Below are 230,686 nucleotides of genomic sequence, written 5' to 3'. Positions count from 1 at the left end.
CACCGCACGGATGAAGGCCAACGGCCAGCGCACGAGGCGATGCCCGGACGTGATCACCCGCAGCCCCATCACGAGGGACCCGACGGTCCGACCGGTGGTCGCCCAGCAGGCGGTCAGATACGCCACCGAGACACCGAGAAATGCCGTCGTGGACAGGAAGATTCCCGGTTCCGAGAAAGTGAAACTCTGTGGCGAGAAGAGCAGTCGGACGAAGGCGAAGCCCACGTACACGGAACCCATCAGGAGCAGGACGACGCCCAGGTCGATCAGTCCGGCGAGTCCACGGGTGACGATGCCGGCTGGGCCGGAACTCTCCTGGGCCACTAGCGTTCGCCTGCGTTCGTCTTCGGATCGGTCTCTGTCGACGGTTTTTCTGGTGACGGTTTATCTGATGACGGTTTATCTGATGACGGTGCGTTGTCGCGGCCGAAGAGTCGCCCGACGAAGCCGGCGACAGCGTCGTCCGCCTGCATGCCCTGCACTCGAGCTCCGTGCACGGCTTCCGTGGAGAGTGAACCGGTCGATTCACGAATCATCTGGGGCAGGTCGACGCCCTCGATGACCTGGTCGGCGATCTTGACGAGGTCGATGCGGTTGACCTGGCGTTCGAGGTCGACCGTGTCGACTATCCCGTCGAGATCGAGGCGATCGATCACCGCTTTGACGTCGAGGCGGCTTGCGATCTCGTCCACGTCGACCCGGTCGATGATCGGTTCGAGCGAGACCCGTTCGGCAATCTTGTCCACGTCGATGTTCTCGGCGATCTTGTCGATGTCCACGTGGTCGACGACGATCTTGGTGATGTCGACTTCGGACAGAGCAGCGTCGACGACAGCTTTGATCACCGTCCGCAAGGTCGAGTCGGCGAACTCCACGGTCGAGTGCATCGCTTCCGTGCCGCGAGTGGTGACCTGAGTGATCGCGCCGTCGAGTGCGTCACCGACGACAGGGATCCGCTGCACGGAATCAAGTGCGAGACCAGCGGTTCTGCGCGCCGCACCAGCCGTGATCGCGGCCAGCCCGAAGGCCAGCCGAATCACGTCGGATTCGGGGTGGTGCGACTGCGATCCCACGCAATTGTCTCCATCTTCTTATACGACTGTTACCCGGACATTCGTCACTCCTCTTCGCATTGTGCCACTGTTGGAAGGCACAAATACGCTGTCCGGCTTGCGCCTGGGGGAAATATGAAGACACGTCGTTTCACGGTTCGGCTGACGATGGCGGTGGCCATGGCCGCCGGCTTTCTCGGCCTCAGCGCGCCGACCGCGAGCGCGGATTCCGTGGTCAGTCGCATCGACGTCTACTCCCCCTCGATGGACCGCTGGATCGCCAACGACGTGATTTCGCCGGCCGGAGGAGGCCCGGCCCCGACCTTCTATCTGTTGACCGGTGTCGGCGGCGGCGAGGACGGGATCTCGTGGTTCAACAACACCGGAGTTCGTGACTTCTTCGACGACAAACACGTCAACGTGGTCATGCCGGTCGGCGGCAAGTTCAGCATGTACACCGACTGGAACGCCGACGATCCGGTGCTGGGCCGTAACAAGTGGCAGACGTACCTCACCAAGGAACTACCGGCGGCGGTCAACGCTCGGTACAACACGACCGGTGTCAACGCACTCGGCGGTGTGTCGATGGCCGGCGGACCGGTTCTGGACCTCGCGATCCAGTCGCCGGGCACCTACCGCGCAGTCGGCTCGTACAGCGGCTGTCCGCGCGCCGGCGACCCGCTCGGCCAGGCAGCGGTGCGCTCGATGGTCGAGATACTCGGCGGCGGCAACGCGGCCAACATGTGGGGGCCGTGGGGTAGCCCGCAGTGGGCGGCGCACGACCCGTTGATCAACGCCGAGAAACTGCGTGGCACAGCGCTGTTCATCTCGACCGGCAACGGCCTCCCCGGCCCGGTGGACGGAATCAACTCGCTGGCTATGGCCGCCGGCGTCGTTCCCGGCGCGGTCCTCGAAGGCATCACCAACATGTGCACCGCTGCCCTGCAGGGGCGATTCGGTCAGCTCGGCATTCCCGCGACGTTCAGCTTCCGACCCGAAGGCACCCACACCTGGGGGCTCTTCGAAGCCGACATGCGCGCGTCGTGGCCGATGATCGCGGGCGCTATCGGGGCGTGAGCCTCACGGCCCTCCTTACAAGCCATGGCGTCAGGTGAGACTGCGCGCCCAGTCCCGCATCCCGGCGGGGCCAGTGCCGGTGGCGTATTCAGCGAACCACACCCGGGTCACACCGAGCGTGATCGCGGCACCCATACACATGAGACATGGTTCGAGATTGACCGCCAATGTCAATTCACCGGACGCTCGAGTGAATCCGAGAGTCTCGTCGGCCTGCAAGAGCGCTTGAAGGTCCGCATGGACTACCCGTCGGCCGAGTGCCCGTTCTTGCGTATACGCCCGCCCGAGCACACGGTCGTCGTCGAACACGACTGCGCCGATCGGCATCTCCCCGAGCTCCATGCCCTCACGCGCTACGTCAAGAGCAACCGCAAGGGCATCTCGAGGTGAAAACATCACTCGACACTAATGGACCAAGGCAAACTCACGCTGCCAGTAGTGCGGGTAGTCCCCATTCCTTGGCAAGCAGCTCGTACGAGCGCAGACGATCCTCGTGCCGATGGGTCACCCCGGTGATCACCAATTCGTCCGCTCCGGTGAGCTTCTGCAAACTGTCGAGCCTGTCGGCGACGGTAGACGGTGAACCGACGAACTGCGTGATCAGCCGATCCTCCACCACTGCTTTGTCGGCGTCGGAAAGTGGGAGCGCTGTGGCCGGATCGGGGTACGGGATGGCGCCGTGTCCGCTGCGAATGCTGTGCGTCCAGTGCGCGAAGGTCGACGCCAACTCCCTCGCCGTCGCATCGTCTTCCGCAGCAACAACATCCGCGGAGACGACGACATACGGCTCCGACAGAACTGCCGACGGTCGGAATGCTGCACGGTATGCCTCGACGGCATCGAGCGTACTCGAGGGCGCCACATGGTAATTCGCACCGAACGGCACTCCGAGTCGTCCGGCGAGCTCGGCACTGGGGCCCGCACTGCTTCCGAACACCCACAGTTCGACGTCGGCATTCTCGCCGGGACTGGCGTGCAATTCGATGCCGTCGCGGGTTCTGTAGGTACCGTTCAGGAGCGAGCGTATGTCGTCGACCTGCTGCTCGAAATCGGGCGCCTGCGCGCCCGGAAACGCCAATGCCTCGAACGACGCCTGCAATCTCGGTGACGTGAGAAGACCGGTTGGATCGAAGGGTGCCGGGATCACGACGCCGTCGCGTACGACGTTCTCTCGCTTCGATTCTGCCGGCGCAGGCGTTCCGGCAGCGACGGCGCGAAGTGCCTCCACCCGACGCTGTCCGCTGCGCCCGATACCGAGATCGATACGACCCGGATACAACGCTTCGACGGTACCGAAGGCCTCGACCACCTGAGCCGCCGTGTTGTTGCCCAGCAGCACGGCGGCCGAGCCGACACGAATGGTGTTGGTGGCGGCCGCGATCAGCCCGACAAGCACTGCTGGCGACGAAGAGGCAACGCCGACGAAGTGGTGTTCGGCGACCCAGTAACGCTTGTATCCCCACGCTTCGGCAGAACGAGCGAGGTCCAGCGAGTTCCGCAAAGCCTGGCGGGCCGTTCCGCCCTCACTGATCGGCGAGAGGTCGAGTACGGACAGCGGCGCGCTCACCTCGGTCCGCTTTCGGAGCGGGTGTCCGGTGTCTTCTCGCCGGCTTCCACCGCGAACGCCAGGCGGTTCTCGGCGGGGGCCACCGGGCACGTCGCGTAATCGGTGAACGCGCAGGGCAGGTTCGACGCCCGATTGAAATCGAGGACTACCGCGCCACCGGGTTCAGGTGCGCTCACGTGCAGCGAGCGTGCGGCCGGGTAGGTGGACACACCACTGGTCGCGTCGGTGAACAGGATGTGAAAGCCGTTGTCCTTGACCGCGAACGCAATCAGCGTATACGTTGCACCGTCGTGTTCGAAGCTGATGGTTCCTCGGGCGTCGTGATGATGCTCGAGGCGCTCGACGACCGCGCCCGTCGTCACCGTGCGAGCCTCCTCGAAAGCTGTGAAGACACCCTCGATGCGCCACTGCGGGTTCGGCTCGAAGGTCGGGATACCACTGAACTGCGCCAATGCCGGGGCCGACGAATCGTGGATCCGCAGAGCCACCTCGCCGGTGCGGCGGATGACCTCGACCAACCGTGCGCCCTGCTTGACGATCAGTCCCGGCGCCCCCTCGATCGGATTCAGAGTGGCCGAACCGTCCACGGCGACGCCGTCGATCGACAAGTCGTCTGCGGGCGTCGCGGTGACGACAACGGCATTCGCGTCGGCGCGCCATGCACCGGGCAGGTCCGCGAAGGTGGAATCGGTGTCCACCAGCCAATGCAACGCAGTCAGGCTCAGCCAGCCGAGGGGTTCGCCGAAGGTGGCGTCGCGCGAGGCGTGCCAGGCATTCCAATCGCCGGTGAAGGTACTGGTGGAAGTGTCGGTAACGGTCATGATGCGCGGACTCCTTCAGCCTGCTCGTGCGGGTGGCGCAGCCCGAGATGGCTGCGCAGGGTGGTTCCTGAGTACTCGGTCCGGAAACTGCCGCGGTCCTGTAGTTCCGGTACGACGGTGTCGATGAACTCGTCGAGGCCCGCGGGGGTGATGTGGGGAACGAGGATGAATCCGTCGCTTGCGTCGCCCTGGACGTAGCTGTCGATCTCGGCAGCGACCTCGGCGGCGCTACCCACGAACTGTTGGCGGGCAGTCACTTCGATGATGAGTTCACGGATGCTGAGGTTTTCGGCCTCGGCCTTGGCACGCCACTGATCTGCGACCGCTCGTGGATCCTTGACGTGGCGGACGCGTCCACGGGTGATGTTGACGTCGTCCGACGGATCTTCCTTCGGCAACGGGCCGTCGGCATCGTACTGCGAAAGGTCTCTGCCCCACACCTGTTCGAGAAAAGCGATGGCAGTCTGGGGTCCGACCTGCTGCCGCCGGATGTGATATGCCTTCTCCTGTGCGTCCGCGGCGTTGTCACCGAGGACGAAGGTGGCGGCGGGGAGAATCTTGAGGTCTGCGTGCGTGCGTCCGTACTTGGCCAAGCGTCCCTTCACGTCGGCGTAGAACGCCTTGCCTGCTTCGAGCGTTCCGTGCCCGGTGAAGATGGCATCGGCCTTGGCCGCGCCGAACTCGCGTCCTTCGTCGGAGTCACCGGCCTGCAACAGAACTGGGTGCCCCTGCGGACTCCGTGGAACTTCGAAGCGTCCGGCGATGTCGAACTGCTTACCGGAGTGCTGGAACTGGCCGACCTGCTGGTCGGTGGCGAAAACACCGCGCTCACGGTCGACGATCGGACGGTCGACGCTCCAGCTGTCCCACAGCGTCCGTACTGCGTCGACCAACTCGTTGGCGCGTGCATACCGCTCGGAATGCTCCAGATAGCCACCGCGGCGGAAGTTCTCGCCGGTGAAGGCGTCCGAGGAGGTGACCAGGTTCCAGGCGGCGCGGCCGTCGGAGAGATGATCGAGCGTCGAGAACTGCTTGGCCAACTCGTACGGTTCGTTGAATGTGGTGTTGATCGTCCCGGCCAGGCCGAGATGCGTTGTCACACCGGCAACCGCATTGAGAATGCTGAAGGTGTCCGGGCGACCGACTACGTCGAGGTCGTGAATTTTGCCCTGATGCTCGCGTAGGCGCAAACCCTCTGCGAGGAAGAAGAAGTCGAACAATCCGCGTTCGGCACTGCGGGCGAGATGCTCGAACGAGCTGAACTCGATCTGACTCTTGGACGCCGGATCGGTCCACACCGTGGTGTTGTTCACGCCGGGAAAGTGAGCGCCCAGATGGACTTGCTTGCGAATCCTGTTCTGTGTCATCGGTGTTCCTGTTCTCTACTCGCGCTACGCGAACTGATTGACGGGCAACTGGAAGCCCAACCGCTCGCGCAGCGTCGGGGCGGTACTCGGTCGCGGATTGAGAGTTGGCACTACGTCCGTCGCGATCTTCTCCACGGCGGCGGCCAGCGCCAGTGGACGCAGAACCACACCGTCGATCCCGGCGAGCCCACCGATCTCACGCAGCAGCGCAGTCAAACCCGCGCTGTCACCGCGATAGAACAGCGAGTGCGGGGCATACGGCGCTCCCGCCCATTCCTCGAGTTCCGCCAAAGCGTCGTCGGCGGCACCGCGATCGGCGCCGAGGAGCACGTCGACGTCGAGGAGAACCCGCACGCTGCGCCCGAGGGCGGCGGCACTCGCGTGGACCAGCTTGGCCGTAGTTTTGGCCTCGGCGAGATCGGTTGCCGAGATCCGAATCAGATCTCCGCGCGCAACCGCGAGTTCGCGAGCCTCCGGCCTGCTCGCGTCGACGGCGATCAGCGGCTGCCCCTGCGGGGAGCGCGGCGTGATGGACGGGCCCTTGACGGAAAAGTTCTTTCCCTCGAAGTCGATGTAGTGCAGCTTGTCCCGATCGATGAATCGTCCGCTCGCAGCGTCACGTATCTCGGCGTCGTCCTCCCAGCTGTCCCACAGCCGACTGACCACCTCGACAGCCTCGGACGCTTCCTCCCACGCAGACTCAGGACCCTGCACTGTCTTTCGGCCGAACAACGCCGCCTGCTCGGCGGTGTCGGACACCGCGACCTGCCAACCGGCCCGCCCAGCAGACGAGTAGTCGATACTCGCGACGGCCTTGGAAATGTGGAACGGCTCGGTGTGCGTGACTGTCGCAGTGGGGATCAGACCGATGCGCGAGGTCACGGCACTCAGCCGCGCCGCAGTTGCCACCGCCTCCAATCTCCCGCGCACTGCGTGCCGGCCTTCGGATTGCAGTCCGAACGAGTCAGGGAGGAACGCCAGATCCACCCCACCCCGATCCGCGGTGGTCACCAGGTCCACCCAGTACGACGGTGTGAACAGATCTTCGGCGCGTGAGTCCTCGCGTCGCCAGGAGTACGGATGAGCTCCGGTGCCCTCGAATTCGAGACCGACCAGGAATGCTCCGGAACTACGCTCGGACATGTTCGGCCTTTCGTGTCGAATGATCCCGCCCGGGGATCGCCTCGAGAAGTGTGCGTGTGTACTCGTTTCGGGGATTGTCGAAAATCTCGGTGGTAGTGCCGATTTCGAGCAATCGCCCGGCCTGCATGACGCCGACGACGTCGCTGATCTGGCGAACAACCGCCAGATCGTGGGAAATGAAGAGATAGGTCAAGCCCAGTTCTCGCTGCAACTCGTCGAGTAGCGCCAGAATCTGCGCTTGCACCGAGACATCGAGAGCGGAGACGGGTTCGTCGAGAACGAGCAGATCCGGCTTCAACGCGAGCGCACGAGCGATCGCCACCCGTTGACGCTGGCCGCCCGAGAGTTCGGCCGGTTTGCGGCTCAGGAACTGCTCGGGAAGTGCAACCTGATCGAGCAACTCTGCCGCACGAGTCTGCTGCTGGCTGCGTCCACCAACCTTGAAGGCCCGCAGCGGCTCCGCAACGATGTCCTGGACCGACAATTTCGGGTCGAGGGATGCATAGGGGTTCTGATACACGAGCTGGATCCTTCGGCGCAGCTCACGCAGGTCGCTGCCCTTGACCTTCGTGATGTCCTGGCCGTCGAAGGTGATGGTGCCTGCGTCCGCCTGCTCCAATCGCACGACAATGCGTGCGGTGGTCGACTTGCCGGAGCCCGACTCCCCCACCAGCGACACCGTCTGACCCCTCGGAACGGTCAGCGATACCTCGTTCACCGCGGTGATCGAACTCCCGTGTCCGACGTTGAAACGCTTGGTGATTCCGGTCAACGTCAGCAGCGGGCTCGTATCCTGACGGACCGGCCGATCGACCGGTCCCGAGGACAGGCTCGGCGCAGAGCTCAGAAGTTTCTTCGTGTACTCGTCTCGCGGGTTGTCCAGAATATCCGCGGTGCGGCCGGATTCGACGATCCTGCCGCCCTGCATCACCAGGATCCGGTCCGCGCGGTCTGCGGCCACACCCAGGTCGTGCGTGATCAGGAGCACGGCGGCACCGGATTCGGCGATTCGCTCGTCCAAGTGGTCGAGGATGCGTCGTTGAACCGTGACGTCGAGAGCACTGGTCGGCTCGTCGGCGATGACGAGGGCCGGGTTCGCCACAAGAGCGATGCCGATCAGAACTCGTTGCCGCATACCGCCGGACAGCTCGTGTGGGTATTGGCGTGCCCGGATTTCCGGGTGGTCGATACCCGCACGCTCGAGCACCGCGACGGCATCCAACCGCGCTGTGCGCCGGTCGGCGAGGCCGTGGATCCGCAGGACTTCTGCAACCTGGTCACCGATCCGCGTCACCGGGTTGAGCGAGGTCGTCGGATCCTGCGGCACCAAACCTATACGTGCGCCGCGAATTCGCTGCCACGCACGGTCGGAATACGAGTCGATCTGTTCACCCTCGAACTCGACGGTCCCGCCGGTGACGTGGCCACTGCCGGCGAGCAGACCCATTATCGCGTGGGCCGTGGTCGACTTACCGGAACCCGATTCCCCGACCACCGCAACTACTTCGCCCCGACCGACGGTGAAGCTCACGCCGGATACCGCGGGCTCGGCGCCGTAGGCGATCTGTAAGTCGGTGACGGAAAGCAACTGTTCCTCGGTCGTGCTCATCGCCGGTTGTTCCTTTCGATCTCGTGGCCGATACGGTGTGCCGAGATGACCACGGCGACAATCGCGAGACCGGGAAGTGTGGTCATCCACCAGGCATTGGCGAGGAAATTACGTCCCTCGGATACCAGCGATCCCCATTCCGGGGTAGGCGGAACGGCGCCGAATCCCAAGAAGCTCAGAGCCGACACCGCCAGTACTGCCTGCCCGAACTCGACAGCGGACAGCGCGACCACCGGCGCGTAGGAGTTGGGAAGCACGTGCCGACGCAGGACACCGAGCCACTGCACACCCGAACTGAACGCGGCCTCGACGTACTGAGCTCCGCGCACCCGCATCACTTCGGCACGCATCACTCGCGCGAAATTGGCGACCATACTGACGCCGACAGCAATGGCGACGTTGATGGTGCCGAAGCCGAGTGCGGTCACCAGTGCCAACGAGAGCAGCAGCGCCGGAATGGACAGCAGCACGTCGACGATGCGCATCAGCACGGCGTCGACGACGCCACCGACAAAGCCCGCGAGCAAACCGATTATCGATCCCGCCACCAATGCGATTCCGACCGCCACCAAGGTTGCGGTCAGGGACAGCGCGGCGCCGTGCACGAACCGTGTGTACAGGTCACGACCGAGATTGTCGGTTCCGAACCAGTGAGCCAGGCTCGGGCCCTGCAGTTTGTCCGCCGGGACACCGGACAACGGATCGCCGCTGGCAAAGAATCCGGGTGCGACGGCAAAGCCGATGGCAAGCAACACGATCAACACCGGAATCACCAAGCCGGGCTTTCGGATCCAGCCGATGGCCGTGGACTTTCGGCGCGAAACAACAGGTGCCTTCGCCTCGACGGTCGGATCGAGGAGTAGGGGTTCGATCAATGTGTCAGACATGAGCCGGCTCCAGATCGGTCGAGCTTTCGGTATTCGACTTTTCGGTGTGACTCTTCTTCGTCTGGATGATCCGTGGATCTATCAAGGGGTAGAAGAGGTCGACCGCGAGGTTGACGAGCACGAACACGAGAGAGGCGAACACAACGACTCCCTGCACCACCGGGATGTCCTGCGCCATCACCGACGTCTGTGTCAGACGGCCGACGCCCGCGCGGGAGAACACCGTTTCCACAACCACCGAGCCCGCCAGAAGCGTGCCGACCAGCACACCGGCAATGGTGAATGCCGGAATGCTCGCCAGTCGCAACGCGTGACGGGTCTGCACGCGCCAACGGCTTGCGCCCTTGGCGTACGCAGTCTCCACGTGCGGCGAACGTAGCGTCGACTGCAGGCTGGTCGTGAGCACCTGCGCGATCACCGCGCCGGTCGGGATCGCCAAGGTGATCGCCGGAAGAATCACCGTTGCGAATCCCTTGTCTCCGAAAGCGGGGAAGATGTGCAGACGGAACGAGAACAGCTGCAGAAGAATCAGGCCAACCCAGAAGGTAGGCACCGCCACACCCAGCGGCGGCAGCGAGAACAACAGATTCGCGAGCCACCGCTTGCGGGTGTAGGTAGCGAAGAACGCGATCGCCACTCCGAACAACACGGCCAGAACCAAAGCGGTGGTTGCCAAGACCAGAGTGCTCGGCAGCGCCGAGAAGATGGCATCCGTCACCGACTGACCGGTGGAGATGGACGTACCGAAATCGCCGCGAAGAGCATTCGTCAGCGACGTCCAGTACTGCACCCACACCGACTGGTCCAAGCCGTACCGTGCCCGAAGCTGATCGAGCGCAGCCTGATCCACTGCAACACCCTGACCGGACGAGTCGGCAGCCATGCTGACGGGATCACTCGGCAGGAGGAACAGAATCACGAACGAGATGGTGAAGGCGGCCCACAGAACCACTGCGGCCTGGCCCAGTCGGGTGAGTACGTATCGAGTCATGATTACTTACCCGACAACCATGCGTCGTAGAACTGCAGGCGCGAGGAGGCTTCGAAGTTCAGGTCCTGCACACTCGATCCGGCGCCGATGGCCTGCGAGAGCTCGATGGTGGGGATGGAGAGTCCACGGTCGAGGATCAATTCCTGTGCGGTGGATACCAGTTCGCCGCGTTGGCCGTTGTCCGTGGCTGCAAGCTGGTCTGTGAGTACCTTGTCGAGCTCCGGATCTGCGCCGCGACGGTTCAGGTTGCGGCCTTCGGTGCTGAACGATGCCCGCAAGATGTCGGCGTCCGCGCGAGTGCTGTTGTAATACAGCGAATCGTAATCACCCGATACTCCCTTCTCGGTCCATTCACCGTTCGAGACCAAGTTGAGCTGCAGGTCGACGCCGACCTTCTTGAGCTGCTGCTGCACGAGCTCGAGGATGGCCTGGTTACCCGAGAACACCGGACTGAAGGTGACGCTGAAAGTGAGCTTCTGCCCGTCCTTCTCGCGGATACCGTCGCTGCCGGTCTTCCAACCAGCCGCGTCGAGGAGTTTCGCCGACTTGTCGGCGTCGTACGTCACGACACTGGATTCGTCGCTGTAGAGCGGAGTGGTGTGAGCCAGCGGGCTCGTGGCCGGGAAGAACGACGGATCCAGAACGGTGTCGACGAGTTCTTGGCGGTTGATCGCGGGAATGATGGCCTGACGAACAGCCTGATCAGCGAGAACGCCGCGACTGACGTTGGGCTGGAAGAAGAAGCTCACACCCGGGTTCGGCCTTGTGAGGATTCGTCCACCCGCGCCCTCGATTTGCGGCGCATCCTGCGGAAGCGCATCGCTGACCGCATCGAGCTGGCCGGAGGCCACGCTGCCCGCCCGCACACCGGATTCGGGAACCACCGTGAAGTCGACGCCATCGAGGTACGCCTCGCCCTGATGCGCGACCGCATCCGAGGCCCAGTTGTATCCCGCACGCTTGGCGATCTTGACGCTCTTGTCCTGCTGCCAGTCGGTGTACACGAACGGTCCGGAGGCGATCACCGCTGCACCGGGGCAGCGCTGCTCGGATGCCAGCGCGGTGGTGGAATCGGCGAGGATTCCGAGCTGTGGCGTCGAAGTTGCTTGCAGGAACTGAACATTGGGTCCGGAGAAATTGATCTTCGCCGTGTGAGCATCTACGACGTCGGTACCGGTGTACGAGGACAGGTAACTCTTTGCCAACGACGCGTTCGGTCCCAGGTTCTTGACCGAGTCGAAGGTCTTCTTCACCGAATCCGCCGTCACCGGTGTGCCGTCACTGAAGGTGGCGTCGTCGCGAAGGACGAACGTGAAGCTCGCGGCGTCGGGGCTGATCTCCCAGCTCTTGGCGAGCCACGGGGTGATCTCTCCGGTGTCGGGATTCTGATCGGTAAGCGAATCCACCACTGTGCGAGTGACATACACGGTCTGGTTACTGCCGGCCTGGGCTGGATCGGCGCACGTCGGCGCCTGTGACAGACCGTAGCGAAGGGTTCCGCCGGACTGGGCGGGGCCTGCGTCGGCAGCACTGTCACTCCCGCTGCTGCAGCCGGCGAGGACGGTGCCGAGAACCGAGACAGCACCGATACCGGCGATTACGGTCGCGCGTTTGCGGGCACCGAATGAGGGCGAAGACACCAAGAACTCCTAAAGAGGCATGCCGAAGAGCGCACCCGTCGCCTGAGACGAAAAAGGCGATCGAGCACGAATCACTTGTGAGAGAAGAGAAAACAGACTTGTCGACGACTCGCCTGAGTGTGAATGACTGACCGAGAGGTCAGTTGGTACAGAAAGATCCCGCGGTGCGGCACAGGTCTACGTGACGACGCGACCAGGCGGTATCGAAACCGCCTTCGACTGCCTTCATTTCGTGTTCCTCCATCGGTCCTGGCGGTAGCACCCGCACCCGATCACTCGGGGGGTTGCTGCGACGTCAATGAGCCAGGTCTCTCGGTCGCTCTGGATGGTCGTTCGCAAGTGTACGAGGTCAAACCCGGGTGTTGTCAACCCGGTCGGTAGGAATTGCTGCTCGAGTCACATTTTCGAGCACCCGAAGTTGTTTCTCGAACGGGTGGACGCCCACCTCTTCGGGCGAGAGTGAAGCGTCGTAAAGCGGTGTGTATCCACTGGACAGATACAGCGCGACGGCCTCCGGCTGCCGAGGACCCGTCGTGAGAAACACACGGTTGTATCCACGAAGTTCGATCTCTCGTTCCAACTCGCGAACGACGGCCTTGCCGAGGCCGCGCTTCCGATAGTCGACCGACGTCCAGATTCTCTTCAGTTCGGCAGTGGTGGAATCGAATTGACGAAACGCACCACCGGCGATCGGCAGACCGTCGTGGGTGAGCACCAGAAGCGCACCCTGCGGGTAGGCAAATTCTTCTGCCGGATACGTCGTGAGATCATCGAGCATCGCTTCGCGAGTCCCGCCGTAACGCGAACTGTATTCGAGTGCCAACTCCGCGATCAGTGGAGCTGCCAAGGGATCGTCCTGCGATACCGAATAGACCTCTACCGCTCCGACACCCTCGAGCTGTCGAGTTCCGAGCTCCAGTGCCACAACACTTTCCTCCATGAATCTGGTCAACGCTCCCCCAGCCTGAAAACTTCCGGAGCGAGGGTGGTTCCGTCGACGAGGTCCGCCACAAGTTCACCCAAGGCCGGACCGAACTTGAACCCGTGCCCCGAGAATCCCGCCGCCACCGTGACGGCGCCGACTCGGTCGATGACGAAGTTACTGTCCGGCGTGCTCGTGTACAGGCACGTGATCGACTCGACACGGGTGGAATCGACGCCGGGCAACCACGACTCGGCGTACTGGGCCAATCGCCGCTCTCCGTCGACGTCAGGGGTGTAGTCACGGGTCTGCGGAGTCACCACCGGCCCGGTCGCGTGTTCGCCGATCTTGATCCCGTCCTCGGAACCGAGCCCGTAGATCCCCGCGGTCTCCAATTCTGCGCCGGTGTGGTGAACGAAACTCGGCCACTCGACTCCGGGATCGAGCGGTGCGAAGTGTGCTGGTTGTTCCTGTGTCGTGCGCAGTGTCGGCAATACGATCTCGGAGCCGAGACCGCTGTCTGCGATCAGGTCCGCAGTCCACGCACCGGCCGCGATCACGACCTGACGAGCTGCGAGCGTTCCACTGTCCGTCACCACGTCCACGCCGTAGGACGCCCGCGCGAGTGCCAACACCCGAACATCGTGACGGACCTCGGCGCCCGCAAACACCGCTCCTGCCTTCAGAGCGGTCACTGCGCGGTCCGCGTGCAACCGGCCTGCGTCGGGATGATGGAGCACCGTGGTGTCGAATCGCAGCCCCGGCCAACGGGCGGACGCCTCGGCAGGAGTGAGGATCTCACCCTTGATGCCCGCCTCGCGAAGTATCTTCGCCTTGGACTGCACTGCCTGCGGCAGGCCGTGATCGACGGCACCGGTGAGTTCCAGGAACCCGATGTCCGTCGTGGTCTCCAACTCCCGCCACAGCGGCAGCGCGCCGGCCGCCAAACCTGTGTACAGGTGATTGTCGTACGCCTGCCGATAGATACGCGAAGTACCGTGCGACGCACCGTGCTTGTGACTCGGCCCGAACTGTTCCAGCTGAACTACGCTACGTCCGCGTGCCGCGAGCCGCCATGCGGCGGAGGACCCGACGAGTCCTCCGCCGATGACGATCACATCGAAAATCTCACTCATGGACGAGAGCTCACTTGGTCTTCGGAAGGCCGGGCGGGTTGATCAGGGACGTGTCGACGGCTTCGCTGGTGATGTTCCAGCGCTCGAGGATCTGCTGGTACGTGCCGTTCTCGATCGTGTGGTTGATCGCGTCGTTGATCGCCTTGATCAGGCCGTTGTCCTTCTTCACCAGCACCGCGATCTGCCCCTGCAGGGTGTCGCCGGCCCCGGAGAACTCACCGACAACCTCGGTCTCCCCCGACTGCTTGGCGTGGAACTGCGACGACGGGTTCGGGCCGAAGTAGGCGTCGATCCGGCCGGACTGCAGCGGGAGGTAGTAGTCGGTGGTGTTCTGGTAGTAGGAGATGTCGGTAGGCGCCAGGCCGGCCGCGACGTTCTGCTCACTCCACTTGACCAGCAGCGCTTCCTGATTGGTGCCCGAGGAGACGGCGATCTTCTTGCCCGCGACGTCCTTGGGTTCCTTGATGGAGATTCCGGCACCCTTCTTGGCTTCGAAGGCGAGGGTGTCGAGACGGTAGGTCGCGAAGTCGTACTTCTCCTTACGCTCCTCTGTGACAGTCACATTGGAGAGGAAGGCGTCGGCCTCACCGGAGTCGATCCGGACGAAGTTCTGTGCCCAATCTGCTGTCTGCAGGTCGACCTTCAAGCCGAGAACGTCACCGATCAGATAGGCGAAGTCGGTCTCGGAACCGATGAGAGTGGTGTCGTCGTCGGCGTAGAAACGGAGCGGCGGAGCGGAACCGGCACTACCGGTGACGCGCAGCGTGCCACGATCGCGGATGTCCTGAGGTAGCTCGGCGGCGATTGAATCCACCTTGTCGGTGCTGATGCGGTTCTGATCGGCCGTGAGGTTGTAACCCGCAGCAGCGGTGACCTGGGCGCCGTCGGACTCGGCGTCCGCGCTGCTGCATGCAGCGCTGAGCAATCCGACGGTGGCAAGCGCCGAGATCAGAAAAGTCGCGCGACGGGATGTGGAGAACATCAATTTTTCCTTCCGGGAAAGAGTCTGGGTCGCGTCAGAGGACGCGGGAGAGAAAGGCTTTGGTCCGTTCGTGGACCGGATTGTCGATCACCTGCGAAGGCGGGCCCTGTTCGACGATGACGCCGCCGTCCATGAAGACCGCAGTGTCCGCCACTTCCCGAGCAAATCCGACCTCGTGTGTGACGATCACCAAGGTGGCGCCGTCACGGGCCAGCTGAGCCAGGACTTCGAGAACCTCGCCCACCAGTTCCGGGTCGAGCGCCGACGTCGGCTCGTCGAAGAGAATGACCGCCGGCCGCAGTGCCAGCGCTCGCGCTATCGCGACGCGCTGTTGCTGGCCACCGGAGAGTTGGCGGGGATACTCGTCCGCCTTGTCCCCCACTCCCACTCGCTCGAGCAGCGCGCGGGCCTCGCGGTACACCTCGTCACGATCACGCTTCTGGGCCGAGAGCGGCGCTTCCACCACGTTTTCCAATGCGGTCAGGTGCGGAAACAGGTTGAAGTTCTGGAACACGAATCCGATGTGCGAACGCTGTTTCAGGATCTCGCGGTCACGCAGTTCGTGGAGTCGATTTCCCTTGCGCCGGTATCCGATCAGCTCTCCGTCGATCCGTACGGTTCCGCGGTCGACTTTTTCGAGGTGATTGAGGGTTCGCAGCAAGGTGGACTTACCGGAACCCGACGGACCGAGAATGACGGTCACTTCGCCCTTGCGAACCAGGAGATCAACGCCGGCAAGTACTTCCAAGGCACCGAAAGACTTGTGAATTCCGCGTGCTTCGACGGCGTACACCGAATCTTCGGCCAGTTCTGCGGTCATCGGGTAGCACCTCTCGGAATATCGAGACGCGCATCGCGAATCTCTTCGAACTTCTTGCGCGCCTTCTGTACCGGAGTCAACGGAAGAGCACGAGCGGATCCTCGTGCATAGTGGCGCTCCACGTAGTACTGACCGATCGAGAGCAATGTCGTGAGGATGATGTACCAGATCGTGGCGACCATCAGCAGGGGCACGACTCGTCCGTTGCGGCCGAAGATGACCTGCACCTGGTAGAACAGTTCGGCGATTGCCATGGTGGAGACGATCGACGTTCCCTTGAAGAGTCCGATGACCTCGTTGGCGGCGTTGGGGAGGATCGCCCGCATTGCCTGCGGGAGAACGATCTTGAAGAACTGGCGACTGCGCGGAATGCCGAGCGAGTGAGCAGCTTCGATCTGACCGTGATCCACCGAGATGATTCCGGAGCGAATGATCTCGGCCGAGTATGCAGCCTGGTGCAGCGCCAAACCGATGACTGCTGCGGTGAATCCGCCGATCACACCGCTGACCTGGAAGGTGAAGAACTCGGGCCCGAAAGGTATTCCGAGAGAAAGTGTCTGGTACAGGTAAGTGATGTTGAACCAGAAGAGCAGCTGCACGATGAGTGGAATCGAGCGGAAGGCCCAGATGTAGGTCCAGGCGATCACCTGCAGGACCGGATTCTTCGACAACCGACCGAGCGCCAGGAAGACACCGAGACCGAAACCGAGGATCGTCCCCCACAAGGTCAGTTTGATCGTCATCCACAACGCAGCGAGCACTGATTTCGCGGTGAAGTACTGCGCGAACGTCGGCCAGTCCCAGCCGGGGTTGACGACGAGTCCGTGGATGAACTGAGCAAGCAGGACCAGCACGACCGCACTGATCACCCAGCGCAGCGGGTGCCAGGTGCGAGCGACGACAAGCTCCGAGTCGGGTAGTTGCGACTCGGACACCGACTTTTCGGGGCGGACATCGGTGGGCGCGCTCACGGCGCGCTACCTGACGGAGTGGACATCACGAATAGACCTTTCGGGGAAATGGGAACGCAGCTGTGTCCTCGAGTTGGTGAGCTCGAGTTGCGAAGACGACGAGAGTTCGGTCAGCGACAGTGACACGAAGCGGTGCGGCACAGATCGATGTGACGTCGCTTGTGCGCAGCGTGCGAAGTGGTACCCATGTGATGCCTTCCATCGGTCCTGGCGGTAGCACCCGCTCCCGATCACTCGGGGGGTTGCTGCGACGTCGACGAGCCAGGTCTCTCGGTCGCTCTGGATGGTGAGCAAAGACTAGACGCGAAATGTCGAGTCGTCAAATGTTGTATTTCCCTGCACTGCAAGGGAAATGAAGGGTCCACGATGTTGAAATCGCATTGATTCCAACGGTGTCCGCAGCCGCGTTCGGCGTGTTGAATGGAGCGTTCGAATGAAGACCGGGACCGCCGTCCGGACTGACTTTTCCTCTGCCGTACCGTCTGCGGAGTGAGTGGACTCGACGCTTTCTTCATCTTGTTGGCCGGTATCGGCGCGGGCGCGATCAACGCCGTGGTCGGCAGTGGAACGCTGATCACGTTTCCCACCCTGGTCGCCTTCGGCATGCCGCCCGTGACCGCAACCATGTCCAACGCGGTCGGGCTCGTCGCCGGCGGAGTTTCGGGTACCTGGGGCTACCGACGTGAGCTGTCCGGACAGTGGGATCGACTGAAGTGGCAGATTCCGGCGTCACTCGCCGGGGCACTACTCGGTTCGTGGTTGCTCATGCATCTACCCGAGAAACTGTTCGAGACCATCGTTCCGGTGCTGCTGGTCCTCGCTCTCGCGCTCGTCCTCCTCCAACCACGCATCCAGGCGTGGGCCAAGAAGCGTTCCACCGAAGAAACGACGCTGTCCACCAAGAGGCTGATGCTCCTGACCGCCGGCACTTTTGCAGTCGGCATCTACGGCGGGTACTTCACTGCCGCGCAGGGCATCCTTCTCATCGGTGTGATGGGTGCCATCCTCCCGGAAACCCTCCAGCGCATGAACGGCGCGAAGAACCTGCTGTCGCTGCTCGTCAACATCGTTGCAGCAGGGATGTACATCACTCTGGCATTCGATCAGATCAATTGGGCAGCAGCCGGTTTGATCGCCGTCGGCTCACTCGGTGGTGGCGTTCTCGGTGCCCGCTACGGACGGCGCCTGTCCCCCACTGCACTGCGCTACACGATTGTCGTCGTCGGCCTGATCGGACTGTGGCGCCTTCTCGCTTGACCGCCCACATCGGGCGCCACCCGCACATACTGGAGTAATGACCAGTACAGAAGATCAGACCGGTTGGACCTACCTCATGGACATGGACGGGGTTCTCGTCCACGAGGAGCACTTGATACCTGGAGCGGACACGTTCCTGGCAGAGCTGGCGTCGAACGACATCCCGTACATGGTGCTCACCAACAACTCCATCCGCACCCCGCGTGACCTGCGAGCACGCCTGCTCAATTCGGGACTCGACATCCCGGAGAAGTCGATCTGGACGTCAGCGCTCGCAACCGCGACGTTCCTGGCCAACCAGCGGCCGGGCGGCAGCGCCTACGTGGTCGGCGAATCGGGCCTGACCACTGCCCTGCACGACATCGGTTACGTCCTGACGGACAGCGACCCCGACTACGTCGTCCTCGGCGAGACGCGAACGTACTCCTTCGAGGCAATCACCACCGCCATTCGCCTGGTCGAGCGTGGATCGCGGTTCATCGCCACCAACCCGGACGCCACTGGACCGTCGCGAGACGGCTCGCTGCCGGCCACCGGCTCGGTCGCCGCTCTCATCACCAAGGCGACCGGACGCGATCCCTACTACGTCGGCAAGCCCAACGCCTTGATGATGCGCTCAGCCCTGCGGTCCATCGGCGCTCATTCCGCCAATACGTTGATGATCGGCGACCGCATGGACACCGACATCGTCTGTGGCCTCGAAGCCGGACTGCAGACGATTCTGGTGATGACCGGGATCTCGACCCGCGCGTCGGTAGAGCTCTATCCCTACCGCCCGACCATCGTCCTCGAGTCGGTCGCCGATCTTGTGGGAACAACAACCGATCCATTTCGTAGCAACACAAACAATTGATTCAAATTGCAAAACAAAACCGAAACTCGGTAATTAACTGGTAAAAAACAGCAGATTTGCCAGGTTCCGACTCGTCCGCTTTGTCCAACTGAACAAACCAACGGTTTTATTCGCACCAAACTTACAAACGAGTAGTTAGACGCAGGTCAAAGATCATTTCGACACCGAGTGACAGTTGGACTCCAGTCGTAAAATTGATTTTTCGAAAAGTGGTAACGAATCGTTTGCCGTGTCTGATACTCATGTCTGAATGGCCCCATTTCGGGTCCCAGACATGAAATGAGATTTTCATGAAGAAGCAGACCAAGGGTGCGATCGCTGCTGCGGCGGCCGGTGCCCTCCTCCTCGGCGGTGCCGGCTCGCTCGCAGTCTGGAGCGATTCGGCCGACGTCAGTGGCGGCGGGCCCGTCACGTCCGGCGCCCTCGACCTGAGCTCTTGCGCACCGGTCGGTGGCGGGTGGAACTCCCTCAACCCGACGAAGACCGCGATCACCAACAGCTCGGCTTACCGAATAGTCACCACCGAGAGCATCGAATACACCTGCGACGTCACTGTGACCGCAGTGGGCGATCGTCTCGCGGCTGTTCTGACCGCTGATACGGCCGGAATCGTTCCGGGTGCGAACAGCGCCGAGCTTGCCGCTGCTGTCGTGCCCGTGACGACAATCAAGGACACTGGCGGCAACCCGATTTCGCAGATCACCAAAGCCCAGAACGGAACGATCGTCCACGTCGGAGTCCGGCTGAACTTCAACGAGGTGGCCAATCAGGTCGCGCAGAACCAGTCGCTGAACTTGTCGGCGATGAAGTTGGTCGTCACTCAGACAGCACTGACACCGGCCCCGTAATTTCATGAGGAAAAAGGTCTGGGGAGCGATCGCAGTCGCGGTGGCTGCTGTAGCGGTGTTTGCATCGTCACAGCAGTCGCTCGCGCTGTGGTCCGATTCGGCGAGCGCGAATGGCGGTACGGCGACAGCCGCCAGCGTCAACCTCACGGTTGGTACATCTGCCGGAACCAGTGCGGCGTACACCCTGGCGAACTTGACGACGGCCGCGACGCCCGTTGTCCCGGGAAACACGGTGCAAGCACCGCTCACCGTCAAGAATTCGGGGACTGATCCTCTGCAATGGCGAATGCAGTCGACGACCGCACTTACGGGATTCACGTTGACCACGTACGGAGTCGCCAACGAAGGCGCCTGCCCTGCCGGCGTCAACACCGCGGCTCCGGCAGTGACCCCACTGACGTCCGGATCGATGAATGCATCGCTGCAGTACCCGGTTTCGCCGGCGTACATGCCGAGTCCGCTGGTCTCAGGCGGTACGTACATTCTGTGCTTGCGACTCACGGTAGGCGTCGGGGCGGTCTCAGGTGCAACAAGCACCACGACCTTGACCTTCCAGGCAGGTCCGGTATGACAAAACACTCCACGAAGCGCACCGATCGCACCGGCCCACTCTGGTGGATCACCTCTATCGTCAGTTGGACACTGCTGCTGGCAATTTCGGCAGTCATCGTCGCAACCATTGTCGTTCCCTTCTTTGCTGGAGCGCAGCGCTTCACGATTCTGACCGGTTCGATGCGCCCGACGTACAACCCTGGATCACTGGTAGTCGTCAAACCTGTCGATCCGTCCGAACTGGGGATCGGTACACCTATTACGTACCAGCTGGAATCGGGTCAGCCGACCGTCGTCACGCACCGGATCATCGCCACAAGTGAAAACCAGAAGGGTGAAAGAACTTTCATCACCCAGGGCGACGCGAACGGTGAGCCTGACGAGAAGGAAGTACGGCCGGTGCAGATCCGGGGAAAGGTCTGGTACAGCCTGCCTTATCTCGGTTACGTGAACACCTGGCTGACGGGAGAGCAGCGCACCGTGATCGTGGTGATCGTAGTGACCGCTCTACTGCTGTACGCGTCGTACATGATGATCAGCGGCATCCGTGACGGCCGGAAGGAGCGAGCTCGAGCCCGATTGGCTCCTGACCCTGCAACTTTCGCGCCCGCAGACTCCGCCCAGATCGAGAAAGGCCAGCACGATGCCCTCGCGCCCTGACCGTCCGGCCCATCGGATTCGTCACCTGTTGACCAGCACGCGCTTTCGCGCGCTGCTCGCTTTGGGGATGGTACTGGGTGTCGGCGGTGTCACTACACTCGCCGCCTGGACGTCTTCGGCGATTGCGACTTCGGGCAACATCACGACCGGGTCGATCAATCTGCAGTTGAACAGCATTGCCCAGCCCACCCTGACCAAGTCCCTGAATTTCAGTGAGCTTGGCAAGTCCGGAATGATTCCCGGTGATTCGAATACCGCTCTGATCAAGGTCAACAACCTCGGCACAGGGGCAACTGTCCCACTGAAGTACACCATCACGTCTACGAGTAGTGGTGCGTTGACGACCTCTCTACGAATGACGGTTTCCTCCAACGGAACTGTTGCCAACAAGTGCACTGACGGCGCCAACGTCGTGTCCTCGCTCGCGCTGACACTCACCGCGAATCAAGCCATCGGTAGCCCCGACCGCCCACTGGCGGTAGGGGCTACCGAGAATTTATGTGTCTCGGTGCAGCTTCCGACAACACCGACACCGCCGACGAACAGCACGTCGAACATCGTCCTGACCTTCACGGCAAAGGTGTGATGGCAATGGCTCGACACACGAAAAAACATGCAAAGGCCTCGATGCAGAACCGGGTACGGGAAGTCCTGCTCAGCCTGGGAGCCCTCGCAGGCTTGGTATCCATCATCATTTTCATCGCCGGTCTGGCTTTCGGTATCACCCCGCTGATCTTTCGGAGTGGATCGATGTCACCCACGATCGATACCGGTGCTCTCGCATTCGCGCGCACCGTGCCTGCTTCGGAAGTGCTGGTCGGTGACATCGTCAGCGTCTCCGACAGCCAAGGCACGCGCATCACCCATCGTGTGGAATCAATAGATCAGCAGGGCAACAACCTTGCCGTCGCACAACTGCGTGGTGATGCAAATCCGATCGCCGATCCCGATCCCTACGTCATCACCGAAGCCGATCGCGTCTTCTTCAGCATCAACCGCCTCGGATACGTGGCAGTCTGGCTGTCCGGACCGAGTGGGCTTGTGCTTGGTGCGATTGCCGTCGGCGGGCTCCTGTACATCGCGTTCCGTCGACGTGAGGCTTCCGACGCGGAGGAACCTCAGCGGGATCGTCAGGACATACGCGGCGACTCCCATGCCCTCAAGGCCATCGTCGCCTTGGCTACGGTCGGTCTCACGGTGGTCGGTGTGTCCCAGATCGGTGGTACCAAGGCGGGGTACACCGACACAGCCGCGGCAACAAGCATTCAGTTCGGCACTGCTGCAACCTTTCCCACGTCGCCAAGCACAGCCAGTTGCGCGGTGAATTTTGCGCTCGTTGTTCCGGTCGCAGTAACGATCACTTGGCCCGCGACTGTCGGAAGCTCATACCGCCTCATCGCTCGCGACGCCAGCGGAAACCTTTTGGGGTCGAACGACTACACCGCAACGTCTACTACAGGCTCCATGAGATACGGCTCGGGCGGTACAACAGTCGCGTTCCCGCTCATAGTCGGCACCTACAACATCGAAATCCATGGACTGAGCGGCACGTCGGTCACGCCGTCGTACTCCGGCTACCAATTCAGCATTCTCGTCGGCCTGCTCTACTCGTGTGGCGGTCCGATCAGCGGGACATCTGCTCTCAGTCGATCGGCAGCGCCGGCACTGGCGGCAGACGCTCCGAGCACTCCTACTACGGCCGTCACTTCCACGACCGCCTCATCCACCACGCCCACCACGACATTGGCGCCGGCTGTGACAACCACCAGCACAACTGCACCGTCGACAACCACCAGCACAACTGCACCGTCGACAACCACCTCGTCACAGACTACAACTACGCCGCCGCCCACAACGACAACGACAACGACAACGACAACGGTGCCACCAGTCACGACCACTCCGAGCGAGGCCCCCGTCGGCACCCCGGTGACCACGACCGGTCACAGTGCACAGAAGCTCTCGACTTCCACTGGAACCGTTGTGTCCGTGTCGAATTCATCAGGTACTGAAGTCTATCGAGGTACCGTCGACAGCGACGCTGTCCTGCATTGGCTCACCGGTACCGATCAGCTATACGTAATCACCCCTTCCGGAGTCACCGTCATCGACACGTCAACGGGAGTCTGGGCCGAATCTCCTGCCCCGAGCGAACTGCCGGACGAGATCAAGGCGCTGGTGCCGTGATGAGAAAGACAACGAAAGCTGCCATGGCAGTTGCCGCGGCCGGAGCCGTATTGCTCGGCGGTTCGGGCACATTGGCGAAGTGGACCGACAGTGCGACCCTGACAAGCGCCGCTGTCCAGTCCGGGACCCTGGATCTGGGAGCGTGCGTGACCACGAGCGGCGGGGGCTGGTATTCGCAGGTCTACGTCAACGCGCCCACCAATCCGAATCCACTCGTATATATCCCGGACATCACTACCTACCGGCTCAAGCCCGGATTCAACTACACGTATTTCTGCGATTCGAAGGTGATGGCCACCGGCCCACGTCTGAAAGCGAACGTGACAGTCGACAAGACCAAGTTGAGCGGCGGGCTCGCGGCCGCCAACATCGACCTTCGCACGTACGTCACGGATCAGAGCAACAATCTGCTGTACGACAGCACAGCACCGACGCCGAACCTCATCGCGGTCACGTCGGCCCTGAACAACACCAATCTGACGGCGCAGGTGTTGTTCACGATCTACCCCACCGACACGACAAGCTCAGGTCTCACACTGAATACGACGGCGTTGACGATCGACGTCAAACAACTGGGTCTCACGCCCGCACCGTAGAACGCCTTGCCGTCGGAAGTTCGAGGCAAGGCGCTCCAGCGATTCAGCCGAGTGCTCGCTTCAGATCAGCCAACAGATCAGCCGTGTCTTCGAGACCGACGGACAGACGGACAACGCCGTCTGTAAGACCCACTGCTGCACGGCCTTCCGGACCCATGGCCCGGTGCGTTGTCGTGGCGGGGTGAGTGATCAACGACTTGGAATCTCCCAAGTTGTTGGAGATGTCGATGACGCGCAGACCGTTGAGAACCTCGAACGCCCGCTTCTTGCCCTCTCCGTCAGGCGCATCGAGCTCGAACGTGACAACCGTTCCGCCACCGCTCATCTGAGACTTCGCGAGCTCGTGCTGCGGATGCGACGTCAGGTACGGATACTTGACCCACTTGACGCCGGAGTGTCCTTCGAGGAATTCGGCGATCTCGAGTGCCGAAGCCACGGAGTGCCGAATACGGACCGGCATCGTCTCCAGGCCCTTGAGCAGAGTCCACGCATTGAATGGACTGAGCGCAGGACCGGTGTGCCGCATCAGTTCTCGGACGGGACCGCTGATGTATTCCTCGGTACCGAGGATCGCGCCACCAAGCACGCGGCCCTGACCGTCGATGTGCTTGGTGCCGGAGTACACCACGACGTCGGCACCCAGATCGAGGCTGCGCTGCAGAAGCGGCGTCGCGAAGACGTTGTCCAGCAATACCTTTGCACCGGCTGCATGAGCAAGCTCCGACACCCGTCGAACGTCGACGAGAGATTGCATCGGGTTGGACGGAGTCTCGAAGAACACTGCCGTGGTAGGCACGGACAGCGCCTCTTCCCACTGCGCGTTGTCCTCACCGTCGACGAAAACAACCTCGACCCCCCAGCGCGGAAGGATCTCGTTGCACACCACGAAGCAGGATCCGAAGAGGCTGCGCGCGGCGACCAATCGGTCGCCGTTGGCCAACAGTGCGCCCAACGCCGTGAAGACTGCCGACATTCCGCTGGCCGTCGCAAAGCACGCTTCTGCACCTTCGATGAGACGCAGGCGCTCTTCGAACATCTTGACCGTCGGGTTGCCGTAGCGGGAGTAGACAAAATGATCCACCTCGCCGGTGAAGGCTTGTTCGGCGGCTTCTGCACTCTCGTAGACGAATCCGGAGTTGAGGAACAGCGCTTCGGAAGTCTCCTCGAACCCGGTACGCATCAGTCCGCCGCGAACTCCGAGAGTGCCGAGACCGACGTCGTCCGGCAGCGCTCGTTGAAATGCGCCACCCTGGGGAATTCCGCTCACTGCTGCCTCCATGGCAAGCCGATGGCCCGCCAACCTACAAGTCCGCGATGTCCGTCGGCACCCAATGCGCCTTCGAACCCGTCGAGCACGTTGTACGACGGGCCGATGCCCGCCGCAGTCGCAGCTTCCGCCGCACCGATGGAACGTTGTCCGGATCGACACAGGAAAATCACCGGACGCTCCGACCCGGAGGAATCAGCAGTGATGCCGGCTTCCTTCAACTGGTCGACGAAGTTGTCATTGCGCGCGCCGGTCGGGTGGCTCACCCATTCGATCAGTGCGGCCTGCTTGCCGAGGGAGGACACATCGGGGACACCGACGTACTTCCACTCCGCATCGGTCCGCACGTCGACCAGCACGGCGTCGGGGTTTTCGCGGAGCAGCTCCCAGGCTTGCTCCGGCGTCAGATCGCCTGCGTAACTCACGTAGTCCATGTTTTCACAAGACTGCCGTGAGCGCCTGAGCGGGCCGTCAGTTGCAGACGACCCAACGGTTGCCGTCACGGGTCAGGGCCCAGGTCGAGACTCGCTCGCCCGCTCCGCCACCGGTGATCGTCACGTCGGCCCGGGCGCGATCGCCGTTGACCACGACCCCGTCCACACCCTTCAGCTCGACCGTCCCGTCGACGCCGGCCATCGGACCGTTGCTCGAATTGAAGCTCGCGCAGGTCAGGGTCTTGATCGTCTCCGCGTCATTCCGATTCTCGGCATCGACGTAGTCGGTGACGGAGCGGCTCACGCGGTCCGACTCGGTGACGTTCTCCTCGGCCGGCGAGATCCACGATGCGACGAAGATTCCACCCAGGATCAAGGCGACGATGGCGACAGCCAAGAGGAACGGCCCCGCAGACGCCTTCTTGCCATCGATGTTGTCGGATTCGCGCAGCTCGTCACTCATAACGCCAATAGTCCCCCACAACTTGAAATTGTGGCCCGTCAAGGATCAGGCCCCTACCCCGGATACCCGAGACAACAGGAGAATGGGAGGAAAGAATAGGTTTACCCACAACCGATCGAGTGAGAGTGTGGATCCGTTCGGCCGCAACCGAGGCACTGTGCTTAGGTTCGGCTAAATTGGATACTTGTCGATATGTTGTCCGAACTTCGAAGAAGGTAGCTGTCCTCACGATGACTGACTCCAACCGCCCACTCCGGGTCGCGATCGTCGGCGCCGGCCCCGCCGGCATCTACGCCGCCGACGCCCTCATGAAATCCGACACCGCAGTTTCCGGCCGCGGCGTCAGCATCGACCTCTTCGAGCGCATGCCCGCGCCCTTCGGCCTGATTCGTTACGGCGTCGCGCCTGATCATCCGCGCATCAAGGGCATCATCACCGCCCTGCACAAGGTGCTCGACAAGCCTCAGGTACGCCTGCTCGGCAACATCGACTACGGCACCGACATCACCCTCGACGACCTGCAGTCGTTCTACGACGCGGTCATCTTCTCCACCGGCGCCAACGCCGACCGTGCGCTCGGCATCCCGGGTATCGAACTCGACGGCAGCTACGGCGCGGCCGACTTCGTCTCCTGGTACGACGGCCACCCCGACGTACCGCGTACGTGGCCGCTCGAAGCCGAGAAGGTCGCCGTCCTCGGCGTCGGCAACGTTGCGCTCGACATCGCCCGCGTTCTCGCCAAGACCGGCGACGAACTGCTGCCGACCGAGATCCCCGCCAACGTCTACGAGGGCCTCAAGAACAACAAGGCCGTCGAGGTTCACGTCTTCGGACGCCGCGGCCCGGCCCAGGCCAAGTTCACCCCTCTCGAACTGCGCGAACTCGACCACTCGCCGACCATCGAGGTCATCGTCGACCCCGAGGACATCGACTACGACGAGGGTTCCGAGCAGGCTCGCCGCAACTCCAAGCAGGTCGACATGGTTGCGAATACGCTGCAGGACTGGGCAATTCGCGACGTCGGAGCCCGTCCTCACAAGCTGTTCCTGCACTTCTTCGAATCTCCCACGGAGATCCTCGGTGAAGACGGCAAGGTCGTCGGCCTGCGCACCGAGCGCACTCAGCTCGACGGCACCGGCAACGTCAAGGGCACCGGCACGTACAAGGACTGGGATGTCCAGGCCGTGTACCGCGCCGTCGGTTACCTCTCGCAGAACATCACGCAGTTGCCGTTCGACGACCAGGCCGGCACCGTCCCCAACGACGCCGGACGCGTCGTCGCCGACGACAACGCCGAGGGCGCAGCCCGGTTCATGCCGGCCACCTACGTCACCGGCTGGATCAAGCGCGGCCCCGTCGGCCTCATCGGCCACACCAAGGGCGACGCCAACGAAACCGTCGCGAATCTTCTCGAGGATTCCGTCGACTTCGCGGGCGCCGCGAACCCCGACGAGAACGCAGTCATCGAGTTCCTCGAAGGCAAGCAGGTTCCGTACACGACCTGGCAGGGCTGGTACCGCCTCGACGCGCACGAGCGCAGCCTGGGCGAGCCCGAGGGCCGTGAGCGCATCAAGGTCGTCGAGCGTCACGACATGCTGAAGGCATCCGAGCCCGACCGCGCGAACTGAGTGCGCGGAAGTAACTGAACAGAAGCCCTCCACCGGCCCGACGCGACCCAGGTCACATCGGGCCGGTGGTGTGTGCAGGGACCCAGGGCAACAGGGCAAAATAGACCCCGTGTTTGACGCCCATGTGCATATCATCGACCCGCGCTTCCCGCTGGTCGAGAATCACGGGTACCTGCCTGAGCCCTTCACCGTGGCCGATTACCGGGCCCGGATTGCCTCGCTGAAGGGCCTCAGCGTTGACGGCGGCGCGGTGGTGACCGCGTCGTACCAGGGCAATGACCAGGAATACCTGAAAGCTGCCTTGTCCGAACTCGGCGAAGGCTGGGTGGGCGTCACTGCTTTGCCGCTCGATGCGACGGATGAAGACATCGTTGCCCTGGACGCACTGGGAGTACGTGCCGTCCGGTTCAACCTGCGCCGCGGCGCCACCGACCTGCGTCTGCTCGCCGATCTCGCCAACCGCGCATTCGATCTGGTCGGCTGGCACGCCGAGTTCTACGTCGATGCCACGCTGTTGCTGTCGTTGGAACCGGTCTTCGCCAAATTGCCCGCGGTGAGCATCGACCACTTGGGAATGTCCACCCGCGGACTGCCGTATCTCCTCAACCTCGTCGACCGCGGAGTGCGCGTCAAAGCCACCGGGTTCGGCCGCACCACCATCTCCGACGTCAGCGATGTGCTGCGCCAGATCCACGCGGTCAATCCCGCTGCGCTGATGTTCGGCACCGATCTACCCGGTACACGGGCACGTCGAGCGTTCGAGGTCCACGACCTGGACGTGATCGCCGACGCTGTCGGCGACGACCTGCCCGCGGTCATGTGCGACAACGCCCGCTCCTGGTACCGCTGCGCTCAGGTGAACGCAACGGCTCCCAGCCACAGCCCCGCCGCGATCAGCGCTCCGAACAGTTCCACCAGCATGGACAATCCGACTGCCTTCACCGCGTGAAGCGTCGACGACCAAGCGATGTCGTAACGGCGCAGCCGCGCTAGTTCCGCGAAATACGTTCCAACGATGAATCCGAGGAACAACCCCACGACCGGAATCACGAAGAACCCGATGATGCCGACGACGCCGCCGACCACCACCGACAGGTTGGGCACTCCCCCGGACTTCATCCGCTTGCCCGGCCACGTGTACTTCACGATCCCGGTGACCACCAGTGCCAGCGTGGACAGCGCGAACACCGTCCACGCCGTGGCACCACCGGTCATGATCGCCCACACCAGAATTGCACCGAAAACGAGAAGCGTCCCCGGGAGAATCGGAACGACGACACCGATCAGACCGACCAGGATGACCAGCCCGACGAGGACCTCGGCCGCTGGACTCATCCGACGGGACGCACCTTCGACGCAGCCTCGCGAGCACGGTCGCGTGCAGTAGGCACATCGGCGGCCGTCGACACTGCAACACCCATGCGACGACGCGTGAAGCTCTCCGGCTTGCCGAAGAGCCGCAGGTCCGTCTCGGGAAACGCGAGCGCCTCGGCGACGCCGTCGAATCCGATCCCCTTTGCCTCCACTCCGCCGTAGATCACTGCCGATGCTCCTGGAGACGTGAGCGTCGTGTCGACCGGCAAGCCCAGGATCGCGCGGGCATGCAGTTCGAACTCCGAAAGTCGCTGCGTCCGCAGAGTCACCAATCCGGTGTCGTGCGGCCGTGGGCTCACTTCGGAGAAGAAGACGTCGTCGCCCTTCACGAATAGCTCGACGCCGAAGATGCCTCGCCCGCCCAGAGCCGTGGTCACCTTCTCGGCGACGTCTCGGGCCGAGGCGAGGGCAACCGCGGACATCTGCTGCGGCTGCCACGATTCGATGTAGTCTCCGGCCTCCTGCAGGTGCCCGATCGGTTCGCAGAACGACGTCTCGACCTGACCGCTCTCACCGACGGCTCGAACTGTCAATTGCGTTATCTCGTAATCGAAATCGACAAAGCCTTCGACGATCACCCGGCCGTGATTCACACGACCTCCGGCCATCGCGTAATCCCATGCGGCGTCGAGATCTTCGGCGGATCGAACCGTCGACTGTCCCTTCCCCGACGAGGACATGACTGGCTTGATGACGCACGGGAAACCGATTCGGTCTGTCGCTGCCTGCACTTCGGCAAGCGAGTCCGCGAAAGCGTACGGCGAAGTGGGCAGGCCCAACTCCTCGGCCGCGAGCCGACGGATTCCCTCACGGTTCATCGTGAGCTGGGTGGCTCGGGCGGTCGGAATGACCACCGCACCCCCGCGTTCTTCGACGAGTGCAAGCGCATCCGTCGCGATGGCCTCGATCTCGGGAACCACGAAGTGAGGCTTTTCCAACTCGATGACGGCAAGCAGTGCTTCCGGATCGGTCATGTCGACGGTATGAGCACGATGAGCCACCTGGTGCCCAGGGGCATCGGGATACCGATCCACCGCAATCACTTCGACGCCCAGACGCTGCAGCGCGATGACAACTTCCTTACCCAACTCGCCTGATCCCAACATCATCACGCGGATGGAGTTCTCGGTCAGTGGGGTTCCGAATCGGAGCGGAAGCGTCGGCAGGGGCGAAGGCGTCGAATCAAGCTGCATGGGTGCGACTATATGCCAATCCCGATGCAGGTCAGCGCGGTTATCGGCCGTCCACCACACCTTCGCGGCCAAATCCTCGCCGGATCGTTCGGGGTAGCGCAGGTTTGCGATAGGTGCGGGTGGCAGTGTCCGGCTCGGAATTCCGTTGCGGCACGGTGTCGTTGCCGACGCGGTGCACTTTCACGAGGTTGCGCCCAGCACGCTTGGCGTCGTACAGAGCCTCGTCTGCGACGCTCATGAGGGTCGACAGCGCCGGCGTCGCATGATCGACCCACGCGACGCCGACGCTGACGGTGCTCGTCACATCTGATTCGGCCGAGTACTCGACTTGCGCGCCGCGGACCGCCTCGGCGACATCGATTGCTCGCGCGTAGCTGCAGTCCGGAAGCAGAACGGCGAACTCCTCGCCGCCGAGCCTTCCGATCAGATCGCCGTCCGACAATCGGTCAGCGGCCCGCTCGGCAAAGTTCGCGAGAACGCTGTCACCGGTCATATGTCCATGCGTGTCGTTGATGCTCTTGAAGTGGTCCAGGTCGAGCATCAGCAGGCCGACCGGAGATTGTGTGCGAGCCGCGTCGGCAAGTTCCGCTTCCGCGTGGCCGAGGAACGCACCGCGCGAGAGGACCCCGGTCAGATGGTCGAATTCGACGGCAAGGAAGAGCTCACGCTCGGCAGCACGGCGTTCCTCGGTCGCACAGGCAACCGCTATCGGCCCCAACGCGATCAGCGTGACCGCTATGGATGTGATGACGTCCTCGTTCCACGTCGAGGCGGCTTGATCTCCGATGTCGAGTCGACCGCTACCCGCCATCATGAGTGACCACACCGACCAGACCACTGAAACGAAGGCAGTGCTCGGAACCGAGATGCGAGTGGCACACCAGAGGAGAGCTGGAATCGGCAAGACCAGCGCAATCGGCCCTTCGATACTGAGGGCGATCGGCACGCAGGCTGCAGTGGCGAGTAGCGGAACGCTCAGAGCGGCGACAGTTCTGGCGGTCAGTTTCCTGCGGAACTCGGCAAGGCTCGACGGGATGGTGAGAGTGAGAATGAGAGGAAGGACCAGCAGGTACGCCATGACCTCGGTGGCACCCCAGTGGAAAAACGTGTCGGCAAAGGACTGACCGCGTAAGAGCCGGTCCAAGGCGCCGGCCGTGGCCGCGGTACCAGTCGCCGCGACGAACGAGACAAAGACCATCCATACCAGCGACTGCGAATCGACCAATCGGAACGGTGTGCGCTTCAAGTAGTACAGAACGAGAACACCGAGCGTCACTCCGGCGAGGTTGGCCCCGTTCAGCTGCAGGGCAAGCGACAGCGAGTTGCCCGTAATCAGGTCAGCGCAGACGTATCCGACGGCCGCGGCGATCCACGTCCGCCATTCGATCAGGACCGGCCATCTGACCATCATTCCCAGCAGAATGGCGTTGGCGCACCAGAATGTCGCGAGCAAACCTGGTGGGCGCGTGAGGATGCCGATCAACGATGCCGCAAGTACAACGGCCAGCACTAGGAGAAGGCGCAGAAAGCGACTCGTCCCTATCACGCGTCACCTCGCGGTCGGCTACCTCTGAATTCGGGAGCACCGGACGTCGCGGTGACCGTATGCCGATGTCGTCGAACCATCGTACGCAGGTGCTGCCACTCGCAGTTCTGTGTTCACATGCCAAAACGGCAGCTGCGACCATCTCCGCAAACGCGAGTGCCCTCCGGCCACGACAGTGGACAGAGGGCACCTGCATGCAATCCGATCGGCAGAGCCGAATGGACCTGCCGGAAGGGATGACTAATCGGCGGATCCGCTGGACAGACCCGAGAGTGAACCGGTGGACGAGCCCTCGCCCTTGCCGGACAGCGATTCGGTGGGAACGGACTTGAGGAAAGCTCCGAGCGCGGTGAGCAGGGGTCCGAGGGTGCTGAGTGATCCGAACATAGGAGGTTCTCCTGTATGTGAGGTGGTGTGATGTTCCAGCGCCATTCCGGCCGCAGGCGGTGGCCGAGATGGTTCGGGAACTTCTGCCGCACGGATGGCTGAACCGCCCCCCGAACAACATCCCGAGCTGTGATGTAGCGCACTTACTTGGCGCTGCCTGCATTTATAGACCGGCTTTCCACACTTGTCTAGCTACCTAATAGCTATCAATAAGGACTTTCGGTCACACCTTTACGGATAATTGCAGTTCAAAGCGCAAATTCACCCTCTAGAATGTCCCATAATGTGATTTAGCTCACAGTGAAAAGCCTAAAAGTGTGACCCGCAGACAACTGCGAGCCACACTTTCGGACAAACTGGACTTACTTATCGGCCGCCGATCCCGTCCCAGGGGTGAGAGAGCCACCACCGAGTGCCGTGAACAGGTCCTTGAGCACCGGAATGAACGTCTTGACGACGCCGCTGAAGTCTTCGAATGAACCCATGTCGGGCCTCCTTTTGTCGGAATGCAGTTGAGATGAAGTGAGGACCGAGAACTACTCGGCGGCCGAACCGGCCGAACCCGAGCCGTCTGCCGATCCCGCGTTCAACTTGGTCACGAATGCAAGAACGCTCTTGAGGAAGGCGTCGAGATTCTGAATCGAGGTCATGCGACTACTCCTGTGTTGTTTCGGAAGATTTCTCGAGGTCGAACGTCAGGAGTTCGAGCTCGCGGTGTCCAGCCCCTGAAGGGTTTTGAGCATGTTGACCAGGGGCAGAAGCTGGAGAATGCCCCAGCCCATACCGTTGGCCTTGAGGAGGTTTCCGAGGGATCCCATATGTGACTCCTTGCATGAATATCTATGACGCGGCGCACGTTTTGTTCGCTGCACGTCTTTGTAGCCAAGCTAAATACGTACGTCCAGTTTGTTTCTGTCCAATCGAAAACGTGACACATTGGATGAATATGTAAACCTGCAGTTCAGGTGCTGTGACCTGAATCCAATCTCGAATTCGAGTGTGTTCGAGATCACAGTCAATTAGGACAAAAGGATGCAATCGTCAGAGTCGGTGCCAACCTCGACCGCGATCTGTCATACCGTGTGCGTGTGATCAATCGCGAACGAGCGGCAACCGAGGCAACTCACCGGGAACCGTCGTGCTAGCAAAACTCCTCAAGACGTACCTGCCGCCGTACCGCTGGTTGCTTGCCGGGGTCCTCGCACTGCAACTCTTCGGGGCCATCGCGTCGTTGGTCCTCCCCACACTCAACGCGCGGATCATCGACGACGGCGTCGCCCGAGGCGACACCGGATTCATCATGTCCACCGGCGGGATCATGCTCCTGGTCTCGCTTGCGTCGATCATCGCGTCGGTCGCATCGACCTATCTGGCTGCAAAATCGTCGATGGGCTTCGGCCACGACGTTCGAGGCGCCTTTTACAAGGCAGTCGGCAGTTTCTCGGATCGCGAATTCAACAGTTTCGGTGCGCCGACGCTGATCACACGCAACACCAACGACGTCCTGCAGATCCAGGCCCTGGTCATGCTGACGTCCTCGATGCTCGTCAGCGCCCCACTTATGTGCATCGGCGGCATCGTCATGGCTCTGCGCGAGAACCTGCAGATGTCCTGGCTCCTGACGATTTCGGTGCCACTGCTCGGCATCACCGTCTCGGTCGTGGTGGCCAAGCTGATCCCGCATTTCCGGACGATGCAGACGCGCATCGACAACATCAATCGATCACTGCGCGAACAGCTCACCGGTATGCGTGTCATTCGCGCCTTCGTTCGCGAACCCGACGAGACGATCCGCTTCGACAAGGCCAACAAGGAACTGACCGACACTTCGCTCCTCATCGGCCGGTACCAGGCGGTTCTGCTGCCCACCGTCATGTTGATCGCCAACCTGTCGAGCGTGGCGGTCCTGTGGTTCGGCGCGCATCTGGTCGACACCGGGGACATGCAGATCGGACAGATCAGCGCCTTCCTCGCCTACGTCATGCAGATCCTGATGTCGGTGGTCATGGCGACCATGTTGGCCGTCGTGATCCCCCGCGCCGCCGTGTGCGCCGACCGCATCACCGAAGTACTCGACACCGAGGCGACCGTGCCCGCGCCGGCCCAGCCCCTTCGCCCGACCAGCCCATACGGCGTGGTCGAGTTCGGTGGAGCCGGATTCACGTATCCAGGAGCAGAAACGCCGGTTCTGTCGAATGTTTCGATGCGATGCATGCCAGGCACGGTCACCGCGATCGTGGGCAGTACGGGCAGTGGCAAATCGACCCTCGTCTCACTCATCCCCCGGCTCTTCGACGTCACAGCCGGCGCCGTCCTGGTCGACGGCTTGGACGTCCGTGGCTGGGATCAGGACGAACTCTTCGCCAACTTCGGATACGTGCCCCAGAAGGCCTATCTGTTCGCCGGCACGATCGCGAGCAATATCCGCTACGGAAACCCGACCGCCACCGACGACGACATCTGGGCAGCCCTCACCATCGCCCAGGCAGACGACTTCGTCCGGGAGCTGTCCGACGGTCTCGAGTCACCGATCGCCCAGGGCGGCGGCAATCTCTCGGGCGGACAAAAACAACGTCTCGCCATCGCCAGAGCGGTGGTCCGCAGACCCCGGATCTTCGTCTTCGACGATTCGTTCTCCGCTCTCGACATGCATACGGACGCCGCGGTCCGACGCGAACTCCGGACGGTTTCGACTCATTCGACGGTCATCATCGTGGCTCAACGCGTCGCATCCATCATCGATGCCGACCAGATCATGGTCCTCGAAGACGGTGCGCCGGTCGGCCTCGGCGACCATCAGTTCCTTCTGGCCAACTGTCCGACGTACCAAGAGATCGTGGCTTCCCAGATTCCCGCGGAGATGAGCGCATGACCAGCCCGCAGGACCCGACATGGGGCGGCCCCAACAGCCAGTACTTCGACGATGCCCCGACGGTGGTGTTCGCCAAGATCCCGAGCGAACCTGAATCCGCGGACGGCGATGCGAAGTCGAGTAACCCCGAGACCCCCGACAAAGAGCCGAAGCCCGCGCTGACCGCGACGGACACCAAACCTCGCCACTTCAAGGCGACGATGAAGCGGCTTCTCTCGCTTCTGCAGCCGCACAAGTTTGCAGTCTTCTGTGTCGTCGTTGCGACGATCGCCAGCATCGCGCTGTCGGTCGCAGTGCCGAAAATCCTCGGTCACGCGACAGACCTCATCTTCGCCGGGTTCATCGGCAAGAGCCTGCCCGCCGGACTGACCCGCGAGCAGGCCGCAGACGCCATCCGGGCATCAGGGAATTCGACGTTCGCCGATCTTGTCGCCAACTCGACCGACGTCGTTCCCGGTGTGGGTCTGAACTTCGACGCCATCGGCAAGGTCGTCATGCTCGCGATCGGCGTGTACTTGCTCTCGTCGCTGCTTGCCTGGTTGGAAGCATTCCTCCTCAACATCATCGTCCAGAAGACCATCTACAACCTGCGTGCCTCGGTGGAGGCGAAGCTTCACCGTCTCCCCCTTCCGTATTTCGACAAGACACCGCGCGGCGAGATCCTCAGCCGCGTCACCAACGACATCGACAACATCTCGTCGACGCTGTCGTCGACGTTGACCTCGCTCCTGACGTCGGTGCTCACCGTCCTCGGCGTCCTGACGATGATGTTCGTCATCTCTCCGATGCTCGCCCTGATCGCACTGATCGCGGTGCCGGTATCGGTGCTCCTCGTTGCCAGGGTCGCCAAGCGAGCACAGGTGTTGTACAAGGCTCAGTGGACCGAGACGGGCAAGATCAACGCGCAGATCGAGGAGAACTACAGCGGTCGCGACCTGGTACGTGTGTACGGGCATCAGGCCGAAGCCGAGCGTGAATTCGCCGAGCAGAACAAGAAGCTCCTCGACGCGTCCTTCGGCGCACAGTTCCTCTCCAGCCTGATCATGCCGGTCATGAACTTCGTCGGAAACATCACCTACGTGCTGCTCGCTGTGGTCGGCGCTCTCAAGGTCGCCAGCGGCAACATGTCACTCGGTGACGTTCAGGCCTTCATCGTCTATTCGCGCCAGTTCAGCCAGCCACTGACGCAGATCGCGTCCATGTCGACGAGCCTGCAGTCCGGAGCCGCGTCGGCGGAGCGGGTCTTCGAGCTTCTCGACGAACCCGAGCAGTCGCCCGACATCGACGTGCCGCTTCTCCCCGAGCCCGCCGGACGTCATCGCAACGTCGGTCACATCGAGTTCGAGAACGTCTCGTTCCGGTACGAGCCGGACAAGCCGTTGATCGAGAACGTGTACCTCACGGCCCGGCCCGGGCAGATGGTCGCCATCGTCGGGCCCACCGGTGCCGGCAAGACCACCTTGGTAAACCTGCTCATGCGCTTCTACGAAGTCGACTCCGGCCGAATCACTCTCGACGACGTCGACATCTCGCAGATGCGCCGCTCCGACTTGCGCAAGCACGTCGGCATGGTTCTGCAGGACACCTGGCTCTTCGGCGGCACGATCCGCGACAACATCGCATACGGCCGACTCGACGCCAGCGAATACGAGATTCACGAAGCCGCACGCGCTGCCTTCGTCGACCGCTTCATCCACACCCTCCCGGACGGGTACGACACCGTGCTGGACGAGGAGGCGTCGAACATCAGCTCCGGCGAGAAGCAGCTCATCACGATCGCTCGTGCATTCCTGTCGGAGCCGTCGCTGCTGATTCTCGACGAGGCGACGAGCTCGGTCGACACACGTACGGAACAGCTTGTGCAGCAAGCAATGTCCGCGTTGCGCGTCGGGCGGACCAGCTTCATCATCGCGCACCGGCTCTCCACCATCCGTAACGCCGATCTGATCGTCGTGATGGAGGCGGGCAAGATCGTCGAGCAGGGCACACACGACGAACTCATCGCAGCGGCGGGCGCGTACTTCCGTCTCTACAACGCTCAGTTCGAGGGTGCCGCCGTCTAGTGATCGGCGCCTCCCTCGGTGGACACAGTGCCCCGGAGCACACCTGATCGATTCGACACGTTACCGTCGGGTCAGAAGTGTTGTCACCGTCTGAATTGGGAGTGCGTGTGTCTGCAGAAGCTGTGGAGAAGAAGGGCCCGCTCGCGGGCATTCGGATCGTGGAATTCGCTGGATTGGGACCGGGCCCGCACGCCGCGACACTGTTGGCGGACATGGGCGCCGACATCGTCATCGTGCAGCGCGCAGGGCAGATTCCGCAGGACTCGAACGCAACCGACCAGATCAAGCGCGGCCGCCGCATCGTCGAGGCCAACCTAAAGGACCCGGCCGACGTCGCGAAAGTGCTCGATCTCCTGGGCCGCGCCGACGTCCTCATCGAGGGTTTCCGCCCCGGCGTCATGGAACGCATGGGACTCGGACCCGACGTGGTCTCGGAGCGCAATCCGCGCCTCGTCTACGCCCGTATGACGGGCTGGGGACAGGAAGGACCGCTCGCCAACGCCGCCGGTCACGACATCAATTACATCTCACTGACCGGTGTCCTCAACGCCATCGGACGCAAGGGCGAACGTCCCGTCCCGCCGCTCAACATGGTCGGCGATTTCGGCGGCGGTTCCATGTTCCTGATCTTCGGCATTCTGTCGGCTCTCGTCGAGCGCTCGACGTCCGGTAAGGGCCAGGTCGTCGACGCGGCAATGGTCGACGGAACCCTCGCGCTCTCCCACATGATGTGGGCATTCCGCGGTCGCGGCGTCTGGTCCGACGAGCGCGGCGTCAATCTCCTCGACACCGGCGCTCCGTTCTACGACACCTACGAGACCTCCGACGGCAAGTACATGGCCGTCGGATCCATCGAACCCCAGTTCTACGCATTGCTGCTCGAGGGCCTCGAACTCGATCCCGCGACGCTCCCTCACCAGATGGACACGTCCAAGTGGGACGACATGAAGAAGCTCTTCACCGAAAAGTTCCTGTCCAAGACTCGCGACGAGTGGGCCAAGATCTTCCTCGGCACCGACGCCTGCGTCTCCCCTGTCCTGACTTTCGCCGAGGCTCCGTCCAACGAACACATCGCGGCTCGCGGTTCGCTCATCGAACTGGACGGCGTCACCCAGCATGCACCCGCACCGCGCTTCTCGCGCACGCCCACTACTACGCCTGCTGCGCCGGCGCGTGAGGCGACGGATATCGATACGGTCTGGACCTAGGGCCTTCGGCCCCTGTGCGCCTTTTTGGTAGTTACTGCAACCAAAAAGGCGCACGGGGCGTCAGCCCAACCTGTAGAACCTGAACATCTCGTGCTCGATCGGCAGCACGTCCACCCGCTCGAAACCTGCCGCCTTGGCATAGCTTTCGAGTGTCGAGTGCCTCATCACCGTCCCGGTGGCAATGCTTCCCGGATGCGAAAGACTGTCCGGTAGGCAGCAGGTCAGCGAAAATCCGTACAGCAATTGCTCGATCGGACCCGCCTCGGGATCGAACTCATCCGCCGTTCGTTCGTCCATCACGATCACCGGAGCGCCCGGCTGGGCAATCGCCCGAGCCGTGGAAAGAAAACCCACCGGATCCGGAACGTCGTGAAGGCACTCGAAAGCGAAGACGGCGTCGTAGGTCCCGGCATCGGCTCGCCCGGCCTCAGGAGCCTGTCCGGCGACGTCGACCAACGAGAAATGCACGCGGTCGTCCACCCCCCGATCATGAGCGTTACGACGGGCAGCGTTCACCGACGCCGCGTCGACGTCGAAGCCGTGCACTTCGATCTTCGGGTATCCGAGGGCGAGCGCGATCGACGACCAGCCCTCCCCCATCCCGAGATCAGCGACCTGCCCGCCGTCCGAAAGTGTGGCGTGCAGGTCGGTGACTACCGGCAGAAACTGCTGACAGAGCTGACGGAGATACATCGGCCGATTCAGTAGCGCCTGACCCTCGCGAGCATCGGGGCCCATCGATTCCCACGTGACTCCCCCACCGTGACGATAAGCGTCGAGTAGACGTGGCATCGACGACGTCGTCGCGACGAACAGCCTCGCCAGCGGCGCCAGGAAAAGTAGGTTCTCGTCGTCGACCAGAACATCGGCGTGGGCCTGCGGCAGGCTGTACCGGCGATCGGCATCCGAATTGACGTCCACATAACCGGCGACGGCCTGCTGCTCGAGCCACTCCCGCGCATATCTTTCGACGGTCCCTGTCCGGTCCGCCAGCTCCGTCGACGTGAGCGGGCCGTGATCGCTCAGCGCGCGGTACCAGCCCAACCGGTCGCCCAGATACACGGCCTGCAGCTCCGATGCCCCGAGCGTGGCCGCGAACAATCGTTCTGCGAGCGCTTCCGCCGCACTGGTTCCCGCTGCGCCTGTACCGTCTACCGCCGTCATGCCCTACCTCCTGGTTTCACACCACTTTCAGGGTGTGTACCCAGTTCTCAGACGACGACCATTCGTTGGTCTGCCGTGTCGCGATCCGTCGCGAGAGTGTCGTACGCAGCGGCGATGGATGCAACGCCGCGAATGAGGTCCTCGGGAGAACGTGCGTACGGCACGCGGATGAATCGTTCGAACGCACCTTCTACGCCGAAACGGGGGCCGGCGGCAAGGAGTACGCCGAAGTTGGGTGCCACCGCCGCCAACGCCGTCGAGACGGGCGCGGACATTCGCATCCAGACCGACATTCCGCCGGAACCGATGGTGGGACGCCAGTCCGGCAGATGCTCGGCCACCGCCCCGAGGAGTACCGCACGCTGTTCTCGCAGAACTTCGCGACGCTGTTCGAGCAACGAGCGGTCGTCGGCGAGCAAGTAGGCGGCTGCCAACTGATCCATGACGGGAGTACCGAGGTCGACCGCGGCACGCGCCCCCACCAACTGGGTGATGAGCGCGGCATCGGCGCGAATCCAACCGACACGTAGCCCGCCCCACAGCGACTTCGCGGTCGAACCGAGCGTCACCACTTCGGTTTTCGCTGCGCCTCGCCCATGTGAGGCGACCGGCGCCGGCGGTGGTGCGTCGAGCCACAGATCCACCATCGTCTCGTCGACGACCAGAGTCATTCGCGTTTCGTGCGCAATCTTCGCAAGCTCGGCGCGGCCGGAAGAGTCCATGCAGAGGCCGGTCGGGTTGTGAAAGTCGGGGATCAGGTATGCCATTCTGGCAGCGGTTTGCCTTGCTGCACTACGAATCCCGTCGAGATCCCAGGCTCCGGCGGCCGCGAACTCCGGTCGGACCGGAACCGGTACGGGCCGAGCGCCGTTTCGCCGAATCGCTTCCAGCGCATTGGGGTACGTCGGATGATCGACCAGCACTCGCTCGCCGGGTGAGGTGAGCACCGACAGCAACAATCGAAGCGCGTGCTGCGCACCCGAGGTCACCATGATCTGTTCGGCGGTGGTGGGAAGACCCCGCGCCGTGTAGCGCCGCGCGATCACGTCACGCAAGTCGGCGATCCCGACCGGTTCCATCCCGTGTGTGGGAAGGAAGTTCGGAAGTTCCTGCAGCGCAGACGCATACGCCAGTTCGACCTGAGCGGCGGGAGCTGCCATCGCCGCGTAACTGAGGTCGACGACGGGTCCACTCGGCCCGGGTTGATGGGAGCGGAACATCAACCCGTTCGGCCGCGCGCCGGCAGGTAATGCCACGGTGCTTCGCGAACCCTGCCTGCTGATCAGGTACCCCTCGTCTCGCAGCACCGAGTACGACGACGTGATCGTGGTTCGACTGAGTTCGAGTACCGCCGCAAGTTCACGCTCACTCGGCAGTGCGACTCCCAGCGGAACGCGACCGTCGTGCACGAGCAGGCGGATACCGTCGGCAAGCGCACGGTACGCGGGCCTGCGTCCGGACTCTTCCTGCCAGGATCCCAGATCGCGAGCAAGCGAACGGGCACCGAGAACTCGAGTCATCATGCAGTCCAGTATCGACAACTTGGCTATGTAACTCAATACCAGTCGAGTTGATCATATGTCCATGACTACCTTCGCAACCCTGATCGGCATCGGACTCTTCGTGGCACTCGTCTACTTCTTCGCGCCCGCCGAAGGTGAAGGTACATACATACGGTTGGAGCAGTTTCGCCTGGCAGCACCCCTCGGCGGCATCTTCCACGACAAGACTTCAGACCGCGAGAACGACGCTGTCAGACCCCCGTGCGATTGTGATCAGGGGGAAGAATTCACTGATCTCAGTCCAGTTGCGTAAAACTGGACTCTTTTCGCACTCAGAAAGTCTCCAGAGAGGGTTCCCATGCCGGCTTCCAAAAAGATTCTCTATATCGATCTCGACAACACCTTGGTCAACTTCCAGTCGGGCATCGATCGCCTGACCGACGGCGTCCGAGTGAAGTACCAGAACGACCTCGACGAAGCGCCGCACATCTTCTCTCGCATGGATCCTCTCGACGGCGCTATCGACGCCTACCACCAACTGGCACAGCAGTTCGACACCTACATCCTCTCGACAGCGCCGTGGAAGAACGCCACAGCCTGGCACGACAAGGTTCTGTGGGTACAAGAGCACCTCGGAATGGAGGAAGGCAGCGTCGCATACAAACGTCTGATCCTCTCGCACCACAAACACCTCAATCGTGGCGACTACCTCGTCGACGACCGCGGAGCAAACGGAGCAGATCGATTCGAGGGCGAGTGGATCAAGTTCGGCAGCACCGAGTTTCCCGACTGGAAGACCGTCACCGCACACTTGTCGAAGCTGGCTTGAAACTCGAAATCCCCGCTCATGCTTGCATGAGCGGGGATTTCGAGGGAACGAACTAGCGGACGATCTCGCGCCGGACGATCGTCTCGTCGCGGCCGGGGCCGACACCGATGCAGGAGATGAACGCACCCGAAAGCTCTTCGAGCCTAAGCACGTAGTTCTGCGCATTCTGCGGCAGTTCCTCGAAGGTGCGAGCCTCCGAGATGTCTTCCCACCAGCCGGGCATCTCTTCGTAGATGGGCTTGGCGTGGTGAATGTCGCTCTGTGACATCGGCATTTCGTCGTGGCGGACACCATCCACCTCGTACGCGACACAGATCGGCACGGTGTCGAGGCTGCTCAGCACGTCCAGCTTGGTGAGGAAGTAGTCGGTGATGCCGTTGACGCGCGTCGCGTAGCGCGCGATGACAGCGTCGAACCATCCCGTACGACGAGCGCGTCCGGTGGTGACACCGACCTCGCCGCCCTGCTTCGCCAGGTATGCGCCGTGATCGTCGAACAGCTCCGTCGGGAACGGACCGGAACCGACACGCGTCGTGTACGCCTTCAGGATGCCGAGCACGGTGGTGATCTTGGTGGGACCGATTCCCGAACCGACCGCCGCACCACCCGAAGTGGGGTTGGACGAGGTCACGTACGGGTACGTGCCGTGGTCGACGTCAAGCAGAGTGCCCTGCGAACCTTCGAGCAGAACGGTCTCGCCGCGCTCGAGGGCGAGGTTGAGTTCCAGGCGCGTGTCCGAGATGCGGTGCTTGAAACCCTCGGCCTGCGTCAGTACCTCTTCGACGACCTGCTGCGGGTCGAGTGCCTTGCGGTTGTAGATCTTGACCAGCACCTGGTTCTTGAATTCGAGTGCTGCTTCGACCTTCTGGGTCAGGATCTTCTCGTCAAGGACGTCCGCGGCACGGACACCGACACGGGCGATCTTGTCCTGGTAGCACGGGCCGATACCGCGGCCGGTCGTGCCGATCTTCTTCGCTCCCAGGAAGCGTTCGGTGACCTTGTCGATGGCCACGTGGTACGGCATGATCAGGTGCGCATCAGCAGAAAGCAGCAGGCGGGACGTGTCCACGCCGCGCTCTTCCAGGCCTGCCAATTCGGTCAACAACACACCCGGGTCGACGACGACACCGTTACCGATGACGTTGTTGACGGCGGGGGTGAGGATTCCGGACGGGATGAGGTGCAGTGCGAACTTGTCACCGTTCGGCAGAACCACGGTGTGTCCGGCGTTGTTACCGCCCTGGTATCGCACGACCCACTGAAGCTGCTCGCCCAGTAGATCTGTAGCTTTGCCCTTACCTTCGTCGCCCCACTGGGCGCCGATCAGGACGATTGCCGGCATGACGTTGTCTCCTACGGTCGACGTGCAGCAGTTGTCCCGCCGCATTGGTACTGCCTGGCTTCCGCGCACATGATGCAGCGCCGAACTGTTGCAGTGACCGAAGGAGCAGTCTAGCCCAGAGCATCAGACCAGACCTGACGGTCCAGAATTTGGCCGGTGACCATCACGATTGCGAGTCGACACAGAGACTCGCACTAAGATCGTCGGCAGTGATTCGGACGGCCATTTCGGGGAAGGGTGGCGAGGTCCCACTACCCGAGAAGAAGTCTTGATCGAGCTAGGAGTGGCTTTGACCCCTGTGGTGCTCAAATGTGGCGATTCGCCGGTTCCACTCCCCCTGGGTGAACTCACGTCGTTCACTGTCCCTGAACTTCCGGAGAAGCAAGACTTCGACGAGGCACTGTCCCAACTGCAGGTCGTGACGGAGCCTCGCTTGATCGTCGTGGGTAACGACGGCGCGTTTGCCGCGGCATTGACGCGGTTGATGCGATTGGAGCGACTCAACGTCGAACTCGCCTACGTCACCGAGAACAGGTCCGACGCAACCGACGCGTACAAACTCGCGACCGGTGCACGAGCTGCGCGCACGGCCTTGAAAGGCACAGTCCACACCGTGCCGCTCATTCGCGACGACGCCGGAATCGCGCTGGTAGGTGCAGCAACTGTCACGGGTCCGGCGGATGCAGACGAACTGATCGGCGAGGCCTACGTCGACGACAACAAGCTGTTCTCCGGCACAGTCCCCGGCATCCGGATAGTGCCGAGCCCCAAGCTCCCCGGGATCAAGGCATCAGTCGACCGCAAGAGCCGCTGGAGCGGGCGACGCTGGCTGGAAGGCCGAGCCATTCAACTGGGCTCGCCGGCAGCGCGACTGGTTCGCGACGGGGTGGCCAACCCACGCGATCTGAAGCGTTCGACCTTCTACCGGCACGACAAGACTTGGTTGTTGGTCAGGTGAGAACCGGAGCAGCACGGTCGGCGGTTCGGCCGAGCCCTGTCTTCCTCGGCGTCGTTGCGATCACTGTCATCGCCGGAATCGTCGCTTGGAACTCGACGTGGGGTTCCATCGCGGGCCGCGCGGGTGTTTTTGTCCTCGTGGTTGCCGGCTGGGTGGTCACGCTCTGCTTGCACGAATTCGCGCATGCCTATCTGGCGTGGCGTCATGGAGACACCGACGTCGAGGCTCGTGGCTACCTGACGCTCAACCCGCTCAAGTACAGCCATCCGATGCTCTCGATCGGTCTGCCGGTGCTGTTCATCGCATTGGGCGGCATCGGGCTTCCCGGCGGCGCCGTGTACCTGCGCACCGGGATGTTCCCGCCCAAGGTGCAGGCCCGAATATCGCTCGCCGGTCCGTTCACGAATGCCGTCGCCGCCGTGATCCTCCTCGTCGTCATACGTACGTACGGCTCATCGGCCGAGCATCTGACGTTCTGGGCAGGCCTCAGTTTCCTGGCCTTCTTGCAGGTCATGGCAACAGTTTTGAACCTGCTCCCAGTCCCGGGTCTGGACGGTTACAACGCACTGGAGCCCTACCTCGCACCCAACACACGGCACCAACTCGACCAGTTCAAGCCGTACGGACTGCTCCTGCTGGTTGCGCTCCTGTTCGTCCCACAGATCAATGTCGTCTTCTTCGACGCGATCTACTGGATCTTCGAATTGAGCGGTGTGTCCGACTACTACGCCATGCTCGGTAACGCCCTCATGCGTTTTTGGACGTGATCGAGTGCGCTGGAGGAGACTCGTGAGAGTCTGACATTTCAGACATTCATTCTTCTTCAGGGGAGCATCGATGATTGCGACGTCATTTCAGTCCGGCGGAGTGGAGTACACCCTCACGCGGGCCGAGATTCGACACGTGGAGGCACTGATCGACTTGCTCGCCGACGACCCGATCGGCAGCACCCGGGAGACGACCAACCCCGAAGCCCGAACGATCTACGAGGACGCGTTCAAGCGAATCGACGAGGATCCGGCTCAACTTCTCGTCACCGTTCTGGTCGGCGACGCGGTAATCGGCACAATGCAATTGACCTTCATTCCGGGTATGAGCCGGATGGGTGCCACGCGACTGCAGATCGAAGCTGTTCGCGTCCACGAGGACTACCGAAGTAAAGGCATCGGCAGTTCGATGATCCGATGGGCCTGCGAAGAAGGTGCCCGGCGCGGCGCGTTTCTGGCGCAGCTCACCTCGGATCAAACTCGCAAGGAAGCTCACGACTTCTACGAGCGACTCGGATTTGTGGCCTCCCATGTCGGGTTCAAGAAGTCACTGAGCTGACGCCCTGCCACAAAACTCCCAAACTCGGGGACTCCCAAACGCGAGCTCGAGCACCGGGGCATGGTTGTGCCCCGGTGCTCACGTCTTCAGTTGTCGCGGTTCACGCCGCTGTCGGTGGGCTGTTCCCGCCGATCGGCTGCTGATACGGATCGATCGACATCGGTGGATAGAACACTGTTTTTCGATCCGGGCCGATCTCCACCCGCCACTCCGTGTGATGCAGCGTCCGGTGATGATGACCGCACAACAAGATCAGGTTGTCGAGATCCGTTGGGCCACCATCGTTCCAGTGAACAATATGATGGGCATCGCACCACCCCGACGGTGTCCCGCACCCCGGAAACGCACACCCACCATCCCGAACCGCAAGAGCCCGGCGCTGCGGCACCGTCGCGGTCCTTGCTTCTTTGCCGCAGTCGAGCGGAACACCATTCTCGTCCAACAAGATCCGGGTGATCGTGCAGTCGCACGCCAGCATCCGTGCGGTGTCGATACTGATCGGGCCCACCCAATCCGTCCACGCGAACCCCAACTCCTCAGTGGACGGCAGGAGGTCCTTCAACGCCTTGAGGTCCGTCATGTCTTTCGCGGACGCGGTAACGGTGATGTGTGGTTTCACCCCGCCCTCGATCGGACCCAACCCCGCCCGCTCGTACCGGCGCAACAATTCGCAGAACCCGTCCGCACGCCGCAGTGCCGGCGTACGGATGTCCTTGACGCCGTCTTTCTCCGGTGTCGGCGCAGACAGGCTCGACAGCAACGTGATCAGACGCGCCCCGTTCACCGCATCCAGATCACCCTTCACCGACACGCGCCCGTACAAGCCTTTCGAGGCGTAGAACTCGTTACGCTCCGAATCCTCGCCGACCGGAACGCCGTCCTCGCGCTTGCCGTACTGCTTCTCGATTCGGCGGATCGCTGCCCGCACCGCATCGCAATCGGCGATGTTCTTCGACGCCAGGCCAAGCAGGATCCCGCGGGCCTTGTCCACATCGGCCGGGGTCATGTTCTTGGGTGGATGCTGACAGAACGACGCGACCTGACGGGCTTTCAACGCATCAACGTCACCGCGGTGAAACGCATCGCCCACCACGGGTTCGAGCATCAGCAACCGCGCCAACCCGACCAGCAGGCCGCACTCACCGATCTCCAGATTCGTCGACCCGTGCAGCCATTGCGCGATCGCCCGAAAACCCTTCCCGCCGAGAACTTCCCGGGAAAACATCTCCACGATCAGCAGCACCATCCGCGACTGCAACTCGTGTCGGGCGCGCACCAGATCGAGAACCTCACCCTTGAGGTCCTCGCTATCCAGTTGCCATGCTTCCCGACTGTCCATGCTCGAAGTTTAATCGAACATACTTTCGATAACCAGAGACAAACCGGACAACTTCAAGAAGACCTACACTCGAGAGCTGTTGAGATGCATCGCTATTCGCGCAACCGCCGACGCGATTCGTTGACAGAGACTCGCAACTCCCCCAAAGGCACTTCACGACCCGACTCACTGCGCACCTCGACGCGAACGCGCTCACCAGTAGCGTCGTCGACCACCTCCAACGGTCCACCTTTTCCGCCGTGCAGATACTTGTCGCCCCACTGCATCAGCGCGAGAACCGCCGGCAGCAGGTCACGGCCCTTCTCGGTGAGCACGTACTCGTGCCGCGTCCGCTTTCCAGGCTCCTTGTACGGCACACGCTCGAACAGTCCCGCCTCAGTGAGTTCTTTCAGCCTCGCCGACGCAACCGCCTCGGTAATGCCGACTCGCGACGCGAAGTCGTCGAAACGCGTTGTGCCGTAATAGGCCTCTCGCAGAATGAGCATCGCGGATCGAGTGCCGACCACTTCCATGGCCCGCCCGATCGAACAGTGCGTGGCCCGCCAGGCGTCGCGATCTTCGAGCACTCCGGTCAGTCGTACAGCGTCCATGCAATTCACCATACCCCCTGGCTTGCCATAACCATAGCCAGAGTCTAGATTGCTGACTATGGAACTTCATAGCCAGCCGGTGCGGATCGGACCCCTGCTCGCGATACTGTCGGGGGCGCCGTTTGTCGCCAGCCTCGATCTTTTTGTGGTCAACGTGGCCTTCGGCGACATCGCCAAGAGCTACCCGGGTCACTCGCTCGGCGAGTTCAGTTGGATCCTCAACAGCTACGCGATCGTCTACGCCGCACTGTTGATACCCCTCGGACGCTGGGCGGACAGGATCGGGCACAAGCGCGCCTTCATCGCCGGCCTCGCACTGTTCACCCTCGCCAGCGCCGCCTGTGCCTTCAGCCCGTCCTTGTGGGCACTGGTGGTCTTCCGTATCGTCCAGGCAGTCGGCGCCGCAGCGCTCACCCCGGCCAGCCTCGGGCTTCTGATCAATGCGCTTCCCGCCGCGAAACGTCAATCCGGCGTTCGCATCTGGGCAGCCGCCGGCGCTGCAGCAGCTGCATTCGGCCCTGTCGTGGGCGGCATCCTCGTAGAGGCCTCGTGGCGCTGGGTCTTCCTGATCAATGTTCCAGTGGGCATCGTGTTGCTCTACTTCGCAGTCCGACTCGTACCGGATACAACACACAAGGATCCCGATGCCGGTATCGACTTCGTCGGCGCTGCCCTCCTCACCGTCGGAATCGGCTCTCTCGCCCTGGCACTCGTCCAGGGTCCGGACTGGGGATGGACCGACAATCGCGTTCTGATCGCCTTCGCCGTGGCTGCCGTGACACTACTCTCGTTCTGGTGGAGCAACTCTCGTCACCGGACTCCGTTGATTGCTCCGGATCTTCTGAAGATCCGCTCGTTTGCCTGGTCCAACGTCACCGCCATCCTGTTCAGCGCAGCATTCGCCGCGGGTCTTCTCTCGAACATCCTGTGGCTCCAGGAAGCCTGGGGATACTCCGCTCTGCGAACCGGTTTCGCCGTCTCACCGGGTCCGCTTCTCGTTCCGCTGTTCGCCATCGCCGGCGGATCGCTGACGCGCAGGTACTCGGCGGGACGCGTCGCCGCACTCGGCAGCCTTCTGTGGGCAGTCGGAACCGTACTCGTTCTCGTCTCGGTTGATACGACGCCCAACTACGCGACCGGACTCCTACCAGGCTGGATCATCGCCGGGATCGGTGTCGGTCTTGCCCTGCCGACCATTCTGTCGCAGGCCACGGCGGATCTGGCACCTGCCAGATCGGCCACCGGTAGCGCAATCGTCAGCATGAGCCGACAGATCGGAACCGTTCTCGGCGTGAGCGTTCTGATCGCGGTTCTCGGCTCTGCTGTCGACTACGACACCTTCCGCCAGGCCTGGTGGGTGATCTTTGCCGTCGCGCTTGTGTCTGCCCTGACATCACTGGGAATGACACCTGCGACCACACCCACCCCGGTTGTCCCTGTTGAATCCGCCATCCCTGAAAGGAATTTGTCATGAGAGACGCAGTTATCGTCGAAGCCGTTCGCACTCCGATCGGCAAGGGAAAGGCGAACGGCGCCCTGCACGGCATCAACGCCGTCGACCTCCTCGCCCACAGCCTCAAGGCGGTAGTCGAACGCACTGGAATCGATGCAGCTCTGATCGACGACGTCATCGGTGGAGCGGTAAGCCAAGTCGGTGAACAGAGCCAGAATGTCACTCGCACTGCCCTTCTCGCCGCAGGCTACCCTGAGTCGGTACCGGGAACCACCGTCGACCGACAGTGTGGAAGTAGCCAACAAGCAGTTCATTTTGCCGCTCAGGGCGTCATTGCCGGTGCGTACGACATCGTTGTCGCTGCCGGAGTCGAGTCGATGAGCCGAGTCCCTATGGGCTCGAGCAGCATCGGGCGCGAATCACTCGGCGTGGGTTTCGAAGAGCGCTATCCGGACGGTCTGGTACCGCAGGGCATCAGCGCCGAATTGATCGCTGCCAAGTGGGGACTGAGCCGCACCCAACTCGACGAGTTCTCGGCGTCGAGCCATCGGAAAGCCGCGCTGGCAACCGAGAGTGGTTACTTCACCAAGGAACTCGCCACGCTCCCGCAGCTGTCGGTCGACGAGGCCATCCGCCCCGGCACCACGGTCGAGACCCTGGCCGGCCTACGGACCGCCTTCGAATCCGACTACTACGCACAGCGATTCCCACAGATCGACTGGTCCATCACCGCGGGCAACAGCAGCCCGCTTTCGGACGGCAGTTCGGCGGTGATGATCACGACCAGTGAGATCGCCGCGAAACTCGGCCTCACCCCGAAGGCACGATTGCACAGCTTCGCAGTTGCCGGCGACGATCCACTCTACATGCTCACCGCGGTCATCCCGGCTACGCAGAAGGTCCTGGCCCGTGCGGGATTGACGGTCTCGGACATAGATCTGTTCGAGGTCAACGAGGCCTTTGCCCCCGTCGTCCTCTCGTGGGCAGCGGACACCGGCGTCGACCTGTCCAAGGTCAACGTCCACGGCGGCGCCATCGCGCTCGGCCACCCACTGGGCGGCAGCGGAACGCGGATCATGACCACCCTGGTCAACGCGATGGAGCAGCGCGGCGCGCGCTACGGACTCCAGACCATGTGTGAGGCAGGTGGGTTGGCCAACGCGACCATCCTGGAGCGCCTGGGCTGAGCAATCCCCGATGGACGGCATTCCGACATCAGTGACCGAGTGCCGTCCATTCGGGATCCGGCTTGCGCGCAACGACCCGAAACACGATTCCGCCCCGGCCGCTGCGCTGCACCTCGTCGATCAGGAAACCGGCGTTTTCGAGGTATTCAACCGGTTCACGGGTGAGATGATCGGCACCGAACCGAACAAAAAGCGGTTCGACGACCTTCATCAACGTTCGAGCAACAACGTTCTTGCTCGGTCCGTGCTCGGCGAGGACGAATCGACCACCGGGTACCAGGACTCGAAATGCTTCGTTCGCAACTCGGTCCGGATCGGGGATCGTGCAAAAGGCGTAGGTCGAGACCAACGTGTCCACGCACTCGTCGGGAACATCGAGTGCTTGCACGTCTCCGAGTCGTAGGTCGACTTCGGTCTTCACTCCCTCGGAGACCTTGAGCCTGGCCTGATCGAGCATCGCAGTCGAGATGTCCACGCCGATGACGTAATCGACGTCGTCTCCGTAGAGAGGCAGGTTCAGTCCGGTACCCACGGCGATCTCGACCACGCGGCCATGCGCCTGGTCCACGGCCCATTTCCGGGCGTCACCGAGCACAAAGCGTTCGAAGCGCCCGATCTGTCGGTCGTAGTGCGCCGCCATTGCGTCGAAAGTCTTGGCGACCTGTGCAGTGTCTGGTTCACGCATAGTGCCCCGTTTCGATCGATCTTCTGTGCAGTCTTACACGCGGGCACCGGGTCGGGAAGACCTTTCGTGACGAAGGGCAACCGACCTCGCGAGGTCGTCCCTGACGGATGCCCCCGGTATCGTTCCAGGTGACCTGACCTCACCTACGACGATCATGGATAGAGACCTCGTGCGATCAAGTAACTGCGTCACCGGTTCGGTCCGGCCACCTTTTTCCACTGATTCCACTGGAGGTCTGTGATGGCCGGCGGACTCTTCGCCCTGCTCGACGACGTCGCAGCCCTGGCTCGTATGGCTGCCGCCTCGATCGACGACGTTGCCGCCGCAACCGGTAAGGCGACCGCCAAAGCGGCCGGCGTCGTCATCGACGACGCAGCCGTCACGCCGCAGTACGTCCGTGGGCTCGCAGCCGAACGCGAGTTGCCCATCATCAAGCGCATCGCCATCGGATCGTTGCGCAACAAGCTGCTGATCATCCTTCCGATCGCTCTGCTGCTGAGTCAGTTCCTCCCCTGGCTGCTGACGCCACTGTTGATGGTCGGCGGCTGTTACCTCAGCTACGAAGCGGTTCACAAGATCTGGGGTGCAATCTTCGGCCACGGTGACCACCACGAGGCCGCTGACGAGCATCCTCGCGACGAAGAAGCAGTGGTTTCGGGCGCCGTCCGCACCGACCTGATCCTGTCCGCCGAGATCATGGTGATCGCACTCAACACCATCGCAGGCGAAGGCTTCTGGAGCCGATTGGTGATCCTTGCCGTCGTGGCGGTCGTCATCACCGTGGTCGTCTACGGCGTCGTCGGACTGATCGTGAAGATGGACGACATCGGATTGAAGATCGCCGAGACGTCGTCTGGCTTCACCCACAAGGTCGGCCGAGGCCTCGTTCGCGGCATGCCTCACGTGATGTCAGTGCTCTCGGTCGTGGGAACCGCCGCGATGTTGTGGGTCGGTGGCCACATCCTGTTGGTCGGCATCGACGAACTGGGCTTCCACCCGCTCTACGACGCCGTTCATCACGGCGAAGAAGCAGTCAGTGACATCGCCGGAGTCGGTGGCGTGCTGGCGTGGATCGTCAACACACTTGCCTCGGCAGCACTGGGCCTGGTGGTTGGCGCCGTTATCGTCGCCGCTCAACTGGGTATCACCCGCATGCTCGCAAAGCGTTCTGCGACGGCTTAGCTGTCGTGCCCGTGGCGGAGCACCATCTGCTCCGCCACGGTGCGTATCCCGTCACGCAAAGACGAGGGTTCGAGCACCTCGACGTCGGCTCCCAGCCCGATCAGCTGCGAGAGCGCGACAGCTTCGCTCTCGAGTTTCAGCTCGGCACTGACCCATCCGTCGTTGTCCTCTGGCCCCACTTCGACTGCAGCGGCAAGCTCGCCCACCACATCGGGGAGCCGGCGCCTGCCCTCTGGTGTCAATCGCACGCGACACTCGAAGCGAAGCAGCGACCGGTCGAACTCGGCCATCGACGCCGCCCACCACGACGGCAGGTCGAAATCCACCGGCCGAGTGAACGAATCATCTTCTACCACGGCATTTTTGATGCGCCCGACTCGAAACGACAGCGTTCGACCGTTCATCCCCGCCACCAGATACCAAACACCGGCTTTGATGACCAGACCCAGCGGATCGACCGTCCGCTCGCGATCGCGATAGGCGAAGCGCAGTCGACGCGAGTCCAGCACAGCGGATGTGACGATCGGAAGCGCAGAGATGTCGTCGACGCCGCCGAACCAACCCGGAACGTCCACGAGAATGCGGTCCTGCCACAACCGTGCGCTCTCGCGCAGCGGACCGGGCAGGGAGCGGAGCAGTTTGGCGCCCGCCGAACCGACGGCGTCTGATCGTCCGAGATCTGCAGCGATGGACGGCACACCCAACAGCATGAGTGCGGACGTCTCGTCGTCCGTCATGCCGGACAACTTGGATTGCCAACCGTCGAGCAGACGGATGCCACCACCGGGGCCGCTCTCGGTCCAGATCGGCACACCGGCAGCCGACAACGAGGCCACGTCGCGGTAGATCGTCCGCACTGACACACCGAACTCGTCGGCCAACTGCTCGGCGACGACGCCGCGACTCCCCTGCAAACGCAGCATGAGTTGGAGTAACCGCGCGGATCTCATGGACCGAACATTACCGAGAATCACTGACAGAAGTTGTCAGGAATAGGGGTGCACAATGACCGTCATGGTCACCTGGAAGCAGTTCTCCGAAGAAGTACCCGCTCTTGCCGACGCGGTCCTAGCGCGGTTCAAAGCCCACAAGCATCACGTCCTCGCAACGCTGCGCAAGGACGGCTCACCACGGGTCAGCGGCACCGAAGTCGAAATCCTCGACGGGCGTCTGGTGCTCGGTTCGATGTTCGGCGCACTCAAGGCGAAGGATCTCATCCGTGACGGGCGCTACGCCCTCCACAGCAATCCCGGCGAGCACACCATGGAGGGCGGTGACGCGAAGATCGCCGGACTCGCACGCGAGGTGACCGGCGACGAGTTCGAAGCCGTGCTCGCAAGCTACACCTACGAAGTTCCGAAGCCTCTGCACCTCTTTGTCCTCGACATCGACGAGGTGGTGCACACGACCGTCGACGACGAACACATGTATGTCGATCTCTGGAAGCCGGGCAAGGAGATCACCCGCTTCACCAAGTGACGTTCTTCTCGCAGTGCTCGCCGTTGGCACACGATTCCACCTGAACGGTGGCGTGGGAAAGACCGTGACTCTCGAGGACGGTGCGCGCGGATTCCAGAACGTTCGACGAATTCGCGTCACTGGTCAGGTGGACTGTCGCGACATCCATGCCGGTGGTGAGCGTCCAGACGTGTAGGTCGTGAACACCCATCACGCTCGGCAGCGCCGCCAGGTCGGCCTCGACCGCTTCGACGTCGACGTCGGCCGGCGAAGCCTGCGTCAGAATGCGCAGCGATGCTGCGGCCAGTTTGATCGCACGCGGCACCACCCACAGCGAGATGAGAACACCGACGACGACGTCTGCCCACGTCCAGTTGAACAGCAGGACAAGGCCACCGGCGATCAGAACGCCGACGCTACCGACGGCGTCGGCAAGCACCTCGAGGTAGGCGCCACGCACGGCCAGGCTGTCCTTGGAATCGCCGCGCAGCATCAGCATCACGACGATGTTCGCGGCCAATCCGGCAGCCGCCGTGATGATCAGGGCGCCGCCCGGGATCTCGGGTTCGTTACCGATGCGGCCGATTGCCTCGTAGAAGACCCAGGCGGCGACGGCCAGCAGCATCACCGCATTGGCCATGGCGGTCAGCACTTCGGCGCGGTGCCAACCGAAGGTCCTGGCCGCGGTGGTGCTGCCCCTCTTCGCGAGCAGCAGCGCCGTCAGTCCCATGGCCATACCCACCACGTCTGTGAGCATGTGACCGGCGTCGGCAAGCAGAGCCAACGAGTTGATCAGGATACCGACCGTGGCCTCGAGTACGAGGAACGCAACGAGGATCGCAAGCGCGATCGCCATTTTTCTGATGCGTTGCGGTGACGGTCCTACGCCGACCGAATCTGCTGCCGAGTGGCCATGTGAATGACCGTGCCCTGCTCCCATTTGTCCTGTTCCCTCCCAAGTCCTTCTCAGAGCATATGCATACATTCGCATACATACAATGAGTTGCTCAGTGAGCGGGAAACGGCAGAGGTCAGTGATCCGGCTCGTAGGCGGGATGAGGCACGGTGGGCGGCAGAGTGGCGATCGACGAGATTCGCTTCATGCCCGCGACCTGCAACAGGTCGACGACCAGCGATCGAATCTGGGCGAACACCACCGTCGAGGACAAGCCCGCGTTCTCCACTATCGCCGGTTTCAGTTCCTTCGCGACCGAGCGCAGGACGCGCGCTGCTTCGGCCTGATCAGGCTGCTCCCCCGGCTCCGCCAGGATCATGTCCTTGAGAACTTCGACGGCTTTCGACAAGCGCTCGACCTGAGCCACCAGACGCGGATCGAGGATCTCGTCGTCCCTGACCAACGTCAACGAACGACGCGCGAGCACTCGAATGTTGCGCATCGCGTTGTCGATGGGATCGGCTGTCGCCATGAGCCTTTCGAGGCGAGGCCGACTGTTCCAGTACAGCGGGGAGATTCGACTGATCTCGCGACCGCCGAGAAGGTTACTGCGCAACCCGTCGATGGCACCCTGAGTTGCGCGCGCCTTCTGCAGTGCCTTGACGATCGGGTCCGGGTCATTCGCGACGAGGCCGTCTGCCACCAATTGCAGTACCTCGGAAGCTGTTCCGAGGATCGATGCAGCATCCTTGCGCGCGCGTCGTACCGGGTGGGTGGGGATGATCGCGACCACCGCGATACCCACCAGACCACCGACAAGGGCATCGATCATGCGATCGGGACCGCCGCTGCCGCCCGGCGGGATCAGCGTCGCCACCAGCACAGCCGAGTTTCCCGCCTGCATGGAGAAGATCGGCCCGCTGTTGAGAAGCACCGCGACGGACATCGCCAGCACGACAACCAAACTGATCTGCCACGGTCCGCTCCCGATACCGGAGATGATCAGATCACCGATTCCGATACCGACCGTGACTCCCGCAACCAACTCGAACGAGCGTCGTAGTCGTGCACCCAACGACAGACCGAGCGAGACCACAGCGGCAATCGGCGCGAAGAACGGCGCGTGGTGCCCGATCACCGTGGTGGCAACCCACCACGCCAATCCGGCCGCCAAGGCACATTGAATGATCGGTAGCGCCGACGTCTGAAGCCGACGCACCGATTTGCGAGCCCGGTCCTTGATGCCGGCCCGGCTCGGACGGAAACTGCTAACCGAGGCCAAGCGCTTCGGCGGCGTTGGGATCGCAGTCTTCGAGCAGATCGAGGCAACGCGCGTACTCGTCGGCTTCACCGATCGTCTTCGCGGCCTTGGCCAGGACTGCGACGCAACGCAGGAAACCACGGTTCGGTTCATGGCTGTAGGGCACGGGACCGAAACCCTTCCAACCGTTGCGACGCAGTTGGTCGAGTCCGCGGTGGTATCCGGTACGCGCGTAGGCGTAGGCCGTGATGGTTTCGCCCTTGTCCAGGGCAGCCTCGGCCAGGTAGGCCCACGCAATGGAGGCAGTGGGGTGGTCGGCCGCTACCTGGGCCGGTTCAGCGTGGTTGAGCAGTGCCGATTCCGCGTCGTCGTCGCCGGGAAGCAGAGTGGGCTTGGGTCCGAGCAGGTCACCGAATTGGGTCATGCGCTCATTGTGCCCGCTACGCCTTTCTGCCACAGGACCGCCTCGCCGACGGTCGGAGTTATGCAGGCTACATACCGGTCGTTACCCTGACATGGTCATTGCTGCATAAGACCGAAGGGTTACCCGTGCCGGACTCGAAAGACGACAACTCGAAAAAGAGCGCAGCACCGAAGGGTGCGCCCGAGAAGTCGGCCCCGACCGAACCTGCGACTGTGGCGATCCAGAAGACAGACAAGGCCTCGAAAGCGGACGGCGACGCCAAAACTGCCAGCGCACCAACCGTCGCGATCCCCAAGGCAACTCAGGCAACCACAGCAGCACCGACACCCCGGCCCAAGCCGGAGCCTGCCACCGTCGCGATTCCGAAAGCCACGCAGCCGACACCACCACCCCGGCAGGCTCCGACCCCACCACCACCGCAGCGCGCCGCGCCTCAACCACCGCAGCGCGCCGCGCCTCAACGTGTGGGTGTCGCAGCGACCCCACCGCCGGCTCAGCCGATGCCGACTCGCATCGAGCCCGCCGCGCCGGAGAAGACCAAGCGCAGCGGCAAGGGCTGGTACATCGCGGCAGCAGCGGCCGGCGTCGCCGTCCTCGCGGCGATCGGCGTCGCCGTATTCGTCTCGTCCAACAGCGGTAGCGGTGAAAGCTCACCCGAAGCTCAGGTCCAGACCGCCATCTCGACGTATGTCGACGCTCTGCAGACCGGCGATCTGGCAACGCTGCGAACGTCGACCTGTGGGGCGTTGGGCGAGTACTACCGCACCATTCCCGACGCAGCGTTCGCTCAGGTCCACGACAATGCCGTCGCTCAGAAGACGATCCCGCAGGTCGGAGCCGTCGACGCGGTGCGCATCACCGACGACACCGCGATCGCTCAGGTCCAGGCGAGTTTGCCGAGCACGGGCGAGCAGTCGTGGCGCACGTTCGACCTCGAGCGCCAGGACGGCACGTGGAAGGTCTGCGATCCCAGCAAGTAGGTACCTGAACAGAAAATGCGCGCCGGCGAGAATTTCGCCGGCGCGCATTTTGTTCTGTGAAGCGCAGTTGTGAAACCGATCAGCCTGCCGACACCGAGCGTCCGGCCGACTTCAGGTCGTTGCACGCCTCGACGACGCGAGCCGTCATGCCGGCTTCGGCCTTCTTGAGGTAGCTGCGCGGGTCGTATGCCTTCTTGTTTCCGACCTCGCCGTCGACCTTGAGGACGCCGTCGTAGTTGGTGAAGAAGTGTCCGGCGATCGGACGGGAGAACGCGTACTGGGTGTCGGTGTCGACGTTCATCTTGACGACGCCGAAGTTCAGCGAGTCCTCGATCTCCGACTTCAACGATCCCGATCCACCGTGGAAGACGAAGTCGAAGGGCTGCGAACCGGAAGCCAGGCCGAGCTTGGCGGCGGCGACCTTCTGGCCCTCTTCGAGAACCTCGGGCTTGAGCTTGACGTTGCCCGGCTTGTAGACGCCGTGGACGTTGCCGAAGGTGGCGGCAAGGAGGTACTTGCCCTGTTCGCCGATGCCCAGAGCATCGACCGTCTTCTCGAAGTCTTCGCTCGAGGTGTAGAGCTTGTCGTTGATCTCGGCTTCGACGCCGTCTTCTTCGCCGCCGACGACACCGATCTCGACCTCGAGGATGATGCGTGCAGCCTTCGAGAGGGCGAGCAGTTCCTTGGCGATGGCCAGGTTCTCGTCGATCGGGATAGCCGAGCCGTCCCACATGTGCGACTGGAACAGCGGGTTGCGACCGGCGTCGACGCGCTCCTGCGAGATCGCGAGCAGCGGACGCACGTAGGTGTCCAGCTTGTCCTTCGGGCAGTGATCGGTGTGCAGCGCGATGGTGACGTCGTACTTTGCCGCGATCACGTGTGCGAACTCGGCGAGCGCAACAGCGCCGGTGACCATGTCCTTGACGCCCAAACCGGAACCGAACTCGGCGCCGCCCGTCGAGAACTGGATGATGCCGTCACTGCCGGCGTCCGCGAAGCCCTTGATGGCTGCGTTGATGGATTCGGAGCCGACACAGTTGATGGCGGGGAAGGCAAAGGAATGCTCCTTGGCCCGACCAAGCATCTCGGCATAGACCTCGGGAGTTGCGATAGGCACGGCGGGAGTCCTCCATATACGTGTCGTTCGGAGCGCTCGGCGATGTGAAAGCGCTTCGTGTGGTCCTAGCAGTATGGCAAGTCCGACTCGTCACGTCTCTTTGCGGTCTCGGCCCGCCGCCACCGACGCGATGACCTGCGGTGGTGGGAAACACTCAGATTCGGCCGGTACTCTGGCCACCGTGAATGTGCAGGCAGCAACTGAATCCGTGACGAACCTGGCCTTGCTGCCCGGCTTCCTCGATCCCGTGAACCTCTTGAATTCCTTCGGAACGTGGGTTCTGGTGGGATTGCTTCTGGTGGTCTTCATCGAATCAGGCCTGCTGTTTCCGCTCTTGCCCGGCGATTCGCTCCTCTTCACCGCAGGGCTGATCGCGGCGTCCAAGTCCACCGAGATCGAACCGTTCGCGCCGCTGTGGGTGCTCCTGGTGACCATTCCGATCGCCGCGATTCTGGGTGACCAAGTCGGGTTCTACATCGGCGCCAAGGGCGGAACTGCCCTGTTCAAGACGGACGACGCGCGGTTCTTCAAGAAGAAGTACATCGACGAGTCACACGCCTTCTTCGAAAAGCACGGCCCGATCACCATTATCCTGGCTCGGTTCGTGCCGATCGTGCGTACTTTTGCTCCGGTTGTCGCCGGCGCTTCGAAGATGAAGTACTCACTGTTCCTGACGTACAACATCGTCGGCGGCATCCTGTGGGGTGCCGGCGTGACTTTGCTCGGCTACCTCCTGGGGCAGATCGAATTCATCCGCGACAATGTCGACTACATCTTCATCTTGATCGTCCTGGTGTCGGTTCTGCCGATCGTCTTCGAAATCGGGAAACGAATTCTGGCGTCGAGACGTGGTGAAACGGCGAATACTTCCACTACGGACAATTCGACGGTGACAGTCCCCGAAGACCCCACCCCCTGATTGCAGAACGAGGCGAAGAACTGACGACGATGACGCTCGCATCCGGCAGTTTCTCCCCGCTCGAGACTGCCGGGCCTCTGTTGGTCTGGATCATCGTCGTCACGTTCGTCTTCATCGAGTGCGCGATCATCCTCGGGTTGTTTCTCCCCGGTGATTCGCTTCTGATCACAGCCGGAATCGTTCTTGCCGGCCACGAATCCGGCGCGGGCCACGTGTGGGCGTTGTCTGTCGGTGCGATGATCGCGGCCATTGCCGGCAACCAGGTCGGGTACGTCATCGGCCACCGGACCGGCAATCACATCAAAGCCCGTAAGGGCGGCAAGTACTTCACCGAGAAGAACCTGCACCGCGTGAACATCCTGTTGGAAAAACACGGGTTCTGGGCGGTCCTGATTGCTCGCTGGGTTCCGTGGGTGCGCACCCTGTGCCCGATGGTCGCGGGCGCAGCCAAGATGAACCACACGCGCTACACCATCGCGAGCACCATCGGCGCGATCATCTGGGCGCCCGTGCTCCTGCTACTCGGTTTCTACGGTGGCTCGTTCCTCGATCGCGTGCCGTGGTTGCTGCCCGCCGTGCTGATCGTGATGATGGTCAGCTTGGTCATCGGTACTGCGCTGGGAATCTGGCAGTACCGCAAGGAGATGGCCCGACCGGCCGAAGACGTCGAGGTCGAAGAAGTCCTCGACTAGAAGCTGACTGCTCAGTGCAGGTGGCTCTGGTCCCACGCCGGCAGCGGGTCTTCGTAGCGAGTCCATGCCCGCGGTCCTTCACGTAGTTCGTCATCGGTCAGCAGAGCCGGATCGAGGATTCGTGACGGCTCCGCCGGGTCCAGTTTCACTCCGATGAACACGATCTCCTGCCCTGGCACCTCCGCCGCCGACGCCCACAGTTGAGCCGGTTCGATGACGAGGTTGGGGCCTGCCTGCGACCAGATCGCGGCGAACTCGGGCCGACTGGCGATCCAGCAGAATCCCTTGCTCCGCAGGAGTCCGGCGAACTGACCGAGCGCGGCCTCGAGTCGCGCCGGATGAAAGGGTCGCGAGGCGCGGTATGTGACGCTGCGTATTCCGTATTCCTCGGTTTCCGGGGTGTGCCCACCGGCCAGTTCCTCGTCCCAACCGGGTACCTGCGCAGCAAGTTCCGGGTTGTAGAGACCGGTTTCGAGGACACGGTCGAGGGTGACGTTGCCGTGATCTGTTCGAATCAGTTGAGCGGTGGGGTTGAGCCTACGAAGCGTCGCCTCGACGGTTCCTGCCGCCCGCGGGCTCACCAGGTCGGTTTTGTTCAGCAAGATGACGTCGGCGAACTCCACCTGATCGACCAGGAGATCGGAGATGCTGCGTCCGTCCCCCTCCCCGGCTTCGAGGTTGCGCTCGTCCAGTCGTTCGCCTTTTGCCAGCTCGCCGAGGAAGGTCGACGCGTCCACCACGGTCACCATGGTGTCGAGCTTCGCGAGCGAGCCGAGGCTGAAACCGTCCTCGAATTCCCAGTCGAAGGTGGCCGCCACCGGCATCGGTTCGGAGATGCCGGTGGACTCGATCACCAACTGATCGAATCGCCCCTCTCGGGCCAGGGCGCCGACGGCGTCGATCAGATCCTCACGCAGCGTGCAGCAGATGCATCCGTTGGTCAGCTCGACCAACTTCTCTTCCGTGCGGTCGAGATGACCCTGGCCCGCGACGAGGGCCGCGTCGATGTTGATCTCGCTCATGTCGTTGACGATGACGGCGACCCTACGGCCATCGCGATTGGCGAGAATGTGGTTGAGGAGTGTGGTCTTGCCTGCGCCCAGAAATCCGGACAGCACGGTTACCGGTAGCTGCTTCATTCCTTAATGGTAACCATTGTCATTATCGACAACAGCAGGCGGGCCTACTGCGCTGCAGAGGCACTACCCGAGAACTGGCTCTCGGGCCTCGGCAAACCGAAATGATCACGAAGGGTCGTACCCGTGTATTCAGTCCGGAAAAGACCGCGATCCTGCAGGATCGGGACCACACGCTCGGTGAAGATCTCGAGCCCACCCGGGTAGTACGGCGGCATGACGTTGAAGCCGTCAGCAGCACCGCTGGTGAACCATTCCTCGATCGTGTCAGCCACCTGCTCGGCGGTTCCGGCAAACACCCGGTGTCCGCGCGCACCCGCCAAACGATGAAGCAGTCCCCGAACCGTCGGACGCTCACGCTCGACGATGCCGGCGATCACCTGCAATCTACTTTGCTTGTTGTCGGTGACATCACCTGCCGCCGCGAACAATTCGACGGGAACCGGTGCATCCAGTTCCAGATTCCGAACATCGGTCCCGGTGAGTGCACCGAGTTGCGCGAGCCCGTACTCCGGCGAGGTCAACTCGTTGAATTCTCGCTCGAGCGCCTTGGCTTGTTCCTCGGTGTCACCGATGAACGGGCTGATTCCCGGCAGAATCTTGACATGATCGGGGTTGCGCCCGAACTGCGCAGCCCTCGACTTGATGTCGGTGTAGAACGCCTGCGCATCGGAAAGTCTCTGGTGCGCTGTGAAAATCGCCTCCGCATACTGACCGGCAAACGCGCGACCGTCGTTGGACGCACCGGCCTGCACCAGCACCGGGTATCCCTGCGGCGTTCGCGGTGCGTTGAACGGTCCCCGCACCCGAAGATGCCGCCCGACGTAGTTGATCTCGTGAATCTTGTTTCTGTCCGCGTAGATTCCGTTCTCCCGGTCCAGACTGATCGCGTCGTCCTCCCAGCTGTCCCACAACCGCACCACCGCGTCGACGAATTCCCTTGCACGCGAATACCGGTCCCCGTGATCCGGGTGCTTGGCCAGCCCGAAGTTGGCTGCCGCCAGATCCGTACCCGTGGTGACGATGTTCCACCCCGCGCGTCCGTTCGAGATGTGGTCGAGCGAGGCGAACAGCCGAGCCAGGTTGTACGGCTCGTAGTACGTGGTCGACGCCGTCGCGATCAATCCGATTCGCTCGGTCACCACTGCAATGGCCGTCAACAAGGTGATCGGCTCCAATGTCCCTGCGGGACCGTGCTCGACGTCGCTGCGCAACGCGGGACCGTCGGCGAAGAAGATTCCGTCGAACTTCGCCGCCTCAGCAGTGCGAGCGATCTCCTGGAAATACGTGACGTCGAACAGACGTTCCGGGGTTGTCCACGGATGACGCCACGCCGCTTCGTGATGACCGGCGGGGTGGATGAACGCGTTGAGGCTCAGTTGGCGCGGAGAATCAGACATGCCTGAATGCTGGCAACTGCCGCCGCAGTCCGACAGGGTTAGGGTTCGCGTGATTCCAACTCAGGGTGGGCAGGTCGGTATCGTCACATGGGTGAGCCGCGTAGTTGTAGCCGAGTTCGTACCGTCCGGAGCGACAGCAACTGTTCTTCATCAGTGGTGTGAGGTGTTCGCCGAAGGCCAGCGTCACCTGTCCGGGACTGCGCCGACAGCGACTGCGCTGATGGAAATGATCGAGGCCGAGGACAATTCGGCCGATGTACGGCGTTGGATTGCACGCGACGCCGGCACCGACGAGGTCCTCGGCATCGCCCAGGCACGACGCAACTCGGCCGAAGCCGATCTCGCAGAGTTTCGGATGTACGTGACACCCCACGCGCAGCGACGAGGGGTAGGACGAGCGCTTGCCGAACTCGTCGAAGTCGACATCGCCGGGTTCGGCGTGCGAAGAATCAGAGTGACGGCGCTCGTCGGAAGCGCAGCCGAGCATTTCCTGCGATCGTTCGACGGTCACCGCGTGTTGCTTCGGTTGGCCAACCAGGTTCAGCACCTCAGCCCTCCCACCGCACACAGCACCCGCCCCGGCTATCGAATCGTCAGTTGGCGCAACCGAACCCCGGACGAGCTGATCCACTCCTTCTCGGAGGCATTGAACCGACTCCTCGACGCGCCGGGCGCTGAACTGCAGGTGCCCGAACGTAATTGGGGAGCCGACGAGGTCAGATCGTGGGAACAGAAGATGACGGGTGGCTCTCAAGTACTCCTGGTGTGCTGCGCGGTCGACGACAGCGTCGGCGAAGTAGCCGCAGCGACAGTGGTGACGGTGGACGAACATGACAGCACCCACGCATCGCAGCACGACACCGTGGTACTTCCCCAGCACCGCGGACACGGTCTCGCTCAGTGGGTCAAGGAGCAACAAGCGTCTGTGTTGGCAGCTGAATTTCCCTCCGTGCGAAAGATTTACACAACGGTGAACGCGGAGAATCACCCGATGCTGACCGTCAATCGGAGCCTGGGATACCAGACCGTCGCGGAGCGGATCCTGGTGGAAATCAGGAGAGCCGAGAGTGCGCAGCACAAGCCTCGGTGACGATCTTCCTCCACAGGAGCGGGTGAGACTGCCAGAAGTTGTGCGCGACACCGTCGACGACCTCGAAACTACCGTTAGGCACGAGCTCGGCCAGTTGCTGCAACGGCCACGACGGGCGAATGTCGTCGGCCGCCGCGAGAAATGTCATGGGCACTGGTGAGTCGGCCAACTGCCGAAACAGCTGTGGTTCATGGATCCATTCGATGAACGATTCTTGAAGCGATTGCCAGACAACAGGTTCCCAAGGTATCTGCGGGTCCGGCTCGATTCCCGCTTCGTACTGCTTCGACCATGTCCGGTCCTTGTGGAGGCCGTGCCCCGCGATGCCGACGACGCCGGACACCGATTCCGGACAGTCGAGTGCGTACCGCACCGCCAAGTCGGATCCCCACGAGTGCCCCAGCACGACCCAGCTGTCGACCTCGAACGTGCGTCGGACGAGTTCGAGGTCCGCAACGGCCTGCGCCATCGTATGAGCGCCGCCACCGGACCGGCCGACTCCGCGTGGCTCAGGGCACCACGCGCGCATTCCTTCCGGAACCAGCTCGTCGTGAGCAAGATAGTGAACGCATCCCGGGCCGCCGGAGAGAACCAGAACGTCCGCCCCTGCCCCACCGACATCGATGTGAAGACGTACGCCGTCCGTGTCGACCACGTGCCGGGATTCCATGAGGAAAAAGCCTAACGCTTACGCGGGTATCCAGCCGCCGAGACGACAAAGGCTGCCTCCATGAGCATCCACCCACCTACCTGCACCGAGAGGTCTCGCTCGGGCACGCTCGACGAGCGCACCGTTCCGGCGGCGAAGGTGGCGATGTCGCCGGACAGACTCGGCAACTGAGCATCCTTGGTCCAGTCGTGCCCGAACAGAGGCAGGCCTTCGATCTGCAGTCTGTTGTTCCAGGCAGCTTCCGCGGAGGAGAGAACGATCTGCGCTGCGAGTTCGCGCGCTCGCAGGTCCTCGTGAGTCTCCCAGGACAGGTTCACCACCACGAACGCGAGGTAGCGAGCCAGGATTGCGTTGAACAGTCCGCCGTCGCCTCCGCCACCGCCCGTGATAACTCCGTACTCGGTCATGCCGTCGTAGACCGCGTCGACGAGTTTGTGGACTCGCTCGCGGTGGCGCGGTTCGCCCAATCGCGTCGACAACTCGGTTTCCAACCCCAGCGTGACGCCCTGACAGTACGAATAGATCGCGCGCTCGAGGGTGCCGTCGCGGCGGATACCGTCGAAGATCAGTCCGGAGTCCGGATCCCGCAGCGTCTCGTCGATCCAGTCGGCCGTTGCCTGCGCACGCCAGAGTTTTCCGGTGCGCGCCAGCATGATTCCGGCGGGTCCGTTTGCCGGCGTGTTGTAGAAATCGGAGCCTTTGCACCACGGAATACCGCCGCCGTCGGCCGGGGACCACGAATCGAAGAGTTGCGATTCGAGCGCCTGAACCGCGGTTCGGTGATCGACCGAGAACATGCGTTGCGCACGTTCGAGCGAGAGGCCCAGCCACGCCATGTCGTCGTAGTAGTTGTTGGTCCACGCCGAGACGTTGCGGACCCGCACACTGCGGGCAACCTTCGCGACCCGGCGACGACGCTTGGGGGTCGGGTCACGTTCGAGTGCGTCGATCGCAGTATCGAGCAGGTGTGCTTGCCACCAGTAGTGCCACGGCTTGAACATCCGCTCGCGTCGAACAGCAGGCCAGGCAACCACGCCGAGTGCTGTCCGGGGCATTCCCCACAGGCGCCGAAGGTGACGACTGACTATCGCGCCCTCAGCCGCATCGGCCCGCTCTGCCCACACTTCCTGCATAACTACCTATCCTGTCTGGTCGAGGCGCTACACGCTAGCCGGAATTCGCGAGCGAGATCAGCGGGAATCGGCGAGATCGGCATGCTCACGTACCCACGCGTGCATCGCGATGCCGGCCGCGACACCGGCGTTGATGCTGCGAGTCGAACCGAATTGTGCGATCGAGACCGTCATGGACGCAACCTCTTTCGCATGATCGGTCACTCCGGGGCCTTCTTGACCGAACAGCAGGATGCACTCCCGCGGCAGGCTTGCCGTTTCCAGCGGCACCGACCCCGGAGTGTTGTCGACGGCCACGATCGTGAGTGAATTCTCACGGGCGTACTCGACGAGTTCGCCGATGTCTGCATGGTGAACGATGTGCTGGTATCGATCGGTCACCATGGCGCCCCGCCGATTCCAGCGCCGACGCCCCACGATGTGGACCGCGGCCGCGGCAAACGCGTTGGCCGTGCGGACCACCGTGCCGATGTTGGCGTCGTGCGCGAAGTTCTCGATGGCGACATGCATCGTGTGACGGCGCGAGTCGATATCCGCGACTATCGCTTCCCGCGTCCAGTACCGATACTCGTCCAAGACGTTTCGACGATCACCCTCGGCCAGAAGTACCGGGTCGTAGCGCTCGTCGGTCGGCGGTTCCGTGTCGTTCTCCTCGGCCCAGGGTCCGACGCCGTTGGGATTCTCGCCCCACTCGGTGGGTCCCGGTTCACCGGCTCCGCCGGACACGTCGTCGGCTGCGACTTCGGACATCAGAACACCTCGTTGGAATCTGCAGCCACGGTGAAGCCGTGCGTGGTCTGATCGTTGACACACGAGACGTCTGTCGCGGTGGTCGTACAGGTGAAACCCAGTTTGCTCAGCGGTTGACCGGCCGCCAACACCGGATCGGCGTCGGGGCCGCCAGAGGTGTACACCTCTCCGCCCGAACACATGAAAGCACCCTCACCCTCGTCGGTGACGCGAATACCGTTGCCCCAGTTGACCATGCAGCTCTCCGGCCGCGGCGGAACGGGAGTGGTCGTTCCCTCGCACCCGGCTTCGATTCTGGTGGGCAACTTGATGATGCCGCACTGGAAGTTTCCGTCTGGAGTGGTGAAGTAGTACGACTCGTTGCGCTCGAACTGCACGTCCGTGAGTGTCGTCGTCGGTGGCAGCGTCGTGGTCGGTGGTTCGGTGGTCGTGGGGACGACGGGCGCGACGGTGGTGGTTGTCGTCGGCACTGCGGTAGTGGTGGACGAACTGGGCTGCGCCGCTACGGTCGGCGCTGAATCCGCCTCCCCGCCGCACCCTGCGAGCACGAGCGCCGACCCGACGCCCAACAAGACGAACCCCACCCGAACACGAACCACCCGACTACCTCCACACACGTCATCTTGGCCCAGCAACAGCCGACAGTGCACTCTATCGTGCGGTCGACTAAGTGCTGGTGACGCGCTTGTTCATCAGCCGTGAGAGCCACGCGGGCGAGAACCGCGACGCGCTGAGGAAGAGCTTCGCCTGAGTTCCGACCGGGTAGTGAACCTTGTGCATCCGTCCGGCGCCGCGTGTGGCCGCCCACAGTTCCTGCGCGACGTCGGTTGCAGTCAGCTTGATACCCAACGATCTGGTGGCTCCGGTGTCCATTCCAGTGACCATCGCGGTCTGGACGAACAACGGCCAGAGCGCGAGAACACGGATGTCGTGCTGTGCCCATTCCAGATCGAGCGCCTCGGTCAGGCCGCGGATCGCGAACTTGGTTGCACCGTACGTCGCCAGTTCGGGCTGGCCGTAGATCGCCGAAGCGGAGCACAGATTGACCACCTGAGCGCCGACGGTATCGCGGAGGTACGGGAAAGCCGTGTGCGTGCCGTTGAGGGTGCCGGTGATGTTGATGTCGACCATCCGGCGATGCGCCGCAAGAGAAATATCCTCGAACCGTCCCGACGAGAGCACGCCCGCATTGTTGATCAGGATGTCCAGACGCCCGGACTCCCCGGCAAAATCGGCCAGACACTGCGCCCATCCCGCCGGATCGGTGACATCCAGGACACCCGTCGCGACACTGCCGCCGAAACCGTCGATCTCGGCCTTCAAGGAGGCAAGGCCGTCGTCGTCGATGTCGAACGCGCCGACGCGGTATCCGTTGCGCGCGAACAACAGCGACGTCTCCCGCCCGATTCCAGCCGCAGCACCGGTGATGAAGACGTTCGGTTCGCTCATCCGGTCAGGCTATCCTGGATGTGGAGGAAATCTGATGAATCACCGTCGCGTCGTACACACCGTGTGTTTCATCGCGGTGGGGTATCTGATCGTGCTCGCCGTGTGGCTCGGATGGCTGGTCGAGCACACTCCGCCTGGCACGCTGCCCTATCAGATCGGCGGGCTGCTCGCCGCTTTCGGCTCGATTCTCGGATTCGGAATGGCATGGGCCAACCGCCCGACCCGCGCCGAGCGCAAACTCGAAAAGCACGGCCTCGAAGGGTGGGCACGAATCGACACCGTCACACCCCTGCGCCGAACCGTCGACGGCGAATTGGCCAAGCTCGCACTCCACCTCACGGTTCCAGGTTCCGATTCGTACTCGGGCCGGATCGAGTACGAGATCCGACCCGAGTACAAAGACAAGATCACTCCCGGATCCACGGTCACCGTCATGGTGGACCCGAAGAACCGAGACCGAATCATGCTGTGCCCGTGAAAGACTAGACGCTCTTCTTGCGCCCCAGCGCCAACATGCCCTCCACCAGCATCAGCTGCGCTCCCGCGTACGACGCCAGGATCACACCCTCGGCAGCAGCGCGGCCGGCGGTCCCGCGGATGAACAGACGACGCACCACGATCAGTCCGTCGGATGCGGTGAAGAGCACTCCGCCCAATCCGAGCCAGGAGCGTCGATCCTTGTTCGGGACGACCACGTCGAGCACGGCCTTGGACTGCGGTGCCAGAGCGGGGTCCGCCGACAACGTCGAGGTGGTTCCCAACATCAATCCGTATCCGGTGAGCGGCGTCGACACGCTCGGGGCCTTGGCACGGAGCAGTCCGGACGCCGTCGACCAACCGCTGATGCGGGGCCGCAGGGCAGCGCGGGTCGGCCGAGCGCCGCGCCGCAGCAGGAGCGCCGAGTAACTGGCCTGCATCACCGCGAACGAGGACGCGCCCTTGATCAGACGAGCATCGTTGTCCGGGTCGATCATGAACACGTCGCCGACAGTTGCAGCGGCGAGACCGGCCAGAAGCAGTGCGGTATCGGCAGTTTCCGTCTCCGAGCGCTTGCGCAGCACTCGGGCGGCCAGAGCGGGTGCGATCAACGGCTTCGCGATCTGCTGAACCCGCTCGTTACCGACTACTGCCCCGAACACTGTCGCTGCCGTCGCCGCCGCAAAAACTGCGAGCTCGATGCCCCACTTGCCCGCCATCACAATCCTCCTGTTGGTTACACGTCCAACAGCGACCGTACTGGGTCACTCAGGCGGCATCGCCGGATTTGACGTCCGCGCCGTAGACATCGACGTATTCCTGCCCCGACTGGTCACAGAGCACTGCCATCAATTCGTCCGTCGCCGCACGCACGACGGCCTGGTAGCCACGAAGTTCGCGGTACCGAGAGAAGTCGATCGGCTCCCCTACCGTGATCCGGACCTTGCTGAAGCGCCACATCCGCGTACCCGGCGGGTTGACTGCGTCGCCGCCGTGTACGACGACGGGAATGACCGGCGCCCCGGTTTCCAATGCAACTCGAATCGCTCCGGTCTTTCCCTTGTACAGGCAACCGTCGGGTGATCGTGTTCCCTCGGGGTAGATCCCCCAGACACCACCCTTGTCGAGAATCCCGATGGCCGTGTCCAACGCCGCACGGGAGGCGTCGGCGCCGCTACGGTCGATCGGCACCTGACCGGCCCCACCGAAGAACCAGCGCTGCATCGCGCCCTTCACACCGGTCCCGGTGAAATATTCACTCTTCGCGACGAAGGTGATGCGTCGGCGCACCATGAGAACCAGGAAGAACGAGTCGACGACTGCCCGATGGTTGCCGGCGAGAATCACCGGCCCTTTCTTGGGGATGTGGTGCTGACCCTCGATCGTCGGCCGCCCGAACAGCCAGAGGACCGGGCCGATCAGGACGTATTTGAACAGCCAATAGAGCACAGGGCATCACCTTTTCCGTCTAGTAGACAGTGTCTACGACGAGAATAGTAGACACTGTCTTCCATGACTGTCAGCAGCCTTCGCGAAACACTCGTCGCCACCGGCGTCGAGATTCTCGATGCCGACGGCGCCACAGAACTGACGCTACGGGAGATAGCGCGTCGGGCGGGCGTGTCGCACGGCGCCCCGCGGAGATACTTTCCGACCCACAACAGCCTGCTAGCCGCAATTGCCTCATACGGCCTGCGCGATCTCGCCGACAGACTCGATCCCGTCCTCGCCGGCAAACAACCCGCTCGTAGCCGATTGATCTCGGCAGCAATCGAATACGTGTCATTCGCCCAGGAGCGACCGGCGATGTTCGAGTTGATGTTTCGCCACGACCTCCTCGAGGGCGCAGGCAGCAACCTCCGAGAGTCTTCACTCCCGCTCTTCGCCGCCCTGCAATCCCTGACCGAAGAGGCCGACGCCTCCGATCCCACCACATCTGCGTTGAACATCTGGACCGGAACCCACGGCATCGCAGTGCTGGCGGCAAATCGAAGCCTCGCACTCGTCGCACCCGACCTCGATGTGCCGTCGCTGGTAGCCACCGCCGTGACGGACCACCTTCCACGGACTCGTTGATTTACATAGTTAACCTATGCAATAATATTCTTCGTGACAGACGAAGAACAGCAACTGCACGAACTACTCGTCGACCTCGTGAGCAATACGCACCGCTTCGCGAAGCTGGCAGGCTCCTTCGCGTCCGATCAGTACCCACGCGCCTGGCTGCGCGCACTCTCGCTACTCGAGGAATACGGCGAAATGCGGATCAGCGACTTCGCTCGACTCGACAGAAGCTCGCAGCCCTCTGCCACTGCACTACTGCGCAAACTCGGCGAGAACGGTTACGTCGAACGCCGCGCCGACCCCGAGGACGCCCGGGCAGTTCGAGTGGCCATGACGGACAAGGGACGAAAGATCTTGAACGACGGCCGAAACGAGATCGCCGACGCTCTAGTCCCCCACTTCGTCGAACTCGGGCCCGAGCAGATCAAGAAACTGGCCGACGGATTGGCCGAATTGCGTTCCATCATCAAGACTTCCGATCCCAGCTGAAACACCCACCACTGAAAAAGGAGGTGGCCGTGAGCAACACGACCGCGACATCAACGCACCAGAACGAGGCTCCGCCGAGCCTCCTGAAACAACCGAAAGCGGTGTGGGCGGTAGCCTTTGCCAGCGTCATCGCCTTCATGGGCATCGGATTGGTCGATCCGATCCTCAAACCGATCGGCGAACAACTCGACGCCACACCGTCGCAGGTTTCGCTGCTGTTCACCAGCTACATGCTCGTCACCGGCGTGGCCATGCTCATCACCGGTGTGGTGTCCAGCCGCATCGGCGCCAAGAAAACACTTCTTGCAGGCCTTGCCATCATCATCGTGTTCGCTTCTCTGGCAGGCGCTTCCAGCACCATCGGCCAGATCGTCGGATTCCGTGCGGGCTGGGGACTCGGCAATGCACTGTTCATCGCAACGGCGCTCGCGGCAATCGTCGGCGCGGCCAGCGGCGGCGTGGCACGGGCGATCATCCTGTACGAGGCTGCACTGGGAATCGGTATCGCAGTCGGACCGCTGGTCGGCGGAGTTCTCGGTGACATCAGCTGGCGCGCACCGTTCTTCGGCGTCGCAGCCCTGATGGCGGTCGCCTTCATTCTCATCGTCGTGATGCTTCCGAGCGCACCCAAGCCCGAACACCACACATCCATCGCTGCGCCCTTCCAGGCGTTGCGGCACCGCGGGCTACTCACCGTTGCCATCACCGCGCTGCTCTACAACTACGGATTCTTCACGCTGCTCGCGTACACGCCGTTCCCCCTCGACATGGGGGCGTACCCGATCGGATTCATCTTCTTCGGTTGGGGCCTGATGCTGGCGATCTCGTCGGTTTTCCTCGCCCCTCGCCTGCAACGACGCTTCGGCACCCTGCCGATGATGATGCTGGCACTGACCCTGTTCGCACTCGACCTGGGCATGATGGCGCTGTTCACCGAGAACAAGATCGTATTGATCGTCGGTGTCGTCCTCGCCGGTTTGTTCCTCGGCGTGAACAACACACTCATCACCGAAACCGTCATGATCTCAGCTCCCGTGGAGCGGTCGACCGCCTCGGCTGCTTACAGCTTCGTTCGATTCGTCGGCGGCGCCGCTGCTCCGTGGGTAGCCGGCAAGCTCGGCGAATCCAACGTCCACATGCCGTTCTGGGTCGGCGCGGTGCTCACCCTCGCCGCCGTATTCGTCCTGTCGAGCGGACGTAAGGTTCTCGCTCACGTCGACGACCACGATCCCGCGCCGCACAGCGTCGACGAAGCACTCGCCGTCACCGTAGGCGACTGACCCCTGTGAGTGGTTGAGGAGTGCAGGGACTCCTTAACCACTCACGGGCGTCAGCTCAGGTTCAGATCTTCCAGGCCCAGCAGCGAGCGGTACTCGACGCCCTCGGCACCGATCACCGCATCCGCACCCGTGGCGCGATCTACGACCGTAGCGACTCCGACCACGGTGGCCCCTGCCTCGCGCAGGGCCTTCACTGCTGTCAACGGCGAATTGCCCGTCGTGGTCGTGTCCTCGACAACCAGGACACGCTTGCCGACGATGTCCGGGCCCTCGATCTGGCGCTGCATCCCGTGGGCCTTCGCAGCCTTGCGGACGACAAACGCATCGATCGGTCGGCCGGGAGCGTGCATCACCGCCATGGCAACCGGATCGGCGCCCATCGTCAAACCGCCGACGGCGTCGAAATCCCAGTCCGCGACCAGTTCACGCAGCAGCGAGCCGATCAGCGGCGCTGCCTTGTGGTGAAGTGTCGCGCGGCGAAGGTCGACGTAGTAATCGGCTTCCTTGCCCGAGGACAACGTCACCTTTCCGTGTACAACAGCCAATTCGCGCACCAGCGCAGCCAAATCCTCACGATCGCTCATGAGTGCTCAGCCTACCGACCACTGCCTTGTGTTCGGCTTCTGCCTCTGGGCCACGTCCGGCTTCCGCCTCTGGGCTACGTCCGCCCGCGGCCTCGTCCGACGATGTTGGTCAGCCGGCGAACCAGCCCCTTGGGAACGAGACGCCCGGCCGTCGTGAGGACCTTGTACTGGAATCCCGGAATACTGATGACCTTGTCGTCACCGAGATCCTTCATCGACGCCGCAACCACCTGGTCGACGCTCAGCCACATCGGCTTGGGGATCGTGGACATCTCGATGCCCGCGCGCTCGTGGAACTCGGTGCGAATGAAGCCCGGGCACAGCGCCTGCACGCGCACTCCCGTCCCGGCCAACCCGCCGGACAGCCCTTCGGTGAACGAGATGACATAGGCCTTGCTTGCCGAATACGTCGAACCCCGCCCGGACAGCAGGCCCGCGACGCTCGCCACGTTGACAATCGTTCCGTGCGCCGACGCGATCATGCTGGGCAGCGCCGCACGGGTCAGCCGCATCACGGCGGTGACGTTGACGTCGAGTTGAGACTGAAGGAGCGCCGGATCGGCGGTCCAGAACTCGCCGGAGGTACCGAATCCGGCGTTGTTCACCAACACCTCGACGCCCTTCTCCAAACGAAGCGCGACCGTGTCGCGTCCGGCCTCCGATGCGAGATCGGCAACCAGAATCTCCGACTCGGTGCCGAACATCGTCTTCAACTCGGACGCGAGGTCGTGCAATCTGACCTCGTCACGTGCGACGAGAACCAGGTCGTATCCGAGGGAGGCGTATTTCTTGGCGAAACCGGCGCCGAGACCAGAGGTGGGTCCGGTCACCAGGGCAACGGGACGCACAGGGCGATCCGAGTGGGAAGTCGACATACCGGCCACGCTAGTGGTTATCGCGCCTGGACGGGAACCTTAAAGGTCAGTCGACCGGGCGAATTGTGCCCGAGCGCTGCGACGCCGGGCGCTGAGCCGGCTTGTCAGCCGCCTCGGGCTTGCGCAGCGATTGATCCGGACGTGGCGCAGATTCCCGCGGTGCGGGCTCACGCGGTGCGGACTCACGCGGGGCAAATTCACGCGGCGGAGCGTCACGGGGCGGCTGCTCTTGACGCGAACGGGGCTGTTCTACCGGATCCGGAGTTGGGCGAGACTTCTCGGCGCCCGGCCGCGGGCGGCTCGGATCGTGATCGACCTCGAGTTCGTTGGGATCGGTGACGGGAGGCAGGACATGCAGAATGCCGGACAGGCGCGCAACCGACTCGATTGCCGCGTCCCAGTCCCGGCCGTTACTGGTCACCGGAAGCGAACCGAGCGTCCACTGCCCTTCGCTCCACAGCATGCTGATCGACGGCGGAACCGATTCGGTGAACGCCACCATGCGCTGATCACAGACACGACGTGCGATCTCGAGATCGGTCGCGAAGACGACTCGTGAACCGATCGCACCCAACAGGTTCAGGTCGCCGTCCTTGGGCGGAGCCGTCGACTTCAACCGAAGATCGATGTCGACGTCCGACCCGATCTCGCGGCGAACAGCCACGATGGTTGCGGTCTCCTCCAGGTCGAACAGCACGAACTGCTCTCCGCGACGGCGGCCGCGGACGACGTCGGTAGCAGTGAGGTAGTCCTGCTTGGCCATGACCGCGCGGTGCCATTCGCCTGCCAGCTGATCGTCAGTGGCCGTGTACGTGTAACCCTGCGCCTTGGCCCAGATCTGACGCACTCGCCCGGATTGATCTCGCCTCGTCCTGTCGACGTACAGAAGCGCACCCGCGCCTGCGAGTGCAATTGCTGCCAGTCCGAACCACATTCCAGTCATCACCCTCCAGGGTAGCGACTCGCGGCCTCAACCTCCCGCGACACCCTGGTGGACTCGCCCGATGTGTCGTGAACGACTCAGTTGCCGAACTTCGGCAGCGACGTACTCAGAATCGTGTTGGCGGTCATCGTGCCGTTCTCCACCGGCGTGCCGTCGACGACGATGTTGTCTCCCGGTTGCAGATCGGCGATGGTGGCGCGGTTGAGCGCGATGAGCGTGGTGTCCGCTGTGGTCAGAATCGTCACCTGCGAACCCCCGATCGAATCGATGACCAACGTGCCGCCGTCGTTCGACTTCACGGTGCCGACGGCTCCCCCGGCGTCACCGATGACTTCGCCGAGCCCGCCTGGAAGCTGGCTGAGCGGAGAATCCGTCGTCGGAGTCGGCGCCGTGGTGCTGGCCTTCGGCGGTGTCGTGGTCGGCGCCTGCGTCGTGGTGGTCGGGGGAACGAAAGCGGTCTGGGTGCCCTTGTCGTTCGAGCCGAACGCCGAGAACGCGATGATCGCGATCACGGCGACCAGGATCCCGACCACACCGGCGGCCACCCACGTCGCGAGCTTGCGCTTCTTACCGCCGCCCGACGATCCATCGTCGATGAACGGCTGTTCCGGCGGAACTCCACCGCCACCACCGGCAACCGGATACTGCTGTGTATTTCCGTACTGCTGCGTGTTCCCGTACTGATCCGGGTTCCCGTACTGCTGAGCGGTGTACGGCGGATAGGCCTGCGTCGCACCAGGCGGCGGCGCCTGCGGATCGAACTGCGGGTTGTAGGCAGGGAACGCCTGAGTGGGATTCGGCTGCTGCCCCTGCTGCCCCAAGTACTCCGTGTTCTGATCCGGTCCGCCGTAGGGATACTGCTGTGCCCCCGGATACTGCTGTGCCCCCGGCTGCTGACCGAAATACTCCGTCGGCTGGTTCGGATTCTGGCCGGACACCGTCCCGTACTGCTCCGTCGGCTGGTCGGGCGTACGCCCCCACACCTCGGTGGCCTCGGGATCCTCACGGCGCGGCCCACCCGAGTTACGCGGATCGTTCTGATCGGTCATGCCTGGCTCACCTTCGGTTGGGACGAAAGAGCGTCGAAGTCGTTCGGAGAGGCGCGGGTGCACTCGTCCCCGGTTCGAGCATCCAGCCATCCAGGGTAGAACAAAATGCGAATGCCCCGCCGATCCAAGTGGATCGACGGGGCATTCCGCTTACCGAATCAGGAGAGAACCAACTGATCCGCGTCCTCGCTGACACCGACGTGCACGGTGTCGCCGTCCTGGACCTTGCCGGCCAGGAGCAGCTTGGCGAGCTGGTCGCCGATCGACTGCTGAACGAGTCGACGCAATGGCCGAGCGCCGTACAGCGGGTCGTAGCCGCGCACTGCGAGCCACATCCGAGCCGCACCGTTCACCTCGAGGGTGAGACGACGCGCAGCCAGACGCTTCTGCAACTGCTCCAGTTGGATGTCCACGATGTGCTCCAACTGCTCCTCGGAGAGCGAGTCGAAGATGACCACGTCGTCGAGACGGTTGATGAACTCCGGCTTGAACGCGTGGCGTACCGCATCCATGACCTGCTCCCGCGTGCCACCGGATCCCAGGTTGGAGGTCAGGATCAGGATGGTGTTGCGGAAGTCCACCGTGCGGCCTTGACCGTCGGTCAGTCGGCCTTCGTCGAGCACTGCGAGCAAGACGTCGAACACGTCGGGGTGTGCCTTCTCGACCTCGTCGAAGAGGACCACCGAGTACGGGCGTCGCCGAACTGCTTCGGTGAGCTGGCCACCGGCTTCGTAGCCGACGTATCCCGGAGGAGCACCGACGAGTCGGGCCACCGAGTGCTTCTCACCGTATTCGCTCATGTCGATGCGGATCATCGCGCGCTCGTCGTCGAAGAGAAAGTCCGCCAAGGCTTTGGCGAGCTCCGTCTTGCCGACGCCGGTCGGGCCGAGGAACAGGAACGAACCGGTGGGCCGATTGGGGTCGGCGACACCTGCTCGGGCGCGGCGAACCGCATCCGAGACGGCGACGACGGCGTCGGTCTGGCCGACGACACGCTTGCCGAGTTCGGACTCCATGCGGAGCAGCTTCTCGGTTTCGCCTTCCATCATCCGGCCGGCGGGGATTCCGGTCCAGGCTGCGACCACGTCTGCGACGTCGTCGGGCCCGACCTCTTCCTTGAGCATCACGTCACCGTCGGAGGCAGCTCCGGAAGCGGCTGCTGCCTCTTCCAGTTCCTTCTCGAGCGCCGGGATACGGCCGTAGCGCAACTCGGCTGCCTTGCCCAGATCGCCGTCACGCTCAGCGCGTTCGGACTCTCCTCGCAGGGTTTCGAGCTGTTCCTTCAGCACGCGCACCGAGTCGATGGCCTGCTTTTCGTTCTGCCAGCGGGTGCTGAGCTGATTGAGCTTTTCGCGGTCGTCCGCGAGTTCCTGACGCAGCTTCTCGAGCCGAGCCTTGGACGCGTCGTCGGTTTCCTTCTCGAGTGCCACTTCTTCGATTTCGAGTCGGCGAACCGTGCGTTCCACCTCGTCGATCTCGACGGGACGCGAGTCGATCTCCATACGAAGTCGCGATGCGGCTTCGTCCACGAGGTCGATGGCCTTGTCCGGCAGGAACCGCGACGTGATGTAGCGGTCCGACAGCGCGGCAGCCGCCACCAACGCGGAGTCGGTGATGCGCACGCCGTGGTGCACCTCGTAGCGCTCCTTGAGGCCGCGCAGGATACCGATGGTGTCCTCGACCGAGGGCTCACCGACGAGCACCTGCTGGAAACGACGCTCGAGTGCTGCGTCCTTCTCGATGTACTTGCGGTACTCCTCGAGTGTGGTCGCACCGACCAGCCGCAGCTCACCACGGGCGAGCATCGGCTTGATCATGTTGCCTGCGTCCATCGCGGATTCACCGGTGGCTCCGGCGCCGACGATGGTGTGCAACTCGTCGATGAAGGTGATGACCTGTCCGGCACTGTTCTTGATGTCGTCGAGGACAGCCTTGAGGCGTTCTTCGAATTCACCGCGGAACTTGGCACCGGCGACCATGGACCCGAGATCCAGGGACACGACGGTCTTGCCTCGCAGCGATTCCGGGACGTCACCCGCGACGATGCGTTGGGCAAGGCCCTCCACGATCGCGGTCTTGCCGACGCCGGGCTCACCGATGAGTACCGGGTTGTTCTTGGTACGACGCGAGAGCACCTGCACGACACGGCGAATCTCGGTGTCGCGACCGATCACCGGGTCGAGCTTGCCGCTACGTGCAGCTTCGGTGAGGTCGGTGGAGTACTTTTCCAGCGCTTGGTAGGTGCCTTCGGGCTCCGGGCTGGTGACGCGAGCGCTGCCGCGGACGGTGGTGAAGGCTTCACGCAATGCGTCCTGGGTAGCGCCATGACGTACGAGCAACTGTGCGACGTCGGAGTCCCCGCCGGCCAGTCCGTAGAGGACGTGCTCGGTGGAGACGTATTCGTCGTCCATCTCGGTGGCGAGGTGCTGAGCAGCAGTGAGTGCCGCGAGTGCCTCACGCCCGAGTTGCGGGGTGGAGCTTGCGCCGGTTGTCTTGGGCAGGCGATCGACGATTGCCTGTGCTTCACGGTGTACGCCCGTGGGGTCGACGCCTACAGCTTTGAGTAGTGGGGCAGCGATGCCGTCGGTCTGGTCGAGCAATGCGACCAGCAGATGGGCAGGCCGGATATCGGGGTTACCCGCCGACGACGCCGACTGCAGTGCAGCCGTCATCGCAGCCTGGGTCTTGGTTGTTGGTGTGAACGAGTCCACTTGTCACCTTTCTGGCGAAGTCGAACGGGAAGAGCCGCGACCGGTTGGTATTGCGACTGTGTCAATATGCTCAACGCGGACAAACTTGAGTCTATTCCGCTCAAGTTTGTTTTCGCCAGGCCGAGTTGGTTTCGTAGGTCACATTTTCAGCCGTACTAGAATTGTGGCGAGAGTTGCAGCTGGTGCGAAAGGGGGATGGATTGGATCCGACAGTGATCGCCCGTCTGCAATCCAGCCTCGATTCTCTGACCGACGACGAAGAGAGCCGTGCGCACTTCTCGGCAGTGTTCTACACCGGCCTCTTTGCGGAACATCCTCTGTACCGCTCATTGTTCCCCGCCGGGATGGAATCGCAGGGCCACCGTTTCTTCAGAGCCATCGAGTTCGTCGTGAAGAATCTGCCCCAGCATCGCCGAATCCGGAAGTTCCTCACCCAACTCGGCCGCGACCACCGTCGCTACGGCGTCGAGCGTGAGCACTACGAGGCCGCCGGCGTCGCTCTGAAGCGCGCGGTTCGGTCGATGTACGGCACGAGCGCGCACAGCCGCTACAAGTGGACGCCGGAGCTGGACGAGGCCTGGTCTCAGTTCACCGACCTCGTCGTCGGCACGATGGCCGACGGCGCCGAATCCGATACGACCCCGGCGCTCTGGGGCGCAACCGTGGTCAGCCACGAACGAGTCCTCGACGATCTGGCGATTGTTCGCCTCGAAGCCGACCCACCCATTCCGTACGGGGCGGGGCAATACGTAGGTGTTCAGATTCCCCAGCGCCCGAAAATGTGGCGGTATTACTCACCGGCGATTCCGACCAACCCTTTCGGTCAGCTCGAGTTCCACATCCGCAAGGTGTCGGGAGGATGGGTCAGCCCCGCGATCGTCAGCGAAACCAACGTCGGTGACCGCTGGGTCATGTCCACTCCCCTCGGCGGCCTCGAGGTCGACTTCACCAGCGACCGTGACGTTCTCATGATCGGGTCCGGCACCGGTATCGCTCCACTGCGGGCACAGGTGATGGAAATGTCTCAACGCGCGCACAACCCGCGCGTGCACCTGTTCGTCGGCGGCCGCTATCCCTGCGATCTGTACGACCTCGAAACCCTCTGGCACATCTCGCTCAGCAACCCGTGGTTGACCGTCGTGCCGGTTTCCGAAGAACCCGAAAACCCTTGGTGGCACAACGGACCGGTGCTCGAACCACCGTTCGGAATGCACAGCCGGCTGATCGGACCGATCGGAAAAGTGGTCGCGCAGTTCGGTTCGTGGGCCGACCGTCAGGTGCAGATCTCGGGGTCACCGTCGATGATCAAGACAACCGTCTACGCCTTGCGTGCCGGCGGAACTCCGCTCGACCAGATCCGGCACGACCCGCTCTACTGACTACAGGAGAACTTTCATGGCCCAGCGAACCTGGTCGAGCACAGTCGTCGAACATCACCGTCTCCGTGAGGATCTGGCGGTTGTTCGTCTTGTCGGCGACGTCGTCCCGTTCCGACCGGGCCAGTACGTCGACGTCAGCGTCCCGCAGAATTCGCGGTTGCTCCGTCGACTCTCCCCCGCACTGCCTCCCTCACACGACGGGAAGTTGGAGTTTCACGTCAAGACGGTTCCCGGTGGTTGGGTCAGCGGTTCGATAGTCAAGGACACCCAGCCTGGTGACGTCTGGCAGATCCTCGACCCGCGCGGCAACCTGTCCGTCGACGAGAACGGCCCCACCGTCATCATGGTCGCGGGCGGAACCGGTTTGGCCCCACTCCGGTCGATCATTCTCGATCTGGCTCAGACCCCGAACCCGCCGCAGGTGTACCTCTTCTTCGGTGGCCGAACGCTTCGTGATCTCTACGCTGCGGACATGCTGTGGCTGCTCGCCGACCAGTTTCCGTGGTTGCAGCCCATTCCTGTCGTCGAAGATCTCTCCGACGGCGGCCCGCCCGACGGATGGTTCGACCGGTTGAACGTCGACATCGGATTCGGCGACGATCATCTCATCGAAGGCACGCTCGCCGACGTCGTCGCGTCGTACGGTGCGTTCACCGAACATCAGGTCCTGGTGTGCGGATCGGCGGCCATGGTTCGGTCGACGCGTGATCGATTGATCGAGGCCGGAACGCCGGCCGAGGTCATTCAGTTCGATCCGTACTGACGGTCAGTACGTCGGGTCGTTGCGAACGGTATCGACGTCGATGCCCACTGCGCGAAGCCTGAATTTGGTGCTGTTGACCATGGATTCGCTGCCGACGACCTGAATGTCGTAGCCCGCCCAGTCCCCGAACGAGGTCACGACCTTACCGACCTTGCCGACGATGCGCCGCTTCATGCCGATCGGCGGCAGTGGCTCCGCTTCGGTGTGCCACCACGGATTCTCGTCTTCTTCGGAGACCGGGATGATCGTGAGCCACGGGTACTTCTCGGCCAGCTTCCACAGATGCGGAAGGTCGTAGAGATCGCACGGATGCTGTCCGGAGTAGAACAGTTGGACCTTGCGAGTGTTGCCGCGTCGGATCAGTTCGAGGATCTGAGCGCGAAGAGGCGCGACACCTGTTCCCGACGCGATCATCAAAAGGTCCTTGGAGTTCTCCGGAATCCCCAAGGCGCCGATGGGCGAACCGACCACCCAGGTGTCACCGACAGCGGTCTGGTTCACCATGACCGGGCTGACCCACCCGCCGGTGACCTGGCGGATGTGGAACTCGAGGATTCCGGTCCCGTCGTACGGCGTGGCCGGAGAGAGGTAGCGCCACATCCGTGGCCTCGCGGCGACCTGCACGCTGACGTACTGACCGGCGCGGTACTCCATCGTCTGGTCGAGTTGCAGCCGCACGACGGCGACGCCCTTGATGACCGGGCGGCATTCGATGACCGTGGCACACCACGCGGGCGGACCGTCTTCCGCGTTGGCGGCATCCATCATCGCCGCCGAGATGATCGCGAGCGCGTTACGCCACGCGCTGTCGACCTCGTCGGTCCACATTTCGGCGCCACCGAAGGTCTCGAGTGCTTCGATCAAGGCATTGCCGACTGCCGTGTAGTGCCCGTCGGTGACGCCGTACTTACGGTGATCGCGGCCGAGCTGTGCGAGGTACTCGAGTATCGCGTCGGACTCGTCGAGGCGTTCGACGACGTGAGCGATAGCGCTGACAAGCCGGTCACGCTGCACATCCATCGCTGCCGGAAAGAACTCCCGGGTTTCGGGCGATCGAGCGAACAGGATCGAATAGAAGGTACGGGCGAGCCGTTCCGGACCATCTTCTACCGCAGCGACGGATTTGAAGCTCGACCGGACCAGAGAGATTGCTTGCGAATCCACGCTCATCCTCGTCCCGACTAGACGCGGCAAGACCCGCCGCGGAATTTCGTCTGCAGCTTATGTCACAAATGTCTGACTCGTAAATCATTCTGGACAAGTGTCACAATGCGACCCCATTTCGCGGTGTGACCGTCCCTTTCTTATTCTTGCGTGCAAGATAAACAAGAGCTTCGACACTCTCGATCGCCGAGCTAACGTTCAGCGAAATCTCAACCAGCCAAACAGGAGTCGTGCCGTGGATTTTGTTCGACAGGACGAATTGCCCACCGATAGCGGGCTTACGTCCCAGATCGCCTCCACTACCCCGACGCTGACCGAGCTTCAGCGTCGGGAACTCGAGTGCGTCGAATTTTTCGACTCTCCGGAACTGGGCCACCTCCCGACGTCTCGGCGGCGTGAGGCCTTGCGTGAACTCCATCGGACCGGCACCTACACGCACACAGCGGAGGAATTGCTCGTCGGCGCCAAACTCGCGTGGCGAAACCACGCCAGGTGCGTCGGTCGCGCGCATTGGCGGACCCTCAAACTCATCGACGCGCGCGATGCCGTCACGGCTTCCGCTCTCGCCGAAGCATGCTGGGAGCACCTGCGACTGTCGACCAACGGCGGCGCTCTGCAGTCGGTCGTGACGGTCGGGCCACTCCCCCGCGAGGACGGTCAGGAGTACCGAATCCTCAGCCCGCAACTGATCCGCTACGCCGGCTACCGGCAGCCTGACGGCACCATCCTGGGCGACCCGTGGCACGTCGATCTGACTGCTCAGGTCACCGCGATGGGGTGGAAGGGCGCCGGTACGCCGTTCGACGTTCTCCCCGTACTGATTTCGGTTCCCGACGAACCCCTGCAGTACTTCGACGTCCCGACCGACCTGGTTCTCGAGGTCGAGATCGAGCACCCCGAATACAGCTGGTTCGCTGATCTGGGGCTTAAATGGCATGCCGTCCCTGCGGTCTCGGACATGAACCTCGACATCGGCGGAATCGTTTATCCCTGCACGCCGTTCAGCGGTTGGTACGTCAGCACCGAGGTAGGCGCACGCAACTTCAGCGACACCGATCGCTACAACATATTGCCCACCATCGGAGCGATGATGGAGCTCGACATGAGCCACGACCGCACGCTCTGGAAGGACCGCGCACTGGTCGAACTGAACCGTGCAGTTATCCACAGCTACCGCAAGGCCGGCGTCATCATGGTCGACCATCACACTGTCGCAAAGCAATTCATCGATCACATCGCGCGTGAGGACAAGGCCGGGCGCAAGTGCCCGACCGACTGGTCATGGGTGAACCCGCCCATGTCCAGCTCGCTCACGCCGACGTTCCACCGCCTGTACGACGAGCCCGATCTCGACATCCGGCCCAATTTCGTGACAAAAAAGAAGAAGGGCACCGACCAAGGCCGGTGCCCCTTCCACAACTGATCGCGCTCAGAAGGGGATCTGCCCCAATCCGACGCCGACCACGAGCATCGTGATCGAGATCAGGCCCGCTCGCCACAGAACCTTCTTGTGGTGATCCGCCAGAGAAACACCGGCGAGTGTGACCAGTAGCAGGATCGCCGGGACCAGCGGGCTCTGCATGTGCACGGCCTGCCCGGTGATCGAGGCGCGCGCCATCTCCACCGGCTCGATGCCGTACTGCGCTGCAGTCTCGGACAGCACCGGCAGCACACCGAAGTAGAACGCGTCGTTGGTCATGAAGAACGTGAGCGGGATACTCAGGACGCCCGTGATGACGGCGAGGTGCGGGCCCATCGCGTCGGGGATGACCTGAAGCAGCCACTCTGCCATCGCCTCGACCATGCCGGTTCCCTGGAAAACGCCGGTCAGCACCGCTGCTGCCAGCACCATCGCGACCACCGAGACGATGCTCGACGAATGGCGTGCGATTGCTTCACCCTGATCCTTGACCGCCGGGAAGTTCACCGCGAGGGCGATCGACGACGCGATCATGAACAGCACCGGGATGGGCAGGATGTCCATCACGAGTACGACGAGAAGGATCGTCGTCAGCGCAGCGTTGAACCAGAGCAATTTCGGCCGCAAGGTGTCCCGCTTGGGGTCGAGGCCGTCGATGAATCGTCCGGTGTCGCCGCCGTCGTCCTCGGAGTCGTTCGAGCCGCCGGTGCCGGCGCTACCGGTGCTGGAACTTCCACCGTTTCCGACCTTTTCAAGGATGCGCTCAGAAGTCAGGACCAAAGTCCCGATCCTGCGGCGCTCCATGATCCCGAGGTGAATCGCGAATCCGAGCACCATGATCAGGCCGACGATCAACGACGGCACCATCGGCACGAACACGTCGGAGGGTGAGAGTCCCAGCGCGCTCGCGGCCCGGACGGTCGGGCCGCCCCACGGAATGATGTTCATGGTCGCGTTGGACAGGCCGGCGATCACCGTCAGAACGACGGGACTGACACCGAGTTTGAGGTAGAGCGGAAGCAGCGCCGAGGTCACGATGATGAAGGTCGTCGAACCGTCTCCGTCCAGCGAGACCACCATCGCGAGCACTGCGGTTCCGACCACGAGCCTCATCGGATCGTCTCGCACCATCCGCAAGATGAGCTTGACCAGCGGATCGAAGAGGCCGACGTCGATCATGATTCCGAAGAAGATGATCGCGAAGAACAACAGCGCCGCGGTGGGTGCGAGCGACTTGATGCCGTCGGTGATCATGTCGCCGATTCCGAGGCCCGCCCCGGCAAGTAGTCCGAAGGCCACCGGAACCAGAGTCAGTCCCACCACCGGGGTCGCGCGTTTGGTGAGAATCAGGAACATGAACACCGCAACCATGAGGAAGCCGAGTGTGACGAGCATGATGAACTCCTTTAGTGCTGAATTGCCGAGAAAAACGGCACGGCAAATCGAGCCGGTGACCTTCGTGGAGGTGAAACGAAACTTCGGTAGTGCTCAGTTGATGCCGGGCGGATCGAGTGTTGCGTCGACGAACCGGGATTGATCGGTGAGGAATGCGGAGAACTCGGGTTCGGTGAGAACTGCACTGTTCCAACCGTTTCGGCGAGACAGCTCGTTCCAGCGCGGGCTTGCCGCCAGATCCCGCACCAAATTCTGCAAGTGCTGACGCTGATCGTCCGTCAGGCCCGGCGGCGCCATGAGGCCGCGCCAATTGGTGAACGTGACGTCGACGCCAGACTCCGCCATCGTGGGCGCATCCACCGCCGGGGTACGGGCCGGCGAGCTGACCGCAAGGACCCGAACCGTGCCTGCCGCAATCTGATCGAGGTACTCACCGATACCGGTGGCGGCTACGTCGACCTGCCTCGTGAGCAGTGCGGGAAGCAGTTCGCCGCCGCCGTCGTAGATGCGGTACGGGGAGCGCGACGGATCGACGCCGACCGCCCGTGCGAACAGAAGGCGGAACAACCCGTCCGGTCCACCTTCACTCGAACCACCGCCGATCGAGATCGACGACGGATCCGCCACCCAGGCCTGCGTCAGATCGGCGAGAGTTTTGTACGGTGAATCTGCTGGAACCAGTAGCGCTTCCGGTTCTTCGACGAGTCTCGCAATCGGTGTCACGTCGGCAAGTGTGTGCTCGGACGGCAGTATCTCGAGCGAACCGAGAACTCCGAGCCCCATGACCATGAGTAGGTCGGGATTCCCGCTTTCGAGAGCCAACCGGTTGAGTCCGACGATGCCGCCCGATCCGGGCAGCACAACGACGTCGGCGTCGACGGTCCCTTCGTCGGCCAGTGCTTGCACCATGGTCCGGGCGGTCAGGTCGTAACCACCACCGGCCACCGAGGGCACCAGTACGCGCAGTTCTTCGGAACTCTCACCCGCTCGGCCACCGGCGAAGAAGGACTCGACCGGAGTGCATCCGGTCGAGAGCACGAGAGTCATCGCGCAGGCACCGAGCAGGGCGATATGCCTGCTCAGCCGCTTCGATGTGCTCATGGCTTCGTCCTTGTCTGCCGGTACCGATGTGTGAACAGGTTTCATACTTACGCACTTTGTGACTGGGGTCACCATTGGGAAAGCAAATTGATTTGTGCTCATTGTGCTCACGAACGGCCGCTTTCCCGGCATCGAACTGAAGGCTAGGGTCTGGCTGGTGTCCTCAGGAAACGAGCAGGCGGAGCGAGAGAGCAAGTCGTCTCTGTTTGCCCGGCTGTTTCGCCGCCGGCACACTCTGGCGACACAACTTCTCGAACTGCAACTTCTGATCGTCGTTGCAGTTCTCGTGTGCGTCACCGCCCTCTCCCTCGCGCAGTCGTCCGCGAGTTTCCAACGCGAGGAGGGACGTCGCGCACTCTCGGCAGCGGAATCGCTCGCAGCCAATCCGGCAGTACGCGAGCTACTCCCCCAGGCGCAGACCCGTCTCCGCTCCGGACTACAAGGTTCGGTCGACTCGGTACGCGCCATCTCGGGCGTCACCTACGTCTCGCTTGCCGACGCCGACGGCAGTGTCGTCATTTCGACGCGTCCCGGTGATGTCGGCATCGACGCACGTCAGACGGAGGATCGGTCGTGGACGGGTTTGGTCGACACGCCCTCCGGCAAGGCCGTGGAGGCGCACGTTCCGATTCTCGGCAGCGAAGGAGCGATTACCGGAACCGCGATGGTCGGCATCGAGTACCCCTCGATCTGGACACGGCTGCTGCAGTCTGCACCGAATCTCCTGGTATACCTCGCGGTGGCATCCCTTCTCGGCGGCGTCGGGTCGATCCTGTTGGCCCGCAGGGTAAAACGGCAAACCCTCGGCATGGAAGCCGGCGAGATCCTGGACCTGGTTCGCCAACGTGAAGCAATGCTGCGCGGTCTCAAGGAAGGCGTCATCGCATTCGACGCGCAGGGAAAGGTGGTGCTGATGAGCGACAGTGCCCACCAACTCCTCGACATCCCACGCGGCAGCGCCGGTAGATCGGTGCGGGACCTCGGTCTCGACGACCGCCTCCAGAGTGTACTGACCTCCGGCACAACCGAATCCGATCAGTTGGTTCTTGTCGGCGATCGCCTGCTCGTCCTCAACACCGTCTTGATCGAATCGAAAGGCCGCACCATCGGGTCGGTCACCACTTTCCGCGACCGCACCGAATTGCGCTCCGTGGAAGAAGAACTCGACGTGACCAAAACCAGCACCGACGCACTACGCGCCCACATCCACGAGTTCGACAATCAACTGCACACCATCTCCGGCCTCATCCAGCTCGGCGAATACGACGAGGTGGTCGGCTACGTCGAGGGTCTGACCATGGAGCGCGCGCAGGTCAGCGCGACCGTGACCGAGAAGATCGCCGACGTCGGCACCGCCGCACTCGTGATCGCCAAGATAGGTGCTGCTGCACAGGGGTTGGTCACGGTCGAGCTGGCGGCGGACACGCATCTGGAACCGGTGGACCGCAGACTCGGACGAGATCTCGTGACAGTGGTCGGAAACCTCGTCGACAATGCCGTCGACGCCGTCGGTGAGATGCCGGAAGCCGCGCGCCGCAAGGTTCGGTTGTCGATTCGGGGCCGTGGCACCGCGGTCGAAGTGCGGGTCGAGGACGCCGGCCCCGGTATCGCGCCGGAGAATCGCGACAGGGTGTTCGGCCAGGGTTGGAGCACCAAGGGACAATCGAGTGACGGACACGGTTTCGGTTTGGCGCTGGTGCGCCTGACGTGTCGTCGGCGGGGCGGCGACGTCACCGTGAGCACTCGTTCGGCAGAGGACATCGAGTGGACTGTCTTCAGCGCAGTCCTACACGACGGAGAGGGCGCATGATCCGGGTACTGGTGGTCGACGACGACTTCATGGTGGCGAAGGTGCACAGCGGATTCGTCTCACGGATAGACGGTTTCGAAGTGTGCGGCGTTGCCCATTCGGCCGAGACCGCGCTGGCCGCAGTCGGTGAGTTGCAACCCGACCTGGTGCTTCTCGACGTCCACCTGCCCGGCACCACCGGACTCGATCTGATCGCCCCGTTTCGCGCGCTGGCACCGGAGCTGGATGTTCTTGTCATCACTAGTGAGCGCGAGGCCGGCTCGGTCAAGAAAGCGCTGCGCAGCGGCGTCGTGCATTACCTGATGAAGCCCTTCACGTTCGAGGTTCTCCGTGAGCGTCTCGAGCGTTACCGATCGACATATGCGAATCTCGACAGCTCCGGCGAAGCAGAACAGGAGGCGGTGGACGAGGCTTTCGGCGTGGCAGGTGGCGCGACAACGGCGTCGTCCCTCAAGGGTCTACCGAAAGGACTCAGTCCTGAGACCCTTCAGCTGGTCGAGGCAGCACTACGAGACGAAACCGAACCCGCCTCGGCCACAGACATTTCCGAGAGGGTCGGCATCTCACGCGCGAGCGCGAGGCGCTACCTCGAATACCTCTACGAAACCGGGCGGTCCACCACTTCGCTGAAATACGGAGTGGTGGGCCGCCCGGAACGTCGTTACGTCTGGAAACGCTGACCCTTCGCTATACGACGCTGGTTCCTAGACCGCGCGGGCGCTGGTCTCCCAGTACCGCGCGCGCAGCGCCTTCTTGTCCAGCTTGCCCAGCGGTGTCAGCGGGAGTGATTCCACGAAGTCGATGCTCTTGGGAGCGTGAACCGAACCCTTGGCTGCCTTCACCTTGTCGACCAGTTCCTCGGTGTCGACGGTCAGTCCGGCACGAAGTACGACACAGGCCTTGACGGCTTCGCCCCACTTGTCGTCCGGCACACCGACTACCGCCACCGACGCGACGGACGGATGCGCCGAGATCACGTCTTCGATTTCGCGGGGGAACACGTTGAAACCACCGGTCACGATCATGTCCTTCTTGCGATCGACGATGGACATGAACCCGTCCTTGTCCTTGCGCGCGATGTCGCCGGTGTGCAGCCAACCACCCCGGAACGCCTCGGCGGTTTCGGCCGGCTTCTTCCAGTAGCCCTTCATGATCAGCGGGCCACGGACGCAGATCTCACCGAGTTCTCCCTGCGGCACCTCGTTGAGGTCGTCGTCGAGCAACCGGACGTCGAGCCACGGCACCGGACGCCCACACGTGGCGAGGCGGGCCGGATCGTCGGCGAGGTGTTCTTCCTTGCGCAGCACCGAGATAGTCATGCCGCACTCGGTCTGACCGTAGAACTGGAAGAAGATCTGACCGAACTTCTTGATGCCCTCCTGCAGTCTGGCGGGAGACATCGCGGACGCTCCGTAAAACAGCGTCTGCAAACTCGAGACGTCCCGCTTGGGCAGATCGGGGTGGTCCATGAGCATGTAGATCATGGTGGGCACCAACATGGTTGCCGTGATCTTGTGCTTCTCGATCGCTTCGAGCACAGCACCTGGCTCGAAGGCAGGCAGGACGATCAACGCACCGCCGCGCAGCAAGGTCGGGATGAAGAACGCTGCACCTGCGTGTGAGAGTGGCGTGCAGATGAGGAAGCGGTTGTCCTCGGGCCACTGCCACTCCGACATCTGGATCTGATTGAGCGCAGCACCCGAACGGAAGGATCCGACAACACCTTTGGGCTTGCCGGTCGTTCCACCGGTGTAAACCATGCTGCTGGCGTCTTCGGCGTCGACGTGCGCTGCCTTCAGCGGCGCGGGCTCGAACGTGGCAGCCAGCGCGAGGATGTCGATTCCCACCTCGGACGGCCCCATCGAGAGCACGTTGGTCAACGAGGGTGACGACGCCTTCAACTCGGCGGCACGCTCTTCGAAGGCATTGGGATCGAAGATCAGCGTCTCGATCTCGGCGTCGTCGACGATGTACTTGTGGTCGTCGAGCGATCCCATCGGGTTCAAGGCGCTCGCCCGGCAGCCGGTGATCATGGTCGCGCCCATACTGATCAGAACCTCGGGGCGATTCTTCGACAGCATCGCGGTGCTGGTGCCCTGAGTGATTCCCAAAGACGCGAGCGCCTGGGCGAAGCAGCTGATCTGATCGCGCATCTGACCGCCGGTGAGGATCACGTCGCCGAGGTACAGCGCGGGCTTGTCGTGATTGCGTTCCAGAGCGGTGATGAGCAGGTCCGGACCGTATACCGGTCGGTGCAGGTCAGCGAACTCGTCTGTCATCTGGTCTTCCTTCTGCTCGGCGCGTGCAGTCATCGAGATGTGCTCCCGGTCACGGATACGATATCCAGAATTGCACAAAACTGGAACAGGTTCCACCTCTTCGATCGAATCCGAGAATGCTCCCGATCAGCGGGAAGCCCGTCGTCACCCGCGAGAGCGGTGGTTAGCGTCGATGTACCCACCGAGACGACAGCGTCTCGGTCGCGTCCAACGGAGAGTGTCATGACTACCAACCTCGGTACCGCCCACTTCACGGCAACTGCTCCGCGTACTGCCACCACGCTCCTCTCCGATTTCGACTCGTTGTACGGCACCGTGCGCTCGGCACCCGACGGGGCCGTCGTCGAGCAGGACGTCGTGTTCTTCGGACGCCCCGATCCCGGCGCACTGCTCACCGGATCCGTGAGGGCGTTGAGTTCGACACTCGAGCGGATCACCGAATACCACGACCAGACCGGACATCTGGTGGCCGAGGTCTTCGTCCGGGAAGTCCCGACAGCGGGCACCGGAACCGATTCCGTTGCCGCCCTTGCTGATTTCGCTGCTCGTCGTTACGGCTCGGCGTCACTACGACGCTTCCGCGGACGTTCCACCGCGACTTCCACGGGAACAGATCTGCACTGCTCCGTGACAGTGCTCGCGACGTACGAGAAGGACCACGAGAGCGTGGCCGACGTAGCTCTGGTCGCCACCGATCCCGCTGGGGTCGTCACTGCCCGGGCCTGGGCGACTTACGCGATCGACGATGTGGCGACACTCGCGAGCTGAATCTCTGCAGGTCACCGAGTAGGCGTTCCATCCAGCGGGAACTGCCGTATCTCCAGCGGACGCTTCGTCGTTGTATGAGACGGATCACATCACTGGAGCGTCGCAAGACGCGGCTCGGAGGAAGACATGGCACTCGGAACCGGCCCACTCACCACTACGGACACCCCGACGCAGACGGGCGCCGGCGAGGAAATTCGAGAAATCGAAGCGGCAGCGCCTCCCGCACGGTTCGCACGTGGATGGCACTGCCTCGGACTGAGCAATACCTATCGCGACGGTCAGCCCCACCAGATCGAGGCATTCGGCACCAGCCTTGTCGTCTTCGCCGACAGCAAGGGCGACATCAAGATTCTCGACGCCTACTGCCGCCACATGGGTGGCAACCTTGCTCACGGAACCGTCAAGGGCGATTCGATCGCCTGCCCGTTCCACGACTGGCGTTGGGGCGGTAACGGAAAATGTACGGCGATCCCCTACGCACGACGCGTTCCGCCGCTGGCCAAGACGCGGGCATGGATCACTCTCGAGAAGAACGGTCAGCTGTTCGTCTGGCACGATCCCCAGGGAAATCCCCCGCCCGCCGAGGTCACGATCCCCGACATCGAGGGCTTCGGAAGCGATGAGTGGAGCGCCTGGAGCTGGAACACGCTCACCATCGAAGGCTCTCATTGCCGCGAAATCGTGGACAACGTCGTGGACATGGCCCACTTCTTCTACGTTCACTACTCGTTCCCCAAGTACTTCAAGAACATCTTCGAAGGTCATGTCGCGAGCCAGTACATGGAATCGGTGGGACGTGAGGACGTCATCAGCGGCACCAACTACGGCGATCCCAACGCTGTGCTCCGTTCGGATGCTTCATATTTCGGACCGTCGTACATGATCGACTGGATCAAGAGCGAAGCCAACGGGCAGATCATCGAGACCGTCCTGATCAACTGCCACTACCCGATCTCGAACAATGCGTTCGTCCTGCAGTACGGCGCGATGGTCAAGAAGCTACCCGGTATGGACGACGAGTCCACTGCCGCGATGGCCGCGCAGTTCACCGAGGGCGTCGAGATGGGATTCCTTCAGGACGTGGAGATCTGGAAGAACAAAGCTCCGATCGACAACCCCCTGCTCTCCGAGGAGGACGGCCCGGTTTACCAGTTGCGTCGCTGGTACAACCAGTTCTACACCGACGTCGAGAATGTCACGGAAGACATGACGAAGCGCTTCGAATTCGAGATCGACACCACCCGCGCAGTGGAGAGCTGGAAGCGGGAAGTCGCCGAAAACGTTGCCGCACGCGACGCCCAGGCACTCGAGACAACCTCCTGATCCGCAGTCGAAAACACTGCTGAGACAACCAGACTGGATGCAAGGAACAACATGACGTACGAAGTGCTCGAACAGATCAACGCGATGGCCGACGACATCTTCGCCGAAGGCATCGAGGCCGAGCGGATCGGCCGGGTGGCCGACGACACCGCCAAGAAGATGAAGGCAATCGGTTCCATCCGCATGCTGCAGCCCAAGGAGCATGGCGGCATGGAGGCGCATCCGCGCGAATTCGCCGAAACCGTCATGCGCATGGCTTCACTGAACCCGTCGGCCGGCTGGGTCCACGGGATCGTCGGAGTTCACCCGTGGCAACTCGCGTTCGCGGATCCCAAGGTGCAGCAGGAGATCTGGGGATCCGATCCCGACACCTGGATGGCATCGCCGTACATGCCCGGCGGAATGTGTATCCCCACCGACGGCGGCTACAAGTTCTCCGGTCGCTGGCAGTTCTCCTCCGGTACCGACCATTGCGACTGGGCATTCCTCGGCGCGATGGCGTGCGACAAGGACGGCAACATGGAGATGCCGCCGCGCATGCTCCATGTGATCATTCCGCGCACCGACTACGAGATCATCGAAGACTCGTGGGATGTCATGGGACTTCGCGGCACCGGCTCCAAGGATCTCGTAGTCAAGGATGCGTATGTCCCCGATTACCGCGTCATGGACTGCGACGAGGTCATCGACGGCACGGCAGTGCGCAAGTACGGGCGCACCGAGACGCTGTACCTCATGCCGTGGTCGAACATTTTCCCCCTCGGAATCACCGCCGCCACGATCGGCATCTGCGAGGGAATGCTCTTCCACGCCAACGAGTACCAAGCCGATCGCATCAACGCGCAGGGCACGGCGATCAAGGACGACCCGTACACCTTGTTCGCCATCGGTCAGGCAACCGCCGACATCCGGGCTGCGCGCGACACCCTGCTTGCCAACGTCGACCGCATGTGGGATCGAGTGGACGCTGGCAAGGAAGTGACCTTCGAGCAGCGCGCGGAGGGACGTCAGACTCAGGTACAGGCCGCCTGGCGCGCCGTCAACGCAATCGATCAGGTCTACCCACGCTGCGGTGGCAACGCATTGCGGATGGACAAGCCGCTTCAGCGATTCTGGCGCGATGCTCATGCTGGACAGCATCACGCAATTCACGTGCCGAGCACCGTTTTCCACGCCGCATCACTGAGCCGTCTCGGCGCAGACCCGCAGGGTCCGCTGCGGGCGATGATCTGATCAGACTTCGACACAAGAAATCGACAGGAAAAAGACACGATGACACGCACCGACATCAAGGGACTTGGCTACGTCAAGATCTCGACCAACGACATGGCACGTTGGCGCACTTTCGCTTTCGACGTCCTCGGCTTCGCCAAGGGCAGTGGGCCGGACGAGAACGCGCTCTACCTACGACTCGACGAGCGTGCTGCTCGCATCGTCGTCGTCGAGGGTGAGCGCGACGAGATCGTCAACATCGGTTGGGAGGTCGCCGACCACGCCGCACTGCGCCGCGTTCAAGAAGCACTCGAAAAGAACGGCACCGAGGTCGAGCAGCTTTCGCTCGCCGAAGCAGATGCTCGACGGGTCGAAGAGGTCATCGCCTTCACCGATCCCGGCGGAGCAGCCATCGAGGTCTTCCACGGAGCGATCCTCGACCACAGCCCCGTGGTGACGCCCTTCGGCGCTCGATTCGTCACCGGCTCACAGGGTCTCGGCCACGTCGTACTCCCCGTCATGGACAGTGCTGCGAGCTTCGACTTCTACACCGAGGTGCTCGGCTTCTACCCGCGCGGCGCCTTCCGCCTGCCGGCCCCGCCTGAATTCGGGCCGCTGCGAATCCGTTTCATGGGCGTCAACGAGCGTCACCACAGCTTGGCCCTGTGCCCGGCACCGCACGGCGGCGCACCCGGCCTGATTCACATCATGGTCGAGGTGGACACCCTCGACGCCGTCGGCCAGGCACTCGACCGCGTGATGAAGGACGGATTCTCCGTGTCGTCGACCCTGGGTCGTCACACCAACGACAAGATGATCTCCTTCTACGTCCGCGCACCCGGCGGCTGGGACATCGAGTTCGGCACCGAGGGCGCGAGGGTGGATCAGGACTCGTACTCCTCCGAGGAGATCACCGCTGACAGCTACTGGGGCCACGACTGGTCCGGAAGCGAACCACTGGCAGCTATGTAGTACCGCCGGTGGCGATTAATACCTGCCGGTGGCGATGTAATACCTGCCGGTGGCGATGTAATACCTGCCAGTAGTTAAACGACGAGGGGGTTTGCGCGAGCATTCGCGCAAACCCCCTCGTCGTTTCCACCGCGACGCGCCCGAAAACAGACCGGTGATCCACTTCACAAATCCGTAACTCTATGACACTATTTCTAATTGAAATAGCCAGTTCACTGGTTGTGGAGCTCTAAGAGAAGTGAGGTACACGATGACACTGCAGGCTGTGGATGCTTTAGGCGCCGATTCGGCCCCGACAGCAATTCTCGATCGCGTCTCGCTGGTTCTCGACGCCTTCGACGGTCCCGGCAGGTTGACGCTCGCTCAAGTCGTTCGGAGCACAGGCCTTCCCCGCTCGTCTGCCCACCGCATGCTCGAACGTCTCGTCTCGATGCGTTGGCTGCGTCGCGACGGCCGTGACTACGAACTCGGTATGCGCCTCGTCGAACTGGGATCGCTCGCGGTTCATCAGGACCGCCTCCACGCTGCAGCCATGCCGCTTCTCCACGAGCTCTACCGAGTCACCGGATTCGTGGTTCACCTCGGCATCCTCGACGGGCCCGATGTGGTCTACATGGAGAAGATCGGCGGACGCCTCGCCGCCGCAGTGCCGACGCGTGTCGGTGGTCGACGCCGCGCCGAGACCACTGCGATCGGTCAGGCACTGCTCGCGTTCGGTTCGCCGAAGTCCCCGGGCTACGCACTGCCCCACCTCGCCAGAATCCGCGAGTCCGGGGTGGCCTTCGAATCCGGAAACGGCCTACCGGGATTCAGCTGTCTTGCGGCACCGATCGGCCCCATCGGCCGCGCCGTCGCCGCGGTATCCATCTGCGCGCCGTCGAAGGCCCTCCGCCTCGACCACGTCAGCGCAGCGCCGGTCCGTATGGCGGCCGCTGCAATTTGGCGAGGCATCGACGGCGGATCGCTGAGCGTCACTCCGACTTTGCAACGTCGTCATCTGCTGCGCAACATGCCGACCGCAGCCGGGGCCTGACTCAGATACTCGAACCGTTGCCGGTGAGCCCGGCTTGCTCGAGCGCCAACACGTACTCCTCGACGTTCTTCCATTTGCCAGGCGTCGAGGGCAACGGTGATCCCAGTCGGTCGTGCTCGGCGACGTTCGCGAACTCGGCGGTCGCACGATCGATGTCGTCGAGCAGTTCGCGAGCAAGTTCGATCTCGGCTCGGAAGTACCGTTCCGACCATCGCAACGTCATGACCGGGAACGACCAGGCCGGCTCGTTCTCGGCATGATCTGCGTGGAGTTTCGCGCGTCGAATCTGCTCTTCGACATTGGCGATGTGGGCTTCCACCAGCGCCTTCAGTCGCTCGGGCTCGTTGAGGTGTCCCATCCACAGACGCAACATCACACCGTGCTTGAGCACCGGAACTTCCACCGGTGCCTCCCGTGACCACGTCCGGACGGCGTCGGTTCCTGACTGAGTAATGGAGTAAAGGCGCTTGCCTCGCACCCCTGGTTCGGAGACGACCCGGGACTCCACGAACCCGATGCTTTCGAGCTTCTTCAGTTCTGCGTACACCTGGCTGATGGACGGGCTCCAATAGAAGAAGCCGACACTCCAGTCAGCCCACTTCTTCAAATCGTTTCCGGTCAGCTCCTCCCCGAACGTCAGCATCCCGAGCACTGCCCAGCTGGTAGCGGGAAGTCCTCGGGACACGTCATCAGGTTCGGACATGCCCGAAGTCTAACAATCACTGGTCATTTGCTGGTTTCGTAGAATCCGAACGGACCGCTGAGCGGGATCAAATTTGCTCGAAACCCCTCCACCTGCCACTCGGTCGGTCCTGACCCGTGCCGAGAAGCCATTGCTGCCATTGAGTGGGACTGCCGCTGGATTACGGCCGCGGCGCCACACATCGTTGCTTCTGAAGCTGTTTGCAGAGTTTTGAACAAAAGATTTGAACAAGGAGACGACATGACCGTGGAAAACGCCGAGCCACCAGTTCTGGACGGACGCACACTTCGCAACGTGATGAGCAATTTCTGCACTGGCGTCACCGTAATCACCGCTCACGACGGAAATTCACCCCTCGGTTTCACCTGCCAGTCCCTGGTCTCGGTATCGCTTGATCCCCCGTTGCTCTCGTTCTGCCCGGCGAAGACGTCGACAAGTTGGCCGAAGCTTCGCGAAACGGGAACTCTCTGCATCAATGTTCTCGCCCACGATCAGCAGGACATGTGTTCGGCGTTCGCTCGCGGCGGGACGGACAAGTTCCTCGGCGTCGAGTGGGATGCCGCCGGCAACGGTGCTCCGGCGCTGAGCGGCGCGCTCGCCCGCATCGAAGCAACGGTCGAGCAGGAGCACGACGCCGGTGATCACACCATCGTCGTCGCACGCATCACCGATCTGAACGTGCTGCGCCACGACGGTCCGCTTCTGTTCTACCGCGGCGGGTTCGGACGCTTCGACGCCTGAGTGCTCAGGCTGTCCCGCTGCGTGGGAGATGCCGGCGCCGAATCGAGCCCGCACCGATAGCGTCCGAAGTAGTTGTCAGACCCTGAACTTCTCGACTGATCGGACTAACTCGATGACCACTCTCGAACCAGACACCACGGCCGCGATCACGGCGACGGTTACCACCTACCTCGACGCCGTGGCTCGCGGATCGTCAGCGGACATCGCCGCCCTCTACGCCGAGAACGCGACGCTCGAAGACCCGGTCGGCAGCGAACCCCGCGTCGGCAAGGCCGCGATCACCGAGTTCTACGGCGCTCTCGAGGGCGGTTCGCAAGAGACGGAACTGCTTACCTTGCGGGTGAGCGGATCCAGCGCGGCCTTCCACTTCCGCGTCGTCACACCGGTGGGCGATCAGGTGTACGAGGTCGAACCGATCGACGTCATGACTTTCGACGAGGACGCCAAGATCACGAGCATGCGCGCCTTCTGGTCACCGGCCGATCTGATTGCACGCTGATGCGTCAGGTCAGTTGCCGCAACTGCGGAAACCGTGTCCTCGTCGAGAAGTACAGCGAAGCGCACACCAGCGTCCAATGGCTCGAAGAGTCGCAGGAAGTGTGCCCGGAGTTGGGTCGCGCGAACAGCCGTGCCAACGCTCAGCGGACGTGTGGCGCTCTGCGCCAGACGATCAACGACCTTGCCGACGCCGGTGAGCTGGAGATGAGCCTGCGCAGCTACCCGGTGCCGGGCAAGCTGTCCTGAACGCTTCCGCGTAGCATTTCGGCGAACATGCGCGCCGATTCCAAGTCGTCGGCGTTCGGCCGCCCCTTCCGGATACCGCCGAAAGGCTTGAACGGGAGATAGGTATCCCACGCACGGGACGAGAAGGCTGCGACCACATCGAAGCCCTTCTGTTCGAGCAACTGAACCAGTGGACGCGAGAAGCGATGAATCCCCTTGTCAGGAAATCCACTGGTGGCGAAGACAAAAGCCTTGGATCGCCGTTCTTCGGGGAGTGCCTCGACGAACGAGCGTAAATCTGCGTGGTACGAGCGTAGGTAGATGCCGGAGCCGAACCCCACCAGGTCGTAGTCGGCGAGCTGCGCGGCGTCGATGTCACCGGGCTCGACCACGCGAGCATCGAGAACTTCTCCGATGACATCGGCGATCAGCTTCGTATTGCCATGGGAGACAGAGGTACACACGATGATTGCTTTCATCGGCTGAGTTCTCTCATTTTGGACATACGCATCCCTCCGCCTGGTTTGTCACTGACAGTTCCAGGATAGAGGCCCCGGCGAAGCTACGGAGAAGGGTGGCGATGGGGAATGATGCCGGTATGTCAGCAAGGTTGAAGGGACGAAGACGTGCGGTGAACGCGCTGCTCGTCGACGTCGAACGATGGGCCGCTGAGCACGATGACGTCAAAGCTGTAGCGCTGGTCGGGTCCTACGCGCGCGGCGCGGAGCGTATGGCGAGTGATCTTGATCTGATGATCCTGGCCGACGACGCGAACGCGCTCGCAAATGAAGACTGGTTCGACCGGCTCCGCCCCGACGCGCGATTCATCAGAGCCGCCAACTGGGGGCCAGTCCGAGAACGACGCTTCCGCCTACGGTCCGGTCTTCTCGTCGAACTGAATTTCGCGAGCGAGAGCTGGGCCGACCTTCCGCTCGACGCGGGCACTCGACGCGTCCTCGAAGACGGCCACCGAATCCTGTACGACACCGGGCCTCTTCGCGTCGCTACGAGCGCGGGAAGAACTGCTCGATGAGCACCAAGACGGTCTTCGAGACCTTGGCCGCCGAAATAAACGCGCTGCGCGGCTCTCCCGTCGTCGCGATCGACGGCGTCGACGGGAGCGGCAAGACGACATTCACGAAAAGTCTTGCAGCACAGCTGAATGAACGCCCCGCCATTGTGATTCACGTCGACGACTTCCTCAATCCGCCGGAGATTCGCCATCGCAGAGGTCGGCTGTCACCGGAAGGCTTCTGGCTCGACAGCTACGACTACGACGCCCTCGAGCGTCATGTTCTCGCCCCTCTGAGACCGGGAGGTAACCGCGAGTACCGACCACGACGGGACAGCGACGCGTACTTGCATGCAGCCGACGGAGCCGTGGTCCTCGTCGAGGGACTCTTTCTGCATCGGGACGAATTTGCTTCCCGATGGGACTATTCGATCTTTCTCGACGTGCCCTTCGAGATCACCGCCGAGCGAATGAACCTTCGCGACGGAACGAAGGCGGATCCGGAACACCCGTCGATGAACCGTTATGTCGGCGGCCAACGTCTGTACTTCGCGGCTGCAGAGCCCTGGACCCGCGCGGACAGTGTCATCGACAATTCAGACCCGAAACTGCCTCGAATCACGACACATGCCGCCCACTAGAGTTGGCAGTCCGCATCGCCGGCCCCGCGTTTCATCGGTGCGCTGTGGATGTGAATTGGAAGGTTGCGGCATCCACGATCTCAGCGGGCGTGATGTCGATTTCGCCGTTGAGCCAGGCCGTCACCAATTCGGCCAGGCCGCCCACGAACAGTAATCCGTTGATCTCACCCTGATGGGGAGGCCAAGCTCGATCGCCGTACAAGAGCGCAGCCTCGTCGGCCACCATCTGCGCGAACCCACGCAGCGCCCCCCGCCGGTGAGTGCGCAGCGGCTCGTAAGCCACCGACTCGACCATCGCGACACGCCCTTTTCGAGGATCGTCCGTCAGGATGTTGACGAACGAAGCAATGGCGCTCCGCACGCGCTCCTCCCGTGTCCCCTCGGTCGTTCGGAGTGCAGCCATTCCGGCCACGCGCACCTCGTCGACGATTCCGTCGAAAACCTGCTGGAGGAGTTCGTCCCTGCTGGTGAAACTCTCGTAGAAATATCGCTCTGTCAGCTTGGCATGCGCACAGATGGCGGTCATGGTGGCACCCTGCCTGCCCGCGGCCGCAAACACGTCCAGTCCTGCTGCAAGCAAGCTTTCACGCCGAAGCGCGGCCCGCTGCTCACCACTCAGACCGGCATATCGACGGGGCGTGGGAGAAGCCATGAGTCGATCTTGACAGACGACGCGACTGTGACGCAGACTACCCCCATCTGACAGGCGCCACTGTCAGATGCAAACGGAAGGCAGGTACGTGATGTCGAAAATCCTGGCCGCTCCACCCATCCGGTCGCAGTTGCGTCCCATCTCAGGCAACTCGGGACTACCCGGAATAGGGCAAACTTTCGAATACATCCGCGACCCTCTCGCTCTGATGCAAAAACGCTGGGATCGTTATGGCGAAGTCTCGTGGTTCTCGATGGCCGGTAGACGGTGGGTCGCAGCCCTCGGGCCCGACGCATGCCAAGAAGTTCTCCAGAACAAAGACCGCGCTTTTGTCAACAGCGACGGGTGGTCAGTGCTCATCGGTCCCTTCTTTCACGGGGGTCTGATGCTTCTCGACTCCGAAGAGCACCTACGACAACGACGCATCATGCAACAAGCATTCACGAGATCGCGTCTCGAAAAGACCGTGGACGTGCTGAATCCCGCGATCGCCTCCGCGCTCGACGCCTGGACTCCGTCCGATGGGTTCCGCGCCTACACCGCCCTCAAAGCTCTCACACTCAACCTGGCGACCGACATCTTCATGGGCGGCGCGGAAGGGACCACTGAAAGCGAAATCGACTCTGTGAAAAAAGCTTTCGTCGATTGCGTGCAAGCTGCAACCTCGGTGATCCGTTATCGAGTTCCCGGCACCAGATGGAAGCGCGGCCTCGACGGGCGCCGAACCCTCGAAAACTTCTTCCGCCGCTACCTACCTGCGCGCCGTTCACGCGAAACCGACGACCTGTTTTCCGTTCTCTGTCACATCGAATCAGACACCGGACAGCGCTTCAGCGACGGCGAGGTGATCGATCACATGATCTTCCTGCTGATGGCCGCACATGACACCTCCACCATCACCATCTCGACAATGATGCAATATCTCGGCCAGAATCCTCAGTGGCAGAACAGATGTCGGGCGGAATCACTCGCACTGAGTACGTCGACGCCGAGCTATGCCGAACTCGACCAACTCGCCGGCTTGGACCTGGTGATGAAAGAATGCCTCCGACTCGTCGCTCCCGTGCCGGTCATGGCTCGCCGAGCGGTGTGTGACACCCAGATACAGGACCACTTCGTACCCGCTGGGACCTACGTGTCAGTGGTGCCACATTTCACTCACCACATGCCGCAGTACTGGCCCGACCCCGAACATTTCGATCCCGAACGTTTCGCGGACCACCGACGTGAAGACAAGGTGCACCGGTATGCCTGGGAACCGTTCGGTGGAGGCGTGCACAAATGCCTCGGCATGCACTTCGCCGGCGTCGAAATCAAAGCGATCATGCACCACCTGCTCACACGCTTCGATTGGCAGGTCGCGCCCGGCTACACCGCCCCTCTCAACTACATGTCCTTGCCGTTCCCCTCCGACGGACAGCCGATCGATCTGAAACCACTCACGACTTCTCATGACCGGTAGCGACCGAACAGACGTCAAGATCAACTCGCACATGACTACCGGCACAGACGCTTTCGAAATCCAGAGGAAAACATGAGCACTCGGCCCGCCCGAAACCGGCATGCACGCGCTGCTCCGAAACCAGAGGTCGTCTCAGCGGCGGAGTTCCTACTCGCAGAATCCGACGCCCATGTCTTCCGTCGCCGCTATCTCGAACTGCTCACCCACACCACAGCACCGGATGGCGCAACCGTCACGGACTACACGGTCGCCGAAAGGTATCTACTCAACTCTGCAGCAAAGAGACGTGCTGCGCGGCGCCCGGCCACTCCTTAGCCACGATCGCCGGTCGGGCAGCGCTCGCGGCGAACGTCGAGAACATCGGTACGGGGTTCACGAATTCGTCTTGGGGTAACGACGAAGAATAGAGTGCGCTGCCTGGGTGACGGTGGTGCGATCGTAGGTTTGCACGAAGTCGAAGGTCCGCTCGAGATCTGGACCGTTGTCATGAAGATCTCGCGCCGACAGCATCGCCGCATGGTGTGGTCCCAGAGTGACGACCGTCCACTCGTTGACGAGATCATCACCCGGGTCGAGCGGTGCATGTTGAACTTTACCGTCGAGCATCACGGACAGTCCGACACCGTACACACCGGCAAACCCTACGGTATCGGCGAGGTGACGCCACCGTGCTGTTGTGGATGCGGTGAAATGCTCGGCTTGTTGAAAGGTGCCCAGAACAAGCATCGAGGAACCCGATGTGGCGGCTTGCGCTTCGAGAGACTTACTCAGTTGGATCAACAGACGCTTGGTACCGCGCCGGATCCGGCTGTGAGCAGACACGATCGAGTAGGGAGTGCCCACCTCGGGGATTGGATCACTCCACACCGGACTGTCGGGCATCGCGACGACCGGTTCGGACAACAGTGAACTCGGATCGTCGACTGCGGGATACAACTCACCCGTTCCGTATGTGGCTCCGATGGTGATTGCGGCAAGACGGGACGATTCCGAGTCGACACCCTCGGCAAGGATAATCGCGTTCGATCGCTCGACGTAGGCGCCGAGCGCGTGCACCGTCGTTCCCACTTCGAAATATGCTGCCTTGGAAAGCAATTCAGCGGAAGTGATAATGATGTCGGGTTCGACCAAAGACAGAAGTGTCGCCGAGTGCCTGTCGATGCCGACACCGTCGAGTGCAATCAGACGACCGCCCGCGCGGGCTTCTCTGATCACTGCCAGAGAGTTGTGGGGATCGGTAAGCACCGATGCGCTGTCAACCGTGATGACGATCCGTTGCAGATTTCTCGTCGCTCCTTCGATACCAGGAGCGTTCAGAGCTGCTCGGGAAGCCGAGTCGACTGCCACCAGCAACGGCAGGCGATCCGCGACGGTGCATGCGAGTGCAGTACGGGACATGGCCAGTTTGTGACTGTCGAATTCCGAGCGTTGCTGCATCAATTGCGAGGCGCGACGGAGGGCATGCGCCGAACACAGAGAGGAATTGTCAGGCCCACGCAATTGCAACTCGGCGCCTGCAAGTGCGTGGTCGTCGAGGCGGCGTATCGGTGCGAACTGCATGCTTACTTCCAGACCAATCACATCGGAGAACTGGGTGATCGGAGAATTCGACGATGTCGAACCGTTGCTGGTGTCATACGCCATGGTGTGGCTCTTCACTACGAGTCGGGACCACCAAGCGTTCATGCGGCCGGACGCGTCGATGGCAGCGCCGGCTGCTCGACACCGAACGAGACTACCGCAAATCTCGGCGCAACCCGGTGACGACAACCTGATCCCGCGCCGCAAAGTGCACATCGACACGCAGATCAGACCAGATACCAAGTCAACGCGTATCGAGCACTGCTCACTTCACATCGTTCGTGGGAGTTGTTTCCGGCTCAAGCACCGAGAGCATCAGCAGTCGACGTGGCATCGCCCGCAATGAGTTCGGAGGCGCCGAGAGCCTGAAAGATCATGGAGACCGCTCGCGTCGGGGCAAACAAGCGAATGCGGTTGTTGCCACGCCCCGCAGCATCGACAACGGCATTCGCCACTCCGGACGACATGAAGGTCACGCCGGAGAGATCGACGTGAATATCGGTTCCGACCAGGAGAAGTCGGTCGAGCGCGTGCACCAATTCCACCCGCTGACCCATGTCCAATTCTCCGGCAAGTCTCAGTACCGCATACGAAGGGGTGTAGCTTTCCACGTCGATACTGTACCGATGCCCTTCTCGGCCGGCGCTGTCAAAGAGATCGAGAACATTTGCAGCTGAAGAACGTTCGTTGATCGTAGTCATGAAAGCCTCTTGTCTGGACTCGGCGTGCCCCACCGCTCGAATCAGCGATGAATCACTGTGCGTCGGATAACCAACCGTGTCGGTCACTGCGTTCCAGACGAACTCTGCCACCGGCAGGTTTCGCCGACACAACCACATCTATAACGCTAGGGTCTCGAAAACGTCACAGCGCGATATCGCACTTTTGGCGCCACCCCCGACGCACTGAACCGCTACCTCGCCTGGCCCCCGACGTGCCTGCGGGGCGACGTCTCTGCGGCGTCGACCACTGGCTTTCTCGCTCATCGGGAAGGTGGGTTCGCCGCACCACCATTCCGCAATACCTTCTGTGACATGGATAACATTGTCGACGTACTCGTCATCGGATCGGGCGCTGCCGGATCGGCCGCAGCGCTCCAAGCGCACGCCGACGGCGCATCGGTCGTGATTCTGGAAAAGAGCGGACCTGATTCCGCGGGGGGCAACACTCGACTGTCCGGCAGTGGATGGTTCGTCAACCAGGACCCCGCTGCCGCCCGAACCTTCCTGCGTTCGTTGAACGGGGAGTTCCCCGTTGCCGAGGACGTCATCGATGCCTGGGCCGAGAACACTCACGGACTGTCCGACTGGATCCGCAGTCTGGGTGCAACTGTAGCGATGACCGGCGATTTCCATTCCGCGGCAGAGTTCGCCGAACTTGACGGAAGTTCTTGTTACGCAGGGATGGACACCGTCGAAGGGAAGATGGGCAATGAACTTCTCTACCGGTTCCTCGTCTCCGCTCTCGCTGAACGCGGCGTCACAACACTATTCGACACCGAAGCCACCGGACTGCTGACGGATGAATCCGGAGCGGTGACCGGAGTCGAGATCCGTTCGGGTGAAAAGACTTCGCAGATCCAGGCACGCCGGGGCGTCATCCTTGCCACCGGAGGATTCGAAGCAAATCCGACGATGGTGCGCGACTACTTGCGTCTGGAGAATCCGAAGATCTGGGGCTCACCATCGGCAACCGGCGACGGTCACCGCATGGCACAGGCCGTGGGCGCCGATCTGTGGCACATGAACAACATGATGACCATTACGGGAATTCCCGGCGACCTCGAAAATCCGACTGGATTCTTCCTCGCACTGTGGAACGCGCACAACTATGTGTTCCTCAGCCGGGAAGGTAGACGCTTCACCGACGAGTCAGCCGAAATGCGGCATGGTCATGTGTTCAGAGAGGGTTCCTACCAACACTTTCCGGTGCAACCGATGAACGTCGTCTTCGACGAGACGATGAGGTTGGCCGGACAGCTGAGCCCCGGCCGCGACGCACTGCCCGTCGGCCACAGGGTTCTCGACGAAGGGTACGAGTGGAGCTCGGACAATCAAGCCGAGATCGACAAGGGATGGATCCTCAAGGCGGACACGCTCGCCGAACTCGCCGAGAAACTCGGACTGGACCCAACAGTCGTGGAAACGAGCGTGCGACGCTACAACGAGGCGTGCGCGGACGGCATCGACCATTCGTTCGGCCGCAATCCCGAAACTTTGGCCCCGGTGGCTACCGCTCCGTTCTACGCCGTCTCCGGGTCGCCACTGCTGGGATGGAGTAGCGGTGGGCCGCGCCGCGACGGTCATTCCCGCGTACTCGATACTGCCCGCAATCCAATTCCTGGCCTCTACGCCGCGGGCGCGGTCAGTTCCACCTACAGCGCGGCGAAGGACGGCGGATTCCACATTGCCGACGCCTTCGCATTCGGCCGTGTCGCCGGGGCCCATGCCGCCGCGCGTAAAGCTTGATATCGCCGGCCTTTCGACTGACTAGCCACGCACGATTACGTGGCTGGTCAGTTGTGGTCGATCGTCACGCAGATGAATCCTCTGCGCCGGATGAAACCGGGATTCGTACCGGGACGCTATCGTGGCAGCGCACGACGTGCTCGACTAGAGAACCCGAATCATCCGCGCCGAAGGTCTTCTGCCGATTCACACCCGAGCAGCCTTGACCTCGTCGAAGAACGCGATGACGGCTGCCTCGTTCTCCGGCGGAACAGTCAGCGATGCCCGTGGACCCGCTACCGCGATCGAGTCGTCGGCGAGCCTGTTCCCGATGGTGAGTTTCAGTCCCGACTTCGACGGTTTCGCCTTCACCGCAATGTGTTCGACATGCCAACGAGCCACTTCGCTCGTGCTCGCGGCGGTGCGGTCGAAGACCTCCACCGTGCGGTGGTCGAGGACCATCACGATGTTGGTCCCGACGGTGACTTCCAGATAGCGCCGTTCCGCCACGGTATACGCCTTTCGGTTAGGTGAAACCGACGCTACACACCGTGGCGGAACTCAGCGTGTCAAAACCTCAGCTGTTCAAGATTTCAGCTGTTCGAAACCTCAGCGGGACGAACTTCCTGCATCCACCGGCAGGGCGACCGACGTGATGTAGCGAGCCTCGTCGGAAGACAGGAACAGAGCAGCGTTCGCTACGTCCACCGGTTCGATCCACGGAATGGCGAGCATGTTCATCGTCATCGCTGCGGCAGCAAATTCTTCGCGCGTCGGGTTCTCGAGATCGGGGCGGAACTTGCCGCGCACCAACGAATTTTGAATCATGAGGGTGTCGACGTTGGTGGGATGGACCGTATTGACGCGTACGTTGTGCGGAGCCAGTTCCTTTGCCAGCGAACGCATCAGACCAACGACTCCATGCTTGGCTGCGGTGTAGTGCGCGACTCCGACCAGCCCCCGAAGTCCGGCGATGGAGCTTGTGAGTGTCATAGATCCCCCGCCCCGCGCGATCAAGTGCGGAGCCGCGACGGTCGTGGTGTGCCACACGCCGGTCAGATTGACGTCCAGCATGGTCTGCCACATCGTTTCCGACATGGTCAGGGCCCCGTCGGAGGACGTGATACCAGCTGTAGCGCAGACGATGTCGAGACCACCGAGCGTTCCGACGGCCGAGTCCACGGCACTGCGTAGTGCCTCGAGATCCCGAACGTCCACTACCGCAGATTCGACCTTTCGCCCCAGCGCCCGGATCTGCGCCACTGTCTCATCGAGATCGGCCTCCGTCGCGGGCGGCGTGACTGTGGTTTCCACCGAAGTGCACACGTCGACCGCGATGATGTCCGCGCCCTCTTCGGCAAAACGCACGGCCTGAGCCCGCCCGATTCCTCGTGCCGCACCCGTGATCAGCGCGATCTTGCCTTCCAATCGAGAAGTCATCAATTCACACTTTCTGGGTCAGGCCGGCGTCGACAACCAACTGACAGCCGGTCATGTAGCGGGACTCCGCGGATGCGAGAAACAGGACCGCATTACTGACGTCCACCGGATCGACCCAGGGAACGGGCAGCAAGTTGCGAGCGCTGAGCACTGCAGCAGCGTCTGCTTCGGTGGGATTCTCGATGTCCGGGCACAGGTTCGCGAACACTCGCTCGTTGATGATCATCGGGGTACGTACCGAACCCGGATGCACGGAGTTGACGCGGATACTCTGCGCCCCCAACTCGTTGGCCAGCGTTCTGGCCAGGCCCACCACGGAGTGCTTGGCTGCGCTGTAATGACTTGCTCCGGCAATACCTTTGATTCCCGCTGTCGAGCTGACCAGAACGACGGATCCACCGTCACCGAAGTGCGGAACGCAGGCCTTGACGGTGTGCCACGCCCCGGTCAGATTGACGTCCAGCGAGCGGTTCCACACTGCAGGATCGATGGTCCACGACGGTCCCGGCGTGTCGTACACACCTGCATTCGCGACCACGACGTCCAACCCGCCGAGTTCGGTAACGCACTCGGCCACGACGGCGGCCAGACCGTCGAAGTCCCGAATATCCGCCACACCGGTGACCGCGACACCGCCTCGATCACGCACTGCCTGAGCGGTTTCCGCCAACCCCGATTGCGCCTGTTCGACATCCAACGCGATCACGGACGCGCCTTCCTCGGCGAGCCGCTCACAGTGTGAGCGTCCCATTCCGCCGGCAGCACCCGTCACGAGCACCCGCTTGCCCTCCAGCCGGCTCATGCGTGCACCGCGCTGTTCAGCTCGAAGCCTCGGTATCCCGCTGCTGCCACGTCTGCACAGATGTCGGAATAGACACCGAAGCCTCCGATGAAGGGCATGAATATCCTCGGCTTTCCCGGGATGTTGGCTCCCATGTACCAGGAGTTCGCGGATGGGAACAATGTTGCCGACGCCCGGCGTGAGCACTCCTCGAGCCAGTTGTCCACGGCTTCGGCACTCGGCTCGATGGTGTCGATGCCCGCCGAATCGAGGTGGTTGATCGCGTCGGCGATCCAGTCGACGTGCTGTTCGGCAGCGAGAATCATGTTGGACAGCACACTCGGGCTGCCCGGGCCGGTGACGATGAACAGGTTCGGGAAGCCGTGAACTCCCAAACCAAGATAGGTTCTCGGACCCGCATGCCAGTTCTCTCGCAAGGTCTCGCCGTTGCGGCCACGGATCTCGATGCGATCGAGTGCCCCGGTCATCGCATCGAAACCGGTGGCGAACACCAATGCGTCGAGTTCGTAGTGCGAGTCGGTCGTCTTGATCCCGGCCTCGTCGATTGCCTCGATCGGTGCGCTCTTGAGATCGACCAGGCTCACGTTGTCACGGTTGTAGCTCTGGTAGTAGTCGGTGTCCGTCACGATCCGCTTGGTCCCGATGGGGTGGTCGTTCGGGATCAGCAGGTCGGCGATGGCCTGATCTTCGACCACCGATCTGATCTTGGCCTCGGCAAATGCGGCCGCCGTCGCGTTGGCGTCGATGTTGCTGGTCTGGTCGGCGAAGGTTTTGGCGAACAGGACACCGCCGAGCTTCCACCGCTCCTCGTAGGCCGCGTTTCTCTCGGCCTCGGATACCTCGAGCGCGCTGCGAGGATCCGAAACGAACGGAGATCCACCGCCACTGCGCTTGGACAGCGCTCGACGCTCGGCGTAGTCGGCCTTGATCTCTGCGCGTCGTTTGTCATCGAGAGGCGTGTTTCCCGCCGGCACACTGTAATTCGCGGACCGCTGGAACACGAAGAGGTGATCGGCCTGCTCGGCGATCAACGGAACGGACTGGATGCCCGACGATCCGGTGCCGATCACTCCCACTCGCTTGCCGGTGAAATCGACGCCCTCGTGCGGCCAGAAGCCGGTGTGGAAGACCTCACCGCCGAAAGTCTCGCGACCTGCAATGTTCGGAACGTTCGCGGTCGAGAGGCTGCCCGTGGCGCACACCACGAACCGCGAGGTGACGTCATGACCACCGTCGGTGTGCACTCGCCACGTCGACGAGTCCTCGTCGAACTGTGCGCTCAGGACACGGGTATCGAAAGTGAACCCACTGCGTAGGTCGAAGCGATCGGCGACGTGATCGAGGTAGGACAGGATCTCCGGCTGCGCGGCGTACTTCTCGCTCCAGTCCCAATCCTGTTGCAACTCTTCGGAGAACGAGTAGGAGTAGTCGAAACTCTCGACATCGCAGCGTGCGCCCGGGTAGCGGTTGAAGTACCACGTGCCGCCCACTCCGGAGCCCGCCTCGAAGCCGTGGACACGCAGCCCCTGCTCGCGAAGTCGGTGCATGGCGTACATGCCGGCGACGCCGGCGCCGATGACTACGACGTCGAGTGGTGCGGTGGAGAAGTCAGGATCGGTCATGGTGGCCACGCTACGAGTGGGTTGAATGGTAGAGGAACAGGTTCTCCCGCTGGGTGGGCGGAGCCTCCACCCCATGACGCTGGGTGGGCGGAGCCTCCACCCCATGACGCTGGGTGGGCGAAGCCTCCACCCCATGACACTGGGTGGGCGAAGCCTCCACCCCATGACACTGGGTGGGCGGAGAGCGCTGTGTCCACCGATCGGGGGACAGCGATGTCGTCCAGCACTCGGACCCGTAGGTGGACAGACCCGAAGGGATTTCGGGGCCATAGTTGTCTCATCACAGAAACACTCGGTCACCGAGACCGACAAATCGAGGAGAACATGATGAGCACCAACACAATTCGACCTGAAGCACTTTCCTTCTCCGGCCTCAGCATGGCAGCTCTGGTTGCCCGCTCCGCCGGTGCGAACACGGTGAAGTCGATGACCGACACATCCGTCACGACGGCGATGATCAGCAATTCGGGTCGCGGGGCCCTGTATCTGGTCGACGCATCCAACCCGAACGGCGACTGGGTCGTCCCGCCGGCGGACTACATCCTCCCCAACATGAACGTGAACGTTGTGGCCACGAGCAAGAACCAGAACGACTTCCCCATCGTGCTCACGTACCGCTCCGACGACGGTGGGGTGTTTGTCTTCAGTGCTACCAACTCGAAGACCAGGGCGGATGCCGGAGGTACGTACGCCCCCGACAGCCACGACGTCACGGTGACGATGACCTCGGGTTACCCGGCCATGAACGTCACGTACGTGCTTCGGTGACGCTTGCTCACTCCAACAATCCCTGCCGCATTGCAGCGGCGACGGCGGCGCCTCGATCGTTGACTCCGAGTTTCTCGTAGAGGCGCTGCACGTGGGTTTTGACGGTGGAGGGCGCAAGAAAGAGTTGTGAGGCAATGGCCGGGATGCTGGCGCCCTGCGCGATCAATCCGAGAACCTCGCGTTCGCGCGCGCTGAGCGTCGGACCGGACGGTTCACTACGACGCCGAACCTCTCCTACCAATCCGGCGGCGATACTGGGCGGCAACACATCTCGTCCCGCAGCACAGTCGAGCACGGCACTCACGATCTCGGCGCGAGTGGATTCCTTCGGCAGGAATCCGGCAGCACCGGCTTGCAGGGCCTGGTACACGACAGACGATTCGTCGTGAGCGCTGAGCAGAAGCACACGCGTCGGAAGCTCGTCTCGAACGACTGCGGCGGCGACCTGAGTTCCATCCAGGTGCGGCATCCGGAAGTCGAGCAGCGCGACCTGCGGGCGTAGTTCGCGGATCATTGCGAGCGCTGCTGCGCCGTCGTCGGCCTCGCCCAGGACGTCGATGCTGTCACTGCCGGTCAGAGCCCGAACCACGCCCTCACGGAACAGTGGGTGATCGTCGCCGACCACCACGGAAACCTTGCCGGCCAGCGGCTTCGTGCCTTCGCGCATTGCTCACTTTCTCACGCCCGTACCAGCAATGCGAGCACTTACGTCTCCCCCGATCGGGGGACAAGAGATTCAACCCCGCCACGGCCCCGTCGGCGGACATACTGCAGCACTCATTCGCGACAAGATTGATTCATCGCCGAGAACGGCAACCACACACCATCCCAGGAGCAGACATCATGCGTACCAACACCACTCGCTTCGTAGCAGTCACCGCAATCGCCCTCGCTGTCGGCGGAACCGCACTGGGAACCGCAGCGATCGCCAACGCCGGCACCATGCCCACCGACGGCCCGACGGTTGCCATGACCATCACCAACAACACCGACAACCCGATGCTGCTGGACAGCGCGTCCAACCCCTACGGACAGTGGATCAACGGCCCGCGCTCCTACCTGGCCCCGCACACCACCGAGATCGTCACCGCCTACAGCAGCGATCCCCGCGGTATCGGTGTCGACGTCACCTACAACGTCGCCGACGGCGTCCAGACGGTCATGGCTGCCAACAACTACGTCGGCAACCCCACCCTCGACGGGACTCGCATCATCGGCGACCCGACGCACGTCATCCTCACCGACTACATGGCCACCGGCTACCCCACGATGAACGCCTCCTACGACGTCTTCACGCAGAACTGAACCAAGCGTTGATGCAACCACGAACTTGATCCGCTACGGCCCACGACCCGGTATCCGCATGGATGTCGGGACGTGGTGTGCGCTGACCAGCTCAGACGCGTTCGACCAACACGCAGCGGGCGCCACTGAAGATCGTGGGCATGCACTTGTTGCAGTGGATGCACAGTGATTGGGTATCGGATTCGGCCGCGATCCGATTGATCAGATCCGGTTCTCTGAGCAGCGCCCGTGCCATGGCGACGAACTCGAACCCTTCCGCCATTGCGGTATCCATGCCCGCTTTGTCCGTGACACCCCCGAGCAGCACGAGCGGCAACTTCACCGCAGCACGAATCTGCCGAGCCTCTTCCAGCATGAACAACGGCTTGTACGGATAGGTATGCAACATGCTCTTACCCACCAATTGCACACCGAGTCGAACAGGTTGCGGCATCGCGGCGGCGAACTCGCGGATCGGCGCATCGCCCTTGAACAGGTACATCGGGTTGAGCAGTGAACTGCCCATCGTCAACTCGAGCGCGTCGACGCTTCCGGATGCTTCGAGCCACTGCGCCACCTGGATTGCTTCGTCCACCCAGAATCCGCCTGGCACACCGTCGTCCATGTTCAGCTTGGCCAAGATCGCGATCTTGTCACCGACGGCATCGCGCACACTGCGTGCAGTTTCGAGTACGACGCGAGCCCGGTTCTCCAGCGATCCGCCGTAGGAGTCCTTACGACGGTTGAGTTTCGGGCTCAGGAACGAGCTCGCGAAATAGTTGTGACCGAAGTGGATCTCGACGGCGTCGAATCCTGCCTCGACGGCAAGTCGCGCAGCGCTCCCGTGCGCGGCCGCAATTCTGATGATGTCCGCTGTCGTGGCAGTGCGAATCATCCTCATGCTCAACGGATTGAACGAACTCGACGGTGCCAGCGCGGGCAGTCCGGTCGACTTCTGATTCGCCACGGGACCGGCATGGCCGAGCTGCGCCGACGCAGCAGCACCTTCGGCGTGAATGGCATCGGTGAGCCGCCGAAGCCCGGGGAGGGCATCGGGCCGCATCCAGAGCTGGCCGTATTCGGTGCGCCCTTCCGGTGCGACGGCGCAATACGCGACGGTGGACATCCCGACTCCGCCGGCGGCTGGGCGACGATGGAACTCGATCAGCTCGTCGGTGACCAGGGCGTCGGGAGTTTTGCCTTCGAATGTCGCGGACTTGATGATTCGATTTCGAAGGGTCACCGGGCCGAGCTTCGCCGGGGCGAGCACGTCGGGAGCAGTGGTCATCGAGTTTGCCTCTCGCGGGAGTTGTTTGCAGGACGGTAGATCGATGGCCCCGAGCCGGCTAGGGCCCGTGCCACGGAGCGGGAAACGGCTTCAGCCCGGCCGAGGTGGCCGGGCTGAAGCCGTCATTGCCGTTCAGACGCGTCCGAAATACGCATCCTTGAGCACTGCCAGGTCGTCGATGTCCTTGGCGTCGGCGTCGAGAACCACCTTGCCGATGTCGAGGACCGTCACATGATCGGCGACGCTCATCGCGGCCTCGACTGCCTGCTCGACCAGTAGAACAGCCAGGCCGGTTTCCTTGAGTTGTTGGACGCGGTCCATCACCTCACCGACGATCACGGGAGCGAGACCGCCCGAAGGTTCGTCGAGAAGGAGCAACCTAGGCTGCGCCATCAGCGCTGCGCCGATCGCGAGCATCTGCTGCTGACCGCCCGACATGGAACCGGCGGGAAGCGAACGCTTCTCCCCCAGGATCGGGAACATCTCGTACATCGATTCGACGGATTCCATAAGCTCGCCGCGCTTTGCCTTGCGGGTGTACCCGCCCAGCAGGAGGTTCTGCTCGACGGTCTGCTTGTGGAAGACCCGCTTGCCCTCCTGCACGTACGCCATCCCCTGTCGTACCCGTTTGTGCGCGGGGACTCCGGTGATGTCGGCGCCGTCCATCTCGACGGTTCCGGAGGCCACCTTGTTGAGGCCGGACAGGGCACGGAGCGTGCTCGTCTTGCCTGCGCCGTTGCGTCCGAGCAGGGCGGTCACCTGACCGGGATAGACGTCGAACGAGACATCCCAGACGACGCGCAGATCGCCGTACCCGGTCTGCAAGTTTCGGACCTTCAGAATCGGTTCCATCACTTCACCTCACTGGTCTGATGGTCTACCGCGCCGATTTCTTCGAGAAGTGCTTCTTCGTCACCGGACTTGACTCCGAGGTACTCGCTCAAGACGCGTGGGTGATGTTCGATGGTTGCCGCATCGCCGGTGGCGATCACCTGCCCTTGCGCCAGCACGACTATCTCGTCGGCCAGCGAGAGGACGAGGCGGAAGTTGTGCTCCACCAACACCACTGTCGCCCCGGCATCTCGCAGTACCCGGATCAGATCTGCCAGGCGTTCGAGTTCGTCCTCGTCGAGTCCGGATGCCACCTCGTCGAAGAGGACGACCCTCGGTTCGGCGATGACGGCGCGAGCAACCTCGAGCATGCGACGCATCCCCAGGGGCAGCGACGTCGCGATCTCGTTGCGCAAGTGCGACATCCCCACGAGTTCGAGGACACGCTCGGCCTCGACGATGTCGGCCTTCGCGATCCTGCGGAAGCTGGGCAGGCGAAGCACAGCCGACGCCATCGACGCTCGGTGCACCGAATAACGTCCGGATGCAACAGCTTCCAGAACCGTGATGTTTTCCGGAATCGTCGGAGTTTGGAACGTGCGCGCCACACCCACGCGCGCCACCTTGTGCGGCGACGACTGCGAGACCACCGTGTCACCGATCGTGATCACGCCCGCATCTGCGGTGTAGAAGCCGCAGATCATGTTGAGCATGGTCGTCTTACCCGAACCGTTGGGCCCGATCAACGCGGTGACCTTACCGGCCTCTGCGGTCAGGGTTGCCGCATTGAGCGCCTGGTTGCCACCGAACGCTTTGGACACTCCGTCGACCACCAACCGTGCTCCGTTGATCGGCGCCAGTTCCGGTGTCCCACCGCTGTTTTCCTTTGCAGTGACTACGCCCAGGCCGGCCTTGCGATCGAGTTTCGAGACGATCGCTCGCCCGACCTTGGTCAAACCCCCGGAGAGAAGCACACCGCCGATGATCAGGAAGCCGCCATAGAAGATCAGCGAATACTCCTGGAACGCCGTCGACTGGTTGGGACCGAGCTGCATGATCGCGGCACCGACCACGGCGCCGTACACACTTGCCGCACCGCCGAGGATCGACGCCGCCAGAACTGCTGTGGCAAAGGTGAACCCGAAGGCTTCCGGCGAGATGAACAGGTCGGTGTTGGCGAACAGCGCACCCGCCAGACCGGCGGGGAACGCACCGATGGCATAACCGAGCAGCTTCATCCGGAACACCGATACACCCTGCGACGACGCCAGAACCGGCGACTGCTTGAGCGTGCGGAACGCGATGCCGTGCCGCGAGACCACCAGGTTACGCATCACCGCGAACCAGAGCACGGTCACGACGACGACCACCATGTAGTACTGCTGGGTGTCGAGTTCGGAACCGAAGAACGTCGGCGGCTCCATACCGGTGAGGCCGTTTCGGCCGCCGGTCTTGCCACCGAAGATCGCCAGTACGTCCGGTACCAGCAGAACCAGGAAGAACGACGTCATCGCCAGGGACCAGTTGCCCAGGCGCAGACCGGGAACACCGGTCAGGATTCCGACCGCCAGTGCCACTGCTCCGGAGGCAGCAAGCTGAAGCAGAATGTCGGTGTGACCTGCCTGGGACATCAGACCCGCGGTGTAGGCACCGGCCGCGTACATCGCTGCCTGGCCGAGTGCCAGTTCACCGGCAAAGCCGAGGCTCAAGTTCAGGCCACTGACCACAAGTGCCAGGATGCAGGCCAATTGAATCTGACGTGATGTCGACAGGTCGAGTCCCATCACGGGCAGCAGCAGGATCACCACGGCCAGGACGAGTGGGATGATCCAGCTCGGTAGGGAACGGAAAGTCCGCCACGCACTTACCATCTCACACCACCCGTTCTCGGACATTGCCGAACAGTCCAGCCGGTTTGACCATCAAGATGACGATCAGCACCGTGAAGACGGCGATATTGCTGTACTGACTTCCCGCCCACAGGGCGGTGAACGATTCCACCAGGCCGACGGTCAGACCGCCGATCAAAGCGCCAGGCAGAGAGCCGAACCCGCCGATCGCCAACGCCACGAATCCCTTGAGGGCCAACGCTGCACCCAACGTCGCAACTGCAAACGTCTTGGGGCCGACGAAGAGTCCGAGGACACCGGCCAAGGCACCCGAGAAGGCAAACGCTCCCAGTGCCAACCGTCGTACGTTGACTCCTCGCAGCATCGCCGCTTCACGATCCTCGGAGATGCCGATCAGAGCCAGACCCGTCATCGTTTTCTTCGAGACGTAACTCAACCCGACGACCAGTGCGATCGCCGCAACCAGCAGAGCGATCTCGACCGGGTAGGTACGGCCGCCGAGCAGGGTGATCGGTTCGTTCGATCCGAAGAACGGAACCGTGAGAGGTTCACTACCCCAGATCAATTGAGTGGCGCCGTTGAGCAGAGTTGCGACACCCAACGTCGTGACCAACTGGTTCTGGTGATCGGCCACCGGTCTGATCGCGACGATCTCCTCGACCGAGGCGAGGAGCATCACGGTCACGGTAGCCATGACGGCCACCACGAGAACGGGGAGTTTCAGGGTCACCAGACCCGTGTAGGCGACAAAGGTGCCCACCATCATCAGCTGAGCTTGAGCGAAGTTGAATGTGTTGGAGGAAACGAAAACGATGTTGTACCCGATGGCAACCAGCACGTAAACCGCGCCGAGCGCCAATCCGGACCACAGAATGGTCATGACGCAGCCGGGTTTCCGAACTGACCGTTGAGGATCTTCGTCGGGCTGATGAACTTCAGCTCGCTGGTGTCCGGGTTCGGGCCGTGGTTGTCGGAGCTGAAGTTGTAGCGCGAGAGGAAGGCGGTCTTGGCATTCTCCTGGACCTCAGTGGTTTCCAGTGCTTCGGCGAGCTTCTTCGGATCGCTCGAACTGCCGACCTTCTCCGCTGCCGCCGCGACGAGGGGGAATGCGTCGTAGTTGTCCGCGAGGATCAGCGTCGACGGGATGGAGCCCAGCGAAGCCATCGTGTCCACCATAGTGTTGACGAGTGCGTTGTTCGGATCGAACACCGTGCTGCTGAACACCTGCGTCACCAGGTTCTTCACCTGCGGGGTGCCGAGCACACCGGCCGGCGGATCATTCGCGATCAGGTTGGTGGCAGACACCGAGGTGTTTCCGACCAGCGGCACGTCCCAGCCGAGTCGCTCGAGGCTTTGCAACACGTATCCGAGAGGAGCGCCGTACGCATCCAAGGCGATTGCCGCGGCACCCGAATTCTTGAGCGACTGCAACTGCGCCGTCATGTCCAAAGCGGCGGCGTCGTACTCCTCGTTACCGGCGGCCTTCAGACCTGCGGATTGCAAAGCACTGGTCATTTCTTCGCCGAACAGCTCACCGTAAGCGGTGCTGCCGTGCAAGACTCCGACGCTGCTGTAACCCTTGGACTTCGCGTACTCGGAAATTCCGCGAGCGGTATCGGTCGCACCCGGAGCCAGATCGAAGTTGAGCGGGAACTTCGAGGGGTCCGTCGAATCGGGCGAGGGAGCCATGCTCATCGAGAGAATGTTGTTCTGCTTGAGGATCGGCAGAACCGCAGCCGCGATCGACGACGGACCCGAGTTCAGGTAGAGGTCAGGCTTGTTCCCCGAATTGATGGCTTCGCGCAGCTTGGTGACGGCGATGGTTGCGTCACCCGCGTCGTCCACCGTAGTGAGCTCGATCTGACGGCCACCGATCCCCCCGGCTTCGTTCTGGACCTGAACGCCCGCCTTGGTGGCGAGCAGCGAGGTCTGCGAATTAGCCGCGAGGACTCCCTGTGCGCTGATCCCGCCGGTCAGCAGCACACGGTAGGGCGAGTCCGCACCTCCGTCGGACTCCGAAGAACCACTGCACCCTGCAAGAGCCAGAGCCGTCACGGCAACTGCCGCAACAAGAATGGGCCGACGATTCATGTCTGCACTCCTAGAACACATGTATGCACCGAACGTCAGGCGAATACCTGACGAAAGAATGATCGGCCGGTGGACGTGCCTGATTTCGAGCACCAGCCAACCAAGCACCCGCTTGATGATCTAGCAAGCAGTTGCTTGGGATGGAGCATAGAATGTGATCTGGATAACGTCAAACGCTGAAAAGTGGAGTCATGGAAGCGGACGCTATGCACATTGAGGCGGCGTCGACAGATCTCTTCCCGCTGGGTGGAAACGCCGAAACGGCTCCACGCCCTGGCGGATTCGACGAAATGAATCCGACAGGGCGTGGAGCCGTTTGTGTAAAGGTCCGACTATCGCTGGTTGCGGGGCTTCCAGACCACCAACGCGTTGTTGCGCGGAATCGGCACGAGATCCCGGCGATAGCCCGCATGGACTTTCGCGATCTCCTCGGCCAATTCGCGGACGCGATGCTGCAGAGCCTCGACCTGGTTGGTCAGTTCGATGATTCGTTTGATTCCGGCAAGGTTGACTCCCTCGTCCTGCGAAAGCCGTTGTACTTCACGAAGAAGCGCAACATCGCGCGGGGAGTAGCGTCGTCCGCCACCGGTGGTTCGATGCGGGGTGACCAACCCGAGTCGGTCGTAGTTACGCAAAGTCTGCGCGTGCATTCCGGCCAACTCGGCTGCCACCGAGATCACGAAGATCTGAGCGTCAGGATCGACCGTCGCATCCCATTGATTCTGCGGTCGCTCTGTCATCATGCACCGGCCCACCCGGCCCGTGGATCGAACCCGCTCGCCTTCTCGGCTTCGAGATAGGTTTTCAGCGCTTCGATCGCCGGGTCGTCCAACTTCTGCGGAACGGATACCTTGACCGTGACCAGAAGGTCACCGGCACCGTCCGGCCGCTTGGGGATACCGCGTCCGCGAACTCGCAGAATGCGTCCGTCCACCGTTCCAGCCGGAACCTTCACTCCGACACGGCCTTCCAAAGTCGGCACGGACAGTGTCGTTCCCAGCACCAGCTCGCCGTAGCTCACCGGAACCGTCAGTGTCAGGTCGTCGCCGTTGCGTCCGAAGACACTGTCCGGCTTGACGCGGATGTTGACGAACAGGTCGCCGGCCGGAGCGCCGCGGAGTCCCGCTTCGCCCTTGCCCTTGAGTCTGATCTTCTGACCGTCGCTCACACCGGCAGGCACGCGAACCGTGATGGTCCGTGTGCGATTGGTGACTCCGCTACCGTGGCAGTCTTCACACGGCGAGTCGATGATCGAGCCGGTTCCCCGGCAATCGTCACACGGCTCACTGAATCCGAAGGCGCCCTGGTTCCGGCTGACCACGCCGGTTCCGTTGCAATGTGGGCACACTCGCGGGCTGGTGCCTGGCTTTGCGCCGCTGCCGTGACACGTGGTGCACGACGTAGGGCTGGTCAGACGAAGAGGGACGGTGACACCGAGCGCTGCTTCACGAAAGGCGAGCGTCGTCTCGGTCTCGAGATCCTTGCCTCGACGCGGGCGGTTGGGCGCAGCTGTTCGCTGGCCCGCTCCCCCGCGGTTGAACAATCCGCCGAAGATGTCTCCGAGACCCGAGTCCTGCCCACCGGCCCCGCCGCCGAACAGGTCGTTGATGTCGAAACCACCAGCGCCGGGGTTGAATCCGCCGCCGCCCTGCGCGCGGGGGCCGAAGCCGCCGCTGGCAAAGAGGCGCCGAGCCTCGTCGTACTCCTTGCGCTTGTCCGGATCAGACAGAACGGCATGAGCTTCACTGACGGACTTGAAACGCTCTTCGGCCTTCGCATCGTCAGGGTTGGCGTCGGGATGAAGATCCCGAGCCAGCTTGCGATACGCCTTCTTGATTTCGTCGGCCGTCGCGGTGGACGAGACGCCCAGCTCCTTGTAGAAGTCCTTCTCGATCCACTCCCGTTGACTCACTGGGCGTCTCCTCCTCTCACTCTTACTTCGCTTCTTGTTCTGAACCGTCTGCAGGCTTGTCGCCTACCCGGTCCGTCACGGCCACCATTGCGGTCCGAAGGACCCGGTCGCCGAGCTTGTATCCCTTGCGCATGACCGTCCCGAGTACCGGATCGTGGCCTTCGCCTTCATGTTGCACCGCTTCGTGGAGTGCGGGATCGAAATCGTCACCCTCGCTACCGAAGTCGGTCAAACCCAGACCCGTCAGAGTCGTGTTGAGTTTGTCTGCGAGTGCACGCAGTGGACCCGATTCGAGGTCACCGTGTGCCCGAGCGCGATCCAGGTCGTCGAGAATTCCGATGAGCTCGGTGATGACCGAAGCCCGCGCGGTTTCCTTGATGACCTGCTTGTCACGCTCGACGCGACGACGGTAGTTGGTGAACTCCGCCTGAAGTCGCTGCAGATCCGCAGTCCGTTCGGCGAGCTGATCGGTGGCGGATGCTTCCTCCACGATCGACTCTGCTTCCTGAACTACCCCTGTGTCTTCCGAGTCGAGCGGCGGCAGGGATTCCCCCGCCGCCTCTCCCTGTGCACCGGTCTCGGGGTCGACCGGGTTGTTCTCGGGGTTGTCCGAGGTCACTTCTTGTCCGAGTCGGTGGGCTCGTCGACAACCTCGGCGTCGACGACGTCGTCGTCAGTGCCTGCGCCGTCGGTGTTTCCGGCCTCGTTTGCAGCGGAAGCCTCGTAGATGGCCTGGCCCAGAGCCTGCGACTCGGTGCCCAGCTTCTCCACTGCGGTCTTCACTGCAGCGATGTCGGTGCCTGCCAGGGCGTCGTTGACGTCCTTGACCGCTGCCTCGACCTTGGTCAGGATCTCCTCGGAGACCTTGCCCGCGTTCTCACCTTCACGCTGCTCCTTGACGAACTTCTCCGTCTGGTGGACCAGCGACTCGGCCTGGTTGCGAACCTCTGCCTCTTCGCGACGGGCCTTGTCTTCCTCGGCGTGAGCCTCGGCGTCCTTGACCATGCGCTCGATCTCTTCCTTGGACAGACCGGAGCCGTCCTGGATCTTGATCGTGTTTTCCTTGCCGGTGCCCTTGTCCTTCGCCGTCACGTGCACGATGCCGTTGGCGTCGATGTCGAAGGTGACCTCGATCTGCGGAACGCCACGCGGGGCGGGCGGCAGATCGGTGAGCTCGAAGGAGCCGAGCAGCTTGTTGTGCGAAGCGATTTCGCGCTCACCCTGGAAGACCTGGATCTGCACCGAAGGCTGGTTGTCGTCAGCGGTGGTGAAGGTCTCGGAACGCTTCGTGGGGATCGTGGTGTTGCGCTCGATGAGCTTGGTCATCACGCCACCCTTGGTTTCGATGCCGAGGGAAAGCGGCGTGACGTCGAGGAGCAGAACGTCCTTGACCTCACCCTTGAGCACACCGGCCTGGAGTGCGGCGCCGACGGCGACGACCTCGTCCGGGTTGACGCCCTTGTTGGGCTCACGGCCACCGGTCAGTTCACGAACCAGATCGGAGACGGCCGGCATACGGGTGGAGCCACCGACGAGCACGACATGGTCGATGTCCTTGACGGCGATTCCACTGTCCTTGATCACTGCCTGGAACGGCGCACGAGTGCGATCGAGCAGGTCCGAGGTGATCTTCTGGAACTCGCTGCGGGTGAGCTGCTCGTCCAGGAAGAGCGGGTTCTTGTCCGCGTCGACCGTGATGTACGGGAGGTTGATGGAGGTGCTCTGCGAGCTGGAGAGCTCGATCTTCGCCTTCTCCGCAGCCTCACGCAGACGCTGCAGGGCCATCTTGTCCTTGGTCAGATCGATGCCGTTCTGAGCCTTGAACTTGTCGACCAGCCAAGCGACGACGCGCTCGTCCCAGTCGTCGCCACCGAGGTGGTTGTCACCGGAGGTTGCGCGAACCTCGACGACACCGTCGCCGATTTCGAGCAGGGAGACGTCGAAGGTGCCGCCACCGAGGTCGAAGACCAGAATGGTCTGCTCGGTGTCACCCTTGTCGAGTCCGTATGCCAGTGCAGCCGCGGTGGGCTCGTTGACGATACGAAGGACGTTGAGGCCGGCGATCTGGCCGGCTTCCTTGGTTGCCTGACGCTGTGCGTCCTCGAAGTACGCGGGGACGGTGATGACGGCGTCGGTGATGTCTTCGCCGAGGTAAGCCTCCGCGTCACGCTTGAGCTTCATGAGCGTGCGGGCGCTGATTTCCTGCGGCGTGTACTTCTTGCCGTCGATTTCCACGTTCCAGTCAGTGCCGATGTGGCGCTTGACGGAGCGGAGGGTGCGGTCGACGTTCGTGACTGCCTGGTTCTTCGCGGGCTGACCGACGAGAACCTCGCCGTTCTTGGCAAATGCGACCACCGAGGGGGTGGTACGTGAGCCTTCGGCGTTGGCGACCACTACTGGCTCGCCGCCCTCCAGCACTGCAACTACCGAGTTGGTCGTACCGAGATCGATACCGACTGCACGAGCCATAGTGTTCCTACCTTTCGTTCTGCGGTTCTCTGCCCGAGTGGTTGATCTCGAACATGACCGCGAGTTTTTCGCTTGGTGAGCGTCCTCCGCTCAAGTTTGCCTCCGACCGTGGCCGAGAGTCAACTTGAAGTTGAGCCGAGGGCGCTCAAGCTTGTCGAAATGGTCAACTACAGCCCACGTAGATTTGTTCCCGCCTTCCCCGAAAAGCCGAAAAAGTGCGCCACATCACTTCCGCATCTCTCCGAATGGCTACGATCGGCCGGTGACCGATCCCGACAATTCTCCCGCTCGACCTCCTCGCCCGTCACCTCCACGCCCGGCACCCGAGCGACCCGACGTCTCGGTTCGGCCGCTCCGACCTGCAGCGAGCGACGAGACACCCAAAGCCGTGACATTGTCCACCTCTGCCTGGATCGGCTCGTTCGTCGTCCTGGCCGGAATCGCCGGAGTGGTAGTCACCAGCCTCGACGACGTCCGGTCGGCTCTCGAAGAATCGACTGCGCGCGACAATCCCGGATACTCGTCCACCGACATCTCCGATGCCGTGACCGTCGTACTCGCCGGCAGCGGCGGCGGCGCTCTCGTCCTGGTCCTGCTCGCACTCATGAGCCTTCAACTCCTCCGCGCACGCAAGAACGCCGGGCGGGTGATGACGGCGATCGTGGGAGTCGTGAGCATCGCGGCCGGACTCGGCTTCATGTCTCTGGTCGACGGCGCAGCAGACATCGGCGCCGGAGTTCTGAGATGGGGTCCGATTCTCTACTGCGCCCTGGTCGCGGTGGCGGCGATCGCTCCGTTCGCTCCCGGTGTCAGCACCTGGCTGCGGGGACGCCGATGAAGGTTCACGTACAACTGGACTCCGCGCCGGGCGCGGGCGCTGCTCGTAGCCGTGAACTCGCGGAGACCGGCGCCGGTGGCCTGTTCACGTTCGAGGGACCACACGACGTGTTCTTCCCGCTCGTCGAAGCAGCATCGGCCGTCGACCTCGACCTGATGACCAACGTCGCCATCGCATTCCCCCGCAGTCCCATGCATCTGGCGCATTCGGCCAACGACCTGCAGTTGCTCAGTCGCGGCCACTTTCGACTGGGTCTCGGATCGCAGATCAAACCGCACATCGAAAAACGCTACAGCGCAACGTGGTCGCGTCCGGCGGCCCGCATGAAGGAGACGGTCGCAGCGGTCAAGGCGATCTTCACTGCGTGGGAGAACACCTCGACGCTGAACTTCCGCGGCGAGTTCTTCACCCACACGTTGATGCCTCCGACGTTCGATCCCGGCCCCAACCCCTATGGGCCGCCGCCCATCCTGATGGGTGCGCTCGGACCGGTGATGACCAGGACGGCTGCCGAGGTGGCCGACGGACTACTGGTCATGCCGTTCCACACGCAACGTCATTTCCTCGAACGAACACTTCCGGCCGTCGATGCCGGTCTTCGCGAATCCGGCCGCACCCGAGACGAATTCACGATCATCCCGCAGGTCATCGTCGGCGTCGGCCGCGGCGACGATCAACTTGCCGCGGCCGCCAGAGGCGTCCGAGCCCTGCTCTCGTTCTACGGTTCGACGCCCGCATACCGTCCGGTGCTCGACGTCGAAGGGTGGGGCGAGGTCCAACCGGAACTCAATGCCCTGTCGAAGCGAGGTGGCTACACCGAGATGGCGTCGCTGATCACCGATCCGATGCTGACCACACTCGCCGTCGTCGGCACTCCCGAAGAGTGCGCCACCGAGATTCGGCGGCGGTTCGGCGAACATGCCGACGAAGTGTGCTGCTATTTCCCCGGTTACGACGTAGAACCGTCAGACGTGGCGTCGATGATCTCGTCTCTCACCTGAACCCGGTCGAACTTCTTGATCAGGCCCCCAAGGTACGGGCCAGCTCGGTCAACGATTCCCGGGCAGCACGCAGGCTCGCGTCACCCTGCTCGATCAGAGGTGCCATTGCCGGAATACGTTGCGCCAAAGTCAGTTCCGCGGTGATGACGGAGACATCCATTCCCATCGACACCCCGAGCACCTGAACGAGTGGCGGGACGGTGTGATCGTTGGCCTCGTTTCCCGAGCCCGGCGCATAGGTGTTTCCGCGGCTGGAGACGATCACCACCGGCTTACCTGCCAGAGGCTGAGTACGCGTGTCGAAAGGGACCGTAGTCCCCAGGACGTGTACGTAGTCGATCCACGCCTTCAACGTGGACGGGATCGACCAGTTGTACATCGGCGCACCGATCACGACGACGTCTGCAGCGGTAAGTTGCTCGATGACCCGAGCCTGGAGTGCTTCCGCGGCGGGATCCGGAATCTCGCCCTCGACTCGCAAGCGTGGTGCATAGTGCAGGGCCGCGTCCGCGAGGTGCGGCAAGGGATCCCGGTGCAGGTCCAACGTCACCGTCGTGTGATCCGGACTGTTCTTCGACCACTGCTGAGCGAACAGTGCGGTCAGATCACGTGAGGTCGAGTGGTGGAGTTCGGCGGACGAATCGATGTGAAGTAGCTGTGGCATCCCTCATCACTACCAGAGCGCGCTCAACTCTTCTCCGCGGCTAGATCGGATTCCGCCGCGTACTGCGCCAGCAGGACTCGTTCGCGCTCGCGACGCGGATAGAAGAACGTCACCACCGCGGCACCGGCACACACGATGATGATCGCCGCGATGTAGGCGTTTGTATCCCCGTCCAGGAAGGCGTTTTTGGCGGCGGTCATGATTTGCTCCGCGTATTGCGGGTAGCGTTCCGCGAGAACTTCGGCGCTGGAGAAGGATTTGGTGAGCGCGGCCTGAGTTTCGGGAGTCACTTCGGATGCGTTCGGCGAGGACGAGATCGCATTTCCCAACGATTTTGCGTACCCGGCCGTGAGTATTCCGCCGAGAATCGACTGCATGATGGCGCCGCCCAGGTCGCGTTGCAGGTCTGAGGTTCCCGACGCCATACCAGCGCGGTGCACGGGAACGGATCCGGTCAGCGAACGCGATGCCGGTGTGCCGGCCAGACCGACGCCGATGCCGACAAGCGCATAGGCCAGCGCGACCTGCCAATACTGTGTGCTTTCGTTCCACAGGAACAGCGCGACGAACAACCCGAGAACCACGAACAGGTAGCCGGCGAGCAGCGTGACGCGGGCGCCGTACCTTTCGATCATGGTCGCCGAGCGCGGCGCGACGATCACCATCGCCAGCGCAGCCGGAATGATCGCCGCACCGGCTGCCAGCGTCGAGTACCCGAGGACGTTCTGCAGGAACTGCTGGCCGATGAACATCGCGCCCATGAGCGAACCGAACACGACCAACCCACCCACCGCCGCGACCCAGAAGGTCGGGCGCGCAGCTACGTGAAGATCGAACAGCGGATTGGCCGCGCGTCGCTGTTGCAGGAAGAACCCGATACCCGCGACAACTGCTATCGCCCCGAGCACCAGAGCCAACGTGCCCGAACCCTTCACCGGCGCAAAGTTGATGGACAACACCAGAGCCCCGATGAAGACAATCGACACTATGCCGCCGAGGTGATCGACTCGCTCGGTCGTCTCGTTGACGTGAGCGGGAACCAACACCAGGGAACAGATCAGTGCCACAAGGGCCAAGGGAAGGGTGACGAAGAAGACCGAACCCCAGTGAAACTGCTCGAGCAGCGCCCCCGAGACGATCGGACCGAGTGCTGAAATCGCGCCACCGATTGCCGACCACATGGCAATCGCCTTGGTTCGTGCCGGTCCGGCCCACAACGCCGTGATGATTGCCAGCGTGGTCGGGAACGCCAGACCTGCCGAGACGCCTCCGACTATCCGAGCGAGGAACAGCACTTCGAAGTTCCCGGCGAATCCCGCCACGATCGACGCCGGAATGGACAGCGCCATGCCGGTGACCAGCAACATCTTGCGGCCGTATCGGTCTCCCAAGGCCCCCAGGTAGAGCACCGTTCCGGCCAGGCCCAGCGAGTAGCCGACCGCGATCAGGTTCAGTTGCGTCTGACTGGCGTCGAAAGCCCGCCCGATATCGGGCAAAGCGACATTCGCGACCGAGAGATTGAGGTTCGCGACCGCAGCGACCAGGATGAGCGTCCCCAGGACGAGGGTGGCTCGATCCGGTGAAGCGGACTTGATGTCACTCGCCATGCGCGTGCTCCCATCGAGGTGGGACCCGAACCTGGGAGTTATGTCCGGATCATCCCGAACTCAAGATAGAACCCTCGTCCGGCGCTCGCATAGTGAACGGGTCCCTATTCGGGCACAATTTCAGCCAGGACGCCCTCGGCGCTGCGGGCGGCGACCAGGCAGGCGCGCGAGGTGAACCTGTCGAAGAGCGGATGTCTGGACAACTCGCGCCATCTGCGGACAGCCGCCGTGGCCCGCGCACGCTGCACCTCCGGCGATTCTTCCGGTTCGCAGCCCAACCGGTCACTTGCCCGGATTCCGTAGCCGCCGATCAGTCTTTGCAGTTGTGCCAGGTCGTCGGGTGGCAGATCCGTGTGTACCGAACGAAGACGCCCGAGCAGGCGAAGTTCGTGAAAGCCGTGAACATCGGCAAGCAACCGTTGCGCCTCCGCCGCGATCTGATCGCCTTCCTCGCTCGGATCGGCTTCGAGGATTCTTCCCAGCGTCACCAGCGCCGTGTGCGATTTGAGCTGATCTGCCCGCTGCCCGAATTGAACGTCGATCACCTGACGCAGTTCGTTCAGGCCGCTGCGCTCCAACAATTCGGCCGCCAGGGACGGTGAATCGGTCGCCCCCAACTTGATCGACGTCACGGCGAGGCGAATTCCGAAGAGCCCGAACCGATCGGCCAATTGCGCCCGCATCGCCGCATCGACCGGCAGCGGACTGTCCTGCCTGGCAAAGCGATCCGCGGAGAGCAGTGCAAGGCTCAGATCCTCGGCTGGAACCTGCGCGAGCGCCGAGAAGGCCGCGAACTCGCTCTGCCTCATCGTCCGAGCAGCGAGCGCGAGTAGACCTGCCACCGGAACCACCGACTGGCACAGGCCGGTTCGCTCCAACTCCTCGGCGAATCGCGCCGCGACGTCCTTCGCCGAAGACAACGCGTCGAGCCTGCCTGCGCCGACCTCATCGGCACGCGAGAGCACTCCGATCACTCCGAGTGGCCCGGATTCTCCGCCCACGTGATCCGCGATCTTCCCGAGGAACTGCATGTCACTGGCGTTGAGAGCCCGCAAGAGGTAGACCACTGCATCCGCGCCCGGTGCCTCACCGTCGGGAACGAGCATGTCCCAGGTGCGGGCCGAGACCTCGGTCGAGAGCGACGAGGTGCCCGGTGTGTCGATGATCGTCGTACGAGCCAATGCCGAAGACGGCCAGTCGACGTCGATGCGGTCCACCGAGTCTGCGGTGTACTCGCCCAGATCGAACGTGAGCCTGCCGTCGCGGCGCGTCACCGGCACGTTGAACTCGGCACCGTTCTCGGCCGTCGCGGTCACCTGCGGCGTCGTCCCGTTCCGATACCAGGTGACGACGCGTGTGCATTCCGTCGCGTCGGTAGGCGCTATATCCTGTCCGACAAGCGAATTGAGCAGCGTCGACTTACCCGCTTTGAGGGAGCCGGCGAGCGCCACCCGGAGTGGCTCGTCGAGCCTGTCCGCACATTCTTCCAACTGGGCGCGCGTCTGCGGCTGATCGGCGTAGGCACGTCTGGCGTGGTCGATCAGGGCGTGTGCCGACTCCACTGCGGTCACGGTGGTCGTGGCATTCATGCGTTGGTCACCTTTGCCGAGGCAGGAGCGGGAGTTTCGCCGATCAGCGTTCCGGCAACGGCGTCGAGCTCCGCGACGACGCGCATGTCGGTCTCCAGACGCTTGATCCGAGCGGCATGTTCACTCGACTCCAACTGCGCGGCTTCCTGAGTGGCGCGGAGGGATTCGTTGATCGAGCGCAACGCCTGCTCGGCGATGTCGGTGAAGTGATCACGCAACAGCCGCTGCACCAGGCGTAGGCGATCCTTCGACTCCTTGCCCACCTGGAAGCTGACGTCGTCGGCAAACCGTCGGATAGCCGCTTTCGCCTCAGCGCGACGCTTGAGCACCTGAGCCTGCTTGTCTTCACGATAAGCCTTGGTGCCCAGCAGAACCCCGGCGCCGATGGAGATCGGGTTAACCAGAGCCATGCCCATCATCGTGGTGATCAAGCCGAACATGAGCACGCCGCCGTACGAGCCGCGCATGCCGACCAGGACTTTCTGAGTGATGCCGATTCGGCCGGATTCGAGGTCCGCCAATGCACCGACCGGTTCCAGGAAACCGTCGGTGTCGGCGACGTCGAGATGCGGGAGCGCGACGTCACCGGTCTCCGCAAAGTGCTGCGCCACAACTTCTGCCAGCCACTGTGCGCGATCATGCGCCCACACGAAGTTGTCACCGATCGCGGTGGCGATCTCCTGTTCGAGCCACTCCCCCACGACGTCCCAGTCCTTACCGGGATCGCCTTCGTCGACCGTCTCCTCGGCCTGGCGGGTCACCCGGCGCAACCGGTCCCGGAGGTCGTGATCGATGTCGGCGGCGAGGTCTGCGATGCCGTCACCGAGGCTCTGCTGCCACAGTGAGGTCTTCTTGTGCAGTTCCTCGGCCGCTGCCCGGGCACGCTGCAGTCCCGCGACCGCTGCCTGAGCGGTCGACGGATCCTTCAGCGCCGCAAGCTCACTGCCCATCTCCAACGTCAGATGCGCTGCCGCAGAACGCACATCCATCGCAACTGCGCGTCGAGTATTCGATTCGGCACGCGCAACGACGTTGTCCCGCAAGAACTGATAGAGGTCCAAAAATCCGGATTCCGCTTCGAGTTCCTTGTCCCCCAGCCTCAGCGCGTGCGAGCGCAGTACCGAGGAGATCGGAATGAGCGGCAGATCCAACCCGGCACGCTGGAGATGTCCGCGATCGGCGTCGAGGATCTGCCGCCAATGCGGGTACAGATCGGTCTTGCTGATCAGCCCGGCTACCGCAGGACACAGATTGACGACCTGGCGGATGAATCCCAGCTCCGGTTCGGTGAACTCCTGGCTGGAGTCCGACAGAACCAACACTGCATCGGCCGCAGTGATCAATCCCAATGTTCCTGCAGCATGAGGATTTCCATGACCGCCGACACCAGGGGTGTCGATCAGAACCAAACCGTCGGCCAACAGCGGACTGGGAACACCCACTTCCACACGCAGAACCTCACGCCCTTCGGCGCGAGGCGTGGCCGGGGTGATCCCCATCAGTTCCTCGAGCGGGAGGGGCACCCGAATGGGCGCCGCACCCGGATCGGCGAGAATCAGTTCGGCGACCGCGGTCTCCGCGTACTGGACTACCGTCGCCACGGCCGTGGTCTCGTCGTCACCGACCGAGCACACGTCGATGCCGAGCAGAGAATTGACGAACTGGCTCTTGCCCTGCTTGAGGGGTCCGACCACCACGATGCGAATACGCGGGTCGTTGACTCTCACCTGAGCGTTCTCGAGTCGGCGCACCAGATCCGTGCGCCCGAAATCCTTCGCCACGACGGCTGTTCGTTCGAGCAACGACGCCGTCGACGACGCGACGCGCGCCTTCCGGCTGCTTACCTGACTCGCTGAATCACTCATGAGCTACGTTGACCCGCAATTCTTCCCGACTCGAATATCCGGCCCTGCGAACGCATAGCGCACGCAGGGCCGGATTTGTTACATCAGGTCATTTTGACCGATTTCAGTTCCTGCGTCAGCAGATCAGGGATGCAGGTGATCGACAACCGCAACCGGGTCGATGTGATCGACCGGCGCTGCAACCGAATCCTCGGCGAAGAGCGAGTGTTCGGTATCGGCGCTCAGACCCGAAGTGGAACCCGAACCGAAAGCATCGGTCGCATCGATCGACGACCACGGGTTCAGCGCACCGGTCAACGAACTCGTCAGGTCCGACACTCCGCTCACTGCTCCACCGGGGGATCCGCCCAGGTCAGCGACTCCGCCGCCGCCAACGGTACCGCCGCCGTCGACTGTGCCACCGGCAGCTGCGGCTGCGTCGGCACCGATCGAACCCGTCACGTCGGTGACTGCTCCGACAGCCCCGCCGAGCGATCCACCGAGATCGGTGACGCCGTTCAGTGCGCCGCCGAGCGACCCACCCAAACCAGCCGCAGCGTTCGTGGCCGCGTCGAGACCTGCTGTTGCGTCGAGACCTGCTGTTGCGTCCAGCGCGCCGCCCACAGTTGCTCCGAGGTCGCCGGTCACACCGCCGAGGTTCAGGCCTTCTGCCGCGATGCTTCCGAGGTCGACGGAAGGCAGTTCAGCGGAGATCGGGCCGAGGTTCACAGCGCCGAGGTCGACGGAGGGCAAGTCGGCACCGATCGAACCGGTGTCGATTCCGCCGAGGTTCAGTGCCGTGTCCAGCGCTCCACCGAGTGCACCTTCGGCACCGAGAACGCTGTCGAGAGAGCCCCCCAGCCCGAGGCCCGCGCCCAGCGCACCGTCCAGCGCGCCGGTCAGGTCCGTGCCCACGGAACCGACAGCACCCAAGCCGCCTGCACCTGCGAGGGCGGTGTCGAGAGCCGCAGCGACACCGGCTGCCAAGCCTGCTTCACCGCCCAGACCGAGTGCACCACCGAGGTCGATTCCGGTAAGTCCGCCTGCGCCCAGCGCTGCGTCGAGAGCGCCGCCGAGACCGCCCGCGAGCCCGGCATCGACGCCGAGTGCCGAACCGAGAACACCCTCGAGGGCCGTCGACAGATTCGCGCCTCCGGCCAGAGCTGCCGCGAGGTCTGCGCCGAGACCGCCTTCGAGGTCGAGTGCTCCCCCGAGCAGTCCACCGAGTGCGCCACCCAGGTCGGCTCCGACCGTTCCGCCGGCACCGAGGGCGCCGGAGAGTGCCGCGCTGAGCTGCGCGCCGAGGTCTGCTCCGCCGCCGAGTACGGCGTCGAGGTCGAGTCCGCCGCCGAGACCCAGTGCTGCGTCGAGTGCGCCGCCCAATGCAGTTTCCAGACCGCCGCCGACGCCGAGTGCTCCGCCGAGGGCGCCACTCAGGGCAGCACCGAGATCGAGGCCGCCCGCGATATCGGTGAGAACGCTGACATCCGTGATCGCGCCGAGGACGCCGCCGAGCGATGCACCCAGATCGGCGCCGATCGTGCCGCCGGCTCCCAGGACGCCCGAGAGCGCGCCGGACAATGCCGTGCTGAGGTCGCCTGTCAGAGCGCCGGCAAGATCCAGGCCGCCGCCGAGTGCAAGAGCGGATTCCAGTGCGCCGGTCAGGCTCGTGCCCAGTTCGCCGCCGATGTCAAGGAGACCGCTGAGGTCTGCTGCGCCGCCGAGGAGTCCACCGAGAGCCAGGCCGAGATCGGCTCCGAGGTCACCACCGATGGCGAATACGGGTGCGAGAGCTCCGCTGAGCCCTGCCGTCAGGTCGAGTCCGCCGACTGCGCCGATCGCGGCGTCGAGGGCTGCTCCCAGCTCCGCAGTCAGGCCGCCGGTCACACCGAGGGCGCCGCCCAGAGCCGCGCTGAGCTGTGCGCCCAGATCGAGAGCTCCTTCGAGATCGAGTGCGCCGCCCAAACCGAGACCGGCTTCGATCACAGCGCCGAAGGCTGCGCCGAGTTCGGCACTGATCTCGCCACCGATGGCAAGCGCAGCGCTGAGGGCTGCTGCGAAGTCGCCGACCAGGTCGAACTGGCCGCCGAGGGCGCCTCCGACTCCGATTCCTGCACCGGCGCCGAGACCCAGGCTGCCGCCGAGGCCACCACCGAGACCACCGGTGAGTCCACCACCGAGACCACCGCCGAGTCCGAGACCGCCGCCGATTGCACCGGCAGCGGACGCACCGGCGTTGACGATCGCGGACAGGTCGGCGCCACCACCGGCAAAGAGTCCGGACTCGGCGACCAGCGGAGCGACCGCGACGATGTCGGCGGGGCTGACGTCGCACAGACCGGCAGCATCGAGTGCCGCGGTCGGGTTGGCGCAGTAGTTGGCAGCTGCCTCGTCGTCACGAAGTAGCCCGAGGATGAATTCGAGTACGGCGTTCGTTGCCATGGCGGGTTCTCCTGAAGTTCGTTGACCGGGTTGTTGCCGGTGGGTAGTTGCCGGTGGTCCGGAAACTGGTGCGCTGCCAGAGGTAGCGAGTGGAATCAACGCTAAGAACTTTTGCGAGTGGGGCCAACGGGGAGCACCCCCCTCTTCTCCAGGGACAGGTGGGGAAGCCCCCCCATTGGGCTACGCCCGGTCGGAATAGGGGATTTGCCCCGATTAGGGGATCGGTCCCCTACTTCGTCGCGACGCCTCCGATCCGGTAACGATCTAGGTCCTGAAACCGACATCGCAGACAACCGCGACAGTCCTTCTGTCGCCCACGACCAGGGGAGTTCGTTCATGGCGGCAGGGCTCGGCATCAGCATCGGTTCGGCCACTCTCGTAGCTGTCACCGACGGCTCGACCGGTGAAACGCAACAGGTCCGCTTACCCAGTGCGCTGCAATTGGACGACGGATCCGTCATCACCGGATTTGTCGAGCGCGTCGGAGACCCGATTCCGATACTTGCCGCCGACGGTACCGAGTACCGCGGCGAGGCTCTCGCGGCGACAGCGGTCGGCGCACTGGTAGACCAGGCAGGCGGTAACGAAGGGCCAACTGTCGTCCTGGCTCACCCGGTGGGGTGGAACCGCCACACGGCACGCACCATGGAGTCCGCTCTGGACGACGTCGGAATTCACGGGGCGACTCTCGTCGCCGAACCCGCAGCCGTCATGGCGTGGCTCGCCGCTTCCGGAACTGTCGTCAGCGACGGTCTGACCGTCGTCTACGACCTCGGTGCTCGCTCGCTCGACGTCACGATGATGTCCACGACCGACGGACGAAGCGAGATCTTCGGTAAGCCGCTGCGCAGCGAGGACATCGGCGGCGACGAATTCGATCACCTCGTCACCGTTCACCTGCTCGATGCGGTTTCCGACCAGTTCGCAACCCTTGATCCCTTTGCACCCGAGACGATTGCAGCGCTGGAAACTCTGCGCGAGCATGCCCGCGCAGCCAAGGAGGAACTTTCCACCGAGACGGAAACCGTTGCCCGCGTGGCGCTTCCCGGTGCCGTCAGCGACGTTCGACTCGTTCGTTCCGAACTCGAAGATCTGATCCGGCCCGCCCTCACCGAATCGGTGGCATTGGTTCGCGAAAGCCTGCGATCTGCCGGCGTCGAGTCCAGTGACGTCAATCAGGTTGTCCTGGCCGGCGGAAGCTCGTCCATTCCCCTTGTCGCCGAACTACTGTCCGCGGAGCTTCGTGTCCCGGTGATCGCCGACGCCGATCCAGCGTCGTGCGCGGCGTCCGGCGCCGCGGCCCTCGCACTCGACGCCAGAGACTCGCAAGTACCGGCCGCCGCCACTGCAGTGATTCCCGCCGAGCCGTCTCGCAAGCCCGCACCAGTTCCCGCCTTCTCCACTCCGTTGCTTGCCGAGCCGACCGAAGAAGAGAACACGGCGACTCGACGCTCGTCGAGGGTCGGCGTCGTTGCTGCAGTGGTGGGAGCATTCATCGTGCTCGCCGCAGGCGGGCTCGGAATCGGAACTGCCATGGACAAGATCAACGTTCCGTCCAGTTCGGCGAACACCACCAGCGAGTCCACCTCCTCGACCGCTTCGACCACCGCGGGCTCTACTCCCGGCAGCACCACGGCAGCGGAAGCGGCAGGCACCGGATCCACGACTGCGAACAACGGCACTCGAAGCAATCAGCCCGGTTCTCCTGCTGCCGCAGGCGGCTCGACGACGGCGCCGGGGGCAGTTCCGGTTGCCGGCGCACCGGCGGGATCCTCGCCCGCACCGGGCGAGACCGCTCCGTCGGCGCCTGCACCTGCCGCACCCGGCGCCCCGGCGCCCGCACCTGCTCCCGCCCCGGCACCAGCACCCGCGCCTGGAGCCGGCGTCGGGACCGGTGTCGGTGACGCTGCGACCGGCATCGGAAACGGAGTCGGCGGTCTGGTCGACGGTGTCGGCAACGGAGTCGGCGGCGTGGTCGGAGGTCTCGGTAACGTCGTCGGTGGTGTCGGAAACGTGGTCGGTGGTGTCGTCGGCGGCGTCACCGCACCGATCCGCTGACCGGCGGTCTTTCGATGAACCGTGACAACGGCACCGAATCGTCGTTCATCGCAGGACTTTTGCGCGACGTCGACCTGACTGCATCGCCACTGCGCCTATTCGTCACCGGGACCGATGCCAGCGCTCGGCCCCAAGTGACGAGGGTTGTACGGAAGCGAATCGAATCGGGTGACAAGCCCGTGGTCACCGCAGTCACGCATGACGTCCCCGCCGACGCGATTGTGGTGATCGCGGACGCGCAAGCTCTGACCTCCGATGAAATCCGTGCCCTGAAAGAGCTTGTCCAACGTGACGACCTCGGAGTTGTCGTAGCCTCCGATCGGATCGATCCACCACTCGCACCGATCTACTCGAACATCTCGAGTTTCGGCACCGTGTTGCATCTGAACCCGTTGAACCGAAACGATATTCGGAAGATCGCGGCCGAGCGAAGAGTCCCGCTCGACGACCGCGCCGTGGTGGCGCTCGAGCATCTGTCCGGTGGTTCCTTCGGGGCGATCGAAGCGTACTTCGCCGCCGCCTCGGCAGGCCGCCTGGAAATGCCGAACGCCATACGCACACACATCCTCCACCAGGTCACCGCTCTGCATCCGATCGAGCGCGAGATCCTCGAAGTTTCACTCGCCGTCCCGGACATCGACGCCTTCGAGCTCGATCTGGGACAGGAGAAGTTCAGCCTCACAGCTGCATTCGACCGGGCACTGGCGACCGGACTGTTCGGTTCGCGATCACCACTCGTCGCGAGCGTGCTCGCCGAGTCGACGAGCACCGGGCGTATCCGCAGCGAGCTGATCAGAATCGTCGCATCACGCGCACACACGAGAACCCTCGATATCGACACAGCACGAAGACTTTTCGACTCCGGAATCCGCCACCGCGATCTCACGGGTGTACTACGAGACGCCGTCGAGGCGAGCACGCCGGCGGTCGCGGCAGATCTCTTTCGCCGCGTGAATTCGATCGAGCCTCTCGGCGTGGCCGACACGCTGCTGTACGCCCAGGTCTCGGCTCGCAGTGGTGACCTCGACACTGCCTGCCGTCTGGCCGATTCCGTCATCGCCGCACCCGATCTCGACGACGCGAGATTGGCTGCGGCGGTGCGAATCCGCGCAGCTTCGTCCGCAGCATGCGGCCAACTCGGCGCCGCTGCAGATCTCTACACCTGGCTGGGGCCAGGGCGCACCGGAAACGAATCCCCCTTCGCCGCAATCACTTTCCTCGGCATCGGCAAGGTCGATGACGCGAACGCGGCGCTCACCGGACACACCGGATCACCGTCGAGCTCGACGGTCGGCGCTACCACACTGGCCAACGGACTGATGCAATCGGTCACCGGGAGCGCACCGAGTGCGCTCAACACGATGTCGCGCGCACTCTCGCTCCCCGGCGGAGCCGACACATCTGAATTCCAGCCTGATTCCGCCCCGGCGCTGGTAGCTCTCGCACTCCTGCACAACGGCGCCCATGAACGGGCCGCCGCTGTCGTCACGTCCGCGATCGCCGCCGACGACGCAAGCAGCCACACGGGGGCGCGACTTCACCTTCTCGGCGCCTGGATCGCGATGGTCCGCGGGCAGGACACGATTCTCGAAGACCTACCGCAGGAGGTAGTCCGCGGCCCCCTCCGTGAGCGTGACGCACTGTTTCTGCATGCTCTGATCGTGGGTCTCGCTCGGCGTTCCGGCGATCTCGCCCAGCTGCGTCGAGCTTGGTCGGGCGCGGCAGGCACCCTCTCGTCCTGCAGCGTTGATCTGTTCAATCTGCTTCCCATCGGCGAACTGTGGCTTGCGGCAGTACGGCTCGAGGAGACCGAGCAGGTCGAGCATCTCGTCGACGACGCGCGCTCACTCCTCCGCGCGCTCGGCGAGCCGCCGCTGTGGTCGTCGCCGCTGCATTGGTACGGCGTCCAGGCGTCGATCCTCTCGCAGTCGCCGGCCGATCTCCTCCCACACGCCCATACACTCGCCGAATCAGCCAAAACTCACACTTACGCAGCCGGTTTGGCGATCGCCGGACGCCAGTGGCTCCTACTGATGCAAGGCAACGTCGACGCAGACGGTGTCGAAGCCGCCGCACGAACGCTCAGTCGGATCGGACTCCCGTGGGACGCCGCTCGCCTCGCCGGCGAAGCAGCGCTGCGCACCCCGGACACCAAATCGGCCACGGCACTGCTCCACGTTGCGCGCTCGCTACGCACAACGTCGACGGCCGAGACAAGTGCAACCGATACCGCCACAAGTGCGGCGCCACCGTCGGTGTTGACCGAGCGCGAACAAGAAGTTGCCGAACTCGTCGTCGTCGGACTGACGTATCGGGAAATCGGCGAACGCCTCTACATCTCCGCTAAAACCGTCGAGCACCATGTCGCACGCATCAAGCGGCGCGTCGGGGCGCAGTCTCGTTCGGAACTGCTCACCATCCTTCGCAGCATGACACCGCCGAACAAGTAGTTAGCTGCATATTGTCCAGGGGGTTGCGTATATCCGTTTAAGTGATAGTTTTCACAGGAATCAGGACATGCCTGCCGAGCAAAGTTCGGTAACTGTGAAACGGGGATCGCTATGAAGTGGGGAGTCGGACTCGCCGTCGGCAACAAACGAAGCATTGCTGCGATCGCGAGACCTGACTCGGAGCTGGTGACCCTCGAACGCGAATCGGTTCTGCACCACGCCCCCGACGGCACCGTGCAGCTAGGCGGAACCGCGGCGGGGTCCACCGGGTTGCGCGGGTTCCTCGACAGGGTCGGCACCGACGATACCGACAACTTCTCCGAGCACATGACGCGAGGGGAGGAACTGGTAGCGACAGCAATGTATTGCCTGGTCAAGGAAGTCCGAACACTCACCGATCAGAACCTGAACATCTCTGCGGTGATCCCCGCAGGTTGGTCGAGCGATTCCGTCGACGTACTGCGCGGCGCACTCGACAGCATGAATCTCGACGGCGTCGAACTGATTTCAGAAGATGAAGCCTCTGCGGCTTGGCTCGCGGATCCTGACGCCGACGACCGTGCTGCTCGCGGAGCCGCAGCGTTGGCCGCACCCTTCTCGATCACCTCTACCTGTCCCGAACCCCAGCCAACCGATTTTGCCGAGCCAGAGGACACCCCCGAAGAGTTTCCGCCGTTCGTTCTGATCGAACCGGAGCCGGAATCCGGCGTGGAGGCACCGGTCACGAAAGAACCGAGCATCGACGGTTGGCTGAATCGCCAGTGGCGGTCGGAGCGCCGACCGATCATCGCCGCAGCAGCCGCCGCAGTCTTTCTGACGGTGTCGGGTTGCGCGGCAGCGGTCATCATCGGACACATGACACACTCCGACCATTTCAGCACCCAGGATTCTCGACGCACAATCTTCCCTGTCCCCCGGGACGGACACAGCTGCCACCCCGACGAGTTCATCCGGGACAGGCACGCAATCAGCGACCTCACCCCCACCGGAAGTACCCGCTCTCGGCGCGCAGCCGACGGCGCAGTCGTGGGCATCCGAAGCGGAATCGACCTCATCCGAATCCCAGCCCATTCCGGTGAGTCCGGGCACCGGTACAGAGAAATCCACTACGGCGAACGTCCCCGCGCAACAGGGATCGCCGATCACCATCCAGATCGATCCCCTTCGGATCGAGAACCTGCCGCCGGTCGTCGGACCGCTGGATCCGGTCGATCCGGATACCCCGGACACTCCCGCCGTGACCGCCCCCACTGATACACAGACAACGCCGACGCAGCCGTCCAACCCGACCGACACAACCGATCCGGTGGTTCCGAATCCCGACATGCCCGTCATGCCATTTGCCCCGAGACCCGGAATGCCAAGTTAGACAGAATAATTCGACTTGCCGACAACAGGCACATATTCCTCGTCGAAACTTTTCCCCTATGGTGGGTGCGGTACCTACCGGCTCGGTGCCGGGGACTTGAAGGGATTTCATGCGTAACTCGTTGGCGATCCGCACCGCTGTGGTCGGCGCCTCGGCACTACTGCTCGCAGCTCCATTCACCACGACGGCATCGGCAGAGCCCGCCTCCGACACGCATGTCGAACAGCTCGGGGCAGATCAGCTTCCGGCTGAGCTGATCGAGGCGATCACACGCGATCTGAAGATCTCCCCACAGGAGTATCTGGACCGCGCTGCCAAAGCTCAGGAACTCGGTGCATACGCCCAGGAATTCAAGTCCGAGCGCCCTGGCGACTACGCCGGCTCGTGGATGGGACTCGACGGTCAACCCGTCGTAGCCGTCACCACCACCGAAGCTGCACGCATCGCGGCCGACGACGGTTACCGCACGCACGTCGCCCCCGTCTCCGCCGACACCCTCGAGAAGACGCTGGCCGACGTCAACGGATGGATTGCCGGGCTGCCCAAGGAAATCTCACGCGCAGTCAATTCGGCGACTATCGACGTCCTGAACAACCAGGTCGTCATCGACGTCGCGAACAGCCCCGTCGGGCAGGCGCTCAATCTTCCGACCCTGCTCGAGAACACCAAGATCGTTCTCAGCCCGGACGGTGGCGGATCGGTTGATCCCGGAGCACTCGGCGGCGACACCTACATCACGTCGACAGGCCCCATTCGCGAGACACCGACCGAGAACATCTCGGTCTGCTCGTTCGGGTTCAACGCCGTCGACGATCAGAACAATGCTCTCAATATCAGTGCCGGACACTGCAATCCGGCCGAGGGTTCGAAGTCGCCCGTCTACCTGCCGAATCACGCGAACGTCGACGACAGTCAGTTGATCGGAGCATTCTCACAGTCTTCCGTCGGCAACAACGCCGGCGATCTCGATTACTCGGTCATCAAGTTCGACCAGTCCGGCATCGACGCGGGCCTCGACCGTGCTGCCGTCCGCGGTGCCAACGGGACCACCCTCGCGATCACGGGAACAGCACGTCCCGTGATCGGCGCTCCCATCTGCAAGTCCGGCCAGACGTCGTCCTTCACCTGTGGTGTCGTGGCAGCCGATCGCGTCGAAACTCAACTGGTCATGGCGGACGGTGATTCACGAACCGTTCGCGGATTCGCCGGTACCGCGTGCACCCTCGCCGGGGACAGCGGCGGCGCCATCGTCTCCGGAACCTTGGCTCTGGGCATCACCAGCGGCTCCAACAGCAGCGGAGCACCCAGTTGCAACGAAGCGAACCTGGTACTGGCGACCTCCGGTGGAACCTCGAATCTGGGTATTCCGGTCGGAGACATCCTCGACGCGGCAGATCGCGCTTCCGGTGGCGGTGTCGGTGCCGGAATCCGCGTCCGCACTGCAGGTTGACCAACCACTGATTCACGCACTGTGCCCGCCGATCCGTTTCGCGATCGGCGGGCACAGTGCTGTTGTCGGTCGGGGTCAGCGCTGTCTGCTCATGTAACGGGTGGGAATAGCGCGTTCGAACCCATATAGTCATGGTCGACTGTGATCGGCTCACCACAAGTCCGTGAGCCGTATCCGTGTGCTCCCAGGGGGGTGGTACGCGGTCAACGAAGTGGAAAGGCCCACATGCGAAGCTCCATCGCACGTCGCGCCGCAGTGTTCGGTTCGGCCGCGCTGCTGCTCCTCGGACCGATCACCGCGGTCGCGAACGCAGAACCGAACGAATCCGGGGTATCCGATCAGGCAGCCCATCTGCCCGTCGAACTCGCCGAAGCCCTACAGCACGACTTGGCGCTGACGCCCGACCAGTTCGTCTCGCGTTCCGAACTCGCGCAGAAGCTCGCGGAGTTCGCCGCCATCGCGCGCGTCCAGTTTCCCGACTCTTTTGCCGGAGTGTGGCTCGACGACCTCGGCAAGGGCATCGTCGCTCTCGCCGACGGTCGCGACAAGGATGCTGCCCGCGAGGCCGCCGAGAAGGCCGGTTTCGAGGTCAAGGACGTCGCGCAGAGCGAGCAGGCTCTGCAAGGTCAACTCTCGGCACTCAACACCTGGCTCGATTCGCAGCCTGCCGAGGTCGCAGACCTCGTGCGTGGCATCGCCGTCGACGTCGTCGGCAACGGAGTCGCCCTCACGGCCGATCCTGCCGCCGGCATCGAATTGCCTGAATTCCTGAAGCGGACCGTCGTCCATACCGCTGCTCCGCTACTGGTTCCCCCGATCGTCGCGGACCTCATCCCCGCAACCGGATCCGCAACCGGCGACGCTGCACTGGGCGGAGACGCCTTCGGCGCAACCTCCGGTAACACAGGACTGCGTTGTTCATTCGGCTTCAACGGCACCGACGGTTCAGGACGCACAGTCAACATCAGCGCCGGTCACTGCGATCCCAACCGTGCCGCTGCCGGCACCTCGAACTCCAGCCAGGTCTTCCCGATGGTGAACAACCAGACCGGGCCCCGCGTCGGGTACTTCGCCAAGAGCAGCTTCGACGGGCGCGACTACTCGATCATCAACATCGACGACAACGCGAAGTACCGCTTCGAGAACAACAGCGTGCGGGTCCCGTTCAACCGCTCGGTCAACATCACCGGTACCGCCGATCCTGTCGTGGGCGCCCCGGTCTGCAAGGCAGGATCGACCACAGGCTTCAGCTGCGGCGTCGTCACCGGCGTCAACCGCGTCGCAAAGGTTTTGGATCACACCCTCGACAACGGCTTCACCACCAACATCTGCGTCCTGCAGGGTGACAGCGGTGGCCCGATCGTCTCCGGAACGTTGGCAGTGGGCATCACGAGTGCGTCCAACGTCGCCACCTCTCCCCTGTGCGAGATCGCTCAGGCAGAGACACTGTTCGGGCAAGAAGCCCCGACCCAGTACGCGACGCCGATCAACGACATCCTCGCCGCCAACCCAGGCCTGAAGGTTCGCGACTACTGATCACACGCATTCCTCGAGACAGCAAAACGGGCGCCACACCTTCTGAAGGTGTGGCGCCCGTTTCGGCGTTCGTGACGTTCTACTGGAAGAGAGTTGTTCCAGCCGGAGCGTTCAGAACCTTGATCAGGTCCAAGCCCGCGACGACGGCGGTTCCGCCACCGGCGAGGATGGTACCGGCGACTCCACCGATACCGGCCCCTGTGACCATGCCGGGCAGGCAGCCGACGACCAGGCCGGGCAGACCCACGATGCAACCGATGACCGCCCCGACGATCGTGCCGGTGAGGCTACCGATCTGCGTGGCAAGCCCGAGCTGTGACTGGAACTTCTCGATTGCCTTCTGATCCTCGTCAGGCGAAGCAACCGGGGTGAACTCGGCAGCGACCGGCTTCGGCTTGGAGCTGGCCGGGTCCAGGTTCGGCTTGAGGGTGAGGGTCTTGCCGTCCTCACTGACGGTCTCGTCGAACGGGAACTGAACGTCGCCGAGGTTGAACGCGAGCGGAAGACTCACGAGAGTTGCGCCCTGGCTGTTCTGCAAGTCGACGTGAGTTCCGTCGCCCGAGACCCGGAATGCTCCGGCGTCGATGGTGGTGACAACGGCCTGGTCGACGACCTCGGCGGTGTACGAAACGTCGGGTGACGTCTCCGGAGCTGCGTAAGAAGTACCTGCAGCGATGCCCGTAGCGGCAATGGTCATCGCTGCGACGGCCGCAGCTTTTCGAATGAACATTTTTGATCCTCCCCGGGATCGGGCGGGCGTCAGTCGATGACTCACACCACCCGTTTCCCCTGTGCGTGACGGGCGTAACGATAACAGCCGGTCGGTTGTTCTCACCTGCTCGGAACCCGAGTTAGGGCTGCCTGACAGATGGACACCTGACGGGCACCGCCTAACGTGACGACCAGACATGTCTGCGTCTGGCCCAGCCCGTCCGACGCAGAAGATTGATCTCTCCAGGCCACGAGCGGTTACCAGCCGGTACCTACAGGCTGGTAATGCTAGTTACTGGCGGGTAACATAACGCAGGTTAGTATCAGTGGGCTGTCCCGAGGTGGCCGACGCGTCGCCCTGAAACGAAAGGCCGCGACATGAATGCCCTGACGATTACGTTGGGCACGATTGGTGCTCTGCTGAGCTTGGTGTGTTGGTACATCTTCCTCTCAGGCGCGCTGAGGATGTTCAACACCGTGCGCATCGGCCAGTCGGCACCCGATCGATGGCGCCCGTTCTTCCCTCGCTTCAAGCAGATGATCATCGAGTTCATCGCGCACACGCGCATGAACAAGTTCCGCAGCGTCGGCTGGGCCCACTGGCTCGTCATGGTCGGCTTCCTCGGTGGGTTCCTGCTGTGGTTCGAGGCCTACGGCCAGACGTTCAACCCCGAGTTCCACTGGCCCATCTTCGGTAACACGTGGGCGTGGCACCTGTGGGACGAGATCCTCGGCCTGGGCACCGTCATCGGTATCACCACGCTGATCGTGATCCGTCAGCTCAACCACCCGCGTCTGCCCGCGCGCCTGTCCCGTTTCGGCGGCTCCAACTTCAAGGCTGCCTACGTCATCGAAGGCATCGTCCTGCTCGAGGGCCTGGGCATGATCATGGTCAAGGCAGGCAAGATCGCGACCTACGGTCACGCCAACCCGTGGACCGACTTCTTCACCATGCAGGTCGCGAAACTGCTTCCCGCCAGCCCCGTCATGATCTCGGTGTTCGCATTCGTGAAGCTGATGACCGGCATGATCTGGCTCGCGATCGTGGGCCGCAACATCACCTGGGGCGTCGCGTGGCACCGCTTCTCGGCGTTCTTCAACATCTACTTCAAGCGTGAAGACGACGGCACCGTCGCGCTCGGCGCGGCAAAGCCCATGATGTCCAAGGGCAAAGTCCTGACGATGGAGAACGTCGACCCCGACACCGACACTCTCGGCGCCGGAAACATCGAAGACTTCTCCTGGAAGGGCTGGCTGGACTTCACCACCTGCACCGAGTGCGGGCGTTGCCAGTCCCAGTGCCCTGCTTGGAACACCGGAAAGCCGCTCTCGCCCAAGCTGCTCATCATGTCGCTGCGTGACCACGGCTACGCCAAGGCCCCGTACCTGCTCGCTGGTGGACGCAAGGACATGGGCGGCGACGAGATCGGTCTCGTCGACAGCGAAGGCAATGTCAAGGAAGCCGCACTCGCAGCCATCCCCGAGGCCGCACGTCTCGAGGCCGACCGCAAGCTCGTCGGTGAAACCGTCGAAGGTGAGATGGCCCCGGTCATCGACGCCGAAACCTTGTGGAGCTGCACCAACTGCGGTGCCTGCGTCGAACAGTGCCCCGTCGACATCGAACACGTCGACCACATCATCGACATGCGTCGCTACCAGGTCCTGATCGAATCGGAGTTCCCCTCCGAGCTCGCCGGCCTGTTCAAGAACCTCGAGAACAAGGGCAACCCCTGGGGTCAGAACTCCAAGGATCGCCTCAACTGGATCAACGAGATGGACTTCGAGATCCCCGTCTTCGGCAAGGACGCCGACAGCTTCGAGGACTACGAGTACCTCTTCTGGGTCGGCTGCGCCGGCGCCTACGAAGACCGTGCCAAGAAGACCACCAAGGCCGTCGCCGAACTCCTCGCCACCGCGGGAGTGAAGTTCATGGTCCTCGGCGCCGACGAAACCTGCACCGGCGACTCCGCACGTCGCGCCGGCAACGAGTTCTTGTTCCAGCAGCTCGCGATGCAGAACATCGAGATGCTCAATTCGGTCTTCGACGGTATCGAGCAGAAGAAGCGCAAGATCGTCGTCACCTGTGCGCACTGCTTCAACGCCCTCGGCAACGAGTACCCGGAGGTGGGCGGCGACTACGAGGTCGTGCACCACACTCAGCTGCTCAACCGTCTGGTGCGCCAGAAGAAGCTGATCCCGGTTGCGTCCGTGAGCGAAGACGTCACCTACCACGACCCGTGCTTCCTCGGACGCCACAACAAGGTTTACGACGCTCCCCGTGAACTCATGGAAGCCTCAGGCTCCAAGCTCGTCGAAATGCCGCGTCACGGCGAACGTTCCATGTGCTGTGGTGCCGGTGGTGCTCGCATGTGGATGGAAGAGAACATCGGCAAGCGCATCAACGTCGACCGCGTCGACGAAGCGCTCTCCACCAACCCCAAGAAGATCGCCACGGGTTGCCCGTTCTGCCGCGTCATGCTCACCGACGGCGTCACTGCCCGCCAGGAGCAAGGCCAGGGCGAAGGCGTCGAGGTCGTCGACGTCGCGCAGCTGATGCTGAACTCCGTCACCCGCCTCGATCCCGCCCAGCTCGGCGAGAACATCAAGGTGATCCCGCGCGAGAAGGCACCGGTCGCTGCTGAGGCAAAGGCTGAGACCGTCGAGCAGGATCGGGTCGCCGAAGTCGAGGAAGCCGCCGCGACTCCGGAAGCCAAGGCTGCACCGGCAGGCAAGGGTCTGGCCATGAAGGGCCTCGCCAAAGCACCAGGTGCAAAAGCTCCCGGTGCCAAGGCACCCGGCAAGGGGCTCGGAATGGCCGGCGGGGCAAAGGCTCCCGGCGCCAAGAAAGCGGCTCCCGCCGCAAGCGCGGAAGCTCCCGCTGACGAAGCTGCTGCACCGGCAGCACCTGTCGCAAAGCCCAAGGGTCTCGGCTTGGCAGGCGGGGCCAAGGCTCCCGGCGGCAAGGGACTGCAGATGAAGGGCGCCGCCAAGGCACCCGGAGCAAAGGCCGCTGCCGCGCCGGCAGCGGAAGCTCCGGCTGCTGAGGCTGCTGCACCCGAAGCTGCTGCACCCGTCGCCAAGCCGAAGGGTCTGGGCCTGGCGTCCGGCGCCAAGGCACCCGGCGGCAAGGGACTGCAGATGAAGGGCGGGGCCAAGGCTCCTGGAGCAAAGGCTGCTCCTGCTTCTGAAGCACCTGCTGCTGCTCCGGCAGAGGCTCCGGCCGCACCGGCAGAGGCTCCGGCCGCCGAGGCGGAAGCCCCGAAGGCTCCGCCTGCCGCCAAGGCCGGCGGACTCGGATTCAAGTCGGGCGCAAAGGCTCCCGGCGCTCGGAAGGCAGCTCCCGCTGCGGCCCCGGCGCCGGCTGCTGAGGCCCCGGCTCCCGAGGCCGAACCTGTGAAGGCAGAACCCGCTGAAGCGCCTGCTGAGGCGTCCGCACCCGCGGAAGCTCCGGCGCCTGCTGCCGCGCCGCCCGCCCCCAAGGCAGGCGGACTCGGATTCAAGGCCGGCGCGAAGGCTCCTGGCCGCAAGAAGTAAGCGCACCACACGCGAATGCCCTCACCGTCACGGTGAGGGCATTCGTGTTTGTGCGGGAGCCTTTGCCGACCGAACACCCTTTCCCTCGACCCAACACACCGTCCAGCACACGGAAACCGGTGCTCGCCCTGTGCAAGTGGTGCTCACTCCCCCGCCAACTCGAGGCCGGCGTGTCAATCGGCGACAAGCATCACCGCACCGCGCGCACGCCCGACGCCCCTTTCCTGCTGCCGGCCGATGACGTATCGTCCCGGAGCGATGCCGGTCGCGCCGTGCTCCGGGTGGATGAGGTACGCGGTCACTCGGGTGTCGAGCATGCCGAGTGCAAGGCCCCGAGCATCTTTCACCGGCGTCGACCACGTGCACTCCCCTTCGTCTGCAACCAGACTGTGGGGGTTCCCTCCCGCCGCACTTCGCAGCAGTTCCACGCCGGAGAGCGGCACTCTCACAGAGCGTGTCCATGGCAGAGGCGCCACGATATTTGCGAGCAGCGAAAACGGGACCACGATGAGATCGCCTTGCGCCTGAAGTCCGTCGATCACAGGAATGGACACTTCCTGGTCCAGGTAGTCGAAGACATCCAGGCCGGTGAGGGTGGTGAGAGCGGACAAGGTCATGTTCGAGTTCATAAGTATCACCCAGGGTTTGAGGATTGAGGGTAGAGGGTTCGGGATTCAGGTTCGACGAACGAGACGGGAATAGTCGGTACCGGTGATGCCGTAAGTCCATCCGGCGGCATCCAACGCGGAGGTAAACCATCCGGGTACGTGAAGGCCGTATCGACGCCGATGCCCGTCGCGTTCGAGAGAACCGTTGACCGCGAGGAGAATCCGTCCACTTCGACCCCAGCCCTCCGGCGACGCGTAGAGCTGCAGCAGGCAACCGGCGTTACCGGGATCGTCGGTTTGGTCGACCAGTGTCAGGCCCGCCAGCTCGATGTAGGAATCCCAGCCGATCCGCTCGATTGCACATCGACGGATCTCGACGTTGCGCTCGTGCGCGATGCGTTCGGCGGTGGGGTCGAGCACTACCCACTCTGGAACGATCGCTCCGTGTAGAACGAACGCCGTTGTACCGTCTACGAATTCGATTGCGGGGGAATCAGAATGATGCAAGCGCCGTGCTCCCTGCGCGCTGCCCGGAATCGGTTCGGCATGTAAGGCGGTGGGTCGTTCCGCCATGATGCACACGTCGTCGAACGCCCACCACCACCCGGTCGAGTCGGCCAGTGCGGTCTGCACGTCGAGGAGTTCACGGTCTTCCGAGCGGAAAGTCGCAAGACCGAATCGATGACATGTGTCGTAGTACGCGATTCGATGTGCGTCCTGCTGCCCGTACCAGGTCACTTCCCCGGCCACCGGGGTCAACATCGTTCGTATCGCAGCTGCGACGCCGTCGAACAGCGTGGTGTGCAACGATTCCCAAATGGACGCCCTGATCAAGCGCTCCCCCTGCCGGCGTTCCATCTGCCAGCCAGTTCTCCGACATTCGATTCGCGCGTCCATGCGTCGGCGCGATGCCGCAAACATGCTCGCGATATACCCGGAAGCGCAGTCGAGGCCGGTGCCGTCCAATGACATCTTGGTCGACAGTCCTTCGGTGACGATCAGGTCCGAACCAGCAGACGGCGACGGGACCCAGACGAACTCCGGTTTCGGGAGCCCGGAGCGCCGATACAGTTGCGCGACAGAGGCTTCTGCGGTGTTTCGATCAGCAGGACGAGTACACAATCCGCGTTCGAGCCACACGTCGCGGATCTTTTCCAGGGCCAGACTGTCTTCATCGAAGAGATTGAAGTTCTCGGGCAATGTCGCTCGATGTGATGCCGACGAGCGAATCGGTGCGGCGCTCACGCGACGGTGGCGGTGTCCGCCTTTCCTGTAGTCATAGTTGAACAGCCTGGCACGCGAACGCTCCGGACGCAAGGGTTTCCTAGAGCGCGACACCGGGAACCTGCCACCGTTTCCCCATACCGAACACCCTCTCCAGCGACGCGAAACCGGTTCGAACTGTGGACAAGTGGTGTTCACTCACGGCTATCCACACCCCCGGGGTCACGGCTTCCTTTCCAGCGCCGGGCACAGCAAGATCGATCGACATGGGGGAACAGACACATATCATCCGCAGGCCGGACCAACTGTCGATCGGTCGCACCGATGCCGAGATCCGACAGGCCTGCGCTAGTGGAACCTGGGCCAGAATCCATCGTGGTGCGTACGTGGACAGCGGCCACCTGTCCCGCCTCGACGCATACGGACGACATCGATTACGGGCAGAGGCCGTGGCCTGCGCCGCTTCACCCGGTGCCACTGTCAGCCACGTCTCGGCTGCGGTTCTGCACGGTTTCGAACTCTGGAACACTCCGCTCGAGGTCGTTCACCTGTCCCGGAACCGGCGAGGTGGTGGCCGAAAGTCCGCCCGACGTCACGTGCACTCGACATGGCTGGCGGACAACGAGATCACCGAAGTCGATGGGCTGCGCGTCACGACTCCGGCACGAACAGTTGCGGATCTCGCGAGGACACTCACTTTCGAACAGGCTCTCGTCGTGGGCAATTCAGCGTTGCACCGTTCAAGGTTAACCAAGGACGCGGTTGCAGCCTCGCTGGCACTCAGCCCGAACCATCCGCGCCATCGACATGCGCTCCACGCGCTCACCGCGATGGACTCCCGTATCGAAAGCGTCGGTGAATCACGGAGCCTCGCATTGTTCCTGCACGAACACCTGCCGCTCCCCGAACCCCAGGTCGACATCCACGACGCTCGAGGGTTCGCCGGCCGCGTCGACTTCCTGTGGCGTGAGCAGCGCACCATCGGAGAGTTCGACGGCCGCATCAAGTACGGCCGACTGGTGCCCGCCGGTCGCAGCCCCGAGGACGCGCTCTGGAACGAGAAGCTCCGCGAAGACCGACTCCGTGACGCAGGGTGGGAGGTCGCGAGGTGGACGTGGGCCGACCTGTCGACCCCGTCACTGGTGGCAAGTCGGATCCTGGCGGCCTTCGCGCGCAGCCACGGGGCCGTCAGCTACTGATCGCAGGCTTCCACAGCTCGAGCGTCGGAATGCCGGGTGGAGTGAATCCGAGCACCTGCCCGTAGAAGGACAGCTCGGCGTTGCGTGAGCTGATGATGGTCGACTGCTTGCGGAATCCGTGAGATTCACCCTCGTAGGCCAGGTACGCGTGCGGAATGCCCTTGGCCACCAGAGCATCCCGGAATCGCTCCGCCTGCGAGGGTGGCACGATCGGATCGTCGAGACCCTGGAGAAGCAACACCGGGCAGTTCAACCCGTCGACGTTGTTGAGTGGAGCACGTTCCGCGTACAGGTCGGCAGATTCCGGCAGCGGGCCGATCAAACCGTCGACGTAACGCGATTCGAAATCGTGAGTTTCCTGCACGAACAGGTCCAGTTCAGCCACGCCGAAATAGGAAGCACCACAAGCGAACACGTCGGACGTCGTCAGTGCGGCCAGAACGGTCCAACCACCGGCAGATCCGCCTTCGATGGCAAGGCGGGCCGGATCGGCGAGCCCCTGCTCGGCCAACCCGTTGACGGCGGTGACGACGTCCTGCACGTCGACGACACCCCACTGACCGCGCAATCGATTACGGTACTCACGCCCGTAACCGGTCGACCCGCCGTAATTCACATCGACGACACCGATTCCGCGGCTGGTGAAGAAGGCGTAGACGAGGTTGAGGGCCGGTGCGACGTGCGCCGTCGGCCCACCGTGAACAAACGCGACATACGGCGGTCGTTCATCGTCGAGCCCTTTATATCGCGGACTGCGCGGCGGATACGCAACGGCGTGAACTTCTCGCCCGTGTCCGTGAGCCACGACGGCTCGCGCTTCCGGAAGGTAGGCAGACTCGGGCAATTCTTCGACCGACGAACGGATTTCGGTGAGTTCGCCGGTACCGAGGTCCAGTTCACGTAGCGCGCCCGCCAGTTTCGCGCCTCCCGAGATGAGCAGTAACCGATCGCCGCGAACTTGCATGAGGCCGATGCTGGTGACACCCGGGGTCGCGATGTCACGCAGTTCCCCCGACGCCGGGTCGAGTACCGCCAGCGTGTCGGTTCCGACGGTGCGTGCGGTGAGAAGGTGCCCGTTGCCGAGTTCGACGAACCAGCGCCCACCGAAGCGCCACTGCGGGCCACCGAAATCCGCGTTCACCGGGCAAATCGGGCTGATCTTGCCGCCGACGCGATAGATGTTCCACCAGCCGCTGCGATCGCTGATTGCGTAGAGTTCGTCGTCGGTGATCCACTCCGGCTGCAGGACGGACTCTTCAAGTCCGCCGATCAGCACGGAATACGCCTGAGCGACGCCGTCGACGAGTGGAGCTACCCGCAGTTCGGTACCGTCCCAGGGCATTTGCGGATGGTTCCATGCGATCCAGGCGATCTTGGTTCCACTCGGCGAAAGCCTCGGTGACGAGAGGAAGTCCGAGCCGCCGACGATCGAGCGGATGTTGCCGGAACCGTCCAGCGGAATCGCGCAGATATCGCGAGTGATCGCCCCGTCCTCCGCGTGCGCTTCCCGAACCGCCCACACCTCGCCGTTCACGATCTGCAGGTCTGCGTATCGCCACGCGGCCGGCGACGCCGGTTCGGGCGTCAGAGCCCGTGGAGTGACTCCTTCGAGGATGTACACCCGTTGATCGGAGAATTCACTGAAGACCAGTTTTCCGGACTCGGTGACCGTCCAGGCGCCACCGCCGTACTCGTGAACCCTGGTTCGCGCGTTCCACGGCGCGGGGAGGATGTCGACGGGTTGGTTGTCGAGACCAGATCGACGGATCGAGGTCCGACCACCCTCGGTCGGACGAAGTTCAGCCCACCAGATCTCGTCACCGACGTATCGTCCACCCTCGACAGGATGCCCACCTGCAGCCAGATCAGCTGCTCCGATCGGAGAAGTCCACGATCCGTACGGGGCTGCAATCTGCTCGCTGGGGGTCATCGCTCGACAATAGCCAACGGGGCGTGCGACACGGTCCCCGACAATGCACTTGCACAGTGGTGGAATCATGTAACTCGTGAGCACACCAGAACCCGTCCGCCACCGTCAGCCGCAGCGCGAGCTGGAGCAGTCGTCGAAGCTCCAGAACGTCCTGTACGAAATCCGTGGACCGGTACACGCGCATGCCGCCCGGTTGGAGGCGGAAGGACACCGGATCCTCAAGCTCAACATCGGCAACCCGGCACCGTTCGGATTCGACGCCCCCGATGTGATCATGCGGGACATGATCGCCGCCCTGCCCTATGCACAGGGCTATTCGGAGTCGAAGGGCATTCTGTCGGCGCGGCGCGCAATCGTGACGCGTTACGAGCTGGTTCCCGGCTTCCCCGAGCTCGACGTCGACGACATCTACCTCGGCAACGGTGTTTCCGAACTGATCACGATGACCATGCAGGCCCTCCTCAACAACGGCGACGAGGTTCTGATCCCAGCACCGGACTACCCCCTGTGGACTGCGATGACGAGCTTGTCCGGAGGCACGCCCGTCCACTATCTCTGCGACGAGGCCAACGACTGGAATCCCGATATCGCCGATATCGAATCCAAGATCACCGACAAGACCAAGGCTCTCCTCGTCATCAACCCGAACAACCCCACGGGTGCGGTGTACTCGATGGAGGTTCTGCAGCAGTTGGTCGATCTGGCACGCAAGCATCAGCTTCTGCTGCTCGCCGACGAGATCTACGACAAGATCCTCTACGACGACGCCAAGCACATCTCGCTGGCAACACTTGCCCCTGATCTGCTGTGCCTGACGTTCAACGGCCTCTCGAAGGCCTACCGCGTCGCCGGCTACCGCTCCGGCTGGGTGGCGATCACGGGCCCGAAGGATCACGCGGCCGGCTTCCTCGAGGGACTCGATCTCTTGGCGTCGACCCGTCTGTGCCCCAACGTCCCCGGACAGCACGCCATTCAGGTCGCCCTCGGCGGTCACCAGAGCATCGAAGACCTGATCCTGCCCGGCGGCCGCCTGCTCGAGCAGCGCGACGTCGCTTGGGAGCGATTGAACATGATTCCGGGCGTTTCGTGTGTGAAGCCTCGCGGCGCGCTCTACGCGTTCCCTCGTCTGGATCCGAACGTCTACGAGATCCACGACGACGAGAAATTGGTTCAGGACCTGCTTCTCCAGGAGAAGATCCTGATGGTTCAAGGCACCGGGTTCAATTGGCCGAATCACGATCACCTTCGGATCGTCACCCTTCCGTGGGCCCGAGATCTCGCCGTGGCCATCGAGCGATTCGGCAACTTCCTCACCAGTTACAAACAGTAGATTCTCACGCTGAATCCGGCCGAAATCGAGTAAACAATTCGTTGTACAAATGCCCCGTAAACGTAAAACTGCGGGGCATTTGTGCGACCTTGGTCACATTTTTCGCAAACCAGGCGGTTTGATTGACTCTTTAACTATTTAGTGACCTGCCCCGATGTGAAAACGGTCCAACCGGTACGTGATTCGTTGTGAAATTGGTAGTTGGACAACGCGCCAAATCGGTTTGAAATTGGGTACATTAGTTAGCAGCACTTCGGTGCCGCGAGCACCTGGTATCCCTCCCCCCCTGTGGATACCAGGTTGGTGGCGGGGACAACCCCCCCTGTTCCCCGCCACCCAGCTCGACCAATCCCAGTTTCACAACCCCTCATCGGTAGCACCGGTTTTCGCCGACTCTGCCTTGCAGCGACACTGCCTTTCACCGACACTGCCGTCAGAAGCTGACCATTCGCTTCGGAGCCGATAACATTGCACCGGTGCAAATCCCCAGTCCGACACTCAGTTTCCGATGAGTCACGGCCATGGCCACGGTGGCCCCATTCAGATCGGCCCCACCGCATCACGCGTCGTCATCGGGTTGCTCGTCGTCATCGGCATGGTCGTCGTCGCGGCAGCTGTCGCACTGTGGCCGGACAAGAACACCATTCCCGTCCCACTCCCCTTCCAGAATGCCGACGGCAGCTCGGTGGAAACCGAGGCGGGCACCGTCACGATGCAGGATCTCGGCGACTGCGGAAGTTCCTCTGCCGGAAGGGTATTCGTCGGTGCCCCGCAACCGCCGCCTACCTCCGCCTACCAGTGCCAGCGAAGTATCGTCGATATCGAATCCGGGCCGAATGCCGGAACGAAGACATTGCTCGAGGTCATTCCGGGCGCCGGTCAGCCGGACCTTCGCGTGGGTGACCACATTCGGCTGGTGCGTCAGACCGACCCGAACGGAAACACGCAGTACTCCTTCGAAGACTATTCGCGTGGGCTCCCGCTGGCGTTGATCGTCATCGCGTTCGCCGTCGTCATCATCGCAGTCGCACGGTGGAGAGGGCTGCGCGCACTCGTCGGCCTGGTGATCGCCTTCGGCGTAGTCGTCGGGTTTCTCCTACCCGCTCTGCTCGACGGCAAGCCTGCGATACCGGTTGCGCTGGTCGCCGGGGCGGTGATCTTGTACGCGGTTCTCTATCTGGCGCACGGGGTCTCACTCAAGACCAGTTCTGCTTTGCTCGGCACCCTTGCCGCCATGGTGCTCGCCGCGGTTCTCTCCTACCTCTGCATTGAACTGACACACCTCACCGGTTTGTCTGAAGAGCAGAACACCAATGTTCAGACCTATATCGAGCACATAGACATCACCGGCCTGCTGCTGGCGGGCTTCATCATCGGCTCGCTCGGCGTTCTCAACGACGTCACCATCACCCAGGCATCCTCGGCATTCGAGTTGGCCGAACTCGACAAGCATGCGTCCCGTCGAAAAGTCTTCGGCGGTGCGATGCGGGTCGGACGTGATCACATCGCCAGCACGGTCTACACCTTGGTTCTCGCGTACGCGGGTGGGGCGCTGCCACTGCTATTGCTCTTCAGCGTCAGCGGGCGCCCTCTTCAGGACGTCCTGGTCGGTGACGCCGTCGCAATCGAGATCGTAAGGTCCGCTGTCGGCGGAATAGCCCTGGCGCTTTCGGTTCCACTCACCACTGCCATCGCCGTGATTCTCGCCCGTCCGCCCGGTAGCGCGGTCAAGGCCGGCCCCACGTCAGGTGGCCGACACTCCAAGCGTTGACACCAGCTGTTCAGCGAAGCAGACGGGAAAGTATGCTCCCACGACGCTTGAACCTGACGCAGTCACAGAGGGCGCAGTCGGTTCCCGCACGATGATGGCTGTGTGCCACCTCTGCATGACCGCATGCACATACTTCGCCCTCGCCATTAGCCACGGCGCCATCGTACTGGACTGCACAAACCCGACCAGTCGGTCGCATCAGGCAAATCGCTCGCACATGGAAGTTCACAATTTATTCGCGCTATCACCCGCCTTGAAGTGCAACGATTCTCAATAGAGCAATTTTGACCGACCCGTCGACATGCACAAGTTAACTACTGGCAAGTAGCATCGGAAGATCGACTTCCGAAAGTGGACATGACGCACTCATCACCGGTCACAACCGTGGCATCACCAGAAACGCCAGCTACAGACAAGCGCAAGTTCGAGTACGACTCGATCGCCGTGCTGATCTCGGGCGCCGTCACGGCAGTACTCGGGCTGGTGTTCTGGGCAGTCACAGCTCGGATGTATCCGGTCGACGTTGTCGGCCGGGCATCTGCGGTGATCAATTCGGCGGTGGTACTGTCCACTCTGTCTACGTTGAGCCTCGGATCGATGTACGAGCGATTCCTACCTTTGGCAGGAAGCCGTGCCGGCGCACTGGTCGCGCGCGGATATCTCCTCGTAGCGCTCCTCGCGACAATCCTCGCCACCGCACTGTTGATGTTCGGTCCACGTGAAAAACTGTTCTCCTCGGGGTGGGCCATGCTCTCGTATGTAGGGCTCGTCGTTACCCTCGCGCTGTTCGCCCTCGAAGACCAGACCACCAACGGTCTTCGAGTTGCGAGGTGGTCAGCCGCGAAGAACATCGTTCATGCCATCGCCAAACTAGCTCTTGTCGCGTCACTGGCATTCACAGCGCATGAACTTGCTGTCGTCGGAGCCTGGGGTGGGTCGGCGGCGATCGCGGCCCTGGTCCTCGGTGTTGCGATACGTCGGAAACTGCGCACGCGAGGTGAGTCCGCGGCCCAACCGGCACTTCCCCCTGCACGTGAACTGTGGTCGTACTTCGGCCACTCGTACGGCCTCATGACGCTCGGTTCCCTTGCCCCGCTTGCAGTGCCGCTCGTTGTCATTTCACTTCTCGGCGCGGAGGAGAATGCATACTTCGCGATAACCTGGGCATTGGTGAGCGCCCTGTTCGTACTCTTCTACATGCTCATGGGCCCATTCGTCTCAGAGGCGAGCGCCTTTCCGACGCAGATACAGTCACTGACCCGTCGATTCATCGCACTACTGTCCGGACTCGCCGTTCTCGGTGCAATCTTTCTCGCACTCGTGGCACCGGTTGCGCTGGGATCCGTCGGCGATCACTATCGGACAGAAGGCACGACCCTACTTCGCTTGTCTGCGATCATCATTCCGATATCCGCACTCGTCGTTCTACACAACGCACTCGCCAGGGTGTACCAAAGAATGGGCTCGGCTGTTGTTGCGCAAGTACTCAACACCATCGTGGTCATCGCCGGATCAATTGTCCTGACACCTCACGTCGGCATAGCCGGTGTCGGCTGGTCCTACCTCGCGGCCGAAATTCTCTCCGCAGCAATTGTTTCGGTTCCACTGGTCGGAATGTTGCGACGCGCCGCACGTACTCCGACTCAAATCGAATCCAACGAATCGACGGTCGATCACCAGCCGGGTGCATAGACGCTCACCCAATCGATTTCGACGTTCGAGACCGCAGGCGTACCCGCAGATGGACAGGACCCCACTCCCCACGCCACTTTCCGCGCGCAGGCCCCGGACTCGGTTTGCAGTCCGAGCCACATCGGCGTCGCCGGAACCTTGGTTGCAGATTCGAACGTAGTCCACACGCGACCGTTGAGAGTGCCGCGAACAATTCCTGGCCCCCACTCCACTCCCACCGTATTCCAGTTGCTGAAGTCGCCTGTGATGTCTGCTTGCCCCTGACCGAATCCATCTGTCGGTGTATTCCAGTGTACGAACGCCGACATCGACTTCCGGTTTCCGTCAACAGTTTCCGCAATGTCGATCTCGGGTGGCCATATTTCATTCTTCGGCCACAACAGAAGATGGAAGCTGATCTCGTCGGACTTGTCTGCTCTAAATCTCATTTCCCATTTGCCATACTGCTGCGCGCGGGTGAAGTTGGAAACCCCACCCGTGAGCCATCGACCATCTACTTGTTGCGCACGAAGCTGCAACTTGCCACCGTCGAGGCGAACCATCGACGGATCCCACCAGCTCGCCGAATTGCCACCTGGTGCACCATAGTAAGGACCCCAGTCCCCGCCCAGCGAACACCGGTCGAAGTTGTCGATGAAGATCTGGCGCCACTTCGGCCAGGTCGAAATATTCCCGACCGGAGCAGGTTTGGTACCGGAGCTCGCTACCGAAGAACACAGCGGAGCTGCGCTCACAGTTGCCTGCGGCACTATTCCCACAAGAACAGACAGAAGAAGAAGACTGAGCCAACCGAAGAACCGCTTCGAAACACGCTGCCGTGGATTTACCATCATGCCACCGTCTAGTCGCAGTGAATGTTCATCTGCTACCAGAGCATAACGCACCAATTGGGACTAAAGGTATAAATTTTCAGCGACAATTAATCCACAGCTACTACCGACGTGGAGTCAGTTCGATCAGTTCGAGATCAGTACTTCGCGCAGACTCGACAGCTGCCAGAGCCGCGAAATCGGGCGAGTAGACGCTGACCCAATCGATATCGATGTCAGCGATTGCCGGCGACCCCGAAACCGGGCAATCCCCCGTTCCCCACTCCCTCTGCTTGTCACATGCCCCGGCTTGCGCCTGAATCCCCAACCACATGGAAGTCGATGGAACAAAAGATGATTCGAATTCAGCCCACTCACTATCGTCGACAAGGTATCGAACAATTCCCGGGCCCCACTCCACACCGACGGTATGCCATTCGTCGAATCGACCAGTTGTGTCCGCTTGTGCGAAGTGATGCTCACCTTCGTCGGACCAATGAATGAAAGATGACATCGACTCACGTCGACCCGACACACTTTCCGCGATGTCGATCTCTGGCGGCCATACCTCGTCTCGCGGCCACAGCAACACATGATAGCTGATCTCGTCCGATACCCCCGCCCGCAGACGAACCATCCATTTCCCATAAGTTTGCGACACTGCACTGTTAGAAACACCGCCAGTGACCCACTGGTCGCCATCCTGCTGCGCACGCAGGCGCAAAACCCCCTCGGTGACACTGACTTGCTCAGGCTCCCACCAACTGTGAGGATCACCCCCAGGTTGGCCGCTGTACGCCCCCCACATTTCTCCCAGCTCGCAGCGATCGAAGTTGTCCACGAATACTTGCGTCCACCCGCGCAGATCCCCTGTCGGCGCATTCGTGGTGCCTGGCGCGCTCGGTCCTTCTTCACATGCGTCGGTTGGCACGTCACCCGTGACCGAACACCCCACTGACAAGCACAAAGCGACAACTCCCCCGAGAGCCGTTATTTTGTTGAACAACAATGTGTTTCACTCCTGACTCGAGATCAGCGCGATCTGGTCGAATCGTAAGAACACCACGGCGACTGCACACAGGACCAGGACGACCCCGAGAACGGTAAGAGCTCTCGCAGCCTTCCCACGGCCGATGGTGCCAAGGTCCGGCACCTGCCGTTCCCGCGTCACCGTAATCAGAGTGAGCACAACGAACAACAATCCGAAGATGCATGCTCCCAACAGATTTGTCATCGCTGTTCCAGGTCGATCTCGGGGGCACCAGCGCGACGCAGCACGGTGACATCGGCATTCTCGACGACGATCTCGAAATTGCCGGACGCGAGCATATCGGCGATGGCATCGTCGAACATTCCCGCAGGGTATCCGTATTGAAGGGATATCTGGGAGGAAGCCTGCTGCGCAACGAATACGTAGTCCGGATCTCGATCAGCGACACATGTATCGAAGTTGTCCAGGCAATCGATCGAATCAACTTGAGAAACCGTCACTCCGGTGAGAATTCGCGGGGAGACCAGTTGTGCGGACGGTCCCCACGCCATGATCGTGACACCGTCCGGTACTGACGCGAGGAGTGCATCACCAGTCCGGATCTGATAAGGCGACGAGTGCTCGAATGAGGTGTTCAACCCTCGAGTAGCGGTGAGAATGACGGAGAGAACGAGAATCGACAGCGACGCCATGACAACACGCGGTATACGCCCGCCACGCCGTCGTCTCGAATTCATCAGAACGTTCCGAAGCGCAGCGGCACTACGCACAATTGTCACGGCGCCAAGTGGAGCCAGGATCGGAGCTGCCATGACAAAACACCGAATGACCACTTCGCCGCCGTAACTCTGTACTGCCACCAATCCGAAGGGAACCACACACAGCACTCCCGACATCAACCACGTCTTTCGTCCACGTGTCAGAACCCAGCCGAGGAACCCGAGCAATCCCATGAAACCTGTAGCTGCGAGCCGCAGATATTGCATTGCTTGGTAGGTCGGCCCGGAGCCGATGCGTTTGCTGACACCGCCTTGCACCGCGCCGCTCACCTGCCCGACATCCGACAGCAACGCCTGAAGGTGGCCTTTCCAGTAGTCGACTGCGCCGTAGCTGAACCAGACGAGAAAGAGCGCGCCGGCGGCCACCCACAACAACCGATAGCGAGTCGATCCCGTCAGCGTGAACATCAACAGTGCACCGACCATCACCATCGGCGTCAACTGGTGTGTCACAACCATCGCCGCCAGAATCACAACCAGAATCGCCTCTACGGCGAGGGTCTGCGCCGAACTCTGTCCAGGCACACGCCCCGGAGTGCGACGAGATGCGCCGACAGTTCTCGCCACCAACCCTCCCTCGACCACGGGGAGTGGAGCACGACGCAGTTGCCACAAGAGCACTGCAATCACGCTGGTGTAGAACATCATTGCGGTTGGTTGTGGCGCAAAGTAGTCCTGTTGGTACCAGTTGAAAAGCAAATAGACAAACACGCCCAGCCATGCCACACGTCGACTCCGTGAGATCGACAACCCGATCGAGTAGATCGGCAACGCGATCATCGCGTTGAAGAACACGGGTGCCCAGATGAAAATGGCGGTGAAATCGGTAATCCCGTAGGCGGTACTCATTTGGGCGCTCCCGGAGAAGAATCCAGCCCAACTGAAGCGCGCGTCGGAGGGTGGTGGAAGTTCTCCGAAATGGACGAGTATCTCGATGAGACCACGATGTACGTAAGCTGTGGGGATTGATGTCACCCCGTCTGCAAGGCTTACCAGCAAAGTCGTGAATGTGATCAAAGTCAGTGCTGCGACAGTCAGCACTACTGCGTCGAGTCTGCGCGAAGTCAGTGCGATCCCGGCTACGAGTGAGACCAGGAAAAGCGCAACGTAGTACGCCCACCCGATTTCTGGAATGATTCCTGCGGCGCCTGCGGCAGCGGTGTCCAGAGTTCGAACTGCCACCGCGAAGAAGAGCACTGCAACCGTGATCGTCACACCGGCGAGCATTCGCCGACGCCCTACCCGCGGCGGTCCGATCTCTCGATAGGGCATAACCTTCCACGCCACCGCACAGGAGAGGAGGGACAGCCCGCACAGCACTGTCTGAATCAAGGTCGGATGAAATGCGCCGATAACGAACTGAGACTGCGCAACAATGATGTTGACCGAGAGTGAGAGGCTTATCCCCACTGCCGTCGTGATCACTGGATCCGGAATGCGAACCATGAGTGCAATAGGCACACCAGGAACCAGAACCGTCGTCGCGACCCCGATCAACACGCGCAGTGAGAATGGAACTCCCTCCCCTCCATCGCGGCGAACAAGCAACGCGAGAATCAGCGCGGTACAGGTCAATACAGCGATTGCGATGAGGACGACATGATCGAGTCCCAGTTGTGCGGTGCGAGTGGTTCCGCCGTCATCGAGGTCACCTCGATGACGACCTCGCTTCGTTTCCGCGTCCCCCTTAGTCGACGCCTGTCCGACGATCATCGGGACAACTGATCCGCCTGCGCCCGCCTACGACGCAGGCGTAGCTTGCTGGAAGCGTACAGATAGGGGCCGGCCAGATACCCGGCCAGTTCCACTCGCTTGAGATCGCCGGGCATCGTTGTACTTCTGTCACCGAAACGCGCAGTGTCGGGAACGAGAAGCATGCGCACACCTCGGGGCACGACCTTCAACAAACCCAGAGCAGTCCGGTCGCCGCCCGAAATGATCTTGACCAAAACCGCGGACATTCCCGTTCCGTAGCCGTACATCTGGTCCCGCAACTCCGCGACACTCGCGCGGTGATGGTGTCCTACTGTTGCCTCGGGGGCGTAAACCAGCGTCGCTCCAGCAAGAACTACCCGCCGAAACAGGTCGAGGTCTTCGCCTCCGAGCGTCGGTGTTCCGGGTCCGAGTGCCTCGTCGAACCCGCCGAGACGTCGGATGCTTTCGGTGCGGAAGGCCATGTTGTTGCCGCTACCGAGTTCGCCTGCCGTGTAGGGGAAAAGCGGTGAAGTCCCCCGCTGACCCAATCCGATCGAAGCAATTTTCGGCGTCTCCATCGCCCACAAGGTCGTGGTATCGCCCTTGTCGAATATGCCCACTTCCTCGAACCACCGTTGTTCGGCGGTGTCGATGCCAATTCCCACAACGCGACCGGTCACCGCAGCAACCTCGTGGGAGGCGTCGAGCACGAAGACGTCCAAAATCTTCTCGATCCACAATGGGTCGGGCTCCGCGTCGTCGTCGGTGAAGGCCACGATTCGCCCGTTCGCGTGGTGAAGTCCGAGATTACGCGCGGCAGAAGCACCTTTGACTGGTTGTCTCAGTATCACGCAACGCTCGTCGTCCATCGCCGACAGGACCTGGTCCACGCGATCGGTATCAGGTTTGTTGTCGACCACCAGAATTTGCAGATTGTGGTGGCTCTGACCCAACAGAGCGTCCAGTGTCCGAGCGAGCGAATCACGGCCGACGGTGGCCACGACCACAGACACCAGTTCATCGGCGTTTATGTCGTCGCAGTCGTCAACCAGGTGCTCTCCACCGAATACGGTTCTCGCCGAAAGGAACCCGAGCAAGGTGGCAAGGAACCCGAAAATCAGAGCTGCCGCGCGGGCTGGCGCGAAGCGATCGCCTCGAATCGAATCCTTGGCTGCGGTGAAGATTCCACTGCTCAAGACACCGACGACGTACGCCCGTTCGTTGGACAACCCGTCCGCGCTCCCCACCGCTTGGGTGAGAATTCGCTTGGACCGACCTTCGTAGAAACAACGTCGACGAAAATAGCGAAACTGCTGGCGGTCGGCAGGAACAAAATGATCGACTGCGAAATCACAGACTCGCAGTATCTTGGCAGTGCGATCCCGCTGGCGGATCTTGATTCCCATCAGCGTCTCCTCACAACCGACCGGCAACGTGCCGACCCGCCCGAGTTCGCTCGAGAACCCGCCGATGGACTCGAGCGCGGTGCGCCGAACCGCCATACATGCGCCGATCGGATTGCGAATCTGTTCTCCGTCTGGTGGGAGGCCGCGGTAGTCGCAGCCGACGACCCAGCCGTATTCCTCCGGAAACCACCGAGCCTTAGACCCCTCGTACCGTGCGTGCACTGCCCCTCCGACTGCCGCAATCGTGGGATCTGCACTCATCGTTGCTCGGATCGCGTCGATCCCGCCAGTTCGGAGGACCGCATCGTCGTCGAGAAATGCCACCAGATGACCGTTGCCTGCACTGATTCCGCAGTTTCTCGCGCCGGACAAACCCTGCTCGGCAGTGTTGGGCACCACCCGGACCCCGGTTGGTACGTGTGCACGAACATGAGCAAGCATGGACTCGTTGTGATCGATGACAACAACGACCTCGTCGCCTGGGCCGTTTGCCTGGACAGTGGCGGCATCAACCGCAGCGAGCAGGATCTCGAGCCGACTCATGCTGTACGCGCAGATCACCACGGATACCGAACATGTTGTCTTGTCGAGGAATTCGACCTTCGAAACCGGCGACGAAGACATGATCACCCCTGCCCGTTCGAATCGAACCTCGATATTCGCCTCCGCCGTCCTGCGTCACGGAGCAGAGCTCTGTACGTCGTGGCGAACGAATCTGCTCGTCGCTCGATGGACAGGTCGTCTCTGGACCGGCCCAACGCCTCGGCGGCGATTCGGGTGCATAGTGCGGGATCGCCGAGAAGCCGTTGTGCGGCAACGGTCAAAGAATCGACGTCCCCTGTCCGGAAGACCACGCCGGTCCTGTTGTCGTGAACGAAGTCGCGCAATCCTCCACTGTCACTGGCTATCACCGGGACTCCGGAGGCTTGAGCTTCCAACGCGATCAGCCCGAAAGGCTCGTCGTGAGACGGGCACGCGAGGACGTCGACGGCACGCAGAATCGACGGAATGTCATTTCTGGGCGACAGGAACCGATGGGCGCCCGGCATCGATGCCCGCGCCAAGGTGTGCAACGCGTCGACAAATGCAGCGTCATTCTTGGCCGGTGCGCCGACAACAGCCAGATGTACGTCAACTCCCGATCGACGCAACGACCCCAGTGCCTCGATCAACTCGCCGATGCCCTTCTCTCTGTCCAACCTCCCCACCACCGCCACGAGCAATGCTCGGGGATCTGCTGACAGCTCGGCGCGAATCGATGGATCGGCCACTCCCGGACTAAATCGAACAGAGTCGACACCTTGATGGACGACCCGGGTCTTCCTCCGTGCCAGCGGGCCCAACTGCTCGAATACAGCCTCGCTCACGGCGACTGCTGCGTTTGCGGTAGACACCGCACTACTCATCACCAGCCGCCCACCACCTGGGGGCACGATGTCGTGCAACTCGAGCAACGACGGCCTTCCTGCTAGTCGCGCGGCGAGCACGACGTCCACGTGAGTCATCAAGTCGTTCGAATGGACGACATCGAAGGAACGAACCTTCCCGATCAAAGCCTTGACCGCGCGCATACTTTTCGGGACTTGCGAGAAAAAGTCATACTTGGAGTTGAAGCCTTCCCCGCTTGTCGGACGCAATCCAACTCGTTTGGGAATTTCCAGCGGAACATATTCAAGGTTCGATTCTGTCCACCAGCGCCGGGTCGGGGTATCTCCGGACGGGCCTGCCAGCGACAATTGAATACCTTCCGAGGCAAGAACGAGAGCTAGATTTCGGAAGCTGTGATCGGTTCCGCCGACATTCTCCGAAAGCGTCACTCCAAGCACTTTGATAACCTCGCTACGCGTCACTGAATTAGCATACCAAGAAAGAATCACGCGCCATGAGGACACAATTTCCGAAATGTCGCATATCTCCCCACTTTCTACTATTAGAAAGGCCTCACCGTGCGAAATGAGTTTCAGCCCACGCGCTACAAAGTTACCGATCTCGACGTTGCCATGGTTGAAAACTGGACATTAGTCGCAATGGGGCCAATCGACCATGGAGGTGTGGAAGGAGTTCGCGCTGCGCTCCGCACGATCGCGTCCGCGGGCCCACACGCGCGAGTCGGACTGATCCCGAGCAGTCGAACTCGGAATTGGGTGTTCGAACCGGACTCACTGCAGCGCGGCGTGCACGAAATCCCTGCTGTTCACACACAAGACCTACCTGCCACCCTCGCCGCTGCGGTCCGCCTGGCCGACGTGTCGCTGCCTATTGCGGTGACGGTCTGCGGCCGATACCTGATCGTGCGACTTGCACACGGAGTGGGAGACGGCCAGACCACAGTCAATCTCACGCGCGCGCTCGCTGACCCTGCGACGCGTACCGGCAAAGTCCCACAATGGTGCACTGCGCTACAACCGACACGATTCCCTCTGACGGCTGCCTCCTGGAATCTTTATGCGTCGAGCCCCGGCAAGCTTCTCCGCAGCGTGACCGCAGGGAGACCGAAAGAGGTTTCTTCACAACCAATTACAGCGAAGTGGCAACCTTCCCATCACGTCGGATTCGCAACATCGTCACCCACTGCGCTTGGTGATCTCGCGGCTTGGAGGAAAGCAAACGCCGTTCCCGCGTCGTTGTCGTCGATCTTCTTCGCCTCCATAGTGCGCGCACTTCGAGAGGAAGGTATCAAGGTGGACAACACCGTGAAGGTCCTGTTCGACGCCAGGCGGTACCTCCCCGAGAACCACCGGACGCTCTCCAACTTCGCGGCAGGCCTGGACTTGTCATTCGACGATGCGGGCTCACCTGCATCCGTCGGGGACGGTATCTCCGCCGCGGCCGATTCGGGTCGACCGCTGCTCAATCTCGCCGCCACTTCAGTAAAGTCCCGACTCGGTCGCATTACGCGCAGGCCGGTGGGAGACGCTGTGACGAGCGCTCCGGCACACCCTCGTGCGCGCATCGCTTACAGCGATATGTCAGGCGCTCCGCAGTTCAAGAATTTTCCATTGACCGGCACCCCGAAAGAATCTGTCTATATCGCGACCTTGTTACCTGAAAGTCCCGAACATATCGTGATTGCAGTCGGACGACTGGGAACCTTGAACAATGTCTCGTTTTCGTTTCACGACAATGTATTCGACGCCGAAAGAATCGGATCCGCATTCGAGAATGCATGCAAAAATCCACTGAAGTTCTTCAGAGAAGGAATCGCTGAATGATCCACTCGGACTGCAACGAAGAATTCGTCGCAAACAAAGGAAACGGCAAATCCTCGCACATTATCGAGCTGTTCGCCAGATACGCGTGGATTTCGACATTCCTGTTTTTTGTGTGTGAATTCTTGACCGCGTGGAGCTGGCGAGGAAACTACTCGCGCCGCAATCAATTCGTAAGCGAACTAGGTGTTCGTGTCTGCGACAGTCGTGCGGGCGTGTGCAGTTGGTACTGGTTGATGAACATTTCTTTCGTGACCACTGCACTGGGAATATCTGTCGGCACACTATTGTGGTGGAAGTCGCGAGTCGTATCGCCTACAGAAGGCTCCTTTCTACTCGTGTCGGCAAGCGGTTTGATCCTGATCGCCGTGTCGTCCCTCGACCGCGGATCGATCCTCCATGGAATCGGTGCAAACATGTATTTCGTCTTGGCCAACACCGCCGTGATCATGATCGCGACCTCGTCCCGGACGCTCCGCAGACCGTCCCCAGCAAAATGGGTCGCCCTCGCAGCCGGAGTACTCGGACTGAGCGCCTACTTCATCCACACAGTCGGCGGTCTCGGCATGCTCGGGCTGGGCACGATCCAAAGGTTCACGGTGTACCCCTCACTGATCGGCCTGATCGCGCTGGCGACGGTCCTGGGCTCCGAACCGGCAACCAGACGCGAACAGGAACCGATCTAATGTGCGCTCCAACCTGCTTCAGCTGACGATCGACTCAGGCAACGTCAATTTTTGCGGGTCGAGAGGGATGGAACGACGCGAGGTGGCGCCCCTGCGCGCGCTGCGTCGGCGGCGCCACTCCATCCCGATGATACGCAGCACGCGCATTCCGTCAGAGAAGGCATTGAGGTTGCTGACACCGTGAATTCGATCGGCCTCGAAGCTTCCGACTTCCGCAATTCCCAATCCGGCGGCAGCTACACGAACATTGATCAACGTCTCGATCTCGAATCCGTCACCCCACTGAGCTGCAGCAGTGCCTGTATCCGGGAGCTGCATGACGTCGAGTGCATTGCGCCAGAACGCGTTGTACCCATAGCAAAGGTCTGTGAAATGCGTACGAAAGAGGATATTCACCAGGGAATTCAGGCCGTAGTTGCCTAGCCGCCGCAACTTTGTGATGTCCGAACTTCCACCCCCTGCGATAAATCGCGAACCCTTGGCGAAGTCGGCCCCATCCACGAGTGCCTGCACGAAGAGCGGAATCTCGCCGGGGTTGGTGGACCCGTCGGCATCGATCATGACAATTATGTCGCCGGTCGCCGCCTCGAACCCGCACGCCAGGGCGTTTCCTTTTCCTTTGCGCGTTTGTGTGATCACCGTGGCGTCGGGCCACAACATCGTGGCGACCTCGACGGTGTCGTCAACCGAATTTCCATCGACGAACACGATCTCGTCGATTCCCTTCGGCATCTGAGCAGCCACGTGAGGCAGATTCTTCGCCTCGTTCATCGCCGGCACGATCACCGTGACACGGGGGCGCATCGTCGCCGAACGCATACGCTCGTCTGCCGCAGGGGCGTCGTTGTCCATGATGTGCTTCCTTCGGTCGTGTGCCTCACAGTGATGCTCAATCGATACAGATTCATCTAATCGCTACCAATCAGCAAATCGAAACCTACACGAATCTGCGCCGAATGCACGGGATAGTCATCCGTCTGAGCGCAAACCATGACCTCGTTTGTATAAGCCAAATCGTCGCAAGATACTGTTCGCAAGGCGAATAATTACAGCTCAAAGGGGGAATTGCCTGAATTTTTGGGCGAAAAGAGACCAACAACCCGGTTATTGGAACACGAAAGCAAAGAAATTCGGCACCAAAGTAAAGTAGCCAGAAATTTGCTCATCCAGCCTTGGGGAACCCTGTGAAGTCGATCACCGGACCTGCTTTGCGAAGGCCGCGCCGCCCGTCAGGAACAGCCCAACCGGCCCCAGAGTCCACGAATCGGCGACTCAGGGTCCAGGAATCAACTGCTCAGAGTCCGGGAATCGGTGGGAGAACCGGCAACAGAATCGGCGGAAGCCCCGGGATGTAGATCGCCGGCGGTGGCGGCGCGGGCGCGGGCGCGGGCGGCACGTAAGTGTCCTGCACGACTGGCGGAGCCTCGACGACCGGAGGGACTTCCTCCGTCGTCGTCGGGGGCGGGGTCGTTGTGGTCGTGGGCGGCGGGGTAGTCGTGGTCGTCGGCGGCGGCGTAGTCACCTCGGTTGCCACGGGTCCGGCATCCTCGGAATCGAAGACCTTTCCTCCGTAGCCCAATCCCAGCCCCACGATCACGATCGCCGCGATCACACCGGCGCCGAGGCCCGCGAACCGTAGCGGGTTTCTCGGCTCTTTGGATGTCGATTCAACGGGTTGTGTCCCGGCGAGCCAGGACGGGTGTGCGGTTCCTGCCCCGGGTCCCTCGGCTTCGTACATCGCCGAGTACGCCTGGGCGTCAACCATCACGGCCTCGGTGTCTGCGTCACGTTCTGTGCTGAATCCGTCCGTGGCCTGGTCGCTGTCGGCGACCACGAGATCTGCGGCCGGATCGAATCGTTGCTCGTGCCGGTTCGGTCGCGGCTGAGGCAGTTCCGCCGCGTAAGGGCTCGGCACCTGTTCTTGCGGAACGGACTTCGTGCCGGAAGTGACTTCGGACAACGCATTCGGCCGCTCCGATTCCGCGAGCGTTGCGACCCCTCCGTGGCTGAACGCCTGAACCGGAACGGGTACCTCCGCCGGGGTGTGGATCGGATACGGCGCAAAGATCGGCGCTACAGCCGGAACCTGAACCGGGGCAGATACCGCGCGCGCCGATGGCGTCATCGACGACTCCGCGATCAGCGCAGCGCCTTGAGCAGTCACGAGTTCCGGCTGCTCGGGCGCGATGAGGGGGCACTCCAGCCACGCGGCGAGGGTCGCCCGCACGATCGGAATGCGTGCACCGCCACCGATCAGGAGAATCGCGTCGGGGTTACGGCCGGACGTTGCGATGACCTCTCGTATCTCGCGTGCGAAGGCCTCCACCGACGTGACGACCAACGAATCGAAAACTTCCCGCGACAGCAGGAGAAGCCCGCCGGGGCCGGGCAGGCACACCGCACTTCGTGAGGACAGCTGTTCCTTCGCGAGTCGGCATCGCGCCTGCAGTTCGGCATCGCCGCCCGGGTCGGCCGGCGTAGCTATACGGCGACGCACGGTCTGATCCGAGTAGACGAGCTCGTCGAAGTGATCTCCACTGACCCGCGTCGACCGGGCGGTGACGACGGTAGACCGCATCTGCCTGTCCACAATGCTGATCGTCGATCCAGAACTACCGATGTCGACGACGACGAGTGTGCTCTGGTCGGTCAACGCACCGGACTCCTCGAGCATTCGAAGCGTCGCGACTACTTCGGGAACCAGCTCGAAGTTGTCGATGCCTTTCTGTTCGAACGCTGTTTGGAGTGCTCCGGCCTGCGCTTGATCCCGGTAGGCGACGACCGTATTGCTGCCGAGGTCGGCATTCTCGGTCAAGGCCACGCCGGTTGCCTCCGCTGCGACTTCCTCGGGAATCTCGCGGCCTCGATCGACCGCTCTGGATCGGAACACCGGACCACTGTGGTCGGGCGTCCCCGGGCGCGCCAAACGCACAGCGCTGGCTCCCACCGTCACACCCAAAACCAAGTTCATGATCCACCTTCGTCGACCGTCGACGGGTTCCGTCACCAGACCCCGTCATTCCCCGGCCGGAAGTCTACCCACTGGGCATGGTCTGCGAGGTTCGCGCATCTCACCTAAGGCCTTCTCGCAGCTATTTTTTCGCTACCTGGACGTTCGACCTACCGCCCCAATCCGCGATAGTTCCAACCGGCGGAGCGCCACAGGTCCGGATCGAGGCAATTTCTGGCGTCAACGATCACCCGCCGCCGAACGAGTGGTTCCAAATCGGCGGGCACGAGTGAGGCGAACTCGTCCCATTCAGTGGCGATCAAGACCACATCAGCATTCCTGCAAGCTTCTGACGTGGAGGTTGCGTAGTGAAGGGTGGGAAACAGTCGGCGAGAATTATCCATTGCCTTCGGATCGAAAACGGTGACCGCCGCCCCGTGCAACTGCATCATTCCTGCAACGTTGAGCGCAGGCGAATCGCGCACATCGTCGGATTCGGGCTTGAACGCAGCTCCCAGCACCGACACGTTAGCTCCCAGCAAACTGCCATCGCAGGCTGCCGTCACCAGTTCCACAGCTTTTGTCCGTCGTCGCATGTTGATGCTGTCGACCTCGCGGAGGAAGTACAGCGCCTGGTCGACACCCAACTCCCCGGCGCGTGCCATGAACGCCCGAATGTCCTTCGGCAGGCAACCACCGCCGAACCCCAAGCCCGCATTGAGGAACCGTCTACCGATCCGAGCGTCGTACCCGAGAGCGTCGGCCAACATCGTGACGTCGGCCCCGGTCGCCTCGCACACCTCCGCAATCGCATTGATGAAGGACACCTTGGTCGCGAGAAACGCATTCGCAGATCCTTTGACCAACTCGGACGTCGCCAGATCGGTCACGAGGAAGGGCACCCCCGCGTCCAGTATCTCGGCATACACCTCGCGAAGAACGCCTTCGGCGTTTCCCGGCCGGTCACGATCGATCCCCAGAACCAACCGGTCAGGGCTCAAGGTGTCCGCGATCGCGTGTCCTTCACGCAGGAACTCCGGATTCCAGGCCACCTCTACCGAGCCACCCGCCGGCGCAGTCGCTCGGAGTCGCTCGCCGAGAGCCGCTGCCGTGCCTACCGGCACCGTCGACTTCCCGACTATCAGCGAAGGCTTTCGCAACAACGGCGCCAACATGTCGATCACCGAATGAACATGACTCAGATCTGCGGCGTACTCCCCCTTCTTCTGGGGCGTCCCCACACCGACGAAATGGATGTCCGCAAAATCCGCGGCATCGGAGTAGGAAGTCGTGAACTGCAGCCGACCCGACGCCAGATTCTTCTCCAGCATGTCGGTCAGACCCGGCTCGAAGAACGGGACCTCCCCACGAGACAACTTGTCGACCTTGGACTGGTCGATGTCGACTCCCAGCACGTCGTGGCCAAGTTCGGCCATACACACTGCGTGGGTCGCCCCCAGGTATCCCGTTCCGAACACGGTCATCTTCATGTGTTGTTGGTATGCGTCCGAACTTTCCGAAACGCGTACGCCAGGTGGGCGCGAAACCAACATCGGGCGTACGACGAGTGCGTCGCGTGTGCAACCTATGCTTCTGCCATGCACGTTCTCTTCGTTTGTACGGGAAACATCTGCCGATCACCCACGGGCGAACGCCTTGCACGTGCTTATGCCGCCGAAGCCGGGGTCACCGGATTCACCGCGTCGAGTGCCGGAACCCGGGCGATGGTCGGACACCCGATCGAGCCAACTGCTGCGAGGGTTCTCGCGGGGCTCGGCGGCGACCCCACGGAGTTTCAAGCCCGACGCATGACAACAGCGCTGGCCTCGGACGCCGACCTCATTCTCACGATGACCGAAAGTCAGCGAGACAAGGTCCTGGCGATGGCTCCGGCGCGGCTCAAGCGCACGTTCACACTTCGAGAAGCCGCACGGTTGGGCTCGCTCGCAGATGCAGGAACTGTCGAGGACCTCGCCGCCGCCAGACCCCGATTTCGTGCCACCGAACCCGAGGACGTCATGGATCCGATGGGTAAGGAAGAGAACGTGTTTCACGAGATCGGACTTGAGATCGCCGATCTCCTCGGCCCGCTGCTCAGCCGACTTCGCTTCGGTGAGCGTTGAGCGCGGGCACCGCGGTCAACTGCGGTAGCGACTTGTCCGACTCATAGTAGTAGCTGTACTCGTACGCATTGCGTCCGCGAGACGGCGTCATCGTGATGACAGTGCCCAGGACGTGCGCACCCACACTCTGTAGGTTTCCGACCGCGCGCGCCAGTTGATCGCACTTCGTGGAGCCGTGTCGGGCGATCACCAGGGCACCGTCCGACATCGCGGCCAGGACCGCGGCATCCGTGACGGGTAGCAACGGCGAGGCGTCGATGATGACGTAGTCGTATCGCGCCCGCAGTTCCTCGAGAACATGTTTGGCCGTGTCCGTGCCGAGTAGTTCGCTCGGGTTCGGCGGGATCGGTCCGGAGGCGAGCACTGTCAGCCCGTCGAACTCGGTCGGCTGAAGCACATCGTCCAGCGTCGCTTGACCGGAGAGCACCGAACTGACGCCGACACTTCCGAGCAATCCCAAATACTTCGATACTCGCGGCTTCCGGAGGTCGCCTTCCATCAGGCACACTGATTTGCCGGCCTCCGCCAAGACGAGAGCGATGTTCACGGCCGTGGTCGTCTTACCTTCGGAGGGAAGCGAACTCGTGACGACGATGACACGCGGTGGATGGTCCACCTCGAGGAACTGAAGGTTGGTGCGCAACTCACGGAAGGCTTCGGCACTCACGGAACTTCCGTCACTGAAAGCGATCGCGTGATTGACTTCGACGTCCTTGTCGAACGGGATCGTGCCCACCATCGCCGAACCCGCGATCTCTTCTACAGTTCGACGATCTTTCACCGTGTTGTCGAGTCGATCACGAATCAACGCAAGCGCGATCCCCACAACCAGTCCCGCCACTGCGCCGAGCGCGAGGTTGCGCGAAGTCTTGGGTGACACCGGAACAGTCGGCTGTTGAGCCTGCTGTTCGACGACCACACGTGCAGGCGGTGTTCCGCCGTTCTCGGGTGTCTCCAGTTCCTTTGCCAATGCCACGAATTCGGATGAGAGAGTGTTCGCGATCTCGCGTGCGAGTTCCGGTGACGCGTCCTTGACTGCGAGGTCGATCAACACAGTGTCGGGCGCCGACGTCGCAGTGACCTTGGAGGCCAACTCGTCAGCCGACATCCCGCCGACCACCCTCGGTCCCAGTTCGTCGATCGTCCGCTGTGCGAGTGTTCGGCCGGTCAGGAGTTTTGTATAGGACAGAACTCGCTGCTGTGAAAGTTGACTGCCCTGCAGTGCCTCGTTGACCGAGGTACCCGCCGACGTCGAAACGAACAGCCTCGTCGAGGCCTGGTAAACGGGCGTCGAAAGAAGAGAAGCGCCAAGGGCTCCGAGGATTCCGAGCACGGTTACAGCAGCGACGATTCGCCATCTGGCTTGCAATATCTTCAGGTAGTCGACAATTTCCATCTTGATGTCTCCTTCGGCTCACGCATGTCCACTGCGGGTCTGAGCGGTCTTTGCCGGTCGGACCGCGAGGGCGAACCGGGCTTTATCAATTTCGATATAGATCAGCTGCGACGGACGAGACGTCCTGTGCTCACGGGCGTCCCAGTCCGCGGTAGTTCCAACCTGCGCCTCGCCAGTCGTCGGGGGAAAGGCAATTGCGCCCGTCGACGATCACTTTGTTGCGAACCACCGAATCGAGATCGGACGGCTGCAACTTCAAGAATTCGAGCCACTCGGTCAATACCAGGACGACATCGGCACCTTCGCAGGCCTCCAATGCATTTGCCGAGTAGGTCAGCGTCGGGAACAGCGCGCGCGAATTGTCCATGGCCTTTGGGTCGTACACGTTCACTGCAGCACCTTGGAGCTGAATCTGACCCGCGACGTTGAGCGCCGGCGAATCACGAACGTCGTCCGAGTCCGGTTTGAACGCGGCACCCAGAACTGCGACTCTCGCACCGAGAAGCGATCCGCATGCCTCCCGCGCCAGTTCGACCATGCGTGTACGTCTGCGCATATTGATGTTGTCGACTTCGCGCAGGAACGTCAGTGCTTGATCGGCACCGAGTTCACCGGCGCGAGCCATGAAGGCGCGGATGTCCTTCGGCAAACACCCTCCGCCGAAACCAATTCCCGCGTTGAGGAATCGACGTCCGATCCGAACGTCGTGCCCGATCGCGTCGGCAAGCACTGTGACGTCGGCGCCAGCGGCCTCGCACACTTCGGAGATGGCGTTGATGAACGAGATCTTGGTGGCCAGGAAAGCGTTCGCTGACGCTTTCACCAACTCCGCCGTCGCAAGGTCCGTGACGAGAAACGGAATCTCCGCATCGATGAGCTCTGCATAAACTTCGCGCGCAACAGATTCCGCTCGACCGCGGACATTTCGATCGACTCCGAGCACAAGTCGGTCCGGGTGCAACGTGTCCTGGACGGCAAATCCTTCACGCAGAAACTCGGGATTCCACGCGACTTCGACGCTGTCACCGATCGGTGCCAGTTCCCGCGCGCGCTTACCGAGCCGTTCCGCGGTTCCCACCGGTACCGTGGACTTGCCGAAGATGACCGCGGGCTTGGTGAGCAGCGGCGCCAAAGTCTCGATCACGGCATCCACGTAGACCATGTCCGCGGCGAACTCACCCTTCTTCTGCGGCGTCCCGACCCCGAGGAAGAACACGTCCGCAAATTCTGCGGCTTCCTCGTACGACGACGTGAACTTCAGTCGCCCTCGATCGATGTTGTTTCGTAGGACCTCGCCCAACCCTGGCTCGTAGAACGGAACTTCACCTGCTGCCAGTTTCTCCAGCTTTGCCGCATCGACATCCACTCCGAGGACCTCGTGACCGAGTTCGGCCATACAGGCCGCGTGTGTCGCGCCCAGGTATCCCGTGCCGAATACTGCTATGCGAGTGCTCATGTTGCTCGATCTGCTTTCTCGAGAGTGTGCGAAGTGTGTTGATGGGAAAAGTGATTCAGGTACGTACGGCACCGATGTTGTCGCGGTACCACGAGATCGTCGACGCGATTCCTTCGCGCAATCCGATTGTCGGCCGCCATCCGAGTTTCCGAATCATGCTCACGTCCAGCAGTTTCTGCATCGTTCCGTCCGGCTTCGAGGTGTCCCACCGCGTCTCTCCGGTGTATCCGACCTCCGTGGCGACTATCGAAGCGATCTCACGAATTGTGTGGTCCTCGCCGGTTCCGACGTTGACATGCGATGCACCGTCGTAGTTGTCGAGCAGATGCAGACACGCCGACGCCAAGTCGTCGACATGCAGGAATTCACGTCGCGGATTGCCACTCCCCCAGTTGACAACCGACTGGACTGCCGACGACTGCGCCTCGTCGTAACGCCGAACGAGGGCGGGAAGTACGTGCGATCCGTGCGGCGAGAAATTGTCTCCCGGGCCGTACAGGTTGGTGGGCATAGCTGAGATCCAGGGGCGACCATGCTGCCGCCTGGCAGCTTGAACATGGAGTATTCCCGCGATCTTTGCTATTGCATAGGCGTCGTTGGTCGGCTCGAGATGCCCGGTGAGCAGGTATTCCTCCTTGATCGGTTGCGGTGCCAATTTCGGGTAGATGCAAGATGATCCGAGGAACAGGAGACGCTCGACGCCGTGTGCGAGGGCAGCGTCGAGCACGTTCACCTGGATGCGCAGATTCTCCGACAGGAAGTCGACGAGGAAAGTGCTGTTCGCCGCAATCCCCCCAACTTTTGCTGCTGCGAGGATCACGTTGGTCGGCTTTTCGCGGGCGAAGAAATCGAAAGCAGCTTCCCGGTCACGTAGATCGAGTTCGGCCGACGTCTTTCCGAGCAACCTGGTGAAGCCCGCAGATTCCAGGTGTCGCCACACCGAAGAGCCGACCAGACCTCGGTGGCCGGCCACGTAGAACGGTGCGCCTCGATCGAGTGGTCGCGCTGCGAATGAATCACTCATCGCGTCGCCGACCAGTCGGGAAGTGCCGGAGTGTCGATCCACGGTCGCCCTTCGTGTTCGAGCGCTTCGATGTCTGCCTCGACCATGATCCGGGCCAGTTCGGGTGTGTGCACGCCGGCCTTCCAACCGAGTTTGCGCTCGGCATGACTCGGATCCCCGATCAGTGCGTCCACCTCGGTCGGCCGAAGATACCGTTCGTCGAATCGAACGTGGTTTTCCCAGTTCAGACCTGCATGTTCGAACGCGACGGTCAGGAAGTCGCGCACCGAGTAGTTGCCACCGGTGGCGAGCACAAAATCCTCAGGCTCGTCGACCTGCAGCATGCGCCACATTCCCTCCACGTACTCCGGCGCATATCCCCAGTCGCGAATCGCATCGAGATTGCCCATGTACAGATGATCCTCGATACCTGCCTGGATGCGTGCGACCGCGCGCGTGATCTTCCGCGTCACGAATGTCTCACCACGCCTCGGGGATTCGTGATTGAACAGAATTCCGTTCACAGCGAAGATCCCGTATGCCTCACGATAGTTCTTGGTGATCCAGTACGAGTACACCTTCGCCGCACCGTAGGGCGAACGTGGGTAGAACGGTGTCTCCTCGTTCTGCGGTGGCGGTGTGGCACCGAACATCTCGGAACTCGACGCCTGGTAGAACCGGCAGTCGAGTCCGGCCATCCGAACCGCTTCGAGTAGTCGGATCGACCCGACGCCAGTGGTGTTCCCGGTGTGTTCGGGTTCGTCGAAGCTGACCCTGACGTGAGACTGCGCAGCGAGGTTGTACACCTCGTCCGGCTTGATCTGCGCGAGTAGTGTCACCAGGCGCGCTCCGTCACTGAGGTCACCGTAGTGAAGAAAAAGTCGAGCATCCGCATCGTGCGGGTCAACGTAGATGTGGTTGATCCTCGAAGTGTTGAACGTCGAGGATCGACGGATCAGTCCGTGAACCTCGTAGCCTTTGGAGAGCAGCAACTCGGCAAGGTAAGAGCCGTCCTGCCCCGTGATTCCGGTAATCAGTGCGCGTTTCATCCTGCGTTCCTTCCGTTGCGGGACAGCCCGCCTGATAGTTGCGAAACCACGGTTGTGGTCCGTAGTCCTCCGAATCGCTCGGCAGTCTTGATCTCGCTCATGCGCGTCCCCCCAAACGGCCGAAGACTTTTCGTATGTCACGTGATGCCAGCCGTATGAATGTCGAGTTACCGAACAGGTAGCGCCGCCACAGACGTTTGGGTTCGGATACAAGTCGATACAACCACTCGAAACCCGAGTTCTGGACGAAAGATGGTGCCTCCGAAACAGTTCCGGCCAAGAAGTCGAAGGCCGCGCCGACACCGACGGCCACGTAGTCGGTTCGATCCGCTATCGCCTTCGTGACAAAGTCCTGCTTCGGCGCACCCAGACCGACCCACACGATGTCCGGTGACGTCGGATCGATCTTCGTGATGATGTCGTCGACGAACTCCTTGCTGAACGCGGCAAACGGCGGGGCATATGTGCCGGCCACCTTGATTCCCGGGTACAACTCCTCGACTCGATCCGTCAAGAGATTCAACGTCTCTTCTGTCGTGCCGACAAAATGGTGACGAAGGCTGTAGCGGCGTCCCTTGTCCAGGGTGGCCTCGAAGAACGACGGACCCCGGACTGGTCGAACACCGACGTGATCGGCGGTGCCGCCGATCAGGCGCATCACCCAGCTGACCGGGGTTCCGTCTGCGAAGTTCACACCCGGACCCTTCAAAACCGCGGAGTAGTCGCGATCACTGTGCGCCGCCGACACGCAGTAGGAATTCGACAACCTCACGGAGACTCCGGTTCCTGCTCCCTCTCGTCTGTCGTTGACTACCCAATCGGTAGCTCTCTCGAGATTGGTCGCGGCAAACGGAATGCCACCCACCTCGATGACCTCGAACGGACTGCTCATCTGTCTCACCACTTTTCCGAGTTCGTATGTCGACGTTCATTGCACTGGCCGTAGCTGCGCGACAAGACCAATTTCAACCGGGACCGAGTCCAATCACGCTGCGGTTCAAAGAGAGAAAGCTCGGTCTCGACAATCGATCGAGCGATACGAGAGGAGAGAGTCGACGCCGGAGCAACCTGGATCGTCACGGCGTTCCTACCTGCCAGTGTCGGCACACCGCCGAGATCCAAACAGACCACCGGCAGGCCCACCGCAGCCGCTTCGGCCGCCACCCAGCCGCCCGAATCGTGCATGCTCGGGAAGAGCAGAGCGGAGGAGGCCCCCATCTCGCTTACCACTTCCGATCTGTCGCGCCATCCGCGAAGCGTGACCTGACCGCGCCGATACGGAAGCGACTTCTCGATCCGCCCGCGGGCGGGTCCCTCCCCGACAAAGGTCATGGACCAATCGGTGCCCAGCTGCTCGAGCGCATCCAGAATCAGGTCGATTCCTTTGTATTGCAACAGTCTTCCTACGAACAAGAGTCTTCGTTTCGGTCTGGGTACCGCTTGCTTCTCGATTCCGTCGTAGTCCAGAACACAATTGGGTTGGACGACGACATTGCGTGCCCGCGGTGCGCCTCGTCCGCTGTCGGAGTTCATCGCGATGAAAGTGTCGACTCGTCCGGACATGAAGATGTGTGTCAGTGACCGAACGGCTTTCGTGGAGCAGGTCCGAACTGCCGTGGTTGCCAGGTACCGCATACCGATGCGCCTGGCGAGCGGCATCGGCGGGTAGGTGTTGCCCCCGGCAGGCCCCCATACCAGTCGTACTCCGCCGGCTCCACCGAACAGCACCGGTGGGGGCAACCAGTCGGAGGCGAACGTTGCATGATGCAGGACGTCGAAGTTTGCCGCTTCACGCCGAACGAACAGTGAGGTGTGCCAGAGCCATCGGAGGTATCGACCGTACGATCCGGCTTCTTCCGCGGGCAAAGTCGCTATTCGCACGACACGAACTTCGCAACCGAGCTGTTCACACTCTGATTCCAATGCGGGAGCCTCACCGGAGCGAGTCACCACCGTGATCGACTCACACAGTTCGGAAGCTGCCGAGAGAAGCGCCCAACCCGCACCGGATTCACTCCCCTGATTCGGATCGCAGGCGTATGCCGTCATCAACAACCGTGTCATCGCGCTACCACCAGCCTCTGTGCGCGCGGCGTCCGAGAATCGCTGCGGCTGAATCGCTCTGAGAACCAACCGATGTTGCGTGCACCGTTGTCGAGAACCACGCGCTTGATCCGTGGACTGATCAAGGCAACGGGGATCAACGTCGCCGACGCGAGGACGAGCAGAGCGCGTTTGGCACTCTGAGCCGCCAACAGTGGCAGCTCGAGCTGTCCCTGACAGACCGCGAGGATTCGTCCGTTGTTGACATACCGGGCGAAGAGCCAGGAATCCCGACGCCGATCCTCGCCTACGGGTTCGTACGCAAGCGCCTCGTCGCACCACAACAACCGGACACCGCCGGCGCTCATCCTGAGCGTGAACTCGGTGTCCTCGCCGCCAGGTAGATCCCAGTCGTCACTGAAGTTCAAGCCGTTCAAAGCCTTCAGGTCCAACAACAGATTTCCAGCGCCTGCAGACGCAACCGGGGTGCCGGTCGAATGGCGAACGCGAGTGTGCAATGGAAGTTCCGAGGCAGGCAGACCCACCGGAATCACAGGACCGGCCACAGCACCTGCGTCGAAATCTGCGGCGCAGGTGAGGAGATTCGACAGCCAGTCGACATCGACGTACTCGTCGTCGTCGACGAAGACGATGTAACGACGATCTCGTGCACGGGCGAGATCGACGAACGCACGTCGCGCCGGAGATACCCCGCCGAATCCGAGATGCAGTCGTTCGATCCCGTCGGCAACATACGTCGGCGTGGTGGATTCCGGATCGTTGTCGCCTACTACGACCTGGGCGGAGGCACCGGAAGCCTGGATCGATGCCCGGACGCTGTCGATGCAGACAGCCAGTTCCGATTCACGACGGAAGGTCAGAATCGCCACTACGACGCCGCTGGGATTCTTCATGAGAGGTCAACTTTCGGTCGGGCGTCACGGTTCATCGAAACCAGAAGTGCGACGCTCGCGCTGACGCACGCCGACGCGGCCAATGCTCCTGCGACGGGTACGGCGCTGTCGGTCAGTCCCGCCCCGAGAACGATCAGAAACTGCAGAGGTAACAGCAAGGCGCGAAATCTGTTGAGGTTTCCCGTCTTGTCCACGACGCGGATCGACGTGCCGACTCCCAGCAGAATCCCGTTGAACGCCACCGCCAACCCGCACAGCAGAATGACCGGTATCAAGTTCGGAAAGTGCGACCCGACCAGATGATCCATCAATCGCACTCCCGAGAATCGAATCTCGAGCGTGAGACAGATCAGCGAAACGCAGATGATCGAAACCCAGAAGATCTGCAAGCCCACTCGGCGGCCGAGTGCCATGCACTCGCTCGGGCTCATCGCTTCGACACCACTGCCGAACTTACGCATCAGAATTGGCGAGATGCCCGCGAACATCAAGGACAGCGGACCGAGCAGTGTCTGGGCAGTTCTGATCTCACCGATCATCGAGATCGACGCCACCACAGTGAGTATCAAGAACATCGCCTGCTGCGCAGCTGATCCCATCAATATCTCGATCGCAAACGGCACGGATCTATATCGGTGAGTGCGCGAGTACCTGATCGACGGTACCGGCGGTACCAGACGCATGGATGCGTGACCGAGAGCGAGCGCGACGAAGACACCGACCGTATAGGTCACGAGTGCAAGTGTCAGATTCTCGACCAGGAAAGCTGCAATAAGGACGAACGAGAGTGTCACGATCTGTATCGACACAGAGATCCAACTCGCACCGTCGTGCATCAGCATCGTGCGTATCACGTCCAACACCACGAAACCAGCTGCAGCCAAGGCGTATACCGTGAGATTCATCGAGTCCGAGCCGGCGATCACGAACAGTGCCCACACCGATGTCACCGATACCGCCGCCAGCACGATCGTGGGCGCCAACGCCGGTCCACGCTCGTCAGACCCCGCCCCTCGCGACAGCCAGACGTCGACGCCGATCGCTCTCCCCAGTGCCAGTGCCAACAGACCCGCCGATTGAATCACGGCAACCTGGCCGACTTCGATCGGACCACCGAGTCGTGCCACCGAGGTGAGAACGACAAAAGTGAGGACGCTCGAAAGCCCTTGATCGGCCATGAATGTCACATGCCGAGTGCGATCTTTCACGATCTCACCTCGTCGATGAGCTCACGCATCGACGTCGCCGCTTTGCGCGATGTGAAGCGATTCGAGTAGTGACGATAAGCGGATCTGCGTATCGCCGATCGATCGTCCGCTCCGAAGATTCGATCGAGGGCCTCGCGTATCGACGACTCTTCCAAGGTATGGAGAGGCGTTCCGCCCGGTCCGACGATGTCCGCGAGTGCACCGTTGGTTGCGTAGATGACCGGGGTGCCAACCGACATCGATTCGATCGCAACGCGTCCGAACGGTTCTGCCCATTGAGACGGCACCACGGACGCCGCACTGTCGCGAAGTATCTCGATCACATCTTCGTGCGAAGTGAATCCGGCCAGCGTGACGTTGTCGAGAGCTGCGCTTATGCTGGAGATCTCGCCGTACTGCGGTCCGTCACCGAGAACTGTGAGCGAGGGACTTCCAGCGCCCTGCGGCCAGTTGCGCACCAAATCCAGGACGCCCTTCTCCGGTGTCAGTCGGCTGACGCACACAACCGAATCAGTGCTCCGAAACTCGGGTTCATTTTCTTCGAATCCGAAGTTCGGACGAACCACGACGCGGCCAGAACTGATCAGTCGTCCTTCGACCAGACGTGCTGTCATCGCGCTCGTTGCGACGAACCTGTGCTGCTTCCACCCAAAGACGCTCAGCTTGACCGCCGTAGCGCTCAGGTAGCAGACAAGGCTCTGCAGTCGGCTGTTTCCGTAGCATCCGTTGCGGACACAACTCGTGAAGTATTTGGTGGAACCGCATTCGGTGCACGTGCCATCTGCGCGCAACTTGGCTGACGGTGTGGCGAGGCGATAGTTCCGAACCGCCTGCAACGTAGGAATTGCGGCGGCTCTTGAGGCCACGAGCAACGAAGCCGAGAACGCCGGCCAGAGATTGTTCACGTAGATGACGTCGGGGCGCTCCGAACGGATGATGCGCAACGCATCGACGAGTACGCGAGGACTGAACACTGCGGTGACTGCCGCCCACGGTCCCCGGGAGATCTTGGAATTCTCGGTGGTGCACTGAACCGTCTCGTATCCGATCGATTTCAGGAGCTTGGATTCGTTGGCGAAGCTCTGCTCCTCACCACCCGGATTCCGATAGATCGCATGGAACATCAAGGCTTTCGGCGGCGTGAATCCACCGGCGGACGTCGGGTTCACTTCGGGCTTCGAACGCGCTACATCGAACGACTTGTACATCTCAGTGACCTCCTCTTCGCTCCGGAGCGAACCTGTACGCGTCGTTCTTGTCGGCACGAACCCCACGGATCGACAACTCGGCGTTGCCCGCATTGTGGGAGCGGTGGGTCGAGGGTCCGTACGGCGCCAGGAAGACCCATGCGATCAGCCACATGGCGCCGAAGAAGAGCGTCGACTCCGTCAAGTCCATCGAGAAGACGAGAGCCATGATCGCGACGACGGCGATGTACTCCGTTCTGCTGCGGGCTCGCCCGAGCGCCGTGCTTAGAAGCAGGTAATAGCCGGCCAACAGCAGCAGGAATCCGATCCAACCGATCTGCAGCCGAATGTCGAGCATTCCGTTGTGTGCGCTGGTCGCCGGAAAGGACAGCTTTGACCGAATCATCTGCCCCACTGCACTGTCCGGCGCCCACACCGAGCCGAAGCCCCATCCGAGCAGAGGCCGCTGTTCGGCGTAGTAGTCGGATACCGTCCAGAGATGTAACCGGCCGGTCAGCGTGACATCTCGCGAGAGTAGCGCCGCGACATCGGGTCCGAGCACCTTCATCGCGCCGGACACCCCGAGGTACAGGCCGATGATCACAGTCGAGGCGAGGTGAGCGTTCGGTGTCCGTCTAAAGCACCTCAGAGCAAGCATTGTCGCCAGCGCAATCCCTGCAGCGACGAGACCGGTCTGGCTCCGGGCCTCGAACAACACGATGCCGGCGACAGCAAGCGCCGCCACCCACGGAATACGCTTGATGTCGGGAAGCATGAGCATGACACCGACAAGTACAACTTCGATGGCAGCCATTCGTCCCAAAGTGTTTTTGTGCGTGAAGATTCCGCGATAAGCAACGGCGCGGGTGTCCACGTCGATGCCAGTCGAAGGATCGAGGAACACGACCATCAGCGACAGCACGAGAAGTACCAGCAAGGTGAGGGCAACAGTCCGCACTCGCACCGCGAAGGTCAACTCACGGGCGACGATGATTCCCGTGATCGCCAGGCACACGACGACGATGCCGGCGACGGCGGAGTTCCGGGGCAGTGTCGACCAGTACCAGCTGGTTGCCGGGACGCCGGCCGAGATCATAAGCGTGAAGACAGGCCACGTCGTATTGCGTGAGTATCGCCGGTCGAGGAAGTAGACCAACGCAAGTGTCGCCGAAAGAACGGCCGAACCGTGTACGAGCAACGATCCGAGCGCTGTCCTCTGCGTGTACGCCTGAAAGGCTCCGCTCGCGCCGATGACCGCGATCACCAATGCCGTTCGCAAGATCAGCGGATTGTTCGGCGCCTCATTTTCGCAAGGCGCCGGTACCGCCTTCTTGTCAGTAGGCGCCATCACTTCCCACCACCGCCTTGAGCGTCTTCGCGACGATCATGACGTCACCCATCATCGACCAGTTGTCGACGTAGGAAAGGTCCAGGCGGACAGTGTCTTCCCACGAAAGATCAGAACGTCCACTGACCTGCCACAGGCCGGTGACACCGGGCTTGACCAGTAGCCGACGACTGACCGCGTCGTCGTACATCTCGACCTCGCGCCGAAGCGGTGGCCGCGGTCCTACAACACTCATCTCTCGCCGGAGGACATTGACGAACTGGGGCAACTCGTCGATCGAGTATCGGCGCATGAATCGACCTACCGTCGTCACACGCGGATCGTCTCGCATCTTGAAAAGCACTCCGGCGCCTTCGTTCTCCTTCATCAGTGCCGTGACCTGTGAATCCGCATTCTGGACCATCGAGCGGAACTTGAGCATGGGGAACGGCTGACCGTCCAACCCCATCCGCTCCGACTTGTACAGAACCGGACCCTTGCTCGTGAGCTTGACGGCGATCGCAGCCGCCAGAAGCACCGGACTGATCACGGCCAGCACGAGCGCCGCGAAAGCAACGTCGAAGGTCGTCTTCGAGAACTTCTGTGCGCCGTGATAGCGCGGACGCTCGACATGAATCAGCGGAAATCCTGCGACCGGGCGCATCGAGAGCCTCGGCCCGGACACATCCAGAATCCCCGGTGCGACAACAAGGTCCACATGATCGCGCTCGAGATCCCAGGCCAGCTTGCGCAGCCCTTCCGGTCCGAACCGCTCCGACGCCGTCACCGCCACCGTGTCGGCACCGACCTGTTCGAGTGCGTCGGTGACACTGTGCTCGTCTCCGAGCACCGGAATGTCCCGACCGTTCACTGTGACAACTTCGCCCACGTCTCCTCCGTAGCCGGGTACGCAGACTCCGACAACTCGGTATCCATGGGCATCGTCGCGCTCGAGGTTGCGTGCAAGATCGACAACCGCCCCTCGCACACCGACCACAAGTACGGCAGTTCGAAATTCACCTCGGGCTCGCTCACGAGCAATCACCCGTCGCCAGATCCAACGACTCGCGATCAAGGCGGTCAATCCCATCGGAAACGCCACGGCAAGGTACAGGCGCGCGATCTCCAGGTGAAGGAGAAGGCTGGCGATCGCAATCAGTCCGAACAGGCGGAGCGTTCCGACAGCGATCAATCGGTACTCTTCAGGGCCGCTTCCGATCACACGAGGAGATCTGGTCCGAAATACCCTCAGTACGGCAAACCAGCCGATAATCAGGGCGAAAGACAGTGCGGTGTAGCTGAAATGGCCGAATGCTTCACCGTCGACGACATCCGCGTCGCTACCGAATCGCCACCATTGAGCCAGAAACACAACTGCCGCAACGATGATCGTGTCGGTGATCGCCAGACGACGAAGATACGCAGATTGCCATTTCCTGCGTGCGGAAACTCCACCGGCCCTCTCCGGCGTTACTCGTCGGTGTTGTTGTGGCCGCTCTTTCGTGGGCGCGGCCATCTCGAGAACCGTCATGTGTTCAGAAACCTTTCCCCATGCACAGAATTCGGCCTGAAGATGTTCACCGGCCGAGGTCCATCGGACCGCCTTGCCGATTCCCGAAACTTCGACAGCGAAGCAACTGCTCCGCATTGCTGCGTTCAGTGCGTATGGTCGCATTACGTGCGCCTTGCAGTTAACCCGGCGACTATTGTCAGGCCTCGGCCCAACTGTCGATTATTGCGGCATTGCCGCAGCTCACACCCCATGATTGAAGCAGAGTCCACTAACAACCCAAACACAGGACGATCGGCGATTTCTCCTCGCCCGCTGACGTCGCCGGCCTCGATATTGCCAGGACTCACATCTTGGCAACTCTTCGGCTAGCTGGTCAGTACCAGTGAGGAGTTTGCCACATTCCGGACAGCGTGGCAATAGCGCTTTCCGAAGTTCTTCCCGACGCCAGCATTGACGTCAGTTATTCACCCTCCGACAAGAAGGAGTGAACATTGCTCACCATTACCATTGCGTACCTATAGTTTTCATCGCCTAGCCCATTTGGGCTCCGCGTTTGGACGGAAACCAGCACGCGGTTGGTAAACACTCTGCAATCCATACTTTGATGCGCTCAGCGTCGACTCAGCCCTGGACGATTGTTCGACACTTCGCCTCTGGGCGTCTTACCTACTCCTGGCCGGCATTGCGCGAACCTACGATCGGGCGACACCGAGAATTCAGACATGCAAAAGGAGGAGTGTGGACCGCCAGCGATCGCCGGTGATGTCCTGAAATAGTTGCAGCACAGCCCAATTAGGGACATGCGAGTTGCGCAGCCGCTCGGCTGCAAAGCGGGGCGACTGCTACCGATGGCTATGGCTATGGCTATGGCCATGGCAAACGTGTGTGGCCGTGTAGGGTCAACGGACGCTCGACACGCTCGTTCGCACCCAGTAGCGGAGCGTGTCTCTCGAACAACCGACATTGCGGGACAACTGATCAGCTGGGCGCACGCTCTCGAGTAAACCCCCGCACGCTTCGATTGCCTTACGCGAAACCGGGTTCCTTTCGTCGCAGGTAACCAGGACGCGACTGAGCCCCACCGGGTCGCCGACATACGCGAGCGCCTCACCCAGAGCAGTCGACGCTATCCCTTTCCGGCCCTCCGACCGACGGACCCGTGGCCGATATGACCACCGACATCGGCCAAGAACTCGTTCATGCTGAGTCGCAGCTGGCCGACAACCCCCGCACCCGCTGTCCAAATCCATCGAGGGATGCCAGATCGACATCTAGGCGTTGCGAAACTCTCGAGGCCGAATCGGGCTGGTCCGCCTGCGGTCCGCCACACTCGCTACGCGATTCCAACCAAGACGCCCAAGGCCCCGTCGGGCGCAACCAGATCGACAGTCATAGAGGCACTGGTCAAGCAGGGACAGCTCAGACCGCAGCGTCACATCCCGCATGCCCGTGCCTACCCGATTACTGCGACGGCCGATGAACCCGTATTCCGCACTGCGCGTCGCAGACTCAGAGGACCCGACTAGAGAATTGCGTCCGATTCGCCACACAGAGAAGGGCCCTCGAGCATTGCTCGAGGGCCCTGTGAGGCGTCGGGATTTAACGTACGACCAGGTCAGATGACTGTCGACGTGACCTTTCGTTCGCCGACTGGATTGCTGTCCACGGACCCTTCCACGGCCACGTCAGCGACAACCGGATCGGAATCGTAGTAGTACTTGTACTCGTAGACACCACGACCGTTCAGCGGGGTCATCGTGATGACAGTACCGAGAATCGTCGCGCCCACACTGTGGAGATTGCCGACCGCCCTGCTCAGCTGTTCCCTCTTCGTCGTGCCGTGACGAGCAATCACTAGCGCACCGTCCGCCAGCGCTGAAAGAACTGCAGCATCCGTAACCGGAAGCAACGGCGAGGCGTCGATGATGACGTAGTCGAACCTTCTGCGGAGATCGGTAAAGACCGCATGGGCAGTGTCAGTGCCCAGAAGTTCGCTCGGGTTCGGGGGAATCGGACCTGAGGCAAGAACCGTCAGGTCAGCATTGCTCGTGACTTGAAGTACGTCGTCGAGATCTGCTTGCCCGGCCAGGACCGAGCTCAGACCAACGCTTCCGATAAGTCCCAGATACTTCGAAACGCGAGGCTTACGGAGGTCACCTTCGACGAGACACACCTTCTTGCCTGCCTCGGCCAACACAAGTGCGATGTTCACCGCAGTCGTGGTCTTTCCCTCGGAGGGAAGAGAACTCGTAACGACGATGACACTCGGTGGGCGATCCACGGCCAGGAACTGCAGATTGGTTCGCAGCTCGCGGTACGCCTCGGCACTTGCGGAGTTGCCCTCGTGGAAGTTGATCGCTTGATGAACTTCGCGTTCCTTGTCGAACGGAATTGTTCCCACCATCGCCGCGCCGGCGATGTCTTCGACCACCTTGCGCTCTTTGACGGTGTTGTCCAGGCGATCACGCACCACAGCCAACCCGATCCCCAGCAGAAGCCCGATCGCGGCACCGAGCGCCACGTTCCGCGAAGTCTTCGGCGACACCGGTTCCGCGGGAGTTTGTGCTCGCTGTTCGACAACGACGCGCGCAGGTGCTGTGCCACCATTTGCGGGCGTACCCAGATCTTTGACCATCACGACAAACTCGTCCGAGAGCGCATTTGCGATTTCACGTGCCAGTTCAGGCGACGCATCTTGCACGCTCAAATCGAGCAGGACTGTATCCGGCGCCGATGTGGCGGTCACCTTGGACGAAATCTCCGCAGCGGAAAGCCCGCCGAGTCGATCGGGCCCGACTGAATCGATCGTTCTCTGTGCCAGTGTCTCGCCGGTAAGGAGCTTGGCGTAGGAAGTGACCAACTGCTGTGAGAGCTGGTTACCTTGGTAAGCCTCGTTCACGGTTGTTCCGGTAGAAGTCGACACGAACAGGCGCGTGGAAGCCTGGTAGATCGGCGTGGCAATCAACGAGGCGCCCAATGCGCCCAAGATCACGACCACAGTGACGACAGCGACTATCTTCCACCGTGCCTGCAAAATCTTCAGGTAGTCCCGTACATCCATCGTCGAATCTCCTTCGGCTCGAACACGTATCACGTCTTCGAGTAGTAATCGACAGCCGCTGTCGAGCCGCTGCACTCAATGCAGGCTGAACGAGGCAGCCAATCTTCTATCGCGTGTCCCTGCGTCACAGCGCGAGGTATTTGCCGAAACAGCCAGGGGGGAGAGGCCTTCACGGCATCTCACACATCTCACTTCCTGGCCGATGCATGATCGGGAAGTGGCGAACACGCGACACTGACAAACCCGCGACACTGACATCGGGCCCACTCACACATCGCGCAGAGCAGACACAACGTGCAGCCAGGCTGAACTCTACTGCGTCATTGGTCTTTTCACCACCGCAACGGAGCCTCGAAACTTCCTAGACATCGTCAGTCGACTGTGCCGACCATGAAAGGGTCATATACCACAGCGGGCCGTAGGACTAACGTCCGTCGACGACCAACTACGCAACTTGCCGCCGGAAGTCGATGCATACCAACCGAACAAGGCAACATGCCCCTCACCCTGTGATGCACGAGCGGCTATCCCAGCATCTCCCCCGGCCACAGCTCGCTCGCTGACGGACTTTGGTCCCGGGCACGCGGCCACTTCCCCTCGATGCCTACAACACCCACCCTCCGTGAAGGTTTCACCGGTTTACGGCCTTCCGAGACCTCGGTAGGTCCACCCTGCGTCGCGCCAGGTGGTCGGTTCCAGACAGTTACGTCCGTCGATGATGACCTTCTTGCGGACGACAGGTTCGAGGTCCGACGGCAACAACTTTCGAAACTCGGCCCACTCGGTCAGAACCAAGACGACATCAGCGCCTGCACACGCTTCAAGTGCGCTCGAAGTGTAAGTGAGGGTGGGGAACAACGCCTTCGAGTTTCCCATCGCCTTCGGGTCATAGACATTGACGGCAGCGCCTTGCAGCTGAATCTGCCCGGCAACGTTCAGCGCAGGTGAGTCGCGCACGTCGTCGGAGTCAGGCTTGAAGGCTGCACCGAGAACCGCCACATTGGCTCCGAGTAGAGAACCACACGCTTCTCGAGCCAGTTCGACCATCCGAGTACGACGACGCATGTTGATATTGTCGACTTCGCGTAGGAATGTGAGTGCTTGATCTGCTCCCAGCTCACCAGCACGTGCCATGAAAGCACGGATGTCCTTCGGTAAGCAGCCCCCACCGAAACCGATTCCGGCGTTGAGGAATCGCCTACCAATTCTCTCGTCATGGCCGATGGCATCGGCAAGAACGGTCACATCCGCACCTGAAGCCTCGCACACCTCCGAGATCGCATTGATGAACGAGATCTTCGTTGCCAGAAATGCATTGGCTGATGCTTTGACCAACTCCGAAGTCGCAAGGTCGGTCACAACAAAGGGAATACCTTCGTTCAAGAGTTGCTCGTACACTTCACGCGCAATCGATTCCGCACGTCCGGGTCGATTGCGGTCGACCCCGAGCACAAGCCGGTCCGGGTGAAGCGTGTCTTTCACCGCGTAGCCTTCCCGGAGAAATTCCGGGTTCCACGCCACCTCCACGTCTTGTCCGGCAGGCGCCAGTTCCCGTGCCCGCGCACCCAATCGCTCTGCTGTACCGACTGGCACAGTTGATTTCCCGAAGATTACGGTCGGCCTGGTCAAGAGGGGTGCGAGTGTCTCGATCACCGAATCGACAAAACGCATGTCGGCCGCGAACTCCCCCTTCTTCTGCGGCGTACCGACGCCGAGGAAGTGGATGTCGGCGAACTCTGCGGCCTCCTCGTAGGAAGCCGTGAATCGAAGACGTCCCGCGGCTATGTTGCGGCGCAGTACTTCCTCGAGTCCCGGTTCGTAGAAAGGAACCTCCCCAGCTTCGAGCATAGCGAGCTTGTTCGGATCAACATCCACCCCGAGAACCTCGTGACCCAACTCGGCCATGCAAGCTGCGTGTGTCGCCCCGAGGTAGCCTGTGCCGAATACCGCAATACGAGAAGTCATAACGATGTCTGCCTGTCGAAGTCGAGTTTACGTCGAATAATGCTGTAGTACTTCATGTCCTGATCGAATCGACGTTCTGTCGATACCACTCCACGGTCGATGCGATCCCCGCACGAAGATCAATCTTGGGCTGCCACCCCAAATCTCGAAGCTTCCCGATGTCAAGCAACTTCCGCGGCGTCCCGTCAGGTTTCGAATGATCCCATTCGATCTCGCCGTCGAACCCGATCTCGTCCGCCACGATCGCAGAGATCTCCGCGATGCTCTGGTCCTCGCCTGTACCAACATTGACGTGTTCTGCTCCGTCATAGTGGTCGAGCAAATGAAGGCAGGCATCCGCCATGTCGTCGACGTGGAGAAACTCGCGCCTCGGCGTCCCGCTGCCCCAGTTCACGACTGAAGCAGCTCCATCACGGCGCGCGTCGTCGAAGCGTCTGATGAGGGCTGGCAGCACATGAGAGCCCTTGGCAGAGAAGTTGTCACCCGGGCCGTAGAGATTGGTCGGCATCGCGGCGATCCACGGACGCCCGAACTGCTTTCGAACAGCCTGTACCTGCAGGATTCCCGCGATCTTGGCGATGGCATATGCATCGTTCGTCGGTTCCAAATGACCGGTCAGCAAATATTCTTCGCGAATCGGTTGAGGAGCGAATTTCGGGTAGATGCAGGATGATCCGAGGAACAGCAGGCGATCTACGTCGAACTCGGCCGCCGCGTCCATCACGTTCACCTGGATGCGAAGGTTGTCGGAGATGAAGTCCACCGGCAGTGTGCTGTTCGCCAGTATCCCGCCCACCTTGGCTGCCGCGAGGACCACGTTCTTCGGCCTCTCGGCGGCGAAGAACTCGAACACGGCACCGCGGTCGCGAAGATCGAGTTCGGCGGACGTGCGACCGACAAGGCGATTGAAACCGTCGGCCTCCAAACGACGCCAGATCGCTGAACCCACGAGTCCACGATGGCCCGCGACGTACACCGCATCGTTCCGATCGAGGGACTTCTGCGCGTACTCCCCCGTCATCGAGCGTGCTCCCAATCCACCAGGTTCGGGCGGTCGATCCAGGGCTTGCCCTCACACTTCAGAGCCTCGATGTCCGCATCGACCATGATTCGAGCCAGCTCGGGAGTATGTACAGTCGCCTTCCAGCCGAGCTTCTGCTCCGCCTTACCTGCATCTCCGATCAACGCATCTACTTCCGTCGGCCGCAGATAGCGCTCGTCGAAGCGCACATGATCTTCCCAGTTCAAACCGGCGTGCTCGAAGGCCACCGTCAGGAAATCCTTGACCGAGTAGTTACCGCCTGTCGCGAGCACGTAATCGTCCGGCTCGTCGGCCTGAAGCATCCTCCACATTCCCTCCACGTACTCCGGCGCGTAACCCCAGTCGCGGATTGCATCGAGATTACCCATGTACAAATCGTTTTCCAGGCCGGCCTTGATCCGCGCCACCGCTCGCGTGATCTTGCGAGTTACGAATGTTTCGCCTCGCCGCGGAGATTCGTGGTTGAACAGAATTCCGTTCACGGCAAAGATCCCGTACGCCTCGCGGTAGTTCTTGGTGATCCAGTACGAGTACACCTTCGCCGCACCGTACGGCGATCGCGGATAGAAGGGAGTCTGCTCGTCCTGCGGAGGCGGTGTCGCACCGAACATCTCGGAACTGGACGCCTGGTAGAACCTGCATTCGAGACCAGCCATCCGGACTGCTTCGAGCAACCTGATCGACCCGATTCCCGTCGTGTCTCCGGTATGTTCGGGCTCGTCGAAACTTACCCGTACATGTGACTGCGCTGCGAGGTTGTAGACCTCGTCCGGGCGTATCTGTGCGAGAAGAGTGACCAAACGCGCCCCGTCGCTGAGATCTCCGTAATGAAGGAACAGTTTTGCATCCGGCGTGTGGGGATCCACATACATGTGATCGATTCGAGCCGTATTGAACGTGGACGATCTACGAATAAGTCCGTGGACCTCGTATCCCTTGCTCAACAACAGCTCGGCCAGGTATGAACCGTCTTGGCCTGTAATTCCGGTAATCAGTGCCTTCTTCATTTCTCTCCTTCATGTATGTGCGACTTCACGATTTTCGGGCAGCTATTCACACGGTCACGCCTGCCTCCACCGCCTTCTCCATGCTTGAAATTCGCCGAACCGAAATATAGATACACGGAATAACCTGGAGTACAACCATTCCTGCGGATAGTCCCAAGTAGAGTGCGGCGGCTCCGAGTTCAGGAATCAGGGATATTGCCAATACCATTCCGACGAGGCCGCTCAGCCAGACACAGAGGACTTGCAACCATAGTCCTCGCGGGTCCATGAGGAACATCGCCGCCGGCTGATGCACCGAAACAACAAGGATGTAAACACTTCCGGCCAAAACGGTTGCCAGCGGGACGACAAGACTTCCACCCGAGACAAACCGAATTCCCGGATAGCTGATGACGACCAGAGCAAGCGCAAATACGGCGCCCACAGTGCCGAGAAGTACTATATGCTGGGCGAATTCACGCACCCGAAGTGTCCCGATTCGGTATCGCTCGCGATATCTTGACCACAAGTTCTGGCCCATCACTCCCAAGATAGCCAGCAGGGGTCCAGCGAATTGCGCCACCACCGAATATTGTGCGACGTCTTCGACCGTTCCAAAAGTGGAGATCAGCAACCTATGGCTCTGGAACCCGACAACCATGCCGATCGATATGAGAAAAAACGGAACCGCCGTTTCAGCTATGCGAACTCGCACCGGGCTTGTAAGACGCCAGCCGATCAACGAACCCTCATCGCCGGAAATCGATCGAAGCGCGAGAGCAAGGGTAAGAAATCCGACGGCGAGGTAGCCTGCGCACGGTGCCAGAACAAACAGGTAGGCCGGCGCCTGAGTAGTCCAACAAACCCCTATCACGATCAGTTGAATGATCGGACCGATCAACGCTGCGGTAACGACAACGCGCATCTTTCCGCAACCCTGCAGGATGCGTGACCCCAAACCCAATGGAATACCAACTGCCGCAGATACAATCACTACTGTGGCCAGCGCCGACGCATGATCCATCTCACCGACTGCGCCTAGAACTGGCACCCACAGCCCCATCTGATAGAACAGGAACGCGAGGCTTGCGACAGCGAGGGATACCAGAACGGTGACCAGACTCGCCCGCCGAAAATGGGATTGGAACGACATCCGATCGAGTGCACCACTTCGGTAATCTGCTGTCGCGTTCACCATGGTCGCGCCGATACCGAAGTCCGCGAAGGGAAGTAGATTCAACATGGACGCCATCAGCGCATAGAAGGCGTAGTACTCGACGCCGTAGTCCCGAGACAGAATTGCTATTACGGCGAAGTTCGCGCAAGCGCCGGCCAGCAGACCTACCAGTCGAAAGAACCCGGTCCCGCCCAGGTCGATCGACTTCGCCGACCTCACGTATGAGCTGACCACTGTGTTCACCCTCGTGTCTCCGAGGTTCCAGCGCCAGACACGATTGTGGACTGCTTCAGACCGCTGTCGCCGATCCGAGCGAGTACCTTGTAGCACGCGGCAACTGCTACCTTCACGCAACCCCGCCAGTACAAACCTTGCGCGAACGACGCTCGTCCCATGCGTGCGTTCGCAGCTGCGGCAACCGCCGATGCGCTCATCAGCCGAACTGGGATCCCCAGATGTCGCGCGTAGTGCCCCCTGATCGATTCCTTGCACAACAGCGATTTCTCAGGAGAACCAATGGATTTGCCTGCGTACATCGAATACACGAGGGAAACGGTGTTGTGTTGAACGACTCGGCCGACGACGGATAGACGAATGAACATTTCGTAGTCGTCGGCGTAACGCTCGACGATCTCCGGTACGTCCAGCGCAATCGCTGCTTCGTAATCGGCACGCCGAACCAGCGCCGCTCCCGGTGGAAACGGACCATACCCTTGTGTCAACAGGGTTCGAGTATTGATCTCGGAGTACGACTGATTGTTCAACCGACTACGCCCACGTGGGAGACTCGCCATCACACGTCCAGCGACGACTGCGCAGTCCGCCTGTGCAGAGAGAATACGCAAGGACTCGTGAATGCCGGGTGCGACCAGAAGATCATCCGCGTCCAGGAACACGATGTACGGTGCCGTGACGAGCGTGGCCCCCCGTCGTCTCGCGAGGTATGCACCCGCATTTGGCTGCGTCAGGACACGTATATCGTGGGCGCGACATAACGCGGCGGTACTGTCTGTGGATCCGTCGTCCACCACGATGACTTCCGAAGCGCCCGCATTGTGCGCGCTCTCGATTGACGCCAAAAGTGTGGCTTCCGCGTTGAAAGCTGGTATGACAACTGCGAATTCCGCACTTGATTGCGTTGTGGGTTCCAAATAGTCATCGGACACGAGGAGTCACCCCTGCTAGAACTCGTCTTTGAACACGGTCGGTTTTTGCGAGAAGCGCAACCCCCAAGGACACCGCATAATCGAGCCACTGCGCCCTGAAGACTGTAATTCCGGTCAGGGCGCGTGATCGCCGCATGTCCCGGTAATGATCCATCATGCCCCGCACCGAACCAGCGCCAGCCGAATCAAAGTCACAGAAGAACTCGGTCCACACGCGCGGTTGCGATCGGACCGCCATCTTCAACAGATACAGTTGGTCGGCACTGAGTCCGAATTCGGTATCGTAACCGCCGATCTCAACATGCAGCGACTTCTCGATCACACATGCTTGATGGGGAATGATGTTTCCACCTAGCGCGAATCGGGACAGACTGAACGGGATACGGCCACCGATTCCGATGGAACTTCCGGAGTCGTGGATGTTGCTCAGCCCGTAACCCCACCGCCAAGAGACGCCCCCTCCTTGATGATCTCGAGAGACTCTCTCCAGAACGTCACATGAATGGAACACGTCGGACGAGTGCATGAACCACAGCAACTCGCCACTCGCCAGTTCCGCACCGATGTTCATTGCGTCATAGCGACCGCTGTCGAGGCCTGTGTTCCACACTAACGAATCACCCAACGAATCAAGGTATTCGACAGTTCCATCCGTCGAACCACCATCGATCACGATGTGTTCGACTCCCTGTGCACTCTGAGCCCGGACGCTCTCGATCGTGCGGACCAGCCCCGAAAGATCATTCCTGGTGATGGTAATGACGGTGACCGATGAAGTCATCGAGAAGCCCCTATCGCGAATGCATAGGCGTCGATGAGTGCTGTACGCGAACTCATGACGTCCACTGTTCGGTTGAAATATTGTGTCTTGGCTTGAACAGTCGTTCGGTAGTCCAGGCAGTCGAAGTAATGTGTGACGGCCATTGACAGAGACTCCGCAGTATTGCCAGCGACTGGATAGCCAAGCGAGACCATACTTTTGATGTCACGACTGATCACCGAGACACCGACCGCGGCGGCTTCCGCAGCGGAAATCGGAGCGCCCTCCCAGGCCGCGGTATGGAGATACAGCGAACTGGCGCGCACTTCATCCAGCACCTGTTCAGCTGGAATCCAGCCCGTCACCCGAACCCCGGATTCCACGAGACTTTCTTTCAACCCGGCTTCGCCGTCTCCTACCCACACGAACTCGAACCTGCTCGACAACCTTGCTGCAATATCGGCGAACAGTTGGGGATCCTTTTGGGGAAATATCCTTCCCACCATCACTACTCGGCTTCTTTCAGCCGATGCTTCCGCTGTCCGAGGGCTGCTTGCGCGCAAATATGCGCCGTGATCGGTCGGGGATACATTGCCGACCACGATGGAGGTGGAGGAGTTCGACAACTCCGTAGTCAACTCGGCTTCTCGTCCACTCACGGCAACAACGCACTGACGCCGAATCGAGAGTAGCCCACGCTCAACGGACTTGTAGAGTACCCGCGCCAGGGGACTGACGTCGGTGCGCTCGAATGCGTAACAGTGTGGGGTGTATACGATTCCAGCTCGGTGCCCCGGGATGATCCGGGCGAGACCGGCAAGACTGGAATGCAGGTGGAGAACATCGAAATCTCCCCGGCGCACCATACGAATCGCGGACAGCAAAAGTGCGGCCAAACTTCCAGGTACCAATGTCACGCTGAGTTCGGAGGGGAAATTGTATGTGCTCTGCCCGGCCCGTTCGCGAGCAATCACGCAGTGATGCATTTCTGGCGTCAACGCCTGATAGTTCAAGATCGCGGTGCTTACACCTCCTCCGAGCGCTTCCGTGACATGCAGAACTTTCATCGCGCACCATCCCTCGTCAGGCCGGCATCAACATGTGAGCTTCGAATATCTTCCATTGCAAGGTCTTCCGTCTCCGAAGTATCAACTGATCTTTTCCGCATACCCGAGGAGCACAAGAGAAGAATGAGAGGGCACAGGAAGGGAAGCAGACCGGTTCGATACGGTTGGATGGGCGCCTCCAGAAATCCCACAGCGACCGTAGTTACGATCAGCGCCCATGCCAAGTATCGATTTTCCACGTCAGTGGTCAGCAACGCCCAGGCCGCAGCGACGACAAGCACGGCAATTCCGAGAAACCCGACGGCAACGCCGAGTTCTAACCAAATGTTGTGCGCGGCATAGTTGGAGGAGAAGCGATACGCGTTATGCTCCGTCCAATAGTTCGCGCCGTGACCAACATTCGGACTCTCCGAAATCAGCTCCTTCGCCCTCATCCACAAAGCACCGCGATAGGTGTAATCGCGGAGCCCGTAAACTCGGAACACTGGCACAAAAGAAATCACCAACGCAACCATCGCAGCTGCCAGAGCCACAACCCGCGACATGCGGTTTCCGATACCGAGGACTACGAGGTAGCCGAGAACCAGACCGATCATCGCTGTTCGACTGCCAGAAATTTCGATCACGATGAGGCTCGCCAGTCCAACCGCCGCAACTGTGATCCAGTGTTGCCGATACACGGCAACGACGCTCAGCAGTGCGACACACAGCCCCAGGAAGTTGCCATTGCCTGTGATCGATGACGTGAGCACTTGGCCCGCCACAGTGCACTTGTCCAACCGACAGGTCTCGACCACAGCCTCAGGCCAGACGACGAAAACCACAGCCATGCTCAGACAAAGCGCAAGCAGACCCTGGTAACAAAGACGGGGCCAGTTCAGTACGTCAACCGAGAGCGCGCGGCACCACAGGAGCGTAGGCACAATCATGAATATCGCTCCGACGACACCGATGTCCACGACCCCGAAGATGAGGATCGGCATGATCGCCACCGCCATGACCAGTATCGCGGGGATATAGGGGAATGAATCTCGGGACCCGAGAGAGGCGATGAAAATCGCGATTCCGATGACAATCGAAGGCACGTAGGAGATCACGAAGACCGCGGAGCCAGAAACTGGAAGGTATAGGGCAAGGACGCTACCTAACACCGCCTTGAAAAGGACCGGCCATACCACCGATACCCAAAACCAGATCCCGATCAGCCCGCTTCTGGTACCTGTTGAGGTTTGACGGCGGGTTGGCAACACCGTCACCCCACGTACACGTGCGATCAGCAAGAGAAAAACACTGGCAAACAACAGGAACGAGAGGTTCATGTCATTGGCCAGCCGTCGGCAGGTGGCATGGCACAGCCAGGGAGCCGAGTAGGCGTTCCCTCTGGGACGCGACGGCCTCGATGCGTGAATCGATCAGGCGCCAGTAAGTGGCTGGATCGTCTCGTATCGATTCCACCGCGTCGAGAACGCGAGTTGCCGAAGTCCGTCGGGCATCGAGAACGTACTGTTCCAACCCCAGATCATGAAATGCTCCCCATGATTTTCGTTCGTAGCCCAGGTGCACACTCGGCTTTCCGGCGAGCAATGCAGACAACGATCCATGCAGGCGTGTACTGACAACGACGCGATTCTCCGCGCTCTCCAGATAGTGCTGCAATGGCTTTGGGGTTCCCGAGGAGTATTTGACGGTGAGTGGAGTGTCATTGTTTCCGCCACCGGTGGACTGAATCGCCCATACAACATGATCTGACCGAGCCAAGTCGGACAGAGTGTTCTCGTAGGATCCAGGGCGGGACAGCTCACGTGCCACGACTACCGGGCCATGCGTGATCTCGATAGTACGAGGTGTACGGACCTCCGCCATCTTGAGAACCGCCAGATCCGAGATTCGTTCGACATTGGTCAGGTCGGCGAACAATTCCCGTGATCGATCGTCACGAACGAGCACCTGATCCATCGCCTTCAGCGAACTCGCGATACGCCGACGGAGAATGTTCGGGAACGGACCGATACTCTGCGGCAGATAGATCTTACGCGCACGACTTCGTGCGGCAAGATCGAGTTGACCGAAATGCGCCCCCGCAGTTTTCAGGGCCTCGGAAACGGACGAACCCCGAAGGTATCCGCCCCCGACAGCGACTATCAAATCCGCTTGCTCGAACAGTATCCTGACAGGTGCCGGCCCGCCGGTGACGGTACTGGCCAGCATGGAAACACGTACGGATGCCTTCTTTTTCGGGTTCGGAATCCATGCCGACGTCCACTGATGAAACTTGACATGATCCGCCATCGGATGGTGACGGAACGATTCGGCATCAGTGGCAATCACGTCGACGACAGAATCCGGCCACACCGATCTCAGCAATTCGAGTGTTTCCTCCACCAGCAACCGGTCGCCGGAGTTTTGAGCACTGTATGCGTGAATGACCAGGATGCGCGGGTGGTCACGACTGTATTCGGGCAACGATCTCACTCCTGGTCGTCATGGTTCGGGACGCCTGCAAACCCATTGAATAGGCGAAATCTCGGTACTCGTCACTCGATACGACGCCGAGGGCGGACCGAAGGCTGGCCGCGCCGGTAAATGTGAGCACCGGCCCGGAGGTTCGCAGATCCTCGAATGCAGGTAGATCGGCAGCAACAACCGGCCGGCCGCGCGCCCACGCCTCCCATACGAACACAGGGTTGAGTTCGTTTCGGCTGGGCATAAATGCCGCGTCTGACCAATCCAGATAGGGCACAACGTCATCGACGCGTCCTACTAGTTCCACCGTATGCGAAGAAGACTTCGTACTGCCGAACCGCCGTTTCAGGTCTTCTTCTTCCGGTCCTGATCCCAAGATCTTTATTTCACACGGAATCTCGATATCTGACAGCAGTTCGGGAATACGATCGAAGCCCTTCTGCTTGGATAGACGGCCACAGGCCAGGAGCCGTAGCGGTGCCCCCGAAGATTCACGACGAATGGTTTCTCTCGAGTCAACTCGGATCAAGTTCGGCTCGTAAACAAGCCGAGCGTGCGGTCCGTAGCGTCGCTGACGAATCTGACTCACGGCTGATTCCGAAGGCGCGGTGATCAGCTTTGCGTGCCGAAGTGCTTTGCGAACGAGCATGTTCTCGACCAGGGAGAAAACGCCAGTTTCATCCGCACTCGGCAACTGATGGAAGGTCGCAATCAGCTCACCCGGAAGACGTTTGAGCAAACTCGAAACGCCGAGTGCGACATGGCTACCCCTCATCAGTGAATAGACCACATCCGAATGCTGTAGATGTGTTGCTATGGCTCGACTGGCTCCGACCAGTCCGCAAGGACTCCTTGGATAGTCGAGCATGACGAACTCGTCTGCGAGGTCCGCAACCTCGTTGAAGTCTCGGCATCCTGCAAACAAAGTGACCACGGTCGTATGTGTGTCGGTAAGCCCGCGCAATAACCCGCACAATGACTTCTGTGCACCCCCACCTTCCAACCAGGGCGCCACAACAAGCAACGACTTCAACTTTGGCGGTTCCGACACAAACTTCTCCTGGTCAATTTGCTCCATCACTTCCCAACATCGCCTTGAGCACCTTCGCGACGATCGTGTTCTCGCTCGTCATCGACCAGTTGTCGACGTACGAAAGATCAAGGGGAGCTATGCCTTTCCACCGAGAACATCACGAACTGAAGTCGGTCCCGAATCCGCATTCACGTCTCAGTACGCACCGTCGCTGGCCAACACCGCTTTCAACGTTTTGCCGACGATCAATACATCACCCATCAGCGACCAGTTGTCGACGTACGAAAGGTCCAGTCGTACAGTCTCTTCCCAAGAAAGGTCCGATCGTCCACTGACCTGCCACAATCCTGTAATCCCCGGCTTGACAAGAAGTCGGCGACTGACAGTTCCGTCGTAGGCCTCGACCTCGCGGCGAAGCGGAGGCCTGGGGCCGACCACGCTCATCTCGCGCCGAAGAACATTGACGAACTGTGGCAGCTCGTCAATCGAGTAACGGCGCAAGAAGCGCCCGACCGGTGTAACGCGCGGGTCGTCGCGCATCTTGAAGAGCACACCGGCGCCGTCGTTCTGGGCCATCAACGACTCCACCTGTGAGTCTGCGTTCTGGACCATCGAACGGAACTTCAGCATCGGGAATGGTTTGCCGTCCAGTCCCATTCGCTCCGCTCGATACAACACCGGGCCCGGGCTCGAGAGCTTGACCGCCAGAGCCGCGGCCAGGAGAACAGGTGCAATTGCTGCCAGTAACAATGACGCGAAAATTACGTCGAACGACGATTTCGCAAAGCGTTGCGCACCATGATATTTCGGTCGCTCGACGCGTATCAAAGGCTGACCGGCCACCGGCCGCATCGACAGGCGCGGCCCCGACACGTCGACGATACTTGGCGCAACGACCAGATCTACGTCCCGCGATTCCAGATCCCAGGCAAGTGCACGGATGCCATCCGAGCCGAGATGTTCGGTTGCCGTCACGGCAACGGTGTCTGCGCCGACAAGTTCCAGCGCTTCGACTACCGATGTCTCACCACCGAGGAGCGGTATGTCACGCCCGTCGACTGCGATGGACTCGTCCGCGCGCCGAAGGAACCCCGGCACACACACTCCCACCACGCGGAAACCGTCTGCGCTACCCCGCTCGAAGTTTCGTGCAAGTTCAGCGCCGGCATCCTTGCTGCCCACCACCAGTACCGATGTGAGGCACTCACCGCGAGTACGCCTTCGCACGATCACCCCACGCCAGAGCCAACGGCTCACCAGTAGCGCGAGAAGGCCGACAGGGAACGCGAATGCGAGGTAGAGCCGGGCGATATCGAGACGAAGCAGAAGGCTTACTATCGCAATGACGCCGAACAATCTCATCGCGGACACCAGGATTCGCCGATACTCCTCAGGACCGCTTCCGATCACACTCGCAGATCTGGTCCTGAATATCTGCAACGTCGCCAGCCACGCGATCACCACGCCGATCGACAAACCGGTGTAGCTGAACTGCCCGAGCTCCCGAGCGTCGACGGCGGTCGGCGCGGCGCCGAATCGAAGCCACTGCGCAGCCGAAACCGCCGCTACGACAATCAGCGAATCCGTCACTGCCAGAGCACGTATGTATCGATGCTGCCACGCAGCACGCGAGGAAAACTCCGCACGGGAGTCCGGCACGATGCGCGGACGCCGATACCCGAGCGACGGCGCCATGGACATGTCCAATGCCGACATCTGACCAACCTTCCCGTTTGCGAGCCGCCAGGCCCCGACCGTTCTTCGGAATTTCCCGTTTGCACCCGAATGCTTCAGGCACAGCTAAAGATGGAGAAGAGCAAATGTTCCGCTTAGGTATCGGCAACATTGCAACTCGATAATCCGGAGGCATTGCACGTGCCGCGTGAGTACTATGAGAACATCTCCAAGGCCGGAGTTCAATTCGAATAATGTTGCAGGTCAAGACTCTAAGCGGCAATTTTTCTTCCCAGCACACACCCAAAGAATGTTGGACGATCGTTCACGTTCAATCGTCGCAATGTCACGGTGCCATTTACGCTGCAGTTACCCTTTAGTAGCTATAGTTCAGCTATTGAGTGAATCCGCGGAATCGTCGAGGGCTTAGGTCCCGACGACTGCAATAGCTCACAAAGCGGACATTGCCTCTCACTGCTGACCACAGTTCTTTCGCATGGGTAACTGGACCCGAATCCACGCAACCGAGAACCGTCCCTGCACGCCGGGGACCTATGTCCCCGTAGGTCGAATCCGCCGGACCTGATTGAACTTTCTGCAATCCGCAAGTGAATTGCCCTTCGATATGGAGTAATTCGGCAGACCCGAAATCTCGTCATGCCATCCGGCCAACCCAGACCCGCACTGGGTACCGAAAAAAAGATTTCAAACTTCCCACTATGTGAGATGTGAGCATGTGGGACGTTCCGGCCGGCCTGCTCGGAGACTGGCGCTTCGACGTGGCGAGGGCGATATGTCTCGATCAAGTAATGTCTGCATATGGCGCCGGACCGATGGCGATGGTCGGCAGTCCCTAGCGGTGCGCAGCCTCGAATCGCACGCAGATGTCGGGTAGCAAGCGAATGGAACTGGAAATGTTGAAGATTCGTGAGATCCGCTCCGAGTCCGGGATCATTCCTCGACTCGCAGTGCGGTGGTTGATGATCGCGCTCGCCACGATCTTTGCATTTTGGCCCACCTGGACCAAGCTTTGGCAGAGCACGGCCAGCGGAACTGCCATCGGCTACGTCTTCGCTCTACCGCTCTTGTGCCTGGTTGCAGCCGTCGGAACAGACTTGAGGCGCGGCCCGGAGCTTCCGATTCACGACCGTGAGACCGACAAGATAGTCGGCTGCATCGGTCTCTTCGTCGCGTTGGGACTTCAAGCGCTCCTGCTACCGCGTTTCGCCGAGACCTACGAACTGATGCATATCGACGTCATTGCAGCGTGGGTATTCGTCTGGAGCGCAGCGGTTCTGATGTTCGGCCTCCGTCCGGTCAATCGGTACTGGGCAATCTGGGTGGTCCCGATCATCTTGGCGCCGCTGCATTACCGCGCCATCGCAACCGAATTGGGCGGGACTCGTTTCGACTACAGCGTCCTCATGGTGCTTGTCGCGTCTGCCGCGACCACGATCGCCGTCAGTAGAACGTGGAGGCGAGGGGCGATCGCCTTCGTCGCCGCAACGCTGCTCGGTGTGGTGATTCTCTACATCACGATTCAGAAGTATCCCACTGCTCCGCTTTTCGCCGTGCAGTTGTTTCCCGCACTCGGAACCGCAATCGTCGTCGGCGGCGCCTTCTATCTGTACGAACGCCGGGGTAAGTCGCTCAAACCGTTCGACCGACCACTCCGAAAGCCTTCGACAGCCACAAGCAATTGGACCATCCTCGCGGTGTTTGCCGCCGCAGTGCTGATGTTCTTCACACCGTTGCCATCGACAAGTTTGACCGTCAACGTCGGTCCGCCCCCGGCTACTGCGGATCCTCGACTTGTCGTTCCACTGGGCTGGCATCAGATTGGAGCATCCGAATACGACTGGCCCCGTCGCTACTTCGGCAGCACCTCCGAGCTGAGTCGTCAGACCATTCGGGCCGACACTCCGAATCCCGCTTGGGACTCACAGATGCGGCCTCGCACGGTACAGATTGACGTCGTCCAGGTCCGTCGACCCTCCACGCTCGCCGTGTATCCCAGCAAGACCACCTACGACCTGGAGAACGCGAGAGTCAGCCCGACGGTCACGCTGGAGCTGCCGCACGGGATCGTCGCCGAGATGTACACGATCGTCGACGACGCTCTCCTTCTCACATGGAGCAATCTCAATTTCGTCTGGACGCGGGGCGACGGAGCCGCGCAACGAGTCAGCCTGATCAGCGTCGACAATCACGAACCCGACGCCTACTTCCCCGAACCGAAGCCGTCGATGGCGTCCAACGGTAGCAATACCCTCGCCGTTCTACTGCGTGGTGAAACCTCGACCGAAGACACCGAATCCGAGTACAAGGACCTGGACATGCTCGAAGCACTCGCTCGACTACTCGTGGAGGCTCAGACGTGGTGAACGAAAACCGAAGCCAGTCCAACAGTGTCGTGGTCAGCGGTGACCCGGATACAGCGGAGTACCGCGAGGCCGCCCTGCACGATGCAGTGAACGGTCTACGCGAGCGCCATCCGATCTCATCCGCCTCCGTGGCCTTCTATCCGTGGCAGCGAAATACGTTGTTGGCAGGCTTTGCGCTGGTCGTCGTCAGCCTCGTGTTCTTCCTCGTCCCGACTCTCATCGCGCTGACATTGATCTGCACCATTGGATACATCTGGGCGATGGTCGACCGTCTGATCTTGTTCACGAGGGGTCTCGATGCGTCCTCGATCATGACGATCAGTGACGAAGAGGCACTTGCTCTTTCATACGACGACCTTCCCACCTATACCATTCTGGTCCCCGCATACAACGAGCCTGAAGTCGTCGGCGACCTCATCGCAGCCATGCGAGCGATCGAGTATCCGGCAGACAAGATGCAAGTCCTTCTCCTACTGGAGGAAGACGACGCCGTCACTATCGAAGCTGCACTTGCCGCCGGTGTGGACGAGGTCGTCAGCATTCTGAAGGTGCCCGCGGCCGATCCACGAACCAAACCGAAAGCATGCAACTACGGTCTGCATTTCTCGACGGGCGAGATCGTCACGATCTACGACGCCGAGGATTCCCCCGACCCACTCCAATTACGTCGAGTAGTCGCAACTTTCGCGAAACTTCCCGAGAACACTGCTTGTGTTCAGGCCAAACTTGCATTCCACAACGGAACTCAGAACCTGTTGACCGCGTGGTTCACCGCCGATTACGCGCTGTGGTTCAGCTTCATCCTTCCTGGATTGATGCGGAGCAATTCACCGATTCCTCTCGGCGGCACCTCGAATCACCTACGCCGTAGCGTCCTCGACGAGATCGGGGCGTGGGATCCTTTCAATGTCACGGAGGATGCGGACCTCGGCGTGCGGATTGCAGAGAGCGGATATCGCACCGCGGTCTTGAATTCCACCACGCTCGAAGAAGCCAACAGTGACACGATCAACTGGATCAGACAGCGCTCGCGTTGGTACAAGGGCTATTTGCAGACGTGGCTCGTCCACATGCGCCAACCCGTCAAATTATGGCGAGGATTGGGTCCGATCGGCTTTCTCCGATTCACGATTCTCATGGCCGGCACACCTTTGGTCGCCACTTTGAACATGGTGTTCTGGCTCATCAGTCTGGACTGGATTCTCGGACAACCTGAAGTGATCCACCAGGTCTTCCCCAACTATGTCTATTTCCCCGCGTTGATCTCTCTGGCATTCGGTAATGCCGCTGTTCTCTACATGAACCTCGTGGCGTGCCGAGAAACGCGAAACGCGATGCTCCTCCTCGCCTGTCTGACTGCTCCGTTGTATTGGGTGCTGATGAGCATCGCGGCGATCAAGGGGACCTACCAATTGATTCGCAACCCGTCCTACTGGGAAAAAACCTTCCACGGTCTGAACACGTGACAACGCAACCCTCACGTTCTACACAGGTGTGAGTTATGTCTACTGATCCGCCTCACCCACAATTTCACCCGATTTCGGGTTTCACCGGAAAACGCACAGCTAGATGGTTGCGGTAAACACACAATCCAGTCACAAAACTTAACTACCGGTACGCGAGAACTGCGGTGATTGGTTGCCGAATGATCACAGATCAGCCGTCGAGCGCCTTACGTGTCGAGACGGCGCTGGCTTACCGCGCAGCACTCAGGCACTATGACCGGTATGAGCGGTTTTTCGGAATGGGTGAAGCATCAACTGGAACTTCGCCAAGAAACTGACGTAGCCGATGCTGCGCGTGCGCTGGGAATACGCCCCTCCGAACTCGGTCGGTGGCTGTCCGCGAAACGCCCCCCCACGCAGGACACGATCAGAACTGCTTGCCGCGTCTTCGACGTCCACGTCCAGGAAATTCTTGTCGCGGCGGGCTACATGACACCTGACGAGTCGGGTCTGGACGACAAGCCGATTTCGCTGTCGTCGCTCAGCACGCAAGATCTCCTCGATGAGCTGGCGAGACGCTCCGCGTCGCATAGCCTTGCAAGTCAGTAGGTCAGCTGCGGATCCGGCTGATCCAATCGTTCCTTGAGCCAGACTCGCAACTCCGGTCCGTACTCGGTGCGACTGAGCGCATGGTCGAGAGATGCTCGCAGAAAGCCTCCCGGGTTACCAAGATCGTGGCGGGTTCCGTGATGGACGACGACGTGAACCGGATGCCCCTCCGCGATCAACAGCGCTATCGCATCCGTCAGTTGTAGTTCGCCACCCTGCCCGGGTGAGATTCGTCTGAGCGCGTCGAACACGGCGCGATCGAGAAGGTATCGTCCGGCCGCGGCGAGAGTGGACGGAGCATCCTCAGGAGCCGGCTTCTCGACCATGCCGATGACGGCAAGCACATCGGGATCGCTGCCCTCCACAGGTGTTTGGACGTCGAATACTCCGTAGGCCCCAACACGATCGGGCGCGACGTCGAACGCGCACAGCACAGAACCACCACGCTCGGCACGTACCTTCGCCATCGCGTCGAGAATGCCGCAGGGGTGGACCAGATCGTCGGGAAGCAGCACCGCGAACGAGTCCTCGTCCGCATCCAGCACCGATTCGACCAGACCGACAGCGTGTCCCAATCCCAGCGGAGACTCTTGCACAACCGGCTCCACCGAGATCAGGCCCGGAGCCCGACGCACACGTTCGAGTAGATGGTGCTTCCCGCTGGCGGCGAGCTTGCCCTCGAGCACCAGGTCCTCGACGAAATGCCCGACGACCGATGCCTTGCCCGGCGCAGTGACGATCACCAGACGTTCCGCGCCTGCTTGCGCCGCTTCGCTGGCGACCAGCTCGATCCCGGGTGTATCGACCACGGGGAGCAACTCTTTCGGAACCGTCTTGGTGGCCGGGAGGAAACGAGTCCCCATTCCGGCAGCCGGAACCACAGCAGTCTTGAAAGGCCGTTCAGCGCACCCAGTCATCGTTCACCTCTCCGCTCACGCGATGTTTCACACACTTACCGTTACGCGCATGCAGCGGTCGTCCCCTCATTTCGACGACCGAAGCTCACACCGCATGTACAGCCTGCGCACAAGGTCTACCGGGCGGCCGATGCCGCCGCAAGTTGACTCGAACTCGGAATTCGTTGCGCGCGAGAGCTACACACCACCCCTCGATGTCACTTCCACGAGGGGCGCGCCGCACTCCGCGCACTACCCGTTACCGCGGCGAACGGTTGTGATCGTATTTCGACGTTGACCACGGCGGGACGTAGCAACTGACCAAAGAGACAGGTACGACACAACTTCCGAACTCAGCGCCTCAACCGGACCGTCCCCAGCCGACCCGGACGTAGGTCCTGGAGGCGTCGCATCGATGGTCCCGTGCGACTTCACCAGCCTTCAAGTTCGGTTATCCACAGGTGAATGCCACTGAATACCATTGAATACGAACGAAATACGATCATCACGCCGCAACACCAGGTTCAGGTTGTTATCAAATCGTGACCATACTCCCACTGGGCGGAACTCCCAGTGGACTACTCGCAGTGTCCTAACTTGCCAGTGAAGCAATCACGTCGAAGAGTGGATCGTCAGGCCCGATATCCATCGTGCATTCGTTCGGCCGTGGATCCGGCACGAATGCCCACAGGAGAGCTCCGGCCGTACCGGCCACCTTCTGCCCCGTCAGCTTCGTCTCGATATTCGTGGCTCTGGTCGCCAGTGATTCACAACTGCCTGCCAATTCGCCTGTCTCGGCGACCAACAACGGCTTCCCGACGTTCGCGGCCTGTTCGATGCGACGCGCCAGTCCGTTCCACTGGTCGCCCGGAAGCGGAACCCCGTCTGCTCCGTAGTCGTGATACTGCAGAACGTCGACGAAGTCGGACTCGCTCACGTATTGGTAGTCGTCACCCGCAGTGCCGCACTGACCGCCCCCGACGTATCCGGCCGTGATCAGGATGTTCGGATCGATCGCCCGAAGTTCGGCGCCTGCCGTGTCGAAGAACTCCCGCAACACCTGCGCGGAATCAGACGGGCACGTTCTTGTCCACCAATTGCAGGCGGCATCGGTACACAGGCTCGGTTCCGGCTCCCCCACCAATTCCCACGCCGCGACGGAAGGCTCGTTCTTCCAACGGTCGACGGCGGTGTGCATCCAGTCCTGGAAGCTCATGGTGGCTCGACCTGGGATCAGGTTCGCGACCTTCCACTCTTCGGTGTACCAGTCCTTGGATTTGAACAGCCCGTCATCACACCCGCTGTCCTGGGGTGAGAGCACCGGAATCGTGAACTGGTTGTGTCGCGCCGCAGCGTCGAACACCGCGTCCATCGGGCCGAAATCCATCTCCCCGGACACCTTGTTCACCGCGAGCGCCTGGAACGCGTTGAAACGCGTGACGGAGTTCGGTGGCAGAGAACTGAAGTAGGCATCGAGATCGACCATGGCGCCACAGCCGAAGTTCACCGACCAATCAGTGGCCAGTTGATAAGCATTCAGCCCGGTAGGCCACCATGGTTGTCCGTCGAGCGTCAGTCCGCTCGACGACGCTCCCACCCGAACCGTCTTGGGCGAATCGGCAACCACCGGCGTCGTGAACATTCCTGTCACCACCGCGACGGTTGCGAAGCTGACTACAGCGGCAGCGATGCGGCGACGCACTGTGCCACGCACACGCGGACGCACTTCTTCAGAAGACATCTACAACCATCCACGTCATACGGACAATCCTCCCACACGAATTGCCTCATCGACCCGTTTGCCGTTCACCGGTGACGCGATACAAACGCCAGGCCGAAGGGTCCATGCCGCCGTCGTTGGGAACCTCGAGTACCAGCGCTCCCACACCGCCGGCCCCGGTGTCGTACATCGTCGGATAGCGCCGATTGACCGCGTCCGACACACCGCGACCGGTGTTCGGCACCGACAGGATGTATTCGACGTGATGTTCGGCGGGGTTGTTCAGTACGCGCACGAAGTCCGCATCGGAAGGCACGACGAATTGCCGAGGGTTGTTCGACGACGCCACGACGGCATAGCTCTGCACGGTGTCGAGCAGAACCGACCCCTCCGGCAGAGCCAAGTCGTCCAGGTATCTGGCGATGCGACGCTCGGCCGCAAACGTGCGCAGATTCGTCTGCTCCTCCAGGTTCTGCCGGCCCGGAATGATCGCACTGGCAATGGAATGCTCGAGCACTGCGATCCGCGCATTACCCATCGCGACAAACGTGACCAGCGTCGACCCGACCAGCAAGCACAGAGAGATCACAAGGGGCAGAGAGGGTCCCGACTGCTCGGGGTACGTCGATACCGAACGTGACGCAGCAGCCCCCGGTCGACGCGTGACGACCGGCGCACCTCGAGGTGCGATCAGGACGACCAACACGAAACACAGCGGAATGATCGAAATGTAGAAGCGCAGAAGGGGAAACGTCGATCCCATCACGTAGAGCAAGGTTTGGGCACCGAGGATGGCGCCGAACAACACAAGAGGCACGACCACTTCGGTGTCGCGCCGCCGAAGTGCGTAGATGATTGCAAGGACCGCGAGCACCGGGAGCGCCGGGCCGAGTACGGCCATTTCGGTAATCGAGAACGCAAGACGGGCGATCGGTGAGTCGGTTCCGGCACCAGCCTGCTCCAGGATGGAACTGTTCCCGTAGACCGACGAGAACTGTTGGAACGCTTGACCTGTGATGAGCCAACTGGCAAACGACCACAAGGCGAAGGCAAGGAATCCCGGCATCAGCACTACGGCACCGTCGAGGGCTGCTGCCCAGAGCCGCAAGCCAGGCCCCGCGCCCTCGCCGCGCTCCTCAGCAGTCGGGCGGAAACGAAGCCAACTCACCACGGTCACCAGCACCACCGCGACGAACAGCGGGGCCAATGCGTCGTATCTGGTGAGGTACGCCAGAGCGAAAGCGAGGCCGGCACCGATGAGGTCGTGTACGTCGTCGCTTCGCATCCACCGAATCAATCGACGTGTCGCCCACAGAACGAAGAAGAGGAACGGAGCTTCGCTCATTCCGCTCGCCGCGTACATGACGATCATCGGGTTGACAGCGAACAGCACGGTCAGGACGACGGTGACCCATCGCGCACACCCACGGTCGCGGCTGATCCCACGTACCTGAATCACAGCACCAGCCATGAAGGCCGCGGACATCACGACCGCAGTGATGTTCCACCGCAGCAGATCCGGCCACCAATGACCCATCAGGCCCATCGGAATCTGGACTGCCGCCGTCAACGGGGTGAACACGAACCCGATCGCCGCGAAGTGCGGATCACGGCTGAGCAGCATCGCCGACACCGCGGCGACGCGGCTGAGCGAATCGGTGAAGATGAACCCGATACCCGCGTTCATCCACACGCCCAACGCGGTGTAGATCGCGAAGAGCGCGACGAACATCCGCCATGGCTTGCGGCCCGGTAGATCGTGGACCGCGACGGACAGGCCCGGGCGATCGGTGACGGTCACTGTCCGCGACGCCGAGCCACGAGCACACCACCGACGGCAACAGCGATCAGAACCACGGTCCCGAATCCGATCCAGCCGATCGTGACCGCGCTCAGTCCGGTCTCCTCTTCGGCCGAGGTCGCGGTGCCCAACGGGGCGACGTTGACTCCGACATCGAAGGGCTCACTTCCCCGAGGCGCGACCAGGAGATCGCCGGTCAGTTCTGCGAACCGGTCCTTCCCACCTTCCAACCAGTTGAGCAGACCGTCGGCATCGGCCGCATCACCCTCAGAGGTCAGCGCCACCACTTCGTTGTGCGAACCCGAAACCACCTGCAAGGCACCGTATTGTCCACCGAATTCCAGACCCTGCAAGCGCAGGAGCCCTTGATCTGCTGTGTCCATGGGTAGAGCCACCGGAGTGGGAAGCTTCCCGTCCGCCGCGATCAACAACGCCGGCAGCGAACTGGTCGCCGCGTCGCCGAACGGGAGCACACGCGGTTGCAGCGGCAGATAGCTCAACCGCTGCATCGCCACAACGAGGCGCTGCGCGCGAACGAGATCTGCGAAATCACCGTGACTCAAACCGACATCGAGTGTGGGCAGCATCGACTGCGGTAATGCCTGGAATCCTCCAGGCGTCGGCGGGAATCCGGTAGTGGACGTGATGGTGCTTGCCGGATCGACAGTGAGCGAAGACGGGCTACTGGTGCCGCATTGGAAGTCGCCGGTCACATCCATCGAGACCTCGAAGGTCAGGTCACGACGCAGGAGTTCGTTCGGAACATCGACGCCGATGTCGAAGCGCCCTGTCTCGTTCACCGTCTGCGAAGCAAGCCGTGAGTCCCCCAGCGAAATCGACAGTTCTCCGTTGCGTGAATTCGGCAGCGGTACATAGGAACCGATCATTCGGATCGACACGTCCTTCATCGGACGCCCCAGTTGCGACTGGCTGAACGGGACGTCGACCTCGATGTGATTGAGACCGGAAGCCGTCAACGTTCCGAGCTTCAGCTCACCGACGGTGATGGCGTCCTGGGAAATCTGGGCAACTGTGTTGTCCGGTGACGCGAGCGCCCTGCTCGCCGCCCAGTAACCGTCGAAGTTCGCCGCCAACAGACTGACCTGAGGAACGAGGGTCTTGTCGTCCCCTGAAATTCGCAGCACTGGTGCAGCACTCGGAGCAGCCGCGAGATCGATGCCGGCGTCCCCACTGTTGCCGAGCACTACAGCTCTCTCGAAAAGTCCCGGCTCAGCGGACGGCAGACTCTGGCCGTTCGGCAGTTGCTCCACCACCACGGCGTCAGGCTGACTTCCGTACTTGTTGACAATCGCTGCACTCAGCTGCAGAGCCGCACTCTGCTGTGACCGTGACGAACCATCCGTGACGTAGATGGTTGCCTTCCTCAAAATCGGCGGAAAGAAGGTTGCAACAGTCGTGGGCTGCTGCTCGGCACCGTCGTAGGCGACAAAGGCATCCCGGAGCGCAAGGGGCTGGTATCTCGTTCGGTCGTAGCAGCGGTCGTCGACGGGAACGAGGTGAGCGATCATCGACACGGTCACGCTCCGGTCGACCACTTCGAGACCTTGCAACGGAACCGAAATCGGTAGGCCGGTTCCGGCCTGCCCGGCGTCGAAGTCGACGCGGCTCACCAATCTGCCGTCCGCAGTCACTTCGAGCCAACCCCTACTGAAGTCGGTCGGGGCGGTCAGGATTCCGGTCACGGCTGTTGCGGTGAGTCCGTCCGGCACCGGCACGGTCACCAAGACGGGTGCGTCATCGGAGGAGAACACGATGTCTGTTCCTCGTCCGAGTTCGGTGAAGGAGATCGGAGTTGTGGCTGCGGCGGCCACCGAAGTATCTGCGTCGTCCTCGAAATCCTGGGCGGAGGCGACACTCCCGAGCGGAAGCAACAAAGTGACCGCGACAGCCACCGGCATTGCCAGCGCGCGCGTCAGCCAGGTTCGAGAGTGGCCCATCAGCGTGTCTCCTCGACATTTCTTGTTTCCGCGCAATCACCAAACACAAATCACGAGTAGCAATCTCGCCAGTTCGCGACGGTCGCAGGTCCGATCGCACCGTTACGGACAAACAAACCATAACGACCAATTTATGCGTTTGGCTAATTATCCCGGCGGGCGAGACTTTTGTTACGGCATGTCACATGATTAGCAATCACCACCACCGGGAAGTCGAAAGACGCCACTGAAAAGCCCGTCAATACGCCTGAACGTCCGTCCAGTCCGGGCGCTTCACGGGCGGAGAATTCTCAGATAAAGGAAGCTGTGACGATCAATTCGATCATCCCCGCCGGCAAGAGTGCGATCGGAAAGCTGGTCGGTGCGCCGTTCCACTTCGCATCATCGCTGCGCATGGCCAGGGTTTTTCACCCTCACGGGATCGAACTGAAGGGAACATTGAAGCCGGCCACCCCATGGTGGCCGGTATCGGAGTCGTCGACGATTACCGTCACCGCTCGAATGTCGAAAGCCCTCGGAACACCCGGAGACCTACCCGACGTACTCGGCCTGGCGCTTCGGTTGCACGATGTCGGCGCAGATGAAAACCCGTGGGACATTCTTCTCGCAACATCAGGACTTTCTACCTTCTCGAAAATGTTTCCAGCTCCGGCTTTCTCGTGGAACGGCGCGAGATACAGCACACTGGTTCCTTACTCACGCGCGGGCGGTGCCGCGGCGTGGCTGATCGTGACACCGCGCGGTGTCCATCCGGCCGGCACTTCTTTGTCTGCATTGAAAGCTGCGGTCGATCATTCCCCGCTGCACTTCTCCGTGTACCTCGCGAGAATTCAACTTCAGTTGATACCGATCGGGCATCTCTGTCTCGACGAGGTCGAGGACCACCCGGATTGCCTCCAGCCGTCCTTCGATCCGATTCTGAACAGGCCGGCCCACATGCGCATGCTTCCGGAGTGGCTCGCAGAAACGCGCAAGTTCGTGTATCGCGGTAGCCGCAACGGCCGAGGAGACACACAAAAGCGCGGTTGACCGGACTTGCCGATCAACCGCGCCGAAGCTCACTCAGCTTGTGAACTTGTCCTTGATATCCGAGACCTTGTCACTGACAGTGTCTCCGGCCTTCTTGACCTTCGCCTCGCCCTGATCGGCAACACCCTCGGCAGCCAGATCATCGTTGCCCGTGGCGTTTCCGAACTTTTCCTTCGCCTCGCCGATGAGATCCTCAGCGCGGTGCTTTGCCTTGTCGATGAAGTCAGACATGTATTTCTCCTTCTTGAATTCGGTGTGGATTCGGTCGTGCGTTCGGCCGTGGAATTCGGTCGTGGATTCAGTCGAACTCGAACTGCGTGGACAAATGCGTGTCAGCGTTTTCCGGTGACTGCCTTGACCAGGAACAGCAAGATGACAGCGCCGAGGAGGCAAGTGAGGAAGCTGAAGATCCAGCCCGCGCCCTCGACATCGACGCCGAAGACTCGAAGCAGGAAACCACCGATCAGACCGCCGATGACACCGACAACGATGTTGAGGAAGATCCCCTGCTGCGCATCGGTTTTCATGATCTTACTGCCGATCCAACCCGCCAGTCCACCGATGATGATCCAGGCGATGATACCGAGAGGAAGCATTTGGACTCCTTAGAGTAAAGAGGGGCGGCGCAATGAGAGACTGCCGGTAAAGGGAGAGTTCCGAGCGATCGGCCCGCGCAACTAGACCGTGATCGCGGGTAGTGTTTGCACACAACCGGACTCTCCACCGCACGACGCGGGGGATCGTGCACTCAGTAGCAGCCACATTGTCTGCTTACCTTTCTATCAGGTGTTCACGACAGAACCAAAATGACTGGCGATTCACCACATACGAGAAACGACACTCACCGACGCACACATGATCAGCGTCACGACGATCGCGATCGCCATCGAGGTCACGGTCGCCAGGAGCACCGTGACGCACAGTGCCACAGCAACATCCATGACTCTGTGCACGATCGGGAGGTCTACCAATACCCGGCCGTCGGGAGGCTCAAACCTCGATTGATCAGAGAGTTCTCGGCTCATCGCGTTTCGCGCTTTCCACGGCGATGTGAGTTCTGGTCGCGACGGATGGATCACCGACCACCGCAGCGACTTGATCCCCCGTGTCGGTGACGCGAGAAATCAGCTCGGACAACGTTTCCGATCCGGATACGACGCTACGTCTCAAAGTCACTCGCAAATCGATCGTGCGAACTCCACGATCGAGCAACGCTTTTCCTCGGACACGCGACACTTCGTCGAAGTCCTCCAGTGATGCGCTCGCCCCTTCCGCCACCGCACCCAGATCCGCGGTGATGGAATTGTGTGAGTTCGACCCATGGACGGCGATCTCCTTCACCCGACGCAGCGGCACATGCGCGATCAACCACCGCAACGCGAGGAGGACTAGCAGTACTCCCCCAGCTCCGACAGCCCATGGCCACCACGAGTGATCGACAAGATCTTCAGCCCACGGGATCTCGATACGCGCCGGGAAATCCTTGATCACGTCGCGATTCCACAGGATCGCTGCAACTCCCACCGCTATCGCGAGCATCCCCACGACGCATGTCGCCACGCGATCCATCGCCGTCGCCGTCCGAGTCATGACAGCGATCCCGTCTGGATACGAACCTTGATTCGCGGCGATGGTGACAGCGACCCGGCCAAGTCCCCCAGCACCGCACGGATTTCCGATTCAGCGGTGGCGGCTCCATCGGGCGTGACCGAGGCCTTCACTTCCAGCTTGCGCCGGGTCGCGTGTGACGAAGCGGATCGAACCTGGGCCAGTGACTCGACGCGAACAGACGCTATCGCCGCTACATCGGCGGGATCGATCCACGTATTCGCGACTCCGACCAAGGCATTGGCAGTCTTTCGTCGCGGTTTGAGTCCGAGGATGACGAACCACAGGCCGAGAACGACGGCTGCGATCCCCGCCGGCAACATCCAACCCTGGTACGCGAGCCCGTCCACATATGCGGCAGCACTTGGTATCCACTGCGACCCGGTGATCACGCCGGTATCCACCAGCGCGTCGCGGACGCCGACCACGCCGAGCGCAAGTAGCGCCGCGGCGATGAGGAATCCCGTGACGGCCGATCCGGGCGCCGCAAGGGGAACAGGAGCAGCAGCCCTCGAGGCAGTGGGTGGTGCGACCTTGTCGGCGGTCATCGCACTTTGCTTCCCGCGTCACGCGTGGTCGATGCCGGGAGAACGCTCACGATCGCCACGTCCACGCCGTCTACGTCCAGGCCCGATACAGACTGCAACTGGGTTGTCACGTTCTCTCGCACCGCGGTACCGATGACCGACAAGGATCCGGGCCACTCGATCGCGATGTCCACCTTGGCCCGTACCCGCTTGCCGGATACCAGCACTCGCGCCCTCGGCAATTCGCGCCCGGTCAGTTTGTCCATGCCGGCGGCGTGATGGCGCACCCCCGGGGTTCCGCGCGTCGCCTCGAGAACCAACTTCTGCGCGACTCTGTCTCGAATCGTCAGCGTTCCGCGATCGCCCGGCTCACCAAGCACAGACGACTCCGGTCGAGCTGTCTCAGCCACGTCCGCGACCCTTCAGCATCACACCGAGATCGAACTCGCCGTCACGCTGACCACCGACGAGGTATCCGATCACACCGAGAACCAGAGCGATGAGGAATCCGGTGAAACCGCCTGCAGCAGCTGCGACTCCGAGAAGTAGTCCTGCCAGTAGGCCGACAGTCGAGGTGGTCATGTGAATCCTCCGTTGTGGATGATGTTCGATGGTGCCTGTCAGATCTCGGTGTAGGTCTTGGCACCCGGAAACCGAGCGCGCACCCGCGTGTACTGGGCCCGAACGGGTTTGGCTATCTGTCGCATCGTGCCGCGCAGCGACGTGCGCACAACCACACCGATCGGGGATGCGAAGTCCCGGTCGACGCGTTCGAGTGCTCGATTGAGCGCGTCGGCAGATCCGCCCACGTCGGGGTGGTAGTTCCTGATCGCCCCTCGGCGTGCGGATCGTCGATCGGGAACTGAACCCCGAGAGTGCTCAGGCATCGTGCGCACGACCGACTACGTCTTCCACGGTCACGTTCACGGGGACTGTAACGAGTCCTGAAACCGCTTGGCGGATACGTAAAGCCGTGTCTCGAACGGCGGCGTCGGCGAAGATGCACACATGGATGTCTGTCGACGACTCCGTCACCCGCACGCCGACGACGCGGCGGCCGGGGAGGTACGTGCCAACCTCGCCGAACATTCCGGCATGAAGCGAGGCGACCCCAGGTATCCCCGTCACAGCCGCCGCGATGGTGTCGGCGATTTCGGAACTCACTGCACCCGTGCAGTCTTGGGCTCGCCGGTTTCGTCGTCACTACCCTCGTCGAGGTGAACGTCGTGAACCGTGATGTTCACCTCGGTCACCTCGAGTCCGGTCATCCGTTCGAGCGCCGCAATGACGTTGCGGCGAATGCCGGTGGCCAGATCGGCGAGCGATACGCCGTACTCGGCCACGATGTCGATGTCGACCGCTGCCTGCTTTTCGCCGACCTCGACCGATACTCCCTGGGAGTGGTTGACACTCGCGCCGGGGATCCGCTCGCGCAGTGCCCCGACAACCCGCGACGCTCCGCCGCCGACGTCGTACACGCCGCTCACCTCTCGCGTAGCGATGCCGGCAATCTTCGAGACAACGGTGTCGGCGATCGACGTCTTTCCTTGCGAACTCACGAGAGCCGAGTCGTTCGATGATGCAACATCCTTCGTAGATGCTGTCGCAACCTGCGTGCTGACCATTGTCATCTCCTCCTGTTGATCGATCTACCTGTGTAGTCGTCACTCGAAGGCAAAACCGAATGCCCCAGTCAGGTGACGTGCATCACTGACACTTGTTAGTTACTGTCCGTAACATTCAACGCCCCGGCCGGGCGAACAATCTTCGAACGCAGCCGAGTTTTCCGCATTTCCGCGAGAGGAGCGACTGTGGCGTTACCGCATACACAGGGGCTCACCGAAGCACCTGACGGTTTGGACACCGCGACAGTGAACGCTGCGATACTCGGCGACCGAGAAGCATTCGAGTCACTGGTGCACTACTACGGACCTGCACTTCACCGCTATGCGCGTCGCATGCTCGCAGACGAAGGTGACATTCTCGAGGTAGTCCAGGACACCTTCGTGGCCGCCTGGCGTCGACTCGATTCGTTTCGTGGCGAATCGTCGATGCGAACATGGCTTTTCGCGATCTGTTCCCGAAAGATCGTGGACAGCTATCGAATCAAGAGAGCTCAACCGATCGACGACAGATTGCTCGATCCTCTCGTGCCGTCTCCCGAGGCCGGCCCGTTCGACACGACCTCGAACTCCGCGTTCCTCGAGGCACTGGAAGAAGCGTTGGGTGAACTGCCTTATCGCCAGCGTGCGGCATGGACGCTGCGAGAGGTGGAGATGCTCACGTTCGTTCAAATCGGCAAGATTCTAAGACTCACCCCGGATGCGGTGCGCGGGCATCACCATCGTGCACGGGCTAACCTGAGTGAACGAATGACGAGGTGGCGATGACTGAATCACGAACCGACGCATTGATGGCGCACGCATCCGACGTCCTGCGGAACGCTCCCGAGCCGGGCTGGGATCGAATCAGCGACAAGGTGATCCGGGCGCTACGGTCGACCTCGGCGTCCGGTTGGCCGCTCGACGCACACGCGTCGGAAGGTCCACGTCTAGGCACTGTGTCGGTGAGCGATCACGTACTCCGCACCCACTTGGCCGCCGAGATACGTTCTCGGCACCACTGCTCGCCGAGCAGCATCGAGTTCTTCGTCGACGGCCACGAAATACGTTCACTACGTATCGAACTGGCAGCGCCATACGGAGTGGATCTGGCCGAACTGTCGGACCGGGTTCGGTTCACCGTCGTGGACGTCGTTCACCTGATCCTCGGCGACACGGACCCACCGGTCTCTGCAGAGAGCATCCACGTCGCCGTAGTCGACATCGTCGATGATCTACCTGCCGAAGGGAACACCAAAAGCCACTCCGAACACTAGGTGTTTGTTCGGCAAGTGTTTGGGAACCCGGCACTCATGACCACTCCCCCACCACCGGATCCGGGCCCCGCCCCCGACCCGGGGCCGCCGACACCACCGGCGCCGACACCACCCGATCCGATGAATCCGCCGCCCGTGCCACCGACTCCGACGCCACCGAACACGTACCCTCCGGATCCGATCCCGCAGATCTGACGTCGGCTGCCCCGAACTTCGGAGTTCAACCGCCGAGTTCGGCGATCATCTCGCTCAACGATTCTGCGGCGATACGTAGTTCACCTTCGTCGGGGTTATCGGGTGAGGACGGTAGACGTTCGGCCAACTGCTCGCGAGTGACAAGCGAGATACCCTCGAGACCGAACCCTTCTTCATCGGGGACGTAGATCTCGATCTCGCCCCCGACCGCTACCAGTTCCGAATGGGGGCCACTGCCCAGCAGTGCACGCAGGTGTTCGGTCGTCACGGTCATATGGTTCACGTGAAATCTCCTGCTTCGGTGACAGCTGACTTTGCCGGTATGGACTCGACGTGACGTACTGGCTCGACGTGACGCACTACTCCCTACTGAGTACCCCTCGCGGGTGAGCAGGAAACGACAAGTACATGAACAACGACTTCCCGAAGGAAACGCACACCATGAGTGAACAGAATTCCACCGACCGCACGGATCAGACGGACGAGCCGCAGACCACCGGCACCGACCACGGTCCGGGAACCGGCTCCGACACCGCACCCAAGGACGTTCAGACCGATCCGTCGGGCGAACGTACGTGGGCCGACGAGGGCGGAGCCTCGAGCACCGGCCCGGCGACTGACACCGACTGATCCCGGAAGGTCTGAACCATCGGGACCAAGGTCCCGTGGGCCGACGCTCACGGGACCTTGAAATCCGTACGGATCTAACGCTTTTCACCTGGGTTTTCGCGATGCGGTAAGGTAGGCACTCAGCACGGTTGAGTACCCAGCCGTTGAAGACGAGCACGGTTCGTGCGTTGCTTCCCGTGCCGTTTCCCGGTTTCGAACGAAACCGTTTCGAACCAGACCGTTCGAACGAACCGTTTCGAGCAATCCGTCAGGAGTTTCGATGAACGAGTTTTCGAGAACTACAGATGAGCGTACGGACAGTCCCCCCACCTTCACGACGACCTGTGCCGAAAACATTCAGTCGCTCGTGGTCAGCGGCGAGATCGACGTCCGGTCCCGAGCTGATTTCGCTGCCTGCGTCGACGACCTGATCGGTGAGCGACACCCGTTCGTACTCGACTGCTCGGACGTCCAGTTCATCTCCGTCGGAGGTCTTTCCATCATCGAGACTCTGTCGGCCAAGGCACGGAGGCTCGGCGTGCCGTGGACGCTCGTCGCAGCGCACCCTGTCAGGCGTCCGCTGTCTCTTCTGAAGATGGACACCGACATCGTGTACACCGACTCGACAGCCGATGCAGTCGCGTACCTGTCCTCGACCTCCGTCCTGGACGAGACCCTGGCGGAGCCGATGTCGGCGTGAGTACCGATCTCGAAAAGCTCTCCGAATTCGTCGTCGTCGCAAACCGACTGCCGGTCGATCTCGAAACCGACGAAGACGGAAGCAAGAACTGGAAGCGAAGTCCGGGTGGGCTCGTCACTGCGCTCGAACCCATCCTCCGACAGCGGGATGGCGCCTGGGTCGGCTGGCCGGGGGTCGCGGACGAGAAGGTCGATCCGATAGTGGTTGACGGCCTTCGTCTGTTTCCCGTCGAGCTGACCTCTCAGGACCTCGCCGAGTACTACGAGGGGTTCTCCAACGACACGTTGTGGCCGCTCTACCACGACGTTCTGGTGGCTCCGACGTTCGAGCGGTCGTGGTGGCACACCTACGTCGCAGTCAACCAGCGGTTCGCCGAGGAAACCGCGCGTTGCGCCGCGGACGGAGCGACTGTCTGGGTGCAGGACTATCAGTTGCAACTTGTGCCGGCGATGCTGCGCGAGCTGCGGCCAGATCTGACGATCGGGTTTTTTCTTCATATCCCGTTCCCTCCGGTCGAGCTCTTCATGCAGCTTCCGTGGCGCAAGGAGATCGTCAGGGGAATGCTGGGCGCCGATCTGATCGGCTTCCACTTACCTGGTGGCGCAAACAATTTCCTGTTCTTGGCCCGCAAACTTCTCGGCCTCAAGACGACGACCGCGGGCGTCGGTGTTCGAAGTGCGCTCGGGCATGTGGATTTCGATTCTCGCGTCGTCAAGGTGGGCGCCTTTCCCATCTCCGTCGATTCTGCCGAACTCGAGCGCCAGTCGAAAAGCGATTCGGTCCTGCGTCGCGCGCGCGAGTTGAAGGAAGAGCTGGGAAATCCCGAGAAAATCTTGCTGGGAGTCGACCGGCTGGACTACACCAAGGGTATCGACCTGCGGCTTCAAGCCTTGAAGGAACTCCTCGACGAGGATCGTCTGGATCCGGAGAAGTACACGATGGTGCAGCTCGCGACGCCCAGTCGTGAACGCGTGCAGCACTATATCGACCTGCGTAGCGTCATCGAAGAGCAGGTGGGCCGCATCAACGGTGACCACAGTCAGATCGGCCGCCCCGTCGTTCACTACCTGTATCAGCCGGTCGACCGTGAAGAACTGATCGCACTGTTCGTCGCTGCCGACGTCATGCTCGTGACGCCGATGCGCGACGGGATGAATCTGGTGGCCAAGGAGTACGTGGCCTGTCGTGGCGACCTCGGAGGTGCTCTCGTTCTCAGCGAGTTCACCGGTGCCGCAATGGAATTACGACAGTCATACCTGGTCAACCCGCACGATTTGGACGGCGTGAAGAATACGATCCTGACCGCGGTTCATCAGGATCCGAAGGAAGGCCGTCGCCGTATGGCTGCGCTGCATCGACAGGTCATGACACACGATGTGCATCAGTGGGCCGAGTCGTTCCTGACTGCGCTTGCCCCACCCGGACCGCTTCCGGACGATCAGTTCGTCACGGAGCGTGAGTCGAACTTTGCGCGCAACAACTGACCCTCACGGGCTTGCGTCAGTGCGCTCGGAGACTCGAGCTAGGATTGGTTTCAGTTCATCGTCAAGCAGCGGCTGCGAACTGATCTCCTCGACATAGCCGTGCAATGCTGCATCGGCCCAGAAAGACAGGCCGACCATGCCCCTCACGATGAAGTACTCCGAAACCTACAACGACGCTCTCATTGCGCTCGCTGCCGCTACTCATCGGCCGGCCAACGTGGTGAACCTGTTCGGCGAGTACGCCATTCGTGTTGACCTCGAATACAACCGGTTCCTTCTGGCGACCAATACCGCGGCTGGACTCTCCGATCGACCCGACAACGGAGAATCGTGGCTGGTGCGGTTCTTCCAATCCGAGAACACCGACACTCCGGATCGCCTCCTCGCGGAAGCGTCGCATCAATGGTTGGTCGATGCTTTGGACGCCGCGCTCGAACAGATCGCAGCGGCAGGGAACAAAATCTCCGCCGACGCGGACTTCGGCGACCCTACCCGCACCGAAACTCCATCCTGAACGGCATCGTCTCGAGCAGCACCACTAGTCCCCCTCGGCGGTCAACTGGCTGATTCGAGCCGCTAAGACTGCATTCTCGGCCTCGAGGGACAGAATCAGACGAATACCGACGAGGTTGACTCCGTCGTCGATCAGCGCGGTGATTCGTCCGAGCGTATCCAGGTCGGCCTCGCTGTACCGGCGCGTACCGCCATCGGTGCGGGTTGGTGTGAGCAAGCCCCTTCGCTCGTAAAGGCGCAGCGTCTGAGGTCCTACCCCGGACAGTTCAGACATCACTGAGATCCCGTACACGCCGCGCAGCGCCCGGGTCTGGGATTCCGACGTCACTGGAACCTCCTAGTTCGGTGTGGGCTGTCTCAATCGGCGTCACCCGACCTTAGCACCATCACGCAGTGAATCTGACGCCCAGGACATAGATTCAAGCGTGTCCAGGACCACTGACAACAAGAATCGTCGAGCAGAAAAGGCGTGAAATGGCAGATCAAAGCCGATTTCGACAAGATTGCACAATGCGCTTTCCTTCGCCCGCGTATCGAAGTAGCCTTGCCAATTATCTACATCGGCTGATATAGATTTTGTAGCACCTGAAAGCGCCATAACTGGAGCTCGAAGGCGCAGAACACCCAGACGTCGGAGTCGGTGGTTCAGCCGACTCCCTCACGGCACACTCTTCACCGGGAGCAAGATGACGACGATCGACATCCCGCCCACACAGGGCGAGAGCACCACCGGCATCGGAATCACTGTCGCAAGTGCGACTTTGACAACCGAAGAGGTCAAGCGCCGAATCGCGATGATGTACGGCGACCCGGTGACAGAGGAGCCAGTAGCACTCGCGCACTGAACCTGACCGACACGCGATCCGATTGACGATGGCGCGAGACCGCCCCACTGGAGGGCGATCCCCATCAAGACGAGAGGAAAACATATGTCCGAGTTCACCGTACCGGGACTGAGCAGCGCAGACGGTTCGTCCGTCGCCGATATTCTGCAGGAACGCCTCAGCGCCTACAACGATCTTCACCTCACGCTCAAGCACGTTCACTGGAACGTCGTGGGCCCCAACTTCATCGGCGTACACGAGATGATCGACCCCCAGGTGGAGTTGGTTCGCGGCTACGCCGACGATGTGGCCGAACGTATCGCGGCACTGGGTAACTCACCCAAGGGCACCGCGGGAGCAATCGAGCGCGATCGAACGTGGGACGACTACTCCGTCGGCCGCGACGACGCTCGTGCGCACCTCGCTGCGCTCGACCTCGTCTACACCGGGATCATCACCGACAGTCGCACCGCAATCGACAGCGTCGGCAAGATCGATCCGATCACCGAGGACATGTTGATCGGCCAGACGGCGCAGTTGGAAAAGTTCCAGTGGTTCGTTCGTGCTCACCTCGAGAACTCGGGTGGCAGCCTCGTACACGAAGGCGCGTCCACCGAGCAGGATGCCGCAAATGAGGCGCGTCAGAACTGACGCACCGTCCGCGGTTTCGGCCGATCGGGGGTCGGCCGAAATCGCACTCCCCACAACAGGAAAGAGCAAGAGCATGTCTGCGGACTCGCGCGGCACGTCGACACAAACACGTCGCGAGTATCAGATGTTCGTGTTGCAGCAGCGTTTGTTGTTCGGATCGATCGTGGCAGGCACCGCCCTTGGAGTTCTCGCGATCACCTACTTCTGAAATATCAGGGGCCGCAACCGTCGAAGACAGGACAGAAACGACACAATCATGAGTTCGAGCACTCTCCGCTCGATCGTTCGTAGCGATCGATTTGCGGCAAGCAGTTCTTCTCTTCTGCTCGTGGACAGCGATTTTCGTATCCAGGGCGCAAACGACGAATACCTTGCCGTATCCGGTCGCAGCCTCGATCAATTGCACCGAGTGGAAGTGTTCGAAGCCTTCCCCGACAATCCCGACGACTCGTTTGCCGATGGAATCTTCTCGTTGACAGCGTCATTCGAGCGCACGATGCGGTCCCGAACTCGGGACGCACTGCCTACTCAGCGTTACGACGTGCGCGACGAGCGCGGGAGCGGGATGTTTGTCACCCGCTATTGGAATACGGTGAATTCCGCCGTCACCGATGATGACGGCAGGGTCATCGGTGTGCTTCATCGTGTATACGAGGTTCAACGACCGCTGGCTCAGCAGTCCAGTTCGGCGTCAGACGTCCTCACCCGCCTTCGCGCGGAAAATGACGAACTGAGAAGAGCTTTGGATTCTCGGCCCTTGATCGAGCAGGCCAAGGGATTACTGATGGCCGAGCGTGAGTGCTCGGCCGACCAAGCCTTCGACTTTCTGGTCCAGATGTCGCAGGAATGGAACGTCAAGGTGCGCGACATCGCCGGTGGTCTTGTCGCCGCAGCAGAACGACGTGCCGTGGATCAAAAGAATTCCTGACGACCGGGATTCAAAAGTTGTACGGCTGGGTAATGACCGACCAGAGGTACCCCCGAAATCTTCCCCCTCGAGGGAGGAGCCTCGAAGGTCCCGCCGGTTCAGGCCGGCGGGACCGAGCTTTGCCTTAACACCCGACCTGGATCCGCGATCCGAGTCGAGTTCGTCACGCAGCGAAGGGAACGTCCATGTTCATGCGCTCCTACACATCTCCCAGGCCCCTTGCCGACGAGTGGGATTGGCAACTGTCCGGCACCTGCCGCGACACCGACCCCGCTCTGTTCTACGACGACACGAACGAGCGCGGCTCCAGGCGAGCGAAGCGCGAGAGTTCGGCGAAGCTGGTGTGCGCCAGATGCCCTGTCGTGCAGAGATGCCTGGTGCACGCCATCCAGACCGGGGAACCCCACGGAATCTGGGGCGGCATGACGGCGACCGAGCGAGAATCGTTGCGCAAAGCTCGAACTGAACCACTGATCAGTGCCGCGACGAGCTCACGAGAGTAGACAGGAACCTCAGGGCCTGGCCTCGTGGTGCCGCAAACCGTGCGTGCGGCGTCGCTCCTTCATCTCGGCTTCGAAGAGGTGCGGCACTCCGCCTGCCAGCTTGTCGCGCACCACTTTCTCGCATTCACGAAAAAACGACCAGTAGTTCTCGTCGAACTCTTCGACCAACTGGAAAGTCCAGCGCCCCTCGACCACGTTCCGGCCCATCAACTCGCCCTCGACCTGATCGGCCAGGTCGTCGTTGCCGCTGGATCGCAGTAGCTCGACGACCTCGTCGAGCATCAGATCGGCATGCCCTATCAGCTGATGGAAGTCGTACAGAGCACCGCGTGCCCGTTCCACCGTTTCAAGGGCGTTCGACAGCACTCCTGCCGCCTTCACCTCGTCATCAGTGACACCTTCCGGTCGTATGTGTACGGGGATCTGTCTGTCCGAATGGGTGTCCATGAAGCGGCTGTACCCGATCGACGCGAAAATGAAAGATGAGGATTCGGTACGTCCGCACCACAGGTGATGTGTCTCACAATTCATCCTCTAGTTCGGGTAAAGAGGGTTAGTTCGCCGGGCGAAGGGTAATCCAAGGCCATGAATACTTCCGGGGTAGAGATGGCTGGCACGCACGGCCGGTACCGGTCCTTGCCTCGGTCCGCCGGAATTACGCCACATCTACCTACAGGAAGCCCCTTGATCCCTCTGTCGAGTCCGACCGAAACCGAACTAACTCACGACTCCATCGCCTCGCTCCGCGTCCGCGCGTCGTACTCTCAACTTCCCACTCTGCGCGGAATCACCCGAACGGTTGCCAACAACACCGGACTCGATGTCGACGGAACAGCCGACCTTGCTCTGGCGATGGACGAAGTCGCGAGCATCCTCATCGGCCACGCGATACCGTCCAGCGACTTGACCTGCCGATTCGACACCGTCGGCCGCACACTTCGGACTGTCGTGTCCGTGATCGCGCACTCCGAGATACCCGACAAGTCGCACAGCTTCGGATGGTTCGTTCTCGAAGCGCTGGTCGATTCCGTCCGCTTGGAACAGTCGGAAATCGACGCGGACGGTCACATCACCCTGACGATGACGCTTGAAAAGGGCTTGCCCCAGGAGCGTGCGTGACCGCTGTCCCACCGGACAAGAAGGACCAGTACGAAACAGCTGTCGAACTGTTCGTCTCGATGGCCTCGCTTCCGCCGAATGATCCCAGCCGAGAAAAAATAACCACCTCGATCATCGAACTATGCCTACCCCTGGCCACACACGTCGCTCGCCGATACCAGGGGCGTGGCCAGCCTTTCGAGGACTTGGAGCAAGTTGCTCGCGTCGGGCTCATACAGGCCGTGCAGCGATTCGACGTCGACAAAGGATCGGATTTCCTCTCGTTCGCCGTCCCGACCGTCATGGGTGAGGTTCGCAAGCATTTTCGCGATCACGGCTGGTCCGTGCGAGTGCCTCGTAGCCTTCAGGAACGGCACCTTGCCCTCAACCGGGCGCTCACGACTTTGTCCCAGACGCTCGGACGTGCACCGACAGTCGCGGAACTCGCCAAGGAACTCGACATCGAACCGGACGAGGTCGAACAAGGTTTGACCGCCGGTAATTCGTACCGAACCACACCGCTCGACACCGCTTCCGCCGGCGACGGGAGTGGTCTGACTCTGATAGACACTTTGGGACAGTACGACGAAGCGATCAGTCGGATCGACAATCACGAAACCCTGCGGCCCGCGCTCCTGGCACTACCGGAGCGCGAGCGCACGATCGTCGTTCTCAGATTCTTCGGCCATCTCACCCAATCCCAGATTGCCGAAAAGGTCGGCATCTCTCAGATGCATGTATCCAGAATCCTCACTCAGTCACTGAAGCAGCTACGCACCGAGATGGGTGAAATCTTCTGAAGGTACGTCTCGAGGATCAGATGTATTCCTGTGCAAGACGTTCCAGCTCGTCTCGATCGATGAGACCGGGCTGGCCGATGTCGAGGGCCTCGAGATACTTGTTGGCGAGGCGGTAATCGTGCCCCCACCGGCCGTGCTCGCCGTCCTGCTCGGTGCGCTGCACACTGGAACCGGGCGGAACCTCGTCCCGCAAACCGTTGGTCTCCGCGCCGATCAGTGTGTCGAGCTTGGTCGAGATGGCCGTGAGTGCATCGCGGTCGTTCATCTGATTCCCTTCGTCCGGTGACGCTGATCTTCCACCATACCGAAGCGTCGACCAAAAACATTGCACCGCTTAATATTCGACCTCTCACCTGGACCGATTCACGCCCTCGAGCTACACTGAACGGTACCGAGGTTGAGAATACAGCCGGGGTTGAAGCCACTGGCGCTCGGTTCGCATCAAGGCTCTGGATCAGGTGAGCATTTCCTGCGCACATCTGTACTGTTCATTTCCATTGAGCTCTAAAGCTTTCCACGCCTGGACGCATTAACTTTCCGCGCCGCCAGATCGGTCGTCAGCCTTTCGATGAAAGCACACAGACCGGATCTGCCATGAATCTGAATGAACTCGACCACACACCGATCGATTCCATCGATCCCTCAACACAATTGGGGCCGATCGTGGAAACGCATGGTTTCGCGGCCTGGCGGATAGCGCCCTCGACAGTCCTGATCCAGGTCGAGGTCGACCTCGACAAACTCTCCGCCCCAGCACTACGAGAACTTCTCAACTCGTACGCTGCGGAGTGGTCTCGCGTCATTCTGGACTTGTCCAACTCACTGTTCGTCGGTGCGGTCTGCCTCGAACTGTTCGCCGAGCTGAACTCCCGTTCGCGAGCCAACGACTTCCAGTGGGCCGCGATCGGGTCACACCCGCTTCGACGCTTGCTTCGCGCGGCACGGGCGGAAGAGGAATTCCCGGTCACCAACTCTGTCGAGGGAGCAATGCGCGCGCTCGACGAAGCAGAGAAGTCACTCGAAGCCTCCTGACGCGACGGCTGCACCGGCGTCGAGCGCCGGGCGCTCGCAGCGACTAAGGTTCGTCGGGCTGTCCGACGAGCTGAGAGAGACCGAGAATGACAATCGCCAAGCGCCTCGATGCCTTGCAACAGAAGCATCCGGCCCTGGGGTTCCCGATAGCGGTCCTCTACAAGTTCCTCGACGATCAAGGTGTTTATCTAGCCGCGCTGATCGCTTACTATGGCTTCGTCTCGCTCTTTCCTCTTCTTCTGTTGCTCTCGACCATTCTCGGCTTCGTGCTGTCGGGCAACCCTGAGCTTCAGCAACAGATCTTGGACTCCGCGCTGCATCAGTTTCCGGTGATCGGTGACGACCTGGGCAATGCGCAACAGATCGGCGGCGGTGTCACGGGTCTGGTGATCGGAATCGTCGGTGGTCTCTACGGTGGCCTCGGTGTCGCTCTGGCTTGCCAGAACGCGATGAACACGGTGTGGTCGGTGCCCCGAAACATGCGACCGGATCCCATCCGCGGGCGTCTCCAAGGGCTACTACTCCTCGGCACGATCGGTCTCGCGATCTTGGGGACCACCGCTGTCTCCAACATCGGCGGTGCGCTTCATCTGGGCGGTTCGTTCAGCTTCCTACTGACCCTTGCGGTAGTCGTCTTGAATGCGGGCATCTTCATCGTCGCTTTCCGGCTCACCTGCGCCCGCCCGCTCTCGGTAGCCGATGTGGCACCTGGAGCGATCGCCGCTGCTGTTCTCTGGCAAGCACTTCAGTCCTTCGGTGCCCTCTATGTGACCTCTGTGGTGCGGGGTGCCTCCACCACCAATGGCGTCTTTGCCATCGTTCTGGGTTTGTTGGCCTTCTTGTTCCTCGCTGCAGCCTCGATCGTCATGTGTGCGGAAATCAACGTCGTGCGAGTCGACAAACTCCATCCGCGGGCGTTGTTGGCTCCGTTCACCGACAACACCGAACTCATCGAAGGCGATCGGCGCACCTTCGCCGATCAAGCAAAAGCACAACGCGCGGTTCCCCACGAGAACATCCATGTGACGTTCGACGGGCACACCAAACCCGACGATTCGGACTGATCTCGACCCCGATCGAGTTGGGTATTTGGTCCCCTCCTCGGTATCGGGGTGGCATTCTGCGCCGCGAATCCAGATTTAACACAGGTGTTGTCATTTCGCGCTGCATCGAAGGGACGAATACATCACAGCAGGTAAACGCGCATAGTTGAACAATCACCTGCTTCCGACGTGGTCCCGGAACGGGACAAAGCCGTCAAATACTGCAACTCGCCATGCATGTAATTGGAGACAGAAAAAGAAGAGCATGGCAGGATCAGGTGTGAGACCGGACTCTCGATGGGAGGGCTCGGCTCGATGGATCCAGGAGAATTTGGTTATGGCTCAGGGCAGTGTCAAGTGGTTCAACGGTGAAAAGGGCTTCGGATTCATCGAGCAGGAAGGTGGCGGACCGGATGTGTTCGTTCACTACTCGGAGATCCAGGGCAGCGGCTACAAGTCCCTCGACGAGGGCCAGAAGGTCGAGTTCGAGATCGGACAGGGCCAGAAGGGCCCCCAGGCTCAGAACGTTCGCGCCATCTGAGTTCGATCCCAGTCTGACTTCAGACTGAAAAGGCTGGACGCTGCACCGCATGGTGCCGGCATCCAGCCTTTTCTTGGTTTCCGGGTCGTCTTGGTTCACGGGTCGGGCTTGTTCCCAATTGGCACCGGTTACGTCGCTCGCGCCCGCTTCTTCTTGTGGGAGCTGTCGCAGAACGGCGCGATGCCGGTCCGCCCACATCGACACAATGCAACCGTAGAGCGCTTGTTCTCTATCGGAGTGCCGTCTTCACGGAGCAACTCGAAGTCACCACGCACCAGCAGCGGGCCGTCCGTGCAGGCGGTTATGGTGGTGTTGTTACCGGGAACACTCGGTGTTTCGGCAGATGACGATTCGGGAAACGCGGTCATATGTCCTCTTCAGTTCTCGATTCGGCCACTGGTGTGCCCACTTCCATGCCTGTTCCACAGGCCCGCGGCCCATTGAGCGCCACTCTCGTTTCCATTCTGCGCTCCTCGGCCGATCCGAGGGAGATTACGGCTGCCGCTGACGCGTACGAGGATGCACAGTCCACCGACCTCACCTACGACATTCTTCGTGACGACGACGCTCAGCTGACCCTGACGCTCCTCTACGAGCTTCATTTGCAGGGAATCGAGAACGTCTCGGACAAATGGGAGTGGAATCCGGACCTGCTCGCGGTGCGGTCTCGGCTCGAAGAGCGTTTCGAGTCCGCCATCGCGCAACTCGTGGGGACAGTGGAGTCGTCTGGCGACGTCGTGGCCGACCTCTGGTCGATGACCGCCCCCAGTGCAGGCCCAGGTCTTGCGTCCTTCATGGCGAAAGATGCAACGATCGATCAGTTCTCGGAGGTGCTGATTCACCGTTCCCTCAATCAGCTCCGCGAGGCGGATGTGCACACCCTCGGAATTTCGCGTCTCTCCGGCGCCGTCAAGGCCGCCCTCGTCGAAGTGCAGAGCGACGAGTACGGAGGCGGCCGCGCAGAGCGAATGCATTCGCGTCTTTTTGCCGACACCATGCGGGCTGTGGGTCTTTCGGACCGCTACGGCCACTACATCGATTCTGTTCCCGCGGTAACGTTGGCGTCGTTGAATGCTCTCTCGCTCTTCGGTTTTCATCGCCGCCATCTCGGAACGCTGGTCGGGCACCTGTGCGCTGTCGAGACCACGTCTGCGCTGCCGAGCAAACGATACAGCGCAGGACTGCGCCGACTCGGATTCGGTTCGGGCGCGACACTGTTCTACGACGAGCACGTGGAAGCGGATTCCGTTCACGAACAGATCGCCGTTCGGGACCTTGCCGGCGGTCTCGCTTCTTCGCAGCCGCACCGCACTGATGACATCTTGTTCGGCGCCGCAGCGTGCCTGGCGTTCGACGATCTTCTCGGCGATCACCTCACATCGAGTTGGGAGAAGGGCAAGACTTCGTTGCGCGAATGATCACGAGTTGTTCGATTTCCTGACCGGTGGTGATCAACCCTCGTGCCTCGAGCATGGTGCGCCTCTCGCGCATCACGGGCCCGAAGGGAACGTACTTCCGGGCTGAAATCTCTACGGCCATACCGTGTTCTTCGAGTATCGCCTCGGTCTTGTCGACCCCACACAGCACCGATTGCAGGAGAAGCAGTGTGCCGCCCGGGACGAGCACCTCGTGAACGGTGGCTGCGATCCTGTCGATGAGGGCGCGTCCGTCCTTGCCTGCGTCCCAAGCACGTTCGATTCCAGCGGTAGGGAGATCATCTGCAAGAGCAGGGACGTACGGCGGGTTGGAGATCACCAGATCGAAGAGTTCGCCGTGCACCGCCTCGGTGAGGTCGCCACGACGGGAGTCGATCGAGGTTCCGTTGAGGATCCCGTTGAGACGAGCATTGGCACACGCTCGGCGAGATATGTCGACCGCGACGACGTGGCCTGCGCCTGCCGCGGATGCCGCGACAGCGAGGGCGCCGGTCCCCGTGCACAGATCCAGCACCCGACTGCGAGCGGTGAGGCGCTCGAACAGCAGCGCATCCGCCAGTAACGACGTGTCGTGTTGCGGTGGATACACACCAGGTAAACGCAGGATCATCATCGGCTCCTCTTTTTCAGGCGACATCGCACATCGCTGCGTGCGGCTACCCAGGAACCTCGGATTTCATGCAACATCGAAGCAAAGACCGCCTGGAACGGTTACATCGCCGCAATTTGCGGAGTAGACCTGAATCATGACAGGCAATGCGGACACCCCACAGGGAGCCGCGGCGTTTGCTTCCGCAGCAGATTCGCTCGACACCCTCGCCGAAGCGATTGCCGGACTCCGGTCCACTCTGAACACGGACGCGCATCTCGACTCCATGCTCCAACGTCTGGCCGAGACGGCGGTCAAAGCGCTGCCGGATGCCGATGCTGTCAGCGTGACGGTGCTGTCCGCCGATGGCCCACGAACTGCTGCATCTACCGCGGACTACCTTTCCGCGATAGACGATGCCCAGCATTCCGCCGATCGTGGTCCGTGCGTTGACGCCGCGCGCACCATGTCGTCGGTTCGGTCGAAGGTGGGTGATCACGACGACAAATGGCCGGAATTCACCGCCGAGGCCCGGAAACAAGGTGTCCGGTCCTACTTGTCCGTGCCGCTCACCATGGGCGAAGGAAGCACCGAACTTCTCGGCGCGTTCAACGTCTACGGATTCGCCTCGACAGAGTTCAAGCCCTTCGACGAAGAGTTGATGAAATTGTTCACCGCCGGTGCGGGCGCGGCGATCGCAGATTCACGACGCTGGCGTCGGGCACACGAGCACATCGAACAGTTGCACTGCGCCATGGAATCTCGTGCCGAGATCGAACAAGCCAAGGGCGTGCTGATCGCCATCCACGGCATCGACGCCGACGAAGCATTCAGCCGGCTCGTTCAGCAATCGCAGCACACCAACGTGAAACTGCACGAGGTGGCCCGGATGCTCGTCGATTCGGTGCGCCACCGCCGGTTCTGAAGATTCTTCGGTGCGAAACCCCGTTTTGCACCCAAAACCCCGTCTTGTACCCCGCCGGCACATCTCTCAAACGTATCCAGAGATGTTTCACCGAAACAGTTTTCGACCTGCACGGCTGCTGGCGGTCGCGCGGCGGCCCCCGTCCGAAATGTGGTTATCTGTTGAGAACCGGGACGAAAGAAGACCCGACCGTACCAGGGTGAGGAAAGGATCGTCACTGTGCCAATCGACCAGGTTCTTGTCGTAGTTCCCGCCCACAACGAAGCCGAAGACCTCCCCAATTGCCTTCGTGCACTCGCAACAGCGGCGTCTGCTTGCGTTGTCCCCGTCCGAGTGGTTGCCGTCCTCGACAACTGTTCGGACGGAACCGCGGGGGTCATCCCCGACGGGGTGGAAGTACTCCGCGTCGAGCATCAGAACGTCGGCCGTTCGCGAGCGACGGGTTTCTCTGCGTTCGGCTCGGATTTGGGGGCCTCAGCGTGGTTCGCCACGACCGATGCCGATTCGGTGGTCGGCCCCACCTGGATTGCGCGCCAATTGGAGTATGCGCGTACTGCGGACGTCGTCGCGGGCACCGTTCGCATCGCGGACTGGGAAGGCCATCCGCACTCCGTTCGCGAACGGTACGAACGTATGTACCACGCACATCCCTATGGTCGACACGGTCACGTCCACGGTGCCAACCTCGGTGTCCGCGCCGATATGTACTGGGACGTCGGAGGATTCTGCGATCTCGAAGAAGACGAGGATGTCGATCTCGTCCGGCGGTTGAGCGAGGCCGGTGCCTGTATCGCGTGGGCAGAGGACATTGCGGTCACCACGTCTGCGCGTCTCGACGGCCGAACTCCGGGCGGCTTTGCCGGACATATCCGTAACCTGGGTGGTACGACCGCCGATAGCGAAGAAGCGGAGCTGGCACGATGAAACGACTACACACACTCCTGGACGCAGGTGGACTGTACTTGCCGCTGCCCGGCGGCGGCGCGACGGCCGCACGGTGGACCTCCCTGGCAGAGCTCACACGGGAGAATGTGGTTCTCGGCCGGATGGCTGAGGCTCACACCGATGCCGTCGCGATACTCACCGAACTCGACGGACCGGATCCCGAACCTGGGCAGCTGTGGGGAGTGTGGGCGGCCGAGCCACCCCAACCTGTGGTGAATGCGTCTGAGCACGTGGGGATCTGGACGCTCACCGGTCGCAAGTTGTGGTGTTCCGGCGCCAACACCTGCACGCATGCACTGATCACCGCCTTGGTCGACGGTATCCCCTCCCTCTTCGCGGTCGAGCTCGGACTACCTGGGGTGCATCCCGTTCCCGATTCGTGGAAGGCCGTCGGTATGGCCGAAAGCGACTCCAGCGCGGTCGACTTCGACATGGTTCCGGCCATACCGGTCGGGACGGCAGGCGACTACCTGAGCCGCCCGGGGTTCTGGCACGGCGCGATCGGCGTGGCTGCATGCTGGTACGGCGGCGCCTGCGGCGTCGCTGATCCGTTGTACGACAAGGCTGCAAGCAGCGAAGACCCCTACGTACTCGCACACCTCGGTGCGGTCGATGCAGCGCTCGCCGCAGCGCGCAACGCGCTCGCAGTCGCGGCGGCCGAGATCGATGCGGATCCCTTCGACGAAAATGCCGAGGCCATGCAGCGGGCACTCCGTGTGCGCGCAATTGTCGAGCGCGCCGCTACCGAGACCCTGGATCGGGTGGGACGCGCTCTCGGCGCCGCACCGCTCTGCATGGACGCCGCGCACGCGGCACGGGTAGCCGATCTCACCGTCTACTTGCGGCAGAGTCACGCCGAGAAGGATCTCGCCGAGCTGGGCCGGATTGCAGCCAAGGGGAAACGGCCGTGGTGAACTCGAAACTGTTCGCGCAGAAACCTGTCGACGACGGCGGTACTCCCGAATCGACATGGCGGGAGTGGGGAAGAAGTTTTCCGGAACTGGATCTCACCGGATGCTCACGATTGATCATCGTCGCTCCCCATCCCGACGACGAAATACTCGGTCTGGGCGGAACCGCTCTTCTGGCAATACTTTCCGGCATCAGTGTTCAGGTCGTATCTGTCACCGACGGCGGAGCTTCGCATCCCGATTCACCGACCGTGACTCAGCCCGAGATGGAACGCCGTCGACGGTCCGAGTCGGATCGGGCAGCGCGTGTCCTCGGAATTCCCACACCGGTTCGATTGAGCATCCCGGACGGAAAGACCGGCGAGAACCGACAGGAGTTGACCGACCGCCTCAGCTCGATTCTCG

At 61.9% G+C, this 230,686-nt stretch carries 228 protein-coding genes, 1 pseudogene and 2 riboswitches (2 of these 231 only partly in view); of the genes and pseudogenes, 91 read left to right on the top strand and 138 right to left on the bottom strand.

Features of this window, described 5'->3' with window-relative positions; translation table 11 throughout:
• Positions 1-324 carry the 5' portion of an RDD family protein gene (locus M0639_RS07290; RefSeq protein WP_003944375.1) on the bottom strand. It extends 150 nt beyond the left edge of the window, so the window shows 324 of its 474 coding nt (coding positions 1-324); it begins with the start codon at positions 322-324; its stop codon lies beyond the left edge, outside the window.
• Positions 324-1,073: a hypothetical protein gene (locus M0639_RS07285; RefSeq protein ID WP_042452124.1), complete on the bottom strand. Its 750-nt coding sequence runs from the start codon at positions 1,071-1,073 to the stop codon at positions 324-326. Before M0639_RS07285 ends, M0639_RS07290 begins: the two co-directional genes overlap by 1 nt.
• A 114-nt stretch (positions 1,074-1,187) precedes the next feature.
• Between M0639_RS07285 and M0639_RS07280 the strand changes: the two genes are divergently transcribed.
• Positions 1,188-2,129 (top strand): alpha/beta hydrolase, encoded by a 942-nt coding sequence (locus M0639_RS07280; RefSeq protein ID WP_003944347.1) that lies wholly within the window; start codon positions 1,188-1,190, stop codon positions 2,127-2,129.
• Positions 2,130-2,159: 30 nt separating this feature from the next.
• Here M0639_RS07280 and M0639_RS07275 read toward each other — a convergent pair whose 3' ends face one another.
• The 16 genes from M0639_RS07275 to M0639_RS35180 all read right to left on the bottom strand — a co-directional run bounded on the left by M0639_RS07275 (position 2,160) and on the right by M0639_RS35180 (position 17,173).
• Positions 2,160-2,525 carry a nucleoside deaminase gene (locus M0639_RS07275; RefSeq protein ID WP_208722023.1) on the bottom strand — a complete coding sequence of 122 codons (366 nt, stop codon included), beginning with the start codon at positions 2,523-2,525 and terminating at the stop codon, positions 2,160-2,162.
• 28 nt (positions 2,526-2,553) lie between these two features.
• A complete protein-coding gene (locus tag M0639_RS07270; protein ID WP_064074670.1) occupies positions 2,554-3,696 on the bottom strand; it encodes an LLM class flavin-dependent oxidoreductase in 1,143 nt (380 codons plus the stop codon).
• Positions 3,693-4,517 (bottom strand): DUF1684 domain-containing protein, encoded by an 825-nt coding sequence (locus tag M0639_RS07265; RefSeq protein WP_064074669.1) that lies wholly within the window; start codon positions 4,515-4,517, stop codon positions 3,693-3,695. The genes M0639_RS07270 and M0639_RS07265 overlap by 4 nt, the downstream gene beginning before the upstream one ends.
• Complete coding sequence (locus tag M0639_RS07260; protein ID WP_042925886.1) at positions 4,514-5,884, bottom strand: NtaA/DmoA family FMN-dependent monooxygenase; 1,371 nt, start codon at positions 5,882-5,884, stop codon at positions 4,514-4,516. Before M0639_RS07260 ends, M0639_RS07265 begins: the two co-directional genes overlap by 4 nt.
• Before the next feature lie 24 nt (positions 5,885-5,908).
• Entirely contained in the window at positions 5,909-7,027 is a 1,119-nt protein-coding gene (locus tag M0639_RS07255) for an LLM class flavin-dependent oxidoreductase (protein WP_063314817.1), read from the bottom strand.
• Complete coding sequence (locus tag M0639_RS07250) at positions 7,014-8,636, bottom strand: dipeptide ABC transporter ATP-binding protein (RefSeq protein ID WP_064074668.1); 1,623 nt, start codon at positions 8,634-8,636, stop codon at positions 7,014-7,016. The genes M0639_RS07255 and M0639_RS07250 overlap by 14 nt, the downstream gene beginning before the upstream one ends.
• Positions 8,633-9,523: an ABC transporter permease gene (locus M0639_RS07245; protein WP_042925872.1), complete on the bottom strand. Its 891-nt coding sequence runs from the start codon at positions 9,521-9,523 to the stop codon at positions 8,633-8,635. Before M0639_RS07245 ends, M0639_RS07250 begins: the two co-directional genes overlap by 4 nt.
• Positions 9,516-10,514: an ABC transporter permease gene (locus tag M0639_RS07240; protein WP_003944382.1), complete on the bottom strand. Its 999-nt coding sequence runs from the start codon at positions 10,512-10,514 to the stop codon at positions 9,516-9,518. The genes M0639_RS07245 and M0639_RS07240 overlap by 8 nt, the downstream gene beginning before the upstream one ends.
• Positions 10,515-10,516: 2 nt before the next feature.
• Entirely contained in the window at positions 10,517-12,154 is a 1,638-nt protein-coding gene (locus M0639_RS07235) for an ABC transporter substrate-binding protein (protein ID WP_003944291.1), read from the bottom strand.
• A 139-nt stretch (positions 12,155-12,293) separates the two neighbouring features.
• Complete coding sequence (locus tag M0639_RS35075; protein ID WP_310504006.1) at positions 12,294-12,383, bottom strand: putative leader peptide; 90 nt, start codon at positions 12,381-12,383, stop codon at positions 12,294-12,296.
• Between the two features lie 8 nt (positions 12,384-12,391).
• Positions 12,392-12,486, bottom strand: a riboswitch (SAM riboswitch).
• A gap of 17 nt (positions 12,487-12,503) precedes the next feature.
• Positions 12,504-13,094 carry a GNAT family N-acetyltransferase gene (locus tag M0639_RS07230; RefSeq protein ID WP_042925869.1) on the bottom strand — a complete coding sequence of 197 codons (591 nt, stop codon included), beginning with the start codon at positions 13,092-13,094 and terminating at the stop codon, positions 12,504-12,506.
• Positions 13,095-13,102: 8 nt separating this feature from the next.
• Positions 13,103-14,212 (bottom strand): FAD-dependent oxidoreductase, encoded by a 1,110-nt coding sequence (locus tag M0639_RS07225; RefSeq protein ID WP_064074667.1) that lies wholly within the window; start codon positions 14,210-14,212, stop codon positions 13,103-13,105.
• Between the two features lie 10 nt (positions 14,213-14,222).
• Positions 14,223-15,194 (bottom strand): ABC transporter substrate-binding protein, encoded by a 972-nt coding sequence (locus tag M0639_RS07220; RefSeq protein ID WP_063314821.1) that lies wholly within the window; start codon positions 15,192-15,194, stop codon positions 14,223-14,225.
• Positions 15,195-15,228: 34 nt separating this feature from the next.
• Positions 15,229-16,014 carry an amino acid ABC transporter ATP-binding protein gene (locus M0639_RS07215; RefSeq protein WP_054781841.1) on the bottom strand — a complete coding sequence of 262 codons (786 nt, stop codon included), beginning with the start codon at positions 16,012-16,014 and terminating at the stop codon, positions 15,229-15,231.
• On the bottom strand, positions 16,011-16,985 hold the full coding sequence (locus M0639_RS07210) for an amino acid ABC transporter permease (RefSeq protein WP_003944440.1): 975 nt from the start codon (positions 16,983-16,985) through the stop codon (positions 16,011-16,013). Before M0639_RS07210 ends, M0639_RS07215 begins: the two co-directional genes overlap by 4 nt.
• 110 nt (positions 16,986-17,095) lie before the next feature.
• A complete protein-coding gene (locus M0639_RS35180) occupies positions 17,096-17,173 on the bottom strand; it encodes a putative leader peptide (protein WP_350318888.1) in 78 nt (25 codons plus the stop codon).
• A gap of 7 nt (positions 17,174-17,180) precedes the next feature.
• Positions 17,181-17,275: riboswitch (SAM riboswitch) on the bottom strand.
• Between the two features lie 199 nt (positions 17,276-17,474).
• On the opposite strand from M0639_RS35180, the gene M0639_RS07205 reads away from it, so the two are divergent.
• The 8 genes from M0639_RS07205 (at position 17,475) to M0639_RS07170 (ending at position 23,938) form a co-directional block, all read left to right on the top strand.
• The gene (locus M0639_RS07205; RefSeq protein ID WP_003944404.1) at positions 17,475-18,242 is read left to right on the top strand and encodes a sulfite exporter TauE/SafE family protein; all 768 of its coding nucleotides are present in this window, start codon (positions 17,475-17,477) and stop codon (positions 18,240-18,242) included.
• Between the two features lie 37 nt (positions 18,243-18,279).
• Entirely contained in the window at positions 18,280-19,095 is an 816-nt protein-coding gene (locus M0639_RS07200) for an HAD-IIA family hydrolase (RefSeq protein ID WP_003944345.1), read from the top strand.
• A 290-nt stretch (positions 19,096-19,385) separates the two neighbouring features.
• Positions 19,386-19,943, top strand: a complete 558-nt coding sequence (locus M0639_RS07195; protein WP_064074666.1) for an alternate-type signal peptide domain-containing protein — start codon at positions 19,386-19,388, stop codon at positions 19,941-19,943.
• Between the two features lie 4 nt (positions 19,944-19,947).
• Positions 19,948-20,514, top strand: a complete 567-nt coding sequence (locus M0639_RS07190) for a hypothetical protein (protein WP_064074665.1) — start codon at positions 19,948-19,950, stop codon at positions 20,512-20,514.
• Entirely contained in the window at positions 20,511-21,155 is a 645-nt protein-coding gene (locus M0639_RS07185) for a signal peptidase I (RefSeq protein ID WP_063314823.1), read from the top strand. The genes M0639_RS07190 and M0639_RS07185 overlap by 4 nt, the downstream gene beginning before the upstream one ends.
• Positions 21,156-21,183: 28 nt before the next feature.
• Positions 21,184-21,741 (top strand): SipW-dependent-type signal peptide-containing protein, encoded by a 558-nt coding sequence (locus M0639_RS07180; protein WP_197486183.1) that lies wholly within the window; start codon positions 21,184-21,186, stop codon positions 21,739-21,741.
• 5 nt (positions 21,742-21,746) lie between these two features.
• Complete coding sequence (locus M0639_RS07175) at positions 21,747-23,342, top strand: signal peptidase I (RefSeq protein WP_197486182.1); 1,596 nt, start codon at positions 21,747-21,749, stop codon at positions 23,340-23,342.
• Entirely contained in the window at positions 23,342-23,938 is a 597-nt protein-coding gene (locus M0639_RS07170; protein ID WP_047269470.1) for an alternate-type signal peptide domain-containing protein, read from the top strand. Before M0639_RS07175 ends, M0639_RS07170 begins: the two co-directional genes overlap by 1 nt.
• Before the next feature lie 43 nt (positions 23,939-23,981).
• Here the strand turns inward: M0639_RS07170 and M0639_RS07165 are convergent, their stop codons facing one another.
• Genes M0639_RS07165 through M0639_RS07155 form a run of 3 tightly spaced genes read right to left on the bottom strand, consistent with a single transcriptional unit; the run spans position 23,982 to position 26,102 of the window.
• Positions 23,982-25,205: an O-succinylhomoserine sulfhydrylase gene (locus M0639_RS07165; protein ID WP_197486181.1), complete on the bottom strand. Its 1,224-nt coding sequence runs from the start codon at positions 25,203-25,205 to the stop codon at positions 23,982-23,984.
• On the bottom strand, positions 25,202-25,630 hold the full coding sequence (locus tag M0639_RS07160) for a rhodanese-like domain-containing protein (RefSeq protein ID WP_007726822.1): 429 nt from the start codon (positions 25,628-25,630) through the stop codon (positions 25,202-25,204). Before M0639_RS07160 ends, M0639_RS07165 begins: the two co-directional genes overlap by 4 nt.
• Before the next feature lie 46 nt (positions 25,631-25,676).
• Positions 25,677-26,102 carry an Rv0361 family membrane protein gene (locus tag M0639_RS07155; protein ID WP_064074662.1) on the bottom strand — a complete coding sequence of 142 codons (426 nt, stop codon included), beginning with the start codon at positions 26,100-26,102 and terminating at the stop codon, positions 25,677-25,679.
• A gap of 230 nt (positions 26,103-26,332) precedes the next feature.
• Between M0639_RS07155 and M0639_RS07150 the strand changes: the two genes are divergently transcribed.
• Both M0639_RS07150 and M0639_RS07145 read left to right on the top strand, forming a co-directional pair.
• Positions 26,333-27,730 (top strand): FAD-dependent oxidoreductase, encoded by a 1,398-nt coding sequence (locus tag M0639_RS07150; protein ID WP_003944405.1) that lies wholly within the window; start codon positions 26,333-26,335, stop codon positions 27,728-27,730.
• Between the two features lie 109 nt (positions 27,731-27,839).
• The gene (locus tag M0639_RS07145) at positions 27,840-28,679 is read left to right on the top strand and encodes an amidohydrolase family protein (RefSeq protein WP_223304639.1); all 840 of its coding nucleotides are present in this window, start codon (positions 27,840-27,842) and stop codon (positions 28,677-28,679) included.
• Here M0639_RS07145 and M0639_RS07140 read toward each other — a convergent pair.
• From M0639_RS07140 to M0639_RS34920, 6 genes are all read right to left on the bottom strand, one after another.
• Positions 28,583-29,065, bottom strand: coding sequence for a DUF456 domain-containing protein (locus M0639_RS07140; RefSeq protein ID WP_007726816.1), 483 nt, complete (start codon positions 29,063-29,065; stop codon positions 28,583-28,585). The genes M0639_RS07145 and M0639_RS07140 overlap by 97 nt on opposite strands.
• Positions 29,062-30,297, bottom strand: coding sequence for a formate-dependent phosphoribosylglycinamide formyltransferase (gene purT / locus M0639_RS07135; protein ID WP_064074660.1), 1,236 nt, complete (start codon positions 30,295-30,297; stop codon positions 29,062-29,064). The genes M0639_RS07140 and purT overlap by 4 nt, the downstream gene beginning before the upstream one ends.
• Before the next feature lie 40 nt (positions 30,298-30,337).
• Positions 30,338-31,843 carry a GGDEF domain-containing protein gene (locus M0639_RS07130; protein ID WP_231915014.1) on the bottom strand — a complete coding sequence of 502 codons (1,506 nt, stop codon included), beginning with the start codon at positions 31,841-31,843 and terminating at the stop codon, positions 30,338-30,340.
• 240 nt (positions 31,844-32,083) lie between these two features.
• On the bottom strand, positions 32,084-32,230 hold the full coding sequence (locus M0639_RS07125; RefSeq protein ID WP_197486180.1) for a hypothetical protein: 147 nt from the start codon (positions 32,228-32,230) through the stop codon (positions 32,084-32,086).
• Between the two features lie 362 nt (positions 32,231-32,592).
• Entirely contained in the window at positions 32,593-32,715 is a 123-nt protein-coding gene (locus M0639_RS34925; protein ID WP_019749478.1) for a hypothetical protein, read from the bottom strand.
• 210 nt (positions 32,716-32,925) lie between these two features.
• The gene (locus M0639_RS34920) at positions 32,926-33,048 is read right to left on the bottom strand and encodes a hypothetical protein (protein WP_003944443.1); all 123 of its coding nucleotides are present in this window, start codon (positions 33,046-33,048) and stop codon (positions 32,926-32,928) included.
• A gap of 320 nt (positions 33,049-33,368) precedes the next feature.
• Between M0639_RS34920 and M0639_RS07120 the strand changes: the two genes are divergently transcribed.
• The 3 genes from M0639_RS07120 to M0639_RS07110 all read left to right on the top strand — a co-directional run bounded on the left by M0639_RS07120 (position 33,369) and on the right by M0639_RS07110 (position 38,373).
• Positions 33,369-35,102 carry an ABC transporter ATP-binding protein gene (locus M0639_RS07120; protein ID WP_064074658.1) on the top strand — a complete coding sequence of 578 codons (1,734 nt, stop codon included), beginning with the start codon at positions 33,369-33,371 and terminating at the stop codon, positions 35,100-35,102.
• On the top strand, positions 35,099-37,165 hold the full coding sequence (locus M0639_RS07115; protein WP_003944426.1) for an ABC transporter ATP-binding protein: 2,067 nt from the start codon (positions 35,099-35,101) through the stop codon (positions 37,163-37,165). Before M0639_RS07120 ends, M0639_RS07115 begins: the two co-directional genes overlap by 4 nt.
• Positions 37,166-37,272: 107 nt before the next feature.
• Positions 37,273-38,373 carry a CaiB/BaiF CoA transferase family protein gene (locus M0639_RS07110; RefSeq protein ID WP_042924245.1) on the top strand — a complete coding sequence of 367 codons (1,101 nt, stop codon included), beginning with the start codon at positions 37,273-37,275 and terminating at the stop codon, positions 38,371-38,373.
• 60 nt (positions 38,374-38,433) lie between these two features.
• Here the strand turns inward: M0639_RS07110 and M0639_RS07105 are convergent, their stop codons facing one another.
• Both M0639_RS07105 and yczR read right to left on the bottom strand, forming a co-directional pair.
• Positions 38,434-39,537: a class I SAM-dependent methyltransferase gene (locus M0639_RS07105; RefSeq protein WP_064074657.1), complete on the bottom strand. Its 1,104-nt coding sequence runs from the start codon at positions 39,535-39,537 to the stop codon at positions 38,434-38,436.
• A 47-nt stretch (positions 39,538-39,584) separates the two neighbouring features.
• Complete coding sequence (gene yczR, locus M0639_RS07100) at positions 39,585-41,060, bottom strand: MocR-like transcription factor YczR (RefSeq protein WP_064074656.1); 1,476 nt, start codon at positions 41,058-41,060, stop codon at positions 39,585-39,587.
• Between the two features lie 61 nt (positions 41,061-41,121).
• Between yczR and M0639_RS07095 the strand changes: the two genes are divergently transcribed.
• Positions 41,122-41,352, top strand: coding sequence for a hypothetical protein (locus tag M0639_RS07095; protein WP_003944349.1), 231 nt, complete (start codon positions 41,122-41,124; stop codon positions 41,350-41,352).
• Between the two features lie 45 nt (positions 41,353-41,397).
• Positions 41,398-41,868 carry a 5' nucleotidase, NT5C type gene (locus M0639_RS07090; protein ID WP_054781778.1) on the top strand — a complete coding sequence of 157 codons (471 nt, stop codon included), beginning with the start codon at positions 41,398-41,400 and terminating at the stop codon, positions 41,866-41,868.
• A gap of 52 nt (positions 41,869-41,920) precedes the next feature.
• On the opposite strand, the gene M0639_RS07085 is transcribed toward M0639_RS07090, so the two are convergent.
• Entirely contained in the window at positions 41,921-43,210 is a 1,290-nt protein-coding gene (locus M0639_RS07085; protein ID WP_003944351.1) for an adenylosuccinate synthase, read from the bottom strand.
• Positions 43,211-43,493: 283 nt separating this feature from the next.
• Here M0639_RS07085 and M0639_RS07080 point away from each other — a divergent pair, with 283 nt between their 5' ends.
• The 3 genes from M0639_RS07080 to M0639_RS07070 all read left to right on the top strand — a co-directional run bounded on the left by M0639_RS07080 (position 43,494) and on the right by M0639_RS07070 (position 45,494).
• A complete protein-coding gene (locus M0639_RS07080; RefSeq protein WP_080961056.1) occupies positions 43,494-44,168 on the top strand; it encodes a hypothetical protein in 675 nt (224 codons plus the stop codon).
• Positions 44,165-44,935: a site-2 protease family protein gene (locus M0639_RS07075; protein WP_003944319.1), complete on the top strand. Its 771-nt coding sequence runs from the start codon at positions 44,165-44,167 to the stop codon at positions 44,933-44,935. The genes M0639_RS07080 and M0639_RS07075 overlap by 4 nt, the downstream gene beginning before the upstream one ends.
• Before the next feature lie 70 nt (positions 44,936-45,005).
• On the top strand, positions 45,006-45,494 hold the full coding sequence (locus tag M0639_RS07070; protein WP_007726792.1) for a GNAT family N-acetyltransferase: 489 nt from the start codon (positions 45,006-45,008) through the stop codon (positions 45,492-45,494).
• 100 nt (positions 45,495-45,594) lie between these two features.
• Here M0639_RS07070 and M0639_RS07065 read toward each other — a convergent pair whose 3' ends face one another.
• Together M0639_RS07065 and M0639_RS07060 are read right to left on the bottom strand one after the other, a co-directional pair.
• Entirely contained in the window at positions 45,595-46,833 is a 1,239-nt protein-coding gene (locus M0639_RS07065; protein WP_064074655.1) for an HNH endonuclease signature motif containing protein, read from the bottom strand.
• 92 nt (positions 46,834-46,925) lie between these two features.
• Complete coding sequence (locus M0639_RS07060) at positions 46,926-47,423, bottom strand: winged helix-turn-helix transcriptional regulator (RefSeq protein WP_064074681.1); 498 nt, start codon at positions 47,421-47,423, stop codon at positions 46,926-46,928.
• Positions 47,424-47,481: 58 nt separating this feature from the next.
• On the opposite strand from M0639_RS07060, the gene M0639_RS07055 reads away from it, so the two are divergent.
• Entirely contained in the window at positions 47,482-48,897 is a 1,416-nt protein-coding gene (locus M0639_RS07055) for an MFS transporter (RefSeq protein ID WP_064074654.1), read from the top strand.
• On the top strand, positions 48,894-50,063 hold the full coding sequence (locus M0639_RS07050) for a thiolase family protein (RefSeq protein WP_042452159.1): 1,170 nt from the start codon (positions 48,894-48,896) through the stop codon (positions 50,061-50,063). The genes M0639_RS07055 and M0639_RS07050 overlap by 4 nt, the downstream gene beginning before the upstream one ends.
• A 28-nt stretch (positions 50,064-50,091) precedes the next feature.
• Here the strand turns inward: M0639_RS07050 and M0639_RS07045 are convergent, their stop codons facing one another.
• Positions 50,092-50,748 (bottom strand): class I SAM-dependent methyltransferase, encoded by a 657-nt coding sequence (locus M0639_RS07045; protein ID WP_042452162.1) that lies wholly within the window; start codon positions 50,746-50,748, stop codon positions 50,092-50,094.
• A gap of 240 nt (positions 50,749-50,988) precedes the next feature.
• Between M0639_RS07045 and M0639_RS07040 the strand changes: the two genes are divergently transcribed.
• Positions 50,989-51,930, top strand: coding sequence for a DUF808 domain-containing protein (locus M0639_RS07040; RefSeq protein WP_007726787.1), 942 nt, complete (start codon positions 50,989-50,991; stop codon positions 51,928-51,930).
• Here M0639_RS07040 and M0639_RS07035 read toward each other — a convergent pair.
• Positions 51,927-52,880 carry a helix-turn-helix transcriptional regulator gene (locus tag M0639_RS07035; protein ID WP_064074653.1) on the bottom strand — a complete coding sequence of 318 codons (954 nt, stop codon included), beginning with the start codon at positions 52,878-52,880 and terminating at the stop codon, positions 51,927-51,929. The two genes, M0639_RS07040 and M0639_RS07035, sit on opposite strands and share 4 nt — an antisense overlap.
• 64 nt (positions 52,881-52,944) lie before the next feature.
• Here M0639_RS07035 and M0639_RS07030 point away from each other — a divergent pair, with 64 nt between their 5' ends.
• Positions 52,945-53,409 carry a pyridoxamine 5'-phosphate oxidase family protein gene (locus tag M0639_RS07030; protein ID WP_054800940.1) on the top strand — a complete coding sequence of 155 codons (465 nt, stop codon included), beginning with the start codon at positions 52,945-52,947 and terminating at the stop codon, positions 53,407-53,409.
• On the opposite strand, the gene M0639_RS07025 is transcribed toward M0639_RS07030, so the two are convergent.
• From M0639_RS07025 to M0639_RS07015, 3 genes are all read right to left on the bottom strand, one after another.
• Positions 53,399-54,328 (bottom strand): cation diffusion facilitator family transporter, encoded by a 930-nt coding sequence (locus M0639_RS07025; RefSeq protein WP_007726784.1) that lies wholly within the window; start codon positions 54,326-54,328, stop codon positions 53,399-53,401. The two genes, M0639_RS07030 and M0639_RS07025, sit on opposite strands and share 11 nt — an antisense overlap.
• A 91-nt stretch (positions 54,329-54,419) precedes the next feature.
• A complete protein-coding gene (locus M0639_RS07020) occupies positions 54,420-55,565 on the bottom strand; it encodes an FUSC family protein (protein ID WP_019749453.1) in 1,146 nt (381 codons plus the stop codon).
• Positions 55,552-55,968 carry a DUF3151 domain-containing protein gene (locus M0639_RS07015; protein ID WP_007726781.1) on the bottom strand — a complete coding sequence of 139 codons (417 nt, stop codon included), beginning with the start codon at positions 55,966-55,968 and terminating at the stop codon, positions 55,552-55,554. Before M0639_RS07015 ends, M0639_RS07020 begins: the two co-directional genes overlap by 14 nt.
• A gap of 125 nt (positions 55,969-56,093) precedes the next feature.
• Between M0639_RS07015 and M0639_RS07010 the strand changes: the two genes are divergently transcribed.
• Positions 56,094-56,948 (top strand): Rv0361 family membrane protein, encoded by an 855-nt coding sequence (locus tag M0639_RS07010; RefSeq protein ID WP_064074652.1) that lies wholly within the window; start codon positions 56,094-56,096, stop codon positions 56,946-56,948.
• 79 nt (positions 56,949-57,027) lie between these two features.
• On the opposite strand, the gene fbaA is transcribed toward M0639_RS07010, so the two are convergent.
• Complete coding sequence (gene fbaA, locus M0639_RS07005) at positions 57,028-58,065, bottom strand: class II fructose-bisphosphate aldolase (protein WP_007726777.1); 1,038 nt, start codon at positions 58,063-58,065, stop codon at positions 57,028-57,030.
• 181 nt (positions 58,066-58,246) lie between these two features.
• On the opposite strand from fbaA, the gene M0639_RS07000 reads away from it, so the two are divergent.
• Positions 58,247-58,984, top strand: coding sequence for a VTT domain-containing protein (locus M0639_RS07000; protein WP_003944390.1), 738 nt, complete (start codon positions 58,247-58,249; stop codon positions 58,982-58,984).
• 29 nt (positions 58,985-59,013) lie between these two features.
• Positions 59,014-59,676 carry a DedA family protein gene (locus M0639_RS06995; RefSeq protein ID WP_003944306.1) on the top strand — a complete coding sequence of 221 codons (663 nt, stop codon included), beginning with the start codon at positions 59,014-59,016 and terminating at the stop codon, positions 59,674-59,676.
• Between the two features lie 11 nt (positions 59,677-59,687).
• Here the strand turns inward: M0639_RS06995 and M0639_RS06990 are convergent, their stop codons facing one another.
• A complete protein-coding gene (locus M0639_RS06990) occupies positions 59,688-60,815 on the bottom strand; it encodes a GTP-binding protein (protein ID WP_064074651.1) in 1,128 nt (375 codons plus the stop codon).
• A 44-nt stretch (positions 60,816-60,859) separates the two neighbouring features.
• Positions 60,860-62,212, bottom strand: coding sequence for an LLM class flavin-dependent oxidoreductase (locus tag M0639_RS06985; RefSeq protein WP_064074650.1), 1,353 nt, complete (start codon positions 62,210-62,212; stop codon positions 60,860-60,862).
• Positions 62,213-62,303: 91 nt separating this feature from the next.
• On the opposite strand from M0639_RS06985, the gene M0639_RS06980 reads away from it, so the two are divergent.
• The gene (locus M0639_RS06980; protein WP_231915013.1) at positions 62,304-63,302 is read left to right on the top strand and encodes a GNAT family N-acetyltransferase; all 999 of its coding nucleotides are present in this window, start codon (positions 62,304-62,306) and stop codon (positions 63,300-63,302) included.
• Here M0639_RS06980 and M0639_RS06975 read toward each other — a convergent pair.
• From M0639_RS06975 to M0639_RS06955, 5 genes are all read right to left on the bottom strand, one after another.
• A complete protein-coding gene (locus tag M0639_RS06975) occupies positions 63,265-63,972 on the bottom strand; it encodes an alpha/beta fold hydrolase (protein ID WP_064074648.1) in 708 nt (235 codons plus the stop codon). The two genes, M0639_RS06980 and M0639_RS06975, sit on opposite strands and share 38 nt — an antisense overlap.
• Positions 63,973-63,983: 11 nt before the next feature.
• Positions 63,984-65,105, bottom strand: a complete 1,122-nt coding sequence (locus M0639_RS06970) for a glycoside hydrolase family 76 protein (protein ID WP_003944321.1) — start codon at positions 65,103-65,105, stop codon at positions 63,984-63,986.
• A gap of 57 nt (positions 65,106-65,162) precedes the next feature.
• Entirely contained in the window at positions 65,163-65,855 is a 693-nt protein-coding gene (locus M0639_RS06965) for a TrmH family RNA methyltransferase (protein ID WP_064074647.1), read from the bottom strand.
• The gene (locus M0639_RS06960; protein ID WP_064074646.1) at positions 65,855-66,454 is read right to left on the bottom strand and encodes a DUF6636 domain-containing protein; all 600 of its coding nucleotides are present in this window, start codon (positions 66,452-66,454) and stop codon (positions 65,855-65,857) included. The genes M0639_RS06965 and M0639_RS06960 overlap by 1 nt, the downstream gene beginning before the upstream one ends.
• Before the next feature lie 67 nt (positions 66,455-66,521).
• The gene (locus M0639_RS06955; RefSeq protein WP_064074645.1) at positions 66,522-67,304 is read right to left on the bottom strand and encodes an SDR family oxidoreductase; all 783 of its coding nucleotides are present in this window, start codon (positions 67,302-67,304) and stop codon (positions 66,522-66,524) included.
• 34 nt (positions 67,305-67,338) lie between these two features.
• Here M0639_RS06955 and M0639_RS06950 point away from each other — a divergent pair, with 34 nt between their 5' ends.
• On the top strand, positions 67,339-67,782 hold the full coding sequence (locus M0639_RS06950; RefSeq protein WP_064074644.1) for a hypothetical protein: 444 nt from the start codon (positions 67,339-67,341) through the stop codon (positions 67,780-67,782).
• 4 nt (positions 67,783-67,786) lie between these two features.
• Here the strand turns inward: M0639_RS06950 and M0639_RS06945 are convergent, their stop codons facing one another.
• Entirely contained in the window at positions 67,787-68,500 is a 714-nt protein-coding gene (locus M0639_RS06945) for a lysoplasmalogenase (protein ID WP_064074643.1), read from the bottom strand.
• Between the two features lie 49 nt (positions 68,501-68,549).
• A complete protein-coding gene (locus tag M0639_RS06940) occupies positions 68,550-69,230 on the bottom strand; it encodes a lysophospholipid acyltransferase family protein (protein ID WP_003944312.1) in 681 nt (226 codons plus the stop codon).
• Positions 69,231-69,293: 63 nt separating this feature from the next.
• On the opposite strand from M0639_RS06940, the gene M0639_RS06935 reads away from it, so the two are divergent.
• From M0639_RS06935 to M0639_RS06925, 3 genes are read left to right on the top strand one after another with little or no spacing between them, the layout of a single operon-like run.
• The gene (locus M0639_RS06935) at positions 69,294-69,857 is read left to right on the top strand and encodes a TetR/AcrR family transcriptional regulator (RefSeq protein WP_054187132.1); all 564 of its coding nucleotides are present in this window, start codon (positions 69,294-69,296) and stop codon (positions 69,855-69,857) included.
• A 33-nt stretch (positions 69,858-69,890) separates the two neighbouring features.
• Complete coding sequence (locus M0639_RS06930; RefSeq protein ID WP_003944339.1) at positions 69,891-70,334, top strand: MarR family winged helix-turn-helix transcriptional regulator; 444 nt, start codon at positions 69,891-69,893, stop codon at positions 70,332-70,334.
• A gap of 23 nt (positions 70,335-70,357) precedes the next feature.
• Entirely contained in the window at positions 70,358-71,614 is a 1,257-nt protein-coding gene (locus M0639_RS06925) for an MFS transporter (protein WP_003944384.1), read from the top strand.
• A 50-nt stretch (positions 71,615-71,664) separates the two neighbouring features.
• On the opposite strand, the gene pyrE is transcribed toward M0639_RS06925, so the two are convergent.
• The 5 genes from pyrE to clpB form a co-directional block, all read right to left on the bottom strand.
• Complete coding sequence (pyrE, locus tag M0639_RS06920) at positions 71,665-72,198, bottom strand: orotate phosphoribosyltransferase (protein ID WP_003944385.1); 534 nt, start codon at positions 72,196-72,198, stop codon at positions 71,665-71,667.
• Positions 72,199-72,272: 74 nt separating this feature from the next.
• Positions 72,273-73,073 (bottom strand): SDR family NAD(P)-dependent oxidoreductase, encoded by an 801-nt coding sequence (locus M0639_RS06915; protein ID WP_037131478.1) that lies wholly within the window; start codon positions 73,071-73,073, stop codon positions 72,273-72,275.
• Positions 73,074-73,119: 46 nt separating this feature from the next.
• Complete coding sequence (locus tag M0639_RS06910) at positions 73,120-74,007, bottom strand: hypothetical protein (protein WP_003944407.1); 888 nt, start codon at positions 74,005-74,007, stop codon at positions 73,120-73,122.
• 86 nt (positions 74,008-74,093) lie between these two features.
• Complete coding sequence (locus tag M0639_RS06905; protein ID WP_042452195.1) at positions 74,094-75,065, bottom strand: hypothetical protein; 972 nt, start codon at positions 75,063-75,065, stop codon at positions 74,094-74,096.
• 158 nt (positions 75,066-75,223) lie between these two features.
• Positions 75,224-77,776, bottom strand: coding sequence for an ATP-dependent chaperone ClpB (clpB, locus tag M0639_RS06900; protein ID WP_064074642.1), 2,553 nt, complete (start codon positions 77,774-77,776; stop codon positions 75,224-75,226).
• A 182-nt stretch (positions 77,777-77,958) separates the two neighbouring features.
• On the opposite strand from clpB, the gene M0639_RS06895 reads away from it, so the two are divergent.
• Both M0639_RS06895 and M0639_RS06890 read left to right on the top strand, forming a co-directional pair.
• On the top strand, positions 77,959-79,155 hold the full coding sequence (locus tag M0639_RS06895; RefSeq protein ID WP_007726748.1) for an FAD-binding oxidoreductase: 1,197 nt from the start codon (positions 77,959-77,961) through the stop codon (positions 79,153-79,155).
• A 16-nt stretch (positions 79,156-79,171) separates the two neighbouring features.
• Complete coding sequence (locus M0639_RS06890) at positions 79,172-79,918, top strand: FAD-binding oxidoreductase (protein WP_003944435.1); 747 nt, start codon at positions 79,172-79,174, stop codon at positions 79,916-79,918.
• Positions 79,919-79,921: 3 nt separating this feature from the next.
• On the opposite strand, the gene M0639_RS06885 is transcribed toward M0639_RS06890, so the two are convergent.
• Positions 79,922-81,082, bottom strand: a complete 1,161-nt coding sequence (locus M0639_RS06885; RefSeq protein ID WP_064074680.1) for a globin domain-containing protein — start codon at positions 81,080-81,082, stop codon at positions 79,922-79,924.
• Positions 81,083-81,317: 235 nt separating this feature from the next.
• Here M0639_RS06885 and M0639_RS06880 point away from each other — a divergent pair, with 235 nt between their 5' ends.
• Positions 81,318-82,505, top strand: a complete 1,188-nt coding sequence (locus M0639_RS06880; protein WP_082893211.1) for a nitric oxide synthase oxygenase — start codon at positions 81,318-81,320, stop codon at positions 82,503-82,505.
• Positions 82,506-82,511: 6 nt separating this feature from the next.
• Here M0639_RS06880 and M0639_RS06875 read toward each other — a convergent pair whose 3' ends face one another.
• Positions 82,512-83,897, bottom strand: a complete 1,386-nt coding sequence (locus M0639_RS06875) for a CitMHS family transporter (RefSeq protein ID WP_003944372.1) — start codon at positions 83,895-83,897, stop codon at positions 82,512-82,514.
• A gap of 93 nt (positions 83,898-83,990) precedes the next feature.
• A complete protein-coding gene (locus tag M0639_RS06870; RefSeq protein WP_058038573.1) occupies positions 83,991-85,043 on the bottom strand; it encodes a Bug family tripartite tricarboxylate transporter substrate binding protein in 1,053 nt (350 codons plus the stop codon).
• Between the two features lie 112 nt (positions 85,044-85,155).
• Here M0639_RS06870 and M0639_RS06865 point away from each other — a divergent pair, with 112 nt between their 5' ends.
• On the top strand, positions 85,156-86,808 hold the full coding sequence (locus M0639_RS06865) for a sensor histidine kinase (RefSeq protein WP_231915011.1): 1,653 nt from the start codon (positions 85,156-85,158) through the stop codon (positions 86,806-86,808).
• A complete protein-coding gene (locus M0639_RS06860; protein ID WP_064074641.1) occupies positions 86,805-87,488 on the top strand; it encodes a response regulator in 684 nt (227 codons plus the stop codon). Before M0639_RS06865 ends, M0639_RS06860 begins: the two co-directional genes overlap by 4 nt.
• Before the next feature lie 24 nt (positions 87,489-87,512).
• Here M0639_RS06860 and M0639_RS06855 read toward each other — a convergent pair whose 3' ends face one another.
• Complete coding sequence (locus M0639_RS06855) at positions 87,513-89,087, bottom strand: AMP-binding protein (protein WP_039972740.1); 1,575 nt, start codon at positions 89,085-89,087, stop codon at positions 87,513-87,515.
• 222 nt (positions 89,088-89,309) lie between these two features.
• Here M0639_RS06855 and M0639_RS06850 point away from each other — a divergent pair, with 222 nt between their 5' ends.
• The 5 genes from M0639_RS06850 (at position 89,310) to M0639_RS06830 (ending at position 94,395) form a co-directional block, all read left to right on the top strand.
• Positions 89,310-89,855, top strand: coding sequence for a hypothetical protein (locus M0639_RS06850; protein ID WP_064074640.1), 546 nt, complete (start codon positions 89,310-89,312; stop codon positions 89,853-89,855).
• A gap of 126 nt (positions 89,856-89,981) precedes the next feature.
• Entirely contained in the window at positions 89,982-91,178 is a 1,197-nt protein-coding gene (locus M0639_RS06845) for a 3-ketosteroid-9-alpha-monooxygenase, oxygenase component (protein WP_058038551.1), read from the top strand.
• 51 nt (positions 91,179-91,229) lie between these two features.
• Entirely contained in the window at positions 91,230-92,411 is a 1,182-nt protein-coding gene (locus tag M0639_RS06840) for an acyl-CoA dehydrogenase family protein (protein WP_003944352.1), read from the top strand.
• 39 nt (positions 92,412-92,450) lie between these two features.
• Positions 92,451-93,362, top strand: coding sequence for a biphenyl-2,3-diol 1,2-dioxygenase (bphC, locus tag M0639_RS06835; protein ID WP_007726736.1), 912 nt, complete (start codon positions 92,451-92,453; stop codon positions 93,360-93,362).
• Between the two features lie 250 nt (positions 93,363-93,612).
• Positions 93,613-94,395, top strand: coding sequence for an IclR family transcriptional regulator (locus M0639_RS06830; RefSeq protein ID WP_207624488.1), 783 nt, complete (start codon positions 93,613-93,615; stop codon positions 94,393-94,395).
• 1 nt (position 94,396) lies between these two features.
• Here the strand turns inward: M0639_RS06830 and M0639_RS06825 are convergent, their stop codons facing one another.
• Entirely contained in the window at positions 94,397-95,098 is a 702-nt protein-coding gene (locus M0639_RS06825) for a PadR family transcriptional regulator (protein ID WP_003944324.1), read from the bottom strand.
• A 240-nt stretch (positions 95,099-95,338) separates the two neighbouring features.
• Here M0639_RS06825 and M0639_RS06820 point away from each other — a divergent pair, with 240 nt between their 5' ends.
• From M0639_RS06820 to M0639_RS06810, 3 genes are all read left to right on the top strand, one after another.
• Positions 95,339-95,839, top strand: a complete 501-nt coding sequence (locus tag M0639_RS06820) for a flavin reductase family protein (protein ID WP_007726733.1) — start codon at positions 95,339-95,341, stop codon at positions 95,837-95,839.
• Between the two features lie 112 nt (positions 95,840-95,951).
• Positions 95,952-96,338 (top strand): nuclear transport factor 2 family protein, encoded by a 387-nt coding sequence (locus tag M0639_RS06815; protein WP_003944423.1) that lies wholly within the window; start codon positions 95,952-95,954, stop codon positions 96,336-96,338.
• Positions 96,338-96,583: a hypothetical protein gene (locus tag M0639_RS06810; protein ID WP_007726731.1), complete on the top strand. Its 246-nt coding sequence runs from the start codon at positions 96,338-96,340 to the stop codon at positions 96,581-96,583. Before M0639_RS06815 ends, M0639_RS06810 begins: the two co-directional genes overlap by 1 nt.
• Here the strand turns inward: M0639_RS06810 and M0639_RS06805 are convergent.
• Positions 96,556-97,041, bottom strand: coding sequence for a flavodoxin family protein (locus tag M0639_RS06805; protein WP_003944338.1), 486 nt, complete (start codon positions 97,039-97,041; stop codon positions 96,556-96,558). The genes M0639_RS06810 and M0639_RS06805 overlap by 28 nt on opposite strands.
• A gap of 119 nt (positions 97,042-97,160) precedes the next feature.
• Between M0639_RS06805 and M0639_RS06800 the strand changes: the two genes are divergently transcribed.
• On the top strand, positions 97,161-97,595 hold the full coding sequence (locus tag M0639_RS06800) for a nucleotidyltransferase domain-containing protein (RefSeq protein ID WP_037131485.1): 435 nt from the start codon (positions 97,161-97,163) through the stop codon (positions 97,593-97,595).
• Positions 97,592-98,215 (top strand): AAA family ATPase, encoded by a 624-nt coding sequence (locus M0639_RS06795; RefSeq protein ID WP_064074639.1) that lies wholly within the window; start codon positions 97,592-97,594, stop codon positions 98,213-98,215. The genes M0639_RS06800 and M0639_RS06795 overlap by 4 nt, the downstream gene beginning before the upstream one ends.
• Positions 98,216-98,246: 31 nt before the next feature.
• On the opposite strand, the gene M0639_RS06790 is transcribed toward M0639_RS06795, so the two are convergent.
• On the bottom strand, positions 98,247-98,867 hold the full coding sequence (locus M0639_RS06790; protein ID WP_042452208.1) for a TetR/AcrR family transcriptional regulator: 621 nt from the start codon (positions 98,865-98,867) through the stop codon (positions 98,247-98,249).
• 91 nt (positions 98,868-98,958) lie between these two features.
• Here M0639_RS06790 and M0639_RS06785 point away from each other — a divergent pair, with 91 nt between their 5' ends.
• Entirely contained in the window at positions 98,959-100,329 is a 1,371-nt protein-coding gene (locus tag M0639_RS06785; RefSeq protein ID WP_080726744.1) for a cytochrome P450, read from the top strand.
• A 72-nt stretch (positions 100,330-100,401) separates the two neighbouring features.
• A complete protein-coding gene (locus M0639_RS06780; protein WP_003944403.1) occupies positions 100,402-100,644 on the top strand; it encodes a hypothetical protein in 243 nt (80 codons plus the stop codon).
• Positions 100,645-100,701: 57 nt separating this feature from the next.
• On the opposite strand, the gene M0639_RS06775 is transcribed toward M0639_RS06780, so the two are convergent.
• Complete coding sequence (locus tag M0639_RS06775) at positions 100,702-101,973, bottom strand: EAL domain-containing protein (protein WP_080726745.1); 1,272 nt, start codon at positions 101,971-101,973, stop codon at positions 100,702-100,704.
• Between the two features lie 236 nt (positions 101,974-102,209).
• Positions 102,210-102,521, bottom strand: coding sequence for an STAS domain-containing protein (locus M0639_RS06770; protein ID WP_228232503.1), 312 nt, complete (start codon positions 102,519-102,521; stop codon positions 102,210-102,212).
• A gap of 423 nt (positions 102,522-102,944) precedes the next feature.
• Between M0639_RS06770 and M0639_RS06765 the strand changes: the two genes are divergently transcribed.
• A complete protein-coding gene (locus tag M0639_RS06765) occupies positions 102,945-104,378 on the top strand; it encodes an FAD-dependent oxidoreductase (RefSeq protein ID WP_054187130.1) in 1,434 nt (477 codons plus the stop codon).
• 186 nt (positions 104,379-104,564) lie between these two features.
• Here M0639_RS06765 and M0639_RS06760 read toward each other — a convergent pair whose 3' ends face one another.
• The 4 genes from M0639_RS06760 to M0639_RS06745 all read right to left on the bottom strand — a co-directional run bounded on the left by M0639_RS06760 (position 104,565) and on the right by M0639_RS06745 (position 108,221).
• Positions 104,565-104,867, bottom strand: coding sequence for a hypothetical protein (locus M0639_RS06760; protein WP_007726715.1), 303 nt, complete (start codon positions 104,865-104,867; stop codon positions 104,565-104,567).
• Positions 104,868-104,966: 99 nt separating this feature from the next.
• Positions 104,967-105,797: a mycofactocin-coupled SDR family oxidoreductase gene (locus M0639_RS06755; protein WP_064074638.1), complete on the bottom strand. Its 831-nt coding sequence runs from the start codon at positions 105,795-105,797 to the stop codon at positions 104,967-104,969.
• A 4-nt stretch (positions 105,798-105,801) separates the two neighbouring features.
• Positions 105,802-106,599 carry a mycofactocin-coupled SDR family oxidoreductase gene (locus M0639_RS06750; RefSeq protein ID WP_064074637.1) on the bottom strand — a complete coding sequence of 266 codons (798 nt, stop codon included), beginning with the start codon at positions 106,597-106,599 and terminating at the stop codon, positions 105,802-105,804.
• Positions 106,596-108,221: a flavin-containing monooxygenase gene (locus tag M0639_RS06745; RefSeq protein ID WP_007726712.1), complete on the bottom strand. Its 1,626-nt coding sequence runs from the start codon at positions 108,219-108,221 to the stop codon at positions 106,596-106,598. The genes M0639_RS06750 and M0639_RS06745 overlap by 4 nt, the downstream gene beginning before the upstream one ends.
• Before the next feature lie 327 nt (positions 108,222-108,548).
• Here M0639_RS06745 and M0639_RS06740 point away from each other — a divergent pair, with 327 nt between their 5' ends.
• Positions 108,549-108,989, top strand: a complete 441-nt coding sequence (locus tag M0639_RS06740; RefSeq protein ID WP_047269511.1) for a hypothetical protein — start codon at positions 108,549-108,551, stop codon at positions 108,987-108,989.
• Positions 108,990-108,996: 7 nt separating this feature from the next.
• Here the strand turns inward: M0639_RS06740 and M0639_RS06735 are convergent, their stop codons facing one another.
• Entirely contained in the window at positions 108,997-109,656 is a 660-nt protein-coding gene (locus tag M0639_RS06735; RefSeq protein WP_007726710.1) for a response regulator, read from the bottom strand.
• A 176-nt stretch (positions 109,657-109,832) separates the two neighbouring features.
• Between M0639_RS06735 and M0639_RS06730 the strand changes: the two genes are divergently transcribed.
• The gene (locus tag M0639_RS06730; protein ID WP_007726708.1) at positions 109,833-110,294 is read left to right on the top strand and encodes a hypothetical protein; all 462 of its coding nucleotides are present in this window, start codon (positions 109,833-109,835) and stop codon (positions 110,292-110,294) included.
• A 91-nt stretch (positions 110,295-110,385) separates the two neighbouring features.
• On the opposite strand, the gene M0639_RS06725 is transcribed toward M0639_RS06730, so the two are convergent.
• The 9 genes from M0639_RS06725 to dnaK form a co-directional block, all read right to left on the bottom strand.
• Positions 110,386-111,561: an NADH:flavin oxidoreductase gene (locus tag M0639_RS06725; protein WP_064074636.1), complete on the bottom strand. Its 1,176-nt coding sequence runs from the start codon at positions 111,559-111,561 to the stop codon at positions 110,386-110,388.
• Positions 111,562-111,693: 132 nt separating this feature from the next.
• The gene (locus M0639_RS06720; RefSeq protein WP_003944438.1) at positions 111,694-112,413 is read right to left on the bottom strand and encodes an ABC transporter ATP-binding protein; all 720 of its coding nucleotides are present in this window, start codon (positions 112,411-112,413) and stop codon (positions 111,694-111,696) included.
• Positions 112,413-114,263: a branched-chain amino acid ABC transporter ATP-binding protein/permease gene (locus tag M0639_RS06715; RefSeq protein WP_003944379.1), complete on the bottom strand. Its 1,851-nt coding sequence runs from the start codon at positions 114,261-114,263 to the stop codon at positions 112,413-112,415. The genes M0639_RS06720 and M0639_RS06715 overlap by 1 nt, the downstream gene beginning before the upstream one ends.
• Before the next feature lies 1 nt (position 114,264).
• The gene (locus M0639_RS06710; RefSeq protein WP_007726703.1) at positions 114,265-115,122 is read right to left on the bottom strand and encodes a branched-chain amino acid ABC transporter permease; all 858 of its coding nucleotides are present in this window, start codon (positions 115,120-115,122) and stop codon (positions 114,265-114,267) included.
• A complete protein-coding gene (locus M0639_RS06705) occupies positions 115,119-116,333 on the bottom strand; it encodes an ABC transporter substrate-binding protein (RefSeq protein ID WP_064074635.1) in 1,215 nt (404 codons plus the stop codon). The genes M0639_RS06710 and M0639_RS06705 overlap by 4 nt, the downstream gene beginning before the upstream one ends.
• Positions 116,334-116,665: 332 nt before the next feature.
• Positions 116,666-117,076 (bottom strand): heat shock protein transcriptional repressor HspR, encoded by a 411-nt coding sequence (locus M0639_RS06700; protein WP_003944355.1) that lies wholly within the window; start codon positions 117,074-117,076, stop codon positions 116,666-116,668.
• Entirely contained in the window at positions 117,073-118,245 is a 1,173-nt protein-coding gene (gene dnaJ / locus M0639_RS06695; RefSeq protein WP_003944329.1) for a molecular chaperone DnaJ, read from the bottom strand. Before dnaJ ends, M0639_RS06700 begins: the two co-directional genes overlap by 4 nt.
• 22 nt (positions 118,246-118,267) lie before the next feature.
• Positions 118,268-118,864, bottom strand: coding sequence for a nucleotide exchange factor GrpE (gene grpE, locus M0639_RS06690; RefSeq protein ID WP_003944430.1), 597 nt, complete (start codon positions 118,862-118,864; stop codon positions 118,268-118,270).
• Positions 118,861-120,714 carry a molecular chaperone DnaK gene (gene dnaK, locus M0639_RS06685; protein ID WP_064074634.1) on the bottom strand — a complete coding sequence of 618 codons (1,854 nt, stop codon included), beginning with the start codon at positions 120,712-120,714 and terminating at the stop codon, positions 118,861-118,863. Before dnaK ends, grpE begins: the two co-directional genes overlap by 4 nt.
• A gap of 262 nt (positions 120,715-120,976) precedes the next feature.
• Here dnaK and M0639_RS06680 point away from each other — a divergent pair, with 262 nt between their 5' ends.
• Together M0639_RS06680 and M0639_RS06675 are read left to right on the top strand one after the other, a co-directional pair.
• Entirely contained in the window at positions 120,977-121,552 is a 576-nt protein-coding gene (locus M0639_RS06680) for a hypothetical protein (protein ID WP_039972689.1), read from the top strand.
• Entirely contained in the window at positions 121,549-122,553 is a 1,005-nt protein-coding gene (locus tag M0639_RS06675; protein WP_042452226.1) for a TIGR03617 family F420-dependent LLM class oxidoreductase, read from the top strand. The genes M0639_RS06680 and M0639_RS06675 overlap by 4 nt, the downstream gene beginning before the upstream one ends.
• Before the next feature lie 19 nt (positions 122,554-122,572).
• Here M0639_RS06675 and M0639_RS06670 read toward each other — a convergent pair whose 3' ends face one another.
• The 5 genes from M0639_RS06670 to M0639_RS06650 all read right to left on the bottom strand — a co-directional run bounded on the left by M0639_RS06670 (position 122,573) and on the right by M0639_RS06650 (position 130,699).
• Positions 122,573-123,217, bottom strand: a complete 645-nt coding sequence (locus M0639_RS06670) for an FMN-dependent NADH-azoreductase (RefSeq protein WP_007726694.1) — start codon at positions 123,215-123,217, stop codon at positions 122,573-122,575.
• Between the two features lie 23 nt (positions 123,218-123,240).
• Positions 123,241-124,824, bottom strand: a complete 1,584-nt coding sequence (locus tag M0639_RS06665) for an MFS transporter (RefSeq protein WP_064074633.1) — start codon at positions 124,822-124,824, stop codon at positions 123,241-123,243.
• Positions 124,825-124,928: 104 nt separating this feature from the next.
• Entirely contained in the window at positions 124,929-126,413 is a 1,485-nt protein-coding gene (locus M0639_RS06660; protein ID WP_064074632.1) for a dynamin family protein, read from the bottom strand.
• Positions 126,410-128,278, bottom strand: a complete 1,869-nt coding sequence (locus tag M0639_RS06655) for a dynamin family protein (protein ID WP_007726689.1) — start codon at positions 128,276-128,278, stop codon at positions 126,410-126,412. The genes M0639_RS06660 and M0639_RS06655 overlap by 4 nt, the downstream gene beginning before the upstream one ends.
• 123 nt (positions 128,279-128,401) lie before the next feature.
• Complete coding sequence (locus M0639_RS06650) at positions 128,402-130,699, bottom strand: IniB N-terminal domain-containing protein (protein WP_064074631.1); 2,298 nt, start codon at positions 130,697-130,699, stop codon at positions 128,402-128,404.
• Positions 130,700-131,035: 336 nt separating this feature from the next.
• On the opposite strand from M0639_RS06650, the gene M0639_RS06645 reads away from it, so the two are divergent.
• The 5 genes from M0639_RS06645 (at position 131,036) to M0639_RS06625 (ending at position 139,562) form a co-directional block, all read left to right on the top strand.
• Entirely contained in the window at positions 131,036-132,757 is a 1,722-nt protein-coding gene (locus M0639_RS06645; protein WP_064074630.1) for an Hsp70 family protein, read from the top strand.
• Between the two features lie 14 nt (positions 132,758-132,771).
• On the top strand, positions 132,772-135,207 hold the full coding sequence (locus tag M0639_RS06640; RefSeq protein WP_064074629.1) for a LuxR C-terminal-related transcriptional regulator: 2,436 nt from the start codon (positions 132,772-132,774) through the stop codon (positions 135,205-135,207).
• Positions 135,208-135,318: 111 nt separating this feature from the next.
• Complete coding sequence (locus M0639_RS06635; RefSeq protein WP_231915010.1) at positions 135,319-136,461, top strand: hypothetical protein; 1,143 nt, start codon at positions 135,319-135,321, stop codon at positions 136,459-136,461.
• A gap of 224 nt (positions 136,462-136,685) precedes the next feature.
• Positions 136,686-138,026, top strand: coding sequence for a S1 family peptidase (locus M0639_RS06630; protein WP_054187118.1), 1,341 nt, complete (start codon positions 136,686-136,688; stop codon positions 138,024-138,026).
• A 225-nt stretch (positions 138,027-138,251) separates the two neighbouring features.
• Positions 138,252-139,562 (top strand): S1 family peptidase, encoded by a 1,311-nt coding sequence (locus tag M0639_RS06625; protein WP_054187117.1) that lies wholly within the window; start codon positions 138,252-138,254, stop codon positions 139,560-139,562.
• A gap of 79 nt (positions 139,563-139,641) precedes the next feature.
• Here M0639_RS06625 and M0639_RS06620 read toward each other — a convergent pair whose 3' ends face one another.
• Positions 139,642-140,292, bottom strand: coding sequence for a DUF8020 domain-containing protein (locus M0639_RS06620; protein WP_003943407.1), 651 nt, complete (start codon positions 140,290-140,292; stop codon positions 139,642-139,644).
• A gap of 359 nt (positions 140,293-140,651) precedes the next feature.
• Between M0639_RS06620 and M0639_RS06615 the strand changes: the two genes are divergently transcribed.
• Positions 140,652-143,807 carry a (Fe-S)-binding protein gene (locus tag M0639_RS06615; protein ID WP_063314856.1) on the top strand — a complete coding sequence of 1,052 codons (3,156 nt, stop codon included), beginning with the start codon at positions 140,652-140,654 and terminating at the stop codon, positions 143,805-143,807.
• A 173-nt stretch (positions 143,808-143,980) separates the two neighbouring features.
• Here the strand turns inward: M0639_RS06615 and M0639_RS06610 are convergent, their stop codons facing one another.
• Together M0639_RS06610 and M0639_RS06605 are read right to left on the bottom strand one after the other, a co-directional pair.
• Positions 143,981-144,436 (bottom strand): hypothetical protein, encoded by a 456-nt coding sequence (locus M0639_RS06610; protein WP_064074628.1) that lies wholly within the window; start codon positions 144,434-144,436, stop codon positions 143,981-143,983.
• Between the two features lie 45 nt (positions 144,437-144,481).
• Positions 144,482-145,660, bottom strand: coding sequence for a DUF6745 domain-containing protein (locus tag M0639_RS06605; RefSeq protein ID WP_054825808.1), 1,179 nt, complete (start codon positions 145,658-145,660; stop codon positions 144,482-144,484).
• Between the two features lie 245 nt (positions 145,661-145,905).
• Here M0639_RS06605 and M0639_RS06600 point away from each other — a divergent pair, with 245 nt between their 5' ends.
• On the top strand, positions 145,906-146,838 hold the full coding sequence (locus M0639_RS06600; RefSeq protein ID WP_064074627.1) for a hypothetical protein: 933 nt from the start codon (positions 145,906-145,908) through the stop codon (positions 146,836-146,838).
• On the opposite strand, the gene M0639_RS06595 is transcribed toward M0639_RS06600, so the two are convergent.
• The gene (locus M0639_RS06595) at positions 146,828-148,768 is read right to left on the bottom strand and encodes a S9 family peptidase (protein ID WP_042452248.1); all 1,941 of its coding nucleotides are present in this window, start codon (positions 148,766-148,768) and stop codon (positions 146,828-146,830) included. The two genes, M0639_RS06600 and M0639_RS06595, sit on opposite strands and share 11 nt — an antisense overlap.
• 76 nt (positions 148,769-148,844) lie before the next feature.
• Between M0639_RS06595 and M0639_RS06590 the strand changes: the two genes are divergently transcribed.
• The 3 genes from M0639_RS06590 (at position 148,845) to M0639_RS06580 (ending at position 153,561) form a co-directional block, all read left to right on the top strand.
• A complete protein-coding gene (locus M0639_RS06590) occupies positions 148,845-150,098 on the top strand; it encodes a pyridoxal phosphate-dependent aminotransferase (protein ID WP_003943683.1) in 1,254 nt (417 codons plus the stop codon).
• A gap of 508 nt (positions 150,099-150,606) precedes the next feature.
• The gene (locus M0639_RS06585; protein WP_003943628.1) at positions 150,607-151,869 is read left to right on the top strand and encodes a YibE/F family protein; all 1,263 of its coding nucleotides are present in this window, start codon (positions 150,607-150,609) and stop codon (positions 151,867-151,869) included.
• 384 nt (positions 151,870-152,253) lie between these two features.
• Positions 152,254-153,561 carry a lipopolysaccharide biosynthesis protein gene (locus tag M0639_RS06580; RefSeq protein WP_230691577.1) on the top strand — a complete coding sequence of 436 codons (1,308 nt, stop codon included), beginning with the start codon at positions 152,254-152,256 and terminating at the stop codon, positions 153,559-153,561.
• On the opposite strand, the gene M0639_RS06575 is transcribed toward M0639_RS06580, so the two are convergent.
• The 6 genes from M0639_RS06575 to M0639_RS06555 all read right to left on the bottom strand — a co-directional run bounded on the left by M0639_RS06575 (position 153,543) and on the right by M0639_RS06555 (position 161,058).
• Complete coding sequence (locus M0639_RS06575; RefSeq protein WP_064074626.1) at positions 153,543-154,394, bottom strand: glycoside hydrolase family 16 protein; 852 nt, start codon at positions 154,392-154,394, stop codon at positions 153,543-153,545. The genes M0639_RS06580 and M0639_RS06575 overlap by 19 nt on opposite strands.
• Positions 154,395-154,494: 100 nt before the next feature.
• The gene (locus tag M0639_RS35175) at positions 154,495-155,178 is read right to left on the bottom strand and encodes a glycoside hydrolase family 16 protein (RefSeq protein WP_082893210.1); all 684 of its coding nucleotides are present in this window, start codon (positions 155,176-155,178) and stop codon (positions 154,495-154,497) included.
• A 207-nt stretch (positions 155,179-155,385) separates the two neighbouring features.
• Positions 155,386-155,604, bottom strand: a complete 219-nt coding sequence (locus M0639_RS06570) for a hypothetical protein (RefSeq protein ID WP_007726658.1) — start codon at positions 155,602-155,604, stop codon at positions 155,386-155,388.
• Complete coding sequence (locus M0639_RS06565; RefSeq protein ID WP_064074625.1) at positions 155,601-157,853, bottom strand: hypothetical protein; 2,253 nt, start codon at positions 157,851-157,853, stop codon at positions 155,601-155,603. The genes M0639_RS06570 and M0639_RS06565 overlap by 4 nt, the downstream gene beginning before the upstream one ends.
• Positions 157,850-159,865, bottom strand: a complete 2,016-nt coding sequence (locus M0639_RS06560; RefSeq protein ID WP_064074624.1) for a glycosyltransferase family 2 protein — start codon at positions 159,863-159,865, stop codon at positions 157,850-157,852. The genes M0639_RS06565 and M0639_RS06560 overlap by 4 nt, the downstream gene beginning before the upstream one ends.
• Before the next feature lie 2 nt (positions 159,866-159,867).
• A complete protein-coding gene (locus M0639_RS06555; RefSeq protein WP_047269049.1) occupies positions 159,868-161,058 on the bottom strand; it encodes a glycosyltransferase family 4 protein in 1,191 nt (396 codons plus the stop codon).
• 234 nt (positions 161,059-161,292) lie between these two features.
• Here M0639_RS06555 and M0639_RS06550 point away from each other — a divergent pair, with 234 nt between their 5' ends.
• Both M0639_RS06550 and M0639_RS06545 read left to right on the top strand, forming a co-directional pair.
• Positions 161,293-162,453 carry a type 1 periplasmic-binding domain-containing protein gene (locus M0639_RS06550; RefSeq protein ID WP_007726654.1) on the top strand — a complete coding sequence of 387 codons (1,161 nt, stop codon included), beginning with the start codon at positions 161,293-161,295 and terminating at the stop codon, positions 162,451-162,453.
• Positions 162,450-163,136, top strand: a complete 687-nt coding sequence (locus tag M0639_RS06545) for a DUF998 domain-containing protein (RefSeq protein WP_064074623.1) — start codon at positions 162,450-162,452, stop codon at positions 163,134-163,136. Before M0639_RS06550 ends, M0639_RS06545 begins: the two co-directional genes overlap by 4 nt.
• 18 nt (positions 163,137-163,154) lie before the next feature.
• On the opposite strand, the gene M0639_RS06540 is transcribed toward M0639_RS06545, so the two are convergent.
• From M0639_RS06540 to M0639_RS06530, 3 genes are all read right to left on the bottom strand, one after another.
• Positions 163,155-163,988 (bottom strand): glycosyltransferase family 2 protein, encoded by an 834-nt coding sequence (locus M0639_RS06540; RefSeq protein ID WP_064074622.1) that lies wholly within the window; start codon positions 163,986-163,988, stop codon positions 163,155-163,157.
• A 442-nt stretch (positions 163,989-164,430) separates the two neighbouring features.
• Positions 164,431-166,107, bottom strand: coding sequence for a DUF7159 family protein (locus M0639_RS06535; protein WP_231915220.1), 1,677 nt, complete (start codon positions 166,105-166,107; stop codon positions 164,431-164,433).
• 149 nt (positions 166,108-166,256) lie between these two features.
• Complete coding sequence (locus M0639_RS06530) at positions 166,257-167,576, bottom strand: UDP-glucose dehydrogenase family protein (RefSeq protein WP_007726649.1); 1,320 nt, start codon at positions 167,574-167,576, stop codon at positions 166,257-166,259.
• A 108-nt stretch (positions 167,577-167,684) separates the two neighbouring features.
• On the opposite strand from M0639_RS06530, the gene M0639_RS06525 reads away from it, so the two are divergent.
• Entirely contained in the window at positions 167,685-168,209 is a 525-nt protein-coding gene (locus tag M0639_RS06525; RefSeq protein WP_058038968.1) for an arsenate reductase/protein-tyrosine-phosphatase family protein, read from the top strand.
• Here M0639_RS06525 and M0639_RS06520 read toward each other — a convergent pair.
• The 25 genes and pseudogenes from M0639_RS06520 to M0639_RS06405 all read right to left on the bottom strand — a co-directional run bounded on the left by M0639_RS06520 (position 168,181) and on the right by M0639_RS06405 (position 197,741).
• On the bottom strand, positions 168,181-169,605 hold the full coding sequence (locus tag M0639_RS06520) for a tyrosine-protein kinase domain-containing protein (protein WP_064074620.1): 1,425 nt from the start codon (positions 169,603-169,605) through the stop codon (positions 168,181-168,183). The genes M0639_RS06525 and M0639_RS06520 overlap by 29 nt on opposite strands.
• 130 nt (positions 169,606-169,735) lie before the next feature.
• On the bottom strand, positions 169,736-171,061 hold the full coding sequence (locus tag M0639_RS06515; RefSeq protein ID WP_058038966.1) for a UDP-glucose dehydrogenase family protein: 1,326 nt from the start codon (positions 171,059-171,061) through the stop codon (positions 169,736-169,738).
• A 55-nt stretch (positions 171,062-171,116) separates the two neighbouring features.
• Entirely contained in the window at positions 171,117-172,085 is a 969-nt protein-coding gene (locus M0639_RS06510; protein ID WP_054187595.1) for a GDP-L-fucose synthase family protein, read from the bottom strand.
• Positions 172,082-173,113, bottom strand: coding sequence for a GDP-mannose 4,6-dehydratase (gmd, locus tag M0639_RS06505; protein WP_007726640.1), 1,032 nt, complete (start codon positions 173,111-173,113; stop codon positions 172,082-172,084). The genes M0639_RS06510 and gmd (M0639_RS06505) overlap by 4 nt, the downstream gene beginning before the upstream one ends.
• A gap of 97 nt (positions 173,114-173,210) precedes the next feature.
• Positions 173,211-174,005: a WecB/TagA/CpsF family glycosyltransferase gene (locus M0639_RS06500; RefSeq protein WP_042452261.1), complete on the bottom strand. Its 795-nt coding sequence runs from the start codon at positions 174,003-174,005 to the stop codon at positions 173,211-173,213.
• A gap of 5 nt (positions 174,006-174,010) precedes the next feature.
• Positions 174,011-175,177, bottom strand: a complete 1,167-nt coding sequence (locus M0639_RS06495) for a glycosyltransferase family 4 protein (RefSeq protein ID WP_042452263.1) — start codon at positions 175,175-175,177, stop codon at positions 174,011-174,013.
• Positions 175,174-176,070, bottom strand: a complete 897-nt coding sequence (locus M0639_RS06490; RefSeq protein ID WP_064074619.1) for a glycosyltransferase family 2 protein — start codon at positions 176,068-176,070, stop codon at positions 175,174-175,176. The genes M0639_RS06495 and M0639_RS06490 overlap by 4 nt, the downstream gene beginning before the upstream one ends.
• A complete protein-coding gene (locus tag M0639_RS06485; RefSeq protein WP_058038963.1) occupies positions 176,067-177,278 on the bottom strand; it encodes an MATE family efflux transporter in 1,212 nt (403 codons plus the stop codon). The genes M0639_RS06490 and M0639_RS06485 overlap by 4 nt, the downstream gene beginning before the upstream one ends.
• Positions 177,275-178,486 (bottom strand): glycosyltransferase family 4 protein, encoded by a 1,212-nt coding sequence (locus M0639_RS06480; RefSeq protein ID WP_064074618.1) that lies wholly within the window; start codon positions 178,484-178,486, stop codon positions 177,275-177,277. Before M0639_RS06480 ends, M0639_RS06485 begins: the two co-directional genes overlap by 4 nt.
• 1 nt (position 178,487) lies before the next feature.
• Positions 178,488-179,813 carry an O-antigen ligase family protein gene (locus M0639_RS06475; protein WP_064074617.1) on the bottom strand — a complete coding sequence of 442 codons (1,326 nt, stop codon included), beginning with the start codon at positions 179,811-179,813 and terminating at the stop codon, positions 178,488-178,490.
• Positions 179,800-181,323 (bottom strand): sugar transferase, encoded by a 1,524-nt coding sequence (locus M0639_RS06470; RefSeq protein ID WP_064074677.1) that lies wholly within the window; start codon positions 181,321-181,323, stop codon positions 179,800-179,802. Before M0639_RS06470 ends, M0639_RS06475 begins: the two co-directional genes overlap by 14 nt.
• Before the next feature lie 881 nt (positions 181,324-182,204).
• Positions 182,205-182,555 (bottom strand): GNAT family N-acetyltransferase, encoded by a 351-nt coding sequence (locus tag M0639_RS35170; RefSeq protein WP_075832471.1) that lies wholly within the window; start codon positions 182,553-182,555, stop codon positions 182,205-182,207.
• A gap of 365 nt (positions 182,556-182,920) precedes the next feature.
• Entirely contained in the window at positions 182,921-184,366 is a 1,446-nt protein-coding gene (locus tag M0639_RS06465; RefSeq protein WP_007726623.1) for a tyrosine-protein kinase domain-containing protein, read from the bottom strand.
• 639 nt (positions 184,367-185,005) lie between these two features.
• Complete coding sequence (locus M0639_RS06460; RefSeq protein ID WP_007726621.1) at positions 185,006-186,331, bottom strand: UDP-glucose dehydrogenase family protein; 1,326 nt, start codon at positions 186,329-186,331, stop codon at positions 185,006-185,008.
• A 52-nt stretch (positions 186,332-186,383) separates the two neighbouring features.
• Positions 186,384-187,352, bottom strand: coding sequence for a GDP-L-fucose synthase family protein (locus M0639_RS06455; RefSeq protein WP_042452275.1), 969 nt, complete (start codon positions 187,350-187,352; stop codon positions 186,384-186,386).
• Positions 187,349-188,380: a GDP-mannose 4,6-dehydratase gene (gene gmd / locus M0639_RS06450; protein WP_064074616.1), complete on the bottom strand. Its 1,032-nt coding sequence runs from the start codon at positions 188,378-188,380 to the stop codon at positions 187,349-187,351. Before gmd (M0639_RS06450) ends, M0639_RS06455 begins: the two co-directional genes overlap by 4 nt.
• A gap of 46 nt (positions 188,381-188,426) precedes the next feature.
• Entirely contained in the window at positions 188,427-189,611 is a 1,185-nt protein-coding gene (locus M0639_RS06445; protein WP_228401970.1) for a polysaccharide biosynthesis protein, read from the bottom strand.
• 164 nt (positions 189,612-189,775) lie between these two features.
• Complete coding sequence (locus tag M0639_RS06440) at positions 189,776-190,702, bottom strand: glycosyltransferase family 2 protein (RefSeq protein ID WP_007726615.1); 927 nt, start codon at positions 190,700-190,702, stop codon at positions 189,776-189,778.
• The gene (locus M0639_RS06435; protein WP_228232624.1) at positions 190,692-191,024 is read right to left on the bottom strand and encodes a glycosyltransferase family protein; all 333 of its coding nucleotides are present in this window, start codon (positions 191,022-191,024) and stop codon (positions 190,692-190,694) included. The genes M0639_RS06440 and M0639_RS06435 overlap by 11 nt, the downstream gene beginning before the upstream one ends.
• Before the next feature lie 168 nt (positions 191,025-191,192).
• A pseudogene (locus M0639_RS06430) lies at positions 191,193-191,483 on the bottom strand (glycosyltransferase); the annotation flags it as partial.
• The gene (locus M0639_RS06425; RefSeq protein ID WP_228232493.1) at positions 191,480-192,475 is read right to left on the bottom strand and encodes a glycosyltransferase; all 996 of its coding nucleotides are present in this window, start codon (positions 192,473-192,475) and stop codon (positions 191,480-191,482) included. The gene M0639_RS06425 and the pseudogene M0639_RS06430, both read right to left, overlap by 4 nt.
• A 50-nt stretch (positions 192,476-192,525) precedes the next feature.
• On the bottom strand, positions 192,526-193,848 hold the full coding sequence (locus tag M0639_RS06420; protein WP_007726610.1) for an O-antigen ligase family protein: 1,323 nt from the start codon (positions 193,846-193,848) through the stop codon (positions 192,526-192,528).
• Between the two features lies 1 nt (position 193,849).
• Positions 193,850-195,001 (bottom strand): polysaccharide pyruvyl transferase family protein, encoded by a 1,152-nt coding sequence (locus M0639_RS06415; RefSeq protein WP_228232491.1) that lies wholly within the window; start codon positions 194,999-195,001, stop codon positions 193,850-193,852.
• Positions 194,973-196,070, bottom strand: a complete 1,098-nt coding sequence (locus tag M0639_RS06410; protein WP_064074615.1) for a glycosyltransferase family 4 protein — start codon at positions 196,068-196,070, stop codon at positions 194,973-194,975. The genes M0639_RS06415 and M0639_RS06410 overlap by 29 nt, the downstream gene beginning before the upstream one ends.
• A gap of 150 nt (positions 196,071-196,220) precedes the next feature.
• The gene (locus M0639_RS06405; protein WP_007726602.1) at positions 196,221-197,741 is read right to left on the bottom strand and encodes a sugar transferase; all 1,521 of its coding nucleotides are present in this window, start codon (positions 197,739-197,741) and stop codon (positions 196,221-196,223) included.
• Between the two features lie 872 nt (positions 197,742-198,613).
• Here M0639_RS06405 and M0639_RS06400 point away from each other — a divergent pair.
• The 3 genes from M0639_RS06400 (at position 198,614) to M0639_RS06390 (ending at position 202,137) form a co-directional block, all read left to right on the top strand.
• On the top strand, positions 198,614-200,083 hold the full coding sequence (locus M0639_RS06400; protein WP_231915219.1) for a hypothetical protein: 1,470 nt from the start codon (positions 198,614-198,616) through the stop codon (positions 200,081-200,083).
• Positions 200,077-201,549, top strand: a complete 1,473-nt coding sequence (locus M0639_RS06395; RefSeq protein ID WP_003943718.1) for a glycosyltransferase — start codon at positions 200,077-200,079, stop codon at positions 201,547-201,549. Before M0639_RS06400 ends, M0639_RS06395 begins: the two co-directional genes overlap by 7 nt.
• A 261-nt stretch (positions 201,550-201,810) precedes the next feature.
• Positions 201,811-202,137: a helix-turn-helix domain-containing protein gene (locus M0639_RS06390; RefSeq protein ID WP_228232489.1), complete on the top strand. Its 327-nt coding sequence runs from the start codon at positions 201,811-201,813 to the stop codon at positions 202,135-202,137.
• On the opposite strand, the gene M0639_RS06385 is transcribed toward M0639_RS06390, so the two are convergent.
• The 4 genes from M0639_RS06385 to M0639_RS06370 form a co-directional block, all read right to left on the bottom strand.
• Positions 202,131-203,054 carry a UTP--glucose-1-phosphate uridylyltransferase gene (locus M0639_RS06385; RefSeq protein WP_007726597.1) on the bottom strand — a complete coding sequence of 308 codons (924 nt, stop codon included), beginning with the start codon at positions 203,052-203,054 and terminating at the stop codon, positions 202,131-202,133. The two genes, M0639_RS06390 and M0639_RS06385, sit on opposite strands and share 7 nt — an antisense overlap.
• 571 nt (positions 203,055-203,625) lie before the next feature.
• Positions 203,626-204,774, bottom strand: a complete 1,149-nt coding sequence (locus tag M0639_RS06380; RefSeq protein ID WP_064074613.1) for a cellulase family glycosylhydrolase — start codon at positions 204,772-204,774, stop codon at positions 203,626-203,628.
• Positions 204,775-204,820: 46 nt separating this feature from the next.
• Complete coding sequence (locus M0639_RS06375) at positions 204,821-206,554, bottom strand: ArnT family glycosyltransferase (protein ID WP_058038945.1); 1,734 nt, start codon at positions 206,552-206,554, stop codon at positions 204,821-204,823.
• The gene (locus M0639_RS06370; RefSeq protein WP_064074612.1) at positions 206,551-208,512 is read right to left on the bottom strand and encodes a hypothetical protein; all 1,962 of its coding nucleotides are present in this window, start codon (positions 208,510-208,512) and stop codon (positions 206,551-206,553) included. The genes M0639_RS06375 and M0639_RS06370 overlap by 4 nt, the downstream gene beginning before the upstream one ends.
• A 306-nt stretch (positions 208,513-208,818) precedes the next feature.
• Between M0639_RS06370 and M0639_RS06365 the strand changes: the two genes are divergently transcribed.
• Positions 208,819-209,541, top strand: a complete 723-nt coding sequence (locus tag M0639_RS06365) for a hypothetical protein (RefSeq protein WP_064074611.1) — start codon at positions 208,819-208,821, stop codon at positions 209,539-209,541.
• A 33-nt stretch (positions 209,542-209,574) separates the two neighbouring features.
• Here the strand turns inward: M0639_RS06365 and M0639_RS06360 are convergent, their stop codons facing one another.
• The 10 genes from M0639_RS06360 to M0639_RS06320 all read right to left on the bottom strand — a co-directional run bounded on the left by M0639_RS06360 (position 209,575) and on the right by M0639_RS06320 (position 213,301).
• Positions 209,575-209,772, bottom strand: coding sequence for a CsbD family protein (locus M0639_RS06360; RefSeq protein ID WP_007726588.1), 198 nt, complete (start codon positions 209,770-209,772; stop codon positions 209,575-209,577).
• Positions 209,773-209,873: 101 nt separating this feature from the next.
• Entirely contained in the window at positions 209,874-210,137 is a 264-nt protein-coding gene (locus M0639_RS06355; protein WP_003943661.1) for a GlsB/YeaQ/YmgE family stress response membrane protein, read from the bottom strand.
• A 222-nt stretch (positions 210,138-210,359) separates the two neighbouring features.
• A complete protein-coding gene (locus M0639_RS34915) occupies positions 210,360-210,482 on the bottom strand; it encodes a hypothetical protein (RefSeq protein ID WP_003943707.1) in 123 nt (40 codons plus the stop codon).
• A gap of 64 nt (positions 210,483-210,546) precedes the next feature.
• On the bottom strand, positions 210,547-211,131 hold the full coding sequence (locus M0639_RS06350) for a hypothetical protein (protein ID WP_063314883.1): 585 nt from the start codon (positions 211,129-211,131) through the stop codon (positions 210,547-210,549).
• Positions 211,128-211,697, bottom strand: coding sequence for a DUF6286 domain-containing protein (locus M0639_RS06345; protein ID WP_019747451.1), 570 nt, complete (start codon positions 211,695-211,697; stop codon positions 211,128-211,130). Before M0639_RS06345 ends, M0639_RS06350 begins: the two co-directional genes overlap by 4 nt.
• Entirely contained in the window at positions 211,694-212,086 is a 393-nt protein-coding gene (locus M0639_RS06340; RefSeq protein ID WP_064074610.1) for an Asp23/Gls24 family envelope stress response protein, read from the bottom strand. Before M0639_RS06340 ends, M0639_RS06345 begins: the two co-directional genes overlap by 4 nt.
• The gene (locus M0639_RS06335; RefSeq protein ID WP_003943629.1) at positions 212,079-212,258 is read right to left on the bottom strand and encodes a hypothetical protein; all 180 of its coding nucleotides are present in this window, start codon (positions 212,256-212,258) and stop codon (positions 212,079-212,081) included. Before M0639_RS06335 ends, M0639_RS06340 begins: the two co-directional genes overlap by 8 nt.
• 38 nt (positions 212,259-212,296) lie before the next feature.
• A complete protein-coding gene (locus tag M0639_RS06330) occupies positions 212,297-212,485 on the bottom strand; it encodes a hypothetical protein (protein ID WP_223258031.1) in 189 nt (62 codons plus the stop codon).
• 70 nt (positions 212,486-212,555) lie between these two features.
• The gene (locus M0639_RS06325) at positions 212,556-212,840 is read right to left on the bottom strand and encodes an Asp23/Gls24 family envelope stress response protein (protein ID WP_064074608.1); all 285 of its coding nucleotides are present in this window, start codon (positions 212,838-212,840) and stop codon (positions 212,556-212,558) included.
• The gene (locus tag M0639_RS06320; protein WP_003943699.1) at positions 212,837-213,301 is read right to left on the bottom strand and encodes an Asp23/Gls24 family envelope stress response protein; all 465 of its coding nucleotides are present in this window, start codon (positions 213,299-213,301) and stop codon (positions 212,837-212,839) included. Before M0639_RS06320 ends, M0639_RS06325 begins: the two co-directional genes overlap by 4 nt.
• A gap of 186 nt (positions 213,302-213,487) precedes the next feature.
• On the opposite strand from M0639_RS06320, the gene M0639_RS06315 reads away from it, so the two are divergent.
• Together M0639_RS06315 and M0639_RS06310 are read left to right on the top strand one after the other, a co-directional pair.
• Positions 213,488-214,066 (top strand): RNA polymerase sigma factor, encoded by a 579-nt coding sequence (locus M0639_RS06315; RefSeq protein ID WP_007726571.1) that lies wholly within the window; start codon positions 213,488-213,490, stop codon positions 214,064-214,066.
• A complete protein-coding gene (locus M0639_RS06310) occupies positions 214,063-214,554 on the top strand; it encodes a hypothetical protein (protein WP_218960345.1) in 492 nt (163 codons plus the stop codon). The genes M0639_RS06315 and M0639_RS06310 overlap by 4 nt, the downstream gene beginning before the upstream one ends.
• Before the next feature lie 220 nt (positions 214,555-214,774).
• Here the strand turns inward: M0639_RS06310 and M0639_RS06305 are convergent, their stop codons facing one another.
• Complete coding sequence (locus M0639_RS06305; protein ID WP_007726566.1) at positions 214,775-215,023, bottom strand: hypothetical protein; 249 nt, start codon at positions 215,021-215,023, stop codon at positions 214,775-214,777.
• 167 nt (positions 215,024-215,190) lie between these two features.
• Between M0639_RS06305 and M0639_RS06300 the strand changes: the two genes are divergently transcribed.
• The 4 genes from M0639_RS06300 (at position 215,191) to M0639_RS06285 (ending at position 218,056) form a co-directional block, all read left to right on the top strand.
• Positions 215,191-215,379, top strand: coding sequence for a PI-type proteinase (locus tag M0639_RS06300; protein ID WP_136472457.1), 189 nt, complete (start codon positions 215,191-215,193; stop codon positions 215,377-215,379).
• Positions 215,380-215,638: 259 nt separating this feature from the next.
• A complete protein-coding gene (locus M0639_RS06295; RefSeq protein ID WP_007726563.1) occupies positions 215,639-216,058 on the top strand; it encodes an STAS domain-containing protein in 420 nt (139 codons plus the stop codon).
• The gene (locus M0639_RS06290) at positions 216,055-217,542 is read left to right on the top strand and encodes an alpha,alpha-trehalose-phosphate synthase (UDP-forming) (protein WP_064075809.1); all 1,488 of its coding nucleotides are present in this window, start codon (positions 216,055-216,057) and stop codon (positions 217,540-217,542) included. Before M0639_RS06295 ends, M0639_RS06290 begins: the two co-directional genes overlap by 4 nt.
• Before the next feature lie 136 nt (positions 217,543-217,678).
• A complete protein-coding gene (locus tag M0639_RS06285) occupies positions 217,679-218,056 on the top strand; it encodes a hypothetical protein (protein WP_007726560.1) in 378 nt (125 codons plus the stop codon).
• A 24-nt stretch (positions 218,057-218,080) separates the two neighbouring features.
• Here M0639_RS06285 and M0639_RS06280 read toward each other — a convergent pair whose 3' ends face one another.
• Positions 218,081-218,383 (bottom strand): MerR family transcriptional regulator, encoded by a 303-nt coding sequence (locus M0639_RS06280; protein ID WP_003943719.1) that lies wholly within the window; start codon positions 218,381-218,383, stop codon positions 218,081-218,083.
• A 358-nt stretch (positions 218,384-218,741) separates the two neighbouring features.
• Here M0639_RS06280 and M0639_RS06275 point away from each other — a divergent pair, with 358 nt between their 5' ends.
• From M0639_RS06275 to M0639_RS06260, 5 genes are all read left to right on the top strand, one after another.
• Entirely contained in the window at positions 218,742-218,900 is a 159-nt protein-coding gene (locus tag M0639_RS06275; RefSeq protein WP_003943664.1) for a hypothetical protein, read from the top strand.
• 84 nt (positions 218,901-218,984) lie between these two features.
• Positions 218,985-219,530 (top strand): Dps family protein, encoded by a 546-nt coding sequence (locus M0639_RS06270; RefSeq protein ID WP_003943731.1) that lies wholly within the window; start codon positions 218,985-218,987, stop codon positions 219,528-219,530.
• Between the two features lie 73 nt (positions 219,531-219,603).
• Positions 219,604-219,738: a hypothetical protein gene (locus tag M0639_RS34910; protein WP_256082897.1), complete on the top strand. Its 135-nt coding sequence runs from the start codon at positions 219,604-219,606 to the stop codon at positions 219,736-219,738.
• A gap of 48 nt (positions 219,739-219,786) precedes the next feature.
• On the top strand, positions 219,787-220,458 hold the full coding sequence (locus M0639_RS06265; RefSeq protein ID WP_042452311.1) for an ANTAR domain-containing response regulator: 672 nt from the start codon (positions 219,787-219,789) through the stop codon (positions 220,456-220,458).
• Positions 220,459-220,643: 185 nt separating this feature from the next.
• Complete coding sequence (locus tag M0639_RS06260) at positions 220,644-220,961, top strand: WhiB family transcriptional regulator (protein WP_003943622.1); 318 nt, start codon at positions 220,644-220,646, stop codon at positions 220,959-220,961.
• A 9-nt stretch (positions 220,962-220,970) separates the two neighbouring features.
• Here the strand turns inward: M0639_RS06260 and M0639_RS06255 are convergent, their stop codons facing one another.
• Entirely contained in the window at positions 220,971-221,408 is a 438-nt protein-coding gene (locus M0639_RS06255) for a hypothetical protein (protein ID WP_039972685.1), read from the bottom strand.
• 237 nt (positions 221,409-221,645) lie between these two features.
• On the opposite strand from M0639_RS06255, the gene M0639_RS06250 reads away from it, so the two are divergent.
• Positions 221,646-222,080: an ATP-binding protein gene (locus M0639_RS06250; protein WP_003943620.1), complete on the top strand. Its 435-nt coding sequence runs from the start codon at positions 221,646-221,648 to the stop codon at positions 222,078-222,080.
• Positions 222,077-222,859, top strand: a complete 783-nt coding sequence (locus M0639_RS06245) for a SigB/SigF/SigG family RNA polymerase sigma factor (RefSeq protein WP_003943639.1) — start codon at positions 222,077-222,079, stop codon at positions 222,857-222,859. The genes M0639_RS06250 and M0639_RS06245 overlap by 4 nt, the downstream gene beginning before the upstream one ends.
• 16 nt (positions 222,860-222,875) lie before the next feature.
• Here M0639_RS06245 and M0639_RS06240 read toward each other — a convergent pair whose 3' ends face one another.
• Positions 222,876-223,124: a hypothetical protein gene (locus M0639_RS06240; protein ID WP_003943680.1), complete on the bottom strand. Its 249-nt coding sequence runs from the start codon at positions 223,122-223,124 to the stop codon at positions 222,876-222,878.
• Between the two features lie 329 nt (positions 223,125-223,453).
• Here M0639_RS06240 and M0639_RS06235 point away from each other — a divergent pair, with 329 nt between their 5' ends.
• The 3 genes from M0639_RS06235 to M0639_RS06225 all read left to right on the top strand — a co-directional run bounded on the left by M0639_RS06235 (position 223,454) and on the right by M0639_RS06225 (position 225,475).
• Positions 223,454-223,891: an STAS domain-containing protein gene (locus M0639_RS06235; protein ID WP_054187566.1), complete on the top strand. Its 438-nt coding sequence runs from the start codon at positions 223,454-223,456 to the stop codon at positions 223,889-223,891.
• A gap of 86 nt (positions 223,892-223,977) precedes the next feature.
• Positions 223,978-224,955 (top strand): YihY/virulence factor BrkB family protein, encoded by a 978-nt coding sequence (locus M0639_RS06230; protein ID WP_003943713.1) that lies wholly within the window; start codon positions 223,978-223,980, stop codon positions 224,953-224,955.
• A 316-nt stretch (positions 224,956-225,271) separates the two neighbouring features.
• On the top strand, positions 225,272-225,475 hold the full coding sequence (locus M0639_RS06225; RefSeq protein WP_003943666.1) for a cold-shock protein: 204 nt from the start codon (positions 225,272-225,274) through the stop codon (positions 225,473-225,475).
• Between the two features lie 128 nt (positions 225,476-225,603).
• Here the strand turns inward: M0639_RS06225 and M0639_RS06220 are convergent, their stop codons facing one another.
• The gene (locus tag M0639_RS06220; RefSeq protein WP_064075807.1) at positions 225,604-225,843 is read right to left on the bottom strand and encodes a CDGSH iron-sulfur domain-containing protein; all 240 of its coding nucleotides are present in this window, start codon (positions 225,841-225,843) and stop codon (positions 225,604-225,606) included.
• Between M0639_RS06220 and M0639_RS06215 the strand changes: the two genes are divergently transcribed.
• Positions 225,844-226,893, top strand: coding sequence for an iron-containing redox enzyme family protein (locus M0639_RS06215; RefSeq protein WP_007726547.1), 1,050 nt, complete (start codon positions 225,844-225,846; stop codon positions 226,891-226,893).
• On the opposite strand, the gene M0639_RS06210 is transcribed toward M0639_RS06215, so the two are convergent.
• Positions 226,850-227,548, bottom strand: a complete 699-nt coding sequence (locus M0639_RS06210) for a HemK2/MTQ2 family protein methyltransferase (RefSeq protein WP_037131016.1) — start codon at positions 227,546-227,548, stop codon at positions 226,850-226,852. The two genes, M0639_RS06215 and M0639_RS06210, sit on opposite strands and share 44 nt — an antisense overlap.
• Positions 227,549-227,657: 109 nt before the next feature.
• On the opposite strand from M0639_RS06210, the gene M0639_RS06205 reads away from it, so the two are divergent.
• From M0639_RS06205 to M0639_RS06190, 4 genes are all read left to right on the top strand, one after another.
• Positions 227,658-228,425 carry a GAF and ANTAR domain-containing protein gene (locus tag M0639_RS06205; RefSeq protein ID WP_054801039.1) on the top strand — a complete coding sequence of 256 codons (768 nt, stop codon included), beginning with the start codon at positions 227,658-227,660 and terminating at the stop codon, positions 228,423-228,425.
• A gap of 219 nt (positions 228,426-228,644) precedes the next feature.
• On the top strand, positions 228,645-229,349 hold the full coding sequence (locus M0639_RS06200; RefSeq protein ID WP_064075806.1) for a glycosyltransferase family 2 protein: 705 nt from the start codon (positions 228,645-228,647) through the stop codon (positions 229,347-229,349).
• A complete protein-coding gene (locus M0639_RS06195; RefSeq protein ID WP_064075805.1) occupies positions 229,346-230,284 on the top strand; it encodes an acyl-CoA dehydrogenase family protein in 939 nt (312 codons plus the stop codon). The genes M0639_RS06200 and M0639_RS06195 overlap by 4 nt, the downstream gene beginning before the upstream one ends.
• Positions 230,278-230,686, top strand: the 5' portion of a protein-coding gene (locus M0639_RS06190; RefSeq protein WP_064075804.1) for a PIG-L deacetylase family protein. The gene runs 350 nt beyond the window's last position; 409 of the gene's 759 nt are visible here — the first part of the coding sequence; it begins with the start codon at positions 230,278-230,280; its stop codon lies beyond the right edge, outside the window. The genes M0639_RS06195 and M0639_RS06190 overlap by 7 nt, the downstream gene beginning before the upstream one ends.

It is taken from the genome of Rhodococcus qingshengii JCM 15477, from assembly GCF_023221595.1.
GTDB lineage: Bacteria > Actinomycetota > Actinomycetes > Mycobacteriales > Mycobacteriaceae > Rhodococcus_F > Rhodococcus_F qingshengii.
This window is presented reverse-complemented; position numbering and strand designations above follow the sequence as displayed.

Excerpts from the sequence above, each read along its gene's own strand:
- M0639_RS07280 (WP_003944347.1), top strand. The coding sequence starts at position 1,188 with ATGAAGACACGTCGTTTCACGGTTCGGCTGACGATGGCGGTGGCCATG.
- M0639_RS07275 (WP_208722023.1), bottom strand. The coding sequence starts at position 2,525 with ATGTTTTCACCTCGAGATGCCCTTGCGGTTGCTCTTGACGTAGCGCGT.
- M0639_RS07265 (WP_064074669.1), bottom strand. The coding sequence starts at position 4,517 with ATGACCGTTACCGACACTTCCACCAGTACCTTCACCGGCGATTGGAAT.
- M0639_RS07260 (WP_042925886.1), bottom strand. The coding sequence starts at position 5,884 with ATGACACAGAACAGGATTCGCAAGCAAGTCCATCTGGGCGCTCACTTT.
- M0639_RS07255 (WP_063314817.1), bottom strand. The coding sequence starts at position 7,027 with ATGTCCGAGCGTAGTTCCGGAGCATTCCTGGTCGGTCTCGAATTCGAG.
- M0639_RS07250 (WP_064074668.1), bottom strand. The coding sequence starts at position 8,636 with ATGAGCACGACCGAGGAACAGTTGCTTTCCGTCACCGACTTACAGATC.
- M0639_RS07245 (WP_042925872.1), bottom strand. The coding sequence starts at position 9,523 with ATGTCTGACACATTGATCGAACCCCTACTCCTCGATCCGACCGTCGAG.
- M0639_RS07240 (WP_003944382.1), bottom strand. The coding sequence starts at position 10,514 with ATGACTCGATACGTACTCACCCGACTGGGCCAGGCCGCAGTGGTTCTG.
- M0639_RS35075 (WP_310504006.1), bottom strand. The coding sequence starts at position 12,383 with ATGAAGGCAGTCGAAGGCGGTTTCGATACCGCCTGGTCGCGTCGTCAC.
- M0639_RS07230 (WP_042925869.1), bottom strand. The coding sequence starts at position 13,094 with ATGGAGGAAAGTGTTGTGGCACTGGAGCTCGGAACTCGACAGCTCGAG.
- M0639_RS07225 (WP_064074667.1), bottom strand. The coding sequence starts at position 14,212 with ATGAGTGAGATTTTCGATGTGATCGTCATCGGCGGAGGACTCGTCGGG.
- M0639_RS07220 (WP_063314821.1), bottom strand. The coding sequence starts at position 15,194 with ATGTTCTCCACATCCCGTCGCGCGACTTTTCTGATCTCGGCGCTTGCC.
- M0639_RS07215 (WP_054781841.1), bottom strand. The coding sequence starts at position 16,014 with ATGACCGCAGAACTGGCCGAAGATTCGGTGTACGCCGTCGAAGCACGC.
- M0639_RS35180 (WP_350318888.1), bottom strand. The coding sequence starts at position 17,173 with ATGGGTACCACTTCGCACGCTGCGCACAAGCGACGTCACATCGATCTG.
- M0639_RS07200 (WP_003944345.1), top strand. The coding sequence starts at position 18,280 with ATGACCAGTACAGAAGATCAGACCGGTTGGACCTACCTCATGGACATG.
- M0639_RS07195 (WP_064074666.1), top strand. The coding sequence starts at position 19,386 with ATGAAGAAGCAGACCAAGGGTGCGATCGCTGCTGCGGCGGCCGGTGCC.
- M0639_RS07190 (WP_064074665.1), top strand. The coding sequence starts at position 19,948 with ATGAGGAAAAAGGTCTGGGGAGCGATCGCAGTCGCGGTGGCTGCTGTA.
- M0639_RS07185 (WP_063314823.1), top strand. The coding sequence starts at position 20,511 with ATGACAAAACACTCCACGAAGCGCACCGATCGCACCGGCCCACTCTGG.
- M0639_RS07175 (WP_197486182.1), top strand. The coding sequence starts at position 21,747 with ATGGCTCGACACACGAAAAAACATGCAAAGGCCTCGATGCAGAACCGG.
- M0639_RS07170 (WP_047269470.1), top strand. The coding sequence starts at position 23,342 with ATGAGAAAGACAACGAAAGCTGCCATGGCAGTTGCCGCGGCCGGAGCC.
- M0639_RS07155 (WP_064074662.1), bottom strand. The coding sequence starts at position 26,102 with ATGAGTGACGAGCTGCGCGAATCCGACAACATCGATGGCAAGAAGGCG.
- M0639_RS07150 (WP_003944405.1), top strand. The coding sequence starts at position 26,333 with ATGACTGACTCCAACCGCCCACTCCGGGTCGCGATCGTCGGCGCCGGC.
- M0639_RS07140 (WP_007726816.1), bottom strand. The coding sequence starts at position 29,065 with ATGAGTCCAGCGGCCGAGGTCCTCGTCGGGCTGGTCATCCTGGTCGGT.
- purT (WP_064074660.1), bottom strand. The coding sequence starts at position 30,297 with ATGCAGCTTGATTCGACGCCTTCGCCCCTGCCGACGCTTCCGCTCCGA.
- M0639_RS07125 (WP_197486180.1), bottom strand. The coding sequence starts at position 32,230 with ATGTTCGGATCACTCAGCACCCTCGGACCCCTGCTCACCGCGCTCGGA.
- M0639_RS34925 (WP_019749478.1), bottom strand. The coding sequence starts at position 32,715 with ATGGGTTCATTCGAAGACTTCAGCGGCGTCGTCAAGACGTTCATTCCG.
- M0639_RS34920 (WP_003944443.1), bottom strand. The coding sequence starts at position 33,048 with ATGGGATCCCTCGGAAACCTCCTCAAGGCCAACGGTATGGGCTGGGGC.
- M0639_RS07115 (WP_003944426.1), top strand. The coding sequence starts at position 35,099 with ATGACCAGCCCGCAGGACCCGACATGGGGCGGCCCCAACAGCCAGTAC.
- M0639_RS07105 (WP_064074657.1), bottom strand. The coding sequence starts at position 39,537 with ATGACGGCGGTAGACGGTACAGGCGCAGCGGGAACCAGTGCGGCGGAA.
- yczR (WP_064074656.1), bottom strand. The coding sequence starts at position 41,060 with ATGATGACTCGAGTTCTCGGTGCCCGTTCGCTTGCTCGCGATCTGGGA.
- M0639_RS07095 (WP_003944349.1), top strand. The coding sequence starts at position 41,122 with ATGACTACCTTCGCAACCCTGATCGGCATCGGACTCTTCGTGGCACTC.
- M0639_RS07090 (WP_054781778.1), top strand. The coding sequence starts at position 41,398 with ATGCCGGCTTCCAAAAAGATTCTCTATATCGATCTCGACAACACCTTG.
- M0639_RS07085 (WP_003944351.1), bottom strand. The coding sequence starts at position 43,210 with ATGCCGGCAATCGTCCTGATCGGCGCCCAGTGGGGCGACGAAGGTAAG.
- M0639_RS07070 (WP_007726792.1), top strand. The coding sequence starts at position 45,006 with ATGATTGCGACGTCATTTCAGTCCGGCGGAGTGGAGTACACCCTCACG.
- M0639_RS07065 (WP_064074655.1), bottom strand. The coding sequence starts at position 46,833 with ATGGACAGTCGGGAAGCATGGCAACTGGATAGCGAGGACCTCAAGGGT.
- M0639_RS07060 (WP_064074681.1), bottom strand. The coding sequence starts at position 47,423 with ATGGACGCTGTACGACTGACCGGAGTGCTCGAAGATCGCGACGCCTGG.
- M0639_RS07055 (WP_064074654.1), top strand. The coding sequence starts at position 47,482 with ATGGAACTTCATAGCCAGCCGGTGCGGATCGGACCCCTGCTCGCGATA.
- M0639_RS07050 (WP_042452159.1), top strand. The coding sequence starts at position 48,894 with ATGAGAGACGCAGTTATCGTCGAAGCCGTTCGCACTCCGATCGGCAAG.
- M0639_RS07045 (WP_042452162.1), bottom strand. The coding sequence starts at position 50,748 with ATGCGTGAACCAGACACTGCACAGGTCGCCAAGACTTTCGACGCAATG.
- M0639_RS07040 (WP_007726787.1), top strand. The coding sequence starts at position 50,989 with ATGGCCGGCGGACTCTTCGCCCTGCTCGACGACGTCGCAGCCCTGGCT.
- M0639_RS07035 (WP_064074653.1), bottom strand. The coding sequence starts at position 52,880 with ATGAGATCCGCGCGGTTACTCCAACTCATGCTGCGTTTGCAGGGGAGT.
- M0639_RS07030 (WP_054800940.1), top strand. The coding sequence starts at position 52,945 with ATGGTCACCTGGAAGCAGTTCTCCGAAGAAGTACCCGCTCTTGCCGAC.
- M0639_RS07025 (WP_007726784.1), bottom strand. The coding sequence starts at position 54,328 with ATGGGAGCAGGGCACGGTCATTCACATGGCCACTCGGCAGCAGATTCG.
- M0639_RS07015 (WP_007726781.1), bottom strand. The coding sequence starts at position 55,968 with ATGACCCAATTCGGTGACCTGCTCGGACCCAAGCCCACTCTGCTTCCC.
- M0639_RS06995 (WP_003944306.1), top strand. The coding sequence starts at position 59,014 with ATGACGCTCGCATCCGGCAGTTTCTCCCCGCTCGAGACTGCCGGGCCT.
- M0639_RS06990 (WP_064074651.1), bottom strand. The coding sequence starts at position 60,815 with ATGAAGCAGCTACCGGTAACCGTGCTGTCCGGATTTCTGGGCGCAGGC.
- M0639_RS06985 (WP_064074650.1), bottom strand. The coding sequence starts at position 62,212 with ATGTCTGATTCTCCGCGCCAACTGAGCCTCAACGCGTTCATCCACCCC.
- M0639_RS06975 (WP_064074648.1), bottom strand. The coding sequence starts at position 63,972 with ATGGAATCCCGGCACGTGGTCGACACGGACGGCGTACGTCTTCACATC.
- M0639_RS06970 (WP_003944321.1), bottom strand. The coding sequence starts at position 65,105 with ATGCAGGAAGTGTGGGCAGAGCGGGCCGATGCGGCTGAGGGCGCGATA.
- M0639_RS06965 (WP_064074647.1), bottom strand. The coding sequence starts at position 65,855 with ATGTCCGAAGTCGCAGCCGACGACGTGTCCGGCGGAGCCGGTGAACCG.
- M0639_RS06955 (WP_064074645.1), bottom strand. The coding sequence starts at position 67,304 with ATGAGCGAACCGAACGTCTTCATCACCGGTGCTGCGGCTGGAATCGGG.
- M0639_RS06950 (WP_064074644.1), top strand. The coding sequence starts at position 67,339 with ATGAATCACCGTCGCGTCGTACACACCGTGTGTTTCATCGCGGTGGGG.
- M0639_RS06945 (WP_064074643.1), bottom strand. The coding sequence starts at position 68,500 with ATGGCGGGCAAGTGGGGCATCGAGCTCGCAGTTTTTGCGGCGGCGACG.
- M0639_RS06935 (WP_054187132.1), top strand. The coding sequence starts at position 69,294 with ATGACTGTCAGCAGCCTTCGCGAAACACTCGTCGCCACCGGCGTCGAG.
- pyrE (WP_003944385.1), bottom strand. The coding sequence starts at position 72,198 with ATGAGCGATCGTGAGGATTTGGCTGCGCTGGTGCGCGAATTGGCTGTT.
- M0639_RS06915 (WP_037131478.1), bottom strand. The coding sequence starts at position 73,073 with ATGTCGACTTCCCACTCGGATCGCCCTGTGCGTCCCGTTGCCCTGGTG.
- M0639_RS06910 (WP_003944407.1), bottom strand. The coding sequence starts at position 74,007 with ATGTGGTTCGGACTGGCAGCAATTGCACTCGCAGGCGCGGGTGCGCTT.
- M0639_RS06905 (WP_042452195.1), bottom strand. The coding sequence starts at position 75,065 with ATGACCGATCAGAACGATCCGCGTAACTCGGGTGGGCCGCGCCGTGAG.
- M0639_RS06890 (WP_003944435.1), top strand. The coding sequence starts at position 79,172 with ATGGCCCAGCGAACCTGGTCGAGCACAGTCGTCGAACATCACCGTCTC.
- M0639_RS06875 (WP_003944372.1), bottom strand. The coding sequence starts at position 83,897 with ATGCTCGTCACACTCGGCTTCCTCATGGTTGCGGTGTTCATGTTCCTG.
- M0639_RS06870 (WP_058038573.1), bottom strand. The coding sequence starts at position 85,043 with ATGAAACCTGTTCACACATCGGTACCGGCAGACAAGGACGAAGCCATG.
- M0639_RS06860 (WP_064074641.1), top strand. The coding sequence starts at position 86,805 with ATGATCCGGGTACTGGTGGTCGACGACGACTTCATGGTGGCGAAGGTG.
- M0639_RS06855 (WP_039972740.1), bottom strand. The coding sequence starts at position 89,087 with ATGACAGACGAGTTCGCTGACCTGCACCGACCGGTATACGGTCCGGAC.
- M0639_RS06850 (WP_064074640.1), top strand. The coding sequence starts at position 89,310 with ATGACTACCAACCTCGGTACCGCCCACTTCACGGCAACTGCTCCGCGT.
- M0639_RS06845 (WP_058038551.1), top strand. The coding sequence starts at position 89,982 with ATGGCACTCGGAACCGGCCCACTCACCACTACGGACACCCCGACGCAG.
- M0639_RS06840 (WP_003944352.1), top strand. The coding sequence starts at position 91,230 with ATGACGTACGAAGTGCTCGAACAGATCAACGCGATGGCCGACGACATC.
- bphC (WP_007726736.1), top strand. The coding sequence starts at position 92,451 with ATGACACGCACCGACATCAAGGGACTTGGCTACGTCAAGATCTCGACC.
- M0639_RS06830 (WP_207624488.1), top strand. The coding sequence starts at position 93,613 with ATGACACTGCAGGCTGTGGATGCTTTAGGCGCCGATTCGGCCCCGACA.
- M0639_RS06825 (WP_003944324.1), bottom strand. The coding sequence starts at position 95,098 with ATGTCCGAACCTGATGACGTGTCCCGAGGACTTCCCGCTACCAGCTGG.
- M0639_RS06820 (WP_007726733.1), top strand. The coding sequence starts at position 95,339 with ATGACCGTGGAAAACGCCGAGCCACCAGTTCTGGACGGACGCACACTT.
- M0639_RS06815 (WP_003944423.1), top strand. The coding sequence starts at position 95,952 with ATGACCACTCTCGAACCAGACACCACGGCCGCGATCACGGCGACGGTT.
- M0639_RS06810 (WP_007726731.1), top strand. The coding sequence starts at position 96,338 with ATGCGTCAGGTCAGTTGCCGCAACTGCGGAAACCGTGTCCTCGTCGAG.
- M0639_RS06805 (WP_003944338.1), bottom strand. The coding sequence starts at position 97,041 with ATGAAAGCAATCATCGTGTGTACCTCTGTCTCCCATGGCAATACGAAG.
- M0639_RS06800 (WP_037131485.1), top strand. The coding sequence starts at position 97,161 with ATGTCAGCAAGGTTGAAGGGACGAAGACGTGCGGTGAACGCGCTGCTC.
- M0639_RS06795 (WP_064074639.1), top strand. The coding sequence starts at position 97,592 with ATGAGCACCAAGACGGTCTTCGAGACCTTGGCCGCCGAAATAAACGCG.
- M0639_RS06790 (WP_042452208.1), bottom strand. The coding sequence starts at position 98,867 with ATGGCTTCTCCCACGCCCCGTCGATATGCCGGTCTGAGTGGTGAGCAG.
- M0639_RS06785 (WP_080726744.1), top strand. The coding sequence starts at position 98,959 with ATGTCGAAAATCCTGGCCGCTCCACCCATCCGGTCGCAGTTGCGTCCC.
- M0639_RS06780 (WP_003944403.1), top strand. The coding sequence starts at position 100,402 with ATGAGCACTCGGCCCGCCCGAAACCGGCATGCACGCGCTGCTCCGAAA.
- M0639_RS06775 (WP_080726745.1), bottom strand. The coding sequence starts at position 101,973 with ATGGCGTATGACACCAGCAACGGTTCGACATCGTCGAATTCTCCGATC.
- M0639_RS06765 (WP_054187130.1), top strand. The coding sequence starts at position 102,945 with ATGGATAACATTGTCGACGTACTCGTCATCGGATCGGGCGCTGCCGGA.
- M0639_RS06755 (WP_064074638.1), bottom strand. The coding sequence starts at position 105,797 with ATGACTTCTCGATTGGAAGGCAAGATCGCGCTGATCACGGGTGCGGCA.
- M0639_RS06750 (WP_064074637.1), bottom strand. The coding sequence starts at position 106,599 with ATGAGCCGGCTGGAGGGCAAGCGGGTGCTCGTGACGGGTGCTGCCGGC.
- M0639_RS06745 (WP_007726712.1), bottom strand. The coding sequence starts at position 108,221 with ATGACCGATCCTGACTTCTCCACCGCACCACTCGACGTCGTAGTCATC.
- M0639_RS06740 (WP_047269511.1), top strand. The coding sequence starts at position 108,549 with ATGAGCACCAACACAATTCGACCTGAAGCACTTTCCTTCTCCGGCCTC.
- M0639_RS06735 (WP_007726710.1), bottom strand. The coding sequence starts at position 109,656 with ATGCGCGAAGGCACGAAGCCGCTGGCCGGCAAGGTTTCCGTGGTGGTC.
- M0639_RS06730 (WP_007726708.1), top strand. The coding sequence starts at position 109,833 with ATGCGTACCAACACCACTCGCTTCGTAGCAGTCACCGCAATCGCCCTC.
- M0639_RS06725 (WP_064074636.1), bottom strand. The coding sequence starts at position 111,561 with ATGACCACTGCTCCCGACGTGCTCGCCCCGGCGAAGCTCGGCCCGGTG.
- M0639_RS06720 (WP_003944438.1), bottom strand. The coding sequence starts at position 112,413 with ATGGAACCGATTCTGAAGGTCCGAAACTTGCAGACCGGGTACGGCGAT.
- M0639_RS06715 (WP_003944379.1), bottom strand. The coding sequence starts at position 114,263 with ATGGTAAGTGCGTGGCGGACTTTCCGTTCCCTACCGAGCTGGATCATC.
- M0639_RS06710 (WP_007726703.1), bottom strand. The coding sequence starts at position 115,122 with ATGACCATTCTGTGGTCCGGATTGGCGCTCGGCGCGGTTTACGTGCTG.
- M0639_RS06705 (WP_064074635.1), bottom strand. The coding sequence starts at position 116,333 with ATGAATCGTCGGCCCATTCTTGTTGCGGCAGTTGCCGTGACGGCTCTG.
- M0639_RS06700 (WP_003944355.1), bottom strand. The coding sequence starts at position 117,076 with ATGATGACAGAGCGACCGCAGAATCAATGGGATGCGACGGTCGATCCT.
- dnaK (WP_064074634.1), bottom strand. The coding sequence starts at position 120,714 with ATGGCTCGTGCAGTCGGTATCGATCTCGGTACGACCAACTCGGTAGTT.
- M0639_RS06675 (WP_042452226.1), top strand. The coding sequence starts at position 121,549 with ATGAAGGTTCACGTACAACTGGACTCCGCGCCGGGCGCGGGCGCTGCT.
- M0639_RS06670 (WP_007726694.1), bottom strand. The coding sequence starts at position 123,217 with ATGCCACAGCTACTTCACATCGATTCGTCCGCCGAACTCCACCACTCG.
- M0639_RS06665 (WP_064074633.1), bottom strand. The coding sequence starts at position 124,824 with ATGGCGAGTGACATCAAGTCCGCTTCACCGGATCGAGCCACCCTCGTC.
- M0639_RS06660 (WP_064074632.1), bottom strand. The coding sequence starts at position 126,413 with ATGAATGCCACGACCACCGTGACCGCAGTGGAGTCGGCACACGCCCTG.
- M0639_RS06655 (WP_007726689.1), bottom strand. The coding sequence starts at position 128,278 with ATGAGTGATTCAGCGAGTCAGGTAAGCAGCCGGAAGGCGCGCGTCGCG.
- M0639_RS06650 (WP_064074631.1), bottom strand. The coding sequence starts at position 130,699 with ATGGCAACGAACGCCGTACTCGAATTCATCCTCGGGCTACTTCGTGAC.
- M0639_RS06645 (WP_064074630.1), top strand. The coding sequence starts at position 131,036 with ATGGCGGCAGGGCTCGGCATCAGCATCGGTTCGGCCACTCTCGTAGCT.
- M0639_RS06640 (WP_064074629.1), top strand. The coding sequence starts at position 132,772 with ATGAACCGTGACAACGGCACCGAATCGTCGTTCATCGCAGGACTTTTG.
- M0639_RS06635 (WP_231915010.1), top strand. The coding sequence starts at position 135,319 with ATGAAGTGGGGAGTCGGACTCGCCGTCGGCAACAAACGAAGCATTGCT.
- M0639_RS06630 (WP_054187118.1), top strand. The coding sequence starts at position 136,686 with ATGCGTAACTCGTTGGCGATCCGCACCGCTGTGGTCGGCGCCTCGGCA.
- M0639_RS06625 (WP_054187117.1), top strand. The coding sequence starts at position 138,252 with ATGCGAAGCTCCATCGCACGTCGCGCCGCAGTGTTCGGTTCGGCCGCG.
- M0639_RS06620 (WP_003943407.1), bottom strand. The coding sequence starts at position 140,292 with ATGTTCATTCGAAAAGCTGCGGCCGTCGCAGCGATGACCATTGCCGCT.
- M0639_RS06615 (WP_063314856.1), top strand. The coding sequence starts at position 140,652 with ATGAATGCCCTGACGATTACGTTGGGCACGATTGGTGCTCTGCTGAGC.
- M0639_RS06610 (WP_064074628.1), bottom strand. The coding sequence starts at position 144,436 with ATGAACTCGAACATGACCTTGTCCGCTCTCACCACCCTCACCGGCCTG.
- M0639_RS06600 (WP_064074627.1), top strand. The coding sequence starts at position 145,906 with ATGGGGGAACAGACACATATCATCCGCAGGCCGGACCAACTGTCGATC.
- M0639_RS06595 (WP_042452248.1), bottom strand. The coding sequence starts at position 148,768 with ATGACCCCCAGCGAGCAGATTGCAGCCCCGTACGGATCGTGGACTTCT.
- M0639_RS06585 (WP_003943628.1), top strand. The coding sequence starts at position 150,607 with ATGAGTCACGGCCATGGCCACGGTGGCCCCATTCAGATCGGCCCCACC.
- M0639_RS06575 (WP_064074626.1), bottom strand. The coding sequence starts at position 154,394 with ATGATGGTAAATCCACGGCAGCGTGTTTCGAAGCGGTTCTTCGGTTGG.
- M0639_RS35175 (WP_082893210.1), bottom strand. The coding sequence starts at position 155,178 with ATGTGGGGGGCGTACAGCGGCCAACCTGGGGGTGATCCTCACAGTTGG.
- M0639_RS06570 (WP_007726658.1), bottom strand. The coding sequence starts at position 155,604 with ATGACAAATCTGTTGGGAGCATGCATCTTCGGATTGTTGTTCGTTGTG.
- M0639_RS06565 (WP_064074625.1), bottom strand. The coding sequence starts at position 157,853 with ATGATCGTCGGACAGGCGTCGACTAAGGGGGACGCGGAAACGAAGCGA.
- M0639_RS06560 (WP_064074624.1), bottom strand. The coding sequence starts at position 159,865 with ATGTCTTCGTCGCCGGTTTCGAAGGTCGAATTCCTCGACAAGACAACA.
- M0639_RS06545 (WP_064074623.1), top strand. The coding sequence starts at position 162,450 with ATGATCCACTCGGACTGCAACGAAGAATTCGTCGCAAACAAAGGAAAC.
- M0639_RS06540 (WP_064074622.1), bottom strand. The coding sequence starts at position 163,988 with ATGGACAACGACGCCCCTGCGGCAGACGAGCGTATGCGTTCGGCGACG.
- M0639_RS06535 (WP_231915220.1), bottom strand. The coding sequence starts at position 166,107 with ATGAACTTGGTTTTGGGTGTGACGGTGGGAGCCAGCGCTGTGCGTTTG.
- M0639_RS06530 (WP_007726649.1), bottom strand. The coding sequence starts at position 167,576 with ATGAAGATGACCGTGTTCGGAACGGGATACCTGGGGGCGACCCACGCA.
- M0639_RS06525 (WP_058038968.1), top strand. The coding sequence starts at position 167,685 with ATGCACGTTCTCTTCGTTTGTACGGGAAACATCTGCCGATCACCCACG.
- M0639_RS06520 (WP_064074620.1), bottom strand. The coding sequence starts at position 169,605 with ATGGAAATTGTCGACTACCTGAAGATATTGCAAGCCAGATGGCGAATC.
- M0639_RS06515 (WP_058038966.1), bottom strand. The coding sequence starts at position 171,061 with ATGAGCACTCGCATAGCAGTATTCGGCACGGGATACCTGGGCGCGACA.
- M0639_RS06510 (WP_054187595.1), bottom strand. The coding sequence starts at position 172,085 with ATGAGTGATTCATTCGCAGCGCGACCACTCGATCGAGGCGCACCGTTC.
- gmd (WP_007726640.1), bottom strand. The coding sequence starts at position 173,113 with ATGAAACGCGCACTGATTACCGGAATCACGGGGCAGGACGGCTCTTAC.
- M0639_RS06500 (WP_042452261.1), bottom strand. The coding sequence starts at position 174,005 with ATGAGCAGTCCGTTCGAGGTCATCGAGGTGGGTGGCATTCCGTTTGCC.
- M0639_RS06495 (WP_042452263.1), bottom strand. The coding sequence starts at position 175,177 with ATGACACGGTTGTTGATGACGGCATACGCCTGCGATCCGAATCAGGGG.
- M0639_RS06490 (WP_064074619.1), bottom strand. The coding sequence starts at position 176,070 with ATGAAGAATCCCAGCGGCGTCGTAGTGGCGATTCTGACCTTCCGTCGT.
- M0639_RS06480 (WP_064074618.1), bottom strand. The coding sequence starts at position 178,486 with ATGTACAAGTCGTTCGATGTAGCGCGTTCGAAGCCCGAAGTGAACCCG.
- M0639_RS06475 (WP_064074617.1), bottom strand. The coding sequence starts at position 179,813 with ATGGCGCCTACTGACAAGAAGGCGGTACCGGCGCCTTGCGAAAATGAG.
- M0639_RS06470 (WP_064074677.1), bottom strand. The coding sequence starts at position 181,323 with ATGACGGTTCTCGAGATGGCCGCGCCCACGAAAGAGCGGCCACAACAA.
- M0639_RS35170 (WP_075832471.1), bottom strand. The coding sequence starts at position 182,555 with ATGGATTTGGACAGCGGGTGCGGGGGTTGTCGGCCAGCTGCGACTCAG.
- M0639_RS06465 (WP_007726623.1), bottom strand. The coding sequence starts at position 184,366 with ATGGATGTACGGGACTACCTGAAGATTTTGCAGGCACGGTGGAAGATA.
- M0639_RS06460 (WP_007726621.1), bottom strand. The coding sequence starts at position 186,331 with ATGACTTCTCGTATTGCGGTATTCGGCACAGGCTACCTCGGGGCGACA.
- M0639_RS06455 (WP_042452275.1), bottom strand. The coding sequence starts at position 187,352 with ATGACGGGGGAGTACGCGCAGAAGTCCCTCGATCGGAACGATGCGGTG.
- gmd (WP_064074616.1), bottom strand. The coding sequence starts at position 188,380 with ATGAAGAAGGCACTGATTACCGGAATTACAGGCCAAGACGGTTCATAC.
- M0639_RS06445 (WP_228401970.1), bottom strand. The coding sequence starts at position 189,611 with ATGGCGTCCATGTTGAATCTACTTCCCTTCGCGGACTTCGGTATCGGC.
- M0639_RS06420 (WP_007726610.1), bottom strand. The coding sequence starts at position 193,848 with ATGAACCTCTCGTTCCTGTTGTTTGCCAGTGTTTTTCTCTTGCTGATC.
- M0639_RS06410 (WP_064074615.1), bottom strand. The coding sequence starts at position 196,070 with ATGGAGCAAATTGACCAGGAGAAGTTTGTGTCGGAACCGCCAAAGTTG.
- M0639_RS06405 (WP_007726602.1), bottom strand. The coding sequence starts at position 197,741 with ATGTCGGCATTGGACATGTCCATGGCGCCGTCGCTCGGGTATCGGCGT.
- M0639_RS06400 (WP_231915219.1), top strand. The coding sequence starts at position 198,614 with ATGTTGAAGATTCGTGAGATCCGCTCCGAGTCCGGGATCATTCCTCGA.
- M0639_RS06390 (WP_228232489.1), top strand. The coding sequence starts at position 201,811 with ATGAGCGGTTTTTCGGAATGGGTGAAGCATCAACTGGAACTTCGCCAA.
- M0639_RS06385 (WP_007726597.1), bottom strand. The coding sequence starts at position 203,054 with ATGACTGGGTGCGCTGAACGGCCTTTCAAGACTGCTGTGGTTCCGGCT.
- M0639_RS06380 (WP_064074613.1), bottom strand. The coding sequence starts at position 204,774 with ATGTCTTCTGAAGAAGTGCGTCCGCGTGTGCGTGGCACAGTGCGTCGC.
- M0639_RS06370 (WP_064074612.1), bottom strand. The coding sequence starts at position 208,512 with ATGGGCCACTCTCGAACCTGGCTGACGCGCGCGCTGGCAATGCCGGTG.
- M0639_RS06360 (WP_007726588.1), bottom strand. The coding sequence starts at position 209,772 with ATGTCTGACTTCATCGACAAGGCAAAGCACCGCGCTGAGGATCTCATC.
- M0639_RS06355 (WP_003943661.1), bottom strand. The coding sequence starts at position 210,137 with ATGCTTCCTCTCGGTATCATCGCCTGGATCATCATCGGTGGACTGGCG.
- M0639_RS34915 (WP_003943707.1), bottom strand. The coding sequence starts at position 210,482 with ATGGATGTTGCTGTGGCACTGTGCGTCACGGTGCTCCTGGCGACCGTG.
- M0639_RS06350 (WP_063314883.1), bottom strand. The coding sequence starts at position 211,131 with ATGACTCGGACGGCGACGGCGATGGATCGCGTGGCGACATGCGTCGTG.
- M0639_RS06345 (WP_019747451.1), bottom strand. The coding sequence starts at position 211,697 with ATGACCGCCGACAAGGTCGCACCACCCACTGCCTCGAGGGCTGCTGCT.
- M0639_RS06335 (WP_003943629.1), bottom strand. The coding sequence starts at position 212,258 with ATGACCACCTCGACTGTCGGCCTACTGGCAGGACTACTTCTCGGAGTC.
- M0639_RS06320 (WP_003943699.1), bottom strand. The coding sequence starts at position 213,301 with ATGGTCAGCACGCAGGTTGCGACAGCATCTACGAAGGATGTTGCATCA.
- M0639_RS06310 (WP_218960345.1), top strand. The coding sequence starts at position 214,063 with ATGACTGAATCACGAACCGACGCATTGATGGCGCACGCATCCGACGTC.
- M0639_RS06305 (WP_007726566.1), bottom strand. The coding sequence starts at position 215,023 with ATGACCGTGACGACCGAACACCTGCGTGCACTGCTGGGCAGTGGCCCC.
- M0639_RS06300 (WP_136472457.1), top strand. The coding sequence starts at position 215,191 with ATGAGTGAACAGAATTCCACCGACCGCACGGATCAGACGGACGAGCCG.
- M0639_RS06295 (WP_007726563.1), top strand. The coding sequence starts at position 215,639 with ATGAACGAGTTTTCGAGAACTACAGATGAGCGTACGGACAGTCCCCCC.
- M0639_RS06285 (WP_007726560.1), top strand. The coding sequence starts at position 217,679 with ATGCCCCTCACGATGAAGTACTCCGAAACCTACAACGACGCTCTCATT.
- M0639_RS06275 (WP_003943664.1), top strand. The coding sequence starts at position 218,742 with ATGACGACGATCGACATCCCGCCCACACAGGGCGAGAGCACCACCGGC.
- M0639_RS06270 (WP_003943731.1), top strand. The coding sequence starts at position 218,985 with ATGTCCGAGTTCACCGTACCGGGACTGAGCAGCGCAGACGGTTCGTCC.
- M0639_RS34910 (WP_256082897.1), top strand. The coding sequence starts at position 219,604 with ATGTCTGCGGACTCGCGCGGCACGTCGACACAAACACGTCGCGAGTAT.
- M0639_RS06265 (WP_042452311.1), top strand. The coding sequence starts at position 219,787 with ATGAGTTCGAGCACTCTCCGCTCGATCGTTCGTAGCGATCGATTTGCG.
- M0639_RS06260 (WP_003943622.1), top strand. The coding sequence starts at position 220,644 with ATGTTCATGCGCTCCTACACATCTCCCAGGCCCCTTGCCGACGAGTGG.
- M0639_RS06255 (WP_039972685.1), bottom strand. The coding sequence starts at position 221,408 with ATGGACACCCATTCGGACAGACAGATCCCCGTACACATACGACCGGAA.
- M0639_RS06240 (WP_003943680.1), bottom strand. The coding sequence starts at position 223,124 with ATGAACGACCGCGATGCACTCACGGCCATCTCGACCAAGCTCGACACA.
- M0639_RS06235 (WP_054187566.1), top strand. The coding sequence starts at position 223,454 with ATGAATCTGAATGAACTCGACCACACACCGATCGATTCCATCGATCCC.
- M0639_RS06230 (WP_003943713.1), top strand. The coding sequence starts at position 223,978 with ATGACAATCGCCAAGCGCCTCGATGCCTTGCAACAGAAGCATCCGGCC.
- M0639_RS06225 (WP_003943666.1), top strand. The coding sequence starts at position 225,272 with ATGGCTCAGGGCAGTGTCAAGTGGTTCAACGGTGAAAAGGGCTTCGGA.
- M0639_RS06220 (WP_064075807.1), bottom strand. The coding sequence starts at position 225,843 with ATGACCGCGTTTCCCGAATCGTCATCTGCCGAAACACCGAGTGTTCCC.
- M0639_RS06215 (WP_007726547.1), top strand. The coding sequence starts at position 225,844 with ATGTCCTCTTCAGTTCTCGATTCGGCCACTGGTGTGCCCACTTCCATG.
- M0639_RS06210 (WP_037131016.1), bottom strand. The coding sequence starts at position 227,548 with ATGTCGCCTGAAAAAGAGGAGCCGATGATGATCCTGCGTTTACCTGGT.
- M0639_RS06205 (WP_054801039.1), top strand. The coding sequence starts at position 227,658 with ATGACAGGCAATGCGGACACCCCACAGGGAGCCGCGGCGTTTGCTTCC.
- M0639_RS06195 (WP_064075805.1), top strand. The coding sequence starts at position 229,346 with ATGAAACGACTACACACACTCCTGGACGCAGGTGGACTGTACTTGCCG.